Below are 164,782 nucleotides of genomic sequence, written 5' to 3' on the forward strand. Positions count from 1 at the left end.
GGCGGCGGGTCCGCGCGGTTAAAGGCAAACAAAACTACCATGTTTTTAATACCGGTTGCGGTCGCGCAAACCACAACCCCCCCACTAAAAACCCCGGGGGCCCCCCCCCCCCCCCCCCCCCGCTTCTCGCAGTTTCCTCTCTCCCCAGGGCCAGCCGTGGGCGAGACCAGCTCGCCGAGCCGGCCCCAGCCGAGATCAGCCCCGGGCGAGATCAGCCCCAGCCGGGACCAGCCCCAGCCGAGGCCAGCCCCGGGCGAGATCAGCCCTCCGCGAGCCGCCGCTTGACCGCGGCGGCCACCCGGCCGCCCTCGGCCCGGCCCGCCACCTTCGGGTTCACGATCTTCATCACCGCGCCCATGGCCCGGGGCCCCTGCGCACCGCCCGCCGCGGCCTCCTGCACGGCCTCCGCCACCAGCGCGTCCAGCTCCTCGTCCGTGAGCTGCTTCGGCAGATACTCGGCGAGCACCTCGCCCTCGGCCCGCTCCCGCTCGGCCTGCTCCGCCCGCCCGCCCTGCGCGAACGCCTCGGCCGCCTCGCGCCGCTTCTTGGCCTCGCGCGTGATGATCTTCTCCACCTCGGCGTCGGACAGCTCCCGGGCGGTCGCGCCCGCGACCTCTTCCTTCTGGACCGCGGTGAGGGTCAGCCGGAGCGTAGAGGAGCGCAGCTCGTCACGCGTCTTGATCGCTGCGGTGAGATCGTCCTGCAGCCTGGACTTGAGCGTGGTGGTCATGTCGTCGAGTCTGCCAGCCCTGGCCGGGAATCACCCGAAGATTTCTCGCCCGGCCACGGTCTGCGACCATGGTGACCATGCGTGCGCGATACGGAGTACCCCTGGGAATCACGGCGGTCGGCGCCGCCGGCCTCGCCTATGCCGCCGGCTTCGAGGTCCGGTCCTTCCGCCTCCGACGGGTGACCGTCCCCGTACTGCCACGCGGCCTGCGGCCGCTGCGCGTCCTCCAGGTGTCCGACATCCACATGGTCAGCGGCCAGCGCAAGAAGCAGCGCTGGCTCCAGTCGCTCGCCGGGCTCCGCCCCGACTTCGTCATCAACACGGGTGACAACCTCTCCGACCCCGAGGGCGTACCCGAGACACTGGACGCGCTCGGCCCGCTCATGGAGTTCCCCGGCGCGTACGTCTTCGGCTCCAACGACTACTACGGCCCCAAGCCGCGCAACCCCGCCCGCTATCTGCTGGAGAAGGCCAGCGGCAAGCACGGCCTGAACGGCAATCCCCCCGTGGTCGGCGCGATCCACAACCCCTGGGAAGAGCTCCGCGACGCCTTCGACGCGGCCGGCTGGGTCAATCTGTCGAACACCCGCGGCCGGCTGAAGCTGGACGACGTGGAGATCGCCATGACCGGCCTGGACGACCCCCACATCAAGCGCGACCGCTACGGCGAGGTGGCCGGCGGCCCCGAATCGGACGCCGATCTCTCCCTGGCCGTGGTCCACGCCCCCTACCTGCGCGTCCTCGACGCCTTCACCGCCGACCGCTACCCGCTGATCCTCGCCGGCCACACCCACGGCGGCCAGCTGTGCATCCCCTTCTACGGCGCCCTCGTCACCAACTGCGACCTGGATGCCCGCCGCGTCAAGGGCCTCTCCACCCACCACGCCGCCGGCCACACCTCCTACCTCCACGTCTCCGCCGGCTGCGGCACCAACCGCTACACCCCGGTCCGCTTCGCCTGCCCCCCCGAGGCCACCCTCCTCACCCTCACCCCACCCACCCCCTGACCCCCTCCAGCCACCCCGGCCCGTCCCCCGGCGCCTCCCCGTCCCCCGGCGCCTCCCCGGCGCCGGGCCGGACGGATCCCCCGCCCCGACCTGCGAGGCCGCGAAAACCGGATTTCGTCTCTGGCCACGGGTCCGCTAAAGTAGAGCTCGTTGCTTCGGGGTGTAGCGCAGCTTGGCAGCGCGCTTCGTTCGGGACGAAGAGGTCGTGGGTTCAAATCCCGCCACCCCGACACAGGTCAGAGGGCCGCCTACCAGTTCTGGTAGGCGGCCCTCTGCGTTACAGTTCCTCCCCCGCTTCACGCCTCCAGCACTCACCCGCTGGTACGACGCCGGTAATAGGCGTACGTCACCAGCCCCAGCAGCGGCCCCCAGCCGAGCAGCGGCAGGTAGCAGGCTGTCAGGACGACTTCTTCGGTCGCCGTGTGGCCGGAGGGAAATCCGCTGAAGAGGATGCTGAGGAAGAAGTAGTACACAACGCCAGTGGAGGCGAGGGCACCCAGCGTGGCCGGGACCACCGCGGCGAGCGGGCGCACAGGGCGCCCGCCCAGCAACGGGATCCAGCGCGGTACCGTCTCCCCCCAAGGCTGGATCAAACCCAAGGTGAGCAACCCAAGCCCCTCGGAGACCGCGAAGAGCGCGATCAGATACAGGTCAAGCCCGGCACCATGGTCCCGCGCCTCGGCCGTTCCGAAGCCCGGCACGGCCAGCATCACGCCCATCCGCCACAGTCCCGAGGGCAGGATGATGAATGGCACGGCGTGCGCCGCGATCCGCGCCCAGCGCGGCACGTCCGATGACGGGGATCCGATAGTGGGGACTGGTGCGAAGTCCTCTTGCTCAGTCACCGCTCCATGCTTTCCAACAGCTCCTGCCGGCACATCCTTCCGGCGAAGCAGCACAGCTCAGCCGAGCGGCGGAGACGTATAACCCCCAGGGGTGATCAGCACAGGGCAGAGGGCGACCTACCGGTTTGGGTAGGCGGCCCTCTGCGTCGGCCGATTCGCGGGGCGTCAGCGCAGCGCGGCCTCGCCCGTACGGACGGCGCGCATGGCGCGCTCGGCTGTTTCCTGGTTTTCGCCGACCGGTGCCACGTAGTCGAGGACGTCACGCGCGGCGTCCTCACCGAGGGTTCGGGTGATCACCCATGTGGCGAGGTACTGCGATGCCAGGCAGCCGCCCGCCGTGGCGATGTTCCCCTCGGCGTGGAACGGCGCGTCCAGCACGGTGATGTCGCAGGCCTCGACGAAGGGCCGGCTCTTGATGTCCGTGCAGGCGGGCATGTTGTCCAGCAATCCGAGCCGGGCGAGCACCAGCGCGCCGGAGCACTGTGAGCCGATCAGCTGTCGCGAAGGGTCGAGCGGCAGCCGGGAGAGCAGCCGCTCGTCGGCGACCACGTCTCGTGCCTTCACCCCGCTGCCGATCAGCACGGCGTCGGCTTCGGTCACGAACTCCATTGGGCGCTGGCCGGTTGTCTCGACGCCGTTCATGGAGGTGACGACCGGCGTCGGCGTCGTGATGAAGGCCTCCAAACCGTCCTTGCGGCACCGGTTGATCAGCGCGGAGGCGATGAAGCTGTCGAGCTCGTTGAATCCGTCGAAGGTGACCACGGCTACCTGCATGACATCCCCTCAAGTGCTGCGGTGGAAGGCCAGGTTCTCAGGCGCCCGGCCCCCGGGTCGCGGGCCAATCGGCAGTCGGTGGCTCAGCCATCGGCGTGTTCACCGGCTTCGTGCCGTGAGGCCTTCAGGCCGAGACGAGTCGAAGGAGTGCGGTGCCGCCCGCGCCTGGTATCACCTGCAGTACGACCGCTCCGTCCACCTTGTCCGGCGGCGGCCCCGCCGCCCCGCACGAACTGCTGCTGCCGCCGCTGCGGAAGACGGCGACACAGCCGCTGCCTTCGCCGCTCGCGCCTCCGCTGGTCTTGCTGTTCGCCGAAGTCACCTTGTAGTCGACCTCGTTCTTGCCGACCTTCGTCAGGGACAGCTTGGCGGGACCGTCCGGGAGCTTGATGCGGATCGTCACCGGCTTGGACACCGCGATCTCGCAGTTGCCGTCGGTGCATGCCGCGGGGTTGCTCCCGTCGGCCGCTTTCACCGTGGGGGGCGGGCTGGACGTGGCGGGAGAGGGGCTGCGCGAGGCGTGGGAGGCAGAGGGCTTGGCGGAGTCGGTGCTCTCGTCGGAACTGCCGCATCCCGCCGCGGCCAGCGCGGTGACCGTGGCCAGCAGGACGCGGCCGGCCGCACGTCGTGTGCGCCCCACCGTGGTCGGATCCGACATGGCATGCCGCCCTTCGTACGCGTCTCATCCGGAGTCAGGAGTCAGGAGTCAGGATCCGGAGTCCGGGCCCGGGGCCCGGCAGCGAGCTTATGGTCCGGGGGCCGGGAGGGGTCCCGCTCCGTGCCCGCACACTTGGCCGTCGGAGCCATCGCCGGCGGCCCGGTCGGGGGCCCGGGTCGGAGGCCGGGGCCGGGGGTCACGGGCCGGCGTTGCGGTACTCCGCGCCGTTCCATTCCGCGCCGCCCGGCTCCGTGCCGTCCCGCTCCGCGCCGCCCCGCTCCGTGCCGTCCGTCCCCGCCTCACCCGGCGACCCCGTCGCCTCCCTGCTCGCCGCCGCGATGCTGAAGAGTCCGCCCTCCGGGTCACGGAGGGCCGCGATGCGGCCGTACGGGGTGTCGGCGGGGGCCGAGATGATGCCGCCGCCGAGGGCGGTGGCCTGGGCGGCGACGCGGTCGACGTCGTCGACGCAGAAGTAGACGTGCCAGCGGGGGCGGACATTGGGGTCGGGGGTGGCTTCCAGGGCGCCGCCGCGCAGCCCCGCGACGGCCTTGCCGTCGATGTGCAGAACCACGCGGTCGTGCTCGAAGCGGACGTCGCAGCGGTCCTGGCCCTGGGCGTCCCAGCCGAAGACATGGCCGTAGAAGAGCGCGGCCTCGAAGGCGTCGCGGGTGCGCAGTTCGAGCCAGACCGGGGCGCCCAGTCGGCGCTCGCCCCACCAGGCGGAGGTGAGCTCGCCCTCCCAGATGCCGAAGACGGCGCCGTCCGGGTCGGCCGCCCAGGCCACCCGCCCGCTGCCGAATTCCAGCGGCCCGACCGCGACGGTGCCGCCGCGCTCGCGCGCTCGCCAGGCGATCTCGTCGGCGCTGTCGGCCGCGAAGTAGGTGGTCCAGGTGACGGGGAGGGTGACCCCGGTCGCGGCCGGGACGCCCATGCCGACGGTCGGGGCGCCGTCTTGGGTGAACGCGATGGTGTAGCGGCCGTGGCCGTGGCGGCTGGGGCGGAAGTGCCAGCCGAGGAGGTCGCCGTAGAAGCTCTGGGCGCGGTCCAGGTCGGTCGCCATGTGGCTCACCCAGCACGGCGCGCCTTGGACAGCGCGGAATCTCTCCCGCCGCTCCCGCCTCTCCACGCCCGCTCACCTCACTCCGCCTCCGCGTACGCGGAGTGGTCGCCCTTAGTGCCCCGTCCGCGTGCGCGCAGCCCTCACCGTTCGCACATGATGCCCGATGGCTCCACTTTCCTCCGTTTTTTCGGAGCGCGCCACCTCGGCCAGGCACTGGGGCGCGCGCCGGGCGGCGCCCCTGCGCGCCCGCTGTGGCGCATCACACCGGGTGCGCTACCAGACACATTACGGACACCCAGCCAAAGCAGGGCAGTATTGCGGCCATGTCGAATCTCCGCTCAAACATCGTCACCTGGCTGGGTCGCAAGTATTTTTCGAGAATCCAGAAGAACGGCTTCGATCTGTCCAAGTTGTCGTTTTTGCCGAGCGCCACACTGGCTCCGCTGCGCCGCAATGGCCTGGACCCCGTGGATGAATTGTCTCGTACTCGGGCAAAAGAGCCCATAAGCAAGCTTCCGCTGCCTTTCGGGATGAAGGGCTGGCTTGTCACCGGATACGACGAGACCAAGGCCGTGCTGGGCCGGGCGAACGGATTCAGCTCCGATTTCACCAACCTCGCGGAGAAGAACATCGGCATCGCCGCCCAGCAGAATCCGGGCGGCCTCGGCTTCAGCGATCCACCGACACATACGAGACTGCGCCGCCTGCTGACGCCGGAGTTCACCATGCGGCGCCTCAGCAGGCTCACCCCGCGCATCCACTCCATCGTCGAGGAGCGGCTCGATGAAATGGCCGCGGCGGCCGCGGCCGGGGACCCGGTCGATCTGGTGCAGGCCTTCGCCCTCCCCATCCCCTCCCTGGTCATCTGTGAACTGCTCGGCGTGCCGTACGAGGACCGCGCCGACTTCCAGCAGCTGAGCATGGCGCGATTCGACCTGTTCGGCGGGGCCGACGCCTCATTCGGCGCGATATCCGACTCGCTGTCGTACCTCCTCGACATCGTCAATAAGCAGCGCGAGACGCCCGGCGACGGGCTGCTCGGCATGCTGGTCAAGGAGCACGGCGACAAGATCGACGACCAGGAGCTGGCCGGGCTGGCCGACGGGGTGCTCACCGGCGGCTTCGAGACGACCGCGAGCATGCTGGCGCTCGGCACGCTGGTGCTGCTCCGCGACCCCGAGCGGTTCGCGGAGATCCGCGACAACGACGATGTGGTCGACCGGTACGTCGAGGAGCTGCTGCGCTACCTGACGGTCGTCCAGGTGGCGTTCCCCCGGTTCGCCAAGGAGGACATGGAGATCGCCGGCACGAAGATCTCCAGCGGCGATCTGGTGCTGTGCTCGCTGAGCGGGGCCAACCGCGACGAGAAGCTCGGCCCGGACATGGAGCGGTTCGATCCGCACCGCCAGACCCCGTCCCACCTGGCCTTCGGCCATGGCATCCACCGGTGCATCGGCGCCGAGCTGGCCAAGATGGAGCTGCGCGCGGCCTATCCCGCGCTGGTGCGGCGGTTCCCGGAGATGCGGCTGGCCGTTCCGCAGGAGAAGCTCGCGTTCCGGAAGCTGTCCATCGTGTACGGCGTCGAGGCGCTGCCGGTGATGCTGAAGCAGCCCCGATAGCAGCCGACAGCCCATAGGCCACAGCCCATAGCTCACAGCCCACAGCCGACAGCCTTCATCGACCCGGATCATCGGCCGGGTGCCCCGCGAGGGCGCCCGGCGGGGCCGGGGTACGGGGGCGTGGCCGCGGCTCAGCGGTACGGGTCGTCCCGGCCCGGGTCCGTGCGCCCGCCGGAGTCCCTGCCCCCGTCCGGCAGGTGGTCGAACTTGAGGCTCCCGGGGCCGTCCACGATCTGGCGATGCATGACCGAGCTGCTGCCCCGCAGGTCGAATTCCTGGGCAAGCCCGGTCCGGTGCAGCCGGCCCATCTCCTCGTCCGAGAAGGTGACCCCGGCTATCTTGGTCTCCTTTCCCGAATCCCAGTTGTAGCGGTCCCACGCGTTGAGCTGGTAGTCGAGGCCCACATGAGGTTTTCCGTCGGCCCCGGGCGTCACCGTGACCACACCGCTGACGTTCGTCATGACCGAGCCGACAGCCAGGTACCAGTTCTCATCCCCCGACCGGTTGAAGCGGTAGGGGCTCCGCGGCGTGGGTGACCAGCCCCGTAATGGTCTCGGCGTACCACTTGATCAGGTCCTGGGTGCGCTGGCTGTCGCTGTCGATGTTGCACAGCGTCTCGGACACCCGCACCGAGCCGTCGCCCGAGTCCTTGACCACCAGTCCGGGCTCCTCCTTGGCAGCGTCGGAGACCAGCTTTCTCGCCCGCCGCTGGATGCCCCGCAGCTCGGTGTTCGCGTCGTCCAGGACGCTCCAGACGCTCTTCGCCTCCCGGTGCAGATCCCGGAGCTCCTTCGCCGTTTTGCGGACGAATTCCCGGGTCACCGTGGCATTGAGACCGGCCCATTTCGCGGCGTCCGACTTCCGTAGCAGACCCCGGTCGGCATCCGTCCCGAGTTTTTCGAGCTCGCTCACCATCGTCTTCCAGTCGGCGACCGCCGTGCCCAGCTTCCCGAGATCCATTTCGAGGAGATTCGTATAGGTGAACGCCGCCATGTTTTCAGCCCCCGTACCAAGCCGGATCACGCCGTACCACGCCGTGTCGGTCCGCGCTTCGCTTCATGCCTGCGGATGGGTGCGCACGTTAGCAAGGATCACGGCGATCGGCGCCGTCCGATCGGGTTTGATCGCCGGTCCCATCGGGTTTGATGGGGGGATGAGTGATGCACAGACCACCCCCGATCAGCCCGATTGGGAGAAACGCTTCCGGGCCCCGCGCGTCTCGCTGCCCGACTGGGCGGAGGACGCGCCGGACCGCGCGCTGTTCGTGTCCAACGCGACGGGGACGTACGAGCTGTACGCGTGGGACCGGGCGACCGGGGCGCAGCGCCAGGTGACCGACCGGCCGAACGGTACGACGGACGGGGTGCTCTCCCCGGACGGCCGGTGGATCTGGTGGTTCTCGGACACCGACGGCGACGAGTTCGGGGTCTGGATGCGCCAGCCGTTCGTCTCCCCCGAAGGAGAACCGGAGGACGGCGCACCCGACGAGCCCGCCACCCCCGGCCTCGCCCCCTCCTACCCGGCCGGCCTGGCGCTCGGCCGTGACGGCACCGCGGTCGTCGGGCGGTCCACCGACGAGGACGGCTCCACCATCCACGTCGTACGGCCCGGGGCCGCGCCCCAGGAGATCTACCGCCACCGGGAGTCGGCCGGGGTGGGCGACCTGTCGTACGACGGGACGCTGATCGCGATCGAGCACACCGAGCACGGCGACGCCATGCACTCGGCGATCCGGGTCGTACGGCTGGACGGCACGCCGGTCGCGGAGCTGGACGACACGAAGGGCGGCACGGAGGAGCTGGGCCTGTCCGTGATGGGGTTCGCGCCGGTCGCCGGGGACAACCGGCTGCTGGTCGGGCACCAGCGGCGGGGCCGCTGGGAGCCCATGGTGTGGGACCCGGGCACCGGCGTGGAGACGGCGCTGGCCATAGACCTGCCCGGGGACGTCGGCGCCGACTGGGTGCCGGACGGGACCGCGCTGCTGGTCGAGCACAGCTACCAGGCGCGCAGCGAGCTGTGGCGGTACGACCTCGCCTCCGGCGAGCTGACCCGTCTCGACACCCCGTCCGGCACCATCTCGGGGGCGACGGCGCGGCCGGACGGCACGGTCGAGTTCCTGTGGTCCTCGGCGGCCGAGCCGCCGCAGGTGCGGTCCACGAGCGGGCGGGTGGTGCTCGACCCGCCGGGGCTGCGGGCGCCCGGGTCGGTGCCGGTCACCGACGCCTGGGTGGAGGGGCCCGGCGGGCAGGTGCACGCCCTGGTGCACAAGCCCGCGGGCGAGGGCCCCTTCCCGACCGTCTTCGACATCCACGGCGGGCCGACCTGGCACGACAGCGACGCGTTCGCGGCGGGCCCGGCGGCCTGGGTGGACCACGGCTTCGCGGTCGTACGGGTCAACTACCGCGGCTCGACCGGGTACGGGCGGGCCTGGACGGACGCGCTCAAGCACCGCGTCGGGCTGATCGAGCTGGAGGACATCGCGGCCGTGCGCCAGTGGGCGGTCGGCTCGGGACTCGCCGACCCCGAGCGGCTGGTGCTGGCCGGCGGCTCCTGGGGCGGCTATCTGACGCTGCTGGGGCTCGGGACCCAGCCCGAGGCGTGGGCGCTGGGGCTCGCGGCGGTGCCCGTCGCGGACTACGTCACGGCGTACCACGACGAGATGGAGGCCCTGAAGGCGATGGACCGCACGCTGCTGGGCGGCACCCCGGAAGAGGTCCCCGAGCGCTTCGAGGCCTCCTCACCGCTGACGTACGTGGACGCGGTGCGCGCGCCGGTCTACATCTCGGCGGGCGTCAACGACCCGCGCTGCCCGATCCGGCAGATCGAGAACTACGTGGAGCGGCTGGCGCGGCGCGGCGCCCCGCACGAGGTGTACCGGTACGACGCGGGGCACGGCTCGCTGGTGGTCGAGGAGCGGATCAAGCAGTTGCGCTTGGAGATCGAGTTCGCTCAGCGTCATCTGCGGCCCCGGCCGGATCAGCCGGACCAGCCGGATCAGCAGCGGCAGGAGGCTCCGACGGGATGATCCCGAGCGCCAGGTCGCGCGCCGTCTCCGCCTCGCGGCGGAACAGCCGGAACCACATGAACACGACGAAGCCCGCGAAGACGAACCACTCGCCGGTGTAGCCGAGGTTCTGGAACGCCTTGAGATCGAGCCCGGTGCCCTCCGCCACGACCGGGGGCACCGGCTTCAGGGCGCCGGGGGCGGTCGCGGAGGTGACCCACGCGTCGTACACCCCGTACGGCACGAGGTTCACCAGCGAGGCGGCGCTGATCATGCCCAGCTGGCCGCGCGGCAGCCCGCCGCTCGCCACCACCCCGTTGCCGCCCTGGTGCTCGGACGCCTGCAGCGCCCCGGTCACGGTCACCTCGCCGGCCGGGGGCGCGGGCACCTTGGCGGCGGCGGCCTTGTCGTCGGCGTCGCCGGGGAGCCAGCCCCGTACAACGGGCAGCGCCTTGCCCCCGTCCGTACGCAGCAGCGTGAGCACGTAGAAGCCGTCGCGGTCGCCCAGCCGCCGGTCCGGGACGAGCAGTTGGTGCGCGGCGTCATAGCGCCCGGTCGCGGTGGCCGACCGCCCCGCGGTCTGGTCGGTGACCGGCAGCAGGGAGCGCAGCGGCTCGGCGGTGTCCTCGGTGGCGGAGCCCTTGTCCTGCTGCTCGTTGTGGGTCTCGACGCGCGCTTCGAAGCGGCTGAGCTGCCAGCTGCCCATGAACAGACAGACCGGGATGGCCAGCACGGTGAAGACGTTGATCACCCACCAGCGGGGCGTCAGCAGGAACCGATACACACCACCACGGTACGGGCCCGGCGCCGCGGCCCCTTCTTCGGGGGCTCGGTCAGCGGCCTTTGGGGGCTCGGCCAGCGGCCGCCCGGCGGCGGCCGCTCGGTTCGCCTTGAGAGGGCTCGGTTCGCCGGGCTCGATTCGCCGGGCGGTCGTCCTGTACGGCCGCCTATACAGCCGCCTATACGGCCGCCAGCACCCCGGTGCGGTAGATCGTCCCCGCGCACGCCCCGCTGAGCGTCGCGCTCGCCGCGGCCGGGTCGCCGGCCTCGGGCGTGTAGCTGAGCAGGACGCTTCCGGCCGGCTGCTCGCCGCCGTCACCGCCGCCGCTGCCCGAGCCGTCGCCCGGGCCGTCCGAGGGCCCGCCGTCCCCCGCGTCGGCCGAGTCCGGCGTGGGGTCGGGGCTCGGCGTGGCGCTGGTGTTGGAGCAGCCGGAGGTGCCGCCGCCCGACTGCGGGACCCAGGCGAACCTCACCTCGTACGCCTGGCCGGGCTTCAGGATGAGCTGACCCGGCGCGGTGGACGGGTCGGGCAGACCTGAGGCCGCGTCGCCGGAGGTGTGGTCCACGACGAAGATCCGGGAGCCGTCCGCGCCGCCGAGCGCGCTCGGGCTGATGGAGCCGCCGCCCACGACCGTGCACGGGGTGTCCGAGATGTTCGCGACCCGGAACGAGCCGTAGACCCGCCCCTCGGCGTCGGCCGCCCCGACCGTCCCGGACGCGTTGCCGAGCTGGGGGCGGGAGCAGGTGGGCGAGGTGGCGTTCAGCGTGCTGGAGGGGTCGGGGGCCACGCCGCCGCCCGAGTCACCTTCCGGCTTCCTGGACGGGCGGTCCTTCTTCCCGTCCTTGCCCTTGTCCTCCGTGCCCTCGCTCACCGTGTCGGAGGGCCGGCCGGTCTCCTTCCCGCCGCTTGCCTCGCCGTGCTTGTCCCGGTCGGGATCGGGCGTGCGCTGGCTGCTGCCGGCGATGGCCGGGCGGTCGTCCGAGCCGCCGGTGCCGGCGACGTGGACCAGCGCGGGGAGCGCGGCCCCGCCGAACACCACCGCCGCCACGGCGCCGACCAGTGCCTGGCGGCGGCGCGTACGGCGGGCGGGGACGGCGCGGCGCAGGTGCTCCAGGGATTCGGGAGACGGCTGCAGTTCGTTGACGGCGCTGTGCAGGAGGCGGCGCAGGGCGTCCTCGTCCATGCCGCCCGCGCCGTTGCCGTCGTCGGGGCCGCGGCCTTCGTCGGGGCCGTTGCTCTCGTCGCTCGGGCTGTTCGTGTCGTCCGTACGGTCGCTGCGTTCGTGACCGTCCCGCCGGTCGGGGTCCCCCGAGGCCGGCTCGTATGTGTCGTCGTTCATGCCGGAGCCTCCATTGCGACGCGAAGCGCCGCGATGCCACGCGATCCGTACGCCTTGACCGAGCCGAGCGATATGCCGAGCGTCTCGGCGACCTGGGCCTCGGTCATGTCCGCGAAGTAGCGCAGCACGAGGACCTCGCGCTGGCGGCGCTGCAGTCCTTTCATTGCCTTGATCAACTGGTCGCGCTCAAGCTGGTCGTACGCCCCCTCCTCGGCGCTGGCCATGTCGGGCATCGGCTTGGAGAGCAGCTTCAGTCCGAGGATGCGGCGGCGCAGCGCCGAGCGCGAGAGGTTGACGACCGTCTGCCGCAGATAGGCGAGCGTCTTCTCCGGGTCGCGGACCCGGCGCCGCGCGGAGTGCACGCGGATGAACGCCTCCTGTACGACGTCCTCGCAGGACGCGGTGTCGTCGAGGAGCAGCGCGGCAAGACCGAGCAGCGACCGGTAGTGCGCGCGGTAGGTCTCGGTGAGGTGATCGACTGTGGTGCCCGCTGCCATCGTGTCGTCAGCGTCCTCGCGCCCTGTCGTCGAGAGCTGCGGCGCGGGGCGAGTGGTCGACCATGGCGCGATCACCGGCATGCCGCCAGGGGTGCGGGGACGCGGGGGCCGCACTGCCGTGCCGCCGCGCCCAGGAACCGTTGCGATGCCGAATACCTCTGCTGCCACGCCAGTTGGACACGCTTCCCCCCGTCAGGGTTGTACGCGTGAGGCACTGCTTTTGACGAAGCAACGAATGCCCCCATACACACCAACCCGTCCCCAATGCCCCGGTTTGCCCAACGCCCGCTGGCGGGCGGCTGGAAAGACGCTCCCCGCCCGCTGCCGGTTGCAGCGGGCGGGGAGGGAATCTTATCCGTAGATCTTTGCCCCGGTTTGATCCTCGTTCAAGTGGTCCAGGCCATTGTCCGGGTCACAGAAACCTCACAGTTTCGGGGACCAGGGGCTGGAGGGCCACCACTGTACGCGGCGGCCGGGCCGCGACCATGTGACGGATCACACGGCCGCCGCACCGTCAGGTGGCCGAACCTTCAGGTGGCCGAACCGTCAGGTCACCGAACCCTCAGACCGTCAGCTCCGCCGCGACGAGCTCCGCGATCTGCGCGGTGTTGAGCGCCGCGCCCTTGCGGAGGTTGTCACCGCAGACGAACAGCTCGAGCGCCCTGGGGTCGTCGAGCGAACGCCGGACCCGGCCCACCCAGGTCGGGTCGGTGCCCACGACATCGGCCGGGGTGGGGAACTCCCCCTCCGCCGGGTTGTCGCAGAGCACCACACCGGGCGCGGCCGCGAGGATCTCGTGCGCCTGGGCCACGGTCACCTCGTTCTCGAACCGCGCGTGCACGGCCAGCGAGTGGGTGGTGATCACGGGCACACGGACGCAGGTCGCGGTGACCCGCAGCTCCGGCAGCCCCAGGATCTTGCGGGACTCGTTGCGCACCTTGAGCTCCTCCGAGGACCAGCCGTCCTCCTTGAGCGAGCCCGCGAACGGCACCACGTTGAGCGCCATCGGCCCGGGGAACGGCCCGGTGTCGCCGATCGCCCGCCGTACGTCGCCCGGCTGGGTGCCCAGCTCCGTACCGGCGACGAGGGCAAGCTGCTCGCGGAGGGCGTCGACGCCCTCCTTGCCCGCCCCGGAGACCGCCTGGTACGAGGAGACGATCAGCTCCTGGAGCCCGAACTCGGCGTGCAGCGCGCCCATCGCGACGATCATCGAGAGGGTGGTGCAGTTGGGGTTGGCGATGATGCCGCGCGGGCGGAGGCGGGCCGCGTGCGCGTTCACCTCCGGGACCACCAGCGGCACGTCCGGGTCCATCCGGAAGGCCCCGGAGTTGTCGACGACGACCGCGCCCTTGGCGGCCGCGATCGGCGCCCACTGCGCGGAGACCTCGTCCGGCACGTCGAACATCGCGATGTCGACGCCGTCGAAGGCCTCCTCGTCCAGCGCGACGACCTCGACCTGCTCGCCCCGTACGGACAGCTTCCGCCCGGCCGAGCGCGGCGAGGCGATCAGCCGGATCTCGCCCCAGATGTCCGCACGCTCGGACAGGATGGACAGCATGACGGTGCCGACGGCCCCGGTCGCGCCGACGACGGCGAGCGTCGGCTTCCGGCCCCCGGCACCGCCGTGGCCGGTCATCGGCCGGTCCCTCCGTAGACGACGGCTTCCACGCTGTCGCTGTCCAGGCCGAAGGCGGTGTGCACGGCCCGGACCGCCTCCTTCACGTCGTCGGCGCGGGTGACGACCGAGATGCGGATCTCGGAGGTCGAGATCAGCTCGATGTTGACCCCGGCGTTGGACAGCGCCTCGAAGAAGGACGCGGTGACGCCCGGGTTCGTCCGCATACCGGCTCCGACCAGCGAGATCTTGGCGATCTGGTCGTCGTAGCGCAGCGAGTCGAAGCCGATCGTCGGCTGCGCCTTGGTCAGCGCCTCCATGGCCTTGTGGCCGTCGGTCTTCGGGAGGGTGAAGGAGATGTCGGTCAGGCCGGTCGACGCAGCGGAGACGTTCTGCACCACCATGTCGATGTTGAGCTCGGCGTCCGAGATCGTACGGAAGATGGCCGCGGCCTCACCCGGCTTGTCCGGCACTCCGACGACCGTGATCTTGGCCTCGGAGGTGTCGTGGGCAACACCCGAGATGATCGCCTGCTCCATCGGCTGGTCCCCTTGCGGCTCGTTGCTGACCCACGTGCCCTTGAGTCCGGAGAAGGACGAGCGGACGTGGATCGGGATGTTGTAACGGCGTGCGTACTCCACACAGCGGTGGAGGAGCACCTTGGAGCCGGAACTGGCCAGTTCCAGCATGTCCTCAAACGAGATCCAGTCAATCTTGCGGGCCTTCTTCACGACCCGCGGGTCGGCGGTGAACACACCGTCGACATCCGTGTAGATCTCGCAGACCTCGGCCTCGAGAGCGGCCGCGAGCGCGACGGCGGTGGTGTCGGAGCCGCCGCGGCCCAGGGTGGTGATGTCCTTCTTGTCCTGGGACACACCCTGGAAGCCCGCGACGATCGCGATGTTGCCCGCGTCGATCGACTGCCGGATACGGCCGGGCGTGACGTCGATGATCCGCGCCTTGTTGTGGACCGAGTCGGTGATGACACCGGCCTGGCTGCCGGTGAACGACTGCGCCTCGTGGCCGAGGTTTTTGATCGCCATCGCCAGCAGGGCCATGGAGATCCGCTCTCCCGCGGTCAGCAGCATGTCGAACTCACGCCCCGACGGAATCGGGGACACCTGCTCGGCGAGGTCGATCAGCTCGTCCGTCGTGTCGCCCATCGCGGAAACCACGACGACCACCTGGTGGCCGTTCTTCTTGGCTTCGACGATTCGCTTGGCAACCCGCTTGATGCCCTCGGCATCGGCAACGGAAGAGCCTCCGTACTTCTGCACGACAAGGCCCACGTGCGCTCCCTGGCTCTCAGTAATGCGGTCGGCTCAGTTTAACGAGTGGCCGGAAATTACCCCGCCAATATCACATTGCGAGACACATGGCTCACCTTGCGATGAGCGTCCGTGTATTTCCGTTTCCTACCGCGCACCACCCGCTCAGCGACGAACCCTGCCCGCTGCGCACCAAAGCACACGGAAAGGTAACCCAGGTCACACCTTCGGGGCACGCCGTCTCATGGCTGGACGGGATCTCAGAGGCCTGGACGGGATCTCAGGGCTGGATGGGATCTCAGGGCTGGACGGGGCCTCAGGGCTGGATGGGATCTCAGGGCTGGATGGGACCTCAGGGCTGCGCGGACCGGATGCCGAGCGGGGCCGCGATCTCCGCCGCCATGACCCGTCCCGCCTCCTCCGCGAGCTCCTCGTCGCCGCCGGTGTTGCTGTCGGTGTCCAGGCCGTCCAGCTCGTCCAGCGGGCTGTCCAGGCGTACGTGGGCGACCAGCGACTGCAGCGCGCGCAGGGCGGCGGAGGCGGTCGTACCCCAGTTGGACAGGTACGAGAACTGCCACCACCACAGCGCCTCGCTGATCCGGCCGTCGCGGTAGTGGGCCATGCCGTGGCGCAGGTCGGTGACGATGTCGGCCAGGTCGTCGGAGATCCGGCAGGCGACGGGCTGGCTGCGCGGCACGTACGGGTCGAAGACCTCGGAGTACACGTCCACCGGGTCGAGCAGCCGGGCGAAGCGCTCGCGCAGCTCGTCGACGTCCGGCTCGGGGCCGACGTCCGGCTCGTACCGCTCGTCGGGTACGAAGTCCTCGTGCGCGCCCAGCCGGCCACCCGCGAGGAGCAGCTGGGAGACCTCGAGCAGGAGGAACGGCACAGCGCTGTCCGGTTCGTCGCCCTTCGCCACTTCGGTGACCGCGACGATGAAACTCTCGATCTGATCGGAGATCTGGACCGCGAAGTCGTCCGGATCCGGGTGGGCGGCGTGCAGCGTTGCGTCAGACATCGAGAAGTCTTCTCCCTTCGAAGGCACGCCCCAGCGTGACCTCGTCGGCGTACTCCAGGTCCCCCCCGACTGGGAGACCGCTAGCCAGCCGGGTCACCTTCAAACCCATGGGCTTGACCATGCGCGCCAGGTAGGTGGCGGTGGCCTCGCCCTCCAGGTTCGGATCGGTGGCCAGGATCAGCTCCGTGACCGTACCGTCCGCGAGCCGCGTGAGCAGCTCCCGGATCCGCAGATCGTCCGGGCCCACACCCTCGATCGGGCTGATCGCGCCACCGAGTACGTGGTAGCGGCCGCGGAACTCACGGGTGCGCTCGATCGCCACGACGTCCTTGGGCTCCTCGACCACACAGATGACGGCCGGGTCGCGGCGCGGGTCCTGGCACACCCGGCACTGCTCGGCCTCGGCGACGTTCCCGCACACCGCGCAGAACCGCACCTTGTTCTTGACCTCGGTCAGCGCATGCGCGAGGCGGCGGACGTCGGCGGGCTCGGCCTGCAGGATGTGGAAGGCGATGCGCTGCGCGCTCTTGGGACCGACGCCGGGCAGCCTGCCCAATTCGTCGATGAGGTCCTGGACCACGCCTTCGTACACGCCGCTTCCAATCTCGCGCTGCCACGCGGTGGCTTCTCTTCTTACAGACTTCGGTATAAGGCCCGGGTCAGGGCCCTGGACAGACCGCGAACGCCATTTTCTGGCCGCGTTCGGAACGGAAGGCCGCTCTCAGAACGGCAGACCGCTCTCAGAACGGCGGCATGCCGCTCCGGCCACTCCGGCGGAAGGCCGCCGTCAGAACGGCAGCCCCGGCATGCCGCCGAGGCCCTGGGCGAGCGGGCCGAGCTTCTGCTGCTGCAGCTGCTGCGCCGCGTTGTTCGCATCGCGCACGGCAGCGACGACGAGGTCCGCGAGGGTCTCGGTGTCCTCCGGGTCCACCGCCTTCGGATCGATGACCAGGCCCTGAAGCTCACCGGCGCCGGTCACGGTCGCCTTCACCAGGCCGCCGCCGGCCGAGCCTTCGACAGGGGTCCTGGCCAGTTCCTCCTGCGCCGCGGCAAGGTCCTGCTGCATCTTCTGGGCCTGCTGAAGCAGCTGCTGCATATTGGGCTGGCCACCACCGGGGATCACGAGCTCACTCCTGCGCTGTCGACAGAGTTCTTCTTTCCGATAGCCCGAGCCTACGTGCTCACGGGGCGCCCCGCCCTACACCGTAGGGAGGAGGGCGGACAGCGCACGAGTACTCAACTCAGGCGCCGCGCAGGGCGGGCGACACGCACAGGACCCCCACCCGTCACGCGCCCCGGACGCGGCCCGTACGCCACTCGTCCCCTGCCCGTCGTCTGCTCGCCCCCTCCTCGTTCCGACTCGTTCCTACTCGTTCGCGATCTCTTCAATGACCGTCGCACCGAGCTCGCGCACGATCAGGTCATGGCCGCTGAGCACGCTCTCGTCGAGATCCGGGTCGTCCTCGGCCGGCATGTCGTCCTCGGGCGCGATCGGCGGGGGCTCGGGCTCCCGGTACGCCGACGACTGCGCGGGCGGCCCCGCCGATTCGGCCGGCGACCCGGCGGGGGACGACGACGGTCCAGGGGCGGCGGACGCGGGAGCGGACGCCTGGGCCTGGGGCCGGGGGGCGGGCTGCCGCGGCGGGGCCGCGGGGGCGCCACCGCCCCCGAAGCCGCCCGCGCTCGCGCCACCGCCACCGCCGCCGAAGCCGGAACCGCCGGAACCGCTGAAGCCCCCGGCACCCCCGGCGCCCCCGGAACCGCCGAAGCCACCGCCGCCGCCACCGCCGGGCTCGCCCTGCTGTCCGGCGCCGCCCGAGGGATCGACGATCGCCTCGATCCGCCACTGCACGCCGATCGCGTCGCTGAGCGCCTGGCGCAGTACGTCCTCGCTGCCGCCGCCGACGAAGCTGTCGCGCGCGCCGGCATTGGAGAAGCCGAGCTGAAGGGTGGTGCCGTCGAAACCGGTGACGGTCGCGTTCTGACTCAGCAGGATCCAGGTGAAGCGACGGCGGTTCTTGACCGCCTCCAGGATCTCCGGCCACATCTGCCGCACCTGCATGGCGCCCTGCGCCATGCCCGGCGCGGACACGGCGGGGGCACCGGCGGGGCCGGGGGAAGGCGCGGAAGGCGCGGAGGGGCCCGAAGGGCCCGAAGCGCTCGGGGCACCGGAAGAGCCGGAGGGCCCACCCGACGGCGCCCCGCCCTGCCCCGGCGCGGTGGCCGACGGCCAGCCGCCGGGCTGCCGCCCCGCGCCCTGGGCGGAACCGGGGGCCGCGGCGGTCGGCCAGGCCCCGGGCCGCGGCGCGGACGGGCCGGGCGCCCCGCCACCTTCCGTACCGCCACCCTCCGCATGACCTCCGGCCGCACCACCAGCGGCCGGACCACCAGCTGCGGGACCACTAGATGCCGGGCCTCCTGCAGCCGGACCAGCCGCAGCCGCACCACCGGATGCGGGGCCCCCTGCCGCCTGGCCGGCCGCAGCCGCGGGCCAGGCGCCGGGGCGCTGACCGCCGCCGTTCGCCCCTGCGGGCTGGGCGCCCCCGGGCCACGCGCCGGGCTGCTGTCCCCCACCTCCCGCATCGGCTCCCGCCGGAGCCGCACCCGCCCCGGCACCACCACCGCCGGGACCACCACCCGCCGGACCACCCGCCGCACCGGCTCCCGCCGCGGCCGGAGCCCCGCCCTGGCCAGCCCCGGGCCCGCTCTGGCCGGCCCCGGACCCGCCCCGGCCGCTCATCGCCGCCCGCGCGGCCGCCGGGCCGGAGGGGCCCGCCGCCGGGGCGTGTGCCTCGGGCCCCGGTACGTACCCCATGGCGGGCCCTTGGCCCTCCGCGCCGCCGGGGCCTCCCGGCAGACCCACTGCCCCCGCACCCGGGGGGAAGCCGCCGCCCAGACCGCCCGCCAGAGCCCCCCGCTCCAGCTTCTCCAGCCGCGCCTGCATCGACCGCTCGTCCCCGAACGCCGCCGGCAGCAGCACCCGCGCGCAGATCAGCTCCAGCTGCAGCCGCGGCGAGGTGGCGCCGCGCATCTCGGTCAGGCCCTCGTTGACCAGGTCGGCGGCGCGGCTGAGCTCGGCGGCGCCGAAGACGGACGCCTGGGCCTGCATCCGCTCGACGACATCGACCGGGGCGTCGATGAGCCCCTTCTCCGCCGCGTCCGGCACGGCCGCGAGAATCACCAGGTCACGCAGGCGCTCCAGCAGATCGGCGACAAAGCGCCGGGGGTCGTTACCCCCCTCGATCACCCGGTTGACGACCTCGAACGCGGCCGCGCCGTCGCTCGCCGCGAAGGCGTCCACGATCGCGTCGAGCAGCGAGCCGTCCGTATAGCCGAGCAGCGACGTCGCCATGGCATACGTCACACCGTCCGCACCCGCGCCCGCGAGCAGCTGGTCCATGACCGACATGGAGTCCCGGACCGACCCCGCCCCGGACCGCACCACCAGCGGCAGCACCCCGTCCTCGACCGGGATCGCCTCCCGCTCGCAGACCTCGGCCAGATAGTCCCGCAGCGTCCCGGGAGGCACCAGCCGGAAGGGGTAGTGGTGCGTGCGCGACCGGATGGTGCCGATGACCTTCTCGGGCTCCGTGGTCGCGAAGATGAACTTCAAATGCTCCGGAGGCTCCTCGACCACCTTCAGCAGGGCGTTGAACCCCGCCGAGGTGACCATGTGCGCCTCGTCGATGATGTAGATCTTGTACCGGCTCGACGCGGGCCCGAAGAACGCCTTCTCCCGCAGCTCACGCGCGTCGTCCACACCTCCGTGAGACGCGGCGTCGATCTCGATGACATCGATCGACCCCGGCCCGTTCCGCGCGAGGTCCTGACAGGACTGGCACTCCCCGCACGGCGCCGGGGTCGGCCCCTTCTCGCAGTTCAGACAGCGGGCCAGGATGCGCGCGCTGGTCGTCTTGCCACAGCCGCGCGGACCGCTGAAGAGGTACGCGTGATTGACCCGGTTGTTGCGCAGCGCCTGCTGCAGCGGGCCGGTGACATGCTCCTGGCCGATGACCTCGGCGAAGGTCTCGGGGCGGTAGCGGCGGTACAGCGCGAGGGACGACACGCTTACGACGATATCGGTGCCCACCGACATCCGAAGCCGCCCCGCGCCCCCTCTCTCCCCCGCCCCCACAACGCAAGGGCCCCCCACGCACCCGCCAGAGCCCACTTACCCTTGCTGCCTTCCGGCCCTGGGGGAGTTCGGTGAGATAGCGCCACGTGAGGGGCTGGCCCCCACCCTAGCGGATGGAAGGGGGTGGGAACGAGTTCGCATCCACTGCTCCTGGTCTTGTATTGTTTCCGGCGGAGGATTCGCCTAGAGGCCTAGGGCGCACGCTTGGAAAGCGTGTTGGGGGCAACCCCTCACGAGTTCGAATCTCGTATCCTCCGCACCCGCCCGCCAGGGCGGACGAGGGCCCCGACCGATCATGGTCGGGGCCCTCGTCGTTGATCCACCTGTTGCGCCGGCTTCCGCGGCATGGGCCGGTGACGTGCACGTGCCGGATCCGCATCCGGGCTGCTCCCCCGGCTCCCGCTCCATGATCGCGGTTGCGGAGGCCGGCGCTGCCGGGCTCAGGGTGTGTCGGAGCGCGTGAAGGTGAAGGTGATTCCCGCCTGGCCGGCCAGTTCGCCGCCGGAGCCGAGCAATGACACCGTGCCCTTGGCGCTGACCTCGGCGCTGAAGGTGACCTCGTTGAGGCGGAACTCGCCCGCTCGCTGTGGGAGGGAGGCGATCAGGCCCTGCATCGTGGTCACAAAGGCGTCGAGGCGGACGCGGAGTTCCTCGGCGGGGATCTCCGTGCGGGCGGCCCGCCACTCCTCCAGGCGGCGGAAGGACAGGCGATCGGTGCGGCCCTGGTCGGTGTCCTCCAGGCCGAGGACGCTGATCGTCCCGTCGGCGCCGGCGTCAGGGGTGGGCTTGGGCACGGGGTATCTCCTCAGGGGTGGGGCGGACGCGCAGGCCGGGGTCGGCGTACGCGGCGTAGGTCAGGCCGAGCGGGTTGCGCAGCGTGTGCAGGAGGTGCAGGCGGGACTCGAGGACGGCTCTGCCCAGGGGCATCCGGCGGATGAGGAAGCGTTCGTACAGCGCCTTGGAGAAGGCCGCGGCGATGTCGTCGGGAATCTCGGTCTCGGTGCCGATGAACCCGCGGTTGTGGTTCTTGAGGAAGAGGTACGGGAACGACGGCGCCCCCGGGGCGCGCATCCGGCCCGAGCCGCAGGCGTTCATCACCACCAGCGGCAGGTCGAAGGTGCGCTGCTCCCGGCTCGCGGCGAGGGCGAGGAGGTCCGCTCCGAGGTCGCCGAGCGTGGTGCGGGAGTGGTGGCCGGCGCCGCTGAGTTCGATCTCGGCGGCGAGTGTGTCGTCGGAGCGGGTGTAGCAGTGGCAGGCGAAGTGCTGGACCTGGTCCGGCAGGTCACGGCGGCTGCCGTCGAGGAGGAGCCGGGGGTCGAAGATCTGCTCGGCGAGGCCCGGTGCGCGTTCCGCACCGTTGGGGTAGGGACCTTCGAGGTCGATGTGGTGCTTTCCGGAGTCGGCGAACCACGCCAGTTCCTCGACGGCTCCTTCGAGGTGCTCGTAGTAGAGATAGCGGGCGGGGACACGGCCCTGCGGCCCGGTGTGCAGGACGAGCCCGCCCTCGACAGGGGCGGGGAGCAGGGCGCGGCGCACCACGCACGAGAAGCCGACGAGGGTCCGGCACGCGGCGGTGAAGTCGCCCCGGGTCTCGACGGGATCGCCCGGGAACATCCGGAACAGTGGCAGGAACTCCAGGGGCAGGAAGCCGTCCTGACCGCCGGCGCATTCGACGAGCGGGGGCGGCAGCGTGGGGTTCATGCCGTATGGCAGGGCCTTGTTCCAGAACGTCTGGAGCCCCTGGAGGACGGACTGCTCCAGGCCGAACAGGGTGAAGAGCAGGGTGCGGCCGAGGCGGTGCAGGCTCTGGAAGACCCGGTCGAGATCCCCGTCCTCGACGTCGAACCCGGTGAGCTCGTCCTTGAGCCGGGTCAGCCCCTTGTCCAGTGCCTCGCGGGCCTGGATCAGCGCGTTGCCGCCGACGAGGCTGACGCGCAGCGGCGCGACTTCCCTGCGGAGGGCGGTGAACTCCAGTTGGGTCCCCCCGTCGGTGGTCAGGGCCCGGACGGAGACGTCGGGCAGCCGTGCCTCGCTCATGCGTCGTCCGTCGCCCCTGTCGCCTCGATCTTCAGGGCGACGACCTGGACGAGGTGGCCGGCCTGATAGAGCTGCATCCAGATCTCGTGATTGCCCTCTTCCGGCACCTGGAACCCGAAAGCCGTCTGCTGCTTGTCTTCGACGTGGAGGTTCTTGCGTTGGGGCAGCGGTGTGAGCGTGGAGCTGTCGGCCATCACGTCGAACGACGCGGCGCCGGCGTCCCTGCCGCCCTCGACACGGACCGGTTCCATGACGAAGAAGTTGCTGCCCGGCCGGCTCGCGATCACTGAGGGGAAGTCCCGCATGTGCTCGTCGCGCACGACGGAGACGACCAGCCGCAGGCGCCGCCCCCCGGGTGCCCTGATCGTGCCGCCCTCGGCTCGTACGTCCTGTGCGTCGCTGTCTTCCAGTTCGATCGCGAAGTAGCCGACGAAGTTCGTCAGGGGCGGGCCGGTCACGGCCTCCGTCAGGGAGGTGTGGATCAGCGACCGCATGTCCTGCTGGAACTTCCGGTGGAGAGTCGACAGATGACTCTCCAGGCGGGCGCCGACCGGGACCGTCGTCGAGCGGGCGATCTCCTTGGCGAGCAGGGACAGTTGGCCTTCCGTGAAGGGAGCGCCGCCCGGAGTCCGCGCTGCCTGGGACAGGCGCTCGTCCCGGATCGCCTGACGCACGGTGGCCCGGATGTCCGCGCTCACCATGCGTGCGACGGCGGCGAGTTCGTCCGCCCTGGCGCGATCGTCCGCCCTGGCGCGATCGGACGCTCTCGGCTCGGCCCTCCGCCGTTCCGCGTACGGATCGGGATCCCGCTCACCGCTCAACTCGGCGGCCAGCCGGCTCATGTCCGCATCCGAGGGGTCCTCCGGCACGGAGAGGCGCATCCTCTTCGCCAGGTCGTACCGGTACAGGCCGACCGCGTGCGCCTTGGCCTCGTACACCTCGACCAGCGACCTGCGCGCCTGCGCCAGCGCCACGGCCGCCACCGCCAGGGGTCCCACGACGGGCAGTACGGCCACCCCCTGCTCGACGTGGAGACCGCCGAGGCCGGTGAGCGCGATGAGCAGCCAGACGCCCGTCGTGCACACGGCGCTCGCGACCGTGATCCGACAGACGAGCACGCCCCGTTCCCCGCGCCGCAACCGGCGGTTGACCTCGTCGGGGGCGACCAGTCCGATCCGGGGCCAGATGTCGTCGACAGCGAGCCCGGTGTCCAGGGCGGTACGCAGGTGGAGGGCGTTCAGGGCGGTGGACTGGAGAGGGTTCATGAAGCGTTGCGGGACAGTGAGCCGGGTGAGGTCGTCCGTCTCCCGGCTCCTGTATTCACGTGGTGTCGTGCGGACCATGTGGGCCAATCTGGACGCCCGGTACGCCAACGGCGCCGTGCTCGTCCAGACCAGCACTCCGTACTGCGTCACCAGCAGTACAGCCGCCGCCACCGCCAGCCAACCGGCCTCCAGCAGCCGATCACCCGAGTCCGGCCCGCTCCACGGCTTCCCGCTCCACATCGCCCACGCGAGGCTGCCCAGCGGGACGAGAATCCCGGCGAGCTGTGCCCCGGGCGGAACCGTCGCCCCACGAGCGGGCCCGGGCCACCGCAGCGACGACACCGTGACGACGAGCAGCGGACCCCCCACCGCCACCGCGCCCACCCACCACGCGGCCGCCGTCTCGCCCCGCACCGCCGAACGCGCCACCACACCGGCCACACCCAGGAGCGCGGCGGAACCGAACACCTTCAGGTACCTGGACTCGGCGGCGCCCCAGGCGTCGGAGTCGGACAGCCAGAAACCCCCCGCCAGCACCACCACGGCGCAGCCCAGCACCCAAGCCGCCCACAGCGGCCCCTCCACGGCGAAGCGGGCGGTGAGCCAGCCGCCGCAGCCCTCGGCGAGGACGAAGGCGACGGCGCTGGGGAGGCTGTCGGAGGGCGTGTATCCACCGCTGCCGCTGCCGCTGACCGAGGCGATGCGCCAGGAGGCGCCGGCGACCAGCGCGAGGAGTACGCCCCCGGACGCCCACGCCGTCGCGTACTCGTGATCGCGAGCCAACCGCGCTCCGATCAGGGTCAGTTCGGCCACCAGGGCCGTCGCCAGGATGGCGATCGTGTCCAGCCGCAGCGTCCGGAAGTCGTTCGCACTGCTGGTGGACGCGCTGCTCCGCCCGAGAGCCAGTTCGGCGCACCACCCGGCGGCCCCCGCGAGCGCCAGCCAGCCCACGAGCAGCCACAGTCCACCCGGCGCGACATCGCGCACGGGAACCAGCACGGCCCCCGTGCCTCCCGCCACGACCGCGACCGCGGCGGCGGTGCCGAAGAGGGCGCCGCGCCGCGTCGTACCTGTCCTCGCCCTCATCGCGTCCCCGCCGGCTGTCCGATGTCTGCCGCAATTCACTGAAGAGTATGACCAGTTCGCGCGCCGGCCGGGAGGGGACTCAGTCGCACAGGGCAGCACACAGGCATGAGCGGCCCGCCCCTTCGGTGGGGGGGCCGCTCGGGTGTGCGGTCAGCGGGTGGCGAGGAGCTGGAGGGTGTCGATCACGCGGTTCGAGAAGCCCCACTCGTTGTCGTACCAGGCGACGACCTTGATGTGGCGGCCGTCGACGCGGGTGAGGGCCGAGTCGAAGATCGACGAGGCCGGGTTGCCGGTGATGTCGGACGACACGAGCGGGTCGTCCGAGTACTCGAGGACGCCGGCGAGCGGTCCCTCCGCCGCGGCGCGGTACGCCGCCAGCACCTCGTCGCGCGTCACGTCGCGGGCCACGGTGGTGTTGAGTTCGACGATCGAGCCCACCGGAACCGGCACGCGGATCGAGTCGCCCGACAGCTTGCCGTCGAGGTTCGGCAGGACGAGACCGATCGCCTTGGCGGCGCCCGTCGTGGTCGGCACGATATTGACCCCGGCGGCGCGGGCGCGGCGGGGGTCGCGGTGCGGGCCGTCCTGCAGGTTCTGCTCCTGCGTGTAGGCGTGCACCGTCGTCATGAAGCCGTGCTCGATGCCGGCGAGTTCGTCCAGCACCGCGGCCAGCGGCGCGAGCGCGTTGGTCGTGCAGGAGGCGTTCGAGACGATCGTGTGCACGTCCGGGTCGTACGCGTCGGTGTTGACCCCGTACGCGAGCGTGACGTCGGCGCCGTCCGAGGGCGCGCTGACGAGCACCTTCTTCGCGCCGGCGTCGAGGTGGGCACGGGCGGCCTTGGCCGAGGTGAAGCGGCCGGTCGCCTCGAGCGCGACGTCGACGCCGAGTTCGGCCCAGGGCAGCTGCGCCGGTTCACGCTCGGCGAGCACCGTGATGCGACGGCCGTCGACGACAAGGGCGTTCCCGTCGACGGTCACCGGGCGGCCGAGCCGGCCGGCCGTCGTGTCATAGGCGAGCAGCCGGGCGAGGGTGGCGGGCTCCGTGAGGTCGTTGACGGCGACGATTTCAAGGTCGCTGTCGCGTTCGAGCAGTGCGCGCAGCACATTGCGTCCGATGCGGCCGAATCCGTTGATCGCGATGCGAGTCATGAGTGGTGTCCCTTCGGTTTGCCACCAGCGTCGCGTGCGGCATCCGCCATGTGACAGCGGCGTGATCGCCACTGTTCAAAAGGATCGCGCCAGGTGGCGGCGGGCTACTCGCCCTTGGTGAAGACGCGCCGGTACTCGGTCGGCGTGGTGCCGAGGATGCGCTGGAAGTGCAGCCGTAGATTCGCGCCGGTGCCCAGACCGACGTCGGCGGCGATCTGCTCGACGCTCCGTTCCGAACGTTCGAGCAGCTCACGGGCCACGTCGATGCGGGCGCGCATGACCCACTGCATCGGCGTGTACCCCGTGTCCTCGGCGAAGCGCCGCGAGAACGTACGCGGCGAGACCGCCGCATGCCGGGCGAGCACCTCGAGGGTGAGGGGCTCGCCGAGCCGGTGCAGCGCCCACTCGCGGGTGGCGGCGAACCGCTCGCCGAGCGGCTCGGGGACGCTGCGCGGCACGTACTGCGCCTGACCGCCGCTGCGGTAGGGGGCCGCGACCAGGCGCCGGGCCGCGTGATTCGACGCGGCCACTCCGAGGTCGCCGCGCAGAATGTGCAGACACAGGTCGATGCCCGAGGCGGCGCCGGCCGACGTCAGCACGCTGCCCTCGTCGACGAACAGAACGTTCTCGTCGACCTGGACGAGGGGGTGCTTCGCCGCGAGCGCCCGCGCGTAGTGCCAGTGCGTCGTGGCGCGCCTGCCGTCGAGCAGGCCCGTGGCGGCGAGCGCGAAGGCGCCCGTCGAGATGGCGGCGAGCCGTGTGCCCCGGGCGTGGGCGGCGATCAGCGCGTCGACGACGGCCTGCGGCGGGTCGTCGCGGTCCGGGAACCGGTAGCCGGGGATGAAGACGATGTCGGCCCACTCGAGCGCGTCGAGGCCGTGGGCGACGGAGTACGACAGGCCGTCGCCGCCGGTCACGAGACCGGGCGCCGCCCCGCACACCCGCACCTCGTACGGCATGCTCGCACGGGTGGTGAACACCTGGGCGGGAATGCCGACATCGAGCGGCTTCGCACCCTCGAGCACAAGGACGGCGACGCGATGCAGACGGGAGGGTGGCACGGGTACCAGGGTACGAGTGATCGCCTGCTCGCCAGGCCCGCCACCTCCCGCGCATCACGCGGCGTACGTCACCTGTGATGGAGCGTGACCACTGCCGTCACGAGCAAGATTGCGATCATGATGGCGTACCAGGTGATGACTTCCGGGGCTCGGGTGGCGGCCTCCGTCACTCCGGCCGCCGCGCCGAGAAGCTGTCCGTCTGCGATGTTCATCAAGATCGCCTTCTTCTGGAGAAGCGGACCGGTCCAGGTGCTCTCGCCGCCGGAACGGCGTGATCCGTCTCTTCCCCTGGTTTCATTGAACACCTGAGAGCCGGGCGTCGTCAGGGCGAGCCGCGCGCGGGCCGCCCTGGCCGGCAGGGTGAGGGTGGTCGTGGTGCTCGCCCGACGGCCGGACGGCTCAGGAGTGCTGCAGCGCGGCCAGGGCGATCGGCAGCTTGCGGGGGTTGCCCGAGGCCGACTTGGCGTTGGTGGAATTGACCACGTAGACCAGGGTGCGGTCGATGCGGCCGCGGGTGTCCAGGGTGGCACCCATCCCGGTGGCGTAGCCGTAGCGTTCGCCGGTCTTGCCGTAGCAGACGGTTCCGTCGGGGAGCACCGAGCGGGTGAGGCCCATGGTGTACGACGCGGGGTCGGTGCTCTCGTACATGGTGATGCCCTGCGGGACCTCCAGCATGTGGCGCAGCTGGGCCTTGGGGACGACCCGGCCGCTGAACAGCGCCACGGTGAAGCGCTCCAGGTCGGCGGCGGTGCTGATGACGTCTCCCGCCGCCCAGCCCGCGGAGACGTTCCAGTCGGTGACGTCGACGACTCCGGCGGCGGTGCGCTGGTAGCCGAGGTTGTGCGGCCCGGGGAGGTACGGGTCGGAGCCGGGGTAGGAGGTGTCGCGCATGCCGAGGGGGGTCAGGACGCGCCGCTGGACCTGGTCCTCGTACGAGTCGCCGGTCACCTTCTCGATGAGCAGGCCCAGCACGGTGTAGTTGATGTTGAGGTAGTGCTGTGCGCTGCCGGGGGTGAACTCCAGCGGATGGGCGGTGGCGGAGGCGATCAGCTGCTGGGGGGTCGTGGTGTCGAAGCGGTGTGCGTACTGGGCCTCGAAGGAGTCTCCGGGGCCGTCGGCGGGGTGCAGTCCGCTGGTGTGGTTGAGCAGCTGGGCGACGGTGATCGGCGGGTAGTCGGCGGGGAGCAGTTCGGGGAGGTAGCGCTGGACGGGGCGGTTCAGGGCGACCTTGTGCTCGGCGACGAGTTGCAGGACGACGGCAGCGGTGAGGACCTTGGTCACGCTGCCCGCGCGGAAGCGGCCGTCGGCCAGGACCGGCTGCCGCGATGCCAGGTCGCGGACGCCGGCGGCGCCCTGCCAGCTTCCGGCTCTGCCGCCGACCCGGATGACCGCGGCGGTGGCGTCGTCGGCCGGGAGGTTGGCGATCGTGCGCCGCAGGGCCTCGGTGTCCAGCGCCCCGGTGTGCGGAGTGGACGTCGAGGACGTCGAGGACGTCGGTGCGGGGTGCGCCAGGGCCTGGGTGGTGGCCGGGCCCGCGGCGATGGCCAGGGCTACGGCGGCGGCGGTCAGGGCGGTGCGGGGGCGGATCCTCATCGGTGTGCTCCGTGAAGGGGGTCGGTGTCGGGAATGACCCCATCCTGGTGATCACGCGCTTTCGGCGGATCGCCGGAGCGACCGATCTTGGGCGGTGCGGCACTCCCTCGTGTGAGGGAGTCCCTTGTCTGAGGGAGTCGGTCACCCCACGGTGATCAGGCCCGTCTCATAGGCGCAGATGACCGCCTGGATCCGGTCGCGCAGCCCGAGTTTGCTCAGCACATTGCTCACATGCGTCTTGACGGTGTGCTCACTGACCACGAGCTCCGCGGCGATCTCCGCGTTGGACAGCCCCCTGCCGAGCAGTTGGAGGGTTTCCCGCTCCCGCGCGGTGAGCGCCGACAGCCGGTCGGCCCGCGGTGGGGCGGCCTCGCCCGAGGCGGCCTCCCCCGACGCGGCCTGCCGGGGGTGCCGGACGAAGTCCGCGACCAGGCGCCGGGCCACCGAGGGCGCCAGGAGCGAGTCGCCCGCGGTCACCACCCGGACCGCGTGGACCAGATCGTCCCGGCGGACGTCCTTGAGCAGAAAGCCGCTCGCCCCGGCGTGCAGGGCGTCATGGACGTACTCGTCGGAGTCGAAGGTGGTCAGCACGATCACCCGGCACTCGGTCTCCCGGCAGATGGCCGCGGTCGCCTCGATGCCGTCCGTCCCGGGCATGCGGATGTCGAGCAGCGCCACGTCCGGGGCGTGGCGGCGTACGGCCTCGATCGCCGCCGCGCCGTCCCCGGCCTCGGCGACCACCTCGATGTCCGGCTGGGCGTCGAGGATCATCACAAAGCCGCTGCGGACCAGTTCCTGGTCGTCGGCCACCACCACACGGATCGTCATTTCCCCACCCCGAGACTCACGAAGACCTCGAACCCCTTGCCGCCCGGCCCGGGTCCGGTGCGGGCGGTGCCGCCGTGTGCGGCGGCCCGCTCCCGGATGCCGATCAGGCCGTGGCCGGGAGAGCGGGCTCCCGCGGAGCCGCCCGCGCCCGGCCCGCGGCCGTCGTCGGTGACGGTGATGCCGAGCGTCTCACGGCCGTAGTCGAGCCGGACCGCCACCCGGCCGGCGGCGGCGTGCTTGACGACGTTGGTCAGGGCCTCCTGCACCACACGGTAGACGGTGGCCTCGGTGTCCAGGGGCAGGGGCCTGACCTGGCCTGTGGTGTCGTACGAGACGGTGACCCCGCTGCCCGAGACGCGCTCGAGCAGCGCGGGCAGCTCGGTGACGGTGGGCTGCGGACCCCGTTGGTCCGTGGCGTCCTCGCGCAGCACCCCCAGCATCCGCCGCAGCTGGACCATCGCCTCCCGGCCGGTCTCCGAGATCGCGTCGAAGGCCGCCTCGGCCCGGTCGGGGGCGGTGCGGACCGCGACGGGGCCGGCCTCGGCCTGCACCACCATCAGGGCGACGGAGTGGGACAGGACGTCATGCATCTCCCGGGCGATCCTGGCCCGTTCGCGGACCACCGCCCGCTCGGCCGCCCTGCGCTCGGCGGCCTCCGCGTAGGCCTGGCGGGTGCGGGTGAGGGTGCCGAGGGTGCAGGCGCCGAAGAAGACGATCAGGCTGAAGATCAGTTCGCGGACCTCGCCCGTGTTGAGGGCCACGGCGACCGGGATCAGCAGCGCCGCCAGGGCCATCATGGCGATGCGGGTACGGCGCGGGGAGAGGGCGGCCACGGTGTAGGCGGCCACCAGGCCGGCGTACGGGAGGGGCTGGCCCGGGCCGTCGAGGGTCAGCTGGTAGCAGAGCTGCGCGAGGCAGATGAGGCAGAGCACGGTGAACGGCGCCCGCCTCCGCCACACCAGCGGCAGCACGACCAGGGTGGTCATCGCGTACGCGGACCAGGTCGCGGGCGGCAGTCCGGGGCCTCGGGGGACGACGAACGGCATGGTGGCGGCCAGTTGCACCAGCAGCGCCAGGCCGAGGTCGAAGGTTGCCGGGGGGAGGGTCCGCAGGGTCCGCAGTACGCGAGGGCCGTGGCTCGTCGGGACGGTGACGGACGGTGGATCATGGACATGCCGCTGATCGTGCATGCCGCCGATCGTGCCAGGGGCGGGTCCGCCGAGACGGGCCCCCTGGTCAACACCACGGGTCGGCCGCGACGGGCACGGCCCTGGCCAACTCCACGGGTCGGGCCTCGGCGGGCGCGCCCCTGGCCGACACCACGGGTCGGGCCTCGGCAGGCGCGCCCGCGGCCGACACCACGGGTCAGGTCCCGTTCGGCGCCCCGGTTGCCGCCGTCACCGCGATCGTGCCCTGCGCCACCGCGCACAGGGTCGCCGTGCCCGCGCCGTCCACGGTGGACAGGTCGCAGCGGCATACGACGCGGGTGCGGCCGGCCCGTACGACCCGCGCCTCGGCCCGCAGCAGCGCTCCGTCGGCGGGGCGCAGATAGTCGATGGTGAACCCCGCGGTGAGCACCCGCGCGCCGACCACCGAGCCCGCGGCGAAGGTCAGCGCGTTGTCCGCGGCGTAGCCGAGTACGCCGCCGTGCAGGAAGCCGTGCTGCTGGCGCAGGTCGTCGCGGACCTCCAGCTCCAGGGTCGCCGCGCCCTCGCCGAAGGCCACGAGGCGGGCGCCGAGCAGATTGCTGAAGGGCTGGGCCGCCAGCAGCTTCCGCGCGAGTGCCACGTCCAGGGTCTCGTCCACCATGCCGCCTCACTTCACCAGTGAAGTGACCCTGCCGTGCGGCCCTCGCTTCTGTCAAGATCGGCCCCATGCCCGAGCACCGGCCCGCACCCGACCAGCGCCTGTTCTTTCTGCTGCAGCGGGCGGCACACCAGCTGCGCACGGTCGCGGACCGCCGCTGTCTGGCCGCCGCCGGGGTCACCACGGCGCAGCTCGGTGCCCTGTTCGCCGTACGCGACCAGCCGGGCATCACCCAGCGGGAGCTGGCGCACGCCCTGGGGCTGCGCGAGTCCGGGGTCACCGCGCTCGTCGCCCGGCTCGCCAAGGCCGGCCTCGTCGTCAGGCGGCCCCATCCGCGCGAGCACCGCGCCGTGGTGCTGGAGCTGACCGACGGCGGCGGCGCCGCCCTCCGCGCCGCCCAGCCCGAAGTCGACCGTTTCAACGATGAGGTGCGGGCCCTGCTCGGCGATCAGGGGTTCGACCGGACCGCCGCCGCGCTGCACTCACTCGCCCACTGGGAGTTCTGACCATGTGAGGGCCCCCGGGCCCCGAGGCCGTCAACAGAGGGGAACAGCGACGGCGTTGAAGGTCGTCTCCGGTGTCTGGGGCGAGGTAAAGCGGGCGTTGACGATATAGAGGCGGTCGCCCCAGCGGGCGGCGGTGGTGGGGACGTCGAAGCGTGGGTCGGTGACCGTACGGCGCACCGTCGCCGTACGGGCCCTGGCGTCGAGGTCGAAGACGGTGATGAGGTTCAGCCGGTTCTGCACGACATACAGCGTGCGGCCGACACGGAGGAGGCCGTCGCCGTTCGCGACGTCGGCCGCGCCGACCAGCGCGATCTCCGTGGCGTGACCGGTTCTCAGGTCCACGTGGTAGAGCCTGCCGGGCGAGCTGCTGACGACGATCAGGCCCCGGCCGTCGGGCGTGCCGACGACGCCATTGGCGTTGTTGACGCCTGGCGTCTGCACCCAGTCGCCGCTCAGCGGCAGGCGGCGGACCTCTCCGGCGCGGCCGCGCGGTACGCCGTACAGGACGGCGTCGCGCGAGTCGGTGAACCAGGCGCGGTCGCCGAGCAGGATGACGTCGTTGATGAAGTGGCCCGTGGGGTCGGTCAGCTGGTACGAGGTCACCAGCTCGCCCGAGCGGGAGTCGACGACCCGCACCGAGCCCCCGCCGCCTCCCGAAACGTAGAGCAGGCCGTCCTCGTCCAGCTTGAGCCCGACGGCCACCGTGCCGGCGGCGCCCTCGTGGATGCCCCCGCCCTCACCGGTGCGCAGATCGGTGCGGTAGACGGCCCCGTTGACCCGCGAGCCCATATAGGCGTACGGCCCGCGGCCGATCGTGATCCCCTCGGGCAGGAAGCCGTCGGGGAACGCCGGTCGCCGCCGCGAGCGCGGCGCCGGCGGCTCGCGACACCGCGCCGGTCCCGCACCCCCACGGTGAGCACCCCGCGGGTGCCGCACCGGCTCAGGCCCGGGGATAGGGTGGAGGCCATGGGCACGGGCACGGGCGAGGGCGGACACGGCGGGCCCGCCGACCAGCTCGGGCGACCGACGTCGCGTGATGTCGCCCGGCTCGCCGGGGTGTCCCACACCGCCGTCTCCTTCGTGTTCAACGACCGCGCCGAGGGGAACCTCTCGGCCGCCACCCAGGAGCGCATCCGCCAGGCCGCCGCCCGGCTCGGCTACCGCCCCGACCCCGTCGCGCGCGGTCTGCGGCGCCGCCGCACCGCGGTGATCGGGCTGGTCACGGACGAGATCGCCTCGTCGCCGTTCGCGGGGCGGCTGCTGCGCGGGGCCATGGAGACCGCCTGGGACAGCGGGCATCTCGTCCTCACCATCGACTCCGGCGGCGATCCCGCCAAAGAGGACGCGGCGGTAGCCGAGCTCCTGGACCGGCGGGTGGACGGCATCATCTACGCGTCCATGTCGCTGCGCCGGGTCCGCGTCCCCGAGGGCCTGCACCGCACGCGCTCCGTCCTCGCCAACTGCCTGGCCGAGGACGACTCCCTGCCGGCCGTCATCCCCGCCGAGCGCGCCGGAGGCCGTACGGCGGCCCGGCTGCTGCTGGACGAGGGGCACCGCAGGGTCGCCATGGTCGGCGGCCAGGACGACATCGCGTCGGTCGAGCGGCTGCGCGGCTTCCGTGACGCCGTACGGGCCAAGGGAATCCTGGTCCCCAAGGAGTGGGTGCTGCGGACCGGAGGCGAGATCTCCGGCGGGTACGAGGGCGCGACGCGGATGCTGGACGGGGTCCCCGCGGACCGGCGTCCCACCGGCCTCTTCTGCTACAACGACCGGGTCGCGGCGGGCGTGCTGCACGCCGCGGCCCGGCTGGGGATCGCCGTCCCCGGCGAGCTGTCGGTGGTCGGCTACGACGACCAGGAGCACATGGCCGCGTTCCTGGCACCGCCCCTCACCACGGTCGCGCTGCCGCACCGGGCGATGGGCGAGGCCGCCGCCCGGCTGCTGCTGGAGGCCATCGACACCGGGCGGACACCGCTGGCCACCACCCGGCGCCTGGCCGGCCCGGTGATCAGCCGGGCGTCGGTGGGACCAGCTCCCACCCGGTGACGGCGGCCACGGCACCCGTCACGACGAGTTCGCCCACATCGTCCGGGCGCCGGTAGACGCGCTCGGTGACCGTGGCCCGGTCGTCGACGAACAGCTCGAACAGCGAGCCGTCGACGAGCACGCGCACCTCCCTCCCCGGTGCCCGCACCACGATCGGTGCCGACCCCCGGGGCCCGGTGCCGGGCCTCCGGGGCCAGTCACCGCGGTCCAGCGTCACGGTGCCCCGCTCCGGGTCCAGCCGCACCGTCAGCTGCCCGCCCGAGGCCGACCGCAGCAGACCCACCGTCGTCAGGCCGCGGGCCGTGACGGTCAGGTCGTACGCCTCCGGGAGCGGAACCCGGCCCGGCGCGGTCCGGTCCGGCGCGGTCCGGCCCGGCGCGGTCCGGCCCGGCGCGGTGCGGTCCGGCGCGGTGACGAACGGTTCGGCCCCGCCCAGTTCGGCCCCGCCCAGTTCGGTGACGAACGGTTCGGCCGCACGCAGCAGTTCCAGCTCCGGAGCCGGTACGACGCGCAGCGCCCCGTCCGGGTGTACGTCGACGACCCTCGGCGCGGTGAGCACACCGGCCCACCCGGCGCGCTCGACCTCGCCGCGCTCACGGGCCTCCCAGGACCAGCCCCACATCAGGGCCCGGTCCGCCTCCTGGAGGACGGCGGGCGCGTAGAAGTCCCGTCCGTGGTCGAGCCGCCCGCCGGTGCGCGCCTCGAAGCGCGGAGCGCCCGAGCCTCGGCCGTCCGCGCGCAGACGGCCCGTCAGGTATCCGGTGGAGCACGGGTCCCCGTCCCACAGCGACACCACCAGCACCCAGTCCCCGCCCGCCGTCGCGTACAGCTGCGGGCACTCCCAGCCGACCGCCTCGTCGCCGAACGCCTCCGCCGCGACCGGGTCCCGGCCGTCGGCGAGCACACCGGCGAACCGCCAGTCGGTCAGGTCCTCGCAGTCGTAGAGCAGCACCGACGGGGTCCCGTCGGCGTGGCCCGCGCCGACCAGCGCCCACCGCCGCCCGCCGTACCGGAAGACGAAGGGGTCGCGGAACATCACCACGTCCAGGCCGGTGGGCGGGCCGGTCACCACGGGGGTGGGCAACGGCTTCCACTCGGCCAGCGCGTCGTCGTCCGGGTCGGCCGCCCGTGCCAGGCAGATGGTGCCGAGGCCGGTGTGGTGGCGGTCGACGCCGGTGTAGACGGCCGTGGGCACGCCGTCGTCGTCGACGACGCACCCGGACCAGCAGCCCGCCTCGTCCGGGCCGCCGGGGGCGGGGGTGAGCGCGATCGGATGGTGCTCCCAGCGGACCAGGTCGGGGCTGGAGACATGGCCCCAGTGGACGTGGCGGTGGACCGGGGCGTCGGGGTTGTGCTGGTAGAACAGGTGGTGGCGGCCCCGCCAGAGGAAGGGCCCGTTCGGGTCGTTGATCCAGCCCGCGGGCGGGCGGACCCGAAAGCGCGGGGCGTTCGGGTCCAGGGACGAGGCGGCAGGGCTCAACGGTTGACTCCCGCGGAGGTGATGCCCTCGCGAAGAGGGCGCTGGCCGACGACGAACACGGCGACGGCGGGGATCATGGAGAGGACGACACCGGCGAGCACCACCGAGATGGAGCCGGTGCCGAGGTTGCCCTGGAGCGAGACCAGACCCAGGGGGAGTGTGTAGTTCTGGCCGGAGGTCTCCAGGATCAGCGGCCGGAAGAACTCGTTCCAGTGGTAGTTGAAGGCCAGCACGCCGACGATCGCGAGGCCGGGGGCGGCCAGCGGGGCGTACACCGACCGGAAGATCCGCCACGGGCCGCAGCCGTCCAGCATCGCGGCCTCCCCCAGGTCCTTCGGCATCCCCAGGAAGTACTGCCGCATCAGGAAGGTCCCGAAGGCGGTCGGGAAGGCCGGAATGATCAGGCCGAGGAGGGTGTCGGTCAGGCCCATCGACTTCAGCACCAGGAACACCGGCACGATGGTGACCTGGAGCGGCACCATCATGGTCGCCAGGACCAGGCCGAACAGCGGCTTCTTGAAGCGGAATTCCAGGCGCGCGAACGCGTACCCGGCCAGGCCCGCCGTGATCATCTGGCCCACCGCGATCAGCGCGGTCACCAGGGTCGAGTTGAGGGCGACCAGCCATACGTCGATCTGGTCGAAGACCCCGCGGTACGACTCCGTCGTCGGGTGGGTCGGGATGATCTTCGGCGGCAGGTCGAAGGACTCGGCCGGGGTGCGCAGCGAGGTGGAGACGGTCCAGATGACCGGGCCGAGGGTGAGCAGCGCGCACACCGCAAGACCGGCGATCCGGGCCCAGGGCGCGAGCGCGTGCCGCACACGGCTCGGGTTCGTCGTCGCCCGGCTCAGGGTCGGCGGGCGCATGGTCGCTTGGCTCATGGGACTCACCCGGCTCACTGGTAGTGGACGAAGCGCCGGCTGAGCCGGAACTGGAGGGCGGTGACCGCCATGATCAGTACGAACAGCAGCACGCCCACCGCGGACGCCGGGCCGAAGCGGAGCTGTTCGAACGCGGTCTCGTAGATCACCATCACGACGGTGCGGGTGGAGTCGCCCGGCCCGCCGTCGGTGAGCACGTACGGCTGCTCGAAGACCTGCAGCGCGTTGATGATGCCGACCACCGACGCGACCAGCAGCGTGGGCGACAGCAGCGGCAGCGTGATGGCGAGGTGTTTGCGCGGCCCGGTCGCGCCGTCGAGCGAGGCGGCCTCGTGGATCTCCTTGGGGATGTTGTTCAGACCGCCGACGAACAGCAGGAACGAGAACCCGAACTGCTGCCAGACATAAACCAGGATCACCGTGGCCATCGCCCCGTTCTCCGACGTCAGCCAGGGCACCGGGGCGATCCCGACCAGGCCGAGCAGCCAGTTGACGACCCCGAAGTCCTGGTTGAACAGGTACTTCATCACCACCGAGATCGACGCGGCGGACAGCACCAGCGGGAAGAAGAACGCCGACCGGAACACCGAGCGCAGCCACATGGGCATCCGCCCGTTCACCGCCAGCGCCAGCGCCAGGGCGATGAACAACTGCAGGGCGACCGCGAGCACCATGAACACCAGGGTGTTGCGGAAGGACACCATCACGGTCGAGTCGGAGAACACCTCACGGTAGTTGGCGGTCCCGGCGAAGCTCGGGTCGTCGATCACGTTCCAGTGGAAGAGGCTGAGGACGACCGAGCCGGCGATCGGTACGACCGTGAAGACCACGATGCCGACGATCGTGGGCGCCAGGAACAGCGCGGCGAGCAGCCGGGTGCCCCGGGTGCGGGCACCGGGCCGCGGGGGGCCGGCGGGCGGTGCCGCCGGCCGCGGCCGTGCGGCCGGGGCCTGCGTGTTCGCCTGCGAGTTCGCCTGCGAGTTCGCCTGCGTGTTGGTCGTCATACGTCACGCTCCATGGCCCTCTCCAGGTCGCCCTGCATCCGGCGCAGCGCGGGTGCCACCGCGCCCCGGGAGGCCAGGGCGGTGCCGGTGTGCTTGAGCAGCACCTGCTCGACCTCGGCGACCTGCGGCGGCGCGGGGATCGGCCCGGTGTCGGGGAACTTGTCGAGGGTGTCGTAGAAGACCTGCCAGTGGCTCGGACCGGTCTCCCGGTAACGGGCCTCGGTGAGCATCGAGCGGCGGGCCGGGGTGGTCTGGTTCGTCGTGAACAGCCGCGTCAGGGTGTCCCTGCGGGCGGCGTACTTGATGAACTCCCAACCCTCCTCCTGCTTCTTCGACGTGCGCAGCAGCGCGTAGCCGGCGGCGCCGAACTGCATGCGCTGGGTGCGCCAGCGCGGGAAGTACTGGACGTCGTAGTCCGTCGCCTTCATGCCCGCGAGATGCAGACCGCCCGCCCAGAAGCCGCCCGCGGGCGTGACGCCGACCCGGCCGGTGGAGAAGACACCGACCAGGTTCTGGCCGTTGCCGCCCTCGGGGCGGGTGCACAGGTCCTCCTGGATGAGGGAGGCGAGATAGTCGTACGCCTCCTCCACGCGGGCGTCGGTGGCCTGCGGGGTCGTCCACCGGAAACCGCCGCCGCGCCCCTGCCGTTCGGCGGCCGGGTAGAAGGAGTCCCACAGCCAGGACCCGCCCGGCGCCTTGGACTCGGCGAGCAGATTGGTGCCGCCCGCGAACAGCCAGGGCACCACGCCGCCCCACAGCCGGTTGGTCCAGAAGTAGGGCGTGAAACGGGAGCCGCTCGCCTTCTTCATGTCCCGCAGCAGCGCGGTGAAGTCGTCGCGGGTCCAGTCGGCCGCCGGGAAGCCCGCCCCCGCCCGCTTCAGCACCTGCTTGTTGAGGTACATGTCGGCCGCGTTGAACTCGACCGGCAGCTGGTAGAGGCTCCCCTCGTACATCATCGACTCCACCAGCGAGGGATGGACGTCGGCGAAGTACTCGCGCAGCTCCTCGGCGTCCCGCCGCACCCAGCGGTCCAGCGGGACCCCGAGGCGCCGCGCGAACAGCTGCACGCCCTCGGTGGCGACGTAGACGAGGTCGGGGGCGGTGCCCGCCGCGATCTGGGTGAGGATCTTCGCGAAGAAGTCGGACCAGTCGACGGCCTGCACCGCGTTGATGCGGAGCTTGATGTCGGGGTGCTGCTTCCTGAAGCCCTCGGTGAGCGTGCGGATGGCCTCCGGTCCGTAGGCGGGGCCGAGGGTGGCCACGACGAGGGAGCCGTCGTTCCGGCCGGGGATGTCGGCGCCGGTGAGGCGGTCCCAGTTCGCGGCGACGCCGCCGAGGGCCGCGGCCGTGGCGCCGTACGCCCCGTACCGCATCAGTCCGCGGCGGGAGATGAGCGAGTCGGTCATCGACGAACCTAACTCGTGTTAGGAGAAAGTGACCCCCCGATGATGAGAACCCTGTTACGAGGCTGTCAAGGCGTGCGAAAGGGTTGACCTTTAACGAGTTAGGTCTACAGTTCCGGACCACTGAGCCGCAGTCCCGACGACGACGTCGGGGAAGGAGCCGCACCACCATGGTCCGTACACCGGGCGTACCCAACGGCACTGGCCCGTCCAGGAGATCGCTCCTCGTCGCCTCGGCCGCGGGCGCGGCCGGCGTGTTGCTGCCCGTCGCGGCGAGACCCGCGGCGGCGAAGCCCAAGGCCGCGGCCGCGTGCTCGGGCAGCTACCGCGCCGGATACCACTTCACCGTCCCCGACCAGTGGATGAACGACCCGCAGCGGCCGATCTGGATCAACGGCGAGTACCACTACTACTACCTGTACAACCCCGACTACTCGACGGGTGGCACGACCGCGGGCACCACCTGGCGCCTGGCCACCAGCACCGACCTGGTCTCCTTCACCGACCGTGGCATCGCCGTGCCGAAGGACACCACCCCGGCCGGCGACGTCTGGTCCGGCTCGGCGGTGGTGGACACGGACAACACGGCGGGCTTTGGCGCGGGCGCGGTGATCGTCCTGGCCACCATGTCGCCCGACGACAACGCCAACACCCAGGCGCAGTACCTGTTCTCCTCCACGGACGGCGGCCGGACCTTCACCCCCCACGGCACCGCCCCGGTCCTGCCCAACCCCGGCGTCCGCGACTTCCGCGACCCCAAGGTGATCCGCGACGAAGAGCACGGCCGGTGGGTGATGGCGCTCGCCGAGAACAACAAGGTGGGCTTCTACCACTCCGCCGACCTGAAGTCGTGGACGTACGTCAGCGGATTCATCAAGGACGGCATCGGCGTCCTTGAATGCCCCGACCTGTTCCGGATCACGGCCGAGGACGGGGCCCGGAAGTGGGTGCTGGGGGTGAGCGCCAACGGCAAGGGCTCCGGGCTGCCGAGCACCTACGCGTACTGGACCGGCGCCTTCGACGGCACCACCTTCACGGCCGATGCCTCCGCCCCGCAGTGGCTGGACCACGGCTGGGACTGGTACGCGGCCGTCACCTTCGAGAAGCGAGACGCGAACGGCACTCTCGATGCGGGCGCGCGCTACGCGATCGGCTGGCTGAACCACTGGGACTACGCGAACACCACTCCCACCATCGAGTGCGACGGCTTCAACGGCACCGACTCGATCGTCCGCGAGATCACGCTGCGGCGCGCCGCGAACGGCACGTACTACCTCGCCTCCCGGCCCGTCCCAGCCCTCGACGCCCACGTCTCCCGCACGGTGAACCTCGGCGACCTGGAGGTCGACGGACACCGGACGCTGGACTACACCGGCACCGCCTACGAGCTGACGACCGAGATCGCCTGGGACCAGCTCACGGGCGCGGGGGTGCAGTTGCGCCGCTCTCCCGACGGCGTGCGGCACATCGACGCCGGGATCTACGGCGACTACGCCTTCGTCAACCGCGGCTACACGGTGAGCCCGGACTCCTCCGGGCGGTGGCAGGAGAGCAGGAGCCCCTTCGACCCGTCCGCGCGGACGGTCCGGCTGCGGATCCTGATCGACCGCACCTCCGTGGAGATGTTCATCGACGACGGCCGGTACGTGCACTCCTCCGAGGCCTTCCCGGACCCTGCCGACACAGGGATCGCCCTGTTCACGATCGATGGCCATGCGGTGTTCAAGAACACCGTGATCCGCGAATTCACGCTCTGAGGCACAACACACGGGCCGGCCCCGGGCAGGTCACTCCGGCTCGGCTAACAGGCGGTGCGCCACGCACGCTTTCGGGTGGCCGGCCCGTGGGCGCTCCACGCCGAACGGCCGTGTCGGTGAACGATCGGTTGACCAGTCGACCTCGAGGCGACCGAACCATCGACCGTTTCAACCGTTTCGACCGTTTCGCGAAGGCAGGCCACAGTGATCAACAGGCGGGACGTACTGCGGACAGGCACCTTGGGTGCCCTCGGCGCCGGGGCGGTGGCCGTGACGGCGCCGCCCGACGCGGCCGCCGCGACCGAGACGGCGGAGCGGGTCAGCCGCCAGGACTGGAAGCGGCTGGCCGCGTCCCTCTCCCCCGGTGCCACCCTCTACCGGCCCTCGAACTCCGGCTACCCACCGCTGGCGATCCCGTTCAACCACCGGTACGCCGGAATCCACCCCGCCGGCATCGTCGCCTGCGCCACCACGAGGGACGTACGCGAGTCGATCCGCTGGGCCCGCGCGGTGGGACTGCCCGCGGTGCCGCGCTCCGGTCTCGGCCACAACTACGCCGGCTACTCGGCCACCACGGGCCTGCTGCTCAACATGAGCCGGATGAAGAACATCGTCACCACCCCGCTGCGTGGCGCCGCCCGCTCCCGGGCCTACGGGCCGATCAAGGTCGTCCACGGCGCGGGCACCGTCACCGTCGGGGCCGGGGTCACCAACGGCGACCTGCACCCGCTGCTCGAGGAACAGGGCATCTTCGTACCGACCGGCCGCTGTCCCACCGTCGGGGTCGCCGGTCTTGTGCTGGGCGGCGGTATCGGCTTCAGCGACAAGATGTTCGGCCTGACCTGCGACCGGCTGGTCGCCACGACCGTCGTACTCGCCAGCGGCCGAGTGGTCGAGGCCAGCGCGGCCTCGGAGCCCGATCTGTTCTGGGCCTGCCGCGGCGGCGCGGGCAACAACTTCGGCGTGCACACCTCGTTCACGTTCCAGTACGAGCGGTTCCAGGGCGATGTGGGGTTCTACCGGCTCGGCTGGAGCCTGGACTCCGTACTGCCGGTGATGGCGACCGCACAGCGGATCGCCCAGGAGACCTCGGACAACAAGCGGTTCCACCTCCGCCTCGGCATCGGCACCCACGGGCGCACCCGGAACCAGATCCGCACCAACGCGGGCGTCAACGCGATCGGCCAGTACTACGGACCCCTCGACGAACTGCGGACCATCCTCGCCCCGCTGCTCGCCATCGGCACGGCCGACGAACGCGCCCGCAACTGCGCCGCCCTCCGCGAGGTCACCCCGGCCGAGGCGAGCACCCTGCTGAGCGCCACCACCCCGGTGGAGAAATTCGCCTCCAAGTCAGCGGTCCTGAACTCCCGGACAACCCTCACCGAGCGGCAGGTCAGCGCCGCGGCCCAGCATCTGCTCGACTGGCCGGGCAGCGGCAACCCGGAAGGGGCCGGGTTCGCGATGTTCGCCCTTGGCGGGGAGATCAACCGGGTCCCGAGGCGGGCGACCGCCTTCGTGCACCGCGACGACCTGTTCATCCTGGCTGCCGAGACCTCCTGGGCGGACTACGACTCCCCCGAGGTCGCCGCCGCGAACCTGCACTGGCTCCACGACTTCTACGACGCCCTCTTCCCCGGGGCGCCCCCTGAGCACTCCTACCAGAACTTCCCCGACCCCAAGCTGAGGGACTGGCGGGAGGCCTACTACGGCGTCAACTACCCCCGGCTCGTCCGCGTCAAGCGGAAGTACGACCCGACCGGCTTCTTCCGCTACCCCCAGGCAATCGGCTCCTGACCGCTCTCACAACGCCGCCCGGCCCGGGCCCCGCCAGGCCGGGCCGGGCCCGGGGGACAGGCCCGGCCTGGCCGGGAGGGGTCCCCGCAGGGGCGTGCCAGGCTCCGCCGCATGAAACGCTGGAAGTCCGCGATCGGGCTCGTCATCTCTCTTGGCGTGACGCAGCAGGCCAACGCGCCGGGCGCACTTTACTATTCGGCCGTATGGCAGGACCTCGGCCTGATCGGAACCGTCGTCTTCCTGGTCGTGCTGTGCATCGGTCCGAGAAAGAACGGGCGAGAAAAATAACGCTTGGACGCCACCTCCAGAACACCCAGCCAAGTCGAGTTGTACGCTCAAGCCTTTGACCGGCTTTCGCAGGGGGCTGTGCGGGGAGCCGCGGCGCGTTCTCTTGTGGTGAGTGCGTTGGCTTCGCTGGACTGAACAGCCGACTGGCCACACAAGGCGCCGCTCAAGAGGGCGAGAACTCGTACTGCAGCTCATAAAGATGACCTGCCTTGGCCATCACCGTGGCCTCGATGGGCCGTTCACCATCGCTGTACACGACCCGCAACGTCCGCAGGACGGGCAGATTCCCCGGCAAGCCGAGCACGGTGTACTGCTCCTGTGTGGGTACCCGGGCGGACACCTTGTCCACGCTGAGCCGTGGCGGGTACCCCAGCTCCGCCAGCAACGCCGGGGTACCGCCCTTGCTCTTGCGGCGATCCATCATCGCCGTCCCGCGAGCGAGCTCCAGCGGATAGTAGGACTTCACCAGCTCCACCGGCTCGTCATCCAGCGACAGCACCTGAGCCCGCAGCAGCGCCGTCCCGCCCTCCGGAAGCCGCAGCGCCTCCGCCACATCGGCGGGCGGCCTCACCTCGGCGACCTCCAGAAGGCGGCTGCTCCCGCGCGCCTGATGCCCGGTGGCCGCCTCGCTGATCCACCGATACGGCTCTCCTGGCGCGGCCGGCGCCATGTACGCGGCGGGCCGCATGGTGCGCTGCCGGTGTTCCCGGACGGTGACGGCCGCCCCGGCGCGGCCGACCGCCAGGCCTTCGTCCTTCAGCAGTTGCAGTGCCTTCTGCACAGTCGCGTTCGACGCGCTGAACCGCTCCTTGAGCTGCGCGGTCGAGGGAAGCCTGGCGCCCGGCCGGAGCTCGCCCGACATGATCTCGTCCCGCAGATCAGCGGCGATTCGCTCATGCAGCGACCGCCGATCGATCGCGTCCTGATCGGCCTTGGGCACGGTCATCCCATCCTGAGTTCGTAACGAAGTCGCTGGCGGTTGGCGGGCATGGTGATGAGATCGGCCTGAATCGGCCGATCGTCCTGGTCGAGGACGACCCGCTCAAGGCACATCACCGGCTCCAGCTCGCCGGTCCGCAGCAGCTCACGCTCCTGCTCGTCGGGCATCCGCGCCGTCACATCCTCCCGCACCCGACTCCCCACGTAACCGAGTTCCGCGAGCAGAGCGACCGCTCCCCCACGGATTTTCGCCGTACCCGCGAGGCCGGTACCAGCCGCGATGTGGGCCGGATAGTAGGAGTCGGTCAACTCGCAAGGCTGCTCGTCCAGATACATGATCCGCCGCCGCACGACCACTACGGCCCCCGCCTCTACCCCCAGCAGCCGCGCCACGACCGCAGGAGCGGACACCTCCCCGGCCTGGACGATGCGCTGAGTACCCCGCCGCCCATGAGCCGCGGCCTCCTCGCTCCACACATCGCCTCGGCCACCCCCGGCGGGCCGCAGGTAAGGCATCGCCGTACTGGTCCACGCTTCGCCGGCCAACGGGCCCTCCTCGTGTCCTGGTCGGCCGTCGCCAACCTTGCTGCTTTACACAGTAAGCGAACCGTTGGCCACCACCCAGGGCTTCCTTGCCGCTGCGCTGCTACGGCTGGTGTTACCGCCGTCAGGCGTCACCGCGCGGCCGACGGCCGTCCCGCCGTGCAGCACCATCACGAGCCGACGATGCGCACAGCGCGGGTACCCGACACATCCGCGCGACCCAGGCCGGCGGAGCGCGTGAACACCTCCATCGTCCAGTTCCGCCCGGCCTCCGGGCCGCCGGACGGCCATGGGGCCGCCCTGATCCGGCCCTACGGCGTCGCGCACGAACAGCTGCGGCTACTGGAACGCGCCGAGCGTCGGCTGCGGCGGCAGCGTCGGCAGGCGCTGTGGCTGGCCGTGCACGGGATCGATGTCGGGCCGCGCCTGATCCCCGGCGTGAAGGTGGCGGCGTAGATGGATTCACCGATGACGTCCCCGCCAGAGAAGGCACAGGACAACGGACAGGGTGGGCAGTAGACCACACCCCCGGCCGCCGGCACCCGAGTTTGCAGTGAGTATGGGACGGCGACACGCCGACGTCACGGCGTGTCGGTGTCTCATACTCACTGCAAAGTCGCCCCGCGGCCGAGGACGGAGCCTTCGATCTGGAGATCTTCGAGGACAAGAGGAACTATCGGCGGTGAACGCGGCACAATTCCTGATCGACACCAGCGCGGTGGCTCGCTTCTTGCGCGGCGACGCGGAGCAGTACGGCTGGGACCGGGCCGCCGCGGCCGGACTCATTGCCACCTGTCCCATCACCGAGCTCGAATCCCTCTACAGCGGGCGCTCCACGGCAGATCGCACGCGGGCCATCGATGATCTGCGGCTGCTGTTCGGCTGGGTGCCCGTCGACGACCGCGCCTACGATCGCGCGTGGCAGGTCCAGGAAGCGCTGACCAAGCGTGGACAGCACCGTAGCGCCGGAGCCGTGGACCTGGCCGTCGCCGCTACGGCGGAACTGCAAGGGCTGACTCTGCTGCACCGCGACCGGGACTTCGAATGCATCGCAACGGTGACGGGCCAAGCACTCCAGTGGTACGGCCCCGAAGCCGGCAAGTGAACGGGGCGGCGAGGGTCACCGCGCTGAGCGCGCGCCGCCGCGACGGGCGACCCGGCCCCGGATTCCCGGGCCGGCTGGGCCGGCCGGCTGGTCGGCGCGCGGGGTCACGCCGAGGCCCTTGAGGCGTTCGAAGTCCGCCGCGTCGATCTTCTCCAGGACCTGCAGCTGCCGCTCCAGCGCATCGGACTGCGAGCCGAAGTCCTCGTGTCTGCGCAGCGCGTTCGCGGTGGTGACGTGGTAGCGGGCGAGGGCGACCTTCAGGCTGCGGCTCTCCAGGACCATGCGGTAGATCGTCTCCTCCGCCAGGGCGTCCTGGACGGACCGGACGGGCCGGGTGAAGAAGAGGGTGACGATCTGCCCGGCGCCGAGGGCGCCGAGGATCGCGGGGCTCTGCCAGCCGACCCGGCCGGGGAAGACGACGCCGAGGAGGGAGAGCAGGAGGGCGGTCAGCAGCAGAGAGGTGCCGAGGCCCAGCAGGAACTTGGCGGCGAAGCCGACGGTGCGCTGGGCCTGTCTGAGGCGTTCGGAGGTCTGGATGCGGTAGTCACGCAGCCGGGCGTCCTCGTAGGAGAGGATGCCCTGCTTGTCCTGGATGTACGAGGAGTAGCCGGCGAACTCCGCGTCGCCGCCCCGGGCGAGCCGGCGGTCGTCGTCCGGGCGGGAGCCGAGGAACCGGGCGAGTTCCGCGAGCCCGGTCATCACCTCGGTGCGCAGCACGCGCTGGCAGAAGTCCAGGGCGGTGAGGTGGCGTTCCAGGGTGCGGCTGGCGGTGAGGGCGTCGGAGACGACGAGTTGCCGGACGTCGTAGCGGGAGCGGATGCCGGTCAGCAGCAGCTGGATCTTGATGTCGGTGAGCACGCCGATGACGACGACATGGGTCGTCTCGTGACGGCCGTCGGCCAGGAGCCCGTCCAGCAGCACGGCCAGAGGGGAGGGCTCGCGGTGGCCGGGGCCAGGTGGGTGTGCGGGGGTGTCCTGGAAGTCGTAGAGGGTGTTGGAGCGCACGTGGTGGACGCGCAGTCTGCCGCCCCAGCCGTCCTCGGCGCCCCCGGGCGGCGGCTGCGGGGCCAGCAGGTCGGCGAGGCCGTCGATGTACGCCGCTCCCCAGGTGTCGGCCTCGCAGTGCGCCCCGTACTGCCTGCGTTCGAGGTCGTACGCCTCCCCGGGGATGTGCCAGTCGCGGATGTTGATCAGGTGGAGTACCCCGTCGCCGTGGCCGCGCGTACGGGAGCCGACCGTGGCGTCGAGGAAGCGGGCGAGGGGTGAGTGGCGCAGTTCCGCCTCGGGCAGGACGCGGCGGTGGCCCTCCGTGCGGAGGGTGTCACCGCCCTCGCAGTCCAGCAGCAGCTTGGACACCGCGCTCTCCGGCAGCGACAGCTGACAGTCCAGATTGAGGAAGAAGTCGTTCTGCAGGCACTGCGTGATGAGGATGTACTGCTCCTCGCCCGCCGGTTCCATCGGTCACCCACCCCTCAGTGCGGCAGCAGCGGCCACTGCTGGGACAGCCGCATCGCGGCCTCGGTCACCGCGGGGTCCGCGGACTGGCCCGCGAGACCGTCCAGATAGGCGTGGGCCGCGGCCTCGTACAGGTCGTCGACGGCGTAAAGACGCGCCTCGTGGGCCGCGCGGCGGGCTCCGGCGCGGGCGTCCAGGGTGGCCTCGGCCTCCTTGGCGCGCTCGGCACCGGCCATGTCCGCCTCGGTCTCCCGCTCCAGCTCCCGCAGCTGCTCGGCGGTGGTGCGGTACGCCGCGAGATACGGGTGCTCCTCGCCGAGCCCGAGCAGGAAGGCGATGCCCCCGGAGAGCAGCAGCAGCGCGACGAACATCAAGGAGACGCTGTGCGGGTCCAGGTGCAGGGACTCGATGAGGCTCGGCGGATCGGCGACGCTGTCCCCCACCGACGCGGCCACATCGGCCGGCAGCTCCAGCGGGGGCTCCTCCTTGAACGCCACCTTCGCCCGCAGATCGCCCAGCGCCCAGGCCCCGTACGCCCAGACGCCGATCAGCGCGAGGGCGGGCACGGCCGACAGCCGGACCGCGCCGGTGGCGGAGCGGTGGCGCAGGATGCGGCCCCCGATGTGCGGGGCGAGGATCATCGCCACGGCCACGGCCACGGTGAGGCTGACGGAGAGCAGATTGGCGAAGGCCCCGACGCCGTGCAGATTCTCGAACACGGTGTAGTAGACGGGGAACTCGACCGCGATCAGCAGCCCCAGCACCCCGATCTTGATCCAGCGCGGCATACCGGGGCGGGCCGCCGCGCCCTCCCAGGCCGCCCTGGTGGACAGGGCCCGGTCGGTCGCGTCGGGCTGGTCCCGCTCCGCCGGGTCGTGCTCGGAGACGGCCTGCCAGTGGGCGTGGCCCCGGGCGGTCTGCGGCTCGTCGTCGCGGTCGCGGTCGCGGTACGGAGCGGTGGCGCGGCGGTCGGCGGCGGGGTCGTTCGCGTGCCGGGTGGCGGCAGTGCCGTCGGCGCCGTCCATACCGTCGGACCAGTCGGGGGGCATCCGGTTGCGCAGCCAGCGCCGTTCGAAGCTGCCCCGCACGGTGTCGCGGAAGGTCTGCCACCGGTCGGCCCGCCGCGCCAGCCGGTCCAGCTGGGCGGTGGTCACCATCTGCTGCTGTTCCAGGACGGTGCGCCGCCGGTTCGCCCGCGTCAGCCGCTCGCCCGCGGCAGTGGCCGCCGCCCGCACCCGGCCGGCCTCCAGCGCGCCGTCCTCCTCGGCCCGCGCCGACTCCTCGGCGAGCCGGTGCCTGACGCGGTCGCGCAGGCTGGCCAGCTCGGCGAAGTACGGAATCCGGTCGGCGCTGCCCAGCACCCAGGGGTCGTAGACCTCCCGGGCGCCGGCCGCCGCGCCGCGCTTGCGGGCCCGGTCGAGCAGCCAGTCGCTGTCGCCCGCGCGGATGAGCTCCGACTCGACGGGCTCCGGCTGCGGCAGTGCCCCGTCGGGGAAGTGGCGCGCGGCCGCGCGGCCCCGGCGGCGTCCGCGGTCGGAGTCGGGCCTGCGGCGGCGCAGTCTCAGCCGCCGCGGCTCCTCGTCGTCGCTAACGGTATGTGGTGTGGACACGTGCCTTCACCCTCCCCTCCAAGAGCTCCGTCCAGAAGGAGTTGAACCGGTCGTACCGGGCGGTGTCGGTGCCGTACTTCATGCCGTACCCCACCGGATAGACATCGGCGCCGGACAGCTCCGGCTTGTGGTGGGACTTGAGGAAGGCGTCGATGGTCTTCGCCCGGCTCGCGGCGGTCGACAGGTCCTGCTTCCCCAGCCGGAAGTCCGGGTCGCCCTGGTCGAAGTCGCTCACCACCAGCACATCGAACGAGTCGTCGTCGGTCGGTTTGGTCAGCGCGATGCGCGACAGTCCGCCCAGCACATCGGAGCCGGGCTCCTCGTCCTGCGCGCAGCGCAGCAGCTTCAGCGCGTTGGAGAGGGCGACCGCCCGCATGGCTTTGCGGGTCCGGTCGCGGTCGGCCGTCTTCGAGGTGTCCGGGTCCAGGTCGAGCGGGCTGACCTGGCACTTGGACGCCTGGGAGACCTTGGTGATCGGGGCGAAGGACGTCTTGCGGCACTTGTTGTCCGACAGGAAGGTGTTCAGCACCGCCCTGAGCTTGGCCTCCGCGTCGAAGCCGGTTTTGGTGGCGGCGGCCGAGCCCGAACCGTCGACCACCACGCCGCACGCCTGGGAGTAGCGCTCGGGTTCGCCTGACACCGCGTCGCAGGCCGTGGCGGCGGTCGCCGCCAGGGCGAGCACCAGTGCGGTGGACGCCGCGCGGCGCGTCTTCGGTGCCCTCGGCGCCTTTGGTGTGGGGATGTTGGCGGTCATCACGCACTCCTCCCGTCCGCTCGGCGGGTGTTCTGCCGCTCGAGTATCTGGAGCGCCCGGGACGTGGCCGTCCGGGCGCCCTCGTCGTCCGCCAGCAGCCAGACGTCCGGCCGGTACCAGGACTGGTCCAGCTCCACCCGGCCGGGCAGCCAGTCCCCGGGCGGGCGCCGGACGAGGCGGACGAACTGGGGGTGGTGGGCGCGCACCGCGTCCCAGTAGCACGCGAGTTGCTGATTGGCCTCGTCAGCGACGGCCTGCGCATGGGACCGGCAGCGGTCGACGCTGGTGCGCCACTCGCCCACCCACTGGCCGTACCGCGCGAGGGCGGCGGGCCTGGGGTCCTTCCGGACGTCGTACTGAGTGACCACGCGCACCGACTCGGCGCGCAACCTGCTGATGAGGGCGTGTTCCTGCCCGATCATCGAGGCGCGCATCTGCTCCATGGCCCGCCGGGCGGTGGTCCGTACCTCCATGACGTAGGCGGGGAGCGGCAGTTCCTCCGGGTCCGGCGGCTCGATGAGCTCGGGCGGCTCGTCGCGCCGCCCCTCGAAGTGCCGGACCGGGATGCGCGGCACGCCCCGCTCGCCATCGCGCTTCCCCCGCCATGTGGCCCTGAAGCGTGCGGCACGGCCGAGGTGTCCCCGCCGCACCACACGGTTGACGCTGTCGGTTCTGATCATGGATTTCTGTCCCCCGATTTCCCTCGGCGTGGAATTCGGCCCCGGACGGCCGCCTCACGGAAAGCAGCACTCCGCTTCCCTTCCCAAAGCGGTACGGCAATCGAGCCGAATACCTGTTCAGACCGTAGCGGTCAGCTCATACCCGGGAATGCTCCCCGCCCGGGCCGCTCCCGAAAACGCCCGGAAGCCGACCGGAGAACGCCCCCGTAGTCGCCTGACGCCAGGTCATACTGGAATGGTTCCGGGGACTTCAGGTTATCGATCAATGAATATCGATCATGGAATTCGGAACACGTCGGCCGAGCCACGGCGGGAAAGGAGGCAGGCCGGTGGAGAACGTCCCCCCGGGCCCGGAGCCGTTGCCGCTGCGCGTCAGCGCGACACACTTCCCGGTCGAGACCCTGGGCCCCGGGCGTCGGCTGGGCATCTGGCTGCAGGGGTGCGGGCTGGCCTGCGCCGGATGCATGTCACGGCACACCTGGGACCCGCGGGGCGGCACCTCCCGCACGGTCGCGTCCCTCCTCGCGCTGTGGCGCGCGGCGCTGCGGCAGGGAGCCGACGGGCTGACGGTCAGCGGCGGCGAACCGCTCGACCAACCGGGCGGGCTGGCCGCCCTGTTGGCCGGAGCGGCCGAGGCCCGCGCGGAGGCGGTGGCGCCGGGCGGCCCGGCGGCCGGCCGCGAGATCGACTTCCTGCTCTACACGGGATACGAGGAGGAGGAAGTGGAGCGCGACGCGGCGCGCTCCACCGCCGTCCGCCACGCGGATGTCGTGGTGACCGGACGCTTCCGGGTGGCCGAGCCCACCGAGTTGGTGTGGCGCGGCTCGGCGAACCAGCGCATGCTGCCGCGTACGGCACTGGGGCGGGCGCGCTACCAGGCGCATCTGGCCCGGACGGCGAGCGGATCCCGTCTGCAAGTGGTCGAGGGGGAGGGCGATGTGCGGCTCTACGGAGTGCCGCGACGCGGCGAACTGGCGGCGCTGGAGCGCCGCCTGCGACAGGCGGGGGTCCGCCTCACGGGGCCCAGCTGGCGGCCCTGAACGGCGGCCGGCGGCGGTAGGGCCCGCGTGGCGGTTACAGCGCGCCCACGGCTTCGGCTATCTCCCGGGTCCTGACCACCAGATGCACCCGCCAGTGGGCGTCCCGGGCGAGTTCGTCGCGGATCGCCCAGCGCAGCCAGGTCGCGCTGACCGCCGGCGACAGGCCGCCCCGGCCCGCGCCCAGGAGCGGAAAGCAGATGGACGACAGGGCGGGCTGGTAGCGGTCGCGCTCCGCGCGGGCGAGCGCGAAGCACGCGCCGACCGCGCGGGCGATGCTCTCCGGGCGTACGTGGTAGGTGTCCTCCTCCGGCATGGCCACCGCGGCGTGGTAGATCCGCCGGACGCCGCGCGCGGCGAGCGCCCCCGGGGACGTGGGGACCACCGTGCCCGGTCGGACCGGCAGGCCGGGGCGGCCATGGGCGCGCAGCCAGGCGGCGAGTTCGCGGGCGAGCACGTCCTCGACGATCTCCCCGGCCGGGTCGCGTACGGCGGCGGCGAGGCGCAGCGCGCCGGACACGGTGGGGCGGAAGGTCTTCGACATCTCCAGGTAGACGTTCTCCGAGGAGACCAGCACCTCGATGTCCCGCAGCAGCTCGATGGGCGAGACATGCACGGTGAGGGTGCTACGCGCGTCCACCGGCACGCCGTCGACCCGCAGCGGAGGCTCCTGACCGGCCCCGCCACCCTGCCTGACCGGCCCCCGAGGCCCGCCCTGGCCGCCGGGCCCGCTCTGGCCACTCAACCCGCCCGGCCCACCCGGCCCACTCAACCCACCCGGCCCCTCGGAGGGCGGCGGGCCGGCCGGCGGCTGCCCGCCGGGGAGGCCGAGCCGCTCCCGCAGGACGGTCAGCACGGCCTCGGCCAGCTGCTCCATCACCTCGCGTTCCTGCCGTTTGCGGAACCCCTCGGTGCTGACCCCGTACACCGCGGCGGCCAGCTTGCGGCGGTCGGAGGCGGGGTCGCCCCGGCGGTCGGGGAGCAGCCCGAAGGTGTGGGCCGCGGCGCGGCCCAGCACACCGTTCTCCCCGAGCCGCCGGACGGCCTCCTTGAGCAGGGCTTCGATACCGGCGGGGGCGTCGTCGGGGCCATCACAGAAGCCACCCGCCAAGGCTGCCGCGCGCAGCGCCGGCCGATCGGTTCTGCGCAGGTCGGCCAGTCCCGGCCTGCGGATGTTTTTCAGTTCGTTCAGGAGTTGATCGTATGTGGGCAGATGTGATGGCAATGGCTCCTGACTCATGGTCACCAGGCTAACGACGGCCGACGGAAGAGGAAATCATTCAATTCCCGGCCGCACGGGAACACATTTCCGAATTCCGGGGCCATGACTTTCTTGATCGACGGAGACCACATCCGCCCACGTACGAGGTGACCCACATGACCCAGCCCCTCGAGGACCCGCCCGCCACGGAATACGAAGACCACGAACAAGACGAACAAGACGAGAAACACGCCTCCGCCGGAGAACACAGCACCCCCGACGAGTACCAGGAACACAACGCCGGGCCACCGCCCACCGAACACGAGGAGCCGCCGCCTCCGGAGCCACCGCCGACCGCCTCGGCCGCCGCGGCGCCCACCGAGGCCGAGCTCCCCGGGGAGGCATCCGCGCAGGTCGCGCACGGGGGACGCGACCTGCGCGGGGACACCTCGCTGCTGCCGCTCTCGCTGCGCGACCGGTTCCGGCTGCGGGCCGTGCTGCGCCGCCCCGAGCATCCGTACCAGGCGGCCGTCTACCGCGTCGAGGACGACCGCGGCACCCACATCCTCAAGTGGTACCACCGCGGGCACGGCCCGGACCGCACGGTGTGGGAGCTGCTGGGCGACCGCCCGCGCCGGCACCTCACCCACTTCACCGAGACCGACGACACGGGGGCGGACGGCCATCCGTACGACCTGGCCCCGTCCTACGGCGAGACCGACCTGGCGAGATATCTCAAGGACAACCCGGGCCCCGTCGACCCCGCGCTCATCCACCGCGTCGTCGAGCAGCTGCACGAGGCCCTGACGACCCTGCACGAGCTGAACATCGTGCACCGGGACCTCAGCCCGGCCAACGTCGTGCTCGGCAGCCTCGACCCGGACGCCCCGAACGCCCCGGACCTGGTCCTCGTCGACTTCGCCGTCTCCGCGTACGAGCCCGCCGAGCGCTACACCCGCAGCGAGCGCTGGGTCGGCACCGCGCTCTACATGTCCCCGCAGGCGTCGCTGCGCAACCAGCTCATCCACCCGCCCGCCGACTGGTGGTCGCTCGGGATGATCGTGGCCGAGATGGCCGGCGGACGGCACCCCGTCCCGTTCACCGACAACGACTTCGTCCGGGAGGAGATCAGCTCCCGCGCGCCGGACCTGGCGCTGGTCACCGACGCCCGGCTGCTGCTGCTCTGCAAGGGGCTGCTGACCCGCGACCCCGAACACCGCTGGGGGACCGACGAGGTGGCGCAGTGGCTGGTGGGCGGCGCGCCGCCGCTCGCCCCCTGGGAGGAGGGCACCGCCCCCGGTGCGTCGGACCCGGCCGAGGACCCGGACATCGAGCCGTTCGCGTTCCTCGGCGAGCAGTACACCCGCCCGAAGCAGCTGGCCAGGGCGTTCAGCGAGAACTGGCGGCAGGCCCGGCACACCCTGGGCCGGCGGCGCGCCCGAGGGGAGTTCACCCGCTGGCTGCGCCAGTTCGAGGACAGGCCGGGCTTCGACGCCGACGAACTGGCCGCGCTGCTCGTCCTCCTGGAGGACGAACCGGGTCCCGCCGCGCTGGTCCGCCTGATCTCCTGGCTCGGCCCCACGCTCGACGCCTCCTACCGCGGGGTGCCGTTCGACCCGGCCGGGCTGCGGGAGTTGCTGCGGGCGGCCGGGCGCGGGGACGAGTTCGCCCTCTCCGTCGTCAAGGACCTGCAGGACCACACCATCCTGCCGCTGCTGGAGACGCGGCCGGGCGGCGAAGGGCTCCGCGAGGTGCACCAGCGGTGGCTGACGGCCCGGTCCCGCTGGGAGCACACCGTCGAGCAGGTGGTCGAGGAGTCGCCGCTGCTGCGCGCCTCGCGGGCCGAGGTGCGCGCCGCCACCCGGCTCGACCGCACCCGGCTCACCGCGCTCCTGTCGCTCGCCGCGGCCCCCGAGGCACACGGGCGGCGGCTCCGGGACCGGACCGCCCGCCTGAGGGCCGAGCTGCCGCAGCCCGTGGCCTGGTACGGCCGGCTGGTGCGCGACCCCGACGACCTGGTGCGGCTGCAGCTGGCCGAGTGGCTGGCCGGGTTCGCCGCGCGGGAGTCGGACGAGGCACAGGGCCGGATCGACGAAGAGCGCGCCGCCCTGCGCATCGAGCGCGACCTGGACGTGGCCACGCTGTGGGTACGCAGACAGGACATGCTGCCCACGCTCGGCTGGGCCCTCGGCGGGGCCATGGTCCTCGTCTGCCCCTGGATCGTCATGATCGGGATGAGCGACCTCGCGGGATGGGCCGCGCAGAGCAGCGTGCCGGCGGCCTGGATGCTGGCCCTCCCGGCGGCCGCGGCCGTCCCGGCGCTGGAGATGTGGGCGGCGTACCGCATCGGCAGCCCCTTCTACCACCCGGACCGCTCCCTGGCCGGGCTGGTGATCCGCCGCGCGCTGCCCGCCGCCCGCTTCATACGGCGCCCCGGCGTCCGCTTCCCGGTCCGCGGCCTGCTGCTCCTGCTGCCGCTCGGCCTGATGTGGCTCACCGTGGTCTACGCCGCCTGGGTGTGGCCGCTGGCCACCGTGGCCGCCCTCGCCTGGTGGACCTGGCACCGGCTGCGCCGCTGGCGCCGCTACGTCACGCGGCTGCGCGGCCGGGACGACCGGGCCCACCCCGGCCGCCGGGGGACGGCGGCCACCACGCCACGGACAGGAAACGTCATATGAGTTCAGCAGCAGCCCTCGCCAGTGTCGACGACGTGGTCCCCTATCTCTTGGAGCCCCCTCCGGATTTCGGCCTCATCTCGGAACCCGGCACCCTTCCGCAGGCCGTCCCGGACACGGTGCCGGACACCGGGGTACCGCACGACGCCGCCCAGAACACCGGGCTGACGGGCCATATCGACACGGGAGTCGGCCGGCACTTCGCCGACGCCGTCAACAGCGCCACCGACCACGCGGTCGACGCGGCCATGGACCAGCTGCACGACATGATGATGCCCGCGCTGATCGGCCTGAGCGCGCTCGGCGGGGCCCTGCTCGTCGGCCGCGCCACCATGGCCGGTGCGCAGATACTCGCGGCCGCCGCCATCCGGGCCGCGGAACACCAGGCCGAGCTGGAGAAGCGGCAGCTGGACGCCCGCCAGGCGGCCGCCTGCTGGCGGGACGCCGCCTTCGCCGCGGCCCGGGCCAACGCCCGCCGCGACGCACTGCGCGCCCGGATGCGGCGGTCCGCCCCGCCCCCGGGCCCCGACGGCCCGCCCGGCCCGCCTGATCTGCCTGACCTGCCGCCGCCGCTGGACCTGAGGGGCCTGAGCCTGGAGCAGGTGTGGTGCCGGCTGGCCGACACCGACCGCCGGCTGCGCCGCGCCGAGGCCGCGTACGCACGGGCCACGATGGAGGCCGCCGGCGGCCCGGCGTCCGTGCCCCACCCCGACGGCGACGACGGCTGGCACGCCAAACTGCGCGCCAGGCGTCACCGGGCGCTGGAGGAGTACGAGCGGGCCGCCACCGAGGCCGACGCGCGGAGCGCCGCCCCGCTGCCGCGGCCCACCACGGCCGCGCTCACCGAGGACGAGGTACTGCGGCGGGGCGCCGACCTGCTGGCCCTGCTCCCGCGCAACGTGTCCGCGGCGGATTACCGGTTCGTGGAGGAGAAGGTCACCAGCGCCGCGGAGGTCGCCGCCCGGCGGCCCTCCACCGCCAAGCTCCATCTGCGGGAGGCCACCCGCTTCGCCGAGCGGCTGACCCGCGAGGCCGAGCGGCGGCAGGAGACGGAGGAATGGGCGGCCCAGCGGCTGGCCTTCCTCCGGGACGTCCCGCCCGACGTCCCCGGCCCGCTGCCCGACGCCACGGCGGAGATCGCGATCCTGGAGGGAATCCTGGACAAGGGCGGCACGCCGGACGAGACCGAGCGCGTCCGGGTCGAGGCCCGCGTCGGCGAGCGGGTCGACGCGTACCAGCGCGCGTACGCCGTGGAGGTGATCCGCACGGCGGTCGAGCACGCGGAGCCCGAGGCGGTCACGCACTCGGCGTCCGGAGCGGTGCAGGTGATCGACTGGACCCCGCCGGACTGGGGCGACGACCACTGGCTCCGCGTCAGCGTGGACGCGCACGGCTCCGCCCGGGTCACCACCATGCACCGCGACCGCGACCCGGCCGAGGAGACCGACGCCGACCGCGACCTCGACTGGCGGCGCTGCGTCGAGGCCTCCGGGCATCTGCGGGAGTTGCAGCGGCTGACCGAACGGGCCGGCCTCAGCCTGCCGTTCGTCTTCGACGAGCCGCCCGAGCGGCCGGTCCCGCGCGAGAAGGACCGGTCGGCCCGTGACGACCGGCCCGCGCCCAAAGCCCGCCACCACGACGACCAGGAGCGGCGCCGATGACCGAGACAGGACCGTCCCCCGCCTCCCCGGCGGCCGGCCGCCGGGAGCGCAGCCTCCCGGCCTTCGCCGAGGAACTGGTCGGCACCCTCAGCGTCCACTCCCAGTACGTGCTGCACGGCAGCATCCGGGACGTCCACCTCGTCCGCCACGACAAGAACCCCGACGAGGGCGGCGCGGAACGGCACTACGACGCCCACCACACCCTCACCGAGGTCCTGTGGAACGCCCTGTGGCAGGAGGGCTACGAGGCGCTGGTCCGCTTCGACATCGCGGACGGGTTCACCGTCGTGACCGGCCCCGCGGCCCAGGAGGTGCGCGAGCTGCTGCACGGCCGGGACACCCCCGGGGCCGTCCGCGCCCAGCGCCCCGACACCCCCGTGCACCTGGCCGACGCCGAGCGCACACTGCGCTCGATCGTCACCGGCTGGAAGCAGCAGGGGCAGCGGCAGAAGAAGACACCCGAGGTCCGTCCGCGCCCCGATGCGCCCCAGCGGCAGGACCCGTACCGCGTGGTGCTCCTGATCGACTACGCCGCCCGCATCCCCACCGACGTCACCCGCCTCAGCGACCCCGAACGGGACTTCTTCCTCCGCTGTCTGAAGCTCGCCGAGGACGCCAGGCCGATCCGGGACCCGGAGAGCGGACGGCGGCTGTTCAACCCCGTGATCTGGCTCGCCGACGGCGAACGCGACCTGCCCACCTGGCTGGTGGCCGGCAGCGAGCGGGTCCGTACGATCGGCATCCCGCTGCCCGACCTGGGCAGCAGGCGGCGCATGGCCCAGCTGCTCGCTCAGGAGCACATCGCCAGGTCCGGCAGCGAGGGCGCGAACGGGCCGGTGCGGCTCGACAAGGAACTCCTCGGCAAGGAACTCCTCGACAAAGAGCACTCCGACGGGCAACGGCCGCCGGACGAACACGACGTCGACACCTTCGCCCGGGCCACCGCCGGGCTGACGCTGCGCGCCATGCGGGAGAGCGCCCGCATGGCCCTCGACCGCGGGCTGACGTACGCCGAGATGCGGGACGCGGTGCGGGTCTACCAGCTCGGCGTCAAGGACAACCCCTGGCAGGCGGATTACGTCCGCGAGCAGATCAGGAAGGGCGAGGCGTACATCCGCTCGCGGGTGAAGGGCCAGGAGAAGGCGGTCGGCAAGACGCTGGACATCCTCAAGCGCGCCGCCCTCGGCCTCTCCGGCGCCCAGGCCTCCCACCCCGGCAGCCGGCCGCGCGGTGTGCTCTTCTTCGCGGGCCCGACCGGCACCGGCAAGACGGAGCTGGCCAAGTCGGTGGCCACGGTGCTGTTCGGCACCGAGGACGCCTGTCTGCGCTTCGACATGAGCGAGTTCTCCGCCCCGCACTCCGTGGACCGGCTGCTCGGCGCGCCACCGGGATACGTGGGCTACGAGGCGGGCGGCGAACTGACCACGGCGGTGCGCAACGACCCTTTCCGGGTGGTGCTGTTCGACGAGATCGACAAGGCCGACAAGGGCGTGCTGGACAAGTTCCTGCAGGTGCTGGAGGACGGCCGGCTCACGGACGGGCAGGGGGTCACCACGTACTTCAGCGAATGCGTGCTGATCTTCACCTCCAACCTCGGGGTCAGGAAGCGGACCGGGGGAGGGAGCGGGCGCTCGGGGCGGGTGGCCGAGCCGGGCATGCCGTACCACCAGCTGGAAGAGATCATCCTGACCAACGTCAAGGAACACTTCGTCGAGGAGATCGGCCGCCCCGAGCTGATGAACCGGCTCGGCGGCAACGTGGTGGTCTTCGACTACATCGACGCGAAAGTCGCCGCCGAGATCTTCACCTCGCAGATCGGCAACATCCAGCGGGTGCTGCGGGAGGAGCAGGGGGTGCATCTGCGCCTGTCCGACGCGGCACATCAGGCGCTCTCCGCCTACTGCACGGCCGACGCCGACAACGGCGGCCGGGGCATCGGCATGCTGCTGGAGACCCATCTGATCAACCCGCTGGCCCGCGCGCTCTTCGACCAGGAGGCGCTGGCGGGCACGGTGGTCACCGTCACCGGCGTACGTCCGGCCGCCGACGGGACGGTGGCCCTGGACCTGCGGGTGGTACGGGATGGTGGCCGGTGAGCAGGGACTCCTGGGTGCGCGTTCCCGAGGCCGGGGACGAGGACGACGAGGAGGAGCAGGGGCAGGGCCAGGGGCCCGGACAGGAACCGGGACCGGACCAGGACCAGGAACAGGACCCGGAGCCGACACCGACACCGACACCGACACCGGCGCCCAGACCCGGGGTCGAGCAATCCACACCCTGCTGGAACTGCGGTGCGCCGGTCACCCCTCGGGACCCCCACTGCACTTCCTGCGACCGCACCCGCACCCATGCGCTGCTGGTCTGCACCGACCCCTGTCTGGAGCTCAGACACGGCCCCGGCCCGCCGCTCACCCTGGGCCGTCACCCGGACTGGGCTCCGGACACCGCCGCGCTCTTCGCCGACCGGCCGAAGGTCTCCCGCCGCCATGTGTCGATCACGGTGGCACCGGACGGGAGCGCCTGGGCCGAGGAGCCCCCCGAGGGCAGCCACAACGGCACGTTCATCAACGGCGCCAAGCTCATGCCGGGCGTCCGCACCCCCCTGCGCGACAACGACCAGCTCCGGCTCGGCCTGCGGATCAGCATCACCGTACGGCTTTACGGCCCCGACCCCCGCGACGGCACTGGCTGACCCGGGCCGGGCCGAGCGGGGCGCGGGGCGGCAACCCCCGTGCCGCCCCGCGCGCTCACATCCGCATGCCGGGCGGCACGACGACCGCCCGCAGCGGAGCCAGGAGTTCGTTGGCCACGCTCGCCCCCTCGAAGGTCCCCAGGTTGTGGGCGTGGCCCGGCACCGCCTTCAGCGGCTCCGCCCCGCAGCGGTCGCCGAACAGCACCAGCGCCCGGCGGTCCCGGTGCCGCCGCGACTCCCAGATCAGCCCCTGGGCCCCTGGCGCCTGGCGCCGGATCTCCCGCGCCCAGGCGCGCGTCTGCGCATAGCCCGGCCCGTCGGTCTCCAGCAGCCACGAGTTCTGGAACACCCCGGCCAGGTCCTCCTCCTTGACCAGCCGCACCAGCGTGAGGTCTTCGGTCACCCGCAGCTTGGAGAGCGAGCGGATCGCCGCCTTCGCCCACGGCACCTGGCGCATCCCGGCCGGCCAGGTGAACTCCATGTCCCGCAGCAGCACCTCGGCCAGCGTGGTGGCCGGCTCCAGGGCCGCGTACAGATACGGATACGGGTCCTCGGCCGTGCCGTCGAAGCGGCTGCCGCCGAAGTGGGAGTGCGCGGTGACCGGGTTGAACGCGGTGCAGGGGTACGCGGTTTCATGACACCGCCACAGCTCGGTGCCCGCGTCCAGAACGACCAGCGTCGGACTCATGCGCGCGTCCTCGAAGGGGGCCTGCTCTACCATGCGCCATCCCCCACCAACGCGGCGGCGGCCTCGGTCAGCAGCGCGTCCGGGACCCGCCCCACCAGGGCGGCGGGCGTGTCCCGCAGCCAGGAGTTGCCGGCGAGCCACCAGTCCGCCGCGCCCCAGGGGTCCTGGTCGGACAGCAGCAGCCTGTTGATCCGCTGCACGACCGGGCGGGGCTCGCCGGTATCCGGGTCGAACTGGAAGTCGGGGTAACGGTCGCCCAGCTCGGGGTCGGTCAGGCGGATGAGCCCGGCCCTGGCCGGGTCCTCGGCGGCGGCGCCCGTAAGCTCCTCCGGGCCGCGCGCGGGAGCGGTCAGCAGCCGCTGTCTGACCCCCCGGGCGATCGCGGCGCTCGCGGGATCGAGTGCCGGCCAGTCCACCGACTCCAGCAGCCGTATCAGCGCGTCCAATTGACCGGCGTCGGGCAGCACCGCCGCCGGTACGGCCCCCGCCGAACGGAACTGGTCCAGCCGTCTGCGCAGTCCGTGCTCGCGCGGCAACGGCAGCAGACACAGCCGCACCTCGCGCAGCGCGAGGCGCGTGGCCCGCGCGTCGTCCCCGACCTCCCGCAGCCGTCGCACACTGTCCTGGAAGCGGGCGAACTGCGGGGCGGTGAGCGACGCGCGGATCTCCGGCAGGTGCCGGCGCAGCAGTTCCAGCAGATCGTTGGTGGTCATGGCCGTCCTCCCGCCACGGTGGCCTGGGCCGCCGGGTTGCCCTGGTGGATGAACCCGGCCCAGGACACGACCCGGGCGAGCCCCCTCACATTGCCCTCGGTCTCCGTCAGCAACTCATCCCTCAGCCCCGGCACGGGGCGCCTGTCCGGATCGAGCATCCACAGCTGGGCGGCGCGCAACGCGTCCGGCGGCGCCAGCCCCGTCACGGTCAGGTGGTGGTGGAAGACCACCATCAGCGCGGCGGACGCGCTGTCCGGCACCTTCCACCGCGAACCCACCACGTCCGTGGCCCCGCGCGCCAGCAACGCCGTCGTCGGGGTCAGCGCCTCGTCGTGGTCACGGCTGCTGAGGTCCGTCTCACAGGCGCTGAGCACGACCAACGGCCCGGCGGCGGAACGGCCCTCGGCGGACACGGCCGGTACGTCGAGGATGCGGGTGACCGTCAGCCGACCGGAGCCCTGAGCGCCCTCGGCGAGGTGGAGGGCCGAGTCGGTGGGGCGCAGCCCGGCCAGGCCATGGACGACGAGGTGCAGCAGCGAGGCGGGCGATGGACCGCCGGGGAGGTGCGAGAGCACGTCCTCGGGCGTACCCAAGGCGTCTTCGTGCCACCCGTACAACCGCGCGCCGGGATAGTAGGCCGCCCGCAGAGCCGCCACCTCGTCCCGCGCCCACATCAAATCGCCGCTGGGATCGGCCACCAGCACCACACGCTCACCCCGGACGCCGGGCCGGCCACGCCGCGCCGCCCGCAGGAACTCCCCGCCCGACGCGGCGTACGACACGACCACGCTCTCGCACACATACCTGTACGCCGACGGCGCGGGGAACCGGGCCGCGTGCCAGGGCACCGCACCGAGATTGCCGCACGGCACGAGCACGAGCCGGACCGGGGCCTGTTCATCCGGGCCGTCCGCCGTACGGACCCCGAGCGCGTCCAGCACCGGCCCGAACACCGCGGGCCCCGCCCAGTTACACAGCCCCTCCAGCGCGGTCTCCCACTGCCGGTGGGCCTTGTCGTACGCGTCCAAGTCGCCCTCAGGCACCGCCGACCGCGCCGCGCCCGCGTCCAGATAGCGCTCCAGCGGCTCGCGGCCGAGCGCGCCGAGGCCCGGCAGTTCCAGCGCGGCCGGCGGGGCCGTACGCGGTACGAGCACGGCCACACCGTCGGCCGTGCCCTGCCCGGGCACCAGGTAGACCAGGGCGTCGGCCCCGGCGGCCCGCAGCCCCTCCCGCAGCTCCGTGAGGCCGGGCGCGCCGAGCAGTCCGCGCAGCCCCTCCGCCCCGCCGTCCGGCCGCCGCAGGGCGTCCAGGGCGCGGCGGCGCAGGGTGCTGGGGATGGCGAGGCCGGCGGCGGGCCCGGTCGGCATGATGCGGGCGAGCGCGCTCCGGACATCCTCCGGAGCGCCGGTGCCGGTGGCGATTCCGGCGCCGCCGTCCGTCGGGGCGGCCGGGGGCGGGAGGTCCCGTACGGCGGTCCGCCACTGCTCGGCCAGCTCCGCCTCGCCCCGCGCGGCCAGCTGCTCCGGGACCCCGGCCGCCGCTGCGGCGGCGCGCAGCACCAGCCCCCGCCCGTTCTCCAGCGACTCCACCGCCTCGCCGATGCGCCCGTCCACCGCTGCCCAGCCGGCGGCGAGCAGCGCGCGGCCGGCCCCCGCCCTGGCCACTTCGAGGCCGTGTTCGGCGCCGAGCTGGAGCAGGACGTCCTCGGCGAGCACCCGCAGCGACTCCTGCGCGGTGGCGAGGGCGGCGCCGAGGTCGTCGCGCTCCCGGTCGCCGCGCAGGTGGTACGCCTCGGCCAGGTCCCACAGCACCTTCTGGTGGGTGTCCGGGGTGGTGCGGTCGGTGAGGTCGCGGCGGGCCTGTTCCAGCTCGCCGATGGCCTCCTCCAGCACGGAGGGGTCGCCGGTCGACTGGTGGACGGTCAGCAGCGCGTACACGAGGGCCTGGCGGATGCGCACATGCCAGTCGGGCGTCGAAGCGGGGCCGTCCAGGGCCCGCCGGGCCCTGGCCACGGCTTCCCGGGCCCGCGCGGGGTCGGGTTCGACCACGGAGAACAGGGTCAGCGCGGGGGCCCAGGCCGCGTCCATCATGGGCCGGGCGAAGGCCGGGACCTTCGGATGCCGCGCCCCCTCCTCGAGATAGGCGACGGCGGTGCGCAGGGCGGTGACCCCGCCGTCCAGCAGCGCCAGGCTCAACTGGACCTGGCCGAGCAGGAAGAGCACCAGGAACTGCCATTCGCTGTGGTCCTCTGTCTCCTCCAGCAGATCGAGCAGTTCGTCCAGCAGCCCCTCCAGCTTTTCGCTGTCCCGCTCGTCCAGGGCCTGGCTGGTGCGCAGGTGAAGGTGCATGCACTGGTTGCAGATCCGCAGCCCCGCCGCGGCGGGCCCGGTGGCGTGTGCCGAGTCGAACACCGAGGAGGCGGGGTCGAAGAGCTGGTCGAGGCGGGCGCGCGCCTGGTCGCGGTCCTTGAGGTTGCCGCCCAGGGTGGTGGCCGCGGCCAGCAGGCCGGGCGAGATGAGGCCGGCCATCCAGTCCACCCGGCTGGAGCCCCCTTCTCCCACCGCCCCGTTGATCAACTCCGCCGCCTCGGCCAGCCGGTCGGCGTCGCCCGTGCGCACGCCGTGGGCCATGCGGCTGAGCGCGGCCCGCATCGCGGTCTCCGCCTCTTCCCCATCCGGGCCCCGGCTCACCGTCTCGACCAGGGTGTCCAGGTCCTCCGGCCGGACGGTGCCGGGCACTTGGAGCTCCGTCAGGAGAACGACCTGCGCGAAGGTGAGGGCGGCCTCCTCTTCGGTGAACTCCTCCGGCGGCTCGGCCGCACCGTCGTCCGTGGCGAATTCGGCGGCCATGTCGCTCAGGGTCCGCAGCAGCTCGGAGTAGCCGCCCGGCAGCCGCTCCGACGTCCGGGCGGCCAGGTCGGCCATCTGGTCGAGGTCCCCGGAGCGCCCTGCGGACTGGACCAGCTCAAGAATCTCGACAGCCCACGACAGGGGTTCTGAGAGCTTCTCGGGCAGCTTCGGCGCCAGTTCGGTCAGCAGTCCGGCCAGCTCCGCGAGGTCACCGGTGAGTTCCGGGTCGCCCGCCGATATCCGGCGGCCCACCTGGAAGGACTCCATGAGCTGGGACAGCGTGCCGTTCCGCCCGGTCACCATGGCGGGCGTCAGCAGCAGCTGCGTCTGGTCGAGCGCGGCGAAGGTCTCATCCCGCGGGTCGAGCGCCCCGGCGGCGCGGGCCGCGCGCAGCAGCCGCAGCCCCCGGGCCCGGTCCTCGTCCGTGGGGGCGCGCTGGTAGCGGTCGGCGTACAGGCCGCCGAGCCGGGCCCGTACGGTGCACAGCAGCGGGTCGGTGTCCGGGACGGCGGCGGTCAGCTCCGCTTCGAGCGCGTCCAGTTCGGACCGTACGCGGTCGGCTCGCGCGGGGTCGGGTGGCGCGGAGGCTGATGGCGCGCCGGCGGTGCGGTTCGACGCGGTGTGCGCCAGGGCCTCGGCCGCGGCCCGTTCGGCCCTGTCGCGCAACGCCACGACGTCCTTCTCGCGCATGAGCCCGTCCCCCTTCGCCTCGCGAGGCTTTGTCCATCATCAGCCCACAGGCTCGGACGCAGGAGGGGGTTGATCGGCTCTGCCGGAAACCGACCGGAAGACGTCCGCGAATCACCCGGAGTGCTTCTCGCGCAGGACGTACAGGCCCGCCGCCGACGCGAGCACCACGACGCCCGTGCCGACGCTGACGAGGATCTGCGTGACCCCGCTGAGCGTGATGCTGGTGAAGACGTTGGCGACGAGGGCGAGGGTCAGGAGGGCCCAGAGCAGAGACTTCATGGCGGGTTCCTTCGGTGAGCGGTTCCGGTGGGCTTGTGTGATCCACAATGCCGCCCCGGCACAGGGGTGTTCGAGGGAGCGCCCTCCCGAAGTCATGGTGTAGCGCGCTCCACCAACGGCCGGGTACCACGATCGCCCGCGCCCCCGCGGCAGGTCACCTAGCCTGAGGCCATGCGCGAGACGGTGCGGCAGGCGGGGCGGGCCACGGCCCACTTGATGAGGGGGGCCGGGCTGGCCCTGGCGTCGTATCTGTTCATCGCGCTGCTGCTGTTCACCGCCGTCGCGACGGCCCTCGTGGTCGGCGCGGGTGTGCTGCCCGAGACGGTGCTGCTGCTGCGCAGGATGGCCGGGTTCAAGCGGCGGGAGGTGGCCGCCTGGTCGGGGAAGCCGGTCCCGGAGGCGTACCGGCCGCTCACCGGTGAGCTCTTGGAGCGGGTGCGCACGGCGACCCGGGACCCGGGCACCTACCGGGATCTGCGCTGGCTCGTCGCGCACTTCGGCTACGGCTTGGTCCTGGCGTACGTCTCGCTGATCGTGTGGGCCGTGGGTCTGTTCGTCGACGGGGTGTGGTGCGGGCTGCTGAAGCGCCGAGCCGTGGTGCTGCCGCTGCTCTCCCGCCTCGCCGACCTCGACGCCTCCTTGTCGACCGCGCTGCTGACCCCCTCGCCCGAGGCCCGGCGCAGCGCCGACCTCGCCGAGCGGGTCGAGGAGCTGACCGTCACCCGGGCGGGCGCCGTGGCCGCGCACGGCGCCGAGCTGCGCCGTATCGAGCGCGATCTGCACGACGGCGCCCAGGCCCGGCTGGTGGCCCTGTCGATGCGGGTGGGGCTGGCCAGGCGGGCGTACGAGAAGGACCCCGAGGCGGCGCGCAGACTCCTCGACGACGCGCAGAACCAGGCGGAGGAGGCCCTGACCGAGCTGCGCCATGTCGTCCGCGGCATCCACCCGCCGATCCTCACCGACCGCGGCCTCGTCGGCGCGGTCCGCGCGCTGGCGGCCAGCAGCGGTCTTGACGTGGCCGTGGACGCGGACGGGGTCGAGGGGGACGGCGTGCCGCGCGCCCCCGCCGCGGTCGAGGCGGCCGCGTACTTCGTGGTCGCGGAGGCGCTGACCAACGCCGCGAAGCACAGCGGGTCCCGGCGGGCGCGGGTGGAGCTGATCCGTACGGCCGGGCGGCTGCGGCTCGTGGTGCGCGACGAGGGCAAGGGCGGCGCCGAGACCCCGGCCGCGGGCCCCGGCGGGGGGATGGGCGGCAGCGGATTGCTCGGGATGCGGCGCCGGGTGGCGGCACTTGACGGGACCATGGAGGTGAACAGCCCCGCCGGGGGGCCGACCGTGATCGAAGTGGAGCTGCCGTGCGCGTGGTGATCGCCGAGGACAACGCCCTGCTGAGGGAGGGGTTGGTCCTGCTGCTGACCTCCGCCGGGCACGAGGTGGTCGCGGTCGCCGGCAGCGGCCCCGAGGTGCTGCCCGCGCTCCTCGAACACCGCCCGGACGTGGCCGTCCTCGATGTGCGCATGCCCCCGGGCTTCCGCGACGAGGGCCTGCGGGCGGCGCTCGCGGCGCGCAAGGAGATCCCCGGTCTGCCGGTGCTGGTGCTCTCCCAGTACGTCGAGGAGACGTACGCCGCGGAACTTCTGGGCGGGGGCGCGAGCGGGGTCGGCTATCTGCTGAAGGACCGGGTGGGCCGGGTCGACGCGTTCCTGGACGCCCTGGAGCGGGTCGCGGCGGGCGGCACGGCGCTGGACCCGGAGGTGGTCACGGAGCTGATGACCCGGCGCCGCGACGATCCGCTGGACTCCCTGACCCCGCGCGAGCGCGAGGTGCTGCACCTGATGGCGGAGGGCCGCGACAACACCACGATCGCCAAGACGCTGGTCGTCTCGGACCGCGCGGTCAGCAAGCACATCGGCAACGTCTTCGCGAAGCTGGGCCTGCCGCCGAGCGACAGCGGGCACCGCCGGGTGCTGGCGGTGCTCGCGTATCTGAACAAAGGGCGCGTGTGAGTTTGCGGTGAGTATGAGACAGCGACACGCCGTGGCATCGGCGTGTCGCTGTCTCATACTCACCGCAAACCCACGTGTCGGACGCCCCTCAGCCCCCCGCCGGGCCCGCACCCGGGTAGCGGCCGCGCAGCGCGGCGCGGGCCGGGGGCAGGATTCCGGCGGCCGTGGTCACCGCGACCACGGTGACGATCACCAGGCCCTGGACCGGTGGCAGATAGGGCACCGTACGGGCCATCGCCACGCTGAAGGCGAGGAGCGGCACCGACGCCACCACCGCGCCCACGGCCAGGCCCGTGACCGCCGTGGCCCCCGCCTCGAGCCGCAGCATCCGCCGCAGCTGGCGGCGGCCGGCGCCGGCGAGGCGCAGCAGGCGCAGCTCGGGGCGGCGGCCGATCGTGATGAGCGAGAGGGTGCTGAGGACGGCGATCACCGTGTAGGCCCCGATCGCGGAGACCGCGGCGACCGTGACCACCTCGACCAGCTCCTGGTCCTCCGGCTCGACCCGGATCGGCGCGGGGTCCGGCTCCACGCGGGCCCCGGGGACCGCCGCGGCCAGGGCCTTCGCGACCGCCGTGCGGTCGGCGTCGGGCGCGGCCGTGACCAGGACCCGGCCGGCGCCGGGCAGCGAGGTGTGGGCGAGGAGTTCGTCGCGCGAGAGGAGGAAGTCGCCCAGCGCGAGGGAGCGTTCGTAGGTCGCCACGACCCGTAGCCTCGCCTCCACGCCGTCCCCGAAGCGGAGCGTCACCGTGGAGCCGGGGCGGGCGTCGAGGGAGCGTGCCCGGTCGCCGCCGACGGCGACGGTGCCGGGGCGCAGGGCCCGCAGGGTGCCGTTTTGCACCCCGGCGTCGAGGGTGTGCGGCAGCCGCTGCGGGGTGACGCCGAGGACCGGCAGCCGTTCGAGCCGGGGCTCGCCGGTCTCCCGCCGGGCCAGCACCACCGTGCCGCGTACGACCTCGGTGGCCGCGCGCACCCCGGGCACGTCCCTGATCCGCTCCACGGCGCCGCCCGGCAGTCCGCCGTCCGCGCGCACCGCGAAGTCGGCGCGCATCGCCTCGCGGGCCTGGGCCCGGCCGGCGTGGGTGAGCGTGGCGCCGCCCGCGAGCTGTACGGCGGCGAAGGCGGTGACCAGGATGATCGGGGTGAGGGCCGCGCCCAGGCGGGGGGCGGCGGCCGTGCAGTTGGCGGCGGCGAGCCGGCCACCGGGACCGCCGAAGCGGCGCAGGGGGGCGCCGAGTATCCGCATCGCGCCCAGGGCGATCCACGGCCCGAGCACGGCGCACCCGATGACCATGGTCACCGCGGCCGCCCCGGCCGCCATGGCGGCGGCCTGCCCTGACTGCAGGACGGCCGTCCCCGCCGAGCTGGCCCCCAGGGCCAGCAGCACAAGACCGGTGACACGGCGCGGCGTGCCGGGAGCCGACTCGCGCAGCGCCTGGGCGGGGCGGAGCTTCGCGGCCCGGGCGCAGGCGATCCACGCGGCGGCGCGCGCGATCAGGACCGTGATCCCCGCGGTGACCAGGGGCGCGGGCCACAGCCAGAGCGGGAAGGGGAGTTCGAGGCCGGACGGCAGCGCGCCGCGCGCGCCCAGCAGCCCGCGCAGCCCGGCGTACGCGGGGAGCGCGCACCCGGCGCCCAGCAGCGCCGCGCGGGCCGCGACCCGCCCCACCTCCCGGCCGACCGCGCCGCGCAGCTGCCGCGGCGTCGCGCCGACCGCGCGCAACAGCCCGATCTCGTGGGAGCGTTGCCGCAGCGCCTGGACGACCGTGGACGACACGACGAGCAGCGCGACGAGGACGACGGTGGCGGCCACGGAGGCGAGCAGTTCCAGCAGGCCCGTGCGGGCCGGCGCGGCGGCCAGGAACTCGGGCCCGCCGCGCCCGTTCCCGGTCAGCACCCGGAGCCCCGCCGAGTCGCCGTCCGCGCGCCGCCCCACGCTGTGGATCCCCGCCGCGTCCAGCGCGTGCCGCACCCGGGAGTACAGCGCGTCGGTGCCCACGCCGGATTCGGCGATCACCCCGATGGCGTCCAGGGTGCCCGGGTGCCCGGCCAGGCGGCGGGCCTCGGCCGCCCGGAAGTAGACGGCGGCGCGCGGGCCGTCGGCGGTACCGACGACGGTGTACGCCGCGTCGGCGCCGGCCACGCGCAGCGTGACCCGCTCGCCGAGGCGGGCCCCGCCGCCCACCACGACCTCGTCCGCCCGGCGCGGTGCGCGCCCGTCGCGCAGTTCGTACGGCGCGAGCCGGGCCGCGTCCCAGGCGCGGCCGGTGACGGCCCGGCCCGCGCGCCCGACCTGGAACACGTCGTCGGCGACGGCCTCCCGTACCCCCGGCACCTTCCGCACCACGCCCAGCGCGCCCGCCGGCACCCGCACCCGCTCGGTGAGCCCGGCCCGCGCGGTCTGGGGGTCGCTGCCCCAGGGCTTGGCGGTGAAGCGGGTCTCCTGGTCGCCGGTGACGACGAGGCCGGCCGCCGCGTACCGCTCCACCCGGGCGTGGCCGAGCCCGGCCGAGGCGAGGGCGAGCGCGAAGGAGCCGAGCAGCAGGGAGGTGAGGGCGAGCGCCGCGAACACGGCGGCCCACGCCTTGCGGTGGGTACGGGCGGCGCGGGAGGCCAGCAACTTGGTCACGCTCATGCCAGGTCCCGCATCACGCGGCGCACTTCATCGGCCCCGGGCCGGTCCAGCCGCCCCACGGCCCGCCCGCGCGCCAGAAACAGGGCCTCGTCCGCCCAGGCGGCCGCGGCCGGGTCGTGGGTGACCATCACCACCGTGTGGCCGTCGCGGTCGACGGCCTGCCGCAGCAGCGCGAGCACGCCGTCCGCGGTGGCCGGGTCGAGCGCGCCGGTGGGCTCGTCGGCGAAGACGATGTCGGGCTCGGTGACCAGCGCGCGGGCGATCGCGACCCGCTGGGCCTGCCCGCCGGACAGCTCCGCCGGCCGGTCCTCGCCCCGCTCGGCGAGCCCCACCGCCTCCAGCGCCCACACGGCCCGCCTGTCCGGCGGCGCGCCGCCGAGCAGCAGGGGCAGGGCGACGTTCTCCGCGACGCTCAGTGACGGGACGAGGTTGTGGGCCTGGAAGACGAACCCGATCCGCTCCCGCCGCAGCCGCGTCAGCGCGGCCTCCTTGAGCGAGGCCAGCGCCGTGCCCCCGATGCGCACCGTGCCCGCCGTCGGCCGGTCGAGCCCGGCGGCGCACTGCAGCAGGGTCGACTTCCCGGACCCGGAGGGCCCCATCACGGCGAGGAACCGGCCGCGGGGCACCGTGAGATCGACGGGGTGCAGCGCGGCGGTGCCCCGCCGGTACTCCCTGCTCACCCCTTCCAGCGCGAGCGCGTCGGCCACCGCCCCCGCCCCCACCGTGCTCACCGTCCCCGAACCGCCCCGCTGCCTGCGCATGTGTACGCCCCTCCCCAGTGATCGGCCTGGATCGGCCTGCTCGCTTCGTCCGCTCACGAGGCTAGGAACGGGCAGGGGTGCGGGGGCAGAGAGAGCACTCCCGTTCCGGGGGTGCAGCGGGCTACACCCTTCGAGAATGCGCTGGTATCAACGTCAGCTGTTCCGGGCTCCAGGGGGCATACGGGCCGGAGGAACCGCTGGGCCCCTGGCGGGTCCCGCGGCGCCCCAGTCCCACAGCGCCTGCAGGACGGGGCCCAGCATGCGGCCGTGCGGGGTGAGGCGGTAGCTGACGGTGGGCGGCCACCCCGCGCTGCGGTTCCTCTCGACGACTCCCGCCGTGACGAGCCGGCCGAGACGGTCGCTGAGGACTTTGTCGGAGAGGGCGGGAAGGCGTGCGGCCAAGTCGCTGTAGGAGCAGCTTTCCTGGCGCAGCAGTTCACGTACCACCAGGGTGGTCCAGCGGCCGCGCAGGGCGGCGAGCGTGATCTCCACGGGGCAGGTGGGACTGGGAGCGGCGAGCCGCGCGCCCGGCGCGTCGGGCAGGCCGGGAGCCGGGGCGGCCGTCGGGGGGTGGCCTACCGTTCGGTGAGTCACGATGCCGTCTCCTACCGTTGTCGCGTCCCGGGCGCCCACCCGATTCGCCGGACAGGAGACACCCATGACACATCCCAGCACAGGCTCCGCCCGCCCGCTTCCGACCCGGGCGCAGGATGTGCCCGCCGCCTTCGCCGACCGTTTCAACCACGGTGATCCCCAGGCGGTGCAGGAGCTGTACGAGGCGGAGGCGGCCTTTGTGTCCGAGTCCGGGGTCACGGTGCACGGCACGGCCGCCATCGCCCGCCAGAACGCCCCGTTCCTCGGCCTGGGGCTGCCGATCTCCGTACGCCCCCGGCGCGTCCATGTCGCGGGCGACATCGCCCTGTTGATCGTGGACTGGGAGATCACGGGCAAGGTGTCGGGGACGGCCACGGATGTGGTCCGGCGCGGAGCCGACGGCTACTGGCGCTATGTTGTCGACAGTCCGTTCGGTGGCGTCTGAGGCGGCGCCTTTGACGGTGGCGAGCACCCGGCCCGCGCGTCGCCGGGCGGGGGGATGGGCTACTGTCACGGAGGCACATCCATTTACCTGTCTCATGCGTCTCTTGAGCAAGCGGCACTTTCATATCGCCGCCCCGCAGGGGCATTTGGAGTATCAGTCTTGAAAACCGGCATCAAGGGCATTCGTCGCGTATCCGCCGTGGCCATCGTCGCCGCGGGAGCCGTCCTGTCCGCCGGGGCGCTCGCCCCCGCGCAGGCCACCACGGTCGCGACCCCCACGATCACCGCCAAGGGCGGGTTCGTGATGAACAACGGCACGGGGAAGTCCCTCTACACCAAGGCAGCGGACACCCGCCTCTCCACCGGCTCCACCACCAAGATCATGACGGCCCGGGTGGTCCTGGCCCAGCCGAACCTCAACCTGGACGCGAAGGTCACGGTCCAGAAGGCGTACAGCGACTACATCGTCGACAACAACTGGGCCTCCTCGGCGCGTCTGATCGTGGGCGACAAGGTCACCGTCCGCCAGCTGCTGTACGGGATGATGCTCCCGTCCGGCTGTGACGCGGCGTACGCGCTGGCCGACAAGTTCGGCACCGGGTCGACGCGGGCGGCGCGGGTGAAGTCGTTCATCGGCAAGATGAACTCGACCGCCAAGAGCCTGGGCCTGACGAACACGCACTTCGACTCGTTCGACGGCATAGGGCACGGCGCGAACTACTCCACGCCGCGCGACCTGACCAAGCTCGCCAGCAGCGCGATGAAGTACTCCACGTTCCGTACGGTCGTGAAGACGAAGTCGACGAAGCAGAAGGTCACCACGAAGAGCGGTGGCTACCGCTACATGGAGTGGACGAACACCAACCCGCTGCTGGGCACCTACTCGGGCACCATCGGCGTGAAGACCGGCTCGGGCCCCGAGGCCAAGTACTGCCTGGTCTTCGCCGCCACCCGGAACAACAAGACGGTCATCGGCACGGTCCTCGCCTCCTCCTCGGTGGACAACCGCACGGCGGACGCGAAGAAGCTGCTGAACTACGGCTTCGCCAAGTAACGTCCGAACACCCCTGGGCCCGCCCTCGACCGGCATCCGGTCGAGGGCGGGCCCTTGTGGTGCCGTGGCCGCCCGTGGGGCTCAGGCGATCTTGGGCGCGGCGCGCATGCCGATGTAGCAGCAGGCGGTGGAGTCGGACAGGGTGGAGAACACGACAGGCATCCAGTCCTCGCTGAAGGAGGGGCCGGCGCCGGAGGCGGCGAAGACGGTGTCCGAGAGGGGGACCAGATCCGCCTCGATCGGCGGGGAGAAGTCCTTCATGCCGTCGACGAACTCGTACGTCAGGTGGAGCGCGCCCGAGCGCTCGGTGACGGTGACGGCGACGCCCTCGCGCCGGTAGGTGCCGAGGTGCGGGGTGATGTCCACCGCGGGCGGCCGGGCCGCCGGGGCGAAGGCGTCCGGCGCGTACTGCCCGATCGAGGCCCGTCATGACCGTAGCGACTGCGCGAGCAGTACGCCGGCCTGCGCGACAAGGACCCGCGCGAGATCCGCGACGACAAGTTCGACTACGGACTGCAGCGGGTCCTCGACGGGCCGGCGACCCGGCTCGGCTGAGCCGGGCCCGCAGCCGCTACTCGTCGATCACCAGGCCCTTCGCCTCCAAGACGGCCGCGAGCCCGCTGACCTCGATGACGCTCTTCCCGGCGCGATAGGAAGCGATGTACGCCTCTTCGGCGTCGACCCGCTCCTGGGACGTGCGGACGACGTCCGCCAGCTCTTCCCGGCGTACGACCACCACCCCGTCGGCGTCCGCGCGCACCACGTCCCCGGGGCGGACGAGCTCGCCGCCGATCAGCACGGGCTCGGCCATCGGGCCGACGGTCTCCTTGACGGTGCCCTTGATGGACACGCTGCGGGAGAACACCGGGAAGCCGAGCGCGCGCAGCTCCCGGGTGTCGCGGACGCCGGTGTCGGTGATCAGACCGCCCAGGCCCTTGGCCACGCAGGCGTTGGCCAGGACGTCGCCGAAGGAGCCGGCCTCGGCGTAGTCGCCTGCGGACACCACGATGACGTCGCCGGGGCGGGCGTGGGCGATGGCGACCTGGAGCATGATGTTGTCGCGGGGGGCGCAGCGGACGGTGAAGGCCGGTCCGCACAGGGACATGTCGGGGTCGACCGGCTTGATCACCGAGGCGAGGGCGCCGAGGCGGCCCTGGGCCTCGTGGATCGTGGCGGCCGAGTAGGCGGCGAGCCGGTCGACCAGGGCCGGGTCGGGCCGGTCGAACGCGGTGTTGACGCGGATCATGGGGCTCCGTTCAGGACAGGGCGGCGCAGGCGCGGCCGATGCGCTCGCAGGCTTCGGTGAGGACGTCGTCGCTGGTCGCGAAGGAGACGCGGAAGTACCCCGGAGATCCGTACGCGGCGCCGTGGATCACCGCCACGTGCTGCGACTCCAGCAGGTAGGCCGCGAAGTCCTCGTCGGTGCGGATCTCGTCGCCGGACGGGGTCCGGCTGCCGAGGTGGGCCGCGCAGTTGACGAAGGCGTAGAAGCCACCGCTGGGCGGGGTGCAGGACAGGCCCGGGATGTCACCCAGCAGCTTGGTCGTCAGGTCTCTGCGCGCGCGGTACACGGCGACGGTCCGGCGTACGAACTCCTGGTCGCCGGTGAGCGCGGCGGCGGCCGCCGCCTGGCTGACGGACGACGGGCAGGAGGAGATCTGCGACTGCAGGGTGTTGATGGCCGTGACGAGTTCGGCGGAGCCCGCGCCGTAGCCGATCCGCCAGCCGGTCATCGCATAGGCCTTGGAGACGCCGTTGGTGAGGAAGACCCGGTCGGTCAGCCGTGGTTCCACGGCGGCCAGGCTGGTGGCCCGGCCCGGCTCGTACCAGATCTCGTCGTAGATCTCGTCGGTGAGCACCTGCACCTGGGGGTGGGCGAGGAGTACGTCGGCGAGCGCGCGCAGTTCGCCCGCGCTGTAGGCGGCACCCGTCGGATTGCCCGGGGAGTTGAGGACGACCCAGCGGGTCCGGGCGGTGATCGCGGATTCCAGCCGCTGGGGGGTCAGCTTGAACCCGTCGGTCTCCGGGCAGGGGACGATCACCGGGGTGCCGTCGTTGGCGAGCACCATGTCCGGATAGGACACCCAGTACGGGGCGGGGATGACGACCTCGTCGCCGGCGTCCAGGGTGGCCGCCAGCGCGAGGAAGATGATCTGCTTCGCGCCGCCGCCCACGGTGATGCGGTCGGCGGCGTAGCGCAGCCCGTGCCGCCGCTCGAATGTGTCCGCGATGGCGGCCCGCAGCCGCGGGGTTCCGTTGACCGGGGTGTATTTGGTGTCGCCCTGCCGGATCGCCGCGATCGCCGCGTCCTTGACGTGGTCGGGGGTGTCGAAGTCGGGCTCGCCCACGGTGAGGTCGAGGATGTCGCGGCCCTGGGCCTTGAGTTCGCGTACGCGCTGGGCGGCCGCGGTGCTGGGCGAGGGTTTGACGCGGGCCACGCGCTGTGCGACGCGCTGTGCCGTGCGCATCAGTCGGCCCGCCTCTCGAAGGTGAGTCCGCCCGGCACCTGGAACGTCGGCAGGATCTCCAGGTGGCTGACGTTCACATGGCGGGGCGAGGCGATGGCGAACTCGATCGCGTCGGCGATGTCCTCCGGCTTCAGCGATTCGTAGCCGTCGTAGTACCGGCGCCGGGCCTCTTCCATGTCGCCGAGGAGCCGGCCGAAGATCTCGGTCTCCACCCGGCCGGGGCAGATCTCGGTGATGCGGACGCGGCGCCCGTATCCGTCGACGCGGAGCTGGCGGGAGAGGGTGTGCACGGCCGATTTCGTGGCGTGGTAGATGGTGTTCCCGCCGAAGTTGTAGACGGCGGCGATCGAGCTGATGTTGACGATGTGCCCGAGGTCGCGTTCGACCATCCCCGGCATGATGAGCCGTACCAGGTGCAGCACCGCCTGGATGTTGACCGCGATCTGCTCGTCGACGGCGAACTCGTCGGCGGTGAGGATGTTCCCGGGGCGCGAGACCCCGGCGTTGTTGACGAGGACGTCCACCTCGATGCCGCTCAGCAGCGCGGTGAGCGCGGCGGTGTCGGTGATGTCGACGGCGTGCGGTACGCAGCCCGTGCGCCGGGCCAGGTCGTCGAGCCGGCCGGCGTCGCGGGCGACGGCGTGGACCGTGAGGCCCTGCTTCGCCAGTCGCTCGACGACGACCGCGCCGATTCCGGTGGACGCACCCGTCACCAGGGCGGTCCTGTAGTCGGAGAAGGGCATGGGGATGTGCTCCTCGGGGAGAGGTGGGTGGTTCTGGTCGGTGCCGGTCGCCCGGAGGGGGCCTACGCGTCGCGCAGCGGCAGATGCGCCCTGTCCTGCACCCGCGAGACGGCGATGAGCGTGCCGAGGGCGGTGACGACCGCGTAGAACGCCGGCATGTTGACGTTGCCGGTGCGGCTGATGAGGTAGGTCATCAGCAGGGGCGCGGTGCCGCCGAAGAGGGCGGAGGAGATGTTGTAGCCCAGGCCGTACGCCGAGTAGCGCAGCCGGGTGGGGAAGAGTTCGACGAGCAGGATGTGGATGACGCCCGTGTGGCCGGCGAAGATGACCGCCATGGCGCAGGCGCCCAGAATGGCGAGCGCCACGTTGCCGGTCCCGATGAGCAGGTAACACGGAATCCCGGCGACCGCCATGGCCGCCGCGGCGCCCGCGAGGACCTTCTTGCGCCCGATCCGGTCGGACAGCGCGCCCATGAAGGGGATGGCGACGGAGATCGCCACCAGGCTGGTCGCGGTGACGAGCAGGCCCTGCACCTTGGTGAAGTGGAGCTCGGTGTTCATGAACGTCGGCATGTAGCTGAACAGCACGTAGTAGCCGGACCCGTTCATCAGCGGGATGAACAGGGCCAGGAGCATCGCGCGCCGGTGCTCGGCGGAGGAGAACGCCTCCTTGAGCGGGTTCTTCGACAGGCCGCCCTCTTCCTTCAGGCGCGTGAAGTTCGGCGTGTCGCTGATCCGCTTGCGGATGTAGATACCGGTGATGCCCAGCGGGATGGCCAGCAGGAACGGGATTCGCCAGCCGTAGGACTCCATGCGCTCGGCGCCGAGGCCGCTGGTCATTCCGGCGGCGATCAGCGTTCCGGTGAGCAGGGAGAGGAAGGAGGCGATCTGGGCGTAGCTGGTGTAGAGGCCGCGCTTGCCCTCGGGGGCGTGCTCGGCCAGGAAGCTCATCGCACCGGACGCCTCGCCGCCGACCGAGAAGCCCTGCAGCACGCGCAACAGGATGAGCAGGGCGGGAGCCGCGATGCCGATGCTCGCGTACGTCGGCAGGAGGCCGATCGCCGCGGTCGCGACGCTGATCAGCAGGATGACGAAGACGAGCATGCGCTGCCGTCCGATGCGGTCACCGAGGTGGCCGCAGATGACGGCGCCGAGGGGGCGGAAGAAGAAGGAGACGGCGTAGCCCAGGAAGACGAGCTGTACCTGGACGGCGTGGGCCGCGTCCGGGAAGAAGACGGCGCCCAGAGTGCCCGCCATGAAGCCGAAGATGCCGTTGTCGTAGAGCTCGGCGAAGATGCCGACGCAGCCCGCGAGGGTGACCTTCCGCGCGGTTCTCGGGTCGACGACGTGGGGTGCCGGTTGAGCGGCCACGGTAGTCATGGCTGTCTCCTTTTTACAGGCAGATGCACGGGCAGAGGGGGACGGGGTGCTGCGGGGACCGGGCGCTGCGGGCGGGTGCGGGGGGTTCTGCCGGCGGACGGGGGCAGGGAGGCTCAGGGGGCGGGGGTGGGAGCAGGGGTGGGAGCGGGGATGCGCAGGGCGTCGAAGACCGTGCGCACACGGGTTCGCAGGGCGTGGACGGCGTGGCGCTGGGACCGGTGGGCGGCCACCGCGTCGGCGACCGTCCGGCGCCGGAACCGTACGGTCTGGCCGGGCCTGACCTGCCCCAGGGCCGACAGGCCGGTCGCGGTCACCACCGCCAGCACCGGGTAGCCGGCGGTGACGCCCCGGCCGCGGTGCAGGACCAGCAGTTCGTCGCCCGCGGGCACCTCGACGGCGCCGACCGGCACTCCCCGGGAGAGCACCTCGCCGCGCGCCACCCGCCGCGGTACGTCGCCGGTCATGCGCAGCCCGATGTGGTTGCTCCGCGGGCTCACGGTGAACTCCGACCGCAACAGCCGGCCGGCGGAGTCGCCGAACTCCTCCAGGTCGGGGCCGTCGGTCACATCGATCGTCCAGGATTCGCCGAAGCGCGGTACGGGTGCGCCCATACGGAACAGCGGGATGCGGAAGACCGGGTGGTCGACGGGCGGGCAGCGCGTCCGTACGGCCAGTTCGTCGCCGTCGCGCAGCGAGCGCCCGAACCCGAGGACGGTGTCGGGGGCGCAGCTGCCGAGCAGGGACGGAGCCTCCACCGAGCCGAGCACCGCGAGGTAGACCCGGATACCGGACCGGATGCGGGTGACGCCGATCGTCTCGCCGGCCCGCACCGGGACGGGCTCCCACTGCGGTCGCGGGACGCCCCCCACCGTCACGTCGGCGGGGGCGCCGGTGACCGCGATGAGCACATCGGTCCGCGGGGTGGCGCTGAAGTCCAGGGCGGTGATCTCGATCAGCGGCGCGCCCTCGTCGTTGCCGGCCAGCACATTGGCGACGCGGGCGGAGTGCTGGTCGAGCGCGCCGTTGACCGGCAGGCCGTAGCGGGAGTGCCCGAACCGCCCGAGGTCCTGGACCACCGAGATCCCCGCCCGGTGGACGGTCAGGGTGTCAGCCATGGGCCGCCGCCAGGGGCGCGCCGGCGTGGTCGTCCCACTGCTCGGGGGAGATCGGCACGAACCGGAAGGCGTCGCCGGGCCGGTACGGGGTCAGCGGCTCGGCGTCGAGGTCGAGCACGCGCAGCGGGGTGCGTCCCAGCAGCGGCCAGCCGCCGGGGGAGCGCATCGGGCAGATCACGGCCTGCCGGCCGGCCACCGCTATCGAGCCGGGCGGGACGCTGGTCCGCGGCGAGGCCAGCCGGGGGACCGGCCGCGGGAACGCCGGGCCGTCCGTCATCGGGGCGCCCGCCGGCGCGCCGAAGCAGCGGACCGTCAGCGGCGCGCCGGAGTGCAGCTCCACCACCTCCCGCTCGGACAGCCCCAGCTGTTCGGCGACGACGGGCAGATCGGGGCCGTGCTCGCCCCCGTACACCACGGGGACCACGAACGTCCTGGCCGCCGGCGCCCGGACCAAGCCCGCGCCGAGCCGGTCGGCCTCGTGCCGCAGGGCACGCCGGACCGTCTCGTGGTCGGTGCGCAGAGCGTCGAACTCGACGAGCAGCGAGTCGTAGGTGGGCACGATGCCGTACACCCCGCCGGGCCGGGCCGCCTCGATCGCGTCGGCCAGGGCGTGGACGGTCCGCCAGGCCCGGTCACGGCCTAGGCCCGCGGCCTTGACCACGACGGCCGAATCGCCGCAGTCCGCGATCACGACGCCGCCGTCCATGTCAGGCGCGCCCATCGGCGAGCTGGGCCGCTGCCCGGCCGGCCCTGGCGTCCAGCACCTCGGTCAGCGGTGCGATCCGCACCCCCGCGGCGAGCAGTTCCTCCCGGACGCGGTGCGCGAGCGCGATGGCCCCGGGGGTGTCGCCGTGCAGCAGCACGGTGTCGCAGGCGACGGGGATGTCGCGGCCGCCGACACCGCGCACCACGCCCTCGGTCACCATCCGGACCGTCCGCGCGGCGATCTCCCCCTCGTCGTGGAGCACCGCGCCCGGCTCGCCCCTCGGCACCAGCGTGCCGTCGTCGCGGTAGGCCCGGTCGGCGATCCCGACGATGCCGACCCGCAGGCCGCGGGCGCGCGCGGCCTCGGCGAGCGCTCCGTCCTGCGCCAGGACGATCAAGGACCCGTCCAAGGAGGCGACGGCGTCGGCCACCGCCGCCGCGTAGTCCTGCCGGACCGCGACCAGGTTGCCGAGGCGGCCGTGCGGCGCGACATGCCGGACACGGGTGCCGTGCGCGGCCGCGAAGGCCTGGAGCGCGCCGATCTGGTAGAGCGTGTCGGTGCGGACCTCGTCCGGCGTCAGGTCCATCGCGCGGCGGCCGAATCCGGCCAGATCGGGAAAGCTGGGGTGGGCGCCCACGGCGACGCCGCGCTCGGCGCAGTGCCGGACCGTGGCGTCCATGATTCTCGGGTCGCCGGCATGGAATCCGCACGCGATATTCGCCGAAGTGAGCACGGACAACAGCGCCTCGTCGTCGCCCATGGTGTACGCACCGAATCCCTCGCCGAGGTCGGCCACGAGATCGACCGTATTCATCATGACGTCCTCCGAATAATTGAGGAAAGCGACTTTCGGGAATCGGTGTTTGGGTGAACGTAATACCGGCGACACGAAGCGGCAAATACACGTTGTATGTGACGTGATCGCCGCTGGGTATGACCCGGCGGCGTACGCACCGGCGTCCCGGCCGCCCGGCGACGCCTACCATGAGGCTCCGCCCAGCTGGAGGCTCGCCCATGGACACCAGGCGTCTCTACTCGTTCGTGAAGATCGTGGATGCCGGGAGCATCACGCGCGCGGCCGACATCCTGCACATCGCACAGCCCGCGCTCAGCCAGCAGCTCTCCATGCTGGAGGCGCAGTTCAAACAGCAGTTGCTGATCCGCAGCAAACGTGGGGTGGCGCCGACCGAGGCGGGCCGCGCGCTGTACCGGCACGCGCAGCTCGTCCTGCGCCAGGTCGAACTCGCCCACGCGGCGGTCGACGTGTCCGGCCGGGCGCCGGCCGGCAGCGTCTCCGTGGGCCTGGCCCCGTACAGCATGGGCGCGGCGCTCGCGCTGCCGCTGCTGCGGAGCGTGCGCGAGCGCTATCCCGACATCCTGCTGCACATCAACGAGAACTTCGGCGGCGTCATCAGCGAGGCCATCATGACCGGCCGCATGGACATGGCCTTCATCTACGGGGCCGGCCCGCTGCGGGGCGTGCAGTTCGAGCCGCTGCGCACCGAGGACCTGTACCTGATCGCCGCGCCGGGCGGCGCGGCCCCGGCGTCCCGGGGCGAGGACGTCTCCCTCGAGGAGCTGGCGGATGTGGGCCTGCTGCTGCCCAGCCGCATCCACACCATCCGCCAGGTCGTCGAGGCCGCGTTCCAGCAGGCCTCGCTGCAGCCGAGGGTGGTGGGCGAGATCGAGTCGGTGCTGACGCTGGTCAGCGCCGTGGGCGCCGACCTCGGGGCGACGGTGCTGCCCTGGTCGGCGGCGCGCGCCATCCTCGACGTACGGAACCTGGTGGTGCGCCGGATAGTGAACCCGACCATTCAGGTCAAACTGTCCCTGTGTACCTCCGACCACCAGCCGCTGTCGGAACCCGCCCATGCCGTGCACGACCTGTTTCATGAACTGATCGCGGCTGCCTGATCAGGTCCGGGTATTCCGACCGCCGATCGCGTCACGCAAAACATCTATTGGTTGCCGAACCGCACGCTGACTAACGTTTTTCCGTATATCGAAAAACGCTGTAACCGCGGTACAAGCACTGGAGAAATAGATGAAGCAGCGTGTGCTCGTCACCCGTGCCGGCCTTCCCGGCGGGGGCCTTGCCCGCTTGGCGTCCCGGGCGGAGGTGGTGTGCCCGGCCGGGGCGGACAAGCCCGGCCCGGCGGAACTGGCCGAACGGGCCGAGGGCGCGGCCGCGATCCTGGCCCTGGGCAACGACCGGGTGGACGCCGCCCTGCTGGACGCGGCCGGGCCCGCGCTGCGCGTCGTCGCGCTGGCGAGCATGGGGTACGACGCGGTCGACCGGGAAGCGGCGGCGGCGCGCGGCGTCGTGGTCACCCACACCCCGGGCGTGCTCGCCGAGACCACCGCCGACCTCGCCTTCGCCCTGATCCTCATGGCCCGCAGGCGGCTCGGCGCCGCCCGCGACGCGCTGGCCGCCGGGCGGTGGGACCTGTTCCGGATGGATGACTACCTGGGCCTGGATGTGCACGGCTCCACGCTCGGCCTGATCGGCTACGGCCAGATCGGGCAGGCTGTGGCCAGGCGTGCCCGGGGATTCGGCATGCGGCTGCTGCACCACGACCCGTACGCGGCCGCATCCGGGGCCGCGTACGCGTCCGGGGCCGGGACCGGTCCGGAATCCCGGGCCGTGGACCTGCCCACCCTCCTCGCCGAGGCCGACGTGGTCTCGCTGCACGTCCCGCTCACCCCGCAGACCCGCCATCTCATCGGCGCGGCGGAACTGGCCTCCATGAAGTCCACTGCCACACTGGTCAACACCTCACGCGGGGGCATCGTCGACGAAGATGCCCTGCTCCAGGCCGTACGGGACCGTGCCATCCACTCGGCGGCCCTGGACGTCTTCGCACGCGAGCCCATGGGGGCCGAGCTGTCACCGCTGGTCGGCGAAGCCCATGTGATCACGCTCCCGCACATCGGTTCGGCCACCGAGGCCACCCGTGCCGCCATGGTGGACCTCGCGGTGGACAACGTCCTGGAGGTACTCGGCGGGCGGCCGGCGCGCACTCCGCTGCCGGGCAGTTCCCCCGTCCCCGGCACACGCGATTGACAGAGAGGACAGAAAGGCCACCCCATGGACGTCACCGCCCGTATCGAGTCCGTGTACGCGCAGATCGTGCGCCGCAACCCCGGGGAAGCGGAGTTCCACCAGGCCGCGGGCGAGGTGCTGCACACCCTCGCGCCCGTGCTCCGCGCGCATCCGGACCATCTCGACGCCCGGATCGTGGAGCGGCTGTGCGAACCGGAACGGCAGATCGTCTTCCGGGTGCCCTGGGTCGACGACCTGGGGGACATCCACGTCAACCGGGGCTTCCGGGTGGAGTTCAACAGCGCCCTCGGCCCCTACAAGGGAGGCTTGCGCTTCCACCCCAGCGTCAACCTGGGCATCGTCAAGTTCCTCGGCTTCGAACAGATCTTCAAGAACGCGCTGACCGGGCTCGCGATCGGCGGTGGCAAGGGCGGCGCGGACTTCGATCCCAAGGGGCGCTCGGACGGCGAGGTCATGCGCTTCTGCCAGTCCTTCATGACCGAACTCCACCGCCACATCGGCGAACACACCGATGTGCCGGCCGGGGACATCGGGGTGGGCGGGCGCGAGATCGGCTATCTGTTCGGCCAGTACAAGCGGTTGACCAACCGCTTCGAGGCGGGCGTGCTGACCGGCAAGGGGGTCGGCTGGGGCGGCTCGCACGCGCGCACCGAGGCCACCGGATACGGCACCGTCCACTTCGCGCAGGAGATGCTGCGCACCCGCGGCCGCCAGTTCGACGGCTGCGATGTGGTGGTCTCCGGCTCCGGCAATGTGGCCGTCTACGCCATCGAGAAGGTGCACGCCCTCGGCGGCCGGGTGGTGGCCTGCTCCGACTCCTCCGGCTATGTGGTCGACCGGGGCGGGATCGACCTGGACCTGCTCAAGGAGGTCAAGGAGGTCCGCCGGGCGCGGCTCGGCGACTACGCCCGGGCCAGGCCCGGTGCGGTGTTCTCCGACCGGGGCTCGGTGTTCGAGGTGGAGTGCGACATCGCCCTGCCCTGCGCCACCCAGAACGAACTGACCGAGGAGCACGCCGTCGCGCTGGTGAAGAACGGCGTACTGGCCGTGGCCGAGGGCGCGAACATGCCCTGCACCCCGGCGGCCGTCGAGGCACTGCGGGAGGCCGGGGTGCTCTTCGGCCCCGGCAAGGCCGCCAACGCCGGCGGAGTGGCCACCTCCGCGCTGGAGATGCGGCAGAACGCCGCCCGCGACCGGTGGACCTTCGAGGAGACCGAGGCCCGGCTCGCCGCCGTCATGACCGACGTCCACGCGCTGTGCCGGGCCACGGCCGAGGAGTACGGGGCGCCCGAGGACTACGTCCTGGGCGCGAACGTCGCCGGGTATCTGCGGGTGGCGGAGGCCATGGCCGCCCAGGGCGTGGTCTGATTCCGACGCCGGACCCTCACGCCGGGCACACCCGGCCGGACGGCTGGTCCGGCAGATGGGCCGAGCGCTCCCGCCGGGTGAGGTCCCGGTGGACGGCCTCGCAGATGCCGCTGACGGCCTCCTGGGGACCGGGCAGGAAGACGTCCCACAGCCGGGCCGTGCCGTCCAGACTGCCCGTGGCGAGCGTTCGGCCGTCGCGGCTGAACGCCACCACCTTCACGGTGCCGGTGTGGCCGGTGAGGGCGGCCCTCAGCCGGCTCCCGGCCACGTCCCACACGCGCACGCCGCCCTCGTAGCTGCCGACGGCGAGAGAGCGCCCGTCCGTGCTGAAGGCGACGGACGTGGCCGCGTCGACGTGTCCGGTCAAGGTCGCGCGGTGGTCGCCGTCCGCCGTGTCCCACAGCCGGGCCGTGCCGTCGGAATCCCCGGTGGCGAGCGTCCGGCCGTCCGGGCTGAACGCCACCGCTCCGGTGCCGCTGGTGTCGAGGGTGATCCGGGGCCTGCCCCTCTTCAGGTCCCACAACCGGACCCGGTCGGCCGTCCGGATGCCGCTGATGGCCAGGGTCCGGCTGTCCGGGCTGAACGCCAGCGCGTTGACCCCGAGCCTGGACGCCGCGAGCGTGGTCCGTACCCGGCCCGAGGCCGTGTCCCACACCTGTACGTCCTCCGCCTCGTCGCTTCCGACGGCCAGCATGCGGCCGTCCGGGCTGAACGCCAGCACGTCGACGTTGTGGCGGATGTGGTTGGTGTACCGCTCGATGGTCCTGCCGGAACGCAGATCGTGGAACCGCACGCGCCCGTCGCTGGTTCCGACGGCCAGGGTCCGGCCGTCCGGGGCGAAGGCCACCGATTCGGCGTCGCCCGAGCCGCCGCTGACGGGCACCGTGCGGGACTCGCCGGTCCTCGTGTTCCACAGGCGGGCCGGTCCGCCGCGGTCCGTGGTGGCCAGGGTGCGTCCGTCGGGGCTGAGCGATGCCGCCCATACGCCGTCCGTGTGGCCACCGAAGCTGAGCCGGGTCTTGCCCCTGGCCAGGTCCCACAGCCGCACCGTGCGGTCGCGGCCACCGGTGGCCAGCGCGCGGCCGTCCGGGCTGAAGGCGATGGACAGCACGTAGTCGGCGTGGCCGGTGAGGGTGGCCCGGACCCGGCCGGTGGAGGTGTCCCAGAGCCGGACGGTCTGCCGTCCGTCGCTGGTGGCGAGGGTGCGGCCGTCGGGGCTGAGCGCGCCCGCCCAGATCCGCCCGGTGTGGTCGCGGAAGGTCCTGCGGGTGGTGCCCTCGGCCACGTCCCACAGGCGCGCCGTTCCGTCGTAGCTGCTGGTGGCCAGGGTGCGGCCGTCCGCACTGAACGCGACCAGACCGACGACGCGGGTGTGCCCGGCGAGCGTGTGACGGGTCCGGCCGGTGGCCGGATTCCACAGCCGCACCGTCCCGTCGCCGCTGCCGCCGGCGAGCGTACGGCCGTCGGGGCTGAACGCCAGCGACCTGATGTTCCCGGCCTCGCCGGTGAGGGTGGTGCGCCGGCGCCCGGCGGCGGCGTCCCACAGGCGTACGGTGTCGTCGAAGCTGCCGGCGCTCGCCAGCGTGCGGCCGTCGGGGCTGAACGCCAGGGCCTCCACCCGGCCGGTGTGACCGGTCAGGGTGGACCGCGGCTCGCCGGTGGCCGCCTCCCACAACCGCACCCTGCCGTCCTCGCCGCCCGTGGCCACCGTGCGGCCGTCGGGGCTGAACGCCAGCGCGTCCACCCGGCCGGCGCGGCGCGTCAGGGTGGACCGCGGCTCGCCGGTGGCCGCCTCCCACAACCGCACCCTGCCGTCCTCACCGGCCGTGGCCAGCGTGCGGCGGTCGGGGCTGAAGGCCACGGAGGTCACCACGCCGGTGTGGCCCGTCAGCCGTTTCCGCAGCGGCAGCGCGGCGGCCGCGTACAAGCCGGCGGTCGATTCCTCGGTCTTCCGGGTCCGGTAGGCCTGGACCGCCAGCAAGGAGGCCAGGTCCGGATCGCTGTCCAGCAAGGCCGCGGACTGGGCGGCCAGTTGCCGCGACTGTGCCACCTGTTGTGCGGCCACCGCTCTGTCCTGTGCGGTGAGGGCCGTGTTCCGCTGCCAGAAGGCGACGCCGGCGGCCACCAGGGCGAGACACAGCGCCACACAGACCGCGGTCAGGACCTGGCGCAGCCGGCGCCGCTCCTTGCGCAGACCCGCGCGGCTCTCGGCGAGGAAGGCGTCCTCGACCGGGATGAGGTCCGCGGCCCGCTCGGGCGGGCCGAACGCCTCGTCCGCCTCCGCCAGCCGTACGCCCCGGTAGAGCGCCCCGGGGTCCCGGCCAAGACGCTCCCAGGCGGTGGCGGCCTCGGTCAGCTGACGGTGGACGCGCAGCCGGCGGCGGTCCTCGTCGATCCAGTCGCGCAGCCGGGGCCAGGCGGTGATCAGGGCCTCGTGTGCGAGGTTCACCACCTCGTCGTCGAGGGTGATCAGGCGCGCGCGGGCCAGTCGCTCCAGCACCGCGGCCGCCTCGCCGGGCCCGCCGGCCCAAAGTTCGGCGCGGTCCGCCGGGCGGCGGGTGTCGGGCGCGCCCTCGCCGGGGGTGACCAGCCGCAGCAGAATCCGCCGGGCGGCGCGCGCCTGGTCGGGCGGCAGCCGGGTGTAGAGGTCCTCGGCGGTCTGGGCGACGGCTCCGTGGATGCCGCCGGTGGCCTCGTACGCGGCCATGGTCAGCGCGCGTCCGCGGCGGCGGCGCCAGGTCTCCAGCAGGACGTGGGACAGCAGCGGCAGCCCGCCGGGCTCGTCGGCGACCTCCTCGACGAGCCGCGCGGTCAGGGTGCGCTCGACGATCAGACCCTCGGCGGCGGCCGGTCGGACGATGGCCTCGCGCAGCTCCTCCGGGGTCATCGGGGCCACCAGCAGCGTGGCGTCCCGCAGCGCGTCCGCGAGCGCGCGGTGTCCGGCGCAGTGGCCGAAGAAGTCCGCGCGGACGGCGATCACGACCCGTAAGCGGCGCTCGGGGTCGCGGGCGGACAGCAGCAGGTCGAGGAAGTCCGCCCGCTCGGCCGGGTCCTGGCACAGGGTGAAGGTCTCCTCGAACTGGTCGACCACCACCACCGTGTCGCCGTCGCCCTCGGCCGGGGCGAGGAGGTGCGCATGGCTGCGGGCGGGGTGCGGCCCCGGGGTGAGGATGCGCAGGGCGGCGGGCCGCCCCTCCCCGGCCCGAGCCGCCGGCCGCCCCTTCCCGGCCCGAGCCGCCGTCCGCCCGTCCCCCGCCGGTCCTCCGTCCCCCGCCCGCAGGGCCGGGATGAGCCCGGCGCGCAGCAGCGAGGACTTCCCGCTGCCGGAGGCGCCGACCACGGCCGCGAACCGCCGCGCCCGGACCAGCGCGACCAGGTCCCCGGTGAGCCGGTCGCGGCCGAAGAACCGCTCCCGGTCCTCCGGCTGGAAGCGCCGCAGCCCGGGATACGGCGGGACGGCGTCGTCGTCCTCGGGCGGCTCGGCCAGCAGCTGGTCCGTGACCTGCTGCCAGCGCCGCTCCCACTCCGCGCGGTCCCCGCCGCACGCGGTCACATACGCCAGGGCGACCGGCAGCGAGGGAAGCCGGTCGCCGGAGGCCGCCTGGGCCAGGGTCGCCGTGGAGTACTCCGTCCTGCGCGCCATCGCCCGATAGGTCAACCCGCCCGCGCTCTGCCGCAAGGCCCGCAGCTCATGGGCGAACCGCTCCACCGGCCCGGCACTCGGATCCAGCGGGCTCTCCCGACGCCCCATCTGCTGCCCCTCCCCCGTCGTCGCCTGGGTCCAACTTAATTGTCCAGCGCGGCGAATGGGGCCTGCCAGACAACGTCAGGACCGCAAAACTCGAGGTCAGACGGGGTCGCACCGGCCGGACAACGCGGCGGGACCGCGCACCTCGTCCATCCATCGCGAACGAGGGGAAACAAGCACATGCACACGAAGATGCGACTGGTGGGCGCCGCTGTGGCGGGGGCGGTTCTGCTCCCGGTCGGCGCATCGTCGACGGCCTTCGGCCAGTCGGCGCCAGCGGGGGCGCCGGCCGCTCGGGGCTGTGTCTCGAAGTCGGCCGACGACGTCAAGGCACAGACCCAGCAGGTCACCGCGCTCATCCAGAAGCTGCACAGCCAGGGTCTCTCGCAGGAGCGGATCGACGCGAAGCTGGCCGCGGACTACTGCCTGGACCGGGCGGACGGGGGCGGTTCGGAGCTCAGCACGCTGAGCAACCCGGACCAGGAGATCAAGCTCTCGAAGCCGATCATCTACAAGGCCAGTGGGAAGGACCGCTACATCGCCGCGGCCGGCTGGAAGTGGAAGAAGATCCCCTCCAACACCAAGGGCTACGACGCGTTCGCCATCAGCTTCAGCAAGAAGGTCACCCCCCTTGCGCACTCTCTTGTCTACCAGGGCAATGGGAGGGTCTACGGCAAGAAGAAGATGGACCAGGCGGAGAAGTCCGGCGCCTCTGGAGCCGGGTTCCTCTTCAACGAGGGCCCGCACGTGACCAGGACCGACATGCAGGGGTACCAGGGCCTCATGGGTATCTCCTTCAAGGCCAGCCGGAGCGGCTGCTGGAACCTCCAGGCGTTCTCCAAGTACGGCCACTCCTGGAAGTCCCAGAGCGCGATCGGCATAAGCCTCGGGCTCACGAGCATCGGCTTCACCTGGGAGAACAACAGCAACAAGTGGACCCAGGCCCCCCAGCCCAGCAAAGAGGTGAGGGTGTGCCGCCGCTAGTGGCGGCCTAGGCGGCCGACCCGACGACGAACGCTTCAGGTCGCGTTCGTCGTCGGGTCGGCGGCCACGGGCGCGGCGTCGGCGGCCGGGCCCGCGGCGGCCGGCTTGCGGAGCAGCAGCAGCGCCGCGTCGTCGTGGAGCCGGCCGCCGACGTGTGCCAGCAGGTCGGCGTGGAGGGCAGCCAGGGTGCGGGACGGCTCGTCGCAGGCGTGCCGGGCCACCCGCTCGGCGAGCGGGTAGAACGCCCGGCCGCCGTCGCGCGCCTCGGTGACCCCGTCGGTGTACAGCAGCAGCTGGTCGCCGTCGGCGAAGGGCAGCACCTGCAGGCTCGGGCGGCGGATGACGAGGGTGCGCAGGCCCAGCGGCGGGGCCGGGTGGATCGGCTCGACGGCCGTGACGGCCGTACGGTTGACCAGCAGCGGAGGGGCGTGGCCGCAGTTGACGACCTCCATCCGGCCCGGCTGCGGGTATCCGGCGATCACGGCGGTGACGAAGTCGTCGGAGCCGAGGTTGCGGGCCAGGCTGCGCTCGATCCGTTCGACGACGTCCAGCAGGTCGGGCTCGTCGTACGCGGCCTCGCGGAAGACGCCCAGCACCAGCGCGGTGGTGCCGACCGCGGGCAGCCCCTTGCCGCGCACATCGCCGACGATCAGCCGGACGCCGTACGGGGTGGGCACCAGCGCGTACAGGTCGCCGCCGATCCGGGCCTCCGCGGCGGCGGCGCTGTAGCGCACGGCCACCTGGAACGGGCCGACCGTCGCGGGCACCGGCCGCAGCAGCGCGTTCTGGGCGGTCTCGGCGACCGAGCGGACGGCCGCCAGCACCCGCTCGCGGCGCCCGCGCAACAGGCTGGCCAGCGCGCTCGCCAGGGTGACGGCGGCCAGCGCGGCCAGCGTGACCGCCAGCTGGCGGACCGGCTCACCGGTCTGGGTGCCGAGGACCGCGCCCAGCCCCGTGGCGAGGATGCCGATGCGCAGCACGCCCCAGGGCCGGCAGGTGGCGGCGGCCAGGGCGGGGCCCACGGCGAGCAGCGGAAGCCAGCTCATCCCGGCGTCGCCGAGCAGGACGAGCAGCGCGACCAGGGAGGTGGTCACCGCGGTCACCACGACCGCGATGTACGCCCCGCAGCGGGACTGGTCCAGGGAAGCGACCAGGGATGCGGGGTCCGGCCGCCGGGTGGGCTGCCGTTGGGGCCGATGGCCATGGTGATGGTCTCGGGCCTGGCTCATATCTCGGGTCTGAACTCTCTCCGCTCGTGGCAGACACGCACACCTGGATGTCCGCGATGCCCGTGATGTCCGTATCCCTAGACAACAGCAGGCCGGGCGGTGCCACAAGAGGCCGCATTTCAGATAGTGAATTTCAGACGGTGAGCGAAAGACCCCTGGTCACACGCTTTCCCGCCGGGATCAGCCGGTCCTGGATCTCCCCCAGGCGCGAGGACGCGAGGAGCGAGGCCCCGACGCGCGAGGACCCCAGGCGCGAGGACGGGGCCACCTGCAGCGAGACCCCGAGCGAGCCGATCGTCTCCCCGCTGTAGACGGGCACCGCGAGACAGACCGTGCCGAGCGCGTACTCCTCGCGGTCGAGGACGGGCACGCCGGCCGGGGCGGTGTCGAGCCACCTGAGCAGTACGTCCGGGCGGGTGATGGTCCGGGGGGTGAGATCGGTCGGCGGGTGCCGGGACAGATAGTCCTGGCGGGACTCGGCGTCCAGCTCGCGCAGCACGCATTTGCCCAGGGCGGTGGCGTGTCCCGCGTCCTCGAACCCCACCCAGAGGTCGCCCCGCGGCGCCCGCGGGCTGTCGACGATGTCGGCGACCCTGATCTCGCCGTCCTCGTAGAAGGTCAGATACGCGGCGACCGCCAGGTCGTCCCGCAGCGCGGTGAGCGTGGGGCGCACGCGGGTCAGCAGCGTCTGGTCGCGGCTTCCGGTGCTCAGGGCGTCGACCTTCTCCCCGATGACGAAACCGCCGTCGCCGAGCTTGCGCGCGTACCCGTCGTGACACAGCGTGCGCAGAAGGTGGTAGGTGGTGGCCAGGGGCAGCCCCACCTCGCGTGCGAGCTGTTTCGCCGGCGCGCCGCCCTCGTGCGCGCCGACGGCCTCCAGCAGGCGGAGGGCCCGCTGCACGGATGTGATGAGCGTGGGGGCCGCCTGGGCGCTCATGACTCCAGCTTGCGCCGGGTGCGCGGGGCAGGCAAGGCCCGGCGGCGGCCGCCCGCGCCCCGATCATCCCGATGCCCGCTTCGTCCGTCGCAACTACGGCTGCTTCACGGTTACTTCACACATTCGCGGGTTTGTTAAGTATCCCTTGTCGTGCCCCTTGGCGCGTGTCATCGTGCTTTCCACTCACTCTCCGTCGATCACTTCCGCTTCCCACCCCGCCCGGAGCTCAAGTGTCCGCCGAACCGAAATCCGCCCCCGAACCGCCCGCCGAGCGTCCCGAGTCGGACGTCGGCAGACGGGTGCACGCGTTCCGGCGCCTGCGCCGGATGTCGCTGCGCGCCCTCGCGGAGCGCAGCGACGTCAGCGGGAGCTTCCTCAGCCAGCTCGAGCGCGGGCGCAGCAGCGCCTCCATCTCGACGCTGGCGCGCATCGCCTCCGCCCTCGGCATCACCATGGCCGAGCTGTTCGACACCTCGGCCATCGGCCCCACGCCCCTGCGCGCCCAGGACCGGCCGGTGCTCGACTGGGTCGGCGGCGGGCGCAAGACCTCGCTCACCCGAGAGCCGCTGTCCGGGTTCGGGGTGTACGAGGCCGAGTTCGCGCCGGGGGGCTCGACCGGGGACGAGCAGTACAGCCACCCCGGGTGGCACGAGGTGGTCGTGGTGCTGACCAACCAGGTGACCGTGGAGCTCGACACCGAGCGCTTCGTACTCGGCGAGGGAGACAGCCTGGACTTCGACTCCAGGCAGCCGCACCGCATCGTCAACGAGACCGATGCCCTGTCCGTCGTCCACTGGGTGCTGGGCCCCATACAGCCCGGCGACAAGGAGTAGCAGATGTCCCCCCGATCCCCACTCTCCGGAGCCTCCCCCCGCACCCGGACGTCCCGCTCCGCCCGGACCCGGCGGCCCGCGCTGGCCGGGACCGCCCTCGCGACCGTCGGTGTGCTGCTCACGGCCGGCTGCGCCCAGGGGGGACCCGGCAAGGACGCGGACTCGGCCGATCTCGTCGGCCAGCCGGCCGGCACGGTCAAGAAGGACGCGCTCAAGGGTGTCCGGATGACCTATGTGTCCTACGGCGGGGGTATGCAGGACGGCCAGGAGGGCGCGTTCGTCAAACCGTTCGCCAAGGACTCCGGCGCCGATGTGCTCACCGACGGCCCCACCGACCCCGCCAAGGTCAAGGCGCAGGTGAACTCCAAGAACGTGCTGTGGGACGTGGTGGACACCACCCCGTGGGACGCCGCGGCCAACTGCGAGACGCTGTACCAGAAGCTGGACTACAAGATCATCAACACCAGCCAGCTGCCGGACCAGACGCCCGAGTCCCCCTGTATGGTCCCCTCGCTGATCTACGGGTACGGCCTGTACTACAACGCGGACAAATACGGGGACAACCCGCCCACGACCTGGGCGGACTTCTTCGACACCGAGAAGTTCCCGGGCAAGCGGGCCGTCGACGGCCGCCCGACCCCCACCCCGGGCATCTTCGAGGCCGCCCTGCTGGCCGACGGCGTGGGCCCGAGCAAGCTGTATCCGCTGGACACCAAGCGGGCGCTGCGCAAATGGGACGGCATCAAGTCCGACCTCACGTACTGGAAGACCGGCGCCCAGCAGACCCAGATCGTGCAGTCCGGCGAGGCGGACATGGTGATGGCCTGGAGCGGCCGCATCTACGAGGCCAATGCGAACGGCGCGAACTTCCGCCCGGTGTGGAACAACAGCTTCATCCTGTACGACGTGTTCGCCGTGCCGAAGGGCTCGAAGAACACCAAGGCCGCGATGGGCCTGATCAACTACGCGCTCGGCGCGCAGCAGCAGACCAGGCAGTCGGAGTACACCAGCTACGCGCCGGTCAACGTCAACTCCAAGCCCGCGCTGTCCCCGCAGGCCCAGAAGCTCGACCCGACGCAGGAGAAGGTGCTCAACCAGTCCATCACCCCGGACTTCACCTACTGGGGACAGAACCGGGACAAGCTGTCCACGGCCTGGACCGACTGGCTGAACCGATGACAGCGCTCTCCCCCGGTACCACGCCCGGCCCCGCCGACCGGCAGGCCGGGCCCGCCCGGGGCCGCTCCGCCGCCACGGAGCGGGCCCCGGGCTCCCGGCGCTGGCTGCTGCTCGGTCCGACGGTGCTGCTGGTGCTGGCCGGCTTCGGCTACCCGGTCGCCACGATCGTGGTGCGCAGCGTCACCCAGCCGGAGCCGGGGCTGCAGAACTTCTCCTGGCTGCTGCACGACGCCACCTCGCTCGAGGTGCTGGGCCGCACCCTGGCCGTCGCCGCCGTGGCCACGCTGATCACCCTGGTGCTCGGCTATCCGTACGCGTATCTGATGACGGTGTGCGGACCGGCGCTGCGCGGGCTGCTGATGCTGGCCGTGCTGATGCCGTTCTGGACCAGCCTGATGGTGCGCGTGTTCGCCTGGGTGATCATCCTGCAGGACCACGGCGTGCTCAACACCGTCCTCGACGCCCTGGGCCTGGGCAGGACGCGGCTGCTCGGGACCACCACGGGCGTGCTGATCGGCATGTGCCAGATCCTGATGCCGTTCATGGTGCTGCCGCTGTTCAACGCGATGCGCTCGATCGACCGGCGGGTGGTGCAGGCCGGAATGATCTGCGGCGCACCGCCCTGGAAGGCGTTCTGGCGGGTCTTCGTCCCGCTGTCGCTGCCCGGGGTGTTCGCCGGGTCGCTGATGGTGTTCATCCTCTCGCTCGGCTTCTACATCACCCCCGCCGTCCTCGGCTCGCCCCGCCAGGAGCTGCTGCCCAACGCGCTGTACACGCAGATCAGCGAGTTGCTGAACTGGGGCCGCGGCGGGGCGCTCGCGGTGGCGCTGCTGCTCACCGCCGGCGTGCTGCTCGCGGTGACCGCCTGGGTGTCCAAGCGGGTGACCGGTAAGTCGGCCCAGGTCACGGGAGGTCTGGAGCTGTGAGCAGGCGCATCCCCCTGAAGATCTTCGGCGCGCTGGTCGCGCTGTGGCTGGTCGCCCCGACCCTGGTGGTGATCCCGCTCAGCTTCACCGGACAGCGCTCGCTGGCCTTTCCGCCCGAGCGCTGGTCCCTGCGGTGGTACGAGACCTTCTTCTCGGACAGCCGCTGGGTGGCCGATCTGCTGAACTCGCTGCAGATCGCCGCCCTCGTCGGGGTGGTGGCCACGGTGGCGGGCACGGCCGCGAGCTACGCCCTGACCCGCGGCCGGTTCCGGGGCCGCGGGGCTGCGGGCGCGCTGCTGATCGCCCCGATGCTGGTGCCCACGGTCGTCTTCGCGGTGGGCGTCTACGCCCTGTTCCTGGAGCTGCGGCTGGTGGGGACGTTCACCGGGTTCCTGATCGCGCACACCGTGCTGGCCCTGCCGTTCGTGATCATCCCGGTGTCCTCGGTGCTGTCGCGGTTCGACACCACCCTGGAGCGCGCGGCGGCGATCTGCGGGGCGAGCCGGGGGCGCGCCTTCGTCAGCGTCACCCTGCCGGTGATCGCGCCCGGTCTGCTGTCCGGGTTCATGTTCGCCTTCGTGACCTCCTTCGACGAGGTCGTGGTGTCCATGTTCATCTCCAGCCCCTATCTGGAGACCCTGCCGGTGCGGATGTACAGCAGCATCCAGCGCGACGTCGATCCCACCATCGCCGCCGCGGCCACCCTCATCATCTGCTTCACCAGCGCGCTGATCGCGATCGCGCTGCTCGCACAATCCCGGAGGCGACGTGTCAGCTGACCTCAAGCGCGGCGGGGCCGCCGACCTCACGTCGGCCGATCTCACGTCGGCCGACCTCAAGCGCAGCGGGGCCGCCATCGAACTGCGCGGCCTGACCAAGACGTACGGGTCCAGCCGGGCCGTGCGCGGCGTGGATCTGACCATCGAGCCGGGCGAGTTCATGACGTTCCTGGGCCCCAGCGGCTCGGGCAAGACGACCACGCTCAACATGATCGCCGGGTTTGTCCCGCCGACCTCGGGCGACATCCTGGTCGACGCCAAACCGCTGAACTCAGTGCCCCCGCACCGGCGCGAGATGGGCATGGTCTTCCAGGGGTACGCGCTGTTCCCGCACCTGAGCGTGTGGGACAACATCGAGTTCCCGCTGCGGCAGCGGAAGTTGCCGAGGGCCCAGCGCCGCGAGCTGGTGCGCGCGGCGGTGCGGACCGTACAGCTGGAGGGGTTCGAGCGGCGCCGCCCCGCCCAGCTCTCCGGTGGCCAGCAGCAGCGCGTCGCCTTCGCCCGGGCCATCGTCTACCGGCCGCCGGTGCTGCTGATGGACGAGCCGCTGGGCGCGCTGGACAAGAAGCTCCGCGAGGCCCTGCAGGAGGAGATCCGCGAGATCCACCGCAAGGTCGGCACGACCTTCCTCTACGTCACCCACGACCAGGAGGAAGCGCTCACCCTCTCGGACCGCATCGCCGTCTACGACGACGGGCGGATCGTGCAGGTCGGCACGGCCCAGCAGCTGTACGAGCGGCCCGAGTCGCTGTTCGTCGCCCAGTTCCTGGGCGAGTCCACGCTGCTGCGCGGCGTCGTCCACCCCGACGACCCCAAGCGGCTGCACGCGGGCGCGTACGGCATCCCGCTCCCGGACGGGCACGCGGTGCACGGCGACGCCGTGGTGGTGGTCCGCCCCGAGCGGCTGCGGCTGTCGGCCGAGGAGCCGGCCCCGGGCCGGGCCGGGGTGCCGGTCACCGTGCGCGACGAGACCTATCTGGGCCACTCGCGCAAGCTGACCGTCGAACTGCCCGGCGGCTCCACCGGGCTGGTCCGGGAGGGCCCCGGCACCGCCTCCGGGCTGCGCGTCGGCGACACCGGCTTCGCCACCTGGGACCCGGCCGTGGCCGCCGTGGTCCCCGACAAGTGACGTCTCGTTAAGGACAATTGACGTGATCAACGGTCAGGTCTCCTACTGGATGCAGGACACGGCCGACTCCGCACGCCCCGAGCGCCCGCCGCTGGACGGGGACACCACGGTCGACATCTGCGTCGTCGGCGCCGGATACACCGGGCTGTGGACCGCCTACTGGCTGCGCCAGGCGCTGCCCGACGCCTCGATCCTCGTCGTCGAGGCGCGCCACGTGGGCTACGGCGCCTCCGGCCGCAACGGCGGCTGGCTCTCCGGCAAGATGATCGGGCTCTCCCGCCACCTGGCCGAGGGCCCCGGGGGCCGGCAGGCGGTGCTCGAACTGCGGCGCGCGGCGGTCGACGCGTTCGGCGAAATCCTCGGGATCATGGCCGATCACGACGTGGACGTGGACGCCGCGCACGGCGGCTATCTGACCATCGGCCGCACCCCCTCCGAACTGGCCCGGCTCCGGGCGGCCGTGGCCGCCGAGCGCGACTGGGGCATGACCGAGGACGACGTACGCCTGCTGTCCGCGGCCGAGGCGGCGGACCGGATCAGTATCGACGGAGTACTCGGCGCCCTGTACAGCCCGCACAACGTGCGGCTGCACCCCGGGAAGCTGGTCACCGGCCTCGCCTCGGCCGTCGAGGCCGCCGGGGTCCGGATCGCCGAGCGCACCCCGGCGCTGGACATCCGCCCCGGGCAGGTGCGCACCGCCGACGGCACTGTGACCGCCCGCCACATCCTGCGCGCGACCGAGGGGTACACCGCGCGGCTGCCCGGCCGCCGCCGCGACCTGCTGCCCATGAACAGCTCGATGGTCATCACCGAGCCGCTGTCCGAAGCGGACTGGAAGAACATCGGCTGGGCCGGCTGTGAGGCCCTTTCCGGCGCCCAGCACACCTACTTCTACGCCCAGCGCACCGCCGACGGCCGGATCGCCCTGGGCGGCCGCGGCCTCCCGTACCGCTTCGGCTCCCGCGTCGACCGCGACGGCCGGCTCGACCGCTGGACCATCGGCCAGCTGGCGGGGGTCCTGCACGGCCTGTGGCCCGGCGTGCGGTTCGAGCTCGCCCACGCGTGGTGCGGTTCGCTGGGCGTACCGCGCGACTGGTCCCCCTCGGTGGTCTGGGACCCGGCGTCGGGCCTCGGCCACGCCGGGGGCTACGTCGGGCAGGGCGTGACGGCGGCGTATCTGGCCGGCCGCACCCTCGCCGACCTCGTGGCCGGCAAGGACACCCGCTACACCCGCCTGCCCTGGTCGGGCCGGACCTCCCCGCGCTGGGAACCGGAGCCCCTGCGCTGGCTGGGCTCCTACGCGATGTACGGCCTCTACCGGATCGCCGACCTGAGCGAGGGCAGCACCCGCCACGAGCGCACCTCGGCCTTCGCGCGGCTGGCGGACACGGTGTCCGGCCGGCACTGAGCTCTCTGGGCGCGGCCCGGTGACGGGCTGGTACGGCGGAACCTCACCGCTTTCGCGGCGGACGCCCATGAGAGGAATTCTAGCGCCGCTAGACAACGGACCACCGCTCGTCTAGCATTGCTAGAAGATTGAGCGCCGCTCGACATGGGGTCGGCGCCAGGAGACGAAGAGAGCACCCGCCATGCCTACTGCCGCCACCACCGCCGCCACCGTCATCACCTGGGCGATCGCCGTCGGGATCATCCTCATCGGCGCCCGCCTCCTGTGGTCCCCGCGGGCCGCGGCAGACTTCGGAATCCCCGGCACCCGCACCGAGGACCCCACCTTCCGCGCCTGGTTGTCCGTCCTGGCCGTCCGCGACATCGGCTTCGGCGTCTTCATGCTGATCGCGCTGCTCGGCGCGGGCACGCACCTGCACGGCTGGATGATGCTGGCCGGCTCGCTCGTCACGCTCGGAGACGCGACCATCACCAAGCTCAGCGGCGGACCCGCCAAGGCGTACTACGGAGTCCACGGCGGCACCACCGCCGTCATGGCCGCCACCGGCGCCGTCCTGCTGCTGTCCTGACCGCGGCCACCGGCGCGGACCGTGCAGTGACCGTCGGCCCGCGCACGGCGATCTGCCTGCTGCCGTTCCTCGCCGACCGCGCGCCGTAACCACCCCTTCGGCCCGCTGTGCGCGCGGCGGCGGCCCGCCGCCCCCATGCTGAGAAGGCCCCGCCGTCCCACCGCTTGGTGGACCGGCGGCCCGACGCGGGCTGCGCCCGGTCCCCGCCGACGTCCCCGACCCCTCCCTGCCGACCGTGACCCTCAGCGGCTACTCGCCGACCGACCGGCGGATCGTCTTCGCCCCCGCCCGGGCCCAGGGGCCCCGCTCCCCGGAAGGACACTCCGTCATGACGCACGGCACGTATCTGCGGAAGATCACCGACCACGCCAACCGCGCCGACCCCTACCCCCTTTACGCCGAGCTGCGGAAGACGCCCGTGCTGCGGGACGAGGGCGGCCCGTATTTCGTCAGCACGTACTGGGAGATCCACGGCCTGCTGCACGACCCCCGGCTCAGCTCCGACCCCCGCAACCTCGACCCGGAAGCCGCCGCCGCGCTCGCCGTCGCCGACGAGGCGGACGACCCGAGCCTGCCGCCGAGCTTTCTGCGGCTCGACCCGCCCGAGCACGACCGGCTGCGCCGGATCGCGACATACCCCTTCGGACCGCCGCACACCCCGCGGCGAATCCACGACATGCGCGGCGAGCTCGCCCGGATCGTCTCCGACCTCATCGACGGCTTCCAGGACCGGGACCGGGTCGACCTGGTCGACGACTTCGCATACCCCTTCCCGGTGACCGTGATCTGCCGGCTGCTGGGGGTGCCCCGCGCGGACGAGCCGCTCTTCCACGCCTGGACCGACACCCTGCTCACCAGCCTCGACCCCGCCGCGGACGCCGATATCGCCGAGCGGCGCCGGGCCGTCCGGCAGGCCCGTACCGAACTGAGCACGTACATGTCCGAGCTGGTGGAGGAGCGCCGCCGCGCACCGGGCGAGGACATGCTCTCCTCCCTCGTCCACGGCGACGGCCCGGACGGCCGGATGAGCCACGGCGAACTGGTCAGCACCGCCGTGCTGCTGCTGATCGCCGGGCACGAGACGACCGTCAACCTGATCACCAACGGGATGCTGACCCTGCTGCGCCACCAGGACGTCCTCAAGCGGCTGCACGACGACCCGCACCTGGCCGTCCCGCTGGTGGAGGAGGTGCTGCGCTACGAGCCCCCGGTCCAGATGCTGCCGCAGCGCACCCCGCTCACCGACATCGACATCGCGGGCGTCACCATCCCCAAGGGCGCGGCCGTCTGGCTGCTCCTGGCCTCCGGCAACCGCGACCCGCGGCGCTTCCCCGACCCCGACCGGTTCGACCCGGACCGCAAGGACAACCAGCACCTGGGCTTCGGCAGCGGCATCCACATCTGCTACGGCGCGCCGCTGGCCCGGCTGGAGGGGCAGCTCGCGCTGGCCGAGCTCGCCCGCCGGCTGGAGAACCCCCGGCTGCTGGAGGACCCGCCCCCGTACCGCCGGAACGCGGTGCTGCGCGGCCCGCGCCACCTGCCCGTCGGCTTCGACGGCGTACGCGCGGCCCGGGAACCCTGAACGCGGCGCTGGCGAGAGCGGATGCGGACGCGGATCAGCCGCGGCACCGCCTGAAGCGGGCCGCCGCCCCGGCGAGGTCCACGATCGGCTCGGGGTAGGCCAGGGCCGCGCGCTCCGGGCCGGGCAGCCGCCAGGGGCGGTGCACGGCCGGGCCCTGGACGGCGGCGAGTTCGGGCACCCAGCGGCGCACGTAATCCCCTTCGGGGTCGTGGCGCAGCGCCTGGGCCAGCGGGTTGAGAATCCTGCCCGGGCGGGTGTCGGTGCCGGTGCCGGCCACCCACTGCCAGTTGAGCTGGTTGTTCGCGATATCGCCGTCCACCAGCAGCGCGAGGAAGTGCCGGGCCCCGGTGCGCCAGTCGATGTAAAGGGTCTTCGCCAGGAAGCTCGCCGCCAGCAGCCGCGCCCGGCCCGGCATCCAGCCCTCCCGCTCCAGCTGGCGCATCGCCGCGTCCACGACCGGACAGCCGGTCAGCCCCGCGCACCAGGCGGCGACCTCGTCCGCGTCATGGCGCCAGCGGTCGTGCCGCGGGCGGTAGTCGCGGTGGGCGGCGTCCGGGCGCGCGGCCAGGACCTGGTGGTGGAAGTCCCGCCAGGCCAGCTGGCGTACGAAGGCCTCGGCACCCGGCCCGCCCGCTTCCAGCGCCCGGCAGGCCACCTCCACCGGCGACAGACAGCCGAAGTGCAGATAAGGGGAGAGCCGGGAGGTGGCGTCCCCGGCGAGGTCGTCCTGCCGTTCGGCATAGTCCGCCAGCGCGCCCGCCACCCAGAGCCGCAGCCTGCGACGGGCCGCCGTCTCACCCCCGGCGGGCAGATCGGGGGAGGCCGCGCCCGGCGCCAGGGACGCCGCGGTGGGCAGGGCGGCGGAACGGACGGCGGGCACGCGCACCGCGCGCGGCGCGGGGAGCCGGGCGCGCCAGGGCTCGCCGCGCCATCGGCGGTAGTAGGGGGTGAACACCGCGAAGTGATCCTTGCGCCGGCCCGCGCCGGACATCCCGCCGCCGCTGCCCGAGGGGACGAGCACACCGGGCGCGACCACCGTCATCGCGCCGTCGTGCACCCGCAGCTCTCGCCGCTCGTCCGCCAGCGCCGCCCGCAGCCGCTCCTCGCGCCGCGCCGCGTAGCCACTCACCCCGCCCGCCATATGCACCGTCCCGGCCCCGACGCGCGCCGCCACCCGGCAGGTCTCCCGGACCACCTCGCCGCGCCGGACCACCAGCCGTCCGCCGCGCGCCCGCAGCGCCGCGTCGAGATCGGCGAGGCAGTCGGCGAGAAAGGCCGCCCGATTGGGCACGACGAAACCTGCTTCCCGTATCCCGGAATCGACGACGAACAGGGGCACCACGCTCTCCGCCTCCCGCAGCGCGCCGTCCAGCACCGGGTTGTCGTGCACCCGCAGATCCGCGGTGAACAGGGCGATGCTCACGCGCACGGCACTCACCCACGCTCAGCCGGGCACGGCCGCGTGCGCCTCGGCCCGGGCGGCGACGTTCCGGGCCATGCCGTCGAAGACCAGACCGCCGCAGGCCGCGCCGGTCCAGCCGCACAACTGGCCGGTCAGCCCGTGCGGTTCGAAGACGGCGTGCTGCCGGTACACCGCGCCGCCCGCCCCGTCCCCGCCCACGGAGATCTCCAGCCAGGCCGGTCCGGGCAGTGGCAGTTCGGACCTGAGCCGCAGCCGGCGCCGCGGCTCCACCTCCTCCACCCGCCAGAAGCGCAGCCGGTCCCCGGCCCGCAGCGGCACCGCCTCCCGGCGGCCCAGGTGCAGGCCCACACCGCCGACCACCGTGTCCAGCCAGCCGTAGAGCGCCCAGGCGGGCGGCAGGGACTGCCAGCGCCGCCCGCGCGCGATCCCCTCCACCGCCTGCCAGAGCTCATCCGGCGCCGCGTCCACCACCCGCTCGCGGTGGTCGACGCGGCGGCTGCCGCCCGTCCAGGGCGGGTCCGTCGGCAGCGGGTCGCTCGGCTCGGGCGGCGCGGCAGGCGGCCGCAGCGCCAGCCGCAGCGCCTGGTCCAGGGAGAGCGGGCCGCCCGGAGGGCCGGCCGGCCACCCGTCCGGGGAGCCGCCCGAAGGCATCGGGACATACCGGGTGATGTCCCCCTCCCGGCAGACCACTTCATGCCGCAGCGACTCCACCAACGGGCGGGCGAGGGCGCCCGGCACGGGCGTGACCAGGCCGACCCACAGACTGGAGAGGCGTGGGGTGAGCACCGGCACGGGGATCACCAGCCGCCGCGGCAGCCGGGCGACGGCCGCGTACTGCCGCATCATCTCGCGGTAGGTGACCACGTCCGGCCCGCCGATGTCGAAGGCGCGGTTCACCTCGTACGGCAGCCGGGCGCAGCCCACCAGCAGCCGGAGCACATCGCGGACGGCGATCGGCTGGGTCCGGGTGCGCACCCAGCGCGGGGTGACCATCACCGGGAGCCGTTCGGTCAGATGGCGCAGCATCTCGAACGAAGCCGAACCCGAGCCGATGATCACACCGGCCCGCAGTACGGCCGTGGGCACCCCCGACGCCAGCAGAACGCGGCCCACCTCGGCCCGCGAGCGCAGATGGGGCGAGAGTTCGCGCTCGGGCACCCCGGAGGGGGTCAGCCCGCCGAGGTAGACGATCCGCCGCACCCCGGCGGCGCGCGCCTGCTCCCCGAAGACCCGGGCCGCCCGGCGGTCGGTCTCCTCGAAGCCGGGGCCGGTCCCCAGCGAGTGCACCAGGTAGTACGCGACGTCCACGCCCTCCATCGCCGCCCGCACGGACCGCGCGTCGGTCACATCCCCGCGCGCCTGTTCCACCCGCGCCGCCCAGGGGTGCCGGCGCAGCTTGTCGGGCGAGCGGACCAGGCAGCGCACCGTGTGCCCGGCCGCCAGCAGCTCGGGCACCAGCCTGCTGCCGATGTAGCCGGTCGCTCCCGTGACCAGGCAGCGCGGCGGCGGGGACGAGGGGCCGAGGTTGTGGCGATCTGCCATACCGGACTCCGTGACTGACTCCGTGACCGATCTCAGTCACGGATCTCCGTGACGGATCTCCGTGACTGCGAGACTCCGTGGCCGGTGACCGTGGCCGGTGACCGTGGCCGGTGACCGCGCGGCCGCGCGGCTCCATCGCCTCCCCCGTGCCATCGCCTCCCCCCCTGCCATGCTCCGGGCCTCCGTCGGGCGGCGCAACCGCCGGGCGCGTGGAGTGGCCGCCCGGCGGAGGCCGTCGGAGGATGAGAGCAGGCGATGTTTGGAGGGCACGGTGTTCGAGGCCGACGACATCCGGAAATGGCGTGACCGCGACGTAGTGGACAGCCGCGGCCGCAAGATCGGCACGCTGGAGTCGATCTATGTGGACACCGCCACCGACAAGCCGGCCTTCGCGACGATCACGGTCGGCATGCCGACCCGGCGGCGGCTGGTGTTCGTGCCGCTCGAGGGCGCGAAGGTGGGCCCGGGGTACCTCAAGGTCACTTATCCCAGGGATCAGGTGCGCGACGCCCCGTCCATCGGGACCGACGCGGTGCTGCCCGCCACCGAGGAAGAGGCGGTCTTCAGGCACTACGAGCTGAGCTATCAGCCGGGCACCGGCGGCGAGCGGCGGCTGGCCCGCCCCTGAGCCGCCCGCCCCTGAGCGGGAGAGGGCGAGATGACGCTGTTCTGGCTGCTGCTCCTGGCGGCCGTCGCGCTCGGGATCACCGGGGCGGTCGTCAACGGGCTGCTCTACCTGCTGATCATCGGCGTGGTCGTCTTCCTCGCCGACATGGTCTTCCTCGGCACGCGGCTGCACCATGGCGGCCGGCGCCCGGCCCGCTGACCCGCCCCGCCCAAATCCGGGCAGAACAAAACCTGCGAGGTGGGCTCCCTTCGCCGGCATTGTCCGGATCAGGTCTTGGAGGTCGCCATCCGGTCTCCCCGACCTTCTGGCCTCTCAGCCCGACCATCTAGGACGCGTCCATTCCGGAGAACCGACATCCTCCGTTCAGAAGAACCTGAGTCCTTTCTTCCTGGAGAACCGCTGTTCCCTTTCCAGAACGTGTCTCCGGTCGAAGCTCCCTCGCTCGCCCCGCAGGCTGTTAATTACGTTACTCCCGCACCTTCTGTGCGACTAGTCCCGCTCAAACATTTTTTCCCGATTTGCCGACTTTTTCGCTTCTGCCCCCTCGCGGCGGCCCCAGGAACGGGCCCGGGGCGGGCGCGCGGCGAGCGAAGCCACCCGGGACTCCCGTGCCTTGGCTGCGCCGGGTGCCGCTTGCCCGGTAGGCTTTCCGTGTGATCTTCAAGCGCATCGGAAACGGTCGGCCGTACCCCGACCACGGCCGGGAAAGCACCCGCCAGTGGGCGGATGTCGCCCCACGCCCGGTACGTCTTGACCAGCTGGTCACCACGAAGCAGCAGCTCGACCTCGAGACGCTGCTCGCGGAGGACTCGACGTTCTACGGGGACCTCTTCGCCCATGTCGTGAAGTGGCAGGGCGATCTGTATCTGGAGGACGGGCTGCACCGCGCCGTGCGCGCCGCGCTCCAGCAGCGCCAGGTGCTGCACGCGCGCGTCCTGGAGCTCGGCTGACCGGCCGGCCACCTCCCGGCCCCACCCGCTCGCCGCACACCTCCCCGACGGGCCCGTTGGCCCTTTCGGGTTGGGCTGCGCGGCAACCATTGATCATTTAGTAGGCATCGTCACCGAGCCGCACTACGCTGCGCCTATGAGCATGCTCACCCCTCCCGGCATGGGCGGAAAGTACCGCATCACGGGCAACCGTTACCCGCGTATGCGCCGACCCCGAGGCCGCCGTCGGCTCGTGTTCGCCGCGATGGGTGCGGTCGTCGCCCTCGGCCTGGTCGGCTGGGGAACGATCCAGCTCATCGACGTGTTCTCGGGCGGCGACGACAAGACGGTGCGCTCGGCGCGGGGCACGGCGGACTGCAAACGCGAGCCCGCGGCGGACCACAACAAGACCGGCAAGGCAGACAAGGCCGGCAAGGCCGCGCGCGCGGCCCAGAAGGCCCCGAAGTCGCTGCCCAAGCCCGCCGAGATCACCGTCAACGTCTACAACGCCACCCCGCGCACGGGGCTGGCCAAGGACACCGCCGACGAGCTGCGGAAACGCGGCTTCAAGATCGGCAAGGTGGGCAATGCGCCCGCCTCGTACGACAAGAAGGTCAAGGCCCCCGGCATACTGCTCGGCGCCCCGGCGGCCACCAACGGGCCCTTCGACGTGCTCGCCACCCAGCTCGCCGGCGCCCAGACCAAGAACGACGGGCGCTCGGGCAAGGACGTCGACCTGATCATCGGGACCGGCTTCAAGAACCTCGTCAAGGAGAGGGACGCCGTCAAGGCACTGGCCGCCCTGACCTCACCGAAGCCGTCGCCCTCCGCCCCGGCCTGCTGACGCCCCGGCCTGCTGACGCCCCGGCCCGCCGCCCGGCGGGCTCAGGGCCGGACCGCGCCGGCCAGGCCGCTCGGGCCGTTCAGGCCACCCCGGCCGCTCGGGTCACCCGGGCCGCCGCTCAGTCGGCCGTCCCGTACATCCGGTCCCCGGCGTCACCGAGCCCGGGGACGATGTACCCGTTCTCGTTCAGCCGCTCGTCGACCGAGGCGGTGACCACCGTGACGGGCGCGCCCGCCAGCTCGCGCTCCATGGTCTCCACACCCTCGGGCGCGGCCAGCAGGCACAGGGCGGTGACATCGTCGGCGCCGCGCGCTATCAGCTCCCTGATCGCCGCGACGAGCGTCCCGCCGGTCGCCAGCATCGGGTCCAGCACATACACCTGACGGCCGGAAAGGTCCTCGGGCATCCGCGTCGCGTACGTCGACGCCTGCAGCGTCTCCTCGTCGCGGATCATGCCCAGGAAGCCGACCTCGGCGGTCGGCAGCAGCCGCACCATGCCGTCCAGCATCCCCAGACCCGCCCGCAGGATCGGCACCACCAAGGGGCGCGGATGAGACAGCCGCACCCCGGTCGTCGCCGTCACCGGGGTCTCGATGTCGACCTGTTCGGTGCGCACGTCCCTGGTCGCCTCGTAGGCGAGCAGGGTGACCAGTTCGTCGGCGAGCCGCCGGAAAGTGGGGGAATCGGTGCGCCTGTCGCGCAGCGTGGTGAGTTTGTGCGCCACCAGCGGGTGGTCGACGACATGGATCCGCATGGCATCGACAGTAACCGAGGGCGGCGACACCCACGCCGCCCGGCCGCCCTTCCGGCGGTGCGCCGGGCGGGCCGGAGGCGCCAGGTGCCGCCCCCGCGGACGTTCCGCTGGTGAGGCCCACGGCGGGCGCCCTACCGGTCGGTTTCGGTCCGCGTGAGTTACATCTCTTTGGACTGGCGCACGACGCAGCGCGGAAGACCTCTCGCGATGCGATGGTTTCTGTCACGATTCCGATTGGGGTGGGGCACTGTCCCGCCCGCCCCGGCACGCCTATGACCAGTGGGAGAGTCACGGTGTACTTCGCCGCATTGCTCGCGCGCACCGCAGAAGGGTGGGAAGCGAGCGACACAGAGCTCGATGACGTGGAGACCCTGACGGATCTGATCGAACTGGCCCGTGAGGCCTCAGACGACGACACGGTGCTGGCCTTCATCGAGCACGAAGACGCGTGGTTCGGCGTCGTCCGCGTGGACGGCGAGGAGGACCCGCACATCTATGTATCGGACGCCGCCGCGGCCGCCCGCAGCTCGTACGGCCAGATGCTCACCGACGAGTTGCTCGGCCGGGGCCCCGACGAGGATCTGGACAGCCTCGTCGACCTGGACGGCACCGAGGACGGTGAGCCCGACGCGCACGACGACGAGGACGCCGACGACGCACCGGTCCCGGCGGGCCCGCTCGGTGACGCCGACATCCTCGCCGACCTGGGCATGGACGAGAAGGAGCTGAAGGCCCTGGACGGGGACGCGCTCGAATCCATCGCCGACATGCTGGGCTGCAGCATGGAGGGGCTGGAGGCGGTGCGCTGACCGCGGCCGGCCCAGGGCCCGCCGACAAGGGGACCGCCCTTCGACGGCAGACCCGGGCCGCGCCGTCGCCCACACTGGTGCCATGACCGATCCGCTGTCCGGCCTCGTCTCCGGTCCCGCCCCCGACCCCCTCCGCGACCCCTGGCGCGCGCCGATGCGCCTCGCGCTGGAGGAGGCGGCGCGGGCGCCGGAGACGGGCGACGTGCCGGTCGGCGCCGTCGTACTGGGCCCGGACGGCTCCCCCCTCGGCCGCGGCCGCAACGAGCGCGAAGCCCACGGCGACCCCACCGCCCACGCCGAGGTCCTCGCGCTCCGCGACGCCGCCGGCCGCCTCGGCGGCTGGCGCCTGACCGGCTGCACGCTCGTGGTGACCCTCGAGCCCTGCACCATGTGCGCGGGCGCGATCGTCCTGTCCCGCCTGGACCGCGTGGTCTACGGCGCCACGGACGACAAGGCCGGCGCCGTCGGCTCCCTGTGGGACGTCGTCCGCGACCGCCGCCTCAACCACCGCCCCGAGGTCGTCTCCGGCGTCCTCGCAGACCAGTGCGCCGCCCTCCTCACCGCGTTCTTCCGCGCCCCTCGCCCATAACCGATTTCAAAGTACGCCGGGCCGTCCGCTAAGCTCTCTCTCGGTAGCGTGTCCGAGCGGCCTAAGGAGCACGCCTCGAAAGCGTGTGAGGGGGCAACTCCTCCGTGGGTTCAAATCCCACCGCTACCGCTCTGCAGTACGAGAAGGGCCCAGCCTGCTCACGTGAGTAGGCTGGGCCCTTCTCGTGCGCCCGGTTTCCGACTCGTCGAGGGGCGCGCCCCGCCGCCGGTCATGTGCCGCTACGCCGCGGGCCAGTCGTCGGGGCCGCCGCCGTGCCACTCGATGAGCCGCGGGTCGTCGATGCGGGTTTCCTCGGCCATTAGGCCCGCGCGGCGCAGCACGCCGCGCAGTTCGTCGGCGCTGACGACGACTCCGACGTCCTCGCCGTCGATCACGACGCGGCGGCGCCCGTCGAGCGGCTCGTCCACCACCACACGGGGCCGGTCACTGGTCTTGTCCTCCATATGACCAGCGTCGCCATGACCGGCGCCGCCCGCACCTCGGGTCCGGCGGGCGGGTGGCCCGGGCGGGTGAGGATCAGCCGTGTGGGCCCGGGGCGGGCGGTGGCGTGGGGGCGTCGTGGAAGAGTTCGGCGGAGTGGTGGACCTGGGCCAGGCGGCGGAGCGCGACGAGGAGCGCGTCGCCGAGGATGTTACCGAGGATCACGGCCTCGGCCATGCCGTCGATGTCGGGGCGGCGGCGGACGAGGTCCAGGTCGGTCGCGGCGATGGCGTCGGCGGCGCGGGCGTAGTCGTCGAGCCGGTCGACGAACTCGTGCAGGCCCAGCCCCGGGGACCGAGGCGCGGTTCACCGGTATGCCCGCCTCGCGGGTCGACATCGTCGACATGATCGGCGAGCGGGCCGCTCGGCTTCGAGGCGATCGGCGCCGTGGACGCGAACTTCCCCGTCCTCATCGTCGCCATCGCCTTCGGACTGGCCATGGACTACCAGGTCTTCCTGCTCTCCCGGGTCCGCGAGCGCTATCTGGCCACCGGTGACCCGGCCGAGTCCACGGCCACCGCGCTGCAGCGCACCGCCGGGACCATCACCAGCGCCGGGCTGCTGCTCGCCGTGCTCGGCCTGCTCGGCCACCGCGCCTGGCGCGGGCAGGCCCCGTCACACGAGGAGCACCGGGCCGTCCCCGCCCTGGAGCCCCAGGGCCGTTAGCCCACGCGGTCCTTGTCGAAGTCCAGGTCGAGCATGCGGATCGCGTTGCCCCGAAGGATCTTGTAGACGGTCTCCGGCGGCAGCCCGGTCACATGCTCGGCCGCGACCCGCTTGGTGTGCGGCCAGGTCGAGTCGACGTGCGGATAGTCGGTCTCGAAGGTCGCGTTGTCGACGCCGACGGCCTCCAGCGAGGCGACCCCGTGCTTGTCGCGGAAGAAGCAGCAGAAGATCTGCCGGTAGTAGTACGTGGACGGCGGATCCGGGATCAGATCGCGCACCCCGCCCCAGGCCCGGTGCTCCTCCCAGACGTCGTCCGCGCGCTCCAGGGCGTAGGGGATCCAGCCCATCTGGCCCTCGGCGTACGCGAGCTTCAGCCGCGGGAAGCGCACCAGGACGCCGCTGAAGAGGAAGTCCATCATCGACGCCATGGCGTTGTTGAAGCTCAGGGCCGCCTGGACGGCCGGCGGGGCGTCCGGGGAGGCGGCGGGCATCTGGGAGGACGACCCGATGTGCATGCACACGACCGTGCCCGTCGCCTCGCACTCGGCGAAGAAGGGGTCCCAGTAGCCGCTGTGGATGCTCGGCAGCCCCAGGTAGGTGGGGATCTCGCTGAACGTCACGGCGCGCACGCCGCGGGCCGCGTTCCGGCGGATCTCCTGGACCGCCAGCTTCACGTCCCACAGCGGGATCAGGCACAGCGGGATCAGCCGCCCGCCGCTGTCCCCGCACCACTCCTCCACCATCCAGTCGTTGTACGCCCGCACGCACGCCAGGCCGACCTCCTTGTCCTCGGCCTCGGCGAAGGTCTGGCCGCAGAAGCGCGGAAAGGTCGGGAAGCACAGCGAGGCCTCGACATGGTTCATCTCCATGTCCGCGACCCTGGCCCTGGGGTCCCAGCAGCCGCGCCGCATCTGGTCGCGGGTGATGCCTTCGAGGGTCATCTCGTCGCGCGAGAAGCCGACGGCCGCGATGATCCGCTTGTACGGGAAGAGCAGCCCCTCGTAACTCCACCAGTCGGTCGGCGGGCCGTCCGGGTCGGTGGTGATCCGGTACTTGCCGCCGATGTAGGCCAGCTCGCCGATCCCGGCGGTCAGGGGCTTGGGGCCGCGGTCCCGGTACTTGGCGGGCAGCCAGGTGTCGAAGAGGTGCGCGGGCTCGATCACGTGGTCGTCCACGCTGATGACCATGGGCAGTTCGGTTGCGCCGTTCGTCTCGCCAGTCATGCCGTCCTCTCCCCTGGCGTCCGGCGGGACCGGACGCCCACTCATCTGACGGTCCGTCAGCTGGAGAGTACGGAGTCAGGCATCAACCAGCAAGAGAAACCGGCAAGGGATACGGGGCAGGCGCGGGCGGCGGGAGCCCGTGCGCGCCCCGCCGCCGGCTTCCGCGCCCGCCCCGCCGCCGAATACCGCGCGCCCGCCGCCCTACGGCGCGCCGCCGGTGATCTCGACGCGGCGCGGCTTGGCGGCCTCCGCCTTCGGAATGGTCAGGCCGAGGATTCCGTCGGCCAGCCTGGCGCTCACCTTGTCGGTGTTCACCTCGCCGGGCAGCGTCATACGGAACTCGAACCGGCCGGTGCGGCGCGTGCTGCGGCGCAGCACCCCGGGGCGCTCCGGCTGCCTCAGCTCACCGGAGACGGTCAGCTCCCGCGCGCGGACCTCGATGTCGATGTCCTCCCGGCGGGCGCCGGGCAGCTCGAGCTCGACCACGTACGCCTCGCCGCCCTCGGTCACCTCGACCGGCGGCGTCCACGCCCGTTCCGCCACGGCGGGCGGCACGGCACCGCCGACGGCGGATTCCAGCAGCGTGCCCATCTGGTCGAAGAGCTCGTCGAACTCCGCCAGCGGGTTCCGCCATCCGGAGAGCCGCTGTTCGACCGGCAAACCGGCTCGTCCTCGTCGTACGGGCACGCTCATCCCCGGTCACCTTCCCTTCTCGGCCCGCTATTACGGATATTTGCCTCATACCTAGACTAAATGAGGCAACAGGAAGGAGTCCCGATGAGCGGCAGCCCCGTGGTGGCCGGAGTCGACGGTTCCGAGCGCAGTCTGGCAGCGGCCGACTGGGCCGCCCGGGAAGCGCTGGACCGAGCGGTTCCGCTGCTGCTCCTGCACGCCTCCCCGCCGCTTCCGCCCCGGATCACCCCGGTGCCGGGCGCGGACGCCTGGGAACACGTCGGCGAGCAGATGATCCGGCAGGCCGCGACGGACCTCGCCGAGCGCCATCCGGGCCTGGAGGTGACCGGCGGGCATGTCGCCGAGGCCGCGGACGAGGCCCTGCTCACGGCGGCGGGGAGCGCGGGGCTCATGGTCGTGGGGGCGCGCGGCTGGGGCGGCTTCGACGGGCTGACGGTGGGGTCCGTGGCGCTGCGGGTGGCGACGGCCGCCGACTGCCCGGTGGTGACGGTCCCCGAGGGGCCCGCGGCCGGGCGGGGCGCGGACAGGGAGGCCACGGGACCGCAGGCCACGGGACCGGAGGCCGCGGGAGGCGGGGAAGACGAGGCCGGGCAAGGCGAGGCCGGGGAAAGCGGGGAAGCCGAGGTCGTGGCCGCCCTCGACGCCCACGGCCACCTGGCCGAAACCGCCGAATTCGCCTTCCGCGCCGCCCTGGCGCGCGAGGCCCGGCTGCGCGTGGTGCACGCGTGGGCGCTGCCCGCCGCCGCTCCCTCCGCGTGGATGATCGGCGTCCTCGAGGAGGACCGCGGCATGTGGGAGGACCAGGAAGGCCAGGCGGTGGCCGACGCCCTGCGTCCCTGGCGTATGAGATATCCGCAGGTCGAGGTCTTCCCGGACGTCGTTCTGCTCAACCCGGCGCAGGCGCTGGTCAGATCGTCCGCGCGGGCGCTGCTGCTGGTCGTCGGCCGCCGTACGGCCGACCGGGTCGCCGAGCGGCACCTGGGGCCGGTCGCCCACGCCGTACTGCACCACGCCCCCTGTCCGGTCGCGGTGGTGCCGCACCCGGCTCAGCCGAAGAAGACGCCGAATTCCGCGTAGAGGGCCGGGTCCACGCCCTTGGTCCCCACCGTGACCTCGGACAGCGGTACGCGCACGACGTCCGTGCCGCGCAGCGCGACCATCGTGCCGAAGTCCCGCTCGTACACCGCGTCGATCGCGCGCAGCCCGAACCGCGTCGCCAGCCAGCGGTCGAAGGCGCTGGGGGTGCCGCCGCGCTGGATGTGTCCGAGGACCGTGGTGCGGGCCTCCTTGCCCGTGCGGTCGGCGATCTCCCGCGCCAGCCACTCCCCGATGCCGGACAGCCGCACATGGCCGAACTCGTCGAGCGAGGAGTCCTTCACCACCATCTGGCCCTCCTTCGGAACCGCGCCCTCGGCCACCACGACGATCGGGGCGTACCGGATCTTGAAGCGGTCCTCCACCCATGCGCAGACCTGGTCCACGTCGAACGGCTGCTCGGGGATGAGGATGACGTTGGCGCCGCCCGCGATGCCGGAGTGCAGGGCGATCCAGCCCGCGTGCCGGCCCATCACCTCGACGACCAGCGTCCGGGTGTGCGACTCGGCGGTGGTGTGCAGCCGGTCGATGGCCTCGGTCGCGATGTTGACCGCGGTGTCGAAGCCGAAGGTGTAGTCGGTACCGGTGACGTCGTTGTCGATGGTCTTGGGCACGCCGACCACGTCGATCCCCTCGTCCGCCAGCGCCGCGCCGACGCCGAGCGTGTCCTCGCCGCCGATCGCGATGAGCGCGTCGACCCCGTACGCCTCCAGGTTCCCCCGCACCCGGGCCACCCCGTCCTCGCTCCCCAGCGGATTGGTCCGGGAGGAGCCGAGGATGGTCCCGCCGCGCGGGAGGATGCCGCGTACGGCGGGGATGTCCAGCGGCACGATCCCGCCCTCCAGGGCGCCGCGCCAGCCGTCCCGCACGCCGACGAACTCGAAGCCGCGCTCCTGTACACCCTTGCGGACGATCGCCCGGATCGCCGCGTTGAGCCCCGGGCAGTCGCCACCACCGGTCAGCACACCGACCCGCATCTGAGCCCCGTGCATCTGAGCCCCCTTCCGGCCGCTCGCCCGATCGATGCCCTTCCTTTCCAGAATCCACCTTTATGCACCGCTACGACCACCGTGCCCTGCGGTGCCCGCGTACGGGTACGGGGGAGGGGGAAGGGGCGCCGGGAGACACGAGTTGATTCGTAGGACTGATGAGACCACTGCGCCAAACGTGTGGATAGACTCACGCGACTGCACAGAGGTACGCGGGGAGGCAGCACGAGATGGCACAGGCGAAGAAAGTCGCGCTCTACATGCTCATCGTCTTCGTGCTGTACACGATCATCAACAGCCCGGCCCGCGCGGCGGACCTTGTCCAGGTGGGTTTCGAGGGCATATCGGACGCCGCCAAGAGCGTCGGCGAGTTCATGACAGAACTGGTCAACTGACCGGCACACCCCCTCACCCGCCCCACCCTTCGAACACCCGGCAACCCCACCACCAACACGTAGTAATGCGGTGCTTGCACACAGTGCACATGTCTTGTGATGCTATGACCGCTTTGCCGGGTGAGTACATCGTGAAGGGGTGGCGTGACCGTGTCAGCCCGTACCGCGCCCAGAACGCCGCCCCAGGGCGACGGCGGCAGCGACAGCGGCAGAAGCCGCGGGGCGGACGCCAGGGCGCTCACCCAGGTGCTGTTCGCCGAGCTCTCCCGGCTGACCCCCGGCACCCCCGAACACGCGCGCGTACGGGATGCGCTGATCGAGACCAATCTGCCGCTGGTGCGCTACGCCGCGGCCCGGTTCCGCAGCCGGAACGAGCCCATGGAGGACGTGGTCCAGGTCGGCACGATCGGACTGATCAACGCGATCGACCGGTTCGACCCGGAGCGCGGCGTGCAGTTCCCGACCTTCGCCATGCCGACCGTGGTCGGCGAGATCAAGCGCTACTTCCGCGACAACGTCCGCACCGTCCATGTGCCGCGCCGGCTGCATGAGCTGTGGGTGCAGGTCAACGGCGCGACCGAGGACCTGACGGTGCTGCACGGCCGGTCCCCCACCACGGCCGAGATCGCCGAACGGCTCGGGCTCGGCGAGGACGAGGTGCTGGCCTGCATCGAGGCCGGGCGCTCGTACCACGCGACCTCACTGGAGGCCGCCCAGGAGGGCGACGGGCTGCCGGGGCTGGTCGACCGGCTCGGCTATGAGGATCCGGCGCTCGCCGGAGTCGAGCACCGCGATCTGGTGCGGCACCTCCTCGTCCAACTGCCCGAGCGCGAGCAGCGCATCCTTTTGCTCCGTTACTACAGCAATCTGACTCAATCTCAGATCAGCGCCGAGCTCGGTGTCTCACAGATGCATGTCTCACGGCTGCTGTCCCGCAGCTTTGCCAGGCTCAGATCCGCAAACCGGATCGAGTCATAACCGGGACGGGGGACCCTCCCCTCACTCCTTCCGGGCGGTAATGTCGACATGGCGCTACAGCGTGTTGCCGACATGTGACATTCTGCAGGAACCGCGTTTGCCGCGGCCCGACCTCCGGTATTCAGGGGGAGGCTGCGTTCGACGCGACGAGCGCAGCTGGGATCCGTCCGCGACCCAAAGGGGGTGGCATGTCCGTAGAACTGGGCAGCTCGAAGGTGCTCACCAACGACGCACCGCACGTGCTCGACGACTGCGACGCCATCGACACCCGCACCCTCTCCCGCTCCCTGTTCCTGCGGCTCGCCGCCCTCGACCGGGACAGCGCGGAGCGCACCTATGTACGTGACACCCTCATCGAGCTGAACCTCCCGCTGGTGCGGTATGCGGCGGCCCGCTTCCGCAGCCGCAACGAGCCGATGGAGGACATCGTCCAGGTCGGCACGATCGGCCTGATCAAGGCGATCGACCGGTTCGACTGCGAGCGGGGCGTGGAGTTCCCGACCTTCGCCATGCCGACCGTCGTGGGCGAGATCAAGCGCTTCTTCCGCGACACCAGCTGGTCGGTGCGGGTGCCCCGGCGGCTCCAGGAGCTGCGCCTCGCCCTCACCAAGGCCAGCGACGAGCTGTCCCAGAAGCTCGACCGCTCCCCGACCGTCACCGAACTCGCCACCGCGCTCGGCGTCTCGGAGGAGGACGTGGTCGACGGGCTGGCGGTGGGCAACGCCTACACCGCCTCCTCGCTCGACTCCCCGTCCCCCGAGGACGACGGCGGCGAGGGGTCGCTGGCGGACCGGCTCGGCTACGAGGACAGCGCGCTCGAGGGCGTGGAGTACCGGGAGTCCCTCAAGCCGCTGCTGGCCAAACTCCCGCCGCGCGAGCGCCAGATCATCATGCTCCGCTTCTTCGCCAACATGACGCAGTCGCAAATCGGCGAAGAGGTCGGCATCTCCCAGATGCATGTCTCGCGGCTGCTGACGCGGACTCTGGCACAGCTGCGGGAAGGCCTCATCGCCGACTGAGGCACCGCTGGGGCACTGCCTGGGCGCTGACGGGGCACCACCGCACGCACCAGCGCACACCCCCCTGACGTGACGTCATCGGGCCGGTGCACGGCGCCGCACGACCCTGTACACCTGACGGGTCGTCAGCCACACTGGCCCGATGCGATACGCGTGGAGCCGGACAACTAAGTGGCCCCGGGGAAGTAGGGGTGGGTTCCCGCGTCGTCTGGTGCAGGGGGCACCTCCCAGCGGTAGCTGGGGGAGCATCGCAAGGCGGAGGATCGCCCTCGTACTGGGCGTACTTGGGCGACTCCGACAACGCGGCGAGGTGCCGTGCCAGGGGGCGCGGGGGCCTGCCCCTACTTCCCCGGGGTCGCTTAGCCGCCGGGGCACGGCGATCGCCTCCTCGGCGGCCGCGCTGTGCCTGGGCGCGCTGCTCAGCGGCTGCGCCGGCGGCGACGACGGATATCTCGCGGCCGAAGCGGCCGGGCCGGACGGGCCCCGGGCCACGTCCGCGCCGTCCGACGGCGGCGTGAAGCTGGTGCCGCTCGACGGCGACGGGACGGGAGACCGCACGGGAAAGGGCTCCGGCAAGGACTCCGGCCGCGGCGGCAAGGGGCGCTCCTCCGGGCCCGGGGGCACGAAGGCCCCGGACACCTCGCCCGGACGGGACGGGACCGCCGCGACGGGAGCGCCCGGGGAGTCGCCGGGGACGACGCCGGGACGGAAAGGCACCGACGACAGCCCAACCGGCGGCGGCGCTGACGGCACCTCCGGCGGGAGCGGTTCAGGCGGCTCCGGGCCCGCCGGTGGCTCCGGCGGCTCGGGAGGTACGGACGGCGGCTCGGCGCCCCCTCAGCCCACGCCCGGCTCGCCCTCCGCCCCGAGCGGCCCCGCCGAGCTGACGATCGGCCAGCTGGGGCGCGCGGCGGCCGACGACCGCTGGTGCGAGAAGGTCACCGTCGAGTTCCGCAACACCGGGGGTGCCCCGGTGACCTCGGGGACGATCACCTTCGCGACCCACATCATCGACGCCCTCGGCATCGACTGGGCGACGATCGAGTCGAAGCGCGGCCTGCCGGTGCCGATCCTGGCGGGCGGGAAGAAGGAGAAGACCTGGGAGGTGTGCGTGGACGACTGGCGGGTACCGCTGGGAATGCACATCGAGACCCAGGACGCCTCCGTCACATGGACGAAGTGATAGCCATGAGCGAAGCCTGAAGCAGGCCAGGGGCCTGAGCCGGAACGAGCGCCGGGCCCGGGCCGGGAACCAGGCCGGGGCCCGGGCTAGGCCAGGGCCAGCCAGGCGACGCCGGCGACGACGGCGATCGCGACGATCACGCCGACGATCACGCCGATGCGCGGGCCGCCGGAGGAAGCGGGAGCAGCCGCCCGCCGCTGCTGCTGACCGCCGTCGTCGACGAAGGCCCGGAACATCTGGGTCGAGCCGGCCGGGTCGTAGTTGCCCTCAGGACCTTGGGGGTTGTTCGCCATGGCCCACGACCCTAGCGAATGAGCGCATTCCCGCACACCCCCGGGCCCCACCGCCCCCGAACGCCCCGCTCGCCCCACCGGCCAGCCGCTTGACCACCCCCTGGGCGAGCCTTTGCGGGCAATTTACTCAGCGAAGCCCGATTTAATTTGCCTGCAGCAACTAACCACCTTATGGTTGCCCTAAGCAACCGATAGCCCCGATAGCACTGGGAGTCGCCATGGCCGCACGGAGTCAGTACGAGGAGCTGGCACGGCAACTCAGCGCCATCGGCACCGTCAAACGAGGGCTGTCGCGCGTCCTCCCCCCTGACTGCGCGGCCGGCTCGGCCGTCGTCCTGATGCTGCTCAACCGCTTCGGCGAAATGCGCATGAGCAAACTGGCGGAGCTGCTCGACATCGACATGTCGGTCACCAGCCGGCATGTCGCGCACGCCGCCGAACGCGGCTGGATCGACCGGAAGCCCGATCCGCAGGACCGGCGGTCCCGCCTGCTGAGCCTCAACGCAAGCGGCGAGAAGCTGCTCAGCGAGGTGTCCGAGCGCTACGCGCATGCCCTCGCCGCCGCTCTGAGCGACTGGTCCGACGACGACGTCGGCCGTCTCAACGAACTACTCGCCCGGCTGCGGACGAGCTTCGGCGACACCAGGTCCCGGGTTCCCCAGCTCCTGGACGAGAGCACCACCCGTACACCAACGCAACGATAGGAACTCCATGGCAACGACCACACCGGACGGCGGTGTGCGGGGACCCGCGGGGCACCCCGCCCACGCCAAGCACGGCGGCGGAGGTCACCGTGGTCACCACGGCCACGGCTCCGACCCGACGGCTCCGATGACCCACCGGCAGATCATGGAGGCGCTGTCCGGGCTGCTGCTCGGCATGTTCGTCGCGATCCTCTCCTCGACGATCGTCTCGAACGCCCTCCCGGAGATCATCGCGGACCTCCATGGCGGCCAGTCCGCGTACACCTGGGTGGTCACCGCCGCCCTGCTGTCGATGACCGCCACCACCCCGCTGTGGGGCAAGCTCTCCGACCTGTTCAGCAAGAAGCTCCTGGTCCAGATATCGCTGGTCATCTATGTGGCCGGCTCGGTGGTCGCCGGACTCTCGCAGAGCGCGGGCATGCTGATCGCCTGCCGCGTGGTGCAGGGCATCGGGGTGGGCGGTCTGTCGGCCCTCGCCCAGATCGTGATGGCCGCGATGATCTCCCCGCGCGAGCGCGGCCGCTACAGCGGCTACCTCGGCGCGACCTTCGCGGTGGCGACCGTCGGCGGCCCGCTGCTGGGCGGCGTGATCACCGACACCTCCTGGCTCGGCTGGCGCTGGTGCTTCTACGTCGGTGTGCCGTTCGCCGTCATCGCGCTGATCGTGCTGCAGAAGACCCTGAAGCTTCCGGTCGTGAAGCGCGAGGTCAAGGTCGACTGGAGCGGTGCGTTCTTCATCAGCGCCGCGGTCTCGCTGCTGCTGATCTGGGTGACCTTCGCGGGTGACAAGTACGACTGGCTCTCCTGGCAGACGTACGCGATGGTCGGCGGTTCGCTCGTCCTCGGACTGATCTTCCTCCTGGTCGAGAGCAAGGCCAGCGAGCCGATCATCCCGCTGCGGCTGTTCCGCAACAAGACCATCGCGCTGGCGTCGATCGCCTCGCTGTTCGTCGGTGTCGCGATGTTCGCCGGGACCGTCTTCTTCAGCCAGTACTTCCAGCTGGCGCGGGACAAGACGCCGACCATGTCCGGCATCCTGACCATCCCGATGATCGGCGGCCTGTTCGTCTCCTCGACCGTCTCCGGCCAGGTCATCACCAAGACAGGACGCTGGAAGGCCTGGCTGGTCACCGGCGGTGTGCTGGTGACCGCGGGCCTGGGGCTGCTGGGCACCATGCGGTACGACACGCCCTACTGGCACCTGGCCATCTTCATGGCGCTCATGGGCCTGGGCATCGGCATGATGATGCAGAACCTGGTGCTGGCCACCCAGAACCAGGTGGCCCCCCAGGACCTGGGCGCGGCCAGCGCCGTCGTCACCTTCTTCCGCTCCCTGGGCGGTGCGGTCGGCGTCTCGGCGCTCGGCGCCGTGCTCGGCAACCGGGTCACCGACTATGTCAAGGACGGCCTGGCCGAGCTCGGCCCCAAGGGCAAGGCACTGGCCCAGAGCGGCGCCGGTGGCGGCTCGATCCCCGACCCGGACAAGCTCCCGCAGCCGCTGCGCACCATCATGGAGAGCGCGTACGGACACGGCATCGCGGATGTCTTCCTGTACGCCTCGGGGGCCGCGCTGCTGGCCTTCCTCGTCACGGTGTTCATCAAGGAGGTCCCGCTGAAGACCCGGTCGGGCACCCAGGCGGCTTCTTCCGACTCCGCTGAATCCTCCGGTTCCTCCGACGAGGCCGCCCAGGCCGCGGCCCCGGCGGACCAGGCCCTGGCCACCAGCCCGGCGGCCGCCCTGGAGCAACTGGAGCCCGCGCTCGTGGGCGCGCCGTCCGCCGACTCGTCCGACATCTCGTCGGAGTACGCCCTGGCGGACACGGCCGCCACGCAGCGGCTCGCCGCGTACGCCTCCGCCGGTGACGGCGGCGACGACTACCGGCCCCGGCAGGGCGTGCACGGCTTTGTGCGGAACGCCGACCGCAGCGCGGTCCCGCGCGCCGCGGTCACGCTGATCTCGCTGAACGGGCGGCAGCTCGGCCGTTCGGTGGCGCACGTGGACGGCTCGTACGCCCTGGACGCCCCGGGCTCCGGCACCTACGTCCTGATCGCGGCCGCCGACGGCCACCAGCCGCAGGCGTCGACCGTGGTGGTCGGCGACGAACCGCTCGCCTTCGACGTCGTGCTGGCCGCGACCAGCGGCCTGGCGGGCACCGTGCGCGGCGCCGCCGACGGGCTGCCGGTCGAGGCGGCGATGGTCGTGGTCACCGATGTCCGCGGCGAGGTGCTGGCCACCGGCAAGACGGGTGAGCAGGGCGACTTCAGCTTCGATGAGCTGGTCCCCGGGACCTTCACGGTCGCGGTGAACGCCGCCGGCTTCCGGCCCGCCGCGCTGCCCGTCGAGGTCGGCGCCCAGGGTCTGACCCGGCTCGAGATCGCACTGCAGGCCGGTGCGCGGGTGCAGGGCGTGGTGCGGGCCGGGGCGGACCGGCGGCCACTGCCGGACGCGCGGGTCACGCTGGTGGACGCGGCCGGGAACGTGGTCGCCACCGCGACGACCGGGGAGGACGGGGCGTACGCCTTCACCGACCTGAACGCGGGCGACTACACGGTCATCGCGAGCGGCTACCCGCCGGTCGCGGGCGCGCTGGCGGTCCAGGGGCAGGGGGTCGACGGACACGACGTCGAGCTCGCCCATCCCCTGGATTGAAACGCCTGAAGGACCCCCGGGGCCGGGGCGCGTAGAGCGGAGACGCGCCCCGGCCCCGGCCGGGACGGCGGTTGAGCGCCGGGCCCGGAACCCGGATCCCGGCGGCGGTGTACAGCAGGTGGAGGGTAAACCTGCCAGGCAGGGGACGGCCTGACGCCGCCGCCCGGATCCGGTGCACGACACGACCACAGACACACAGCACAGACCCACACGGCACAGACCCACACAGCACAGACCCACACGGCACGGACGAGACAGCCCCGACGGAAACGGGAGCGGGAGCGAGAGCGAGAGGCGGCATGACGACCACTGCAGCAGGAACGGGCGGGAGCGCGGGCGGAGGGCTGCGCGCCCTGATCCGTACGCGCGACGGCTGGGCGGTGCAGCACGCCGTCCTGACCGTCACGGACATGACGGGCGCTCAGGTGCTGCGCGCCCAGGCCGACGAGGACGGCGCGGTGCGCACCCATGAGCCGCTGGCGCCCGGGCCGTACACGGTCATCGCCACCGCCGTGGGCTATGCCCCCGCCGCCTCGACCGCGATCGTCACGGCCTCGGGGCGCGCCGAGGTCGGCACGGTGGTGCTGGCCCGGCAGGGCGGGGTGGAGCTGCCGCCGCCCGGCGCGTGGACGATCGACCCGGCGCACTCGTCGGTGGGGGCCGTCGCACAGCACCTGGGCATCTCCAGCGTCCACGGCCGGTTCACGGAGTTCAGCGGGCGCATCGAGATCGCCGAGGCCGTCGAGAAGTCAAGCGTCGAGGCGGCCATCCAGGCCGCGAGCATCGACACGGGAAACGGCATGCGGGACGGCCATCTGAAGTCGGCCGACTTCCTGGATGTGGAGCGCTTCCCGGTGCTGACGTACCAGAGCACGGGGCTGAGCCCGGCCGGCGCCGACCGCTGGACGGTGCACGGCAAGCTGTCCCTGCACGGCGTCATACGTGAGGTCGACCTGGACCTGACGTATCTGGGGACGGGCCCCGACCCGTGGGGCGGGGTGCGGGCGGCCTTCCGCGCGACGGCGCAGCTGCGGCGCGAGGACTTCGCGATGAACTACAACCAGGTGGTCGCGGCGGGCATCGCCGCCATCGGCACGACGCTGCGGGTGGAGCTTGACATCCAGGCCGTGCAGGGCACGGAGCTGCCGGGCGCCTGAGCCCGGCGGCGCCCCTCAGCCGTTCATCCGTCGCGGAGGGCCTCTATACCGGCGATCGCACAGTCCAGGGCGAAGGTGAAGTCCCGCTCGCGCATCTCCTGGACGGTGCTGCCGCCCCGGGCCTCCATGAGAGCCCGCGATTCGTCGAACTCCGGGCGGCCCTCGATGGTGCCCATCATCTCGGCGAAGAACTCGTCCTGGCTGACGCCCGCCGCCCGGCAGCGGGCGGCGAAGCGGCCCTCGATGGTGCTGAAGCCGTAGACGAACTGGAAGACGAGGGCCAGCGCGCCCGGCACCTGGGAGGTGGGCAGGCCGCTGTTGCGGAGCACGCGCTGCACGGCGGTGGAGAAGGTCATGGCGTTCGGCCCGATGTTCATGTACTCGCCCAGCAGCGGGGGCAGCCAGGGGTGGGTGACCAGCAGCCTGCGGTATTCGGAAGCGATCTGGCGCAGCTGATCGCGCCAGTCCCGCGCCTGGGTCTCCAGGTGCTCATAACCCTCGACCTCCAGGTGCTCATAGCCCCGGGCGGGGCCTAGGCTCCCGGCGGGGAGCGACATCTCGCCCATCGCCGCGTCGAGGGCGAGTTCGAGGAGCTGGTCCTTGGTCTCGACGTACCAGTAGACCGACATCGCGGTGACTCCCAGCTCGGCCGCCAGCCGGCGCATCGAGAACCCGGCCAGCCCCTCGGCGTCCAGCAGCCTGACCGTGGCCGCGACGATCTTCACATGGTCGAGCCCGGCCGGCTGCTGCTCCGCCTTGCGCCTGGGGGCCTTGCGCTCGGAGAGCCAGATGCTGCTCCGCGGACGGATGACACGGCTGCCTGTTGCCATGGCGCGCTCTCCTTCGTCCATGCGCCAGGGCCGCGCGGCTGGGGCGCGCGGCCGATGACGTCTTACTACCCGATGCTATGCCGCTGAGATCTCCTGTGAAGATCGTTCGGCCCGGCGCAGCAGCACCGCCGTCAGCACGCCGCCCGCCAGCACGGCCGCCGAGCCGACCAGCTGGCTGGTCTGCACACCGGAGGCGAAGGCGTCCGCGACGGTGGCCCGCTCCCCGTCGGTGTGCGCGGCGGCGTAGGCGGTCGGGAACGAGCCGGCCCCGGCGGCGGCCGCAGGCAGCAGCGCGGCGAACCGGGAGCCCAGGACCGCGCCGAGTACGGCCACGCCCAGGCCGTTGCCGAACTCGGTGAGCGTGCCGTTGACGCCCGCGCCCACCCCGGCCTTCTCCGGCGGGATCGCCGACATGATGGCCGTGGCCATCGCGGGCATGGAGACCGCGATGCCCGCCCCCATCACGACCAGTCCGAGGAGCATCCCGCCGTATCCGTCGGCGCCGAGCGTCGCGATGAGGGCCAGCCCCAGCGCCAGCAGGCCCATCCCGCAGAGGATGGTGACCGGGGTGCCGAGCCCCAGCAGCAGCCGGGCGCCGACGCCCGTGAGGTTCAGCGCGACGATCACCAGCGCGAGCGGGGCGGTCCGCAGGCCCGCGCCCAGCGCGTCGTATCCGAGCACGAACTGCAGATGCTGGGTGAGCAGGAAGAGCGAGCCGCCCATGCCGAAGGCGACGAGAATGCCGCCCCCGACGGCCCCCACGAAGCGGCGGTCGCGGAAGAAGTGCATGTCCAGCATCGGGTGGGGGACCCGGCGCTCCCACAGCGCGAAGCCGGTCAGCACCACCACGCCCACGAAGGCCGACAGCAGCACCCGCTGCGACGTCCAGCCGTGCTCGGGCCCCGAGATGATCGCGAAGACGACGCCGGTCATACCGATCGTGGACAGCAGCGCGCCGAGCAGGTCGGGCCGGTCGCCGGTCGGGTTCTTCGACTCCGGCACCAGCCAGACGACGGCGGCAAGGCCGAGCAGCGCCACCGGGAGGTTGATCAGGAAGATCGAGCCCCACCAGAAGTGTTCGAGGAGCGAGCCGCCGATCAGCGGGCCGGCGGCGAACCCGAGCGAGCTGACGGCGCCCCACAGGCCGATGGCCTTGGGGCGCTCACCCTCGTCGAAGATCTGCACGACCACGGCGAGCGTGGTGGTCATCAGCAGCGCCCCGCCGATCCCCATCCCCGCGCGTGCGGCGATCAGCTGGCCCGGCCCCTGCGCCAGCGAGGCGATCAGCGAGCCGATCCCGAACAGGGCGAGCCCCGCGGCGAGCATCTTCTTCCGGCCGTAGCGGTCGGCGGCGTTGCCCGCGGTGAGCAGCAGTCCGGACTGGACGAGCGAATAGGCGTTGATCATCCACTGGACGTCGGCCGTGGAGGCGTCCATCTCCTCGGTGAGGGAGGGGATCGCGACGTTGAGGATGGTGTTGTCGAGCAGCACGGTGAGCTGGGCGAGGCAGATGACGCCGAGAATCAGCCAGCGCTGGGGGTGCCCGCCGGTCTGCCGGCTGGGCGGGGTGTCGGACGTGGGTTCGGCGGCCTGCGCCGTCATGGACTCTCCTCGCGGGCTTATACGGTGTACGGGACCGAGCGGCGTCGTACACCGTACAGCGCTTCCCGTACGGCGTACAGGAGATTTCCGGAGAGGGCACGTCCACGGGCCGGTGACGGAGGGATTCCTCCGTCACCGGCCCGTGGACCCGCGCGTTCGGCCGTGTCAGGACGTCGAGGACTTTGCCGCCTCCTGGGTCAGGTCGTAGAGGGTGGTGCCGTCGACCGTGACCTTCTTGAAATTGGCCTGGACCCACGAGCTGATCTGGGACGAGGTGCCGTTCCCGCCGCCGGGACCGCCGCCCATGCCGCCGCCCATGCCGCCCGAGCTGATGAAGTAGTGGATCTTCCCCTGCTTCACGTAGGCCTTGAACTGCGCGAGGGTCGGAGACGGGTCACTGCCGTTGAAACCGCCGATCGCCATCACCGGGTCCTCGGTGGCGAGTTGGTAACCCGCCGCGTTCTGCGAGCCGATCGCCGCGGCCACCCAGGTGTAGTCCCCGGCGTTCTTCTCCAGCGCGGCCTTGACCTTGGAGCTGACGCTCGGGCCGTCCAGCAGACCGCCCATGCCGCCGCCGCGCCGGCCGCCTTCGCCCATGCCGCCGGGCATCATGCCCTGCCGGTTGCCCTGCTGGCCCTGGCCGGTTCGGCCTTGTCCGTTCTGACCCTGGCCGTTGCCGTTCTGCTGGGACTGGCCGCCGCCCGGAAAGCCACCGCCGGGGAAGCCACCGTTCTGGCCGCCCTGCTGACCGCCGCCGGGGATCATGCCCTGCTGACCGCCAGGACCGCCGTTCTGACCCTGGCCGTTCTGGCCCTGCGCGTTGCCGTTCCGCATCCCCGGCGGGCCGCCGTTGGCACCGTCCCGGAAGCCGCCAGGGAAGCCCCCCGGCCCGCCGCCGGGGCCGCCCATGCCGCCCGACACCGCGGGACCGGCCGTGACGATCGAGCCGCCGTGTGGTGTGTCGACCGTGTTGAGCGTGTACGCGATGGGCCCGGCCAGCGACGCCGCGAGGCCCAGGCCCGCCACGCCCAGCGCCAGCCGCCCGCCCAGCCGCCCCGCGGCCAGCAGCCCGGCCGCCGCCGCGAGCCCGCCGATCAGCACCGCCCAGCGCAGCCAGGGGTGCCAGTCGGAGGAGCGGTTCAGCAGCACGTACGACCAGATGGCCGTCACCGCGACCGTGGCGGCGAGCACCATCGACGCGGCGGCGGTGGACCGCCGCTCCCACAGCATCGCCGCGCCCATGCCCACGACCGCCGCGATGTACGGCGCGAGCGCGATGTTGTAGTACTGGTGGAAGATCCCGGACATGAAGCTGAAGGTGGCGAAGGTCATCAGCAGCGCCCCGCCCCACACCAGGAACGCCGCGCGCTGGGTGTCCGTTCGCTTGGCCCGCCACGTCAGCCAGACCCCGGCGAGCAGCAGGATGAAGGCCGCGGGCAGCAGCCAGGCGATCTGGCCGCCCATGTCGGAGCTGAAGAGCCGGTCGATACCGGTCTCACCCCACCGGCCGCCGCCGTTGCCGCCACCACCGCCGCCGACGCTGCCGGTCTCGTTGCCGTTGATCCGGCCCAGGCCGTTGTAGCCGAAGGTCAGCTCCAGGAAGCTGTTGTCCTGCGAGCCGCCGATGTACGGGCGCGAGGACTTCGGCCACAGCTCGACGATCGCGACCCACCAGCCGCCGGCGACGACCATCGCGACCCCCGCGAGCAGCAGTTGGCGGATCCGCTTCCCGGGCTTCGCGGGCGCGCACACCGCGTACACCAGCGCCAGCGGCGGCAGGATCAGCCACGCCTGCAGCGTCTTGGTCAGAAACCCGAGCCCGAACCAGACCCCGGCCAGCACCAGCCACTTGGTGCGCGCGTCCTCCAGCGCCCGCAGCACGCAGTAGACCGCCGAGACCATCAGCAGGCACAGCAGCGCGTCGGGGTTGTTGAACCGGAACATCAGCGCCGCGACCGGGGTCACCGCCAGCGTCGCCGCCGCGATGAGTCCGGCAGCCGCGCTGAACCGGCGGCGCACCGCCGCGTAGAGCACACCGACCGTCGCCACGCCCATCAGCGCCTCGGGGACCAGGATCGCCCAGGAGCTGAGGCCGAACACCCGCACCGACAGGGCCATCGGCCACAGGGCGGCCGGGGGCTTGTCGACGGTGATGGAGTTCCCGGCGTCGGAGGAGCCGAAGAAGAACGCCTTCCAGCTCTCGCTGCCCGCCTGCACCGCGGCCGAGTAGAACTGGTTCGCATAGCCGGACGCGCCCAGGCTCCACAGGTAGAGCACGGTGGTGACGGCCAGCAGACCCCACAGGGCGGGCCGCGCCCAGCGCGGGTCCTCGGGCCGGCCGCGCCACGCCCGGGCCAGGCGCGAGCCCTCCGGGGCCGCCGGCCGCGCGGGGGCCACGGCCAAGGGAGCCGGGGGCGGCGGCCCCGCTGCGCGGAAGCCCTGGTCGTACGTCGTCATCGGGTGGTCCTCGGGTCGTGGTCGGTCAGGTCGTAGTCGGTGACGGTCCCGCTGTGCGGACCGTCCGAGGGGAAGACCCAGGCCCTGAACAGCAGGAAGCGCAGCACGGTCGCGGCGAGGTTGGCCGCGATCAGGACGGCGAGTTCGGTGCTGTGCGCCGGGGTGCCGGAGGCCGCGGCGTCCAGAGCGGCCAGGGAGCCGCTGGTCAGGGCGAGGCCGATGCCGAACACCACCAGCCCCTGGGCCTGGTGACGCATCGCCCGTTCCCGTCCGCGTACGCCGAAGGTGAGCCTCCGGTTGGCCGCGGTGTTGCCGAGCGCCGACAGCAGCAGGGCCAGCGCGTTGGCGATCTGCGGGCCCGTGCCCAGCCGGAAGAAGGAGTAGAGCAGCAGGTAGACGAGCGTGCTGAGCGCGCCCACCACACAGAAGCCGACCAACTGCCGGGCCAGCCCGCCCGGGACCCCGCTCAGCCCGCGGTCGCGCGGATCGTCCCCGAAGGGGCGGCGCAGCCGGTCCAGCGGCAGCGCACCGGTGGCCAGCGCGCGCCCCACCCGCCAGACGCCTTTGAGGTCCTCGGTGGCCGTCCTCACGATGTGGACCGTGCTGTTGGGGTCGTCGACCCAGTCCACCGGCACCTCGTGGATGCGCAGCCCGGCCCGCTCGGCCAGCACCAGCATCTCGGTGTCGAAGAACCACCCGGTGTCCTCGACCAGCGGCAGCAGCCGCTCGGCGACGTCCTTGCGGATCGCCTTGAAACCGCACTGGGCGTCGGAGAAGCGGGCGGCCAGACTGCCGCGCAGGATGAGGTTGTACGCGCGGGAGATGAACTCCCGCTTGGGGCCGCGCACCACGCGCGAGCTGCGCGCCAGCCGCGACCCGATCGCCAGGTCGGAGTGGCCGGAGATGAGCGGGGCCACCAGCGGCAGCAGCGCGTTCAGGTCCGTGGACAGATCGACGTCCATGTACGCCAGCACCGGCGCCCGCGACATCGACCAGACCGTGCGCAGCGCGCGCCCGCGGCCCTTCTGCTCCAGCCGGACCGCGGTGACCTCGTCGAGGGCGTCGTCGAGGTAGGCGGAGATCTCGGGGGTGCGGTCCGTACTGGCGTTGTCCGCGATGGTGATGCGGAAGGCGTACGGGAAGGTGCGGGCCAGGTGGTCGTGCAGCCGCCGCACGCACCGCTCGAGGTCGGCCTCCTCGTTGTAGACGGGGATCACGACGTCGAGCACCGGCTGGCTCCGGCCGACCGTCACATGCGCGCGAGCGGGCAAGGTCTGCAGGGGTATCTCGGGCGGCGCCTCGAGAGGTGTGTGAGTTCGCATGAGGAGGAGATTCACGAGCGGCGCTGTCATGGCTGTGTGGTCAGCCTGTGCCGTGCCTGTGAGTGGGTTACGGAGTGGTGAACGGCCTGGCGGAGGGGGTGGTGGGCGGCCTGGTGGACGGGCGGGTCGCCGGGCAGGCCGACGGGCGGGTCGCCGGGCAGGCCGACGGGCAGGTGGACGCCGAAGACCGTGCGTCCGGGCACGCTGTCCACCGTCACCCGGCCACCGTGCGCCGTGACCACGGCGTGCACGATGGCGAGGCCGAGCCCCGTGCTCCCGGCGGCGCGTGAGCGCGACGCGTCGCCGCGGGCGAAGCGTTCGAAGACATGCGGCAGGAGGTCCGGCGGAATGCCCGGCCCGTCGTCCTCGACCTCCAGGGACACGCAGGGCCCGGGATACGGGGCCGGATACTGGGCTGGATACGGGGCCGGATACGGCGGTGGGTACGCGGCCGGGTACGGCGCCCCGTGCCCCGCCCCGTACGGGCCCTGCCACAGCACGCGCGCGGTGACCGTCGTCCCGGGGGGCGTGTGCGTACGGGCGTTGGCGAGCAGGTTGACCAGGACCTGGCGCAGCCTGGCGTCGTCGCCGTACACGACCGCGGGGTCATCCGGCAGCTCCAGGCGCCACTTGTGGTCGGACCCGGCGGCCCGGGCGTCGCTGACCGCGTCCACGACCAGGGGCGACAGATCCAGCTCCGCGCGCTCGACGGGGCGGCCCGCGTCGAGGCGCGCCAGCAGCAGCAGGTCCTCGACCAGGCCGGTCATCCGCGCCGCCTCGGACTCGACCCGGCCGAGGGCGTGCCGGGTGTCGGGCCCGATCTCCTCGCGGCCGCGTCTGGTCAGCTCGGCGTAGCCCCGGATCGAGGCGAGCGGGGTGCGCAGCTCATGGCTGGCGTCGGCGACGAACTGACGTACCCGCGTCTCGCTCTCCTGGCGGGCCGCGAGCGCCGACTCGACGTGTCCGAGCATGCGGTTCAGGGCCGCGCCGACCTGGCCGACCTCGGTGCGCGGATCGGCCTCGGACGGCGGCACCCGCTCGCGCAGGGCCACCTCGCCGCTGTGCAGCGGCAGTTCGGAGACGCGGGTGGCGGTGGCCGCCACCCGGCGCAGCGGGCGCAGCGAGATGCCGACCATGGTGACGCCGGCGATCCCGGCGGCGACCAGCCCGGCGGCGGTGACGGAGATCTCGGCGAGGATGAGGGTGTCGACGGTGTTCTGCGCCTCGGCCGTCGGAATGCCGACGAGGAAGTCGCCGTGGCCCCCGCCGACGTACTTCACGCGGTACTCGCCCTTGCCGGGGATGTCGACGGTGTGCTCGCCCCCGTCCCGCGGGACGTCACTCAGCGATTTCAGCTGAGCGGCGGTCAGATAGCTGCCCGAGATCTTGGGTTCGCCCGTGTCCGCCTCGTGCTGGGAGCTGATCGCGCCGTCGGCGATCGCGCCGCCCTCGACTTCCGCGGCGACCGTCCCCATCGGCTGGCCCGGCCCGGCGACCACGTCACGGATGTCCTGCGTGCGCTGGCCGTCCCGGGACCGCGGGTCCTTGCCGATGCCGAAGGGCGGGCCGGCGACCCGCATGGCGACGCCGGTGAGCTGCTTGTCCACCTGGTTGTACAGATAGGTGTGGAGGGCGATCGTGGTGACCGTGCCGATGACGGCACAGACGACGGCGATCAGCCCGACCGCGGCGACGACGAGCCGGGTGCGCAGCGACCACGGCCTGCGGCGGCGGCGCGCGGACCGCCTGCCGGCAGGCGGGGACGCGGGCGACGGCGCGGACGCGGTGGATGGCGGGGGCCCGGGGGACGGCTGGGACCCGGAGGACGACGGGGGCCCGGGGGACGGCTGGGACCCGGAGGACGACGGGGGCCCGGGGGACGGCTGAGGCACGGCGGGCACACCGGCGGCAGGGGAGAGGGCCACGGTCCGGCTCGCCTACTCGCCCGGCTTGATCAGATACCCCGCGCCGCGCCGGGTGTGGATCATCGGGCTGCGCCCCACGTCGATCTTCCGGCGCAGATAGGAGATATACAGCTCGACGACGTTGGCCTGGCCGCCGAAGTCATAGCTCCACACCCGGTCGAGGATCTGGGCCTTGCTGAGCACCCGGCGCGGATTGCGCATCAGATAGCGCAGCAGCTCGAACTCGGTCGCGGTCAGATGGATCTCCTGGCCGGCCCGCGAGACCTCGTGGCTGTCCTCGTCCAGGACCAGATCGCCGACGGTCAGCAGCGACTCGCTGCGCGCCGCCGCGGCCCCCGACCTGCGCAGCAGACCGCGCAGCCGGGCGACGACCTCCTCCAGGCTGAAGGGCTTGGTGACGTAGTCGTCGCCGCCCGCGGTCAGCCCGGCGATCCGGTCCTCGACCGCGTCCTTCGCGGTCAGGAAGAGCACCGGCACCTCGGGAAGCTCGTTGCGTACCCGCCCCAGCAGCGTGAGCCCGTCCATGTCGGGCAGCATGATGTCCAGGACGACGGCGTCCGGGCGCAGCTCGCGGGTGATCCGCAGTGCCTCCGCGCCGCTGCCGGCCGTCCGCACCTCCCAGCCCTCGTAGCGCAGCGCCATCGAGAGCAGGTCGGCGAGGGCCGACTCATCGTCCACAACCAGCACCCGGACAGGGCTGCCGTCGGGCCGCAGCAGTTCGGAACGCCCATGGGGCGAGGTCGCCTTCATGGTTCTCACCTTCGGGCGGCCGTCTGAGAGCTCCCTTTCGGCTCTCTGTGAATAGCCTGAGAATCCTGTGCGGTCTCCGTACGGCCGCGGTGTGGCCGGTATGGCCAGGTGTGAACGGTATGGCCGGTGTGGCCGGTGTGGCCGCCGCCAGACCCGCTCAGGTGAGAATCCCGTGCCAAATCGATGTACGGCCGCGCGGCGAGGAACAACCGGATGCCACCTCCGGTTGAATGCCCGTATGGCCTCTCACGACACACAAGGCAACACGCCCGGGACGACGTCTGGCACGGCGCCTGGCACAGCGCCCGCCACACCGCCCGGCAGGGCGCTCGCCACCACACTGGGCAGGACCGGCATCTGGACCGGGGCCCTCCGCACGACGGACCCCGCGGACCAGGGCCCGATCAGGGACGCCGCCGCCGAGGTGGACGAGCTGGGGTACGGAGCGCTGTGGCTCGGCGCCAGCCCCTCGCCGGACCAAGCCGCCTTCCTCCTGGAGGCGACCTCCCGGACCACGGTCGCGACCGGCATCCTCAACATCTGGGACCACGAGGCGACCTACGTGGCCGAGCGCCATTCCGCCCTCGACGCGGCTCACGGCGGCCGCTTCCTGCTCGGCCTCGGGGTGAGCCACGGCCACCTGGTCAAGCAGTACGCCCGCCCGTACACGGCGATGCGGGAGTACCTGGACGCCCTCGACGCCGCTCCGGCCCCCGTCCCCGCCTCCCGCCGGGTGCTGGCCGCGCTCGGCCCGAAGATGCTGGGGCTGTCCCGCGACCGCGCGGGCGGTGCCCATCCCTACCTGGTCACGCCCGAGTTCACCGCCGAGGCCCGCGAAATCCTGGGCGCCGACCCCCTCCTCGCCCCGGACCTCAAGGTCGTCCTCGACCCGGACCTCGACCGCGCCCGCGCCACCGCCCGTGACTATCTCTCCGTCTACCTCCAGATGCCCAACTACACCAATAACCTCCTTCGCTTGGGCTTCACCGAGGACGACTTCCGCGACGGCGGAAGCGACCACCTCGTCTCGTCCGTCTTCGCCCTCGGCGACGCCGAGGCGATCCGCCGCCGCGTCGACGAGTTCCTGGCGGCGGGCGCTGACCACCTGGCGGTCCAGGTCGTGGCCGACGACCCCCTGAACAACATCACGCTGGCCGAGTGGCGCACCCTGGCCGAGGCCCTGCCCCTGGGCCACGGCGACTGACCCCCGGCACGATCTCGGCTTCCCGCCCGCCCACGACCCACGGCTCACAGCACACGGATCACAGCTCACGGATCACGGCTCACGGTCGGGGCGGGCCCACCCCCGTCAGGCCCGCCCCGGCCGCCGCCGGGTCAGTGACGACCGCTGTGCAAGAAGCATGGCACCCGCCACTGACAATCGCCCCGACCTGCGACGTCGCCGCATCCGGGCGCACCGCGCAGCGGCGGGTCACGAGGCGCCCGGCCGACGCGTCACGGCCCCGTCTCAGGCTTGCTGCGGCTTGGTATCGGCGCCCAAGAGGTCTTTTGTCGCGACCATGATGATCTGCAATACAAGATCATCGCGTTCTTCTCGACGACGAACCACGGCCGGCAGTCGACCACCGCAAAGGGACCGTCCACGTGCTCAACCGCTCCACCCCACCCCGCATCGCCGCCCTCGCCTGCGCGGCCGGCCTCGCCCTCCTCGCCACCGGCTGCGAGGACGGCGCCGCCTCCGGGAAGGCGGGGCGAGGGAGGGGACCCGCGGCCTCGGCCGACGGGGCGGTGAACGGGGACGGCGGCGGGGCCCTCGCGCTCGGCAAGGCCACCGCGATCACGTACAAGGGCGGCTCGGACAACGTCCGGGGCACCCTGAAGGTCGCGGCGGAGAGCGTGGTGAAGGGCTCACGGGCGGATCTACCGAAGGCCTCGCTCCAGGGCGCGGACCGGAAACTGCAGCCGTACTACGTCACCATGACCTTCACGAACATCGGCGACGCCTCCATCCACTACCCCTTCCTGAACACCCCCACCAGCCTGGAGGACAGCGCCGGCGCGTCCCAGGAGGTCCTGATCAGCGAGGACGACGGGGTGAAGCGGTGCCCCGGCGAGGACCCCGACGACTTCGGGGCGGGCGACACCGCGACCCTGTGCAAGGTCTTCCTGCTGCCCAAGGGCGCCACCCCGGCCACCGTGACCTACGCCACGGGGGACGGCACCGAGAGGCCGGCGACCTGGAAGGTCCCGAAGTCGCCTTCCCGGTCGTGAACGGGCCTGTGAACGGACCTGTGAACGGACGTGTGAACGGGCCCGTGAGCCGGCCATGAACGGCCGAGGGCCCGGCACTGGTGTGCCGGGCCCTCGTATGAGTAGCGGGGACAGGATTTGAACCTGCGACCTCTGGGTTATGAGCCCAGCGAGCTACCGAGCTGCTCCACCCCGCGTCGGTAGCTGTAACTCTACGTCATTCCGAGCGGCCAGGGAAATCCGTTCCATCTCCCGGTTACTTTGCAACGACGTGGTCTCAGCCTCGCTTCGAGTGGATCATCACCCCTGGCCTGGGGCTTTGTCGCGGTCATGATGTGTGCACCGCACAACGAGGGCCTGGCGTATCCGGCCCGCCACGACGAAATCACCTCAGACGAATTCAACTCAACGGGGACCCATCCATGCGTATCCGATCCACGCGCAACCGCACCGCCGTCGCCGTCCTGTGCGCCGCGGGCTTCGCCCTCGTCGCGACCGGCTGCAACGACAACCTCGCCCAGGACGGCGGCAGCGACACGCCCTCCTCCAAGGCCCCCGCGAAGCCGTCCGCCTCTGCCAGCAAGGCGCTCGACTCCGACGCGGGCAAGACCCTCGCCCTCGGCGAGACCACCCCGATCACCTACAAGCGCTCGGACAAGACGGGCACCCTGAGGATCGCGGCGAAGAGCGTGGTGAAGGGCGCCCAGTCCGACCTGGACAAGGTGGCTCTCAACGCCGAGGAGCGGAAGCTCCAGCCGTACTACGTGACGATGAGCTTCGCGAACATCGGCAAGAACTCGATCCACTACCCCTTCCTGAACACCCCCACCCGCCTGCGTGACAGCCGCGGCGAGGAGGGGAAGTCCCTCATCACCCTGGACGGCGACGTCGCCAAGTGCCCCGGCAAGGACCCGGACGACTTCAACGAGGGCGACACCGCCACGCTCTGCAAGGTCTTCCTGCTGCCGTCGGGCGAGACGCCGTCGGTCGTCTCGTACACGGGCGACTTCGACAAGGAGCCGGTGTTCTGGAAGGCGGAGGAGGACTGACACCTCCTCCTCTCCTCCACCACGCTCGCGGGGAGGCTGGTTCCGGACACCGGAACCAGCCTCCCCGCGTATCACGGGAACCACAGACACCACGGGTGTCCCGGATGTCACGGCGTCACGGGTGTCCCGGATGTCACGGCGTCACGGGTGTCGCGGCGTCCCGGATGTCACGGCACGATCAGCACCCGGCCGAGCTGGGCCCGCTCATCGAGCACCCGGTGGGCCGCGGCCACCTCGTCGAGCGGAAAGCGCGCGTGTACGACGGTGCGCAGCCGCCCCGCCGCGAAGTGGCCGGCGACCTCCGCCATGTCCTCGCGCGCCTGCTCGGGCCGGGCCGCCCGCCAGGCGTACAGGGAGAACCCGATCACCTGCTTCATCGCGACCAGCGCCATGACCCCGACCTCCCCCAGATCCCCGCTCGCCGCCCCGTACTCGACATCCCGCCCCAACGGGGCCAGCAGCTCGACGGTCTGAGGCAGGATCGGCCCGCCGACCGACCCCACGGCCAGGTCCACACCGGCCGGCACGGCCTTCCGCACCTGGTCCGGCCAGTCGTCGTCGGTGTAGTCGACGACGACATCGGCGCCCAGCTCGCGGACGAAGTCGAACTTGGCGGGTGAGCCCACGGTGGCGACGACCTTGCCGGCCCCCAGCACCCGCGCGAGCTGTACGGCGAGATGGCCGATGCCGCCCGCGGCCGAGTGCACCAGCACGGTCTCGCCCTCCGCGAGCCGCCCCAGACGCAACACCCGCAGGGCCACCGGCGCCCCCATCGGCAGCATGCTGGCCGCTCCGACATCGAGCCCCTCGGGCACCGGGGCCAGCCAGGCCGCGTCCGCGACGACCTGATCCGCGAACGCGTCCTCGACGAGCACCGCCACCCTCTCCCCCACCCGCCCCGGGTCGACCCCGGGCCCGACGGCCTCGACCCTGCCCACCACATCCCCGGTGACCGTGCCGGGCAGCGGCCACTCGAAAATGCCCTGTCCCCCGCGCCGGAACTTGGTGTCGACGAAGTTGGCGCCGATCGCCTCGACGCGGATGAGCACCTGCCCCTCGCCCGGAACGGGGGTGTCCACTTCCTCGATCCGCAGCACCTCGGGACCGCCGTACTCGTAATAACGCACACGTCGCATGCTGAAGCCCTCCCCAGAAAACTGGACCGCCAGTCAAGTTAACCAACCCTCGCGACCGTACTGGACCCCCGGTCCAGTTGTCCATGCGGGACACCCCGGAAGCGCGTGACACCATGCGAGACAGTCCAAAGACACGGCCGTACGAGAGGAGAGGACGCAATGACCGGGGGCCGCCGTGAACGCGCCGACGCCGCACGGAACCGGCGGGCCATCCTCTGCGCGACCGAAGAACTGCTGGCCCGTTACCGGCCCGAGCAGATCTCCATGGAGCAGGTCGCCACCGCGGCGGGCGTCGGCAAAGGCACCGTCTTCCACCGGTTCGGCAACCGCATGGGCCTCATGCGCGCCCTCATGGAGGAACGCGCCCTCACCCTCGGCGAGTCCGTCGCCACGGGCCCGCCGCCCCTGGGCCCGGGTGCGCCCCCGCGCGAGCGCCTGCTGGCCTTCCTCGACGCCATGGTCTACGTCGTCACCCGCAACAAGGGCCTCATCGCCGCGCTCGACCACGCCATGACCACCGCCCCCAAGCCCGCCGGGGACTCCCCGGCCGCCGCCCAGGACGCACACCCCGTCTACACCGCCTGGCACCGCCACATCAGCACCCTCATCACCGCGGAACGCCCCGACCTGGACGCCGAGCTCCTGGCCCATGTCCTCCTGAGCGCCCTGCACAGCGACCCGATCCTGGACCTCCTACGCCAGGGCGAAGGCCACCGCCTCACCACGAGCCTCCACACCCTGGCCACGGCCATCCTGGACGCCCCGCCGCGGCCGTGACCCGCGTGCCACCCTTGGCCCATGCTCCTCACCAACCGTGACCACAGCGTCGAACTGCGGCCGCTGCGCTACCAGTTCCCGGCGGTCAGCGGCGACTGGTACGACGACAACTGGCTCGACGTCCAAGGCGAGATCACCACCCCCGAGGGCAGCTGGTCCTTCATCGACCCCTGCCTCCTGGTCGACGAGGCCCACGCCGTCTCCACCTGGCTGCGCACCGCCGCCACCGCCGCGCCGGCCCCGGACCTGTCCTTCATCGAACCCGTCCTGTCCTTCGGCCGGTCCGACAGGCACGACGACGGCACCCTGGCGGTGACCATCCACTTCTCCCACGAGGCCGCACCGCCATGGCTCCACCGCGACGACCGCCTGGACCCTTACCCGGTCCAGTTCACCCTCACCGCCGCCGCCCTGTGTCAGGCGGCGGACACCTGGGACCGTCACCTGGCGCGCTTCCCCACCCGCTGACACCAACTGACCCCCGAGCCCCGCCCCACCCCCCCAATCCCCGTCCCAATCCCCGGATAATCACCCCATGACCACACCCGTGCCGCCCACCCAGGCTCTGATCGTCGTGGATGTCCAATCGGCCTTCGTCTCAGGTCCGTCCGCGGTGCCTGACGCGCCACGGATGCTTGAGCGCGTCACGGACCTCACGGCCAGGGCACGCGCGGCGGGCGCGCTCGTCGTCCACCTCCAGAACGACGGGCCGGCCGGCGCGGCCGACGAGCCGATGACACCGGGCTGGGAGCTGCGTCTGCCGGTCCACGAAGGCCAACGGGAAGTCGTGATCCGCAAGTCGGAGGACGACGGCTTCGAGGACACACCCCTCGGCGAACTGCTCACCGGCATGGGGATACGGGCCCTGGCCGTGTGCGGGGTGATGTCCGAGATGTGTGTCAGCGCGACAGCGCGTACGGCGCTGGCGCTGGGATACCGGGTGGTCCTCCCGCACGATGCCCATGCGACGTATGACATCCCGGCGGCCGCGGGCATCAGCGACGTGGTTCCGGCCGCGATGGTGTCGCGGGTGGCCGAATGGGCCTTGGGCGACGAGATCGAGATCGTCCCGCGCGCCGCCGACGTCACCTTCGAACGCACCGGGGTGCGGTCCGACCGGGTGACGCCGCGCGCGAACGGGTGATTCAGGTGCTTTTCCCATGCGCCAAGTGGAAGGAAAAAAGTGGCATTCATGCGCGAACAAGACGCATGAGCATCATGGAGGAAAGATGCCGATACACGCGAGCGCACTCGCGCGCGGCGGCGCCGTTCTGGCCACCGCCGCCGCGACCGTCGCCATGCTGGCCACCCCTGCCGAAACCACCGAAGCCCCGGCCCACGGCGGGGGGACAGGCGGCGGGAAGGAGGCCGAGACCAGGCAGATCGCTTCCTCGGTCCTGGACGCGGACGACAACGTCCGGTTCACCCTGACCGCGATCCGGTCCACCAAGGACCCCCTCAGGGCCTCCGTCCGCCTGAAGGCCTTCCTACGGGAGCACGGCCGCCTCGTACTCTCGGACGAGGTACGGGTCGGTGCGGTGGACGGCTGGTTCTGGTTCCCGGTCACCGGCCGGGGCGCGATCTGCGAGTTCTCAACGGCGAGCACCAACCCCGCGCCCGTCACCACCAGCCTGTTGATCACCCCGGCGATCGGCTGCTCACCGCCCGAGCACTTCGAGCTAAGGGATGGAAAGTTCACATCCGACGGCCGCGGCACGCGGTCCCCGCACGGCGGAGTGCACGCCGGTGCCGGCGGCATGGCCGAGCACACCGCCGCGCAGCGCGTACGGCCCCCCGCGACATTCGAGCATCGGTAACCCGCTTCCGCCCCGACCACCAAGCCAAGGCCGTTGATTCAAGGTCCGGCTCGGCAGTTCCGCCACCGAGCCGGACCTCGTCGGAGGTACGCCGGCCGGCGCCCGGCAGACGGAGCGACCCCGCAAACGCCCCCGGGAGTGCACACCCCAGCCTCAAAGCCGCGGAAGTGGCGGCAGATTGTCCATGACCCACAGCAGCTTCCGGGCTGCCCGAACCTCATCCACCCGCCCGGATGAGGCGATCCCCTCGATGACCGGCCGCCCCGCGCACACCGCTGCCCTGGCCGCCACCTCCCAGCCGGGCTGCTCCTGGTAGTTCGCATGCTTCGAACTCCGCCCCGCCGCGGCGGCGGAGTGCCACTGCTCGGCCCGGCAGACGCTCTCCAGCAGCCCGACCTACGGCGGGCCTCTGTTGCGCGTCGCTCAGTTCCCCCAGCGGACCCGCGGGACGCCTTTCAGGACACTGCCCATGCGCCGTACAGCTCGATGGTGCCCACCCGCCCACGAGCGACCCGGTACGGGCCGTACGCCATGACCTGGCGCGACTCTGGCCAATCAGCGTCCAGAGCGAAGGCACTGAACCCCTCCGCCAACGCAGGAGCATGACGATCACCCACGAAAGCCCCTCCCTCGCACTCGTCCATGATCGGCCATCCCCTCCGGCCCCGACGGCCCATCTCGGACATTAGTGAGACGTTAGCCGGACAGCGGTAGATCATCAGCGGTGGCCGACAACCTTGTTCTCACGGATCTGAAGCACCACGCCGAGAAAACGGGGAAGATCATGCCGCACCACACCACCCTCCGCCACGCCCGCAAGGCCGCCGCCGCCATGTTGATCGCTGTCGCCGCGTTCGGGCTCACCGCCTGCCAGGACAGCGGCACCGACGCCTCGTCCTCACCCTCCACTTCCGCGAGTGCCCCGAAGTCCCCCGCCCCCACAGCCAAGACCACCCAGGACCCCGCCACCAGCACGCCGTCGGGCACCCCCAAGAAGCCCGGGACGAAGTGCACGGACCAGATCAACTACGCGGGAGACCCCAGGCCCAACGCCGACATCAACACCATCGGCGAGGAAACCGGCTACTGCCCGCCGGTCCAGCATCAGTGACTCCTTCCAGGAGCGCTGGATCCTCCCAGGCCCTCAGCAGTCGCGCATCCGGCTCCGTCTGACGTGCGCCGCCTCATTCAGTCCGGTTATGTGATGGTTGGCAACTTTCCGTGACCGTCGTGAGGCCGCAGGACGGCCGCACGACGCCAAGGAGGTATGACCTGATGAGGCTTCGTTTCGCTCCGCGTCTCGCGGCGGTGGCCGTGACCGCGACAACAGCGATCATGACGGTGGGCCAGACGGCATCCGCCGTGCCGACGCATCGTGACGGAAGACCGTTCCTCGGTCCGCTGCACACCGTCTCAACCATCGCGTCGACGGTCCCGCCCAACGGCGACCTCAACCCGTACGGCACCGTCCTGGTCAAGAAGAGCGTCGGTGACCTGCGCCGCGGCAACGTACTGGTCAGCAACTTCAACAACGCCGCGAACCAGCAGGGCAGGGGGACCACGCTCGTACAGATCAGCCCCAAAGGCACGACCAGGCTGTTCGCCCAGATCAACCCGCGGAAGCTGCCAGGGCCGTGCCCCGGGGGCGTGGGGCTGACCACCGCACTGTCCATCCTGCCGGGCGGCTGGGTGGTGGTGGGCAGTCTGCCCACTGCCGACGGCACATCCGCCACGGCGAAGGCCGGGTGTCTGCTCGTGCTGGACAGTCACGGAAAGGTCCGGGAGACCTTCAGCGGCCACGGGATCAACGGCCCCTGGGACATGACCGCGAAGAGCCGCGGCAAGAAAACCGATCTGTTCGTCACCAACGTACTCAACGGCACGGTCGCCGCCGGCGGCGACATCGTGCGGCGGGGCACCGTACTGCGGATCACCCTGCGCACCCACGACAAGCGGCCGCCGACCCGCATCGCCACGACCAAGATCGGTTCGGGCTTCGCCGAGAAGACCGACCCGGAGGCCCTCGTGATCGGGCCGACGGGCGTCGGCCTGCGGGGCAGCACGCTCTATGTGGCGGACACCGTCGAGAACCGCATCACCGCGATCCCGGACGCACTGACCCGGCGCACCAGCGCCGGCACCGGCCGAGTGGTCACCACCGACCAGCACCTCAACGGCCCGCTCGGGATGGCGATCACCCCGAAGGGCCACATCCTCACCGTCAACGGCGGCGACGGCAACATCGTGGAGACCACCCCCCGCGGCGCCCAGGTGGCCGTACGCACACTCGACACCAGCGGCACCCCGCCCGGAGCGGGCGCACTGTTCGGGCTCGCGATCGCCACAAACCCCAACCGCGTCTACTTCGTCGACGACGCGACCAACACCCTGAACCTGCTCAGCCGACCCTGACCCACTCGCGCGGGAACTGACCCACCCCCCGCGCAAGCCCAGGCGCGCGGCCAACGCATACGCCAGAGGCCCCTTCCATCACTGGAAGGGGCCTCTGAGCTGGGGCGCGCTCGGCAGGATTCGAACCTGCAACCTCTTGATCCGTAGGTTCGGGCACGGGCATGGTGCGGGCCTCGACGGCGGTCCGGCCTGGGGATCGTGGTGGGCTACTGGTGGGTGCCATGCGTGGTCGTTGCCGTCAGCGTTGCCGTCAGAAGACTCCCATCCATAGGTTGCCCGACCTCCCTCCCCCGTGCCGACGCCCCCGACCCTGCCTGGCTGAGCTGGCTGGCTGGCTGCGCACCGACGTCGCATGGCCGCCTGTCAGCCCTGCGGCAACGAATACAAGGTGTTCGTGGCGTAAGCCCTGTTATTGGGGTCGGGGTCGTGATCCGCGACTCGCTTCAATGGTTCTCGAAACTCCCGCCATGACAGTTGCATTACCGCTGAAATCGCCGCAGTTCGAACAGACGCCGTGTCGCCGTCCAGCCCGCGTGATACGAACTCGTAGACCGCGTCGGTGTAGGTGCGCGGAGCAATGGCACCGATCATTTCAAGGGCGCGATCTTGATCCTCGTGTGGAACGTCGTTCGCAACGCGATCGAGAAATTCTTTGTAGGTAGCAGTGGGGAAGCTCTGGCGAAATCTCGTGATGGTGGAGGTTTTAACTTCTCCGCTGAAGACGAAGAACTTCACCTCGGTCACTTCGTCGTCAACGAATCGACCAGACCCCCCTTGGTCAAGTCGCCAGGAGAAAAAATACGCGCCGTCCTCGGCGGCCTCACCTGATGGGATTGGGGACTCGCCAGTCGTCTCCGCAGTCCACCCTTCGTTTCTGCCATGCTGGAGCAATAGTTCGAAATCAACGTCGCTAGTGAATGCCATTCTGATCTCAGTCATTGGATCGCCTTCTCCGCGACTCTGGAAGCCGGATCACTCGGTTAGGTTCAGTGGCAAGAGATCAAGGTTCGGTGTCACAGGACAGTCCACAAGCACTGTGACGTCAGACGGACTCCTCGGCAGGCGGTTCGCCATGCTCCAGATACACCGGACACCCCTGGGCCCTCGCGGTTAGGGCTCGCTTCACTCGGCGGGCGAGTCGTGGGATCAGAAGTTGATCTAGGTCTTCTGCCGTGTGGAACTCGGCGGCCAGCAACTCGTCAGACGCAAGCTTGATCGACGCTGCCGCACCCGGGCTCAGCTCTCCGCCGTCGAAGAGATACAGGACCTTGTCACCCTCGGCAGCGTTCGGCGCCCAGTCGACCACCAGCAGCGAGCCGATGGGCGGAGTGATGCCTAGCTCCTCCTCGACCTCGCGGCGGCATGCGCTCAAGGGCGACTCCCCCGTCTCGATGTACCCGCCTGGAACCTCCCACATGGGCTTGTACGAGGGGCGGACCAGCAAGACACGGTCTTGGGCATCACAGAACAGCGCACCTGCTGCCATGCGTGGCCGTGCCATCCGCTGGACCTGCTCGTTCTCGGGCATGTCATGACCCTACTGGCCGTGGTCCTGAGGGGCTGAACGTGGTCTCTGTGTCTACCGGGACGCGACTCAGCGTGTGACACTCGGCTGAGAAGAGTGAGGAGATACAACGGTGCGTGGCATGACCGACCGCCTCCCATTCGGCGAGCGCGTGAAGTTCTACCGAAAGCGTCGCGGCCTTCATCAGTGGCAACTGGGCGAACTGCTCAGCCGCTCCGAGGACTGGGTGTATCGGGTCGAGGCGGGCCGTATCCCGGTGAACAACGTCAAGATGCTGGCGGACCTGGCAGACGCCCTGCGGGTCCATGTGGAAGATTTGCAAGGGGCCCCGACGCTCCTGGACGATCAAAAAGATCATGCGGGCAGCGTGCCCGCTATTCGCGCCGCTCTGATGCGTTCCCGGCGGCTGGCTGGCTCCTTGTACGATGCCCGGGAGCCACTTCGCTTGGAACGCCTCACCGTGGAGGTGAGCGACGCCTGGGGCATGTACCAGGATTCCCAATACGCCCAGCTGGCCGGCCGCCTTCCGTCGCTTCTCGCTGACGCGCGCATGGCGACACATGAGTATTCCTCGGGAAAGGACAAAGCGCAGGCACTCCGGCTGTTCGCCCTGACGTGCCACGTCACGGCGGCATTCCTCCGCAAGCTGGGTGAGACGAATCTGGCTTGGACGGCTGCCGATCAGGGCGATGTAGCCGCGAATGCATCGGGAAACCTGGATGCCATAGTCGCGCTGCGTCGGTGCGTGGCACACGTCCAGCTCGGTGCCGGACTGGCGGCGGAGGCCGTAAGCGTCACCCAGGACGCTGACGTTGATCTGCCGAATGGCTGGTGGGAGACCTCACCCGTCTCGCTCTCCCTATACGGAACGCTTCATCTGAATGGAGCTGTCGCGGCTGCGCGGGTGCGTGACAGGTCTCTGGCCGACCACATGATCGGGAAGGCTCAGCGGGCGGCTGATCGGCTCGGGACAGACGCCAACGAGATGTGGACGGCGTTCGGTCCGACCAACGTTGAGATTCACCGGCTGGCGCTGGCGCTTGAGTTCGAGGATGTACAAGAGGCTGTCGACATAGCTCCGAGAGTGAAACCCCCTGCCGGGTTCCCCCCGGAGAGGCGCGCGAGAGCACGTCTGGATGTCGCTCGGGCGTACGGTGAGGCCGGTAGGACGGACGACGCCATCAATCATCTGAAGCGGGCCTACAGGGCCGCGCCAGAGCAGATGCGCGCACATGAGTTCGCCCGCGACTTGGCGCGTCGGCTGCACAAGCGGAGTGCCCGACGTGACGCTCGCGAGCTTGCCGTGGGCCTTGGTGCGCTTGATTAGCCGCTGACTTCGCGAAAAAGCAGGGTGGACCCGGAAAATTCTTCCGGGTCCACCCTGCTTTTTGCTTCTACGGTCTTCCCGTTCAAAGCCCGCCCGGCCTTGGGAGCTTGCCGTGAACGTTGACGAGGTGGACGTCTGCGCGATTGAGACGACGATCGCCAGTGCTGTGGTAAAGCGGACGGCGCTGCCTCCATACGAGAAACTCTGCGAACTGCATGAGTCCCTGGTGGAACACATTGAGGCGCTGATGCCGCTTGCCGACAAGCGGATCAATCGCCTGAACCGGGGAACCGTGGCCTGGTACCAGAAACGGAGCAGGCTGGACCTGATTCCTCATGAGCTCCGTCAAGGGCTCGGCTCTGGTTTGCAGTCGGCCGACTGGCACGTCCGGAGCCTCGGTTACACCTGTCAGTTCCTGCTCGACAACTCCGGGGTGACCTCGGAGGCACGGTCGATGACCTAGAGACGGGGCGGGGGATGCCGCGCCCCGGGAAGGACCTGGTAGCCCTCGCCCTCCAACTCCCCTTGGCTCAGTGTCTGTGAGGCAAGCCCACGCCTTGTGAGCTCCCCCGCCTCACCGACGTCACACACTGCGCCTCGGGAGTGGCGGCGGACCTGCACACTCCGCCGTCTGCGGTCCGGCTCTCTGCACTCGCCACACCCGAGGTGGGGAGCCGGACCGCGCACAACAACCGCACATACGAAACCGGACCACCCCTCTAACCCTGGCAGGCGTGGGGCGGTCCGGCGGAGAGTCCCTGTTCAGGACCCTGGTACCGATGGTACTGGGGTGCTTGTCGTGCTCGTGTTCGGCGCTGCCCACCAGTACCAACTTCAACTCGCAGCGAGGGGAACAGTCGTGGGGGATGTTCGGGGGGACGGCGGGCGGCGGGCTCGGCGCTTGCCCGGGGAGTGGCGCGCTGTGGGCACGCGGCCGGCGGGAGAGTGTTGGGGCGGTGTCCTGCCCGGTTTGGGGTCGGGCATGGTCAGGGGGCCGTACGCTCGTTGGCAACTCGGGCAGGCTTTGGACCTGCCCGCAATTAGCACGAGTGGCCCCCTGGCCTTGCCCGACGCGGGACCCGAACCGGGGAGGTGCCTCAAGACTCTCCTGCCGTCCGCCACCAGCCACCGGGCCTCGACCTCGCGGCGGGGTCACCGCGGATTCCGGCTGCGGGGGCCGGTCGGGCGCGTGGTCCTGGTCGTGCTGCTGCCTCGGCGTCTCCGCTGCGGTCGGCGGACACATCGCGGGCGGCTGTTCCAGGTGCTGACTGCCTCTGGTCGGTCGCTGGTGTGGGGTTGCGCGCTGAGTGGGCCGGGGGTGCCGCTGAGCGGGGCGGCAGACAGGAGCGGGCGGCAGCCACGGGCCGCCAGCGCGCGGCCCGCGCAAGCGGGCCGCCTTGATCCAGTAAAGAAACTTTGAACAGCTCGCGCTCTGGGCGCCATGTCAGTCTGCCCAGTGGAGCGGGGCCCGAAAGGAAGCAGAACGGAGCGTGATCGGCTCGTTGAGGCGTGCTGCCAGCAGGAGAACGGCGCGTGCTGCCGCGCAGACCATGAACGGGGGAACAGGATGCTGAACGACGAAGAACGCGAACTACTGGCAGAGATCGCATCGATGGCTGAACGCCTGCACGGCGAGGTAGAAGCCCTGCGCGCCGATATCGCGGAGATCAGGGAGCCGAGCGCTCCCGGCTCTGATGCGCCTTCAGATCGTCAACTTCCTGCCTGAGCGCCTTGACCTCGGCGTTCAAGGTGCGTAGCTGATCACGGAGCACACGGAGGGCTTCAGTCAGGAACCCGGCGGCCAGAGTGCTGTCCGGGCCAGGCTCCGCCTCGGTTGCCGCCCGGCCCCCGGCCTGGGTCTTGGCCTCGATCAGCTCGCCTCCGGGGCCGACGGCATCCGCGACGTAGCTGCCGCGTCCTTGGACGGTGTAGACCAGGCCCTCATCGCGTAGGACGCGCACGGCACTGCGGGCGGTCATGCTGGCGACGCCGAACCGCTCTTCCAGCTCTCGGTAGGAAGGAAGCTGTTCGCCCGGTTTGATCCTGCCCGCCTCGATGTCGCGCCGAACGGCGTCGGCGACTTGCCGATACGGCGGGCGCGGGTCGTTCGTTGGCGGCTTCATGGGCTCAGGGTAGCCCGAGTTAGCACATCTAACACAGCCCTCCTCGCAGGTCATCACTGATAGCCCAGGAATCACCGTTGACACTGCTAGCAGTGATGCGCTCTACTTGGAACCCGCCGCAGAGCGCGGTGGATACCGAAAGGGAGTTTGAAACATGGCGCGCATTCGCGTGGGACTGCTGCCCTCCACGATGTTCATGGTCGGCACGCTGCCGGTGCCGAAGATCGCGGACCAGGAGACGGGCAAGATCGCCCAGGACCGTGACACCGGTGAGGACCTGTTCACGCTGACGGTGTTCCTCATGGAGGACGGCCGGGCGGAGCAGATGAAGATCACCGTTCCGAAGTCCGGTCTGCCGGACGGGCTGAACCTGGGCCTCCCGGTCCGGCCGGTGGAGCTGTTCGCCACGCCGTGGGCGCGCATCTTCAACGGGCAGCTGTCCGACGGGATCGCCTACCGGGCGGCGGCGCTGGAGCTGGTCAAGTGACGATCGCCAAGCCTGAGCCGGTCTATCCGGTGGCGCCGGAGAGCGGGGATGACGACTCGCGGTTCACCAACGGCCTGCTCCTCGATGTGGTCGAGTCGCACGGCTACCCGAAGATCGCATCCGGTCGTGACCTGGTGGAACTGCGGATCTCCCTGTACCGATTCCTCTACGAGAACAAGGACTGACTGTGACTCTCGGCGAAATCGTTGGGTCTGCCCCGGCTCTGGCCGGGGCGGCCCTGGCCCTGAGCGCCATATGGGCCGTGTGGTGGGTGGTGCGCTATGTGCGTGCCGACAAGATGACGCGGGCCAGCATCCGGCAAGCCATCCGGGTGCGGCGGGGCTGGCGTCGGCTGGCTCCGATGGCCGGGTTGTCGGTGACCGACAAGACTCCTCCGGCTGCGGTGATCGTGGCGCCGGACGGGAAGGTGCCCAAGCCCCGGGTCCTCATCCCGAAGATCAAAGTCCACGCCGACCGGTACGGCGTGGTAGTGCGCGCGGTGTGTCTGCCGAAGGTCAGCCTGGCGGAGTTCCAGCGGGCGGCCCCCTACCTGGCTGATGCATGGCGGTGTACGCGGGTCTCGGTCCTCCCCGACAAGCCGGGGCAGCTGGTGATCCGTGGCGTACGGGTTGACCCGCTGATCGTCCCGACCGAGCACATACCCACCGGCGAGGTTCCTGAGGAACTGGCGGTGTGGGGCCTGGGGGTGGACGAGTACGCCCAGCCGGTCGACGTGAGCCTTTCGGACGTGCCCGGGGTCACGGTGGCCGGGCTGCCCGGGTTCGGCAAGACCTCGCTGGTCAACAAGTTCATCTGCGACACCGCCCCGTCGGATGCGATCCAGTACGCCGTAGCGGACGGCAAGGTGACCTCCTCCCATGAGGGCGACTACGCCGACCTGGCGCAACGCATGTTCGCGTTCGTCGGCGATGACCTCGAAGAAGCGAACGCGCTGTTCAAGCGGCTGGTGAAGCTGCGGCGGGACCGCTCGGCGTCCATCCGCGCCGTGCTGGGCGTCAAGAACATGTGGCACCTCGGCCCCTCCGCTGGCTGGCCACTCACCGTGTTGATCGTGGATGAAGCGCACACCTACTTCCGCGACTACAAGGGGTCCGACGCGCAGACGAAGAAGCTTGCCGCGCTGGCAGCTGACAACGCCCGGCTGGTCGAGGACCTGGTGAAGAAGGGCCGCAGCGTCGGCATCCTGGTGATCATCGCGACGCAAAAAGCGACCGGGGATGCCATCCCCACCTTCATCCGGGACGTGTGCCCGGTCGGCCTGTCCTTCGCGCAGAAGACGGCAGAGGCGGCCGTGGTCGCCCTCGGGGAGGACATCCGGAACTGGCCGGACGCCAACCCGACCGCGCTCCAGGACCCGGCCTATGTCGGCGTGGCCTCCATGGCCCACCAGGGCCGACCCGGCTTCACCCGCATCCGCACCCCCTACGTCGCCGACGACGACGCGGCCCGCATCGCCGCTGACACCGCCCACCTGACCCGGGACCCGGCCGAACTCCTCGACGAACAACTGACCGGCCCTGCCGAAGCGCCGGTCCTTCTCACCAAGTGACTGCCTCGACGAGCCGACACCCGAAAGGAGGTGAACACCCTGTGTCTGAGGATCGGATCACTCAGCGCACCGTGACCGTGGTCATGGCGATCATCGCGGCCCTCGCGTTCGTCTTCTCCTTCGGCAACGTCTGGGCCCTCGCGCTGCGCCTGGGCGTCCCCCGGCCGATCGCCCCGCTGATCGCCCCGATGGTTGACCTGTCCGTTGTCGGCCTCCTGGTAGCCCTGCGCTACCTGTCCCTGCGCGGCATTCCTGCCGACCAGATCAAGGGGGCCACGCGCCTGATGCACTTGTCCAGGCTGCTGACCCTGGCGCTCAACGTCGCCGAACCCCTCGTCGCCGAGCACTACGGCCGCGCCGCCGTGGACGCGGTTGCCCCGCTCCTCCTCCTGGGCTGGGGCGCGGTCGGCCCGCAACTCCTGCGCCACTTCCACGCTGTCGCCCACACCGCTCCCGCCTCGGCGGTCTCCCCGGACCCGGCTCCGGCCGAGACAGCTCCCGCGCCGGTCGCTGAGCCTGCCCCCGCCCCGGCCCCTGTCTCAGCCCCGACTCCGGAACCGGCGGCAGCCTCGGCCCAGCAAACGCCGGTCGCACCTCCGGCGGTCACCGTGCCCGTGCCGCTGCTGAACGCCGCCCGCACCATCGCCGACACCTACCAGGCCGACCACGGCGCGCCCATCACCCCGGCCCAGCTCCGGACCCGCCTCGGCGTCGCCCTCCCCCTGGCCACCGCCGCGCACGCCCAGCTCTGAACCCCGTGCCGGCCGTTCCGGCAATCCGAACTCGCCCCGCCCTACCGGGCCCGGTTCGCCATGCCCCGAGCAGCACCCGCACGCCTTGGCCTGCCGCTGCTCGGGGCCCTCCTCCCCTTCTCCAAGAAAGGACGGCACCCGTGAAACGCCCCCTGGACCTGCGCCACGTGGCGAGCCTGGCCCTGCGGGACCTCATCGAACTCGCCCACCTCCCCGACTTCGACCGCGTCCACGACCAGATCAACCGCGTCCGGGGCTGCACCCGACCGGTTCAGCTCGTCGGCACCACACAGACCCTCGACACCACGACCAACACCGTGCTGCGGTCGTACTCGACGGCCGAAGAGCCGACCGGACGCCTCCTGACCGCCTGCGGCAATCGCCGCGCCTCCCGCTGCCCGGCCTGCTCTCGCCTGTACGCGGCCGACACCTACCACCTGATCAAAGCCGGACTCTCCGGCGGCAAGACGGTGCCTGAGGCTGTCCGCACGCACCCCCGGGTGTTCGTCACGCTCACCGCCCCGTCGTTCGGGCCGGTCCATAACCGCCGCACCACCGACGCGGGCAAGAACCGGGCCTGCCGCTGTGGCACCCGCCACCCGACCGATGACCCCGCCCTCGGCACGCCGCTGTCCCCGGCCACCTACGACTACACCGGGGCCGTGCTGTGGAACGCGCACGCTGGAGCGCTCTGGGCCCGCTTCACCACCTACCTCCGCCGCGAACTGGCCGCGCACCTCGGCATGACACAGAAGGCGCTGAACGCGGCGCTGCGGGTCTCGTTCGCCAAGGTGGCCGAGTACCAGCGGCGCGGCCTGGTCCACTTCCACGCCGTCATCCGCCTCGACGGTCCGGAAGGCAGCAACGAGTCTCCGCCCGCCTGGGCGACCACCGACGCACTCACCCACGCGGTCAAAGAGGCGACCGGGCGTGCCGTGCTCACCGTTGTCTCCAAGGCGGTCGGGGAGCGCGAGCTGAGGTGGGGCGATCAGCTCGACATCCGGGAGATCGCCGCTCTCGGGGACGGTGAGCTGACCGATCAGAAGGTCGCGGCCTACGTCGCGAAGTACGCCACCAAGAGCGCCGAGGACTCCGGCACCGTGGACCGCTCCCTTCGTTGCCCGCACTGCGCCGGACGTGGCTACCAGCACGGCCCCGACGGCTTCCGGGACCTGTGCGGCCAGTGTGAGGGCACCGGTCAGTCCGAGCCCATCGCGGACCTGCCCGTGCACAGCCACGTCCGCCAGATGATCCGCACCGCGTGGGACCTCGGCCACCTGCCCGAATTCGCCGACCTCAAGCTCTGGAAGTGGGCTCACATGCTCGGCTTCCGGGGCCACTTCTCCAGCAAATCGCGCCGCTACTCCACCACCCTCGGCGCACTCCGCGACGTACGCCGCGCCTGGCGCGCCGAGCAAGCACGCCCCGCGGGAGCTCCCGAGACGAGCGAGGAAACCACCCTCGTCCTCTCCCACTGGCAATACCTCGCCTCCGGCTACAGCCCCGGCGAAGAACTCATCGCCGCCCAAATACGCCACGACCGCGCCCAAGCCCAACGCCTCAAGACGGAAGGAGCCCCCTGGCTGTGACGGCCTTGCTCAACGTGGACCAGGTCGCCGCTCGACTCCAGGTCAGCCGCTGGACGGTCTACAACCTCATCCGCTCGCGCGAGCTGGCCTCCATGACCATCGGCCGCTGTCGCCGCATCACCGAAACCGCCCTGCACGACTACATCACCCGACAGACCGAACGAGAGGCCGCCTGATGGGCAAGAAGAACGCGAACGGCGCCGGAAGCATCTACCAGCGTAGAGACGGGCGTTGGGAGGGGATCGCGTACGTTCTCACCGCAGACGGCACTCACAGGCGGCGCAGCGTCTACGGGAAGACGTGGGATGAGGCGCACGACAAGCTGACCAAGCTGAAGGCTGAATCCCAGAGTGGGCTTCCCATCTCCACAAGCAAGATGAGCCTGGGGGAGTTCCTGACGGACTGGTTGGCCAACGTCGCACGCATCAAGGTCCGTCCGGCCACATACGCCGCCTATGAATCCCTCGTGCGGAACTACCTCGCTCCGGGCCTGGGCAAGAAGAAGTTGGCACGGCTCACCGCCCGGGACATCCGGGCCTTCCTGACCGCCACCGCTCGCACCTGCCAGTGCTGCGCTCAGGACAAGGACAAGGCCCGTCCGGAGAAGAAACGCCGCTGCTGCGCGCTCGGCGAGTGCTGCGAGTCATACCCCTCCGATCGGACCGTGCGCTTCCTCCTGGTGCTGCTCCGGGCCGCGCTGGAACACGCGGTGCGTGAGGACGAGCTACCGCGCAACGTGGCCAAGAACGTCGAGCTGAGCATGGGCACCAAGCGCGAGATAGAGCCGCTGACGGTGAAGGAAGGTCGTCAGCTCCTCGCCGCCGCGCGTGGTGACCGGCTCTGGGCGGCATACGAGCTGGCCGTACGGATCGGCCTGCGGCGCGGTGAAGTCCTGGGCCTTCGGTGGAAGGACGTGGACCTTGCGGACGGCTCGGTCACCATCCGCCAGACGATCCAGCGCGTGGGCGGACAACTGCTGATCGCCGCCCCGAAAACCCAGCGCTCGGCCCGGCGGATAGCGCTGCCCGCTGAATGCGTGACGGCCCTCCGGGCTCGCCGGGCTCAGCAGCATGGAGACAGGCTGGCGGCTGGTGAGAGATGGAAGGGCAGCCGCAGCGATCTTGTGTTCACCACGAAGCGCGGGACTCCGATCGAGCCGCGCAATCTGAACCGCGCCTTCACTCTCCTGTGCGACGCGGCAGGGGTCCGGCGCGTCCGGTTCCACGACCTCCGGCACACCTGCGCGTCGCTGCTGCACGAGAAGGGGGCCGACGCCCGGATGATCATGGAAGTCCTCGGGCACAGCTCGATCCGCGTGACCATGGACATCTACACCTTCGTCCGCCTCGACTCGCAGCGCACCGCCTTCGACCGCGTCGCTGATGCCCTGCGTGACGGCAACGGCCCGGAGGACGACGACGGCCCGACCGGCCGCCTGGTCGTCGTCTGATTGAGGCGCACGGCGGTTGCCGTCAACGACCGCCGTCAACCGGTAACGCCAGAGGCCCCTTCCATTACTGGAAGGGGCCTCTGAGCTGGGGCGCGCTCGGCAGGATTCGAACCTGCAACCTCTTGATCCGTAGTCAAGTGCTCTATCCGTTAAGCTACGAGCGCTTGGCTTCCCGGCGGTTTTTCTTGCCGGTCGGCGTTGCGGGGACAACATTACATGACCTGCGGCGTCAGACGAAATCCGTTTCCCTCACCCCCTCTGAGCTGGGAAAACTCTCTTTTGGCGGGCAGTCGGAAGATCGGCGGGGAGTGTCTGCGCGCAGGGCAGGAGGAGCCGTGGCGGGCAGGGGTCGGGGCTGCCACCGGTGATCGCCATGGAGTGATCGCCCGGGTGGGCCATGAAGAGGGCAGGGGAGCGCGTGAGGGGTGACGCGAGGGTGGGGAAACGCGGCGGAGCCCCGGCCGTGGGGCCGGGGCTCCGGTGAGTGCGGAGGCTGAGGGATTTGAACCCTCGATGGGCTTTAAGGCCCAAACCGCATTAGCAGTGCGGCGCCATAGACCGGACTAGGCGAAGCCTCCTTGCACACCGAGCATATACGCGCGAGCGCGATGCGGTGTGTGCAGATGATGTCACAGCCCAGTGGGATGTCACCAATCGCGGCCTACGGTACTCGGCTGGCGGGGCGCATCGCAAAGCCCTTATGGCGGCGCAACGCGCGCGAGGGCGGCGCGTTAGAGGTGCAGGGGCAGTGTGCCCCGTCGTGATCACACCTGGAGTGCCCCAATGCCCCTGCTGCACCGTCTTGCCGTGGCCGTCGTCACGGCGGCCGCCTCTGCCACCGCGATGAGCGCCACCGCCTGGGCCGCGCCCGTGCCGCTGCCCCTGCCGCATGACGAGGGGAGCGCTGATCACCTGATCGTGACCGTGTCGCGGAGCGGCGGCGCCACGGACTCCGTCACGTACTCGCTGGAGTGCCATCCCGCGGGAGGGACGCACCCGACCGCACAGGAGGCGTGCGATCAGCTGGACTCGGCGACGGTGTGGGGGAGGAATCCGTTCGCACCCGTGCCGCCCGGGGCGATGTGCACGGGGCAGTACGGGGGGCCGGCCACCGCGCAGCTGCGCGGCCATTGGGCGGGGCGGCCGGTGGACGCGCGGTTCTCGCGGATCAATGGCTGCGAGATCGCCCGGTGGGACAGATTTTCCGCTGTTTTGCGCCTTCCTGGGAGCTGACCTGGGGATTGGCCGGGACTGGGACAGAACGGCCCAGAGAGCATGCCCAGGGGGTTTGTCCCGGCGTGCGCCGAGACGCGTACGTCGTGCTGCGACCTGCCTCTCATCTACCGCCGCGTCCGCCCCCGCTGCCCGTAGACTTCCCTGAGGACACTCCACGGACGCGGCGGCACAATGACCGCGAGTGTCGGGCAAGGTGCGGTACATCAGGGAGGAAGCGTCGTCGTGAGCAGCAGGCCATCCCGAGGCGCTGCTCGCCTCGCAGCCATACTCGACGCCCTTCCCGACGCCCTGCTGCTGGTCAACTGCAACGGCACGGTCGTCAACGCCAACCACATCGCGCTCGAGACCTTCGAGGTGCCGGGAACGGCGCTGGTCGGCCGTGGTCTGCTGGATCTTCTCCCCTCGTTCGACTCCAATCGCATTCCGGGCTCGATGCGCCGCCCCGCCGACCAGGACGAGGCCGGCCGCACCAAGCCGACGCGGATGATCGCGCGGCGCACCGACGGCATGCAGTTCCCCGTCGAGGTCACCAGCGCCAACCTGGAGGACGGCCGGACCCCTTACGCCGACCAGTACAGCTACACCGGCGACGAACTGCTGATGATCGTCGTGCGCGACCTGACCGGGACGCTCGACACGGAGGCCGAGCTCGCCCGCCAGCAGCGCCAGACCGAGATGATCCTGCGCGCCGCGGCGGAGGGCGTGGTCGGCGTGGACACCGAGGGCAAGGTGGTCCTCGTCAACCCGTCCGCGGCGCAGATCCTCGGCTACCGGGCCAGTGACCTGGGCGGTCAGGAGCTTCATCCTCTTGTACACCACTCGCGCCCGGATGGTTCCCCTCTGCCGTACGAGGAGTCCCCGCTCACCGAGACCCTGCGCTCCGGCCGTAAGTACCGGGTGCGCGGCCAGGTGCTGTGGGCGAAGGACGGCAGCCCGGTGCCGGTCGACCTGACGACCGCGCCCGTGCGGGACGGGGAGCAGCTCGTCGGCGCGGTGATGACCTTCACCGACCGGCGGCCCGAGGAAACCCTCGTGGCCAAGCACGCGGAGGAGCTCGAAAGCCTCACGGCCGAGCACGCGAAGGAGTTGGAAAAGCTCACCGCGCGCCATACGGAGGAGCGGGAGAAACTCACGGCGCAGCTCGCCAAGGAGCGGAAGGAGCTCACCGCGCAGCTCGCCCGGGAGCGGGAGGCGCACACCGAGCGGTACGACGCGCTGGCCGCTCGCAACGCCCAGCTGCTCGCCGTCCTCGACCAGTCGCTGCGCGGCCCGCTGCTGGAGCTGCGCGGCGAGCTCGGCGTGCTCGCCGACGACCCGGCCGGGCAGCTGTGGCCCGAGGCCAACCAGATCCTGCACCACCTCGCCGCCGGGTACACCCGGATGACCACGCTGGTGGACAACGTCCTGAGCTACCAGCAGCTCGACTCGGGCGGTGAGGAGTTCACCCGGCACGCGGTCTCGATGGACGAGGTCGTCGCGGCCGGCGTCGAGGGAGCGGTCGAGCTGATCGGCCCCGGGCGGGCGCAGTTCGCCGTGCACGCCCCGCCGATCGAGGCCGAGGTTGACGCGGAGCGGCTGGCGCAGGCGCTGGCGCACCTGATCGCGGACGTGGCGGGGGTCGACTCCACCGGCAAGGCGGCCGCGGGCCCGGGCGGCGCGACGGGCGACTCGACCATCGTGGTCGCGGCGGCGCAGCGCGGCGATGTCGTACGGATCGAGGTGCGCGGGCCGTACGCGGGTGGCGACCCCGTACACGAGCCGATCGTCCGCGGGATCGTACGGCGGCACGGGGGCGTGCTGCAGACGCATGAGATGCCGGGCATGGGCGGGCACGCCTACGTCCTCGAGGTGCCGATCTCCGCGGCCGCCGCCGCCCAGGCGGAGGAGGCCGAGGGCGCCGCCGCGGCGTCGGGGGGCACGTCCGGCCGGGGCACCGGCGCCGGGAACACCGGTGCGGGCCCCGCGGCCGGCCAGGGCGGGACGAACGGCTCCGGCACCGGCCAGACGCCGACGGGACCGATGGGCCGGCGCGCGCGGCGCGGCCCGGCCGACGCGGCCGCAGGCGGAACCAACGGCGCCGGGACGAACGGCGCCGGGACGAACAGCACCGCGACCAACGGCACCGCGACCAACGGCGCTGGAAACGGAACCAACGGGGCGGGCACGAACGGCGCCGGGACCGAGGGAAGCGGCGTCAACGGGGGCGCGGACGGCGGGATCCCCGCACGCGGCGCAGACCCGCGCACGCCCAGCACCCAGGGCGCCGGTCACCGCGGCGCGCACGCCGGTTCCGCGCCCGCGGGGCCCGCGACGCCCGCGCCCGACGGCGGCAACACCGCCGCGGGGCAGCCGGCCGCTGCCGAGGAGCAGCGGCCGACCGGGCGGCGGCGCGCCCGCCGCCACCCCGACGAGCAGCAGCAGCCGGCGGCCGCGAGGGCGAACGCCGATACCGACGGCCAGGGTTCGGGGGCACATCGCCATGCCCGCGGCGCCGGCCCACAAGCCGGCCCTCAAGCCGGCCCGCAGCCCGGCCCCCAGGCCGGTCGGCAAACCGACCCGCAACCCGGCCTCCAGCCCGCCGCGATGGGGCCGGTGCCGCCCCAGGGCGTGGCCGGCCAGCCGTCGCCCCCGGCCGGGCGGCGGGCCCGCCGCGGCGCCCCCGCCGATGCCGGACAAGGGCGGTCCGCCCTCGCGCTGCCGCCCGCGGCGGCCGACGCCGCCCCGCCGGCCGGCGGTCGGCCCGCCGCTCCTGGCCCCGGCGCGCCCCCGGCCGCCCAGGGCGGATCGGCCATGCCCGCCCTCCCCGCCGCACGCACCCCCGAACAACCGCAGACCAACTGGGACCAGCCCCCGAGCGGCTCGAACACGGGCCCCGGCCCGCTGCCCCCTGCCCAGCCGGCCGCCCAGCCCGCCGGACGGCGGCGGGCCCGGCGCGCGCTCGCCGAAGCGCCCGGGCGAGCCGAGGCCGACGAGGCGCAGCCGCAACCTCAGACTCAGGCGCAACCCCAGCCCCAGGCCCAGCAGCAAGGCGCGAGTGACCTGCTCGGCGGCCGGTCCCCGTTCGCGCTGCCGCCCGCGGCGGCCGACCGGACCCCGCAGTCCGCGCTTCCGCCGGAGCTCGGGCCCGTCGGCCTCGTCCCCGCGCAGCACGGAGCGCGGGACCCCCGCGGAGGCGCCCCCCAAGAAACTCAAGGAACCCAAGGGACCCAAGGGACCCAAGCGACCCAAGGTGGGCACGGCGGGCACGGCGGGCACAGTGCCCAGGGCGGGCACAGCGCCCAGGCCGCCCAAGGCGGCGCCCCCGTCCCGAACAGGGGCGGCGGCCTCGCCGTACGAGGCGGCCCCGTACCGCCCAACGCCGGTCCGCGGTCCGGCGGATGGCCGGCCGCCCCCGGTCCCGGCACGCCCCCGCCCGCCCAGGGCGGACCGGCCATGCCCGCCCTCCCCGCCGCACGCACCCCCGAACAACCGCAGAACAACTGGAACCAGCCCCCCACCGGCCAAGCCGCGGCTCCGGACGCCCCGTACGACACGGACGAGGACCCGTACGAGGCATACGACGCGAACGACACGAACGACACCCCGCAGCCCACCGGGCGGCGGCGGGCCCGGCGGCCGTTGGCCGACGAGCAGTCGGCGCCCGGCGGGATGCCCCCCATGGAAGAGGTCGCGCCGCAGCAAGGCGCCTGGCCGGGCGAGGCCGCGCAGCCCCAGGCCCAGCCCCGGCCCCTGCCTCAGCGCCGGCCGCAGCAGTTGCCCGCCGAGGCCGCGCCGGGCCCCGACGCCTCGCAGGGGCGCGCGATCAGCGTGCGGACCCTGGGCCAGGGCGTGCCGTTCGCTCAGCAGGTCTCGGAGCAGCACCCGCAGCACCCCCAGGGCCAGCCCCAGACGCCGTCCGGCGGCACGGCCACGGCCGGGGCCTCGGGCAGGCGGCGCAAGCTGGCGGCCCGGCCCGACCCGGCGGCCCAGGCCGCCTCGGCCGAACTGGAACCGGCCGGCCGCGCGCAGCCGCCCCACCCCGGAGCCCAGCCGCACCCCGGAGCCCCCGGCGGCCAGCCGCGCCCCCAGCCCGGCCCCGGCCAGGCGCCCGGCCCGGCGCATGGGGGGTCGCATCCGCACCGCCCCGGCTCACCCCAGACCGCGGGCCGCGCCTTCGCGATCGGCGCCCCCGACGAGGGCGCCGAGGGCCCGGAGCCGCTGGACGGACCGAACGGCGCTGTCGAGATCGTCGACGACCGCACCCCGCCGCCCGACGACGAGCTGCCGCCCGAGCCCTTGGACAACCCGCGCCGCCTGCTCGTATGGCCGGCGCCGGACATGTCCACGCAGCAGGCGCTCAGCGACCGCGGCTACCGCCCCGTGATCGTGCACTCGCGCGAGGAGGTGGACGCGCAGATCGCGGCGTACCCGGCCGCGCTGTTCGTCGACCCGCTGACCGGGCCGATCACCCGTACGGCGCTGCAGTCGCTGCGTACCGCGGCGGTCGCCGCCGAGGTGCCGGTGCTGGTGACGGCGGGGCTCGGCCAGGCGTCGCGCGAGGCGGCGTACGGCGCCGATCCGGCCGTCCTGTTCAAGGCGCTCGCCCCGCGCGACAGCGAGCAGCACCCGCCGCGGGTCCTGCTGATCGAGGAGCACCAGCCGATCTCCGAGGCGCTGACGGCGACGCTGGAGCGGCGGGGCATGCAGGTCGCGAGGGCGGCGACGGACGCGGACGCGGTGGCGCTCGCCGCGCAGATGCGGCCGAATCTGGTGGTGATGGACCTGATGCAGGTGCGCCGCCGCCGGGCCGGGATCGTGGACTGGCTGCGCGGGAACGGGCTGCTCAACCGCACCCCGCTGGTCGTCTACACCTCCGCCGACATCGATCCGGCCAACCTGTCGCGGCTGAGCTCGGGCGAGACCGTGCTGTTCCTCGCCGAGCGCTCGACGAGCGCGGAGGTGCAGGGGCGGATCGTGGATCTGCTGGCCAAGATCGGCAACAACTGAGTCCGGGCTCTGGCCTGGTTGGTGGGCGGCGCTATGCCCCGTCCCTACCGGATGCCCCGTCCGTACCGGTGAGGCGCCGCACGGCGGCACGGAGCGATTCGCGCAGCTGTGCGGCGTCCTCCTCCGTCTCGCCGACCAGCAGGTTTCGGAACTGCGACACGGCATAGGGCCAGCCCGCCAGCGCGCTGATGATGAACACCAGGTGCTGCGGTGGGAGGTACCTGTCGATCGCGCCCCTCTCCTGCGCGGCCGCGAAGGCGGCTGACTTCCCGGCGTAATACGCCCGGCGCTCCTCCTCGCGCTGGACCTCGAAGCCGCCGCTCCCGTACTCCAGACCCTCCCAGAGCATCAGCCGCAGCAGCTCGGGGTGCGCGGCGTGGTAGGCCATCAGCCGGTCCAGATAGCCGTCCGGGTCCTCGGGGTCGGGCGGGACCGCGGCCGCGAGGTTCAGCATGGTGTGTTGGACCACTTTCCTGAACAGCTCGGCCTTGTCGCCGAAGTAGGCGTAGATGAGCTGCTTGTTGGCCTTCGCCTCGCGGGCGATGCGGTCGATGCGGGCGCCCGCGATGCCGTGGGCTGCGAACTCCGCGGTGGCCGCCGCGAAGATCCGGGCCTTGGTCGCCTCCGCGTCCCTTGTCGGTGCCATGGAGCCAGGGTAACCAACTATCTGGTTGACAAGGCCTCCGCTGGGCCGCAGACTCACAACCAACCAGTTAGTTGCTACGCGCGGCGCCGGCGAGCGAGCCGGCGCGGAGGTATATCAACGATGACGGGCACGAATACGGCCACATCGACCACCACCAGTCGCCCCACCGACGCCGGGGCCCCCACCGACGCCGGGGCCCATACACAGACCGGGGTCCGCGCCCCCGCCCGGCGCGACGGCCCGCCCACCGGCGTGTTCCTCGCGATCGTCGCCCTGTGCACCGCGGTGACGGCCGCCAACATCTACCTCGCCGCCCCGCTTCTCGACCTGATCGCCCGCGACCTCGGCGTCACCCCGTCGGCCGCCGGGTGGATCGCCTCCGTCGCCCAGCTCGGCTACGCGGCCGGGCTGCTGCTCTTCGCGCCCCTCGGCGACACCGCCGACCGCCGCCGCCTGGTCGGCGCGCTGTCCGCCGCGGCGGGCGCGGCCCTGGTCGTCGCGGGGCTGGCGCCGGGGCTGCCCGCGCTCGGGGCCGCCGTGTTCGCGGCCAGCGCCGCCACCGTCGTACCGCAGCTGCTGGTGCCGCTCGTCGCCGAACGGGCCCCCGCCGCGCGGCGCGGCCGTCACCTCGGCGTCGTCGTCGCGGGGCTGTTCGCCGGAGTGGTCGCGGCCCGGGTGCTGGGCGGGCTCGCCGGACAGGCGTACGGCTGGCGCGCGGTCTTCCTCGGCGCGGCGGGCCTGACCGCGCTCATCGGTCTGGCGACCGCCGTACTGCTGCCCGCCGAGACCCGCCCGCGGACGAAGACCGACCCGCTGGCGGCCCTCAAGGGCATCGCCCGGGTGCCACGGGTGCTCGCCGCCTCCTCCGAGCTGCGGAGCGCATGCCTGCGCCAGGCCGGGATGTACGGGGCGTGGAGCGCCCTGTGGACGGCGCTGGCCCTGCTGCTCACCGGGCCCGGTTACGGGATGTCCACGGGCACGGCCGGGCTGTTCGGCCTCTTCGGGCTGACCGCGAGCGCCGTGGGGCCGCTGGCCGGCGGGCTGGTGGACCAGTTCGGGGTGGCCCGGGTGGTCGGCTTCGCCTACGTGCTCGCCGCCGTCTCCGTACCGCTGTTCTGGCTCGGCGGCTCGTGGATCTGGGCGCTGTGCGCGGCGGCGGTGCTGCTGCACGCGGGGCTGATGGCGGGGCAGGTGGCCAACCAGACCCGGGCCCTGACCGCGACCGCCTCACCGGCCACGGCCAACACCGCCTACATCGTCGCGGCGTTCATCGGCGGAGCAGCCGCCTCCGCGCTCGCCGCGCCGGCGTTCGGGCACTGGGGCTGGAGCGGGGTGTGCGCCGTCGCCGCCTGCTGGCTGGCCCTGGGCTGGCTGGGCGCCGCCGGGCGCCCCGGCCGTGCCGCCGCCCGTACGCACTGACCGCTTTCGGACGCATCGGGGCTTCCGAGGGGGCGCGGCTGACCGCACGCGCCCCCGGTCGGCCGTCCGACCGGTCCGCCTCACCTTCACAGGTCGGCGTGAGACGGATCGGCACAGGTCAGAGCAGCTGCGTCACTTCCAGCTCGCCGTCCGCGTACCGCCTGCGGATGACCTTCTTGTCGAACTTCCCGACGCTCGTCTTCGGCACCTCCTCGATCAGTGCCCAGCGCTCCGGCAGCTGCCAGTGCGCGACCCGCTCCGCGAGAAACGCCCGGAGCGCCTGGTAGTCGACGCCGGAGCCGTCCTTGAGCACCACCGTCGCCAGGGGGCGCTCCCCCCACTTCTCGTCCGGTACCGCCACCACCGCCGCCTCGGCGACGTCGGGATGGGCCATCAGGTGGTTCTCCAGCTCCACCGACGAAATCCACTCACCGCCCGACTTGATGACGTCCTTGGCCCGGTCCGTCAGTGTCAGGAAGCCGTCCGCCGTGACGGCGCCGACATCGCCCGTCTTCAGCCAGCCGTCCGGCGTGAACTTGTCCTCCGGGCGGAAGGGCTCGCCGTCGGCTCCGCCGAAGTACGCGCCCGCGATCCACGGGCCGCGCACCTCCAGCTCGCCCACCGACGTGCCGTCCCAGGGCACGAGCTCGCCGTCGGCCGAGGTCAGCCGGTACTCCACGGAGGCCGGGAACCGGCCCTGGGACTCCCGGTATTGCCACTCCTCCTCCGCCGTGAGACCGGCGGGCGGATGGGCCACGGACCCCAGCGGCGAGAGCTCCGTCATCCCCCACGCGTGGACGACCTGGATGCCGTGCCGCTCCTCGAACGCCCTCATCAAGGACGGCGGGCAGGCCGCCCCGCCGATGTAGACCTGGCGCAGACTGGACACGTCTCGCGGCCTGGCGTCGAGTTCGGCCAGCAGCCCCTGCCAGATGGTCGGGACGGCGGCGCTGACGGTGGGCCGGACCGCCTCGATCATGTCGGCGAGCGGCCCGGGCTGCAAAAAGCGGTCGGGCATCAGGATCGAGGCGCCCGTCATGAAGGCGGAGTGCGTGGTGCCCCACGCGTTCGCGTGGAACATCGGCACCACGGGCAACACCATCTCCTTCCCGGACATGCCGAAGCCCTCGACGCTGTTGATCTGCATCGAGTGCAGATAGATCGAACGGTGGCTGTAGGCCACGCCCTTGGGGTCACCGGTCGTGCCGGAGGTGTAGCACAGCGCCGCGGCCTGGCGCTCGTCAATGACGGGCCAGGGGTAGCGCACGGGACGGCCCTCGATCAGCTCCTCGTAGTCGTGGACGGTGGCTCGGCAGCCGTCCAGTACGGAGCGGTCTCCCGGCCCGGCGACGACCACATGCTCGACGGACTCGAGCCTCGGCAGAAGCGGGGCGAGCAGCGGCAGCAGCGAGCCATTGACGATGATCACGCGGTCGGCGGCGTGATTGACGACCCAGGCAAGCTGGGCGGCGGGCAGGCGCAGATTGAGGGTGTGCAGCACGGCGCCCATCGAGGGCACCGCCAGATACGCCTCCAGGTGCTCAGCGTTGTTCCACATGAGCGAGCCCACGACCCGGCCTTCTTCGACTCCGAGCTCGTCGTGCAGGGCGTTCGCGAGCTGGATGGACCGCAGGCCCACCTCGTGGAAGGTACGGCGCTGCGGCTCGCCGTCCCCGGTCCAGGTGATGACCTGAGCCTTGCCGTGCGCGAGCGCCCCATGGACGAGAATGCGGGTCACGGTCAGCGGTACGTCCTGCATCGTGCTGAGCACCGGGGCCTCCAGGGCGGTCACGCGCGGGTCAAGGTGTCCGCCGATTGTGCAGCCGACCGGGCGGTATGTCACTACTCGGTGGTCACCACACCGGACCCGCTCCCCTGGCTCAGGTGGCTCAGGCCGCCCGGGTGAGAGCGGGGTCCTCGCGCAGTTTGCCCAGGGCGCGCGAGACGGCGCTCTTGACCGTGCCCACGGACACGCCCAGTACCTCGGCCGTCTGAGCCTCGCTCAGGTCCTCGTAATACCTGAGGACGACCATGGCCCGCTGCCGGTCCGGCAGCCGCAGTACCGCGCGCCACATCGCGTCCCGCAACGCCTGCTGTTCGGCGGGGTCCGGAGCGGGGACCGGATCCGGCTCGGGCAGCTCCTCGCACACGAACTCGTCGACCTTGCGCTTGCGCCACTGCGAGGTCCGCGTGTTCACCAGCGCGCGGCGGACATAGCCGTCCAGCGCCTTGTGGTCCTCTATCCGCTCCCACGCCAGATACGTCTTGGCCAGCGCGGTCTGCAGCAGGTCCTCCGCGTCCCAGGCGTTCGCGCTCAGCGCGCGGGCGGTGCGCAGCAACACCGGCCCCCGCGCCCGCACATACGACGCGAAGCACGGGAACGCGGCGGTGGACGCGCCGTTGCACACACTCGTGGTCATACCTCCCACGCTAGGAGCGGGCCGCGGGCCGGGGATCGGCCGTAAGTGCCGAAGCCGCCTCAGCCTCAGGTTGTAGGGGTAGGGCCGGCACCACCTCCTGCGGGGGGAGGGGCGGTGGAGAGGACATCAGGGTTGTGCCCCAGGGGTGGTGCGGCAGGGGAGTCAGTCGATGATCGCCACGGGTGCGTCGACCTTGTTGCGGTCGATGTTCAGGGTCCGGCCGCCGTGCTTCTCGGTGACGTTGCCCACGTACTGGTGGATACGGCGGTGCGGATGCCAGGCGCTCTTGGGCAGGACCGGTTCACCGGAGAGCGACGCCTTCCCGCTCCACCGCGCGAACCACATCACGGAGGGGAGGTGGTGTTTGCCGGCCTCGCGGGCCTTCTCCAGATGCAGCACGCCCGACTCGGCGCTGCTGTAGAAGCCCGGGAAATAGCCGCGCGAACGCACTTCGCGGCACCAGCCCCGGATGAAGGAGAGAGTGGTCTTGGCACAGCTGGTGCGCGTCTGGTCGTACGCCTCCATGTCGAGGTAGAGCGCGCTGCGCTTCTTGATGGCCAGCGCCTTGGCGCGCTGGACCGCGTCCTTGCCTTCCTTGCGCCCCTGCGAGGTGGGACTGCCGCCGATGGTGACGTGCTTCTTGTTCGTGTTGCGGACACAGGGGGACTGGGAGCCGACGTAGATGGGCAGCACCCGCCAGCCGATGTCCCGGGTCCCCCGCATCCAGGAGACCGTGAGGTTCGGCTGGCTCGGGCAGGCCCGGCCACGGCCGCCGTAGTAGACGCCGACCGCCCGGTACTTGGAACCGCTCCAGGCGCGCAGGGTCGCGAGCGAGGGGGTGTGACAGGTGTCGAAGGCCCAGCCCTGGAAGACCTTGGCGCCCAGCGGCCGGGGGTCGGGGAGGGCGGCCGCCGGAGAGGCGGCGGGGGCAGCCGAGGAGGAGGAGGCGGAAGGGGCGCCGACGATCAGCGTGGCCAGCGTCGCGGACAGGCCGATCGAACATCCGACGATCTTCCATCTGATCTTCTTTCTTCGGTCCATATGAGGAGTGAAAGTGCCGGTGGGGGACCGGGCCCGCAGACACGCGCACGGTTCAGCCGTCTGCCCCGATGAGCAGCCCGGATGTCGGTACCCCGGTGCCCGCCGTGACCAGGACGCGGGCCGCGCCCGGGACCTGGTTCACGGAGGTGCCGCGTATCTGGCGGACCGCTTCGGCTATCCCGTTCATCCCGTGCAGATACGCCTCCCCGAGCTGGCCGCCATGGGTGTTGAGCGGCAGCGCGCCGTCGGCGACGAAGCCGGGGGCCTCACCTCGCCCGCAGAAGCCGAACTCCTCCAGCTGCATCAGCACGAACGAGGTGAAGTGGTCGTAGAGGATGCCCACGTCGATCTCGTCGGGGGTCAGCCCGCTGCCGCGCCACAACTGGCGCGCGACCACCCCCATCTCGGGCAGGCCGGTCAGATCGTCCCGGTAGAAACTCGTCATCTGCTCCTGCCCACGGCCCGCGCCCTGCGCCGCGGCGGTGATCACGGCGGGCGGACGCGGCAGATCGCGCGCCCGCTCGACGCTGGTGACCACGAGGGCCTGGCCGCCGTCGGTCTCCTGGCAGCAGTCCAGCAGCCGCAGCGGCTCGACGATCCAGCGGGAGGCGGCGTGGTCCGCGAGGGTGATCGGCTTGCCGTAGAAGTACGCGGCCGGGTTGGTGGCGGCGTGACGGCGGTCCATGACGGCCACATGGCCGAAGACCTCCGGGGCCAGGCCGAAGCTGTGCAGATAGCGCTGCGCCGCCATGGCGACCCAGGAAGCGGGGGTCAGCAGGCCGAAGGGCAGGGACCAGCCGAGCGCGGTGCCTTCGGCGGACGGCTCGCGGTGCTGCACCCCGGACCCGAAGCGGCGGCCGGAGCGCTCATTGAACGCGCGGTAGCAGACCACGACATCGGCGACGCCCGTGGCCACGGCGAGCGCGGCCTGCTGGACGGTGGCGCAGGCGGCTCCCCCGCCGTAATGGACGCGGGAGAAGAACGAGAGCTCGCCGATGCCGCAGGCCTGCGCCACGGTGATCTCGGGGCTGGTGTCCATGGTGAAGGTGACCAGCCCGTCGACGTCGGCGGGGGTGAGCCCGGCGTCGTCCAGAGCGGCCCGCACGGCCTCGACGGCCAGTTTCAGCTCGCTGCGGCCGGAGTCCTTGGAGAACTCGGTGGCCCCGATCCCCACGACGGCCGCCCGGCCGCCGAGCGTGTCGGCCCTGCGGACGCTCATCGGGCCTCCCCCCGCGCCCCCCGCGGGGAGTCCGTCTCGCTCTGCGGGGAGCCCGCCTCGCTCTGTGGAGAGTCCGCCTCGCTCTGTGGAGAGTTCGCCTCGCTCTGTCGGAAGCCCGTCTCCCCCTGTGGGAAATCCGGTGACAGCCGCACGGTGACCTTGCCCATCACATGGTTTCCGATGGCGTTGCGCCCGGTCACCGAGACCTCCGCGGTGCCGTCCGTGACCGCCGTGACCTGCCCGGTCAGCACCATTTCGTCGCCGGGGTAGTTGGGAGCGCCGAGCCGGATCGCGACCTTCTGGAGCCTGGCGCGCGGCCCGAAGTGGTCCGTGATGTACCGGCCGACCAGGCCATTGGTGGTCAGGATGTTCATGAAGATGTCCGGGGAGCCCTTCTCCTTGGCCGCCTCGGCGTCGTGGTGGACGTCCTGGTAATCGCGGGAGGCGATCGCGCCGGAGACGATGAGGGTCCGGGTGATCGGAACACGCAGCGGCGGCAGCTCGTCGCCGGCCCGGACCGTCATCCGGCCACCTCCGTCAGCTCATCGCCCAGCTCGGCCAGGAGCCCGGGCGCCGGTCCGAGATACGCGTCCAGCTGCCGGCCCCACAGAAAGTGCCGGTGGACCGGGTGCTCCACATCGGCGCCGATGCCTCCGTGCAGATGCTGGCCGGAGTGCACCACCCGCTTGCCCGCCTCACAGGCCCACCATGCCGTGGTGAGCGCATGGGTGGCGGCGGGCAGGGCCTGGTCGTAGCGCCACGCCGCCTCGTACGCGGTGACCCGGATGGCCTCGGTGTCCATATGCGCGTCCGCCGCGCGCATCAGCACGCCCTGATGGGTGGAGAGCGGGCGGCCGAACTGCTCGCGGACCGAGGTGTGGTGGACCACCCGGTCGAGCGAGCCCCGGCAGACCCCGGCCTGCAGCCCGGCGAACGCGGTGCGGGCCCGGCCGAGCACATCGGCATGGGTCCCCTCGCCGCCGAGCGGCTCGGCGGCCACGCCGTCCAGGGTCAGCCGACCCGCCGCCCACGGCGCGGTGGTCTCCACGGCATCGACGAGTGCGGCTTTGTCCCCGCCCGCAGCGGTCCCGAAGTCCTCGGTCCGGGCGGCCTCGGTCCGGGCGGCCTCGGTCCGACTGCCCTCGGTCCCAGTAGCTCGGGACACGTCTGTCCCAGTCGCAGCGGCTACCGTCCCGGCGGTGTGGACCTCGACCAGGAAGCAGCGCGGCTCCGCCCCTGAACCCTCGACGTGGGCCGGCACCAGGACATGGGTCGCCGCCCGGAGCCAGGGCACGACCGGGAAGGTGCCGCTCAGCCGCCATCCGTGCGCCGTCCGACCAGCGGTGGCCAGCCCCGAGCCGAAGGCGCCCGTCGCGACAGCGCTGCCCTCCCGCAGGGCGGGCAGCAGCCGGTCTCGCTGCTCCGCCGTGCCGTGGACGGCCACCGGCAGCACTCCGTACGCACAGGTCACCGCGAGCGGCACCTGGGCGGTGGTCCTGCCCTGCTCCTCCAGCAGCAGAACGAGCCCGACCAGACCGATCTCCTCCACAGCGGCCGGAAGCCCCGCGGCGCACAGCGCCTTCCACAGCTCGGCGTCCGTGCCGGTGCCGAGGGCGGACAGCCGCTCGTGGGTGGACAGATCGCCGAAGATCTCCGCCGCCAGCTCCCTCGCGGCTCGCTGCTCCGCGGTGGGCACGAAGTCCATCAGGCCACCGCCCCTCGGAAGACGGGAAGCTCCACGTCGCCGTCCACCCGGAGGAATTCCAGCTCCACGGGCATGCCGATGCGGACCTTGTCGTACGGCACCCCCGTGATGTTGCTGATCATCCGCACCCCTTCCGCGAGCTCGATCAGGCCTACGGCGTACGGAGGGTCGAAGGCCGGGAACGGCGGGTGGTGCATGACGACATAGCTGAACACCGTCCCGGCGCCCGATGCCTCGACCGTCTCCCACTCCTGGCAGCCGCACGCACCGCACCCGGGGAGCCAGGGGAAGCGGAGCGTCCCGCAGTCGGCGCAGCGCTGGATGAGCAGTCTGTGCTCGGCGACCCCCGCCCAGAAGCCCGCGTTGTCACGGTTGATCACGGGACGTGGCCGCCGCGCCTTCCCCTCCGCGGCCCGCTCGCTTCCCTCCGATGTCCGCCGCGCCGGGGCGTACTTGAGAATGCGGAAGCGATGTCTGCCGACCAGCTCGCCGCCCGCCCGGATGTCCATTCGCGTCGTGACGAAGTGGCCTGAGCCCAGTTTGGTGGTCTTGCGCGGCGAGACCGACTCGATCACCGCGTCGAAGGTGATTCGGTCGCCCGGCCGTAAAGGGCGCAGATACTCCTGCTCGCAGTCCGTGGCGACAACCGAGGTGCAGCCCGCCCCGTCGAGGAGGGCCAGCAGCTCGTCGTACGCCTCGGACCTGGCCGAGCCGCCCGCATGGCCGGACAGCCCTCCCATCGTCCACACCTGCAGCATCGTCGGCGGTGCGATGGCCGGATAGGCGGGATTGGTGTCGCCCATCGCCTCACACCAGTGCCTGATCATCGGCTCGTTGACCGGGTCCTTGCCCTCGCCCCCGGCCGCGGCCGCCCGGCCCTCGTACGCCCGCAGCCGCCCGTGGAAGTCATCGGTGACGGAGCCACCACCAGCCACCCGCTCGCCGGCCGTCCGCGCATCTGCCGTCCGCTCACCGGTCGTCCACTCACCGGTCATCGCTGCCCCCGCCGCATGCCGAGCCGCATCGTGGCCACGATTTCCCGCTGTACCTCACTCGCACCGCCCCCGAAGGTGTTGATCTGCGCGGCCCGGTTCATCCGCTCGAGCTCGCCGTCGCCGAACGCGCCCGGCGATCCCGCCCGGATCAGCCCCGCTTCCCCCACAATCTCCTGACACATCCTGTACACCTCGACGGCGCTTTCGGTTCCCGCGAACTTGACCCCGCTCGCATCGCCCGGGCTCAGCGTCCCCGCCCCCACGTCCCCCACCAGCCGCCAGTTGAGCAGCCGGGTGGCCGCCAGCCGGGCATGCGCCTCCGCGAGCCGGGACCGCACCCAGGGCCGGTCAGCGGGGCGCACACCGGTCTGCGGATCCGGCGTGCGGGCGTGGGCGAGCGCCGCCTCGTAGAAGTCCTCGGCCTGCATACCGATGGCGGCGAGCGCGACCCGCTCGTGGTTGAGCTGGTTGGTGATCAGCCCCCAGCCGCCGTTCTCCTCGCCGACGAGATGGTCCGCCGGGACGCGGACCGAGTCGTAGTACGTCGCCGTGGTGGTCAGCCCCGCCACCGTCTCGATCGGTGTCCAGGAGAAACCGGGGGTGTCAGTCGGCACCAGGATGATGGAGATGCCTTCGTGCTTGCGGGCCGCCGGGTCGGTGCGGCAGGCCAGCCAGATCCAGTCCGCGTTGTGCGCGTTGCTGGTGAAGGTCTTGGCGCCGTTGATCAGCCAGTCATCGCCGTCCCGCACGGCTCTGGTGCGCAGGGAGGCGAGGTCCGTGCCGGCCTCCGGCTCCGAGTAGCCGATGGCGAAGACGACTTCGCCGCTGAGGATGCGTGGCAGAAAGGCTTGCTTCTGCTCCTCCGTGCCGTACTTCATCAGGGTCGGACCGACGGTGTTGAGCGTGACCATGGAGACCGGCGCGCCCGCCCGGTACGCCTCGTCGAAGAAGACGAACTGCTCGTCGGGACCGCGCCCGCGGCCGCCGTACTCGACGGGCCAGCCGAGCCCCAGCAGACCGTCGGCGCCGATGCGCCGCAGCAGTTGCCGCTGCCGGGCCGGGTCATCCTGCAGCGCGGCACGCGTCTCGGGGCTGATCAGATCGCGGAAGTAGCCGCGGAGTTCCTCGCGCAGCCGCCGGTGGCGGGGGGTGGGGGCGAGGTGCATGGGCAGCGGTCTCCCCTTCGCTCGACGGCGTCGCACATCCGGGCCGAAAGCTTTCTGACTATCCGTCAGATAATTCGACGCTGTCAAGGTCGTGGGGTCGCGGACAGAGCCGTGGGGGGGGGGGGGGGGGGGGGCGCGCCCCCCCCCCCCCCCCCCCACCCCCCCCCCCCCACACACAAAAAAAAAACGAAAGCGCGGGGGGTGGGGCGCGAGCGGCCTCCCCGCCCCGC

At 71.9% G+C, this 164,782-nt stretch carries 152 protein-coding genes, 6 tRNA genes, 1 other RNA gene and 1 riboswitch; of the genes, 71 read left to right on the forward strand and 88 right to left on the reverse strand.

Annotation, left to right across the window (positions count from 1 at the left end; all coding sequences use genetic code 11):
• Nucleotides 1-259: 259 nt before the first annotated feature.
• A complete protein-coding gene (locus ACFZDL_RS32625; RefSeq protein WP_353590354.1) occupies nucleotides 260-730 on the reverse strand; it encodes a GatB/YqeY domain-containing protein in 471 nt (156 codons plus the stop codon).
• Nucleotides 731-807: 77 nt separating this feature from the next.
• On the opposite strand from ACFZDL_RS32625, the gene ACFZDL_RS32630 reads away from it, so the two are divergent.
• Nucleotides 808-1,737: a metallophosphoesterase gene (locus ACFZDL_RS32630; protein WP_353590353.1), complete on the forward strand. Its 930-nt coding sequence runs from the start codon at nucleotides 808-810 to the stop codon at nucleotides 1,735-1,737.
• Between the two features lie 156 nt (nucleotides 1,738-1,893).
• Nucleotides 1,894-1,967: transfer RNA gene (locus ACFZDL_RS32635), tRNA-Pro, on the forward strand.
• A gap of 81 nt (nucleotides 1,968-2,048) precedes the next feature.
• On the opposite strand, the gene ACFZDL_RS32640 is transcribed toward ACFZDL_RS32635, so the two are convergent.
• The 4 genes from ACFZDL_RS32640 to ACFZDL_RS32655 form a co-directional block, all read right to left on the reverse strand.
• Nucleotides 2,049-2,582: a hypothetical protein gene (locus tag ACFZDL_RS32640; RefSeq protein ID WP_353590352.1), complete on the reverse strand. Its 534-nt coding sequence runs from the start codon at nucleotides 2,580-2,582 to the stop codon at nucleotides 2,049-2,051.
• A gap of 165 nt (nucleotides 2,583-2,747) precedes the next feature.
• Complete coding sequence (locus ACFZDL_RS32645; protein ID WP_353590351.1) at nucleotides 2,748-3,356, reverse strand: AraC family transcriptional regulator; 609 nt, start codon at nucleotides 3,354-3,356, stop codon at nucleotides 2,748-2,750.
• Nucleotides 3,357-3,480: 124 nt separating this feature from the next.
• A complete protein-coding gene (locus tag ACFZDL_RS32650) occupies nucleotides 3,481-4,014 on the reverse strand; it encodes a hypothetical protein (RefSeq protein ID WP_353590350.1) in 534 nt (177 codons plus the stop codon).
• Between the two features lie 196 nt (nucleotides 4,015-4,210).
• The gene (locus tag ACFZDL_RS32655) at nucleotides 4,211-5,074 is read right to left on the reverse strand and encodes a VOC family protein (RefSeq protein ID WP_353590349.1); all 864 of its coding nucleotides are present in this window, start codon (nucleotides 5,072-5,074) and stop codon (nucleotides 4,211-4,213) included.
• Nucleotides 5,075-5,397: 323 nt separating this feature from the next.
• Here ACFZDL_RS32655 and ACFZDL_RS32660 point away from each other — a divergent pair, with 323 nt between their 5' ends.
• On the forward strand, nucleotides 5,398-6,693 hold the full coding sequence (locus ACFZDL_RS32660) for a cytochrome P450 (protein ID WP_353590348.1): 1,296 nt from the start codon (nucleotides 5,398-5,400) through the stop codon (nucleotides 6,691-6,693).
• 131 nt (nucleotides 6,694-6,824) lie between these two features.
• On the opposite strand, the gene ACFZDL_RS32665 is transcribed toward ACFZDL_RS32660, so the two are convergent.
• Both ACFZDL_RS32665 and ACFZDL_RS32670 read right to left on the reverse strand, forming a co-directional pair.
• Entirely contained in the window at nucleotides 6,825-7,154 is a 330-nt protein-coding gene (locus ACFZDL_RS32665; protein WP_353590347.1) for a hypothetical protein, read from the reverse strand.
• A 28-nt stretch (nucleotides 7,155-7,182) separates the two neighbouring features.
• Nucleotides 7,183-7,653, reverse strand: coding sequence for a hypothetical protein (locus ACFZDL_RS32670; RefSeq protein ID WP_353590346.1), 471 nt, complete (start codon nucleotides 7,651-7,653; stop codon nucleotides 7,183-7,185).
• A 193-nt stretch (nucleotides 7,654-7,846) separates the two neighbouring features.
• On the opposite strand from ACFZDL_RS32670, the gene ACFZDL_RS32675 reads away from it, so the two are divergent.
• Nucleotides 7,847-9,718: a prolyl oligopeptidase family serine peptidase gene (locus tag ACFZDL_RS32675; protein ID WP_353590345.1), complete on the forward strand. Its 1,872-nt coding sequence runs from the start codon at nucleotides 7,847-7,849 to the stop codon at nucleotides 9,716-9,718.
• Here ACFZDL_RS32675 and ACFZDL_RS32680 read toward each other — a convergent pair.
• The 10 genes from ACFZDL_RS32680 to ffs all read right to left on the reverse strand — a co-directional run bounded on the left by ACFZDL_RS32680 (nucleotide 9,612) and on the right by ffs (nucleotide 20,449).
• A complete protein-coding gene (locus ACFZDL_RS32680; protein ID WP_353590344.1) occupies nucleotides 9,612-10,481 on the reverse strand; it encodes an SURF1 family protein in 870 nt (289 codons plus the stop codon). The two genes, ACFZDL_RS32675 and ACFZDL_RS32680, sit on opposite strands and share 107 nt — an antisense overlap.
• Nucleotides 10,482-10,656: 175 nt before the next feature.
• Nucleotides 10,657-11,817 carry a DUF4232 domain-containing protein gene (locus tag ACFZDL_RS32685; protein WP_353590343.1) on the reverse strand — a complete coding sequence of 387 codons (1,161 nt, stop codon included), beginning with the start codon at nucleotides 11,815-11,817 and terminating at the stop codon, nucleotides 10,657-10,659.
• On the reverse strand, nucleotides 11,814-12,395 hold the full coding sequence (locus ACFZDL_RS32690) for a SigE family RNA polymerase sigma factor (protein ID WP_353590342.1): 582 nt from the start codon (nucleotides 12,393-12,395) through the stop codon (nucleotides 11,814-11,816). The genes ACFZDL_RS32685 and ACFZDL_RS32690 overlap by 4 nt, the downstream gene beginning before the upstream one ends.
• Nucleotides 12,396-12,876: 481 nt before the next feature.
• A complete protein-coding gene (locus ACFZDL_RS32695; RefSeq protein ID WP_353590341.1) occupies nucleotides 12,877-13,950 on the reverse strand; it encodes an aspartate-semialdehyde dehydrogenase in 1,074 nt (357 codons plus the stop codon).
• Entirely contained in the window at nucleotides 13,947-15,218 is a 1,272-nt protein-coding gene (locus ACFZDL_RS32700; RefSeq protein ID WP_353590340.1) for an aspartate kinase, read from the reverse strand. Before ACFZDL_RS32700 ends, ACFZDL_RS32695 begins: the two co-directional genes overlap by 4 nt.
• Before the next feature lie 331 nt (nucleotides 15,219-15,549).
• Nucleotides 15,550-16,215, reverse strand: a complete 666-nt coding sequence (locus ACFZDL_RS32705; RefSeq protein ID WP_353590339.1) for a DUF5063 domain-containing protein — start codon at nucleotides 16,213-16,215, stop codon at nucleotides 15,550-15,552.
• The gene (recR, locus tag ACFZDL_RS32710) at nucleotides 16,208-16,807 is read right to left on the reverse strand and encodes a recombination mediator RecR (protein WP_353590338.1); all 600 of its coding nucleotides are present in this window, start codon (nucleotides 16,805-16,807) and stop codon (nucleotides 16,208-16,210) included. The genes ACFZDL_RS32705 and recR overlap by 8 nt, the downstream gene beginning before the upstream one ends.
• Nucleotides 16,808-17,002: 195 nt before the next feature.
• On the reverse strand, nucleotides 17,003-17,338 hold the full coding sequence (locus tag ACFZDL_RS32715) for a YbaB/EbfC family nucleoid-associated protein (protein ID WP_014177713.1): 336 nt from the start codon (nucleotides 17,336-17,338) through the stop codon (nucleotides 17,003-17,005).
• Between the two features lie 243 nt (nucleotides 17,339-17,581).
• A complete protein-coding gene (locus ACFZDL_RS32720) occupies nucleotides 17,582-20,281 on the reverse strand; it encodes a DNA polymerase III subunit gamma and tau (protein ID WP_353590337.1) in 2,700 nt (899 codons plus the stop codon).
• A gap of 71 nt (nucleotides 20,282-20,352) precedes the next feature.
• Nucleotides 20,353-20,449: signal recognition particle sRNA small type (ffs, locus tag ACFZDL_RS32725), an RNA gene on the reverse strand.
• A gap of 73 nt (nucleotides 20,450-20,522) precedes the next feature.
• Here ffs and ACFZDL_RS32730 point away from each other — a divergent pair.
• Nucleotides 20,523-20,607 (forward strand) — tRNA-Ser (locus ACFZDL_RS32730).
• Nucleotides 20,608-20,790: 183 nt separating this feature from the next.
• Here the strand turns inward: ACFZDL_RS32730 and ACFZDL_RS32735 are convergent.
• The 10 genes from ACFZDL_RS32735 to ACFZDL_RS32780 all read right to left on the reverse strand — a co-directional run bounded on the left by ACFZDL_RS32735 (nucleotide 20,791) and on the right by ACFZDL_RS32780 (nucleotide 31,178).
• Nucleotides 20,791-21,144: a hypothetical protein gene (locus ACFZDL_RS32735; protein ID WP_353590336.1), complete on the reverse strand. Its 354-nt coding sequence runs from the start codon at nucleotides 21,142-21,144 to the stop codon at nucleotides 20,791-20,793.
• Nucleotides 21,125-22,387, reverse strand: coding sequence for a CHAT domain-containing protein (locus tag ACFZDL_RS32740; RefSeq protein WP_353590335.1), 1,263 nt, complete (start codon nucleotides 22,385-22,387; stop codon nucleotides 21,125-21,127). Before ACFZDL_RS32740 ends, ACFZDL_RS32735 begins: the two co-directional genes overlap by 20 nt.
• On the reverse strand, nucleotides 22,384-24,738 hold the full coding sequence (locus ACFZDL_RS32745; RefSeq protein ID WP_353590334.1) for a hypothetical protein: 2,355 nt from the start codon (nucleotides 24,736-24,738) through the stop codon (nucleotides 22,384-22,386). Before ACFZDL_RS32745 ends, ACFZDL_RS32740 begins: the two co-directional genes overlap by 4 nt.
• Nucleotides 24,739-24,888: 150 nt before the next feature.
• Nucleotides 24,889-25,887: a type I glyceraldehyde-3-phosphate dehydrogenase gene (gene gap, locus ACFZDL_RS32750; RefSeq protein WP_353590333.1), complete on the reverse strand. Its 999-nt coding sequence runs from the start codon at nucleotides 25,885-25,887 to the stop codon at nucleotides 24,889-24,891.
• A 104-nt stretch (nucleotides 25,888-25,991) separates the two neighbouring features.
• A complete protein-coding gene (locus ACFZDL_RS32755) occupies nucleotides 25,992-26,948 on the reverse strand; it encodes a helix-turn-helix domain-containing protein (RefSeq protein ID WP_353590332.1) in 957 nt (318 codons plus the stop codon).
• Nucleotides 26,949-27,016: 68 nt separating this feature from the next.
• Nucleotides 27,017-27,160 carry a hypothetical protein gene (locus tag ACFZDL_RS32760; RefSeq protein WP_353590331.1) on the reverse strand — a complete coding sequence of 48 codons (144 nt, stop codon included), beginning with the start codon at nucleotides 27,158-27,160 and terminating at the stop codon, nucleotides 27,017-27,019.
• A 187-nt stretch (nucleotides 27,161-27,347) separates the two neighbouring features.
• A complete protein-coding gene (locus ACFZDL_RS32765; RefSeq protein ID WP_353590330.1) occupies nucleotides 27,348-28,541 on the reverse strand; it encodes a serine hydrolase domain-containing protein in 1,194 nt (397 codons plus the stop codon).
• A 141-nt stretch (nucleotides 28,542-28,682) separates the two neighbouring features.
• Nucleotides 28,683-29,369: a response regulator transcription factor gene (locus ACFZDL_RS32770; protein ID WP_353590329.1), complete on the reverse strand. Its 687-nt coding sequence runs from the start codon at nucleotides 29,367-29,369 to the stop codon at nucleotides 28,683-28,685.
• A complete protein-coding gene (locus tag ACFZDL_RS32775) occupies nucleotides 29,366-30,415 on the reverse strand; it encodes a histidine kinase (protein ID WP_353590463.1) in 1,050 nt (349 codons plus the stop codon). The genes ACFZDL_RS32770 and ACFZDL_RS32775 overlap by 4 nt, the downstream gene beginning before the upstream one ends.
• A gap of 319 nt (nucleotides 30,416-30,734) precedes the next feature.
• A complete protein-coding gene (locus tag ACFZDL_RS32780; protein ID WP_353590328.1) occupies nucleotides 30,735-31,178 on the reverse strand; it encodes a PaaI family thioesterase in 444 nt (147 codons plus the stop codon).
• 65 nt (nucleotides 31,179-31,243) lie between these two features.
• Between ACFZDL_RS32780 and ACFZDL_RS32785 the strand changes: the two genes are divergently transcribed.
• Nucleotides 31,244-31,681 (forward strand): MarR family winged helix-turn-helix transcriptional regulator, encoded by a 438-nt coding sequence (locus ACFZDL_RS32785; protein WP_353590327.1) that lies wholly within the window; start codon nucleotides 31,244-31,246, stop codon nucleotides 31,679-31,681.
• 30 nt (nucleotides 31,682-31,711) lie between these two features.
• On the opposite strand, the gene ACFZDL_RS32790 is transcribed toward ACFZDL_RS32785, so the two are convergent.
• Nucleotides 31,712-32,470 carry a superoxide dismutase gene (locus ACFZDL_RS32790; protein ID WP_353590326.1) on the reverse strand — a complete coding sequence of 253 codons (759 nt, stop codon included), beginning with the start codon at nucleotides 32,468-32,470 and terminating at the stop codon, nucleotides 31,712-31,714.
• A gap of 177 nt (nucleotides 32,471-32,647) precedes the next feature.
• Between ACFZDL_RS32790 and ACFZDL_RS32795 the strand changes: the two genes are divergently transcribed.
• On the forward strand, nucleotides 32,648-33,727 hold the full coding sequence (locus tag ACFZDL_RS32795) for a LacI family DNA-binding transcriptional regulator (protein ID WP_353590325.1): 1,080 nt from the start codon (nucleotides 32,648-32,650) through the stop codon (nucleotides 33,725-33,727).
• Here the strand turns inward: ACFZDL_RS32795 and ACFZDL_RS32800 are convergent.
• From ACFZDL_RS32800 to ACFZDL_RS32815, 4 genes are read right to left on the reverse strand one after another with little or no spacing between them, the layout of a single operon-like run.
• A complete protein-coding gene (locus ACFZDL_RS32800; protein ID WP_353590324.1) occupies nucleotides 33,690-35,207 on the reverse strand; it encodes a glycoside hydrolase family 32 protein in 1,518 nt (505 codons plus the stop codon). The genes ACFZDL_RS32795 and ACFZDL_RS32800 overlap by 38 nt on opposite strands.
• A complete protein-coding gene (locus ACFZDL_RS32805) occupies nucleotides 35,204-36,088 on the reverse strand; it encodes a carbohydrate ABC transporter permease (RefSeq protein WP_353590323.1) in 885 nt (294 codons plus the stop codon). The genes ACFZDL_RS32800 and ACFZDL_RS32805 overlap by 4 nt, the downstream gene beginning before the upstream one ends.
• Nucleotides 36,089-36,102: 14 nt before the next feature.
• On the reverse strand, nucleotides 36,103-37,092 hold the full coding sequence (locus ACFZDL_RS32810; RefSeq protein ID WP_353590322.1) for a sugar ABC transporter permease: 990 nt from the start codon (nucleotides 37,090-37,092) through the stop codon (nucleotides 36,103-36,105).
• Nucleotides 37,089-38,498 carry an extracellular solute-binding protein gene (locus ACFZDL_RS32815; protein ID WP_353590321.1) on the reverse strand — a complete coding sequence of 470 codons (1,410 nt, stop codon included), beginning with the start codon at nucleotides 38,496-38,498 and terminating at the stop codon, nucleotides 37,089-37,091. The genes ACFZDL_RS32810 and ACFZDL_RS32815 overlap by 4 nt, the downstream gene beginning before the upstream one ends.
• 167 nt (nucleotides 38,499-38,665) lie before the next feature.
• Here ACFZDL_RS32815 and ACFZDL_RS32820 point away from each other — a divergent pair, with 167 nt between their 5' ends.
• The 3 genes from ACFZDL_RS32820 to ACFZDL_RS32830 all read left to right on the forward strand — a co-directional run bounded on the left by ACFZDL_RS32820 (nucleotide 38,666) and on the right by ACFZDL_RS32830 (nucleotide 42,337).
• The gene (locus ACFZDL_RS32820) at nucleotides 38,666-40,252 is read left to right on the forward strand and encodes a glycoside hydrolase family 32 protein (protein ID WP_353590320.1); all 1,587 of its coding nucleotides are present in this window, start codon (nucleotides 38,666-38,668) and stop codon (nucleotides 40,250-40,252) included.
• 204 nt (nucleotides 40,253-40,456) lie between these two features.
• Nucleotides 40,457-42,049: an FAD-binding oxidoreductase gene (locus ACFZDL_RS32825; protein ID WP_353590319.1), complete on the forward strand. Its 1,593-nt coding sequence runs from the start codon at nucleotides 40,457-40,459 to the stop codon at nucleotides 42,047-42,049.
• A gap of 111 nt (nucleotides 42,050-42,160) precedes the next feature.
• Complete coding sequence (locus ACFZDL_RS32830) at nucleotides 42,161-42,337, forward strand: hypothetical protein (protein ID WP_353590318.1); 177 nt, start codon at nucleotides 42,161-42,163, stop codon at nucleotides 42,335-42,337.
• 163 nt (nucleotides 42,338-42,500) lie between these two features.
• Here ACFZDL_RS32830 and ACFZDL_RS32835 read toward each other — a convergent pair whose 3' ends face one another.
• Both ACFZDL_RS32835 and ACFZDL_RS32840 read right to left on the reverse strand, forming a co-directional pair.
• Nucleotides 42,501-43,283, reverse strand: coding sequence for a GntR family transcriptional regulator (locus tag ACFZDL_RS32835; protein WP_353590317.1), 783 nt, complete (start codon nucleotides 43,281-43,283; stop codon nucleotides 42,501-42,503).
• Nucleotides 43,280-43,822, reverse strand: coding sequence for a UTRA domain-containing protein (locus ACFZDL_RS32840; RefSeq protein WP_353590316.1), 543 nt, complete (start codon nucleotides 43,820-43,822; stop codon nucleotides 43,280-43,282). Before ACFZDL_RS32840 ends, ACFZDL_RS32835 begins: the two co-directional genes overlap by 4 nt.
• 234 nt (nucleotides 43,823-44,056) lie before the next feature.
• On the opposite strand from ACFZDL_RS32840, the gene ACFZDL_RS32845 reads away from it, so the two are divergent.
• Both ACFZDL_RS32845 and ACFZDL_RS32850 read left to right on the forward strand, forming a co-directional pair.
• On the forward strand, nucleotides 44,057-44,275 hold the full coding sequence (locus ACFZDL_RS32845) for a hypothetical protein (protein WP_353590314.1): 219 nt from the start codon (nucleotides 44,057-44,059) through the stop codon (nucleotides 44,273-44,275).
• A gap of 226 nt (nucleotides 44,276-44,501) precedes the next feature.
• The gene (locus ACFZDL_RS32850) at nucleotides 44,502-44,924 is read left to right on the forward strand and encodes a PIN domain nuclease (protein ID WP_353590313.1); all 423 of its coding nucleotides are present in this window, start codon (nucleotides 44,502-44,504) and stop codon (nucleotides 44,922-44,924) included.
• A 15-nt stretch (nucleotides 44,925-44,939) separates the two neighbouring features.
• On the opposite strand, the gene ACFZDL_RS32855 is transcribed toward ACFZDL_RS32850, so the two are convergent.
• Genes ACFZDL_RS32855 through ACFZDL_RS32870 form a run of 4 tightly spaced genes read right to left on the reverse strand, consistent with a single transcriptional unit; the run spans nucleotide 44,940 to nucleotide 49,423 of the window.
• Nucleotides 44,940-46,382 carry a hypothetical protein gene (locus ACFZDL_RS32855; protein ID WP_353590312.1) on the reverse strand — a complete coding sequence of 481 codons (1,443 nt, stop codon included), beginning with the start codon at nucleotides 46,380-46,382 and terminating at the stop codon, nucleotides 44,940-44,942.
• Nucleotides 46,383-46,396: 14 nt separating this feature from the next.
• Complete coding sequence (locus tag ACFZDL_RS32860) at nucleotides 46,397-47,989, reverse strand: hypothetical protein (RefSeq protein WP_353590311.1); 1,593 nt, start codon at nucleotides 47,987-47,989, stop codon at nucleotides 46,397-46,399.
• On the reverse strand, nucleotides 47,967-48,743 hold the full coding sequence (locus ACFZDL_RS32865) for a hypothetical protein (protein ID WP_353590310.1): 777 nt from the start codon (nucleotides 48,741-48,743) through the stop codon (nucleotides 47,967-47,969). The genes ACFZDL_RS32860 and ACFZDL_RS32865 overlap by 23 nt, the downstream gene beginning before the upstream one ends.
• The gene (locus ACFZDL_RS32870; RefSeq protein WP_353590309.1) at nucleotides 48,743-49,423 is read right to left on the reverse strand and encodes a hypothetical protein; all 681 of its coding nucleotides are present in this window, start codon (nucleotides 49,421-49,423) and stop codon (nucleotides 48,743-48,745) included. Before ACFZDL_RS32870 ends, ACFZDL_RS32865 begins: the two co-directional genes overlap by 1 nt.
• A 329-nt stretch (nucleotides 49,424-49,752) precedes the next feature.
• Between ACFZDL_RS32870 and ACFZDL_RS32875 the strand changes: the two genes are divergently transcribed.
• On the forward strand, nucleotides 49,753-50,463 hold the full coding sequence (locus tag ACFZDL_RS32875) for a 4Fe-4S cluster-binding domain-containing protein (protein ID WP_353590308.1): 711 nt from the start codon (nucleotides 49,753-49,755) through the stop codon (nucleotides 50,461-50,463).
• A gap of 34 nt (nucleotides 50,464-50,497) precedes the next feature.
• On the opposite strand, the gene ACFZDL_RS32880 is transcribed toward ACFZDL_RS32875, so the two are convergent.
• Nucleotides 50,498-51,700: an Appr-1-p processing protein gene (locus ACFZDL_RS32880; RefSeq protein ID WP_353590307.1), complete on the reverse strand. Its 1,203-nt coding sequence runs from the start codon at nucleotides 51,698-51,700 to the stop codon at nucleotides 50,498-50,500.
• A 137-nt stretch (nucleotides 51,701-51,837) separates the two neighbouring features.
• Here ACFZDL_RS32880 and ACFZDL_RS32885 point away from each other — a divergent pair, with 137 nt between their 5' ends.
• Genes ACFZDL_RS32885 through ACFZDL_RS32900 form a run of 4 tightly spaced genes read left to right on the forward strand, consistent with a single transcriptional unit; the run spans nucleotide 51,838 to nucleotide 58,689 of the window.
• Entirely contained in the window at nucleotides 51,838-54,339 is a 2,502-nt protein-coding gene (locus ACFZDL_RS32885) for a protein kinase (protein WP_353590306.1), read from the forward strand.
• Nucleotides 54,336-55,997 (forward strand): hypothetical protein, encoded by a 1,662-nt coding sequence (locus ACFZDL_RS32890; RefSeq protein WP_353590305.1) that lies wholly within the window; start codon nucleotides 54,336-54,338, stop codon nucleotides 55,995-55,997. Before ACFZDL_RS32885 ends, ACFZDL_RS32890 begins: the two co-directional genes overlap by 4 nt.
• Nucleotides 55,994-58,093 carry an AAA family ATPase gene (locus ACFZDL_RS32895; protein WP_353590304.1) on the forward strand — a complete coding sequence of 700 codons (2,100 nt, stop codon included), beginning with the start codon at nucleotides 55,994-55,996 and terminating at the stop codon, nucleotides 58,091-58,093. Before ACFZDL_RS32890 ends, ACFZDL_RS32895 begins: the two co-directional genes overlap by 4 nt.
• Entirely contained in the window at nucleotides 58,090-58,689 is a 600-nt protein-coding gene (locus ACFZDL_RS32900) for an FHA domain-containing protein (protein ID WP_353590303.1), read from the forward strand. Before ACFZDL_RS32895 ends, ACFZDL_RS32900 begins: the two co-directional genes overlap by 4 nt.
• 55 nt (nucleotides 58,690-58,744) lie before the next feature.
• Here the strand turns inward: ACFZDL_RS32900 and ACFZDL_RS32905 are convergent, their stop codons facing one another.
• From ACFZDL_RS32905 to ACFZDL_RS32920, 4 genes are all read right to left on the reverse strand, one after another.
• Nucleotides 58,745-59,377 (reverse strand): RES family NAD+ phosphorylase, encoded by a 633-nt coding sequence (locus ACFZDL_RS32905; RefSeq protein ID WP_353590302.1) that lies wholly within the window; start codon nucleotides 59,375-59,377, stop codon nucleotides 58,745-58,747.
• A gap of 26 nt (nucleotides 59,378-59,403) precedes the next feature.
• The gene (locus ACFZDL_RS32910) at nucleotides 59,404-60,090 is read right to left on the reverse strand and encodes a hypothetical protein (protein ID WP_353590301.1); all 687 of its coding nucleotides are present in this window, start codon (nucleotides 60,088-60,090) and stop codon (nucleotides 59,404-59,406) included.
• Nucleotides 60,087-63,629, reverse strand: a complete 3,543-nt coding sequence (locus tag ACFZDL_RS32915; protein ID WP_353590300.1) for a CHAT domain-containing protein — start codon at nucleotides 63,627-63,629, stop codon at nucleotides 60,087-60,089. Before ACFZDL_RS32915 ends, ACFZDL_RS32910 begins: the two co-directional genes overlap by 4 nt.
• A gap of 111 nt (nucleotides 63,630-63,740) precedes the next feature.
• Nucleotides 63,741-63,908: a hypothetical protein gene (locus ACFZDL_RS32920; protein ID WP_353590299.1), complete on the reverse strand. Its 168-nt coding sequence runs from the start codon at nucleotides 63,906-63,908 to the stop codon at nucleotides 63,741-63,743.
• Nucleotides 63,909-64,079: 171 nt separating this feature from the next.
• Between ACFZDL_RS32920 and ACFZDL_RS32925 the strand changes: the two genes are divergently transcribed.
• Together ACFZDL_RS32925 and ACFZDL_RS32930 are read left to right on the forward strand one after the other, a co-directional pair.
• On the forward strand, nucleotides 64,080-65,276 hold the full coding sequence (locus ACFZDL_RS32925; RefSeq protein ID WP_353590298.1) for a histidine kinase: 1,197 nt from the start codon (nucleotides 64,080-64,082) through the stop codon (nucleotides 65,274-65,276).
• Nucleotides 65,264-65,914 (forward strand): response regulator transcription factor, encoded by a 651-nt coding sequence (locus tag ACFZDL_RS32930; protein ID WP_353590297.1) that lies wholly within the window; start codon nucleotides 65,264-65,266, stop codon nucleotides 65,912-65,914. Before ACFZDL_RS32925 ends, ACFZDL_RS32930 begins: the two co-directional genes overlap by 13 nt.
• 88 nt (nucleotides 65,915-66,002) lie before the next feature.
• Here ACFZDL_RS32930 and ACFZDL_RS32935 read toward each other — a convergent pair whose 3' ends face one another.
• The 3 genes from ACFZDL_RS32935 to ACFZDL_RS32945 all read right to left on the reverse strand — a co-directional run bounded on the left by ACFZDL_RS32935 (nucleotide 66,003) and on the right by ACFZDL_RS32945 (nucleotide 69,901).
• Entirely contained in the window at nucleotides 66,003-68,546 is a 2,544-nt protein-coding gene (locus ACFZDL_RS32935; RefSeq protein ID WP_353590296.1) for an FtsX-like permease family protein, read from the reverse strand.
• Nucleotides 68,543-69,307, reverse strand: a complete 765-nt coding sequence (locus ACFZDL_RS32940; protein ID WP_353590295.1) for an ABC transporter ATP-binding protein — start codon at nucleotides 69,305-69,307, stop codon at nucleotides 68,543-68,545. The genes ACFZDL_RS32935 and ACFZDL_RS32940 overlap by 4 nt, the downstream gene beginning before the upstream one ends.
• A 153-nt stretch (nucleotides 69,308-69,460) precedes the next feature.
• Nucleotides 69,461-69,901 carry a helix-turn-helix domain-containing protein gene (locus tag ACFZDL_RS32945; protein WP_353590294.1) on the reverse strand — a complete coding sequence of 147 codons (441 nt, stop codon included), beginning with the start codon at nucleotides 69,899-69,901 and terminating at the stop codon, nucleotides 69,461-69,463.
• Between the two features lie 64 nt (nucleotides 69,902-69,965).
• On the opposite strand from ACFZDL_RS32945, the gene ACFZDL_RS32950 reads away from it, so the two are divergent.
• Together ACFZDL_RS32950 and ACFZDL_RS32955 are read left to right on the forward strand one after the other, a co-directional pair.
• Nucleotides 69,966-70,346, forward strand: a complete 381-nt coding sequence (locus ACFZDL_RS32950; RefSeq protein ID WP_353590293.1) for a nuclear transport factor 2 family protein — start codon at nucleotides 69,966-69,968, stop codon at nucleotides 70,344-70,346.
• A 159-nt stretch (nucleotides 70,347-70,505) separates the two neighbouring features.
• The gene (locus ACFZDL_RS32955) at nucleotides 70,506-71,399 is read left to right on the forward strand and encodes a serine hydrolase (protein WP_353590292.1); all 894 of its coding nucleotides are present in this window, start codon (nucleotides 70,506-70,508) and stop codon (nucleotides 71,397-71,399) included.
• Between the two features lie 81 nt (nucleotides 71,400-71,480).
• Here ACFZDL_RS32955 and ACFZDL_RS32960 read toward each other — a convergent pair whose 3' ends face one another.
• The 8 genes from ACFZDL_RS32960 to ACFZDL_RS32995 form a co-directional block, all read right to left on the reverse strand.
• Nucleotides 71,481-71,765, reverse strand: a complete 285-nt coding sequence (locus tag ACFZDL_RS32960; RefSeq protein ID WP_353590290.1) for a hypothetical protein — start codon at nucleotides 71,763-71,765, stop codon at nucleotides 71,481-71,483.
• 205 nt (nucleotides 71,766-71,970) lie between these two features.
• Nucleotides 71,971-72,645: a 4-carboxy-4-hydroxy-2-oxoadipate aldolase/oxaloacetate decarboxylase gene (locus ACFZDL_RS32965; protein ID WP_353590289.1), complete on the reverse strand. Its 675-nt coding sequence runs from the start codon at nucleotides 72,643-72,645 to the stop codon at nucleotides 71,971-71,973.
• A gap of 10 nt (nucleotides 72,646-72,655) precedes the next feature.
• Nucleotides 72,656-73,867 carry an aspartate transaminase gene (locus tag ACFZDL_RS32970; RefSeq protein WP_353590288.1) on the reverse strand — a complete coding sequence of 404 codons (1,212 nt, stop codon included), beginning with the start codon at nucleotides 73,865-73,867 and terminating at the stop codon, nucleotides 72,656-72,658.
• The gene (locus tag ACFZDL_RS32975; protein ID WP_353590287.1) at nucleotides 73,867-74,610 is read right to left on the reverse strand and encodes an SDR family oxidoreductase; all 744 of its coding nucleotides are present in this window, start codon (nucleotides 74,608-74,610) and stop codon (nucleotides 73,867-73,869) included. Before ACFZDL_RS32975 ends, ACFZDL_RS32970 begins: the two co-directional genes overlap by 1 nt.
• A 62-nt stretch (nucleotides 74,611-74,672) precedes the next feature.
• Nucleotides 74,673-75,989 (reverse strand): MFS transporter, encoded by a 1,317-nt coding sequence (locus ACFZDL_RS32980; protein WP_353590286.1) that lies wholly within the window; start codon nucleotides 75,987-75,989, stop codon nucleotides 74,673-74,675.
• A gap of 113 nt (nucleotides 75,990-76,102) precedes the next feature.
• The gene (locus tag ACFZDL_RS32985; RefSeq protein ID WP_353590285.1) at nucleotides 76,103-77,104 is read right to left on the reverse strand and encodes an allophanate hydrolase; all 1,002 of its coding nucleotides are present in this window, start codon (nucleotides 77,102-77,104) and stop codon (nucleotides 76,103-76,105) included.
• Nucleotides 77,097-77,810 (reverse strand): carboxyltransferase domain-containing protein, encoded by a 714-nt coding sequence (locus ACFZDL_RS32990; RefSeq protein ID WP_391193208.1) that lies wholly within the window; start codon nucleotides 77,808-77,810, stop codon nucleotides 77,097-77,099. Before ACFZDL_RS32990 ends, ACFZDL_RS32985 begins: the two co-directional genes overlap by 8 nt.
• A gap of 1 nt (nucleotide 77,811) precedes the next feature.
• Complete coding sequence (locus ACFZDL_RS32995) at nucleotides 77,812-78,627, reverse strand: 5-oxoprolinase subunit PxpA (protein ID WP_353590283.1); 816 nt, start codon at nucleotides 78,625-78,627, stop codon at nucleotides 77,812-77,814.
• A gap of 197 nt (nucleotides 78,628-78,824) precedes the next feature.
• Between ACFZDL_RS32995 and nac the strand changes: the two genes are divergently transcribed.
• From nac to gdhA, 3 genes are all read left to right on the forward strand, one after another.
• On the forward strand, nucleotides 78,825-79,724 hold the full coding sequence (nac, locus tag ACFZDL_RS33000; protein WP_353590282.1) for a nitrogen assimilation transcriptional regulator NAC: 900 nt from the start codon (nucleotides 78,825-78,827) through the stop codon (nucleotides 79,722-79,724).
• A 130-nt stretch (nucleotides 79,725-79,854) separates the two neighbouring features.
• A complete protein-coding gene (locus ACFZDL_RS33005; RefSeq protein WP_353590281.1) occupies nucleotides 79,855-80,874 on the forward strand; it encodes a D-glycerate dehydrogenase in 1,020 nt (339 codons plus the stop codon).
• A 24-nt stretch (nucleotides 80,875-80,898) separates the two neighbouring features.
• Nucleotides 80,899-82,242, forward strand: a complete 1,344-nt coding sequence (gene gdhA, locus ACFZDL_RS33010; protein ID WP_353590280.1) for an NADP-specific glutamate dehydrogenase — start codon at nucleotides 80,899-80,901, stop codon at nucleotides 82,240-82,242.
• A 16-nt stretch (nucleotides 82,243-82,258) separates the two neighbouring features.
• On the opposite strand, the gene ACFZDL_RS33015 is transcribed toward gdhA, so the two are convergent.
• Nucleotides 82,259-85,993, reverse strand: a complete 3,735-nt coding sequence (locus ACFZDL_RS33015; protein WP_353590279.1) for a hypothetical protein — start codon at nucleotides 85,991-85,993, stop codon at nucleotides 82,259-82,261.
• 177 nt (nucleotides 85,994-86,170) lie between these two features.
• Here ACFZDL_RS33015 and ACFZDL_RS33020 point away from each other — a divergent pair, with 177 nt between their 5' ends.
• A complete protein-coding gene (locus ACFZDL_RS33020; protein ID WP_353590278.1) occupies nucleotides 86,171-86,974 on the forward strand; it encodes a hypothetical protein in 804 nt (267 codons plus the stop codon).
• Between the two features lie 35 nt (nucleotides 86,975-87,009).
• Here the strand turns inward: ACFZDL_RS33020 and ACFZDL_RS33025 are convergent, their stop codons facing one another.
• Both ACFZDL_RS33025 and ACFZDL_RS33030 read right to left on the reverse strand, forming a co-directional pair.
• The gene (locus ACFZDL_RS33025) at nucleotides 87,010-88,203 is read right to left on the reverse strand and encodes a PP2C family protein-serine/threonine phosphatase (protein ID WP_353590277.1); all 1,194 of its coding nucleotides are present in this window, start codon (nucleotides 88,201-88,203) and stop codon (nucleotides 87,010-87,012) included.
• A 133-nt stretch (nucleotides 88,204-88,336) separates the two neighbouring features.
• Nucleotides 88,337-89,140, reverse strand: a complete 804-nt coding sequence (locus tag ACFZDL_RS33030; RefSeq protein ID WP_353590276.1) for an IclR family transcriptional regulator C-terminal domain-containing protein — start codon at nucleotides 89,138-89,140, stop codon at nucleotides 88,337-88,339.
• A gap of 230 nt (nucleotides 89,141-89,370) precedes the next feature.
• Here ACFZDL_RS33030 and ACFZDL_RS33035 point away from each other — a divergent pair, with 230 nt between their 5' ends.
• The 8 genes from ACFZDL_RS33035 (at nucleotide 89,371) to ACFZDL_RS33070 (ending at nucleotide 97,544) form a co-directional block, all read left to right on the forward strand.
• Nucleotides 89,371-89,973 (forward strand): cupin domain-containing protein, encoded by a 603-nt coding sequence (locus tag ACFZDL_RS33035; protein ID WP_353590275.1) that lies wholly within the window; start codon nucleotides 89,371-89,373, stop codon nucleotides 89,971-89,973.
• A gap of 3 nt (nucleotides 89,974-89,976) precedes the next feature.
• Nucleotides 89,977-91,152: an ABC transporter substrate-binding protein gene (locus ACFZDL_RS33040; RefSeq protein WP_353590274.1), complete on the forward strand. Its 1,176-nt coding sequence runs from the start codon at nucleotides 89,977-89,979 to the stop codon at nucleotides 91,150-91,152.
• Complete coding sequence (locus ACFZDL_RS33045) at nucleotides 91,149-92,078, forward strand: ABC transporter permease (RefSeq protein WP_353590273.1); 930 nt, start codon at nucleotides 91,149-91,151, stop codon at nucleotides 92,076-92,078. The genes ACFZDL_RS33040 and ACFZDL_RS33045 overlap by 4 nt, the downstream gene beginning before the upstream one ends.
• A complete protein-coding gene (locus ACFZDL_RS33050) occupies nucleotides 92,075-92,857 on the forward strand; it encodes an ABC transporter permease (RefSeq protein ID WP_353590272.1) in 783 nt (260 codons plus the stop codon). Before ACFZDL_RS33045 ends, ACFZDL_RS33050 begins: the two co-directional genes overlap by 4 nt.
• Nucleotides 92,847-93,986: an ABC transporter ATP-binding protein gene (locus tag ACFZDL_RS33055; protein ID WP_353590270.1), complete on the forward strand. Its 1,140-nt coding sequence runs from the start codon at nucleotides 92,847-92,849 to the stop codon at nucleotides 93,984-93,986. The genes ACFZDL_RS33050 and ACFZDL_RS33055 overlap by 11 nt, the downstream gene beginning before the upstream one ends.
• A 22-nt stretch (nucleotides 93,987-94,008) precedes the next feature.
• Complete coding sequence (locus ACFZDL_RS33060; protein ID WP_353590269.1) at nucleotides 94,009-95,394, forward strand: FAD-binding oxidoreductase; 1,386 nt, start codon at nucleotides 94,009-94,011, stop codon at nucleotides 95,392-95,394.
• Between the two features lie 181 nt (nucleotides 95,395-95,575).
• Nucleotides 95,576-95,962, forward strand: coding sequence for a DUF4267 domain-containing protein (locus tag ACFZDL_RS33065; protein ID WP_353590268.1), 387 nt, complete (start codon nucleotides 95,576-95,578; stop codon nucleotides 95,960-95,962).
• A gap of 328 nt (nucleotides 95,963-96,290) precedes the next feature.
• Complete coding sequence (locus tag ACFZDL_RS33070; protein WP_353590462.1) at nucleotides 96,291-97,544, forward strand: cytochrome P450; 1,254 nt, start codon at nucleotides 96,291-96,293, stop codon at nucleotides 97,542-97,544.
• Nucleotides 97,545-97,578: 34 nt separating this feature from the next.
• Here ACFZDL_RS33070 and ACFZDL_RS33075 read toward each other — a convergent pair whose 3' ends face one another.
• Nucleotides 97,579-98,973, reverse strand: a complete 1,395-nt coding sequence (locus ACFZDL_RS33075) for a deoxyribodipyrimidine photo-lyase (RefSeq protein ID WP_353590267.1) — start codon at nucleotides 98,971-98,973, stop codon at nucleotides 97,579-97,581.
• A gap of 15 nt (nucleotides 98,974-98,988) precedes the next feature.
• Nucleotides 98,989-100,509: a DUF2867 domain-containing protein gene (locus ACFZDL_RS33080; protein WP_353590266.1), complete on the reverse strand. Its 1,521-nt coding sequence runs from the start codon at nucleotides 100,507-100,509 to the stop codon at nucleotides 98,989-98,991.
• Nucleotides 100,510-100,780: 271 nt separating this feature from the next.
• Here ACFZDL_RS33080 and ACFZDL_RS33085 point away from each other — a divergent pair, with 271 nt between their 5' ends.
• The 4 genes from ACFZDL_RS33085 to ACFZDL_RS33100 all read left to right on the forward strand — a co-directional run bounded on the left by ACFZDL_RS33085 (nucleotide 100,781) and on the right by ACFZDL_RS33100 (nucleotide 102,910).
• Nucleotides 100,781-101,137, forward strand: a complete 357-nt coding sequence (locus ACFZDL_RS33085; RefSeq protein WP_353590265.1) for a PRC-barrel domain-containing protein — start codon at nucleotides 100,781-100,783, stop codon at nucleotides 101,135-101,137.
• Nucleotides 101,138-101,167: 30 nt separating this feature from the next.
• The gene (locus ACFZDL_RS33090; protein WP_353590264.1) at nucleotides 101,168-101,335 is read left to right on the forward strand and encodes a hypothetical protein; all 168 of its coding nucleotides are present in this window, start codon (nucleotides 101,168-101,170) and stop codon (nucleotides 101,333-101,335) included.
• Nucleotides 101,336-101,363: 28 nt separating this feature from the next.
• Nucleotides 101,364-101,508, reverse strand: a riboswitch (TPP riboswitch).
• A gap of 282 nt (nucleotides 101,509-101,790) precedes the next feature.
• A complete protein-coding gene (locus ACFZDL_RS33095; RefSeq protein WP_003986294.1) occupies nucleotides 101,791-102,087 on the forward strand; it encodes a type II toxin-antitoxin system VapB family antitoxin in 297 nt (98 codons plus the stop codon).
• Between the two features lie 136 nt (nucleotides 102,088-102,223).
• The gene (locus ACFZDL_RS33100; RefSeq protein ID WP_353590263.1) at nucleotides 102,224-102,910 is read left to right on the forward strand and encodes a LytR C-terminal domain-containing protein; all 687 of its coding nucleotides are present in this window, start codon (nucleotides 102,224-102,226) and stop codon (nucleotides 102,908-102,910) included.
• Between the two features lie 118 nt (nucleotides 102,911-103,028).
• On the opposite strand, the gene upp is transcribed toward ACFZDL_RS33100, so the two are convergent.
• On the reverse strand, nucleotides 103,029-103,664 hold the full coding sequence (upp, locus tag ACFZDL_RS33105; protein WP_353590262.1) for a uracil phosphoribosyltransferase: 636 nt from the start codon (nucleotides 103,662-103,664) through the stop codon (nucleotides 103,029-103,031).
• Between the two features lie 272 nt (nucleotides 103,665-103,936).
• Here upp and ACFZDL_RS33110 point away from each other — a divergent pair, with 272 nt between their 5' ends.
• The 3 genes from ACFZDL_RS33110 to ACFZDL_RS33120 all read left to right on the forward strand — a co-directional run bounded on the left by ACFZDL_RS33110 (nucleotide 103,937) and on the right by ACFZDL_RS33120 (nucleotide 105,191).
• Complete coding sequence (locus ACFZDL_RS33110) at nucleotides 103,937-104,473, forward strand: hypothetical protein (protein ID WP_353590261.1); 537 nt, start codon at nucleotides 103,937-103,939, stop codon at nucleotides 104,471-104,473.
• Between the two features lie 82 nt (nucleotides 104,474-104,555).
• Complete coding sequence (gene tadA / locus ACFZDL_RS33115; protein WP_353590260.1) at nucleotides 104,556-105,062, forward strand: tRNA adenosine(34) deaminase TadA; 507 nt, start codon at nucleotides 104,556-104,558, stop codon at nucleotides 105,060-105,062.
• Between the two features lie 42 nt (nucleotides 105,063-105,104).
• Nucleotides 105,105-105,191 (forward strand) — tRNA-Ser (locus tag ACFZDL_RS33120).
• 110 nt (nucleotides 105,192-105,301) lie between these two features.
• On the opposite strand, the gene ACFZDL_RS33125 is transcribed toward ACFZDL_RS33120, so the two are convergent.
• On the reverse strand, nucleotides 105,302-105,526 hold the full coding sequence (locus ACFZDL_RS33125; protein ID WP_353590259.1) for a hypothetical protein: 225 nt from the start codon (nucleotides 105,524-105,526) through the stop codon (nucleotides 105,302-105,304).
• A gap of 73 nt (nucleotides 105,527-105,599) precedes the next feature.
• The gene (locus ACFZDL_RS33130; protein ID WP_353590258.1) at nucleotides 105,600-105,740 is read right to left on the reverse strand and encodes a hypothetical protein; all 141 of its coding nucleotides are present in this window, start codon (nucleotides 105,738-105,740) and stop codon (nucleotides 105,600-105,602) included.
• A gap of 210 nt (nucleotides 105,741-105,950) precedes the next feature.
• On the opposite strand from ACFZDL_RS33130, the gene ACFZDL_RS33135 reads away from it, so the two are divergent.
• On the forward strand, nucleotides 105,951-106,229 hold the full coding sequence (locus ACFZDL_RS33135; RefSeq protein ID WP_353590257.1) for an MMPL family transporter: 279 nt from the start codon (nucleotides 105,951-105,953) through the stop codon (nucleotides 106,227-106,229).
• Here ACFZDL_RS33135 and ACFZDL_RS33140 read toward each other — a convergent pair.
• Both ACFZDL_RS33140 and ACFZDL_RS33145 read right to left on the reverse strand, forming a co-directional pair.
• The gene (locus ACFZDL_RS33140; RefSeq protein WP_353590256.1) at nucleotides 106,226-107,452 is read right to left on the reverse strand and encodes an amidohydrolase family protein; all 1,227 of its coding nucleotides are present in this window, start codon (nucleotides 107,450-107,452) and stop codon (nucleotides 106,226-106,228) included. The two genes, ACFZDL_RS33135 and ACFZDL_RS33140, sit on opposite strands and share 4 nt — an antisense overlap.
• Before the next feature lie 201 nt (nucleotides 107,453-107,653).
• The gene (locus ACFZDL_RS33145; RefSeq protein WP_353590255.1) at nucleotides 107,654-108,145 is read right to left on the reverse strand and encodes an Hsp20/alpha crystallin family protein; all 492 of its coding nucleotides are present in this window, start codon (nucleotides 108,143-108,145) and stop codon (nucleotides 107,654-107,656) included.
• A gap of 84 nt (nucleotides 108,146-108,229) precedes the next feature.
• Here ACFZDL_RS33145 and ACFZDL_RS33150 point away from each other — a divergent pair, with 84 nt between their 5' ends.
• Nucleotides 108,230-109,222 carry a universal stress protein gene (locus tag ACFZDL_RS33150; protein ID WP_353590254.1) on the forward strand — a complete coding sequence of 331 codons (993 nt, stop codon included), beginning with the start codon at nucleotides 108,230-108,232 and terminating at the stop codon, nucleotides 109,220-109,222.
• Here the strand turns inward: ACFZDL_RS33150 and ACFZDL_RS33155 are convergent.
• A complete protein-coding gene (locus ACFZDL_RS33155) occupies nucleotides 109,192-110,217 on the reverse strand; it encodes a 6-phosphofructokinase (protein WP_353590461.1) in 1,026 nt (341 codons plus the stop codon). The genes ACFZDL_RS33150 and ACFZDL_RS33155 overlap by 31 nt on opposite strands.
• A 242-nt stretch (nucleotides 110,218-110,459) precedes the next feature.
• Between ACFZDL_RS33155 and ACFZDL_RS33160 the strand changes: the two genes are divergently transcribed.
• From ACFZDL_RS33160 to ACFZDL_RS33175, 4 genes are all read left to right on the forward strand, one after another.
• Nucleotides 110,460-110,624 (forward strand): hypothetical protein, encoded by a 165-nt coding sequence (locus ACFZDL_RS33160; RefSeq protein WP_179285724.1) that lies wholly within the window; start codon nucleotides 110,460-110,462, stop codon nucleotides 110,622-110,624.
• Between the two features lie 144 nt (nucleotides 110,625-110,768).
• Nucleotides 110,769-111,602, forward strand: coding sequence for an RNA polymerase sigma factor SigF (locus ACFZDL_RS33165; RefSeq protein WP_353590253.1), 834 nt, complete (start codon nucleotides 110,769-110,771; stop codon nucleotides 111,600-111,602).
• A 188-nt stretch (nucleotides 111,603-111,790) separates the two neighbouring features.
• Nucleotides 111,791-112,621 carry an RNA polymerase sigma factor SigF gene (locus tag ACFZDL_RS33170; protein WP_353590252.1) on the forward strand — a complete coding sequence of 277 codons (831 nt, stop codon included), beginning with the start codon at nucleotides 111,791-111,793 and terminating at the stop codon, nucleotides 112,619-112,621.
• A gap of 310 nt (nucleotides 112,622-112,931) precedes the next feature.
• Nucleotides 112,932-113,804 carry a hypothetical protein gene (locus ACFZDL_RS33175; RefSeq protein WP_353590251.1) on the forward strand — a complete coding sequence of 291 codons (873 nt, stop codon included), beginning with the start codon at nucleotides 112,932-112,934 and terminating at the stop codon, nucleotides 113,802-113,804.
• A gap of 86 nt (nucleotides 113,805-113,890) precedes the next feature.
• Here ACFZDL_RS33175 and ACFZDL_RS33180 read toward each other — a convergent pair whose 3' ends face one another.
• Nucleotides 113,891-114,097 (reverse strand): hypothetical protein, encoded by a 207-nt coding sequence (locus tag ACFZDL_RS33180; protein WP_353590250.1) that lies wholly within the window; start codon nucleotides 114,095-114,097, stop codon nucleotides 113,891-113,893.
• A gap of 218 nt (nucleotides 114,098-114,315) precedes the next feature.
• Between ACFZDL_RS33180 and ACFZDL_RS33185 the strand changes: the two genes are divergently transcribed.
• The 3 genes from ACFZDL_RS33185 (at nucleotide 114,316) to ACFZDL_RS33195 (ending at nucleotide 118,608) form a co-directional block, all read left to right on the forward strand.
• Nucleotides 114,316-114,801, forward strand: a complete 486-nt coding sequence (locus tag ACFZDL_RS33185; protein WP_353590249.1) for a MarR family transcriptional regulator — start codon at nucleotides 114,316-114,318, stop codon at nucleotides 114,799-114,801.
• A 7-nt stretch (nucleotides 114,802-114,808) separates the two neighbouring features.
• Nucleotides 114,809-117,451, forward strand: a complete 2,643-nt coding sequence (locus tag ACFZDL_RS33190; RefSeq protein WP_353590248.1) for an MFS transporter — start codon at nucleotides 114,809-114,811, stop codon at nucleotides 117,449-117,451.
• A 299-nt stretch (nucleotides 117,452-117,750) separates the two neighbouring features.
• Nucleotides 117,751-118,608, forward strand: coding sequence for a YceI family protein (locus tag ACFZDL_RS33195; protein ID WP_353590247.1), 858 nt, complete (start codon nucleotides 117,751-117,753; stop codon nucleotides 118,606-118,608).
• A 23-nt stretch (nucleotides 118,609-118,631) separates the two neighbouring features.
• Here ACFZDL_RS33195 and ACFZDL_RS33200 read toward each other — a convergent pair whose 3' ends face one another.
• The 5 genes from ACFZDL_RS33200 to ACFZDL_RS33220 all read right to left on the reverse strand — a co-directional run bounded on the left by ACFZDL_RS33200 (nucleotide 118,632) and on the right by ACFZDL_RS33220 (nucleotide 126,426).
• Nucleotides 118,632-119,438, reverse strand: coding sequence for a TetR/AcrR family transcriptional regulator (locus ACFZDL_RS33200; protein ID WP_353590246.1), 807 nt, complete (start codon nucleotides 119,436-119,438; stop codon nucleotides 118,632-118,634).
• Nucleotides 119,439-119,513: 75 nt separating this feature from the next.
• Nucleotides 119,514-121,040 carry an MFS transporter gene (locus tag ACFZDL_RS33205; protein WP_353590245.1) on the reverse strand — a complete coding sequence of 509 codons (1,527 nt, stop codon included), beginning with the start codon at nucleotides 121,038-121,040 and terminating at the stop codon, nucleotides 119,514-119,516.
• 165 nt (nucleotides 121,041-121,205) lie between these two features.
• Nucleotides 121,206-123,497 carry a glycosyltransferase family 39 protein gene (locus ACFZDL_RS33210; RefSeq protein ID WP_353590244.1) on the reverse strand — a complete coding sequence of 764 codons (2,292 nt, stop codon included), beginning with the start codon at nucleotides 123,495-123,497 and terminating at the stop codon, nucleotides 121,206-121,208.
• Nucleotides 123,494-124,819 carry a bifunctional glycosyltransferase family 2/GtrA family protein gene (locus ACFZDL_RS33215; RefSeq protein ID WP_353590243.1) on the reverse strand — a complete coding sequence of 442 codons (1,326 nt, stop codon included), beginning with the start codon at nucleotides 124,817-124,819 and terminating at the stop codon, nucleotides 123,494-123,496. Before ACFZDL_RS33215 ends, ACFZDL_RS33210 begins: the two co-directional genes overlap by 4 nt.
• Nucleotides 124,820-124,845: 26 nt before the next feature.
• On the reverse strand, nucleotides 124,846-126,426 hold the full coding sequence (locus ACFZDL_RS33220) for a HAMP domain-containing sensor histidine kinase (RefSeq protein WP_353590242.1): 1,581 nt from the start codon (nucleotides 126,424-126,426) through the stop codon (nucleotides 124,846-124,848).
• 31 nt (nucleotides 126,427-126,457) lie between these two features.
• Here ACFZDL_RS33220 and ACFZDL_RS33225 point away from each other — a divergent pair, with 31 nt between their 5' ends.
• Nucleotides 126,458-126,706, forward strand: coding sequence for a hypothetical protein (locus tag ACFZDL_RS33225; RefSeq protein WP_353590241.1), 249 nt, complete (start codon nucleotides 126,458-126,460; stop codon nucleotides 126,704-126,706).
• A 50-nt stretch (nucleotides 126,707-126,756) separates the two neighbouring features.
• Here ACFZDL_RS33225 and ACFZDL_RS33230 read toward each other — a convergent pair whose 3' ends face one another.
• On the reverse strand, nucleotides 126,757-127,494 hold the full coding sequence (locus ACFZDL_RS33230; protein WP_353590240.1) for a response regulator transcription factor: 738 nt from the start codon (nucleotides 127,492-127,494) through the stop codon (nucleotides 126,757-126,759).
• Between the two features lie 238 nt (nucleotides 127,495-127,732).
• Between ACFZDL_RS33230 and ACFZDL_RS33235 the strand changes: the two genes are divergently transcribed.
• Nucleotides 127,733-128,698 (forward strand): LLM class F420-dependent oxidoreductase, encoded by a 966-nt coding sequence (locus ACFZDL_RS33235; protein ID WP_353590239.1) that lies wholly within the window; start codon nucleotides 127,733-127,735, stop codon nucleotides 128,696-128,698.
• Nucleotides 128,699-129,099: 401 nt separating this feature from the next.
• Nucleotides 129,100-129,726, forward strand: coding sequence for a hypothetical protein (locus ACFZDL_RS33240; protein ID WP_353590238.1), 627 nt, complete (start codon nucleotides 129,100-129,102; stop codon nucleotides 129,724-129,726).
• Between the two features lie 102 nt (nucleotides 129,727-129,828).
• Here ACFZDL_RS33240 and ACFZDL_RS33245 read toward each other — a convergent pair.
• Nucleotides 129,829-129,902 (reverse strand) — tRNA-Met (locus ACFZDL_RS33245).
• 225 nt (nucleotides 129,903-130,127) lie between these two features.
• Between ACFZDL_RS33245 and ACFZDL_RS33250 the strand changes: the two genes are divergently transcribed.
• Entirely contained in the window at nucleotides 130,128-130,754 is a 627-nt protein-coding gene (locus ACFZDL_RS33250; protein ID WP_353590237.1) for a hypothetical protein, read from the forward strand.
• A gap of 167 nt (nucleotides 130,755-130,921) precedes the next feature.
• Here ACFZDL_RS33250 and ACFZDL_RS33255 read toward each other — a convergent pair whose 3' ends face one another.
• A complete protein-coding gene (locus tag ACFZDL_RS33255) occupies nucleotides 130,922-131,890 on the reverse strand; it encodes a zinc-binding dehydrogenase (protein ID WP_353590236.1) in 969 nt (322 codons plus the stop codon).
• A 159-nt stretch (nucleotides 131,891-132,049) separates the two neighbouring features.
• Between ACFZDL_RS33255 and ACFZDL_RS33260 the strand changes: the two genes are divergently transcribed.
• From ACFZDL_RS33260 to ACFZDL_RS33285, 6 genes are all read left to right on the forward strand, one after another.
• Nucleotides 132,050-132,667 (forward strand): TetR/AcrR family transcriptional regulator, encoded by a 618-nt coding sequence (locus ACFZDL_RS33260; RefSeq protein ID WP_353590235.1) that lies wholly within the window; start codon nucleotides 132,050-132,052, stop codon nucleotides 132,665-132,667.
• A 21-nt stretch (nucleotides 132,668-132,688) separates the two neighbouring features.
• A complete protein-coding gene (locus ACFZDL_RS33265) occupies nucleotides 132,689-133,135 on the forward strand; it encodes a hypothetical protein (RefSeq protein WP_353590234.1) in 447 nt (148 codons plus the stop codon).
• A gap of 67 nt (nucleotides 133,136-133,202) precedes the next feature.
• Nucleotides 133,203-133,811 (forward strand): isochorismatase family protein, encoded by a 609-nt coding sequence (locus tag ACFZDL_RS33270; protein ID WP_353590233.1) that lies wholly within the window; start codon nucleotides 133,203-133,205, stop codon nucleotides 133,809-133,811.
• Between the two features lie 85 nt (nucleotides 133,812-133,896).
• Nucleotides 133,897-134,484 (forward strand): hypothetical protein, encoded by a 588-nt coding sequence (locus ACFZDL_RS33275; RefSeq protein ID WP_353590232.1) that lies wholly within the window; start codon nucleotides 133,897-133,899, stop codon nucleotides 134,482-134,484.
• A 724-nt stretch (nucleotides 134,485-135,208) separates the two neighbouring features.
• Complete coding sequence (locus ACFZDL_RS33280; protein ID WP_353590231.1) at nucleotides 135,209-135,595, forward strand: hypothetical protein; 387 nt, start codon at nucleotides 135,209-135,211, stop codon at nucleotides 135,593-135,595.
• Between the two features lie 164 nt (nucleotides 135,596-135,759).
• Nucleotides 135,760-136,896 (forward strand): hypothetical protein, encoded by a 1,137-nt coding sequence (locus ACFZDL_RS33285; protein WP_353590230.1) that lies wholly within the window; start codon nucleotides 135,760-135,762, stop codon nucleotides 136,894-136,896.
• A gap of 363 nt (nucleotides 136,897-137,259) precedes the next feature.
• On the opposite strand, the gene ACFZDL_RS33290 is transcribed toward ACFZDL_RS33285, so the two are convergent.
• Complete coding sequence (locus ACFZDL_RS33290) at nucleotides 137,260-137,835, reverse strand: HEAT repeat domain-containing protein (RefSeq protein ID WP_353590229.1); 576 nt, start codon at nucleotides 137,833-137,835, stop codon at nucleotides 137,260-137,262.
• Between the two features lie 103 nt (nucleotides 137,836-137,938).
• Nucleotides 137,939-138,424, reverse strand: a complete 486-nt coding sequence (locus ACFZDL_RS33295) for an NUDIX hydrolase (RefSeq protein WP_353590228.1) — start codon at nucleotides 138,422-138,424, stop codon at nucleotides 137,939-137,941.
• 118 nt (nucleotides 138,425-138,542) lie between these two features.
• Between ACFZDL_RS33295 and ACFZDL_RS33300 the strand changes: the two genes are divergently transcribed.
• Together ACFZDL_RS33300 and ACFZDL_RS33305 are read left to right on the forward strand one after the other, a co-directional pair.
• Nucleotides 138,543-139,748 (forward strand): helix-turn-helix transcriptional regulator, encoded by a 1,206-nt coding sequence (locus ACFZDL_RS33300; protein WP_353590227.1) that lies wholly within the window; start codon nucleotides 138,543-138,545, stop codon nucleotides 139,746-139,748.
• Nucleotides 139,749-139,860: 112 nt separating this feature from the next.
• Entirely contained in the window at nucleotides 139,861-140,211 is a 351-nt protein-coding gene (locus tag ACFZDL_RS33305; protein ID WP_353590226.1) for a DUF6415 family natural product biosynthesis protein, read from the forward strand.
• Between the two features lie 1,204 nt (nucleotides 140,212-141,415).
• Here ACFZDL_RS33305 and ACFZDL_RS33310 read toward each other — a convergent pair.
• Nucleotides 141,416-141,871 (reverse strand): GntR family transcriptional regulator, encoded by a 456-nt coding sequence (locus tag ACFZDL_RS33310; protein ID WP_353590225.1) that lies wholly within the window; start codon nucleotides 141,869-141,871, stop codon nucleotides 141,416-141,418.
• A gap of 154 nt (nucleotides 141,872-142,025) precedes the next feature.
• On the opposite strand from ACFZDL_RS33310, the gene ACFZDL_RS33315 reads away from it, so the two are divergent.
• The 7 genes from ACFZDL_RS33315 (at nucleotide 142,026) to xerC (ending at nucleotide 147,719) form a co-directional block, all read left to right on the forward strand.
• Nucleotides 142,026-142,358: a hypothetical protein gene (locus ACFZDL_RS33315; RefSeq protein ID WP_353590223.1), complete on the forward strand. Its 333-nt coding sequence runs from the start codon at nucleotides 142,026-142,028 to the stop codon at nucleotides 142,356-142,358.
• On the forward strand, nucleotides 142,355-142,543 hold the full coding sequence (locus tag ACFZDL_RS33320; RefSeq protein WP_353590221.1) for a hypothetical protein: 189 nt from the start codon (nucleotides 142,355-142,357) through the stop codon (nucleotides 142,541-142,543). Before ACFZDL_RS33315 ends, ACFZDL_RS33320 begins: the two co-directional genes overlap by 4 nt.
• A 2-nt stretch (nucleotides 142,544-142,545) precedes the next feature.
• Nucleotides 142,546-143,928, forward strand: a complete 1,383-nt coding sequence (locus tag ACFZDL_RS33325; RefSeq protein ID WP_353590220.1) for a cell division protein FtsK — start codon at nucleotides 142,546-142,548, stop codon at nucleotides 143,926-143,928.
• A 41-nt stretch (nucleotides 143,929-143,969) separates the two neighbouring features.
• The gene (locus ACFZDL_RS33330) at nucleotides 143,970-144,680 is read left to right on the forward strand and encodes a DUF2637 domain-containing protein (protein ID WP_353590219.1); all 711 of its coding nucleotides are present in this window, start codon (nucleotides 143,970-143,972) and stop codon (nucleotides 144,678-144,680) included.
• Nucleotides 144,681-144,820: 140 nt separating this feature from the next.
• On the forward strand, nucleotides 144,821-146,269 hold the full coding sequence (locus tag ACFZDL_RS33335; RefSeq protein ID WP_353590218.1) for a YuiA family protein: 1,449 nt from the start codon (nucleotides 144,821-144,823) through the stop codon (nucleotides 146,267-146,269).
• Nucleotides 146,266-146,445: a helix-turn-helix domain-containing protein gene (locus tag ACFZDL_RS33340; protein WP_353590217.1), complete on the forward strand. Its 180-nt coding sequence runs from the start codon at nucleotides 146,266-146,268 to the stop codon at nucleotides 146,443-146,445. The genes ACFZDL_RS33335 and ACFZDL_RS33340 overlap by 4 nt, the downstream gene beginning before the upstream one ends.
• 200 nt (nucleotides 146,446-146,645) lie before the next feature.
• Nucleotides 146,646-147,719: a tyrosine-type recombinase/integrase gene (gene xerC / locus ACFZDL_RS33345; protein ID WP_353590216.1), complete on the forward strand. Its 1,074-nt coding sequence runs from the start codon at nucleotides 146,646-146,648 to the stop codon at nucleotides 147,717-147,719.
• 91 nt (nucleotides 147,720-147,810) lie between these two features.
• On the opposite strand, the gene ACFZDL_RS33350 is transcribed toward xerC, so the two are convergent.
• Nucleotides 147,811-147,883: transfer RNA gene (locus tag ACFZDL_RS33350), tRNA-Arg, on the reverse strand.
• 323 nt (nucleotides 147,884-148,206) lie between these two features.
• Nucleotides 148,207-148,297, reverse strand: a tRNA-Ser gene (locus ACFZDL_RS33355).
• Nucleotides 148,298-148,502: 205 nt separating this feature from the next.
• Between ACFZDL_RS33355 and ACFZDL_RS33360 the strand changes: the two genes are divergently transcribed.
• Together ACFZDL_RS33360 and ACFZDL_RS33365 are read left to right on the forward strand one after the other, a co-directional pair.
• Nucleotides 148,503-148,952 carry an SSI family serine proteinase inhibitor gene (locus ACFZDL_RS33360; protein WP_353590215.1) on the forward strand — a complete coding sequence of 150 codons (450 nt, stop codon included), beginning with the start codon at nucleotides 148,503-148,505 and terminating at the stop codon, nucleotides 148,950-148,952.
• Between the two features lie 225 nt (nucleotides 148,953-149,177).
• Entirely contained in the window at nucleotides 149,178-153,941 is a 4,764-nt protein-coding gene (locus tag ACFZDL_RS33365) for a PAS domain-containing protein (protein ID WP_353590214.1), read from the forward strand.
• Nucleotides 153,942-153,972: 31 nt separating this feature from the next.
• Here the strand turns inward: ACFZDL_RS33365 and ACFZDL_RS33370 are convergent, their stop codons facing one another.
• Nucleotides 153,973-154,587, reverse strand: coding sequence for a TetR family transcriptional regulator (locus ACFZDL_RS33370; RefSeq protein ID WP_353590213.1), 615 nt, complete (start codon nucleotides 154,585-154,587; stop codon nucleotides 153,973-153,975).
• A gap of 120 nt (nucleotides 154,588-154,707) precedes the next feature.
• On the opposite strand from ACFZDL_RS33370, the gene ACFZDL_RS33375 reads away from it, so the two are divergent.
• The gene (locus ACFZDL_RS33375; RefSeq protein WP_353590212.1) at nucleotides 154,708-156,006 is read left to right on the forward strand and encodes an MFS transporter; all 1,299 of its coding nucleotides are present in this window, start codon (nucleotides 154,708-154,710) and stop codon (nucleotides 156,004-156,006) included.
• 118 nt (nucleotides 156,007-156,124) lie between these two features.
• Here the strand turns inward: ACFZDL_RS33375 and ACFZDL_RS33380 are convergent, their stop codons facing one another.
• The 8 genes from ACFZDL_RS33380 to ACFZDL_RS33415 all read right to left on the reverse strand — a co-directional run bounded on the left by ACFZDL_RS33380 (nucleotide 156,125) and on the right by ACFZDL_RS33415 (nucleotide 164,552).
• Nucleotides 156,125-157,777: a long-chain fatty acid--CoA ligase gene (locus tag ACFZDL_RS33380; protein ID WP_353590460.1), complete on the reverse strand. Its 1,653-nt coding sequence runs from the start codon at nucleotides 157,775-157,777 to the stop codon at nucleotides 156,125-156,127.
• Nucleotides 157,778-157,895: 118 nt separating this feature from the next.
• Entirely contained in the window at nucleotides 157,896-158,426 is a 531-nt protein-coding gene (locus ACFZDL_RS33385; protein WP_353590211.1) for a SigE family RNA polymerase sigma factor, read from the reverse strand.
• 162 nt (nucleotides 158,427-158,588) lie between these two features.
• Nucleotides 158,589-159,467, reverse strand: a complete 879-nt coding sequence (locus ACFZDL_RS33390) for a DUF1906 domain-containing protein (protein WP_353590209.1) — start codon at nucleotides 159,465-159,467, stop codon at nucleotides 158,589-158,591.
• Nucleotides 159,468-159,519: 52 nt separating this feature from the next.
• The gene (locus tag ACFZDL_RS33395; protein WP_353590208.1) at nucleotides 159,520-160,686 is read right to left on the reverse strand and encodes a lipid-transfer protein; all 1,167 of its coding nucleotides are present in this window, start codon (nucleotides 160,684-160,686) and stop codon (nucleotides 159,520-159,522) included.
• Nucleotides 160,683-161,210, reverse strand: a complete 528-nt coding sequence (locus ACFZDL_RS33400) for a MaoC/PaaZ C-terminal domain-containing protein (protein ID WP_391193224.1) — start codon at nucleotides 161,208-161,210, stop codon at nucleotides 160,683-160,685. Before ACFZDL_RS33400 ends, ACFZDL_RS33395 begins: the two co-directional genes overlap by 4 nt.
• Nucleotides 161,207-162,391 (reverse strand): acyl-CoA dehydrogenase family protein, encoded by a 1,185-nt coding sequence (locus ACFZDL_RS33405; protein ID WP_353590207.1) that lies wholly within the window; start codon nucleotides 162,389-162,391, stop codon nucleotides 161,207-161,209. The genes ACFZDL_RS33400 and ACFZDL_RS33405 overlap by 4 nt, the downstream gene beginning before the upstream one ends.
• Entirely contained in the window at nucleotides 162,391-163,386 is a 996-nt protein-coding gene (locus tag ACFZDL_RS33410; RefSeq protein WP_353590206.1) for a bifunctional MaoC family dehydratase N-terminal/OB-fold nucleic acid binding domain-containing protein, read from the reverse strand. Before ACFZDL_RS33410 ends, ACFZDL_RS33405 begins: the two co-directional genes overlap by 1 nt.
• Nucleotides 163,383-164,552: an acyl-CoA dehydrogenase family protein gene (locus ACFZDL_RS33415; RefSeq protein ID WP_353590205.1), complete on the reverse strand. Its 1,170-nt coding sequence runs from the start codon at nucleotides 164,550-164,552 to the stop codon at nucleotides 163,383-163,385. The genes ACFZDL_RS33410 and ACFZDL_RS33415 overlap by 4 nt, the downstream gene beginning before the upstream one ends.
• Nucleotides 164,553-164,782 lie beyond the last annotated feature (230 nt).

Origin of the sequence: Streptomyces sp. NPDC007917 (genome assembly GCF_042959105.1) — a bacterium.
GTDB lineage: Bacteria > Actinomycetota > Actinomycetes > Streptomycetales > Streptomycetaceae > Streptomyces.

Coding starts and splice junctions, on each gene's coding strand:
- ACFZDL_RS33070 (WP_353590462.1), top strand. CDS start 96,291: ATGACGCACGGCACGTATCTGCGGAAGATCACCGACCACGCCAACCGC.
- ACFZDL_RS33145 (WP_353590255.1), bottom strand. CDS start 108,145: ATGAGCGTGCCCGTACGACGAGGACGAGCCGGTTTGCCGGTCGAACAG.
- ACFZDL_RS32690 (WP_353590342.1), bottom strand. CDS start 12,395: ATGCCGGTGATCGCGCCATGGTCGACCACTCGCCCCGCGCCGCAGCTC.
- ACFZDL_RS32855 (WP_353590312.1), bottom strand. CDS start 46,382: ATGGAACCGGCGGGCGAGGAGCAGTACATCCTCATCACGCAGTGCCTG.
- ACFZDL_RS33030 (WP_353590276.1), bottom strand. CDS start 89,140: ATGAGCGCCCAGGCGGCCCCCACGCTCATCACATCCGTGCAGCGGGCC.
- ACFZDL_RS32970 (WP_353590288.1), bottom strand. CDS start 73,867: ATGCGCACGGCACAGCGCGTCGCACAGCGCGTGGCCCGCGTCAAACCC.
- upp (WP_353590262.1), bottom strand. CDS start 103,664: ATGCGGATCCATGTCGTCGACCACCCGCTGGTGGCGCACAAACTCACC.
- ACFZDL_RS33125 (WP_353590259.1), bottom strand. CDS start 105,526: ATGGAGGACAAGACCAGTGACCGGCCCCGTGTGGTGGTGGACGAGCCG.
- ACFZDL_RS32650 (WP_353590350.1), bottom strand. CDS start 4,014: ATGTCGGATCCGACCACGGTGGGGCGCACACGACGTGCGGCCGGCCGC.
- ACFZDL_RS32665 (WP_353590347.1), bottom strand. CDS start 7,154: ATGACGAACGTCAGCGGTGTGGTCACGGTGACGCCCGGGGCCGACGGA.
- ACFZDL_RS32770 (WP_353590329.1), bottom strand. CDS start 29,369: ATGACGATCCGTGTGGTGGTGGCCGACGACCAGGAACTGGTCCGCAGC.
- ACFZDL_RS33360 (WP_353590215.1), top strand. CDS start 148,503: ATGCCCCTGCTGCACCGTCTTGCCGTGGCCGTCGTCACGGCGGCCGCC.
- ACFZDL_RS33140 (WP_353590256.1), bottom strand. CDS start 107,452: ATGACTGGCGAGACGAACGGCGCAACCGAACTGCCCATGGTCATCAGC.
- ACFZDL_RS32630 (WP_353590353.1), top strand. CDS start 808: ATGCGTGCGCGATACGGAGTACCCCTGGGAATCACGGCGGTCGGCGCC.
- ACFZDL_RS32695 (WP_353590341.1), bottom strand. CDS start 13,950: ATGACCGGCCACGGCGGTGCCGGGGGCCGGAAGCCGACGCTCGCCGTC.
- ACFZDL_RS33295 (WP_353590228.1), bottom strand. CDS start 138,424: ATGCCCGAGAACGAGCAGGTCCAGCGGATGGCACGGCCACGCATGGCA.
- ACFZDL_RS33130 (WP_353590258.1), bottom strand. CDS start 105,740: ATGGCCGAGGCCGTGATCCTCGGTAACATCCTCGGCGACGCGCTCCTC.
- ACFZDL_RS33180 (WP_353590250.1), bottom strand. CDS start 114,097: ATGGCGAACAACCCCCAAGGTCCTGAGGGCAACTACGACCCGGCCGGC.
- ACFZDL_RS32990 (WP_391193208.1), bottom strand. CDS start 77,810: ATGGACGGCGGCGTCGTGATCGCGGACTGCGGCGATTCGGCCGTCGTG.
- ACFZDL_RS33045 (WP_353590273.1), top strand. CDS start 91,149: ATGACAGCGCTCTCCCCCGGTACCACGCCCGGCCCCGCCGACCGGCAG.
- ACFZDL_RS32795 (WP_353590325.1), top strand. CDS start 32,648: ATGGGCACGGGCACGGGCGAGGGCGGACACGGCGGGCCCGCCGACCAG.
- ACFZDL_RS33005 (WP_353590281.1), top strand. CDS start 79,855: ATGAAGCAGCGTGTGCTCGTCACCCGTGCCGGCCTTCCCGGCGGGGGC.
- ACFZDL_RS32995 (WP_353590283.1), bottom strand. CDS start 78,627: ATGATGAATACGGTCGATCTCGTGGCCGACCTCGGCGAGGGATTCGGT.
- ACFZDL_RS32865 (WP_353590310.1), bottom strand. CDS start 48,743: ATGACCGCCAACATCCCCACACCAAAGGCGCCGAGGGCACCGAAGACG.
- ACFZDL_RS32935 (WP_353590296.1), bottom strand. CDS start 68,546: ATGAGCGTGACCAAGTTGCTGGCCTCCCGCGCCGCCCGTACCCACCGC.
- ACFZDL_RS33310 (WP_353590225.1), bottom strand. CDS start 141,871: ATGAAGCCGCCAACGAACGACCCGCGCCCGCCGTATCGGCAAGTCGCC.
- ACFZDL_RS33190 (WP_353590248.1), top strand. CDS start 114,809: ATGGCAACGACCACACCGGACGGCGGTGTGCGGGGACCCGCGGGGCAC.
- gdhA (WP_353590280.1), top strand. CDS start 80,899: ATGGACGTCACCGCCCGTATCGAGTCCGTGTACGCGCAGATCGTGCGC.
- ACFZDL_RS32940 (WP_353590295.1), bottom strand. CDS start 69,307: ATGCGCAGGCAGCGGGGCGGTTCGGGGACGGTGAGCACGGTGGGGGCG.
- ACFZDL_RS33385 (WP_353590211.1), bottom strand. CDS start 158,426: ATGACCACGAGTGTGTGCAACGGCGCGTCCACCGCCGCGTTCCCGTGC.
- ACFZDL_RS33235 (WP_353590239.1), top strand. CDS start 127,733: ATGGCCTCTCACGACACACAAGGCAACACGCCCGGGACGACGTCTGGC.
- ACFZDL_RS32785 (WP_353590327.1), top strand. CDS start 31,244: ATGCCCGAGCACCGGCCCGCACCCGACCAGCGCCTGTTCTTTCTGCTG.
- ACFZDL_RS33375 (WP_353590212.1), top strand. CDS start 154,708: ATGACGGGCACGAATACGGCCACATCGACCACCACCAGTCGCCCCACC.
- ACFZDL_RS33065 (WP_353590268.1), top strand. CDS start 95,576: ATGCCTACTGCCGCCACCACCGCCGCCACCGTCATCACCTGGGCGATC.
- ACFZDL_RS32740 (WP_353590335.1), bottom strand. CDS start 22,387: ATGAGCGAGGCACGGCTGCCCGACGTCTCCGTCCGGGCCCTGACCACC.
- nac (WP_353590282.1), top strand. CDS start 78,825: ATGGACACCAGGCGTCTCTACTCGTTCGTGAAGATCGTGGATGCCGGG.
- ACFZDL_RS33215 (WP_353590243.1), bottom strand. CDS start 124,819: ATGCGAACTCACACACCTCTCGAGGCGCCGCCCGAGATACCCCTGCAG.
- ACFZDL_RS32765 (WP_353590330.1), bottom strand. CDS start 28,541: ATGAGGATCCGCCCCCGCACCGCCCTGACCGCCGCCGCCGTAGCCCTG.
- ACFZDL_RS33370 (WP_353590213.1), bottom strand. CDS start 154,587: ATGGCACCGACAAGGGACGCGGAGGCGACCAAGGCCCGGATCTTCGCG.
- ACFZDL_RS33200 (WP_353590246.1), bottom strand. CDS start 119,438: ATGGCAACAGGCAGCCGTGTCATCCGTCCGCGGAGCAGCATCTGGCTC.
- ACFZDL_RS32775 (WP_353590463.1), bottom strand. CDS start 30,415: ATGCCGTTCGTCGTCCCCCGAGGCCCCGGACTGCCGCCCGCGACCTGG.
- ACFZDL_RS33090 (WP_353590264.1), top strand. CDS start 101,168: ATGACGCTGTTCTGGCTGCTGCTCCTGGCGGCCGTCGCGCTCGGGATC.
- ACFZDL_RS32870 (WP_353590309.1), bottom strand. CDS start 49,423: ATGATCAGAACCGACAGCGTCAACCGTGTGGTGCGGCGGGGACACCTC.
- ACFZDL_RS32675 (WP_353590345.1), top strand. CDS start 7,847: ATGAGTGATGCACAGACCACCCCCGATCAGCCCGATTGGGAGAAACGC.
- ACFZDL_RS32830 (WP_353590318.1), top strand. CDS start 42,161: ATGAAACGCTGGAAGTCCGCGATCGGGCTCGTCATCTCTCTTGGCGTG.
- ACFZDL_RS33415 (WP_353590205.1), bottom strand. CDS start 164,552: ATGCACCTCGCCCCCACCCCCCGCCACCGGCGGCTGCGCGAGGAACTC.
- gap (WP_353590333.1), bottom strand. CDS start 25,887: ATGACTCGCATCGCGATCAACGGATTCGGCCGCATCGGACGCAATGTG.
- ACFZDL_RS33275 (WP_353590232.1), top strand. CDS start 133,897: ATGCCGATACACGCGAGCGCACTCGCGCGCGGCGGCGCCGTTCTGGCC.
- ACFZDL_RS32815 (WP_353590321.1), bottom strand. CDS start 38,498: ATGACCGACTCGCTCATCTCCCGCCGCGGACTGATGCGGTACGGGGCG.
- ACFZDL_RS33405 (WP_353590207.1), bottom strand. CDS start 162,391: ATGGACTTCGTGCCCACCGCGGAGCAGCGAGCCGCGAGGGAGCTGGCG.
- ACFZDL_RS33230 (WP_353590240.1), bottom strand. CDS start 127,494: ATGAAGGCGACCTCGCCCCATGGGCGTTCCGAACTGCTGCGGCCCGAC.
- ACFZDL_RS33395 (WP_353590208.1), bottom strand. CDS start 160,686: ATGAGCGTCCGCAGGGCCGACACGCTCGGCGGCCGGGCGGCCGTCGTG.
- ACFZDL_RS33155 (WP_353590461.1), bottom strand. CDS start 110,217: ATGCGGGTCGGTGTGCTGACCGGTGGTGGCGACTGCCCGGGGCTCAAC.
- ACFZDL_RS33390 (WP_353590209.1), bottom strand. CDS start 159,467: ATGGACCGAAGAAAGAAGATCAGATGGAAGATCGTCGGATGTTCGATC.
- ACFZDL_RS33250 (WP_353590237.1), top strand. CDS start 130,128: ATGCGTATCCGATCCACGCGCAACCGCACCGCCGTCGCCGTCCTGTGC.
- ACFZDL_RS33205 (WP_353590245.1), bottom strand. CDS start 121,040: ATGACGGCGCAGGCCGCCGAACCCACGTCCGACACCCCGCCCAGCCGG.
- ACFZDL_RS33040 (WP_353590274.1), top strand. CDS start 89,977: ATGTCCCCCCGATCCCCACTCTCCGGAGCCTCCCCCCGCACCCGGACG.
- ACFZDL_RS32925 (WP_353590298.1), top strand. CDS start 64,080: ATGCGCGAGACGGTGCGGCAGGCGGGGCGGGCCACGGCCCACTTGATG.
- ACFZDL_RS32835 (WP_353590317.1), bottom strand. CDS start 43,283: ATGACCGTGCCCAAGGCCGATCAGGACGCGATCGATCGGCGGTCGCTG.
- ACFZDL_RS33100 (WP_353590263.1), top strand. CDS start 102,224: ATGAGCATGCTCACCCCTCCCGGCATGGGCGGAAAGTACCGCATCACG.
- ACFZDL_RS32625 (WP_353590354.1), bottom strand. CDS start 730: ATGACCACCACGCTCAAGTCCAGGCTGCAGGACGATCTCACCGCAGCG.
- ACFZDL_RS32685 (WP_353590343.1), bottom strand. CDS start 11,817: ATGAACGACGACACATACGAGCCGGCCTCGGGGGACCCCGACCGGCGG.
- ACFZDL_RS32885 (WP_353590306.1), top strand. CDS start 51,838: ATGACCCAGCCCCTCGAGGACCCGCCCGCCACGGAATACGAAGACCAC.
- ACFZDL_RS32985 (WP_353590285.1), bottom strand. CDS start 77,104: ATGGCTGACACCCTGACCGTCCACCGGGCGGGGATCTCGGTGGTCCAG.
- ACFZDL_RS33260 (WP_353590235.1), top strand. CDS start 132,050: ATGACCGGGGGCCGCCGTGAACGCGCCGACGCCGCACGGAACCGGCGG.
- ACFZDL_RS32655 (WP_353590349.1), bottom strand. CDS start 5,074: ATGGCGACCGACCTGGACCGCGCCCAGAGCTTCTACGGCGACCTCCTC.
- ACFZDL_RS32820 (WP_353590320.1), top strand. CDS start 38,666: ATGGTCCGTACACCGGGCGTACCCAACGGCACTGGCCCGTCCAGGAGA.
- ACFZDL_RS33285 (WP_353590230.1), top strand. CDS start 135,760: ATGAGGCTTCGTTTCGCTCCGCGTCTCGCGGCGGTGGCCGTGACCGCG.
- ACFZDL_RS32905 (WP_353590302.1), bottom strand. CDS start 59,377: ATGAGTCCGACGCTGGTCGTTCTGGACGCGGGCACCGAGCTGTGGCGG.
- ACFZDL_RS32780 (WP_353590328.1), bottom strand. CDS start 31,178: ATGGTGGACGAGACCCTGGACGTGGCACTCGCGCGGAAGCTGCTGGCG.
- ACFZDL_RS32975 (WP_353590287.1), bottom strand. CDS start 74,610: ATGCCCTTCTCCGACTACAGGACCGCCCTGGTGACGGGTGCGTCCACC.
- ACFZDL_RS33210 (WP_353590244.1), bottom strand. CDS start 123,497: ATGACGACGTACGACCAGGGCTTCCGCGCAGCGGGGCCGCCGCCCCCG.
- ACFZDL_RS33025 (WP_353590277.1), bottom strand. CDS start 88,203: ATGAGCCAGGCCCGAGACCATCACCATGGCCATCGGCCCCAACGGCAG.
- ACFZDL_RS32895 (WP_353590304.1), top strand. CDS start 55,994: ATGACCGAGACAGGACCGTCCCCCGCCTCCCCGGCGGCCGGCCGCCGG.
- ACFZDL_RS32660 (WP_353590348.1), top strand. CDS start 5,398: ATGTCGAATCTCCGCTCAAACATCGTCACCTGGCTGGGTCGCAAGTAT.
- ACFZDL_RS33080 (WP_353590266.1), bottom strand. CDS start 100,509: ATGGCAGATCGCCACAACCTCGGCCCCTCGTCCCCGCCGCCGCGCTGC.
- ACFZDL_RS32810 (WP_353590322.1), bottom strand. CDS start 37,092: ATGACGACCAACACGCAGGCGAACTCGCAGGCGAACTCGCAGGCGAAC.
- ACFZDL_RS32920 (WP_353590299.1), bottom strand. CDS start 63,908: ATGAAGTCTCTGCTCTGGGCCCTCCTGACCCTCGCCCTCGTCGCCAAC.
- ACFZDL_RS32670 (WP_353590346.1), bottom strand. CDS start 7,653: ATGGATCTCGGGAAGCTGGGCACGGCGGTCGCCGACTGGAAGACGATG.
- ACFZDL_RS32645 (WP_353590351.1), bottom strand. CDS start 3,356: ATGCAGGTAGCCGTGGTCACCTTCGACGGATTCAACGAGCTCGACAGC.
- ACFZDL_RS33195 (WP_353590247.1), top strand. CDS start 117,751: ATGACGACCACTGCAGCAGGAACGGGCGGGAGCGCGGGCGGAGGGCTG.
- ACFZDL_RS33020 (WP_353590278.1), top strand. CDS start 86,171: ATGCACACGAAGATGCGACTGGTGGGCGCCGCTGTGGCGGGGGCGGTT.
- ACFZDL_RS33300 (WP_353590227.1), top strand. CDS start 138,543: ATGACCGACCGCCTCCCATTCGGCGAGCGCGTGAAGTTCTACCGAAAG.
- xerC (WP_353590216.1), top strand. CDS start 146,646: ATGAGCCTGGGGGAGTTCCTGACGGACTGGTTGGCCAACGTCGCACGC.
- ACFZDL_RS33265 (WP_353590234.1), top strand. CDS start 132,689: ATGCTCCTCACCAACCGTGACCACAGCGTCGAACTGCGGCCGCTGCGC.
- ACFZDL_RS32880 (WP_353590307.1), bottom strand. CDS start 51,700: ATGAGTCAGGAGCCATTGCCATCACATCTGCCCACATACGATCAACTC.
- ACFZDL_RS33015 (WP_353590279.1), bottom strand. CDS start 85,993: ATGGGGCGTCGGGAGAGCCCGCTGGATCCGAGTGCCGGGCCGGTGGAG.
- ACFZDL_RS32705 (WP_353590339.1), bottom strand. CDS start 16,215: ATGTCTGACGCAACGCTGCACGCCGCCCACCCGGATCCGGACGACTTC.
- ACFZDL_RS33110 (WP_353590261.1), top strand. CDS start 103,937: ATGACCAGTGGGAGAGTCACGGTGTACTTCGCCGCATTGCTCGCGCGC.
- ACFZDL_RS32950 (WP_353590293.1), top strand. CDS start 69,966: ATGACACATCCCAGCACAGGCTCCGCCCGCCCGCTTCCGACCCGGGCG.
- ACFZDL_RS32805 (WP_353590323.1), bottom strand. CDS start 36,088: ATGAGCCAAGCGACCATGCGCCCGCCGACCCTGAGCCGGGCGACGACG.
- ACFZDL_RS32745 (WP_353590334.1), bottom strand. CDS start 24,738: ATGAGGGCGAGGACAGGTACGACGCGGCGCGGCGCCCTCTTCGGCACC.
- ACFZDL_RS32915 (WP_353590300.1), bottom strand. CDS start 63,629: ATGCGCGAGAAGGACGTCGTGGCGTTGCGCGACAGGGCCGAACGGGCC.
- ACFZDL_RS33255 (WP_353590236.1), bottom strand. CDS start 131,890: ATGCGACGTGTGCGTTATTACGAGTACGGCGGTCCCGAGGTGCTGCGG.
- ACFZDL_RS32910 (WP_353590301.1), bottom strand. CDS start 60,090: ATGACCACCAACGATCTGCTGGAACTGCTGCGCCGGCACCTGCCGGAG.
- ACFZDL_RS33410 (WP_353590206.1), bottom strand. CDS start 163,386: ATGACCGGTGAGTGGACGACCGGTGAGCGGACGGCAGATGCGCGGACG.
- ACFZDL_RS33270 (WP_353590233.1), top strand. CDS start 133,203: ATGACCACACCCGTGCCGCCCACCCAGGCTCTGATCGTCGTGGATGTC.
- ACFZDL_RS32980 (WP_353590286.1), bottom strand. CDS start 75,989: ATGACTACCGTGGCCGCTCAACCGGCACCCCACGTCGTCGACCCGAGA.
- ACFZDL_RS32790 (WP_353590326.1), bottom strand. CDS start 32,470: ATGGGCTCGCGGGTCAACGGGGCCGTCTACCGCACCGATCTGCGCACC.
- ACFZDL_RS33160 (WP_179285724.1), top strand. CDS start 110,460: ATGGCACAGGCGAAGAAAGTCGCGCTCTACATGCTCATCGTCTTCGTG.
- ACFZDL_RS32890 (WP_353590305.1), top strand. CDS start 54,336: ATGAGTTCAGCAGCAGCCCTCGCCAGTGTCGACGACGTGGTCCCCTAT.
- ACFZDL_RS33170 (WP_353590252.1), top strand. CDS start 111,791: ATGTCCGTAGAACTGGGCAGCTCGAAGGTGCTCACCAACGACGCACCG.
- ACFZDL_RS33315 (WP_353590223.1), top strand. CDS start 142,026: ATGGCGCGCATTCGCGTGGGACTGCTGCCCTCCACGATGTTCATGGTC.
- tadA (WP_353590260.1), top strand. CDS start 104,556: ATGACCGATCCGCTGTCCGGCCTCGTCTCCGGTCCCGCCCCCGACCCC.
- ACFZDL_RS32760 (WP_353590331.1), bottom strand. CDS start 27,160: ATGAACATCGCAGACGGACAGCTTCTCGGCGCGGCGGCCGGAGTGACG.
- ACFZDL_RS33400 (WP_391193224.1), bottom strand. CDS start 161,210: ATGACGGTCCGGGCCGGCGACGAGCTGCCGCCGCTGCGTGTTCCGATC.
- ACFZDL_RS33150 (WP_353590254.1), top strand. CDS start 108,230: ATGAGCGGCAGCCCCGTGGTGGCCGGAGTCGACGGTTCCGAGCGCAGT.
- ACFZDL_RS33290 (WP_353590229.1), bottom strand. CDS start 137,835: ATGACTGAGATCAGAATGGCATTCACTAGCGACGTTGATTTCGAACTA.
- ACFZDL_RS32965 (WP_353590289.1), bottom strand. CDS start 72,645: ATGATCCGCGTCAACACCGCGTTCGACCGGCCCGACCCGGCCCTGGTC.
- ACFZDL_RS33185 (WP_353590249.1), top strand. CDS start 114,316: ATGGCCGCACGGAGTCAGTACGAGGAGCTGGCACGGCAACTCAGCGCC.